The sequence below is a fragment of the Paragemmobacter kunshanensis genome, assembly GCF_011059185.1.
Taxonomy (GTDB): domain Bacteria; phylum Pseudomonadota; class Alphaproteobacteria; order Rhodobacterales; family Rhodobacteraceae; genus Paragemmobacter; species Paragemmobacter kunshanensis.
In genome coordinates this window covers 56,810-243,198 of sequence record NZ_JAALFE010000005.1, presented here as the reverse complement: position 1 = coordinate 243,198, position 186,389 = coordinate 56,810, and the positions used below count along the sequence as shown (strand labels likewise).

The 186,389-nt window shown below is 66.5% G+C and carries 204 protein-coding genes, 1 tRNA gene and 1 pseudogene (1 of these 206 cut by a window edge); 111 read left to right on the top strand and 95 right to left on the bottom strand.

All coding sequences use genetic code 11. The annotated features are described in order from the left end of the window. Positions 1 to 61: 61 nt before the first annotated feature. Positions 62 to 1,495, bottom strand: coding sequence for a calcium-binding protein (locus G5V65_RS07760; protein ID WP_165048612.1), 1,434 nt, complete (start codon positions 1,493 to 1,495; stop codon positions 62 to 64). A gap of 204 nt (positions 1,496 to 1,699) precedes the next feature. Here G5V65_RS07760 and rpmC point away from each other — a divergent pair, with 204 nt between their 5' ends. The 29 genes from rpmC (at position 1,700) to G5V65_RS07615 (ending at position 23,092) form a co-directional block, all read left to right on the top strand. Beyond that, positions 1,700 to 1,900 (top strand): 50S ribosomal protein L29, encoded by a 201-nt coding sequence (gene rpmC, locus G5V65_RS07755; protein WP_165048611.1) that lies wholly within the window; start codon positions 1,700 to 1,702, stop codon positions 1,898 to 1,900. 12 nt (positions 1,901 to 1,912) lie between these two features. Further along, a complete protein-coding gene (rpsQ, locus tag G5V65_RS07750) occupies positions 1,913 to 2,146 on the top strand; it encodes a 30S ribosomal protein S17 (RefSeq protein ID WP_165048609.1) in 234 nt (77 codons plus the stop codon). 80 nt (positions 2,147 to 2,226) lie between these two features. Continuing rightward, positions 2,227 to 2,595 carry a 50S ribosomal protein L14 gene (gene rplN, locus G5V65_RS07745; protein ID WP_023666245.1) on the top strand — a complete coding sequence of 123 codons (369 nt, stop codon included), beginning with the start codon at positions 2,227 to 2,229 and terminating at the stop codon, positions 2,593 to 2,595. Further along, complete coding sequence (rplX, locus tag G5V65_RS07740; RefSeq protein WP_165048608.1) at positions 2,595 to 2,900, top strand: 50S ribosomal protein L24; 306 nt, start codon at positions 2,595 to 2,597, stop codon at positions 2,898 to 2,900. The genes rplN and rplX overlap by 1 nt, the downstream gene beginning before the upstream one ends. Continuing rightward, on the top strand, positions 2,900 to 3,460 hold the full coding sequence (gene rplE, locus G5V65_RS07735; RefSeq protein ID WP_165048607.1) for a 50S ribosomal protein L5: 561 nt from the start codon (positions 2,900 to 2,902) through the stop codon (positions 3,458 to 3,460). The genes rplX and rplE overlap by 1 nt, the downstream gene beginning before the upstream one ends. A gap of 18 nt (positions 3,461 to 3,478) precedes the next feature. Further along, positions 3,479 to 3,784: a 30S ribosomal protein S14 gene (gene rpsN / locus G5V65_RS07730; protein ID WP_165048606.1), complete on the top strand. Its 306-nt coding sequence runs from the start codon at positions 3,479 to 3,481 to the stop codon at positions 3,782 to 3,784. 13 nt (positions 3,785 to 3,797) lie between these two features. Beyond that, on the top strand, positions 3,798 to 4,196 hold the full coding sequence (rpsH, locus tag G5V65_RS07725) for a 30S ribosomal protein S8 (protein WP_206526704.1): 399 nt from the start codon (positions 3,798 to 3,800) through the stop codon (positions 4,194 to 4,196). Between the two features lie 10 nt (positions 4,197 to 4,206). Then, entirely contained in the window at positions 4,207 to 4,740 is a 534-nt protein-coding gene (gene rplF / locus G5V65_RS07720) for a 50S ribosomal protein L6 (protein ID WP_165048604.1), read from the top strand. Positions 4,741 to 4,751: 11 nt separating this feature from the next. Beyond that, complete coding sequence (gene rplR, locus G5V65_RS07715) at positions 4,752 to 5,111, top strand: 50S ribosomal protein L18 (protein WP_165048603.1); 360 nt, start codon at positions 4,752 to 4,754, stop codon at positions 5,109 to 5,111. Between the two features lie 108 nt (positions 5,112 to 5,219). Next, complete coding sequence (rpsE, locus tag G5V65_RS07710; RefSeq protein WP_165048602.1) at positions 5,220 to 5,792, top strand: 30S ribosomal protein S5; 573 nt, start codon at positions 5,220 to 5,222, stop codon at positions 5,790 to 5,792. A 3-nt stretch (positions 5,793 to 5,795) separates the two neighbouring features. Then, positions 5,796 to 5,990, top strand: a complete 195-nt coding sequence (gene rpmD, locus G5V65_RS07705; RefSeq protein ID WP_165048601.1) for a 50S ribosomal protein L30 — start codon at positions 5,796 to 5,798, stop codon at positions 5,988 to 5,990. Between the two features lie 168 nt (positions 5,991 to 6,158). Beyond that, the gene (gene rplO / locus G5V65_RS07700) at positions 6,159 to 6,638 is read left to right on the top strand and encodes a 50S ribosomal protein L15 (RefSeq protein ID WP_165048600.1); all 480 of its coding nucleotides are present in this window, start codon (positions 6,159 to 6,161) and stop codon (positions 6,636 to 6,638) included. A gap of 100 nt (positions 6,639 to 6,738) precedes the next feature. Next, on the top strand, positions 6,739 to 8,097 hold the full coding sequence (gene secY, locus G5V65_RS07695) for a preprotein translocase subunit SecY (protein WP_165048599.1): 1,359 nt from the start codon (positions 6,739 to 6,741) through the stop codon (positions 8,095 to 8,097). Positions 8,098 to 8,105: 8 nt separating this feature from the next. Continuing rightward, on the top strand, positions 8,106 to 8,756 hold the full coding sequence (locus G5V65_RS07690) for an adenylate kinase (protein WP_165048597.1): 651 nt from the start codon (positions 8,106 to 8,108) through the stop codon (positions 8,754 to 8,756). Positions 8,757 to 8,944: 188 nt separating this feature from the next. After that, positions 8,945 to 9,313 carry a 30S ribosomal protein S13 gene (rpsM, locus tag G5V65_RS07685; RefSeq protein ID WP_023664558.1) on the top strand — a complete coding sequence of 123 codons (369 nt, stop codon included), beginning with the start codon at positions 8,945 to 8,947 and terminating at the stop codon, positions 9,311 to 9,313. Positions 9,314 to 9,328: 15 nt separating this feature from the next. Beyond that, the gene (rpsK, locus tag G5V65_RS07680) at positions 9,329 to 9,727 is read left to right on the top strand and encodes a 30S ribosomal protein S11 (RefSeq protein WP_023664559.1); all 399 of its coding nucleotides are present in this window, start codon (positions 9,329 to 9,331) and stop codon (positions 9,725 to 9,727) included. A 116-nt stretch (positions 9,728 to 9,843) separates the two neighbouring features. Then, complete coding sequence (locus G5V65_RS07675) at positions 9,844 to 10,860, top strand: DNA-directed RNA polymerase subunit alpha (protein WP_165048595.1); 1,017 nt, start codon at positions 9,844 to 9,846, stop codon at positions 10,858 to 10,860. Positions 10,861 to 10,989: 129 nt separating this feature from the next. After that, positions 10,990 to 11,409, top strand: coding sequence for a 50S ribosomal protein L17 (gene rplQ / locus G5V65_RS07670; RefSeq protein ID WP_165048593.1), 420 nt, complete (start codon positions 10,990 to 10,992; stop codon positions 11,407 to 11,409). A gap of 166 nt (positions 11,410 to 11,575) precedes the next feature. Then, the gene (locus G5V65_RS07665; protein WP_165048591.1) at positions 11,576 to 12,187 is read left to right on the top strand and encodes an autoinducer binding domain-containing protein; all 612 of its coding nucleotides are present in this window, start codon (positions 11,576 to 11,578) and stop codon (positions 12,185 to 12,187) included. A 51-nt stretch (positions 12,188 to 12,238) separates the two neighbouring features. Further along, positions 12,239 to 12,826 carry an acyl-homoserine-lactone synthase gene (locus tag G5V65_RS07660; RefSeq protein WP_165048589.1) on the top strand — a complete coding sequence of 196 codons (588 nt, stop codon included), beginning with the start codon at positions 12,239 to 12,241 and terminating at the stop codon, positions 12,824 to 12,826. A 63-nt stretch (positions 12,827 to 12,889) separates the two neighbouring features. Then, complete coding sequence (locus tag G5V65_RS07655; protein WP_165048587.1) at positions 12,890 to 14,269, top strand: Do family serine endopeptidase; 1,380 nt, start codon at positions 12,890 to 12,892, stop codon at positions 14,267 to 14,269. A 38-nt stretch (positions 14,270 to 14,307) separates the two neighbouring features. Next, the gene (locus G5V65_RS07650; RefSeq protein WP_165048585.1) at positions 14,308 to 15,621 is read left to right on the top strand and encodes a replication-associated recombination protein A; all 1,314 of its coding nucleotides are present in this window, start codon (positions 14,308 to 14,310) and stop codon (positions 15,619 to 15,621) included. A gap of 445 nt (positions 15,622 to 16,066) precedes the next feature. Then, positions 16,067 to 16,441, top strand: coding sequence for a fluoride efflux transporter CrcB (crcB, locus tag G5V65_RS07645; protein ID WP_165048583.1), 375 nt, complete (start codon positions 16,067 to 16,069; stop codon positions 16,439 to 16,441). Then, positions 16,438 to 17,484 carry an RluA family pseudouridine synthase gene (locus G5V65_RS07640; RefSeq protein WP_165048581.1) on the top strand — a complete coding sequence of 349 codons (1,047 nt, stop codon included), beginning with the start codon at positions 16,438 to 16,440 and terminating at the stop codon, positions 17,482 to 17,484. The genes crcB and G5V65_RS07640 overlap by 4 nt, the downstream gene beginning before the upstream one ends. Beyond that, positions 17,481 to 18,188, top strand: coding sequence for an ATP12 family chaperone protein (locus G5V65_RS07635; protein WP_165048579.1), 708 nt, complete (start codon positions 17,481 to 17,483; stop codon positions 18,186 to 18,188). The genes G5V65_RS07640 and G5V65_RS07635 overlap by 4 nt, the downstream gene beginning before the upstream one ends. Before the next feature lie 246 nt (positions 18,189 to 18,434). Continuing rightward, on the top strand, positions 18,435 to 19,454 hold the full coding sequence (locus G5V65_RS07630; RefSeq protein ID WP_165048577.1) for an amino acid ABC transporter substrate-binding protein: 1,020 nt from the start codon (positions 18,435 to 18,437) through the stop codon (positions 19,452 to 19,454). A gap of 126 nt (positions 19,455 to 19,580) precedes the next feature. Next, entirely contained in the window at positions 19,581 to 20,858 is a 1,278-nt protein-coding gene (locus G5V65_RS07625) for an amino acid ABC transporter permease (RefSeq protein ID WP_165048574.1), read from the top strand. Positions 20,859 to 20,860: 2 nt separating this feature from the next. Beyond that, positions 20,861 to 22,303 carry an amino acid ABC transporter permease gene (locus G5V65_RS07620; protein WP_165048572.1) on the top strand — a complete coding sequence of 481 codons (1,443 nt, stop codon included), beginning with the start codon at positions 20,861 to 20,863 and terminating at the stop codon, positions 22,301 to 22,303. Between the two features lie 9 nt (positions 22,304 to 22,312). Continuing rightward, positions 22,313 to 23,092, top strand: a complete 780-nt coding sequence (locus G5V65_RS07615; RefSeq protein ID WP_165048569.1) for an amino acid ABC transporter ATP-binding protein — start codon at positions 22,313 to 22,315, stop codon at positions 23,090 to 23,092. Between the two features lie 125 nt (positions 23,093 to 23,217). On the opposite strand, the gene G5V65_RS07610 is transcribed toward G5V65_RS07615, so the two are convergent. From G5V65_RS07610 to argB, 3 genes are read right to left on the bottom strand one after another with little or no spacing between them, the layout of a single operon-like run. Beyond that, the gene (locus tag G5V65_RS07610; protein WP_165048567.1) at positions 23,218 to 23,721 is read right to left on the bottom strand and encodes a SixA phosphatase family protein; all 504 of its coding nucleotides are present in this window, start codon (positions 23,719 to 23,721) and stop codon (positions 23,218 to 23,220) included. Positions 23,722 to 23,745: 24 nt separating this feature from the next. Further along, entirely contained in the window at positions 23,746 to 24,399 is a 654-nt protein-coding gene (locus G5V65_RS07605) for a ferredoxin (protein ID WP_165048565.1), read from the bottom strand. Then, entirely contained in the window at positions 24,396 to 25,274 is an 879-nt protein-coding gene (gene argB, locus G5V65_RS07600) for an acetylglutamate kinase (protein WP_165048645.1), read from the bottom strand. Before argB ends, G5V65_RS07605 begins: the two co-directional genes overlap by 4 nt. A 137-nt stretch (positions 25,275 to 25,411) precedes the next feature. Here argB and G5V65_RS07595 point away from each other — a divergent pair, with 137 nt between their 5' ends. Continuing rightward, positions 25,412 to 26,143, top strand: a complete 732-nt coding sequence (locus G5V65_RS07595; RefSeq protein WP_165048562.1) for an SDR family oxidoreductase — start codon at positions 25,412 to 25,414, stop codon at positions 26,141 to 26,143. A gap of 271 nt (positions 26,144 to 26,414) precedes the next feature. On the opposite strand, the gene yihA is transcribed toward G5V65_RS07595, so the two are convergent. The 4 genes from yihA to ttcA form a co-directional block, all read right to left on the bottom strand. Continuing rightward, entirely contained in the window at positions 26,415 to 27,068 is a 654-nt protein-coding gene (gene yihA / locus G5V65_RS07590) for a ribosome biogenesis GTP-binding protein YihA/YsxC (protein ID WP_165048560.1), read from the bottom strand. Then, positions 27,065 to 27,814, bottom strand: coding sequence for an MOSC domain-containing protein (locus G5V65_RS07585; protein ID WP_165048558.1), 750 nt, complete (start codon positions 27,812 to 27,814; stop codon positions 27,065 to 27,067). The genes yihA and G5V65_RS07585 overlap by 4 nt, the downstream gene beginning before the upstream one ends. Beyond that, on the bottom strand, positions 27,811 to 29,634 hold the full coding sequence (gene yidC, locus G5V65_RS07580) for a membrane protein insertase YidC (protein ID WP_165048556.1): 1,824 nt from the start codon (positions 29,632 to 29,634) through the stop codon (positions 27,811 to 27,813). The genes G5V65_RS07585 and yidC overlap by 4 nt, the downstream gene beginning before the upstream one ends. Positions 29,635 to 29,744: 110 nt before the next feature. Further along, positions 29,745 to 30,614, bottom strand: coding sequence for a tRNA 2-thiocytidine(32) synthetase TtcA (ttcA, locus tag G5V65_RS07575; RefSeq protein ID WP_165048553.1), 870 nt, complete (start codon positions 30,612 to 30,614; stop codon positions 29,745 to 29,747). A gap of 120 nt (positions 30,615 to 30,734) precedes the next feature. On the opposite strand from ttcA, the gene G5V65_RS07570 reads away from it, so the two are divergent. Together G5V65_RS07570 and G5V65_RS07565 are read left to right on the top strand one after the other, a co-directional pair. After that, positions 30,735 to 31,283: a DUF3833 domain-containing protein gene (locus tag G5V65_RS07570; RefSeq protein WP_165048551.1), complete on the top strand. Its 549-nt coding sequence runs from the start codon at positions 30,735 to 30,737 to the stop codon at positions 31,281 to 31,283. 47 nt (positions 31,284 to 31,330) lie between these two features. Further along, a complete protein-coding gene (locus tag G5V65_RS07565; protein WP_165048549.1) occupies positions 31,331 to 31,561 on the top strand; it encodes a hypothetical protein in 231 nt (76 codons plus the stop codon). A 13-nt stretch (positions 31,562 to 31,574) separates the two neighbouring features. Here G5V65_RS07565 and yidD read toward each other — a convergent pair whose 3' ends face one another. The 3 genes from yidD to rpmH are packed head-to-tail and all read right to left on the bottom strand — an operon-like array spanning position 31,575 to position 32,411. Then, positions 31,575 to 31,820, bottom strand: coding sequence for a membrane protein insertion efficiency factor YidD (yidD, locus tag G5V65_RS07560; protein WP_165048546.1), 246 nt, complete (start codon positions 31,818 to 31,820; stop codon positions 31,575 to 31,577). Continuing rightward, positions 31,817 to 32,236 (bottom strand): ribonuclease P protein component, encoded by a 420-nt coding sequence (rnpA, locus tag G5V65_RS07555; RefSeq protein WP_165048544.1) that lies wholly within the window; start codon positions 32,234 to 32,236, stop codon positions 31,817 to 31,819. The genes yidD and rnpA overlap by 4 nt, the downstream gene beginning before the upstream one ends. A 40-nt stretch (positions 32,237 to 32,276) precedes the next feature. Then, positions 32,277 to 32,411 carry a 50S ribosomal protein L34 gene (rpmH, locus tag G5V65_RS07550; protein WP_023666388.1) on the bottom strand — a complete coding sequence of 45 codons (135 nt, stop codon included), beginning with the start codon at positions 32,409 to 32,411 and terminating at the stop codon, positions 32,277 to 32,279. A gap of 227 nt (positions 32,412 to 32,638) precedes the next feature. Here rpmH and G5V65_RS07545 point away from each other — a divergent pair, with 227 nt between their 5' ends. The 4 genes from G5V65_RS07545 (at position 32,639) to G5V65_RS07530 (ending at position 36,413) form a co-directional block, all read left to right on the top strand. Further along, the gene (locus G5V65_RS07545) at positions 32,639 to 33,382 is read left to right on the top strand and encodes a TVP38/TMEM64 family protein (protein WP_165048643.1); all 744 of its coding nucleotides are present in this window, start codon (positions 32,639 to 32,641) and stop codon (positions 33,380 to 33,382) included. Positions 33,383 to 33,385: 3 nt separating this feature from the next. Next, positions 33,386 to 34,807, top strand: coding sequence for a dihydrolipoyl dehydrogenase family protein (locus G5V65_RS07540; RefSeq protein ID WP_165048542.1), 1,422 nt, complete (start codon positions 33,386 to 33,388; stop codon positions 34,805 to 34,807). 122 nt (positions 34,808 to 34,929) lie between these two features. Next, positions 34,930 to 36,279, top strand: coding sequence for a sensor histidine kinase (locus G5V65_RS07535; RefSeq protein WP_165048642.1), 1,350 nt, complete (start codon positions 34,930 to 34,932; stop codon positions 36,277 to 36,279). A 57-nt stretch (positions 36,280 to 36,336) separates the two neighbouring features. Continuing rightward, positions 36,337 to 36,413 (top strand) — tRNA-Arg (locus G5V65_RS07530). A gap of 81 nt (positions 36,414 to 36,494) precedes the next feature. Here the strand turns inward: G5V65_RS07530 and G5V65_RS07525 are convergent. Then, the gene (locus G5V65_RS07525) at positions 36,495 to 37,571 is read right to left on the bottom strand and encodes an acyltransferase family protein (protein WP_165048540.1); all 1,077 of its coding nucleotides are present in this window, start codon (positions 37,569 to 37,571) and stop codon (positions 36,495 to 36,497) included. A 277-nt stretch (positions 37,572 to 37,848) separates the two neighbouring features. Here G5V65_RS07525 and G5V65_RS07520 point away from each other — a divergent pair, with 277 nt between their 5' ends. Next, complete coding sequence (locus G5V65_RS07520; RefSeq protein ID WP_165048538.1) at positions 37,849 to 38,547, top strand: SDR family oxidoreductase; 699 nt, start codon at positions 37,849 to 37,851, stop codon at positions 38,545 to 38,547. Between the two features lie 67 nt (positions 38,548 to 38,614). Here the strand turns inward: G5V65_RS07520 and G5V65_RS07515 are convergent, their stop codons facing one another. After that, positions 38,615 to 38,908, bottom strand: a complete 294-nt coding sequence (locus tag G5V65_RS07515; protein ID WP_165048535.1) for a hypothetical protein — start codon at positions 38,906 to 38,908, stop codon at positions 38,615 to 38,617. Between the two features lie 373 nt (positions 38,909 to 39,281). On the opposite strand from G5V65_RS07515, the gene smc reads away from it, so the two are divergent. Both smc and G5V65_RS07505 read left to right on the top strand, forming a co-directional pair. Then, positions 39,282 to 42,737: a chromosome segregation protein SMC gene (smc, locus tag G5V65_RS07510; RefSeq protein ID WP_165048533.1), complete on the top strand. Its 3,456-nt coding sequence runs from the start codon at positions 39,282 to 39,284 to the stop codon at positions 42,735 to 42,737. After that, a complete protein-coding gene (locus tag G5V65_RS07505) occupies positions 42,734 to 43,081 on the top strand; it encodes a hypothetical protein (protein WP_165048531.1) in 348 nt (115 codons plus the stop codon). Before smc ends, G5V65_RS07505 begins: the two co-directional genes overlap by 4 nt. 20 nt (positions 43,082 to 43,101) lie before the next feature. Here the strand turns inward: G5V65_RS07505 and G5V65_RS22640 are convergent, their stop codons facing one another. After that, positions 43,102 to 46,137 carry a Hint domain-containing protein gene (locus G5V65_RS22640; RefSeq protein ID WP_165048529.1) on the bottom strand — a complete coding sequence of 1,012 codons (3,036 nt, stop codon included), beginning with the start codon at positions 46,135 to 46,137 and terminating at the stop codon, positions 43,102 to 43,104. Between the two features lie 360 nt (positions 46,138 to 46,497). Between G5V65_RS22640 and G5V65_RS07495 the strand changes: the two genes are divergently transcribed. Further along, the gene (locus tag G5V65_RS07495) at positions 46,498 to 47,115 is read left to right on the top strand and encodes a dimethylsulfonioproprionate lyase family protein (RefSeq protein ID WP_206526703.1); all 618 of its coding nucleotides are present in this window, start codon (positions 46,498 to 46,500) and stop codon (positions 47,113 to 47,115) included. Here the strand turns inward: G5V65_RS07495 and G5V65_RS07490 are convergent. The 3 genes from G5V65_RS07490 to G5V65_RS07480 all read right to left on the bottom strand — a co-directional run bounded on the left by G5V65_RS07490 (position 47,110) and on the right by G5V65_RS07480 (position 50,194). Beyond that, positions 47,110 to 48,273 carry a lytic murein transglycosylase gene (locus tag G5V65_RS07490; protein WP_165048527.1) on the bottom strand — a complete coding sequence of 388 codons (1,164 nt, stop codon included), beginning with the start codon at positions 48,271 to 48,273 and terminating at the stop codon, positions 47,110 to 47,112. The two genes, G5V65_RS07495 and G5V65_RS07490, sit on opposite strands and share 6 nt — an antisense overlap. Before the next feature lie 65 nt (positions 48,274 to 48,338). After that, the gene (gene cbiB, locus G5V65_RS07485) at positions 48,339 to 49,247 is read right to left on the bottom strand and encodes an adenosylcobinamide-phosphate synthase CbiB (RefSeq protein ID WP_165048525.1); all 909 of its coding nucleotides are present in this window, start codon (positions 49,245 to 49,247) and stop codon (positions 48,339 to 48,341) included. Next, positions 49,244 to 50,194, bottom strand: a complete 951-nt coding sequence (locus tag G5V65_RS07480) for a threonine-phosphate decarboxylase (protein WP_165048523.1) — start codon at positions 50,192 to 50,194, stop codon at positions 49,244 to 49,246. The genes cbiB and G5V65_RS07480 overlap by 4 nt, the downstream gene beginning before the upstream one ends. 169 nt (positions 50,195 to 50,363) lie before the next feature. Here G5V65_RS07480 and G5V65_RS07475 point away from each other — a divergent pair, with 169 nt between their 5' ends. Then, positions 50,364 to 50,714 carry a hypothetical protein gene (locus G5V65_RS07475; protein ID WP_165048522.1) on the top strand — a complete coding sequence of 117 codons (351 nt, stop codon included), beginning with the start codon at positions 50,364 to 50,366 and terminating at the stop codon, positions 50,712 to 50,714. Here G5V65_RS07475 and G5V65_RS07470 read toward each other — a convergent pair. Next, positions 50,711 to 51,757 carry an NAD(P)/FAD-dependent oxidoreductase gene (locus G5V65_RS07470; RefSeq protein ID WP_165048520.1) on the bottom strand — a complete coding sequence of 349 codons (1,047 nt, stop codon included), beginning with the start codon at positions 51,755 to 51,757 and terminating at the stop codon, positions 50,711 to 50,713. The two genes, G5V65_RS07475 and G5V65_RS07470, sit on opposite strands and share 4 nt — an antisense overlap. Before the next feature lie 49 nt (positions 51,758 to 51,806). Between G5V65_RS07470 and mnmD the strand changes: the two genes are divergently transcribed. Together mnmD and G5V65_RS07460 are read left to right on the top strand one after the other, a co-directional pair. Continuing rightward, a complete protein-coding gene (gene mnmD, locus G5V65_RS07465; protein ID WP_165048518.1) occupies positions 51,807 to 52,487 on the top strand; it encodes a tRNA (5-methylaminomethyl-2-thiouridine)(34)-methyltransferase MnmD in 681 nt (226 codons plus the stop codon). Continuing rightward, positions 52,484 to 53,407, top strand: coding sequence for a DMT family transporter (locus G5V65_RS07460; protein WP_165048516.1), 924 nt, complete (start codon positions 52,484 to 52,486; stop codon positions 53,405 to 53,407). The genes mnmD and G5V65_RS07460 overlap by 4 nt, the downstream gene beginning before the upstream one ends. Here the strand turns inward: G5V65_RS07460 and recO are convergent. From recO to era, 3 genes are all read right to left on the bottom strand, one after another. Beyond that, positions 53,404 to 54,132: a DNA repair protein RecO gene (gene recO / locus G5V65_RS07455; RefSeq protein ID WP_165048514.1), complete on the bottom strand. Its 729-nt coding sequence runs from the start codon at positions 54,130 to 54,132 to the stop codon at positions 53,404 to 53,406. The genes G5V65_RS07460 and recO overlap by 4 nt on opposite strands. A gap of 37 nt (positions 54,133 to 54,169) precedes the next feature. Further along, positions 54,170 to 54,499 carry a DUF1491 family protein gene (locus G5V65_RS07450; protein ID WP_165048512.1) on the bottom strand — a complete coding sequence of 110 codons (330 nt, stop codon included), beginning with the start codon at positions 54,497 to 54,499 and terminating at the stop codon, positions 54,170 to 54,172. Positions 54,500 to 54,575: 76 nt separating this feature from the next. Next, positions 54,576 to 55,490, bottom strand: a complete 915-nt coding sequence (era, locus tag G5V65_RS07445) for a GTPase Era (protein WP_165048510.1) — start codon at positions 55,488 to 55,490, stop codon at positions 54,576 to 54,578. Between the two features lie 145 nt (positions 55,491 to 55,635). Here era and G5V65_RS07440 point away from each other — a divergent pair, with 145 nt between their 5' ends. Beyond that, the gene (locus G5V65_RS07440; protein WP_165048507.1) at positions 55,636 to 56,187 is read left to right on the top strand and encodes a thermonuclease family protein; all 552 of its coding nucleotides are present in this window, start codon (positions 55,636 to 55,638) and stop codon (positions 56,185 to 56,187) included. On the opposite strand, the gene rnc is transcribed toward G5V65_RS07440, so the two are convergent. The 8 genes from rnc to folK form a co-directional block, all read right to left on the bottom strand. After that, positions 56,178 to 56,888 (bottom strand): ribonuclease III, encoded by a 711-nt coding sequence (gene rnc, locus G5V65_RS07435; RefSeq protein WP_165048505.1) that lies wholly within the window; start codon positions 56,886 to 56,888, stop codon positions 56,178 to 56,180. The two genes, G5V65_RS07440 and rnc, sit on opposite strands and share 10 nt — an antisense overlap. A 16-nt stretch (positions 56,889 to 56,904) precedes the next feature. Further along, positions 56,905 to 57,696 (bottom strand): signal peptidase I, encoded by a 792-nt coding sequence (lepB, locus tag G5V65_RS07430; protein ID WP_165048503.1) that lies wholly within the window; start codon positions 57,694 to 57,696, stop codon positions 56,905 to 56,907. A 67-nt stretch (positions 57,697 to 57,763) separates the two neighbouring features. Then, positions 57,764 to 58,219 carry a holo-ACP synthase gene (gene acpS, locus G5V65_RS07425; RefSeq protein WP_165048501.1) on the bottom strand — a complete coding sequence of 152 codons (456 nt, stop codon included), beginning with the start codon at positions 58,217 to 58,219 and terminating at the stop codon, positions 57,764 to 57,766. Between the two features lie 121 nt (positions 58,220 to 58,340). Next, on the bottom strand, positions 58,341 to 59,099 hold the full coding sequence (locus tag G5V65_RS07420; RefSeq protein WP_165048499.1) for a pyridoxine 5'-phosphate synthase: 759 nt from the start codon (positions 59,097 to 59,099) through the stop codon (positions 58,341 to 58,343). Between the two features lie 47 nt (positions 59,100 to 59,146). Next, on the bottom strand, positions 59,147 to 59,803 hold the full coding sequence (locus tag G5V65_RS07415; RefSeq protein ID WP_241250482.1) for a DUF2062 domain-containing protein: 657 nt from the start codon (positions 59,801 to 59,803) through the stop codon (positions 59,147 to 59,149). Positions 59,804 to 59,876: 73 nt separating this feature from the next. Continuing rightward, on the bottom strand, positions 59,877 to 61,994 hold the full coding sequence (locus G5V65_RS07410) for a RelA/SpoT family protein (protein ID WP_165048495.1): 2,118 nt from the start codon (positions 61,992 to 61,994) through the stop codon (positions 59,877 to 59,879). A gap of 31 nt (positions 61,995 to 62,025) precedes the next feature. Then, positions 62,026 to 62,379 (bottom strand): DNA-directed RNA polymerase subunit omega, encoded by a 354-nt coding sequence (gene rpoZ / locus G5V65_RS07405; protein ID WP_165048493.1) that lies wholly within the window; start codon positions 62,377 to 62,379, stop codon positions 62,026 to 62,028. 56 nt (positions 62,380 to 62,435) lie between these two features. Then, the gene (folK, locus tag G5V65_RS07400; protein ID WP_165048492.1) at positions 62,436 to 63,035 is read right to left on the bottom strand and encodes a 2-amino-4-hydroxy-6-hydroxymethyldihydropteridine diphosphokinase; all 600 of its coding nucleotides are present in this window, start codon (positions 63,033 to 63,035) and stop codon (positions 62,436 to 62,438) included. A 140-nt stretch (positions 63,036 to 63,175) separates the two neighbouring features. Here folK and G5V65_RS07395 point away from each other — a divergent pair, with 140 nt between their 5' ends. The 9 genes from G5V65_RS07395 to G5V65_RS07355 all read left to right on the top strand — a co-directional run bounded on the left by G5V65_RS07395 (position 63,176) and on the right by G5V65_RS07355 (position 68,494). Continuing rightward, on the top strand, positions 63,176 to 63,751 hold the full coding sequence (locus G5V65_RS07395) for a LabA-like NYN domain-containing protein (protein WP_165048490.1): 576 nt from the start codon (positions 63,176 to 63,178) through the stop codon (positions 63,749 to 63,751). Beyond that, positions 63,748 to 64,302 carry a hypothetical protein gene (locus G5V65_RS07390; RefSeq protein WP_165048488.1) on the top strand — a complete coding sequence of 185 codons (555 nt, stop codon included), beginning with the start codon at positions 63,748 to 63,750 and terminating at the stop codon, positions 64,300 to 64,302. Before G5V65_RS07395 ends, G5V65_RS07390 begins: the two co-directional genes overlap by 4 nt. Positions 64,303 to 64,341: 39 nt before the next feature. Further along, positions 64,342 to 64,779 carry a YqaA family protein gene (locus G5V65_RS07385; RefSeq protein WP_165048486.1) on the top strand — a complete coding sequence of 146 codons (438 nt, stop codon included), beginning with the start codon at positions 64,342 to 64,344 and terminating at the stop codon, positions 64,777 to 64,779. Positions 64,780 to 64,846: 67 nt separating this feature from the next. Beyond that, complete coding sequence (gene ispH, locus G5V65_RS07380) at positions 64,847 to 65,797, top strand: 4-hydroxy-3-methylbut-2-enyl diphosphate reductase (protein ID WP_165048484.1); 951 nt, start codon at positions 64,847 to 64,849, stop codon at positions 65,795 to 65,797. Beyond that, positions 65,794 to 66,243 carry a YdeI/OmpD-associated family protein gene (locus G5V65_RS22780; RefSeq protein WP_165048482.1) on the top strand — a complete coding sequence of 150 codons (450 nt, stop codon included), beginning with the start codon at positions 65,794 to 65,796 and terminating at the stop codon, positions 66,241 to 66,243. Before ispH ends, G5V65_RS22780 begins: the two co-directional genes overlap by 4 nt. Continuing rightward, positions 66,240 to 66,695 carry a DUF3429 domain-containing protein gene (locus G5V65_RS07370; RefSeq protein ID WP_165048479.1) on the top strand — a complete coding sequence of 152 codons (456 nt, stop codon included), beginning with the start codon at positions 66,240 to 66,242 and terminating at the stop codon, positions 66,693 to 66,695. Before G5V65_RS22780 ends, G5V65_RS07370 begins: the two co-directional genes overlap by 4 nt. A gap of 141 nt (positions 66,696 to 66,836) precedes the next feature. After that, a complete protein-coding gene (gene rnhA, locus G5V65_RS07365; protein ID WP_165048477.1) occupies positions 66,837 to 67,298 on the top strand; it encodes a ribonuclease HI in 462 nt (153 codons plus the stop codon). Beyond that, a complete protein-coding gene (locus tag G5V65_RS07360) occupies positions 67,295 to 67,960 on the top strand; it encodes a trimeric intracellular cation channel family protein (protein ID WP_241250481.1) in 666 nt (221 codons plus the stop codon). Before rnhA ends, G5V65_RS07360 begins: the two co-directional genes overlap by 4 nt. Before the next feature lie 45 nt (positions 67,961 to 68,005). Then, positions 68,006 to 68,494 carry a transcriptional regulator gene (locus G5V65_RS07355; protein WP_165048475.1) on the top strand — a complete coding sequence of 163 codons (489 nt, stop codon included), beginning with the start codon at positions 68,006 to 68,008 and terminating at the stop codon, positions 68,492 to 68,494. Between the two features lie 7 nt (positions 68,495 to 68,501). Here the strand turns inward: G5V65_RS07355 and G5V65_RS07350 are convergent, their stop codons facing one another. Genes G5V65_RS07350 through def (G5V65_RS07330) form a run of 5 tightly spaced genes read right to left on the bottom strand, consistent with a single transcriptional unit; the run spans position 68,502 to position 71,200 of the window. Next, entirely contained in the window at positions 68,502 to 68,738 is a 237-nt protein-coding gene (locus G5V65_RS07350; RefSeq protein WP_165048473.1) for a GlsB/YeaQ/YmgE family stress response membrane protein, read from the bottom strand. A 44-nt stretch (positions 68,739 to 68,782) separates the two neighbouring features. After that, positions 68,783 to 69,679: a methionyl-tRNA formyltransferase gene (gene fmt / locus G5V65_RS07345; protein WP_165048471.1), complete on the bottom strand. Its 897-nt coding sequence runs from the start codon at positions 69,677 to 69,679 to the stop codon at positions 68,783 to 68,785. Continuing rightward, on the bottom strand, positions 69,676 to 70,179 hold the full coding sequence (def, locus tag G5V65_RS07340) for a peptide deformylase (protein WP_165048468.1): 504 nt from the start codon (positions 70,177 to 70,179) through the stop codon (positions 69,676 to 69,678). The genes fmt and def (G5V65_RS07340) overlap by 4 nt, the downstream gene beginning before the upstream one ends. Continuing rightward, the gene (def, locus tag G5V65_RS07335; RefSeq protein WP_165048467.1) at positions 70,176 to 70,679 is read right to left on the bottom strand and encodes a peptide deformylase; all 504 of its coding nucleotides are present in this window, start codon (positions 70,677 to 70,679) and stop codon (positions 70,176 to 70,178) included. Before def (G5V65_RS07335) ends, def (G5V65_RS07340) begins: the two co-directional genes overlap by 4 nt. After that, on the bottom strand, positions 70,679 to 71,200 hold the full coding sequence (def, locus tag G5V65_RS07330; RefSeq protein WP_165048466.1) for a peptide deformylase: 522 nt from the start codon (positions 71,198 to 71,200) through the stop codon (positions 70,679 to 70,681). The genes def (G5V65_RS07335) and def (G5V65_RS07330) overlap by 1 nt, the downstream gene beginning before the upstream one ends. 218 nt (positions 71,201 to 71,418) lie before the next feature. On the opposite strand from def (G5V65_RS07330), the gene G5V65_RS07325 reads away from it, so the two are divergent. Continuing rightward, complete coding sequence (locus G5V65_RS07325) at positions 71,419 to 72,591, top strand: MalY/PatB family protein (RefSeq protein WP_165048464.1); 1,173 nt, start codon at positions 71,419 to 71,421, stop codon at positions 72,589 to 72,591. 146 nt (positions 72,592 to 72,737) lie between these two features. On the opposite strand, the gene bhcR is transcribed toward G5V65_RS07325, so the two are convergent. Beyond that, on the bottom strand, positions 72,738 to 73,553 hold the full coding sequence (gene bhcR, locus G5V65_RS07320; RefSeq protein ID WP_165048462.1) for an HTH-type transcriptional regulator BhcR: 816 nt from the start codon (positions 73,551 to 73,553) through the stop codon (positions 72,738 to 72,740). A gap of 152 nt (positions 73,554 to 73,705) precedes the next feature. Here bhcR and bhcA point away from each other — a divergent pair, with 152 nt between their 5' ends. The 5 genes from bhcA to G5V65_RS07295 all read left to right on the top strand — a co-directional run bounded on the left by bhcA (position 73,706) and on the right by G5V65_RS07295 (position 79,259). Continuing rightward, positions 73,706 to 74,896: an L-aspartate--glyoxylate aminotransferase BhcA gene (gene bhcA / locus G5V65_RS07315; RefSeq protein WP_165048459.1), complete on the top strand. Its 1,191-nt coding sequence runs from the start codon at positions 73,706 to 73,708 to the stop codon at positions 74,894 to 74,896. A 10-nt stretch (positions 74,897 to 74,906) separates the two neighbouring features. Further along, entirely contained in the window at positions 74,907 to 75,878 is a 972-nt protein-coding gene (gene bhcB / locus G5V65_RS07310) for a beta-hydroxyaspartate dehydratase BhcB (protein WP_165048457.1), read from the top strand. Between the two features lie 5 nt (positions 75,879 to 75,883). Then, positions 75,884 to 77,047 (top strand): 3-hydroxy-D-aspartate aldolase BhcC, encoded by a 1,164-nt coding sequence (gene bhcC / locus G5V65_RS07305; protein ID WP_165048637.1) that lies wholly within the window; start codon positions 75,884 to 75,886, stop codon positions 77,045 to 77,047. 75 nt (positions 77,048 to 77,122) lie between these two features. Further along, positions 77,123 to 78,082, top strand: a complete 960-nt coding sequence (gene bhcD, locus G5V65_RS07300; protein ID WP_165048455.1) for an iminosuccinate reductase BhcD — start codon at positions 77,123 to 77,125, stop codon at positions 78,080 to 78,082. A 202-nt stretch (positions 78,083 to 78,284) separates the two neighbouring features. Next, the gene (locus tag G5V65_RS07295) at positions 78,285 to 79,259 is read left to right on the top strand and encodes a type I glyceraldehyde-3-phosphate dehydrogenase (protein ID WP_165048453.1); all 975 of its coding nucleotides are present in this window, start codon (positions 78,285 to 78,287) and stop codon (positions 79,257 to 79,259) included. Positions 79,260 to 79,264: 5 nt separating this feature from the next. Here the strand turns inward: G5V65_RS07295 and G5V65_RS07290 are convergent, their stop codons facing one another. From G5V65_RS07290 to puuE, 3 genes are all read right to left on the bottom strand, one after another. Beyond that, entirely contained in the window at positions 79,265 to 79,738 is a 474-nt protein-coding gene (locus G5V65_RS07290) for an ureidoglycolate lyase (protein ID WP_165048451.1), read from the bottom strand. A gap of 84 nt (positions 79,739 to 79,822) precedes the next feature. After that, positions 79,823 to 80,665: a bifunctional allantoicase/(S)-ureidoglycine aminohydrolase gene (locus tag G5V65_RS07285; RefSeq protein ID WP_165048449.1), complete on the bottom strand. Its 843-nt coding sequence runs from the start codon at positions 80,663 to 80,665 to the stop codon at positions 79,823 to 79,825. Then, positions 80,662 to 82,077 carry an allantoinase PuuE gene (puuE, locus tag G5V65_RS07280; RefSeq protein ID WP_165048447.1) on the bottom strand — a complete coding sequence of 472 codons (1,416 nt, stop codon included), beginning with the start codon at positions 82,075 to 82,077 and terminating at the stop codon, positions 80,662 to 80,664. Before puuE ends, G5V65_RS07285 begins: the two co-directional genes overlap by 4 nt. Before the next feature lie 155 nt (positions 82,078 to 82,232). On the opposite strand from puuE, the gene uraH reads away from it, so the two are divergent. Continuing rightward, positions 82,233 to 82,592, top strand: coding sequence for a hydroxyisourate hydrolase (gene uraH, locus G5V65_RS07275; RefSeq protein ID WP_165048445.1), 360 nt, complete (start codon positions 82,233 to 82,235; stop codon positions 82,590 to 82,592). Here the strand turns inward: uraH and G5V65_RS07270 are convergent. The 4 genes from G5V65_RS07270 to G5V65_RS07255 all read right to left on the bottom strand — a co-directional run bounded on the left by G5V65_RS07270 (position 82,568) and on the right by G5V65_RS07255 (position 84,904). Beyond that, positions 82,568 to 83,002, bottom strand: a complete 435-nt coding sequence (locus G5V65_RS07270) for a PIN domain-containing protein (protein ID WP_165048443.1) — start codon at positions 83,000 to 83,002, stop codon at positions 82,568 to 82,570. The genes uraH and G5V65_RS07270 overlap by 25 nt on opposite strands. Then, positions 82,999 to 83,214, bottom strand: coding sequence for a FitA-like ribbon-helix-helix domain-containing protein (locus G5V65_RS07265; protein WP_165048441.1), 216 nt, complete (start codon positions 83,212 to 83,214; stop codon positions 82,999 to 83,001). Before G5V65_RS07265 ends, G5V65_RS07270 begins: the two co-directional genes overlap by 4 nt. A gap of 65 nt (positions 83,215 to 83,279) precedes the next feature. Further along, the gene (locus tag G5V65_RS07260) at positions 83,280 to 83,969 is read right to left on the bottom strand and encodes a hypothetical protein (RefSeq protein WP_165048439.1); all 690 of its coding nucleotides are present in this window, start codon (positions 83,967 to 83,969) and stop codon (positions 83,280 to 83,282) included. Continuing rightward, positions 83,966 to 84,904 (bottom strand): LysR family transcriptional regulator, encoded by a 939-nt coding sequence (locus G5V65_RS07255; RefSeq protein WP_165048437.1) that lies wholly within the window; start codon positions 84,902 to 84,904, stop codon positions 83,966 to 83,968. The genes G5V65_RS07260 and G5V65_RS07255 overlap by 4 nt, the downstream gene beginning before the upstream one ends. A 123-nt stretch (positions 84,905 to 85,027) precedes the next feature. Here G5V65_RS07255 and G5V65_RS07250 point away from each other — a divergent pair, with 123 nt between their 5' ends. Further along, positions 85,028 to 86,281, top strand: a complete 1,254-nt coding sequence (locus tag G5V65_RS07250; RefSeq protein ID WP_165048634.1) for a urate hydroxylase PuuD — start codon at positions 85,028 to 85,030, stop codon at positions 86,279 to 86,281. Here the strand turns inward: G5V65_RS07250 and G5V65_RS07245 are convergent. Further along, the gene (locus G5V65_RS07245) at positions 86,278 to 87,264 is read right to left on the bottom strand and encodes an aldose epimerase family protein (protein ID WP_165048435.1); all 987 of its coding nucleotides are present in this window, start codon (positions 87,262 to 87,264) and stop codon (positions 86,278 to 86,280) included. The two genes, G5V65_RS07250 and G5V65_RS07245, sit on opposite strands and share 4 nt — an antisense overlap. Before the next feature lie 82 nt (positions 87,265 to 87,346). Then, the gene (locus G5V65_RS07240) at positions 87,347 to 88,345 is read right to left on the bottom strand and encodes a zinc ABC transporter substrate-binding protein (protein WP_165048433.1); all 999 of its coding nucleotides are present in this window, start codon (positions 88,343 to 88,345) and stop codon (positions 87,347 to 87,349) included. A 69-nt stretch (positions 88,346 to 88,414) separates the two neighbouring features. On the opposite strand from G5V65_RS07240, the gene G5V65_RS07235 reads away from it, so the two are divergent. The 5 genes from G5V65_RS07235 to G5V65_RS07215 all read left to right on the top strand — a co-directional run bounded on the left by G5V65_RS07235 (position 88,415) and on the right by G5V65_RS07215 (position 95,093). Next, positions 88,415 to 88,948: a Fur family transcriptional regulator gene (locus tag G5V65_RS07235; protein WP_165048430.1), complete on the top strand. Its 534-nt coding sequence runs from the start codon at positions 88,415 to 88,417 to the stop codon at positions 88,946 to 88,948. After that, positions 88,945 to 89,724, top strand: a complete 780-nt coding sequence (locus tag G5V65_RS07230; RefSeq protein ID WP_165048428.1) for an ATP-binding cassette domain-containing protein — start codon at positions 88,945 to 88,947, stop codon at positions 89,722 to 89,724. The genes G5V65_RS07235 and G5V65_RS07230 overlap by 4 nt, the downstream gene beginning before the upstream one ends. Further along, positions 89,717 to 90,508: an iron chelate uptake ABC transporter family permease subunit gene (locus G5V65_RS07225; RefSeq protein WP_165048632.1), complete on the top strand. Its 792-nt coding sequence runs from the start codon at positions 89,717 to 89,719 to the stop codon at positions 90,506 to 90,508. Before G5V65_RS07230 ends, G5V65_RS07225 begins: the two co-directional genes overlap by 8 nt. 139 nt (positions 90,509 to 90,647) lie before the next feature. Next, positions 90,648 to 93,146, top strand: a complete 2,499-nt coding sequence (locus G5V65_RS07220) for a GcvT family protein (RefSeq protein WP_165048426.1) — start codon at positions 90,648 to 90,650, stop codon at positions 93,144 to 93,146. 204 nt (positions 93,147 to 93,350) lie between these two features. Further along, positions 93,351 to 95,093, top strand: a complete 1,743-nt coding sequence (locus tag G5V65_RS07215) for a methyl-accepting chemotaxis protein (protein WP_165048424.1) — start codon at positions 93,351 to 93,353, stop codon at positions 95,091 to 95,093. Between the two features lie 22 nt (positions 95,094 to 95,115). Here G5V65_RS07215 and G5V65_RS07210 read toward each other — a convergent pair whose 3' ends face one another. The 12 genes from G5V65_RS07210 to xdhA form a co-directional block, all read right to left on the bottom strand. Then, entirely contained in the window at positions 95,116 to 95,940 is an 825-nt protein-coding gene (locus G5V65_RS07210; protein ID WP_241250480.1) for a glycoside hydrolase family 25 protein, read from the bottom strand. 56 nt (positions 95,941 to 95,996) lie between these two features. Then, positions 95,997 to 96,350, bottom strand: coding sequence for a carboxymuconolactone decarboxylase family protein (locus G5V65_RS07205; protein WP_165048422.1), 354 nt, complete (start codon positions 96,348 to 96,350; stop codon positions 95,997 to 95,999). A gap of 90 nt (positions 96,351 to 96,440) precedes the next feature. Then, entirely contained in the window at positions 96,441 to 97,514 is a 1,074-nt protein-coding gene (locus G5V65_RS07200; RefSeq protein ID WP_165048419.1) for an NAD(P)/FAD-dependent oxidoreductase, read from the bottom strand. Continuing rightward, positions 97,511 to 98,416 (bottom strand): aldo/keto reductase, encoded by a 906-nt coding sequence (locus G5V65_RS07195; protein WP_165048417.1) that lies wholly within the window; start codon positions 98,414 to 98,416, stop codon positions 97,511 to 97,513. The genes G5V65_RS07200 and G5V65_RS07195 overlap by 4 nt, the downstream gene beginning before the upstream one ends. An 85-nt stretch (positions 98,417 to 98,501) precedes the next feature. After that, positions 98,502 to 99,788: an NAD(P)/FAD-dependent oxidoreductase gene (locus tag G5V65_RS07190; RefSeq protein WP_165048415.1), complete on the bottom strand. Its 1,287-nt coding sequence runs from the start codon at positions 99,786 to 99,788 to the stop codon at positions 98,502 to 98,504. Between the two features lie 149 nt (positions 99,789 to 99,937). Beyond that, positions 99,938 to 101,035, bottom strand: a complete 1,098-nt coding sequence (locus tag G5V65_RS07185; RefSeq protein WP_165048413.1) for a BMP family ABC transporter substrate-binding protein — start codon at positions 101,033 to 101,035, stop codon at positions 99,938 to 99,940. Positions 101,036 to 101,087: 52 nt separating this feature from the next. Further along, on the bottom strand, positions 101,088 to 102,020 hold the full coding sequence (locus tag G5V65_RS07180; protein ID WP_165048411.1) for an ABC transporter permease: 933 nt from the start codon (positions 102,018 to 102,020) through the stop codon (positions 101,088 to 101,090). Next, positions 102,020 to 103,108, bottom strand: coding sequence for an ABC transporter permease (locus tag G5V65_RS07175; protein WP_165048409.1), 1,089 nt, complete (start codon positions 103,106 to 103,108; stop codon positions 102,020 to 102,022). Before G5V65_RS07175 ends, G5V65_RS07180 begins: the two co-directional genes overlap by 1 nt. 93 nt (positions 103,109 to 103,201) lie before the next feature. Then, on the bottom strand, positions 103,202 to 104,734 hold the full coding sequence (locus G5V65_RS07170; protein ID WP_165048406.1) for an ABC transporter ATP-binding protein: 1,533 nt from the start codon (positions 104,732 to 104,734) through the stop codon (positions 103,202 to 103,204). Continuing rightward, on the bottom strand, positions 104,731 to 105,684 hold the full coding sequence (xdhC, locus tag G5V65_RS07165; RefSeq protein ID WP_165048404.1) for a xanthine dehydrogenase accessory protein XdhC: 954 nt from the start codon (positions 105,682 to 105,684) through the stop codon (positions 104,731 to 104,733). Before xdhC ends, G5V65_RS07170 begins: the two co-directional genes overlap by 4 nt. Positions 105,685 to 105,794: 110 nt before the next feature. Beyond that, complete coding sequence (gene xdhB, locus G5V65_RS07160; RefSeq protein WP_165048402.1) at positions 105,795 to 108,095, bottom strand: xanthine dehydrogenase molybdopterin binding subunit; 2,301 nt, start codon at positions 108,093 to 108,095, stop codon at positions 105,795 to 105,797. Continuing rightward, positions 108,092 to 109,534: a xanthine dehydrogenase small subunit gene (gene xdhA / locus G5V65_RS07155; RefSeq protein WP_165048400.1), complete on the bottom strand. Its 1,443-nt coding sequence runs from the start codon at positions 109,532 to 109,534 to the stop codon at positions 108,092 to 108,094. Before xdhA ends, xdhB begins: the two co-directional genes overlap by 4 nt. A gap of 245 nt (positions 109,535 to 109,779) precedes the next feature. Between xdhA and dnaE the strand changes: the two genes are divergently transcribed. Next, a complete protein-coding gene (dnaE, locus tag G5V65_RS07150) occupies positions 109,780 to 113,211 on the top strand; it encodes a DNA polymerase III subunit alpha (RefSeq protein WP_165048398.1) in 3,432 nt (1,143 codons plus the stop codon). Positions 113,212 to 113,227: 16 nt separating this feature from the next. On the opposite strand, the gene G5V65_RS07145 is transcribed toward dnaE, so the two are convergent. After that, positions 113,228 to 115,513: an adenosylcobalamin-dependent ribonucleoside-diphosphate reductase gene (locus G5V65_RS07145; RefSeq protein WP_165048396.1), complete on the bottom strand. Its 2,286-nt coding sequence runs from the start codon at positions 115,511 to 115,513 to the stop codon at positions 113,228 to 113,230. A 125-nt stretch (positions 115,514 to 115,638) separates the two neighbouring features. Here G5V65_RS07145 and G5V65_RS07140 point away from each other — a divergent pair, with 125 nt between their 5' ends. Continuing rightward, positions 115,639 to 116,070 (top strand): DUF1489 family protein, encoded by a 432-nt coding sequence (locus tag G5V65_RS07140; RefSeq protein ID WP_165048628.1) that lies wholly within the window; start codon positions 115,639 to 115,641, stop codon positions 116,068 to 116,070. A 203-nt stretch (positions 116,071 to 116,273) separates the two neighbouring features. Here the strand turns inward: G5V65_RS07140 and G5V65_RS07135 are convergent, their stop codons facing one another. From G5V65_RS07135 to hisS, 4 genes are all read right to left on the bottom strand, one after another. Then, the gene (locus tag G5V65_RS07135) at positions 116,274 to 116,618 is read right to left on the bottom strand and encodes a hypothetical protein (protein ID WP_165048394.1); all 345 of its coding nucleotides are present in this window, start codon (positions 116,616 to 116,618) and stop codon (positions 116,274 to 116,276) included. Positions 116,619 to 116,682: 64 nt separating this feature from the next. Then, complete coding sequence (gene hisG / locus G5V65_RS07130) at positions 116,683 to 117,393, bottom strand: ATP phosphoribosyltransferase (RefSeq protein ID WP_165048626.1); 711 nt, start codon at positions 117,391 to 117,393, stop codon at positions 116,683 to 116,685. After that, positions 117,390 to 118,490: an ATP phosphoribosyltransferase regulatory subunit gene (locus tag G5V65_RS07125; protein ID WP_165048393.1), complete on the bottom strand. Its 1,101-nt coding sequence runs from the start codon at positions 118,488 to 118,490 to the stop codon at positions 117,390 to 117,392. Before G5V65_RS07125 ends, hisG begins: the two co-directional genes overlap by 4 nt. Continuing rightward, complete coding sequence (hisS, locus tag G5V65_RS07120) at positions 118,487 to 119,986, bottom strand: histidine--tRNA ligase (protein ID WP_165048391.1); 1,500 nt, start codon at positions 119,984 to 119,986, stop codon at positions 118,487 to 118,489. The genes G5V65_RS07125 and hisS overlap by 4 nt, the downstream gene beginning before the upstream one ends. Before the next feature lie 85 nt (positions 119,987 to 120,071). Here hisS and G5V65_RS07115 point away from each other — a divergent pair, with 85 nt between their 5' ends. The 11 genes from G5V65_RS07115 (at position 120,072) to G5V65_RS07065 (ending at position 128,992) form a co-directional block, all read left to right on the top strand. Further along, positions 120,072 to 120,269: a SlyX family protein gene (locus G5V65_RS07115; protein WP_165048389.1), complete on the top strand. Its 198-nt coding sequence runs from the start codon at positions 120,072 to 120,074 to the stop codon at positions 120,267 to 120,269. Between the two features lie 39 nt (positions 120,270 to 120,308). Further along, complete coding sequence (locus tag G5V65_RS07110; protein WP_165048387.1) at positions 120,309 to 121,379, top strand: AbrB family transcriptional regulator; 1,071 nt, start codon at positions 120,309 to 120,311, stop codon at positions 121,377 to 121,379. Next, the gene (locus G5V65_RS07105; protein ID WP_165048384.1) at positions 121,367 to 122,044 is read left to right on the top strand and encodes a hypothetical protein; all 678 of its coding nucleotides are present in this window, start codon (positions 121,367 to 121,369) and stop codon (positions 122,042 to 122,044) included. The genes G5V65_RS07110 and G5V65_RS07105 overlap by 13 nt, the downstream gene beginning before the upstream one ends. Beyond that, positions 122,041 to 122,235: a hypothetical protein gene (locus G5V65_RS07100; RefSeq protein ID WP_165048382.1), complete on the top strand. Its 195-nt coding sequence runs from the start codon at positions 122,041 to 122,043 to the stop codon at positions 122,233 to 122,235. Before G5V65_RS07105 ends, G5V65_RS07100 begins: the two co-directional genes overlap by 4 nt. A 202-nt stretch (positions 122,236 to 122,437) precedes the next feature. Beyond that, positions 122,438 to 123,382 (top strand): lipid A-modifier LpxR family protein, encoded by a 945-nt coding sequence (locus tag G5V65_RS07095; RefSeq protein ID WP_165048380.1) that lies wholly within the window; start codon positions 122,438 to 122,440, stop codon positions 123,380 to 123,382. 162 nt (positions 123,383 to 123,544) lie between these two features. Beyond that, positions 123,545 to 124,561 (top strand): Hint domain-containing protein, encoded by a 1,017-nt coding sequence (locus G5V65_RS07090; protein ID WP_343162828.1) that lies wholly within the window; start codon positions 123,545 to 123,547, stop codon positions 124,559 to 124,561. 162 nt (positions 124,562 to 124,723) lie between these two features. Next, on the top strand, positions 124,724 to 125,344 hold the full coding sequence (gene rpsD / locus G5V65_RS07085; protein WP_165048376.1) for a 30S ribosomal protein S4: 621 nt from the start codon (positions 124,724 to 124,726) through the stop codon (positions 125,342 to 125,344). Positions 125,345 to 125,410: 66 nt separating this feature from the next. After that, positions 125,411 to 125,971, top strand: coding sequence for a TIGR00645 family protein (locus G5V65_RS07080; RefSeq protein WP_241250479.1), 561 nt, complete (start codon positions 125,411 to 125,413; stop codon positions 125,969 to 125,971). A 76-nt stretch (positions 125,972 to 126,047) separates the two neighbouring features. Then, positions 126,048 to 127,133 carry a histidinol-phosphate transaminase gene (gene hisC / locus G5V65_RS07075; protein WP_165048373.1) on the top strand — a complete coding sequence of 362 codons (1,086 nt, stop codon included), beginning with the start codon at positions 126,048 to 126,050 and terminating at the stop codon, positions 127,131 to 127,133. Further along, positions 127,133 to 128,062: a prephenate/arogenate dehydrogenase family protein gene (locus G5V65_RS07070; protein ID WP_165048371.1), complete on the top strand. Its 930-nt coding sequence runs from the start codon at positions 127,133 to 127,135 to the stop codon at positions 128,060 to 128,062. The genes hisC and G5V65_RS07070 overlap by 1 nt, the downstream gene beginning before the upstream one ends. Then, entirely contained in the window at positions 128,063 to 128,992 is a 930-nt protein-coding gene (locus tag G5V65_RS07065) for an extensin-like domain-containing protein (RefSeq protein WP_165048369.1), read from the top strand. On the opposite strand, the gene G5V65_RS07060 is transcribed toward G5V65_RS07065, so the two are convergent. Further along, positions 128,989 to 129,981: a DUF2125 domain-containing protein gene (locus G5V65_RS07060; protein ID WP_165048367.1), complete on the bottom strand. Its 993-nt coding sequence runs from the start codon at positions 129,979 to 129,981 to the stop codon at positions 128,989 to 128,991. The genes G5V65_RS07065 and G5V65_RS07060 overlap by 4 nt on opposite strands. 63 nt (positions 129,982 to 130,044) lie before the next feature. Between G5V65_RS07060 and G5V65_RS07055 the strand changes: the two genes are divergently transcribed. From G5V65_RS07055 to G5V65_RS07045, 3 genes are all read left to right on the top strand, one after another. Continuing rightward, the gene (locus tag G5V65_RS07055) at positions 130,045 to 130,593 is read left to right on the top strand and encodes a gamma-glutamylcyclotransferase (protein WP_165048365.1); all 549 of its coding nucleotides are present in this window, start codon (positions 130,045 to 130,047) and stop codon (positions 130,591 to 130,593) included. A 67-nt stretch (positions 130,594 to 130,660) separates the two neighbouring features. Next, complete coding sequence (locus tag G5V65_RS07050) at positions 130,661 to 131,839, top strand: biopolymer transporter ExbB (RefSeq protein ID WP_165048363.1); 1,179 nt, start codon at positions 130,661 to 130,663, stop codon at positions 131,837 to 131,839. 3 nt (positions 131,840 to 131,842) lie between these two features. Further along, positions 131,843 to 133,435 (top strand): peptidoglycan -binding protein, encoded by a 1,593-nt coding sequence (locus G5V65_RS07045; protein ID WP_165048361.1) that lies wholly within the window; start codon positions 131,843 to 131,845, stop codon positions 133,433 to 133,435. A gap of 225 nt (positions 133,436 to 133,660) precedes the next feature. On the opposite strand, the gene G5V65_RS07040 is transcribed toward G5V65_RS07045, so the two are convergent. The 3 genes from G5V65_RS07040 to gloB all read right to left on the bottom strand — a co-directional run bounded on the left by G5V65_RS07040 (position 133,661) and on the right by gloB (position 137,875). After that, positions 133,661 to 134,620: a M23 family metallopeptidase gene (locus tag G5V65_RS07040; RefSeq protein WP_206526702.1), complete on the bottom strand. Its 960-nt coding sequence runs from the start codon at positions 134,618 to 134,620 to the stop codon at positions 133,661 to 133,663. Beyond that, positions 134,617 to 136,938: an ATP-dependent Clp protease ATP-binding subunit ClpA gene (gene clpA / locus G5V65_RS07035; protein ID WP_165048359.1), complete on the bottom strand. Its 2,322-nt coding sequence runs from the start codon at positions 136,936 to 136,938 to the stop codon at positions 134,617 to 134,619. The genes G5V65_RS07040 and clpA overlap by 4 nt, the downstream gene beginning before the upstream one ends. A gap of 169 nt (positions 136,939 to 137,107) precedes the next feature. Continuing rightward, the gene (gene gloB, locus G5V65_RS07030) at positions 137,108 to 137,875 is read right to left on the bottom strand and encodes a hydroxyacylglutathione hydrolase (RefSeq protein WP_165048357.1); all 768 of its coding nucleotides are present in this window, start codon (positions 137,873 to 137,875) and stop codon (positions 137,108 to 137,110) included. 62 nt (positions 137,876 to 137,937) lie between these two features. Here gloB and G5V65_RS07025 point away from each other — a divergent pair, with 62 nt between their 5' ends. The 7 genes from G5V65_RS07025 to G5V65_RS06995 all read left to right on the top strand — a co-directional run bounded on the left by G5V65_RS07025 (position 137,938) and on the right by G5V65_RS06995 (position 144,326). Further along, positions 137,938 to 138,711 carry a class I SAM-dependent methyltransferase gene (locus G5V65_RS07025; protein ID WP_165048355.1) on the top strand — a complete coding sequence of 258 codons (774 nt, stop codon included), beginning with the start codon at positions 137,938 to 137,940 and terminating at the stop codon, positions 138,709 to 138,711. A 319-nt stretch (positions 138,712 to 139,030) separates the two neighbouring features. After that, a complete protein-coding gene (locus G5V65_RS07020; protein WP_165048353.1) occupies positions 139,031 to 139,591 on the top strand; it encodes a F0F1 ATP synthase subunit delta in 561 nt (186 codons plus the stop codon). Continuing rightward, positions 139,591 to 141,129: a F0F1 ATP synthase subunit alpha gene (gene atpA / locus G5V65_RS07015; protein ID WP_165048351.1), complete on the top strand. Its 1,539-nt coding sequence runs from the start codon at positions 139,591 to 139,593 to the stop codon at positions 141,127 to 141,129. The genes G5V65_RS07020 and atpA overlap by 1 nt, the downstream gene beginning before the upstream one ends. 22 nt (positions 141,130 to 141,151) lie before the next feature. Further along, complete coding sequence (locus G5V65_RS07010) at positions 141,152 to 142,018, top strand: F0F1 ATP synthase subunit gamma (protein ID WP_165048349.1); 867 nt, start codon at positions 141,152 to 141,154, stop codon at positions 142,016 to 142,018. 17 nt (positions 142,019 to 142,035) lie between these two features. Then, positions 142,036 to 143,454 carry a F0F1 ATP synthase subunit beta gene (gene atpD / locus G5V65_RS07005; protein ID WP_165048347.1) on the top strand — a complete coding sequence of 473 codons (1,419 nt, stop codon included), beginning with the start codon at positions 142,036 to 142,038 and terminating at the stop codon, positions 143,452 to 143,454. A 14-nt stretch (positions 143,455 to 143,468) separates the two neighbouring features. Then, positions 143,469 to 143,861 carry a F0F1 ATP synthase subunit epsilon gene (locus G5V65_RS07000; protein ID WP_165048344.1) on the top strand — a complete coding sequence of 131 codons (393 nt, stop codon included), beginning with the start codon at positions 143,469 to 143,471 and terminating at the stop codon, positions 143,859 to 143,861. Between the two features lie 99 nt (positions 143,862 to 143,960). Beyond that, positions 143,961 to 144,326 (top strand): H-type lectin domain-containing protein, encoded by a 366-nt coding sequence (locus tag G5V65_RS06995; RefSeq protein WP_241250478.1) that lies wholly within the window; start codon positions 143,961 to 143,963, stop codon positions 144,324 to 144,326. Between the two features lie 12 nt (positions 144,327 to 144,338). Here the strand turns inward: G5V65_RS06995 and G5V65_RS22920 are convergent. Together G5V65_RS22920 and G5V65_RS06985 are read right to left on the bottom strand one after the other, a co-directional pair. Next, positions 144,339 to 144,823, bottom strand: a pseudogene (locus G5V65_RS22920) (DUF6653 family protein). A gap of 57 nt (positions 144,824 to 144,880) precedes the next feature. After that, positions 144,881 to 145,900, bottom strand: coding sequence for a ribose-phosphate pyrophosphokinase (locus G5V65_RS06985; RefSeq protein ID WP_165048342.1), 1,020 nt, complete (start codon positions 145,898 to 145,900; stop codon positions 144,881 to 144,883). A gap of 92 nt (positions 145,901 to 145,992) precedes the next feature. Between G5V65_RS06985 and G5V65_RS06980 the strand changes: the two genes are divergently transcribed. Beyond that, positions 145,993 to 146,586, top strand: a complete 594-nt coding sequence (locus G5V65_RS06980; protein ID WP_165048340.1) for a 2-hydroxychromene-2-carboxylate isomerase — start codon at positions 145,993 to 145,995, stop codon at positions 146,584 to 146,586. Positions 146,587 to 146,725: 139 nt separating this feature from the next. On the opposite strand, the gene G5V65_RS06975 is transcribed toward G5V65_RS06980, so the two are convergent. From G5V65_RS06975 to G5V65_RS06945, 7 genes are all read right to left on the bottom strand, one after another. Continuing rightward, entirely contained in the window at positions 146,726 to 147,760 is a 1,035-nt protein-coding gene (locus G5V65_RS06975; RefSeq protein ID WP_165048338.1) for a threonine aldolase family protein, read from the bottom strand. Further along, entirely contained in the window at positions 147,760 to 148,215 is a 456-nt protein-coding gene (locus G5V65_RS06970; protein WP_165048336.1) for a YcgN family cysteine cluster protein, read from the bottom strand. Before G5V65_RS06970 ends, G5V65_RS06975 begins: the two co-directional genes overlap by 1 nt. Positions 148,216 to 148,368: 153 nt before the next feature. After that, a complete protein-coding gene (locus G5V65_RS06965; RefSeq protein ID WP_165048333.1) occupies positions 148,369 to 149,307 on the bottom strand; it encodes a bifunctional riboflavin kinase/FAD synthetase in 939 nt (312 codons plus the stop codon). Positions 149,308 to 149,339: 32 nt separating this feature from the next. After that, positions 149,340 to 149,795, bottom strand: coding sequence for a MaoC family dehydratase (locus G5V65_RS06960; RefSeq protein WP_165048331.1), 456 nt, complete (start codon positions 149,793 to 149,795; stop codon positions 149,340 to 149,342). Between the two features lie 241 nt (positions 149,796 to 150,036). Next, positions 150,037 to 150,912 (bottom strand): TIGR01459 family HAD-type hydrolase, encoded by an 876-nt coding sequence (locus tag G5V65_RS06955; protein ID WP_165048329.1) that lies wholly within the window; start codon positions 150,910 to 150,912, stop codon positions 150,037 to 150,039. A 103-nt stretch (positions 150,913 to 151,015) separates the two neighbouring features. Further along, a complete protein-coding gene (locus tag G5V65_RS06950) occupies positions 151,016 to 151,936 on the bottom strand; it encodes a manganese-dependent inorganic pyrophosphatase (protein WP_165048327.1) in 921 nt (306 codons plus the stop codon). A gap of 643 nt (positions 151,937 to 152,579) precedes the next feature. After that, on the bottom strand, positions 152,580 to 153,587 hold the full coding sequence (locus tag G5V65_RS06945; protein WP_165048325.1) for a TraB/GumN family protein: 1,008 nt from the start codon (positions 153,585 to 153,587) through the stop codon (positions 152,580 to 152,582). Between the two features lie 211 nt (positions 153,588 to 153,798). On the opposite strand from G5V65_RS06945, the gene G5V65_RS06940 reads away from it, so the two are divergent. The 6 genes from G5V65_RS06940 (at position 153,799) to G5V65_RS06915 (ending at position 158,642) form a co-directional block, all read left to right on the top strand. Next, entirely contained in the window at positions 153,799 to 154,086 is a 288-nt protein-coding gene (locus tag G5V65_RS06940; RefSeq protein WP_165048322.1) for a co-chaperone GroES, read from the top strand. An 83-nt stretch (positions 154,087 to 154,169) separates the two neighbouring features. Continuing rightward, the gene (gene groL / locus G5V65_RS06935) at positions 154,170 to 155,810 is read left to right on the top strand and encodes a chaperonin GroEL (RefSeq protein WP_165048320.1); all 1,641 of its coding nucleotides are present in this window, start codon (positions 154,170 to 154,172) and stop codon (positions 155,808 to 155,810) included. 249 nt (positions 155,811 to 156,059) lie between these two features. After that, positions 156,060 to 156,335, top strand: a complete 276-nt coding sequence (locus tag G5V65_RS06930) for a YjhX family toxin (RefSeq protein WP_165048318.1) — start codon at positions 156,060 to 156,062, stop codon at positions 156,333 to 156,335. Continuing rightward, positions 156,328 to 156,777 carry a GNAT family N-acetyltransferase gene (locus tag G5V65_RS06925; protein ID WP_165048316.1) on the top strand — a complete coding sequence of 150 codons (450 nt, stop codon included), beginning with the start codon at positions 156,328 to 156,330 and terminating at the stop codon, positions 156,775 to 156,777. Before G5V65_RS06930 ends, G5V65_RS06925 begins: the two co-directional genes overlap by 8 nt. 111 nt (positions 156,778 to 156,888) lie before the next feature. Further along, positions 156,889 to 157,794 (top strand): DMT family transporter, encoded by a 906-nt coding sequence (locus G5V65_RS06920; RefSeq protein WP_165048314.1) that lies wholly within the window; start codon positions 156,889 to 156,891, stop codon positions 157,792 to 157,794. Continuing rightward, positions 157,791 to 158,642, top strand: coding sequence for an EamA family transporter (locus G5V65_RS06915; protein ID WP_165048311.1), 852 nt, complete (start codon positions 157,791 to 157,793; stop codon positions 158,640 to 158,642). The genes G5V65_RS06920 and G5V65_RS06915 overlap by 4 nt, the downstream gene beginning before the upstream one ends. Here the strand turns inward: G5V65_RS06915 and G5V65_RS06910 are convergent. From G5V65_RS06910 to G5V65_RS06900, 3 genes are read right to left on the bottom strand one after another with little or no spacing between them, the layout of a single operon-like run. Further along, positions 158,614 to 159,090: a GNAT family N-acetyltransferase gene (locus G5V65_RS06910; RefSeq protein WP_165048309.1), complete on the bottom strand. Its 477-nt coding sequence runs from the start codon at positions 159,088 to 159,090 to the stop codon at positions 158,614 to 158,616. The two genes, G5V65_RS06915 and G5V65_RS06910, sit on opposite strands and share 29 nt — an antisense overlap. Beyond that, positions 159,087 to 159,578 carry a GreA/GreB family elongation factor gene (locus tag G5V65_RS06905; RefSeq protein ID WP_165048307.1) on the bottom strand — a complete coding sequence of 164 codons (492 nt, stop codon included), beginning with the start codon at positions 159,576 to 159,578 and terminating at the stop codon, positions 159,087 to 159,089. The genes G5V65_RS06910 and G5V65_RS06905 overlap by 4 nt, the downstream gene beginning before the upstream one ends. Next, entirely contained in the window at positions 159,575 to 160,027 is a 453-nt protein-coding gene (locus tag G5V65_RS06900) for an NUDIX domain-containing protein (RefSeq protein WP_165048305.1), read from the bottom strand. Before G5V65_RS06900 ends, G5V65_RS06905 begins: the two co-directional genes overlap by 4 nt. A gap of 104 nt (positions 160,028 to 160,131) precedes the next feature. Between G5V65_RS06900 and G5V65_RS06895 the strand changes: the two genes are divergently transcribed. The 5 genes from G5V65_RS06895 (at position 160,132) to G5V65_RS06875 (ending at position 163,046) form a co-directional block, all read left to right on the top strand. Next, positions 160,132 to 160,854, top strand: a complete 723-nt coding sequence (locus tag G5V65_RS06895) for an alpha/beta fold hydrolase (protein WP_165048303.1) — start codon at positions 160,132 to 160,134, stop codon at positions 160,852 to 160,854. Between the two features lies 1 nt (position 160,855). Then, positions 160,856 to 161,260, top strand: a complete 405-nt coding sequence (locus tag G5V65_RS06890) for a low affinity iron permease family protein (protein ID WP_165048300.1) — start codon at positions 160,856 to 160,858, stop codon at positions 161,258 to 161,260. A 102-nt stretch (positions 161,261 to 161,362) separates the two neighbouring features. Next, complete coding sequence (locus tag G5V65_RS06885; RefSeq protein ID WP_165048298.1) at positions 161,363 to 161,722, top strand: CidA/LrgA family protein; 360 nt, start codon at positions 161,363 to 161,365, stop codon at positions 161,720 to 161,722. Next, positions 161,722 to 162,438, top strand: a complete 717-nt coding sequence (locus tag G5V65_RS06880) for an LrgB family protein (protein ID WP_165048296.1) — start codon at positions 161,722 to 161,724, stop codon at positions 162,436 to 162,438. Before G5V65_RS06885 ends, G5V65_RS06880 begins: the two co-directional genes overlap by 1 nt. Positions 162,439 to 162,485: 47 nt before the next feature. Next, the gene (locus G5V65_RS06875; protein ID WP_165048294.1) at positions 162,486 to 163,046 is read left to right on the top strand and encodes a transglycosylase domain-containing protein; all 561 of its coding nucleotides are present in this window, start codon (positions 162,486 to 162,488) and stop codon (positions 163,044 to 163,046) included. Positions 163,047 to 163,125: 79 nt separating this feature from the next. Here G5V65_RS06875 and G5V65_RS06870 read toward each other — a convergent pair whose 3' ends face one another. The 3 genes from G5V65_RS06870 to G5V65_RS06860 form a co-directional block, all read right to left on the bottom strand. After that, positions 163,126 to 164,193, bottom strand: a complete 1,068-nt coding sequence (locus G5V65_RS06870) for a 5-(carboxyamino)imidazole ribonucleotide synthase (protein WP_165048292.1) — start codon at positions 164,191 to 164,193, stop codon at positions 163,126 to 163,128. Then, on the bottom strand, positions 164,186 to 164,671 hold the full coding sequence (purE, locus tag G5V65_RS06865; RefSeq protein WP_165048289.1) for a 5-(carboxyamino)imidazole ribonucleotide mutase: 486 nt from the start codon (positions 164,669 to 164,671) through the stop codon (positions 164,186 to 164,188). Before purE ends, G5V65_RS06870 begins: the two co-directional genes overlap by 8 nt. Before the next feature lie 94 nt (positions 164,672 to 164,765). After that, a complete protein-coding gene (locus tag G5V65_RS06860) occupies positions 164,766 to 164,984 on the bottom strand; it encodes a YdcH family protein (protein ID WP_023666726.1) in 219 nt (72 codons plus the stop codon). A 206-nt stretch (positions 164,985 to 165,190) separates the two neighbouring features. Here G5V65_RS06860 and G5V65_RS06855 point away from each other — a divergent pair, with 206 nt between their 5' ends. Genes G5V65_RS06855 through G5V65_RS06845 form a run of 3 tightly spaced genes read left to right on the top strand, consistent with a single transcriptional unit; the run spans position 165,191 to position 166,509 of the window. Continuing rightward, a complete protein-coding gene (locus G5V65_RS06855) occupies positions 165,191 to 165,613 on the top strand; it encodes an Hsp20 family protein (protein ID WP_165048287.1) in 423 nt (140 codons plus the stop codon). A 9-nt stretch (positions 165,614 to 165,622) separates the two neighbouring features. After that, positions 165,623 to 165,850, top strand: a complete 228-nt coding sequence (locus tag G5V65_RS06850; protein ID WP_165048284.1) for a DUF1150 family protein — start codon at positions 165,623 to 165,625, stop codon at positions 165,848 to 165,850. Between the two features lie 38 nt (positions 165,851 to 165,888). Beyond that, positions 165,889 to 166,509, top strand: a complete 621-nt coding sequence (locus G5V65_RS06845; protein ID WP_165048282.1) for a YdeI/OmpD-associated family protein — start codon at positions 165,889 to 165,891, stop codon at positions 166,507 to 166,509. Positions 166,510 to 166,520: 11 nt separating this feature from the next. Here the strand turns inward: G5V65_RS06845 and G5V65_RS06840 are convergent, their stop codons facing one another. From G5V65_RS06840 to trxB, 3 genes are all read right to left on the bottom strand, one after another. Next, complete coding sequence (locus tag G5V65_RS06840; RefSeq protein ID WP_165048279.1) at positions 166,521 to 166,892, bottom strand: VOC family protein; 372 nt, start codon at positions 166,890 to 166,892, stop codon at positions 166,521 to 166,523. 243 nt (positions 166,893 to 167,135) lie between these two features. Further along, on the bottom strand, positions 167,136 to 168,842 hold the full coding sequence (locus G5V65_RS06835) for a bifunctional sulfate adenylyltransferase/adenylylsulfate kinase (protein ID WP_165048277.1): 1,707 nt from the start codon (positions 168,840 to 168,842) through the stop codon (positions 167,136 to 167,138). A gap of 287 nt (positions 168,843 to 169,129) precedes the next feature. Further along, on the bottom strand, positions 169,130 to 170,068 hold the full coding sequence (gene trxB, locus G5V65_RS06830) for a thioredoxin-disulfide reductase (protein WP_165048275.1): 939 nt from the start codon (positions 170,066 to 170,068) through the stop codon (positions 169,130 to 169,132). A 225-nt stretch (positions 170,069 to 170,293) separates the two neighbouring features. Here trxB and G5V65_RS06825 point away from each other — a divergent pair, with 225 nt between their 5' ends. Next, positions 170,294 to 170,794, top strand: coding sequence for an Lrp/AsnC family transcriptional regulator (locus G5V65_RS06825; RefSeq protein WP_165048272.1), 501 nt, complete (start codon positions 170,294 to 170,296; stop codon positions 170,792 to 170,794). A gap of 66 nt (positions 170,795 to 170,860) precedes the next feature. On the opposite strand, the gene G5V65_RS06820 is transcribed toward G5V65_RS06825, so the two are convergent. The 4 genes from G5V65_RS06820 to lgt all read right to left on the bottom strand — a co-directional run bounded on the left by G5V65_RS06820 (position 170,861) and on the right by lgt (position 173,979). Next, positions 170,861 to 171,016: a hypothetical protein gene (locus G5V65_RS06820; RefSeq protein WP_165048270.1), complete on the bottom strand. Its 156-nt coding sequence runs from the start codon at positions 171,014 to 171,016 to the stop codon at positions 170,861 to 170,863. Positions 171,017 to 171,285: 269 nt separating this feature from the next. Further along, positions 171,286 to 172,038: a peptidoglycan editing factor PgeF gene (gene pgeF / locus G5V65_RS06815; protein WP_165048268.1), complete on the bottom strand. Its 753-nt coding sequence runs from the start codon at positions 172,036 to 172,038 to the stop codon at positions 171,286 to 171,288. Then, the gene (locus tag G5V65_RS06810) at positions 172,031 to 173,104 is read right to left on the bottom strand and encodes a class I SAM-dependent methyltransferase (RefSeq protein WP_165048266.1); all 1,074 of its coding nucleotides are present in this window, start codon (positions 173,102 to 173,104) and stop codon (positions 172,031 to 172,033) included. Before G5V65_RS06810 ends, pgeF begins: the two co-directional genes overlap by 8 nt. Continuing rightward, complete coding sequence (gene lgt, locus G5V65_RS06805) at positions 173,101 to 173,979, bottom strand: prolipoprotein diacylglyceryl transferase (RefSeq protein WP_165048263.1); 879 nt, start codon at positions 173,977 to 173,979, stop codon at positions 173,101 to 173,103. Before lgt ends, G5V65_RS06810 begins: the two co-directional genes overlap by 4 nt. Before the next feature lie 423 nt (positions 173,980 to 174,402). Between lgt and G5V65_RS06800 the strand changes: the two genes are divergently transcribed. Next, the gene (locus tag G5V65_RS06800) at positions 174,403 to 174,684 is read left to right on the top strand and encodes an accessory factor UbiK family protein (protein ID WP_165048261.1); all 282 of its coding nucleotides are present in this window, start codon (positions 174,403 to 174,405) and stop codon (positions 174,682 to 174,684) included. A gap of 81 nt (positions 174,685 to 174,765) precedes the next feature. On the opposite strand, the gene G5V65_RS06795 is transcribed toward G5V65_RS06800, so the two are convergent. Further along, positions 174,766 to 175,458, bottom strand: a complete 693-nt coding sequence (locus G5V65_RS06795) for a L,D-transpeptidase (protein WP_165048259.1) — start codon at positions 175,456 to 175,458, stop codon at positions 174,766 to 174,768. A 65-nt stretch (positions 175,459 to 175,523) separates the two neighbouring features. Then, positions 175,524 to 175,859: a hypothetical protein gene (locus tag G5V65_RS06790; RefSeq protein ID WP_165048257.1), complete on the bottom strand. Its 336-nt coding sequence runs from the start codon at positions 175,857 to 175,859 to the stop codon at positions 175,524 to 175,526. A 289-nt stretch (positions 175,860 to 176,148) separates the two neighbouring features. On the opposite strand from G5V65_RS06790, the gene G5V65_RS06785 reads away from it, so the two are divergent. Beyond that, positions 176,149 to 178,551 carry an AMP-binding protein gene (locus G5V65_RS06785; RefSeq protein ID WP_165048255.1) on the top strand — a complete coding sequence of 801 codons (2,403 nt, stop codon included), beginning with the start codon at positions 176,149 to 176,151 and terminating at the stop codon, positions 178,549 to 178,551. Between the two features lie 27 nt (positions 178,552 to 178,578). Here the strand turns inward: G5V65_RS06785 and G5V65_RS06780 are convergent, their stop codons facing one another. The 4 genes from G5V65_RS06780 to fabB all read right to left on the bottom strand — a co-directional run bounded on the left by G5V65_RS06780 (position 178,579) and on the right by fabB (position 182,222). Next, the gene (locus tag G5V65_RS06780; RefSeq protein ID WP_165048253.1) at positions 178,579 to 179,646 is read right to left on the bottom strand and encodes a DmpA family aminopeptidase; all 1,068 of its coding nucleotides are present in this window, start codon (positions 179,644 to 179,646) and stop codon (positions 178,579 to 178,581) included. Next, positions 179,643 to 180,041: a winged helix-turn-helix domain-containing protein gene (locus tag G5V65_RS06775; protein WP_165048250.1), complete on the bottom strand. Its 399-nt coding sequence runs from the start codon at positions 180,039 to 180,041 to the stop codon at positions 179,643 to 179,645. Before G5V65_RS06775 ends, G5V65_RS06780 begins: the two co-directional genes overlap by 4 nt. Before the next feature lie 111 nt (positions 180,042 to 180,152). Beyond that, positions 180,153 to 180,962 (bottom strand): enoyl-ACP reductase FabI, encoded by an 810-nt coding sequence (locus G5V65_RS06770; protein WP_165048248.1) that lies wholly within the window; start codon positions 180,960 to 180,962, stop codon positions 180,153 to 180,155. Positions 180,963 to 180,992: 30 nt separating this feature from the next. Further along, positions 180,993 to 182,222, bottom strand: coding sequence for a beta-ketoacyl-ACP synthase I (gene fabB / locus G5V65_RS06765; RefSeq protein ID WP_165048246.1), 1,230 nt, complete (start codon positions 182,220 to 182,222; stop codon positions 180,993 to 180,995). Positions 182,223 to 182,348: 126 nt separating this feature from the next. On the opposite strand from fabB, the gene G5V65_RS06760 reads away from it, so the two are divergent. After that, positions 182,349 to 182,720: a GFA family protein gene (locus G5V65_RS06760; protein WP_165048244.1), complete on the top strand. Its 372-nt coding sequence runs from the start codon at positions 182,349 to 182,351 to the stop codon at positions 182,718 to 182,720. A 76-nt stretch (positions 182,721 to 182,796) separates the two neighbouring features. Here G5V65_RS06760 and fabA read toward each other — a convergent pair whose 3' ends face one another. Next, the gene (fabA, locus tag G5V65_RS06755) at positions 182,797 to 183,306 is read right to left on the bottom strand and encodes a bifunctional 3-hydroxydecanoyl-ACP dehydratase/trans-2-decenoyl-ACP isomerase (protein ID WP_165048242.1); all 510 of its coding nucleotides are present in this window, start codon (positions 183,304 to 183,306) and stop codon (positions 182,797 to 182,799) included. Between the two features lie 222 nt (positions 183,307 to 183,528). Here fabA and irrA point away from each other — a divergent pair, with 222 nt between their 5' ends. Then, positions 183,529 to 183,951: an iron response transcriptional regulator IrrA gene (gene irrA, locus G5V65_RS06750; protein ID WP_165048240.1), complete on the top strand. Its 423-nt coding sequence runs from the start codon at positions 183,529 to 183,531 to the stop codon at positions 183,949 to 183,951. 127 nt (positions 183,952 to 184,078) lie between these two features. Here the strand turns inward: irrA and G5V65_RS06745 are convergent, their stop codons facing one another. Continuing rightward, a complete protein-coding gene (locus G5V65_RS06745; protein ID WP_165048238.1) occupies positions 184,079 to 184,630 on the bottom strand; it encodes a fasciclin domain-containing protein in 552 nt (183 codons plus the stop codon). 193 nt (positions 184,631 to 184,823) lie between these two features. On the opposite strand from G5V65_RS06745, the gene G5V65_RS06740 reads away from it, so the two are divergent. Both G5V65_RS06740 and G5V65_RS06735 read left to right on the top strand, forming a co-directional pair. Continuing rightward, a complete protein-coding gene (locus G5V65_RS06740) occupies positions 184,824 to 185,654 on the top strand; it encodes a class I fructose-bisphosphate aldolase (RefSeq protein ID WP_165048236.1) in 831 nt (276 codons plus the stop codon). After that, positions 185,651 to 186,389, top strand: the 5' portion of a protein-coding gene (locus G5V65_RS06735) for a Gfo/Idh/MocA family protein (protein ID WP_165048234.1). Its footprint extends 401 nt past the window's final position; 739 of the gene's 1,140 nt are visible here — the first part of the coding sequence; it begins with the start codon at positions 185,651 to 185,653; the stop codon falls past the right edge of the window. Before G5V65_RS06740 ends, G5V65_RS06735 begins: the two co-directional genes overlap by 4 nt.

Sequence of the window (186,389 nt, the reverse complement as noted above, 5' to 3'; positions counted from 1 at the left end):
TCGGGGAAGGGTCACATGGGTCAAATCTCAATGGAAATCTTCAGCCCAACCGGGTCAGCTCTCAGCGCAAATCAACATTCTCGAAGGTGAGAACGAGGTTGGTGGACCCACCCTGCGCGTTCGGCACAAGCGTTGCGCCCTTGTAGAAGGGCGCATCCTGGGCGGGGATGTTGATGACGAGGTCGTCTTCCGAACTGGTCAGATCCTTGATGGCGAGCATCTGGTCCGACGCATAATCGCGGCCATAGGTGACGCCCGTCAGGTTGAGGGTGAAGGTATCGAACCCAGCGCCGCCCGACACTGTGTCGATGCGTTGGCCGGAGGGATCGGTCAGGGTGATGTCGACGTTGATCCGGTCATCACCGTCGCCTCCATCAATGATCGAAGCTTCCTGTGTGTTGCGCGTGGCGTCGATGTAGAGCGCGTCATCGCCAGCACCGCCCCTGATGGTGAAGTTCACGCCTTCGCCGATGGTCATCACGTCATCGCCGCTGCCACCGTCGAGCGTGGAGTCGGCGCCCGTTTCGATTTCGAAGGCATCATTGCCGCTGCCGCCAAAGAAGCTGCCATCGGCGATGCCTCTGATCGTGTCATCCCCGGTGCCGCCGTCCACACGGCTGAGGCCGCCGGACGCTATTTCATAGAGTCGCCCCGTATTCCCATCGGTGTCGGGGAGGGCTATGCCAAGGTCTTCCAGCGTCGAGCCCGTGACCCCTTGCAGGCGGATGCGCATGTAGCGATCCACTGCTGCGCCCGTGTCGTCGGTGGCGGTGTAATGCAGGTTCAGGTCGGAATAGTTGCCCTCCCGGTTCTCTACCAACTCTGCGCGGTCGAGTTGGTTGAAGTCGATGTCCAGTCCGTCTTCGGCTGGATCGAAATCGGTGATGGTCACCAGTTTGCCGGGCCCGGCCTTGGCCGCCATTCCCGGAGCGACTGTCAGGTCGTATGTGTCCGCGCCATCGCCCCCGGAAAGGATCGCGCCGCGCTGGTTGTCACTGTCGTCGAAATGGAGGTCAAAGCGGTCGTCGCCAGTCCCGCCATAGGCGGCGGCCCCGTCGAATACATCGGTATCGAAGCTGAAGCTGTCGTTGCCCGCGTCGCCGTGAAGGGCGAAGCTGTCACCCATGCCTCCGACGAAGCTGTCTTCGCCCGCACCGCCGTAGATCTTGGCGGCATACCCATCTTCGAAACTGAACGTGTCATTCCCGGCCGCGCCCCGGACTGTTCCTTCGACGATTCCGGTGAATTTGTCATTCCCGGCCCCGCCCGATGGGTTTTGCACCCCGGACGCCAGATTGATGTTGCGATCCTCGGGTTCATCGGACGGTGAATTGTCTTCCGCAGTGGCGCCATCATCGTCTTCGGAAGACATCAGGAGATTTGCTGCAACACCGACACCAAGCATCATCAACAGAAGGAAACCCATGGTGGCACCAACGAAAAACAACCTTTCCGTGCATCCTATGCGTCGGAACCTGTGAGTCAATGAAGACATGCCAGAATGCGGCCTAGGCCGGCTTTCCTGGGTTGGTGGCCAAGGAAACTAGGGCTTGCCCTCATGCGCGCCCTTCTGTAATGGGACGCATCCACGGTTCCGGGGCGACTCGGAATCGTTGGTTCATCATTGATCCACCAGGTTCAAGGTAACCCTGAGCAGACCGCAGGGGCCCTCTGGTGATTGAGAAAAGGAAGACGGCGCATGACCGCCAGCGAATTCAAGACGAAGACGCCCGACCAGCTGCGTGATCAGCTTGTCGCGCTGAAGAAGGAAGCGTTCAACCTGCGCTTCCAGCAGGCCACCGGCCAGCTTGAGAACACCGCCCGCTTCAACGCCATCCGCAAGGATGTGGCGCGGATCAAGACGGTGCTGACCCAAAAAGCCGCCGAAGCTGCGAAGTAAGAGGATCACGAAATGCCCAAACGCATCCTGCAAGGTGTTGTGACCTCGGACAAGAACGAGCAGACGATCACCGTCCTCGTCGAGCGCCGCTTCAAGCACCCGCTGCTGCAGAAGACCGTCCGCAAGTCCAAGAAGTACCGGGCCCACGACGAGCATAACAAGTTCAAGGTCGGCGACTCTGTTCGTATCGAAGAGTGCGCGCCGATTTCGAAGACGAAACGCTGGACGGTGGTCGTCGAGGCGTAAGCCACGACTTCCGTTCAGTCCGAACGAAACCCTGGGACGGTTGCAGATCATGACCGTTCCCAAAGGTCGGGAGTAAACCAATGATCCAGATGCAGACCAATCTGGATGTTGCTGACAACTCCGGCGCGCGCCGGGTTCAGTGCATCAAGGTTCTGGGCGGTTCGCACCGCCGCTATGCGTCCGTCGGCGACATCATCGTGGTGTCGGTGAAGGAAGCGATTCCGAAGGGCCGCGTGAAGAAGGGGGATGTCCGCAAGGCCGTCGTCGTTCGCACCGCCAAGGAAGTCCGCCGTGAAGACGGCACGTCCATCCGTTTCGACCGCAACGCCGCCGTCATCCTGAACAACCAGGGCGAACCGGTCGGCACCCGTATCTTCGGGCCGGTCGTGCGCGAGCTGCGTGCGAAGAACTTCATGAAGATCATCTCGCTGGCGCCGGAGGTGCTCTGATGGCTGCGAAGCTTAAGAAGGGCGATACCGTCATCGTTCTGACCGGTAAGGACAAGGGCAAGAAGGGCGAGATTTCCGCCGTCATGCCCAAGGACAACAAGGCCGTGGTCGATGGCGTGAATGTCGCGATCCGCCACACCAAGCAATCGGCAGCGTCGCAGGGTGGCCGTCTGGCCAAGGCCCTGCCGATCGACCTGTCGAACCTTGCCATCGTCGACAAGAACGGCAAGCCCACCCGCGTCGGCTTCCGCATGGAAGGTGACAAGAAGGTGCGTTACGCCAAGTCCACCGGGGAGGCGATCTGATGCTTGACCAAGCCACCTATACCCCGCGGGCCAAGGCTGACTATGTCGCGCGCATCCGTGCCGCGATGAAGGAAGAGTTCGGCTACAAGAACGACATGCAGATCCCCCGGCTCGACAAGATCGTGCTGAACATGGGCGTCGGCGAAGCGGTCAAGGACACCAAGAAGGTGAAGCAGGCCGCCGAGGAACTGTCGCTGATCGCCGGCCAGAAGGCCGTGATCACCCATGCGAAGAAGTCGATCGCCGGCTTCCGCGTTCGGGAAGAGATGCCGCTGGGCTGCAAGGTCACGCTGCGCGGCGACCGGATGTACGAATTCCTCGATCGTCTGATCACGGTGGCCCTGCCGCGCGTCCGCGACTTCCGCGGCGTGAAGGGCACGTCCTTTGACGGCCGTGGCAACTATGCCATGGGCCTGAAGGAACACATCGTGTTCCCCGAGATCAACTTCGACAAGGTCGACGAAGTTCTGGGGATGGACATCATCATCTGCACGAACGCCAAGACCGACGCAGAAGCCAAGGCGCTGTTGAAGCATTTCAACATGCCCTTCACGTCGTAAGCGCGAGGAACCTGAGATATGGCAAAGAAATCCATGGTGAACCGCGAAGTGAAGCGGCAGAAGCTTGTGAAGCAGCATGCTTCCAAGCGCGCTGCGCTGAAAGCGGTGATCAACGACCAGTCCAAGCCGATGGAAGAGCGCTTCAAGGCGACTCTGAAACTGGCCGAACTGCCCCGCAACTCGTCCGCCACCCGCCTGCACAACCGCTGCGAGCTGACGGGCCGTCCCCATGCCTACTACCGCAAGCTCAAACTCTCGCGGATCATGCTGCGCGAACTGGCCTCCTTCGGCCAGATCCCCGGCATGGTGAAGTCGAGCTGGTAAGGGAGGAAGACAGATGTCGATGAACGATCCTCTCGGCGATATGCTGACCCGCATCCGCAACGCGCAGATGCGCGGCAAATCCACCGTCTCGACGCCGGCCTCGAAGCTGCGCGCCTGGGTGCTGGATGTGCTGGCGGCGGAAGGCTATATCCGTGGCTATGAGAAGAACACGACCGAGAATGGCCAGGGCGAACTGGTGATCTCGCTGAAGTACTTCGAAGGCACCCCGGTGATCCGCGAACTCAAGCGCGTGTCCAAGCCGGGCCGTCGCGTCTACATGGGTGTCAAGGACATCCCGTCGGTGCGCAACGGTCTGGGTGTTTCCATCGTCTCCACGCCCAAGGGCGTGATGTCGGACGCAGCGGCCCGCTCTGCCAATGTTGGCGGCGAAGTCCTCTGCACCGTGTTCTGAGGAGAATGGGATGTCTCGTATTGGCAAAAAACCGGTCGAACTGCCCAAGGGCGTGTCGGCCTCGATCAGCGGCCAGACCATCGAAGTGAAAGGGCCGAAAGGCACCCGCAGCTTCACCGCTGGCGACGACGTGACGATCACCCTCGAGGGAACCACCGTCAAGGTGACCCCGCGTGGCCTGTCGAAGCGCGCGCGCCAGCAGTGGGGGATGACCCGCTCCATGGTGTCGAACCTTGTGGTCGGCGTGACCGAAGGCTTCAAGAAGGACCTGGAAATCCAGGGCGTGGGTTACCGCGCCGCGATGGCCGGGAATGTGCTGAAGCTGTCGCTCGGCTATTCGCATGAGGTGAACTTCGAAGTGCCGAAGGGGGTGACCGTGTCCTCTCCGAAGCAGACCGAAATCGTTGTGGAAGGTATCGACCAGCAGCTTGTCGGACAGGTTGCGGCGAACATCCGTGAGTGGAAGCGCCCCGAGCCCTACAAGGGCAAGGGCATCCGCTACAAGGATGAGTACATCTTCCGCAAGGAAGGCAAGAAGAAGTAAGGGGCGCAACCATGGCGAACACAAAGAGAGAGCTGTTCCTCAAGCGCCGCCTGCGCGTTCGGAACAAGATCAAGTCGATGGCCAACGGGCGCCTGCGCCTGTCTGTCCACCGCTCGTCCAAGAACATCAGCGTCCAGCTGATCGACGACGCGAAAGGGGTCACCGTGGCCTCTGCCTCGTCGCTCGAGAAGGATCTGGGCGTCGTTGGCAAGAACAACGTCGAGGCTGCGGCCAAGATCGGCGCTGCGATTGCCGAGCGGGCCAAGAAGGCCGGCGTGGAAGAATGCTATTTCGACCGCGGCGGTTTCATTTTCCACGGGAAGATCAAGGCGCTTGCCGATGCCGCCCGTGAAGGTGGCCTGAAGTTCTGATGCATGCGGGCGGCGTTCGCGCCGCCCCGATGATCCCGGCCCCGCATGGCGGCGCACGAGGATTGGCCCATAACGGCGCTTTGCCGCGCCAACATGAAGGAATGCCATATGGCAGAACGTGAGAACCGCCGGGAGCGCCGCGACGACCGTCGTGACAACCGCCCGGAAGAAACCCCGGAATTCGCCGACCGTCTGGTCGCGATCAACCGCGTCTCGAAAACCGTGAAGGGCGGCAAGCGCTTTGGCTTTGCGGCACTCGTCGTGGTCGGCGACCAGCGCGGTCGTGTCGGCTTTGGCAAGGGCAAGGCCAAGGAAGTGCCGGAAGCGATCCGCAAGGCGACCGAACAGGCGAAGCGTTCGCTGATCCGGGTGCCGCTGAAGGATGCGCGCACGCTGCATCACGACATGGAAGGCCGGCATGGCGCGGGCAAGGTGGTGATGCGGACGGCCGTTGCCGGTACCGGGATCATCGCCGGTGGTCCGATGCGCGCCGTGTTCGAGATGCTGGGGATCCAGGACGTGGTGGCGAAGTCCATCGGGTCGCAGAACCCCTACAACATGATCCGCGCAACCATCGACGGGTTGAAGCAGGAAACCTCGCCCCGGCAGGTCGCGAATCGTCGCGGCAAGAAGGTGGCGGAGATCCTGAAGAAGCCTGACGCCGAAGTCGTGGAGGGCTGATAGATGACCGCGAAGAAAACCATCGTCGTGAAGCAGGTGGCATCCGCCGCCCGCCGCCCCGCGATTCAGACCGCGACCCTGAAGGGCCTTGGCCTGAACAAGATGCACCGCACGCGCGAGCTGGAAGATACCCCGGCCGTGCGCGGCATGGTCCGCAAGATCTCGCACCTCGTGCAGATCATCGAAGAGCGTGGCTGATCGCGTGGCGGGGTGAACCCCGCCCTACGGAACCGGGGCGCGTGGGGAAACCCGCGCGCCCTTGCCATTTAATAGGGGGGCAGCGATGCCTGACCCGCAACAAGCAAGAAATGCCGCGTTGCCCTTCATCCGTCGCAGGATGGGCATTCCGGCCAAGGAGTATGCGACATGAAACTGAATGAACTGCGTGACAATGACGGCGCGGCCCGCAAGCAGAAGCGTGTGGCGCGCGGCCCGGGTTCGGGCAAGGGCAAGACCGCCGGTCGCGGGATCAAGGGTCAGAAGTCCCGTTCGGGCGTGGCCATCGGTGGCTATGAAGGCGGCCAGATGCCGCTGTATCGCCGCCTGCCCAAGCGCGGCTTCAACAAGCCGAACCGTCTGGAATTCGCGGTGGTGAACCTGGGCCTGATCGAGAAGTTCATCGGTCTGGGCAAGCTGGATGCCAAGTCGGAAATCACCGAGGATGCGCTGGTTGCGGCCGGTGTCACCTCGAACAAGCGGGACGGCATCCGCGTTCTGGCCAAGGGCGAGATCAAGTCGAAGGTCAAGCTGGTGGTGACCGGCGCCTCGGCTTCGGCCATTGAAGCGGTCGAAAAGGCCGGCGGGTCGATCACCGTCAAGGCATCTGCGGCAGCGGCTGCCGAATAACGGTTGTGAGCGGTCGCAGGACCGCTTACATCAGGGCAAGTTTTCCCGCGCCGCCGACCGGAAAACGGTTCGGCGGCGCCTCCATGAAAAGAGTCTGGGCATGGCATCTGCTGCGGAGCAAATGGCGGCGAACCTGAGTTGGTCCGCCCTTGGCAAGGCGACCGACCTTCGCCAACGCATCTTCTTCACCCTCGGCTTGCTGATGGTCTACCGGCTGGGAACCTATATTCCTGTTCCGGGGATCGACGGCACCGCGCTGCGCGAATTCATGTCGCAGGCGAGCCAGGGGATCGGCGGGATGCTGAACCTGTTCACGGGCGGCGCGATCAGCCGGATGGGCATCTTTGCCCTGGGGATCATGCCCTATATCAGCGCCTCGATCATCGTGCAGCTTCTGGCGGCCATGGTGCCGCAGCTGGAGCAGCTGAAGAAGGAAGGCGAGCAGGGGCGCAAGAAGCTGAACCAGTATACCCGTTACGGCACGGTGGCGCTGGCGATCTTTCAGGCCTGGGGTATCGCGGTTTCCATCGAGGCCGGTGGCCTGGCCCATGATCCGGGGCTGTTCTTCAAGCTGGCCTGCGTGATCACGCTGGTGGGCGGCACCATGTTCCTGATGTGGCTGGGTGAGCAGATCACCGCACGCGGCATCGGCAACGGCATTTCGCTGATCATCTTCGTGGGGATCGTGGCGGAAATTCCGGCCGCATTGGTGCAGTTCTTCGAACAGGGCCGTTCGGGCGCGCTGTCGACGCCGCTGATCCTTGGGATCATCGTGATGGTGGTGGCGGTCATCGCCTTCGTGGTGTTCATGGAACGCGCGCTGCGCAAGATCCACATCCAGTATCCGCGCCGTCAGGTGGGGATGAAGATCTATGACGGCGGGTCGTCGCATCTGCCGGTGAAGGTGAACCCCGCGGGCGTCATCCCGGCGATCTTTGCCTCGTCCCTGCTGCTGCTGCCGACGACCATCGGCACCTTCTCGGGGCAGGATACCAATCCGGTCCTGTCCACGATCATGGCCTATATGGGCTATGGCCAGCCGCTGCACCTGCTGGCGATGGCGGCGATGATCGTGTTCTTTGCCTATTTCTACACGGCCAACGTGTCCTTCAAGGTGGAGGATGTGGCCGAGAACCTGAAGAACCAGAACGGATTCATTCCCGGCATCCGCCCCGGCAAGAAGACCGAGGAATATCTGGAATATGTCGTCAACCGCGTGCTGGTTCTTGGGTCTGCCTATCTGGCGGCGGTCTGTCTGCTGCCCGAGATCCTGATCGCGGAGGTGGGCATTCCGTTCTATTTCGGCGGGACATCGGTTCTGATCGTGGTGTCGGTGACGATGGATACGATCAACCAGGTCCAGTCGCATCTTCTGGCGCATCAGTATGAAGGTCTGATCGAGAAGTCCAACCTGCGCGGCAAGAAGCGGACGGGCTCCAAGGCCCCGGCGCGGCGCTGAGGGCGGATATGGCCAACATCATCCTTCTGGGCCCGCCCGGCGCGGGAAAGGGAACGCAGGCCAAGCGTCTGGTCGAGGAGCGCGGCATGGTCCAGCTTTCGACCGGCGACATGCTGCGCGAGGCGAAGACCAGCGGCACGGAGATGGGCCGCAAGGTGGCCGATGTGATGGCGCGGGGGGAACTGGTCACGGATGAGATCGTGATCGGCCTGATCGAGGAGAAGATCACCGGGCAGGCCGGTGGCGGCTTCATCTTTGACGGCTTTCCCCGGACGCTGAAGCAGGCGGATGCGCTGGGGGATCTGCTGGCGCGGACGGGGCAGACGCTGGACGCGGTGATCGAGATGCAGGTCGACGACGCGGCGCTGGTGGCACGGATCACCGGGCGGTTCACCTGCGGCCAATGCGGCGAGGTCTATCACGACCAGACCCGCCCGACGAAGGTGGCGGGTGTCTGCGATGCCTGCGGATCGACGCAGATGGTGCGCCGCGCCGATGACAACGAGGATGCGCTGCGGCAGCGTCTGATGGAATACTACAAGAAGACCTCGCCACTGATCGGCTATTACTATGCCAGGCATCAGCTTTCTTCGGTGGACGGGTTGGCGGAAATGGACGCGGTTTCCGGGGCGATTGCCGCGGTGCTTGACAAAGCCTGAAAATGCCGTTCCCCGGCCTTGACGGGCGGGGGAAAAGCCCATAAAGCACGGCGTCCCGCAAGGGAATCGTCCGGCCATTATTGATGCTTGGCTGGTCTGACTGAATCGGTGGCGCGACGCTGTCGCATCGCCGGAGTTGTGAAAAAAGGTTCTGGCATCACGGAACCGCAACGAAAAGGAACATACGCGTGGCACGTATTGCTGGCGTCAACATCCCCACCCAGAAGCGGGTGCCGATCGCCCTGACCTACATCACCGGCATCGGTCCGCATAATGCGGAAATCATCTGCAATTCGCTGAACATCGACCGCGCCCGTCGCGTGAACCAGCTGTCGGATGCCGAAGTGCTGGCGATCCGCGAATTCATCGACGCCAACTTCACCGTCGAGGGCGACCTGCGCCGTGAAGTGTCGATGAACATCAAGCGTCTGATGGACCTCGGCTGCTATCGCGGCCTGCGTCACCGCAAGAACCTGCCGGTTCGCGGCCAGCGCACCCACACCAACGCCCGCACCCGCAAGGGCCCGGCGAAGCCGATCGCCGGCAAGAAGAAGTAAGGGGAGCGTTCAGATATGGCACGTGATACCAAAGCCGCCGCGCGCACCAAGCGCAAGGAACGCAAGAACATCGCCGCTGGCGTGGCGCATGTGAATTCTTCGTTCAACAACACCAAGATCCTTATTTCCGACGTGCAGGGCAACGCGATCTCGTGGTCGTCGGCTGGCACGATGGGCTTCAAGGGGTCGCGGAAATCCACGCCCTATGCCGCGCAGATGGCCGCCGAAGATGCGGGCCGCAAGGCGCAGGAACATGGCGTGAAGACGCTGGAAGTCGAAGTGCAGGGCCCGGGTTCGGGCCGCGAGTCGGCGCTGCGCGCGCTGGCCGCCGTGGGTTTCAACATCACCTCGATCCGTGATGTCACCCCGCTGGCGCATAACGGCTGCCGTCCGCCGAAGCGCCGCCGCGTCTAAGCGATTTCGATATGGGCGGGCCGTGCCGGATGGTGCGGCCCGCTTCAGCTATTTCTGATCCTCGGGCGTCCGCTGCTATCTGGACATGGGCAGCGGGCAAGAATGGAGGCGAAAGCATGATCCACAAGAACTGGCAGGAACTCATCAAGCCGACGCAGCTGGTCGTGCGTCCCGGTGCCGATCCGTCGCGCGTGGCCACGGTGATCGCCGAGCCGCTGGAGCGGGGCTTTGGCCTGACGCTGGGCAATGCGCTGCGCCGGGTGCTGATGTCGTCGCTGCAGGGCGCTGCCATCACCTCTGTGCAGATCGACAACGTGCTGCACGAGTTTTCCAGCGTGGCGGGCGTGCGTGAAGACGTCACCGACATCGTGCTGAACCTGAAGGGCGTCAGCCTGAAGATGGAAGTCGAGGGGCCGAAGCGGCTGTCGATCTCGGCCAAGGGGCCGGGCGTGGTGACGGCGGGCGACATTTCCGAGAGCAACGGGATCGAGGTTCTGAACAAGGACCACGTGATCTGCCATCTGGATGACGGCGCGGATGTGTTCATGGAACTGACCGTGAATACCGGCAAGGGCTATGTCTCGGCCGACAAGAACCGTCCCGAGGATGCGCCCATCGGCCTGATCCCGATCGACGCGATCTATTCGCCGGTGAAGAAAGTCAGCTACGAAGTGCAGCCCACCCGCGAGGGCCAGGTGCTGGATTATGACAAGCTGACGATGAAGGTGGAAACCGACGGCAGCCTGAGCCCGGATGACGCGGTGGCCTATGCCGCGCGCATCCTGCAGGACCAGCTTTCGATCTTCGTCAACTTCGACGAGCCGGAATCGGCCAAGCTGGGCGAAGTGGATGCGGGGCTGGAGTTCAACCCGCTGCTTCTGAAGAAGGTGGACGAGCTGGAGCTTTCGGTGCGTTCGGCCAACTGCCTGAAGAACGACAACATCGTCTATATCGGCGACCTGATCCAGAAGACCGAAGCCGAGATGCTGCGCACCCCGAACTTTGGCCGCAAGTCGCTGAACGAGATCAAGGAAGTGCTTTCGGGCATGGGCCTGCATCTTGGGATGGAAGTCGAGGACTGGCCGCCGGAGAACATCGAGGATCTGGCCAAGCGGTTCGAAGACCAGTTTTGATGTAGGGCGGGGTTAACCCCGCCCTACCAAATGCCCGGACTTCCGGGGAAATCTTGGGCAATTCCGCCCCAACGACGCGGTTCGCACGCACGGGCCGCAACACAAAGCAAAACGCGATAGGAGATACCCATGCGTCACGCCCGCGGATACCGCCGCCTGAACCGGACCCACGAACATCGCAAGGCGCTGTTCGCCAACATGGCCGGTTCGCTGATCGAACATGAACAGATCAAGACGACCCTGCCCAAGGCCAAGGAACTGCGCCCGATCATCGAGAAGCTGATCACGCTGGCCAAGCGCGGCGACCTGCATGCCCGCCGCCAGGCCCATGCACAGCTGAAGCAGGACATCCATACCGAGCGGCTGTTCGCCGTTCTGGGCCCGCGCTACCAGTCGCGCCAGGGTGGCTATGTGCGCATCCTGAAGGCCGGCTTCCGCTATGGCGACATGGCCCCGATGGCGATCATCGAATTCGTGGATCGCGACACCAGCGCCAAGGGCGCCGCTGACCGCGCCCGCGTCGAGGCCGAGGAAGCCGCCGAGGATTGAGTTCGGCCGCAACAGGCCCGGAGACCGGAAGGCCCGCCGCATGGCGGGCCTTTTGCTTTCTGCCGGTCCGATCATGAAGGCCGGGGTGGGGTGTCCCGACAAGAGTCTTCTTTCAACGCAGGAAGGTGGGGGCTAAAGTCGGCAGGAATCACCAGTACAAAACGACATGTCTGTAAAGATTGGCCTTGATCTCGAGTTGCACCGTTTGTCGCTTTTGGCGCCTGCAGGATATTTCGTTGGCCTGCATATCCGGTTCACCGCACCCCTCTTTACCTTCCAGACATATGACCAGACCTGGTTGAACCACTACACCGAGAAGGGCTATGTCCTGCGGGATCCGATGGTGGCCTGGGGTTTTTCCCGGAACGGCACGATCCGCTGGAGCGATCCGGACCTTCCCGATCCTTTCGGCCTTTTCACGGAAGCGGCCTCTTTCGGCCTGAAACATGGCTGCACCGTATCGCACGGGCCGATCCATTCGCGCACAATCGCCTCATTCGCACGTCCGGACCGCGAGTTCCTGGATGGCGAGATTGCATCCCTGCAGGAAATCGTGCTGAGGATGCACGACATGACCGAACCGCCCGAGGAATTGACCAAGGCGCAGGTTGAGGCACTCAGGTGCATTGCGGGGGGTGACCGTCACGCCGCCGCGGCCGAAAAGCTCGGTATTTCCGAAAGCGCGCTGAAGGCGAGGATCACCTCGGCGCGCATCAGGTTGATGGCGAGAACGACGGCCGAAGCCATACAACGGGCGAAAGACTACCGCCTGATCTGATCCTGTCTCCTGCAAGGCACAGCCGACCATTCATCCATAACGGAGGCTGCCATGCAGACCACGACGCTTTCTTTTGCCAACCTGCACAACCATGGCGAGTTGTTCGCCAACATGCTTCGCGCCCGGCGAGAGCTTTTCATCGTTCACAACAAATGGAACCTGCCCGAGGCGCTGGGTATGGAATACGATCAGTATGACACGCCCGCCAGCAGATGGGTTGTGGTGCATGACGAATTCGGGCGCGTCCTGGCCGGGAACCGGCTGACGCCCACGACCACGCGCTGCGGGATCTACAGCTACATGATCCGCGATGCGCAGCGCGGCTTGCTGGATACGATCCCTTCGGATCTTCTGTTCGACGAGGCCCCGGTGTCCGAGACCGTCTGGGAAAGTTCGCGGCTGTTCGTATCGCATGACGTGCCCGCCGCGCAGCGCCGGGCGGTGCATGCGCGGCTGATCCTGGAACTGGGGGCGGCCGCCCGGAACCTTGGCGCGGCCTATTGCCTGACGCTGCTGGCCGCGACATGGCCGCGCTGGAGCGATCGTGTCGGGGTAAAGATGAAGGCCATGGGCCCCGTGATCGAGACCGAGGGGCGGCATCAGGTTGTTGCGATGGACTTCGCCACATCGCTGCATTGACGCCCGGCTTGCAGTTGCGCCCCCGATCCCCGATATCGGGGGCGCAATCTGCAGGGGGGCCGCATGAAACGAACTGCCATCCTTTTCCTTGCCTTGTTTGCGGCGATGCCGCTTTCGGCGCAGACCGTGCCGGCCTCGTCGGCCGATATCAGCCTTTCCTTCGCGCCGGTGGTGAAGGCGGCCGCGCCTGCGGTGGTGAACATCTATGCCACCCGGATCGTGCGGGAGCGGCGGTCTCCCTTTGCCGATGATCCCTTCTTCAACCAGTTCTTCGAGGCGCTGGGTCCGGCCCAGCCGCGGTTGCAGAATTCGCTTGGGTCGGGGGTGATCGTCGGGGCGGCGGGGATCGTGGTGTCGAACTATCACGTGGTCGGGCAGGCCAGCGAGATCCGCGTCGTGCTGAACGATCGTCGCGAATATGCGGCGGATGTGATCCTGGCGGATCAGGAAAGCGATCTGGCCGTGTTGCGGCTGCGGGATGCAGAGGCGTTGCCTTTCCTGACGCTGCGAAACTCGGACGAGCTGGAGGTGGGCGATCTGGTGCTGGCCATCGGCAACCCCTTTGGCGTGGGGCAGACGGTTTCTTCCGGCATCGTGTCGGGCTTGGCGCGGTCGGCTTTGCAGGTGGGAGACGGGCGGGGCTATTTCATCCAGACGGATGCGGCGATCAATCCGGGCAATTCGGGCGGGGCGCTGGTCGATGTGCAGGGGCGGCTGGTGGGGATCAATACGGCGATCCTGACGCGGGGCGGGGGATCGAACGGGATCGGCTTTGCGATTCCCGCGAACCTGGTGCGCAGCATCGTGGCCCAGGCCGAGGCCGGGGCCAGCCGCTTTGCCCGGCCCTGGGCGGGGGTGACGGGGCAGGCCATGGATGCGGGGCTGGCCGAGGGGCTGGGTCTGGCCCGGCCGGATGGGGTGCTGGTGTCGGACCTGCATCCCCAAAGCCCCTTTGCCGCGGCGGGATTGCGGGCCGGGGATGTGATCCTGTCGCTGGGCGGGGCGCCGACGAACACGCCGCAGGAGGTGATGTTCCGGCTTTCGGCGCTGGGCGTGGGGGCCGAGGCGGAGCTTGTCTGGCTGAGGGACGGGCAGGAGCAGCGGGCGCGGATGGTGCTGGCCCCGGCGCCGGATGAACCGCCGCGGGACCAGAGGGTGGTGGTGGCGGATGTGGCGCTGCGGGGATTGACGGTGGTGCGCATCAATCCCGCTGTGATGGAAGAGTTGAACCTGCCGATGCAGGCCGAGGGCGTGGCCGTGCTGCAGGCCGAGGATCTGGCGGCGCGGGCGGGGTTCCGGCCGGGAGATGTGATCCTGGCGATCAATGGCGCGGCGGTGGCCAGCCCGGCGGATGTGGAGGCGCTGGCCGGGATGGCGGCGCGGGTCTGGGAGATCGATCTGATCCGCGGCGGGCAGGCGATGCGCCTGCGCTTCCGCTTCTGATCTTTCGCGGGGCGGCGCGCGGGGATAGGCTCTGATCCATGGCTGATCTGTTCGACTCTGCCCCCCGCCCTGCCGCCGATGGCCCGCGCCCATTGGCCGACCGGCTGCGCCCCAAGCGGCTGTCGGAGGTGATCGGGCAGGGGCATGTGCTGTCGCCCGAGGGGCCCTTGGGCGCGATGCTGGCGGCGAAGTCCTTGAGTTCGTTGATCCTTTGGGGGCCGCCGGGTGTGGGAAAGACCACCATTGCGCGGCTTCTGGCGGATGAGACGGATCTGGCCTTCGTGCAGATTTCGGCGATCTTCACCGGGGTGCCGGACCTGAAGAAAGTCTTCGAGCAGGCGAAGATAAGGCGGCAGAACGGGCAGGGGACGCTGCTTTTCGTCGATGAGATCCACCGGTTCAACAAGGCGCAGCAGGATGGATTTCTGCCCCATATGGAGGATGGAACGATCCTTCTGGTGGGTGCCACGACCGAGAATCCCAGTTTCGAGTTGAATGCGGCGCTGCTGTCGCGCGCGCAAGTCATTGTTTTGGAAAGACTTTCCTTGACGGATCTGGAGCATCTGGCGCAGCGGGCGGAAAAGGAACTGGGGCGTGGGCTGCCGCTGACCGGCGAGGCGCGGGAGGCCATGCTGGAGATGGCGGATGGGGATGGGCGGGCTTTGCTCAACCTGATCGAGCAGGCGGCGGCCTGGAAGGTGGAGCGGCCATTGGACCGCGCGCAGCTTTCGCAACGGTTGATGCGGCGGGCGGCGAAATACGACAAGTCGGGGGAGGAGCATTACAACCTGATCTCGGCCCTGCACAAATCCATCCGGGGGTCGGATCCGGACGGGGCGCTGTACTGGTTTGCGCGGATGCTGGAAGGGGGAGAGGATCCCCGGTTCCTGGCGCGGCGGCTGGTCAGGATGGCGGTGGAGGATATCGGCCTGGCCGATCCGCAGGCGCAGGGGATCTGCATCGACAGCTGGCAGACCTATGAGCGGCTGGGGTCGCCCGAGGGCGAGCTTGCCCTGGCAAATGCCGTGGTTTATCTGGCACTTGCGCCGAAATCGAACGGGGTCTACGTGGCCTACAAGGCGGCGCGGGCTGCGGCGCGGGAGACCGGCAGCCTGATGCCGCCACGGCATATCCTGAACGCGCCGACGAAGATGATGAAGGAGATCGGCTATGGGGCGGGCTATGCCTATGACCATGAGGCCGAGGACGGGTTTTCGGGGCAGGACTATTTCCCGGAAGGGATGAAGCGCCCGGTCTTCTATGCGCCGCCCGAGCGGGGTTTCGAGCGCGAGTTGAAGAAGCGGGTGGAGTATTTCGCGAAGCTGCGGGCGAAACGGCAGGGCGAGCGGTAACTTCTGCTTTCCGGGCAAGGGTTTGGGCGGAAAGGGCCGTGCAACAGCCGGTGCAGACGGTTGGTGCAGACGGGCGTGCATACAAATTCCGAGAGATAGGGGCGCGCGATCAGGGTTAATGGTGCGCTGGTGGTGAGGCGTCCCCCCTCTCCCTGACCCTCTCCCCCCCCCGGGGGGGAGAGGGAATGGTGCGGTGTGGGAGGCGGGATCGCGGGGGGCAGCGGCGGAATTGGGTATTTGGGCCAAGGTGAAGGAGGGGGCGTGGGGTTCGGGCAGAGTGGGGTGGCGAGGAAGAAGGGGGTATCTGGGCCTAGGTGAAGGAGGGCGCGGGGTTTTGGGAGGAGGGGCGGGTTCGGGTGAGGGCGGTCTGGCGGGGGCGGTCGAGAGGAAGGGGGGCAGGGCGGTCGTGGTTGACATTCCGGCCCCTTGGGGCAATGCAGACCGGATGATCACGACCCTTCTTCATGTGGCCGCAGGCGGGGCCATCGGCGCGGCGCTGCGCTATCTGGTGAATGTCGGCGCGGGCCGGATGGTCGGCCCGGGCTTTCCCGTGGGCACGGTCATCGTGAATGTCCTGGGCAGTTTCGCCATGGGCGTGCTGGTCACCGTTCTGGCGCGGAAGGGGGGGAACCATCTGGCGCCCTTCCTGATGACCGGGGTGCTGGGCGGGTTCACCACCTTTTCGGCCTTTTCGCTGGATGCGCTGACCCTGTGGGAGCGGGGGCAGGGCGGGGCGGCGGCGATCTATGTGCTTGGCTCGGTCCTGCTGTCGCTGGCGGGGATCGGGGCGGGCCTTTTCCTGGCACGGAGCCTGACATGAGCGGCGTGAAGACCCTGACGGTTTCGGAAGACGAGGGGGAGCAGCGGCTGGACCGCTGGTTCAAGCGGCGCTTTCCGCATGTGACGCAAGGCGCGGTGGAGAAGATGTGCCGCACGGGGCAGGTGCGGGTGGATGGGGCGCGGGCGAAGGCATCCGACCGGGTGGTGCCGGGCCAGACGATCCGGGTGCCGCCCCTGCCCGATGCCGATGCGCCGTCGCGGCCGCGCCCGGACGGGGTGAGCGCGGCGGATGCGAAGATGATCCAGGACTGCGTGCTGTGGATGGACGAGCATATGATCGTTCTGAACAAGCCTGCGGGGCTGCCCAGCCAGGGGGGCAGCGGGCAGGGCGACCGGCATGTGGATGGTTTGGCGGAGGCATTGAAGTTCGGCTATAAGGAGCGGCCCAAGCTGGTGCATCGGCTGGACAAGGACACAAGCGGCCTTCTGATGCTGGCGCGGACGGACCGGGTGGCGCGCGGGCTTTCGGAGGCGCTGCGGCATCGGAACACGCGCAAGATCTATTGGGCGGTGGTGGCGGGCGTGCCGAACCCGAAGAAGGGATCCATCAAATACGGGCTGATGAAGGCCCCCGGCCATGGCAAGCGTGGCGAGGGGGAGAAGATGCTGTGCGTCCATCCCGCGAAGATGGCCGAGTTCCCGGATGCCAAGCGGGCGCATACGGATTACTTCGTGCTGTGGTTCCTGGGAACGCGGTTGAGCTGGATGGCGCTGGAGCCGGTGACGGGGCGGACGCATCAGTTGCGCGCGCATATGGCGGAGCTGGGCCATCCGATCATCGGGGACGGGAAATATGGCGGCAGCGATGCCGACAACCAGGGCGATGGCTGGGGCGCGGCGGTGGGCGGGGATATTTCCCGCAAGCTGCACCTGCATGCCAGGATGCTGGAGGTGGAGCATCCGGTGACGAAGAAGATGATGACCTTCACCGCGCCTTTGCCCGAGCATATGGCGCGGACCTGGAAGGCGCTGGACTGGAAAGAGGATGACGTGCCGGCCGATCCCTTTACGGTGTTCAAATGAGCGGATGGAAGGCGAAGCGCTTCTGGAAGGAAGCGCGGGCGGAGGATTGCGAAGGCGGGTTCACCGTGCGGCTGGACGGGCGGGCGGTGAAGACCCCGGCCAAGGTGGCGCTGGTGGTGCCGACGCGGGCGATGGCGCAGGCGATTGCCGCGGAATGGGACGCGCAGGTGGGCGAGGTGCGGCCCGAGACGATGCCGGTGACGCGGGCGGCGAATTCGGCCATCGACAAGATCGTGCCGCAGCGCGCCGAGGTGGTGGAGATCGTGGCGGCCTATGGGGCGTCGGATCTTTTGTGCTATCGCGCCTTGGGGCCGGAGGCGCTGATCGCGCGGCAGGCGGCGGGATGGGATCCGGTGCTGGACTGGGCGGCGGAGGCGCTGGGCGCGCGGCTGGTGGTGACGCAGGGGGTGATCCCGGTGGCGCAGCCCGCTGAGGCGGTGGCGGCGCTGACGGCGCGGGTGGCGGGGCTTTCGCCCTTTCAACTGGCGGCGTTTCACGACCTTGTGGCGATTTCGGGATCGCTGCTGCTGGCCTTGGCGGTGATCGAGGGGCATCTGACGGCGGAGGAGGCCTGGCTTCTGTCGCGGATCGACGAAAGCTGGCAGGTGGAGCAATGGGGCGAGGACGAGGAGGCGGCGGCGACAGAGGCGGGGCGGCGAGTCGCATTTGATCAGGCGAGTCGATTCTTTTCCTTGTGTGGGTGACAATCCTGCCTGAAAAACGGGCATTGGCCGCGGGGGCTGTGGTCAAACGGATGCAACGCATTGATCGGCAAGCGCTTTTCAATATTCCTGCGGTAGTGCTTGACCTTTCAAACCGCTTCGGAAGAAACTGCGTCTACTGGGAGAGGCTCACCTTCCCAAGGTCGGCCTGATGGCCGCGAGGGTGGGTCATCGGGGACCAAATAACCGCCGCCCGCGAAAGGGCGGCATACTCAGGAAGAGGTAAGAATGAAAAAATCCGTATTCCTCGGCGTTGTCGCGGCCACCACGATGGTAGCCGGGGCGGCTGCGGCGCAGGCGACGCTGGAAGCTGTCAAGGCGCGCGGCGAGCTGATCTGCGGGTCGAACACCGGCCTGACGGGCTTTGGTGCGCCGGATGCAAGCGGCAACTGGACGGGCTTTGACGTGGACCTGTGCCGCGCCGTCGCTGCGGCGGTGCTGGGCGATGCCACCAAGGTGAAGTTCGTGCCGACCACCGGCGAGACCCGTTTCACCGCGCTGCAATCGGGCGAAGTGGACCTCCTGGTCCGCAACTCCACCTGGACGCTGTCGCGCGACACGGAACTGGCGCTCGATTTCGTGGCGGTGAACTATTATGACGGCCAGGGCTTCATGGTGAAGAAGGATCTGGGCGTTTCCTCGGCCAAGGAACTGGACGGGGCGACGGTCTGCATCCAGACCGGGACCACGACGGAACTGAACCTGGCCGACTTCTTCAAGCAGAACAACATCAGCTATCAGCCGGTCACCGTGGCCGACGATTCGGAAGCGCAGCGCCAGTATCTGGCCGGCGCCTGCGACGCCTATACCACGGATGCCTCGGGTCTGGCTGCGTCGCGTGCGACGATGCCGGATGCCGAGAACCACGTGATCCTTCCCGAGATCATCTCGAAGGAGCCGCTGGGCCCGGTCGTGCGTCATGGCGACAGCAACTGGGGCGATATCGTCCGCTGGACCTATTTCGCGCTGCTGATCGCCGAAGAGAAGGGCGTGACCAAGGCCAATGTGAACGAGGTTGCGGCTTCGACCACGGATGAGGAAGTGAAGCGTCTGCTGGGCCTGTCGGGCGACATGGGCGCCAAGATCGGACTGCCGAACGAGGCGTTCAAGAACGCGATCGCGGCTGTCGGCAACTATGGCGAGATCTTTGCCGCCAATATCGGCGAAGGCACCACGATCAACCTGGCGCGCGGGCTGAACGCGCTGTGGACGCAGGGCGGCCTGCAATACGCACCGCCCTTCCGTTGATCTGAACCGGCACGGGGGCATCCGCATCGGGTGCCCCCGTCCCTTTTCGGCGCCCGGGGTGGCGGCCGAAGGAACACCCGGAATACCGGGGTTCGCGTCAACAAGCGCAAACACAGGGGAAATGACATGGCCTTGGCCAGCGACGTGCCGAAAGAGTCCTTTCGGCTCTCTATGCTCATCTACGATACGCGATACCGTTCGATCACCATCCAGATCTTCGTGCTGGTGCTGTTCGGGCTGTTTCTGGCCTGGCTTCTGAACAATACGGCGCAGAACCTGGCGACGCGGGGCAAGGAGTTCAACTTCGGCTTCCTGTGGCAGCGGGCGGGCTATGACATCGGGCAGCAACTGATCCCCTATACCAATGACAGCAACCATTTCCGGGCGCTGCTGGTGGGGTTGATCAATACGCTGGTGGTGGCGATCATCGGCTGTGTTCTGGCGACGGTGATCGGCGTCTTCGTGGGCGTGATGCGGCTGTCGAAGAACTGGCTCGTGGGTCGGTTGATGACGGTCTATGTGGAGATGTTCCGCAATGTGCCGCTTCTGCTGTGGATCCTGCTTTCCTATGTGATCCTGTCGGAGACGACGCCGCAGCCGCGCGATTTCCGGCTGACGGACGAGATGGCGGCGGCGGGCGAGGCGCCGGCGGCGTCGATGATCCTGTTCGATACGGTGGCGGTGACGAACCGGGGGACGAATGTGCCCTCGCCGCTGTTCGACCGGTCTCTGGGGACGCTGGACCTGGGGGGCATGTCGATCAGCCTGACGCTGCTGGCCTATATCGCGGTGATCGCGGGATCCGTCTGGGTGAACCGGCGCATCCTGGCCGCGGCGCGGGCGCAGCAGGAGGCGACGGGCGACAGGCCGGTGACCTGGTGGAAATCGCTGGCGGTGCTGTTCGTGCCGGTGATCGCGCTGAGCGCGGCGCTGGGCCTGCATCTGGAGATCCCGGAACTGCGCGGCTTCAACTTTCAGGGCGGCATCCTGGTGGCGCATTCCTTTACCGCGCTGGTGATCGCGCTGGCGCTGTATACGGCGGCCTTCATCGCGGAAATCGTGCGGGCGGGCATCCTTGCCATCTCGCGCGGGCAGTCGGAGGCGGCCTTCGCGCTGGGCCTGCGGCCGGGGCGGACGATGAACCTGATCATCCTGCCGCAGGCGCTGCGGGTGATCATCCCGCCGCTGATCAGCCAGTATCTGAACCTGACGAAGAATACCTCGCTGGGGATTGCCGTGTCCTATCTGGACCTGCGCGGCACGCTGGGGGGGATCACGCTGAACCAGACCGGGCGGGAGCTTGAGTGCATGCTGCTGATGATGCTGATCTATCTGACGATCAGCCTGATCATTTCGGCGGTGATGAACCTGTATAACAAATCCGTCCAGATCAAGGCGCGCTGACCATGACAAAAGCAAGCTATGTGCGCGATCAGATGCTGCCCCCGCAGGCCCCGCCGGTGAGCGAGGCGGGCGTGGTGAAGTGGCTGCGCGAGAACCTGTTTTCGGGTTGGTTCAACACGATCCTTACCCTTGTGGGGGTGGTGGTCATCTATTGGCTGGTGGCGTCGGCGCTGCCCTGGTGGCTGAATTCCGTCTGGAATGCCGAAAGCCTGGGCCAGTGCCGCGAGATCGTCGCCGCCACGGCGGGGGAAGGGGCAACCGGGGCCTGCTGGGCCATGATCCGCGAGCGGTGGCATCAGTTCATCTTCGGCTTCTATCCGCCGGATCTGTGGTGGCGGCCGATCATGGCCTTTGGCCTGTTGTTCGTGGCGCTGGCGCCGGTGCTGTTTTCGGGCCAGAGGCGCAACCTGACGGCCATCCTGGGGGCAGCCTTCGCCTTTCTTCTGGTGACGCTGTATCTGGCGGGTGCGCCGATGGCGGCCTGGGTTCTGGTTCTGGCGCTGATCCTGGGGCTGGCGGGGCTGGCGCAGGCGATGCCGGGGAAATTGCTGTGGTTCACGGCGATCTATCCGGCGCTGTGCTTCTGGCTGCTTTGGGGCGGGTCGATCTGGTCGCCGGTGGCGGCGATGCTGGGCTTTGTCGTGATGGGCGTGGCCTATGTCGCGCTGGTGGGGCGGATGGGGCCGACGGCATCGGCCATCGCGGGCGTGGTGCTGGCCGCGCTGTGGTGGCTGATCCTGGATGTGCCGGTGGCGAATGCGATCCAGTCGGCGATCCCCTTCGGATTGCAGCCGGTGGCATCGGACCAGTTCGGCGGGTTCCTTCTGGCGATCACCATCGGGGTGACGGCGATCACCTTCTCGCTTCCCATCGGGATCCTGCTGGCGCTGGGGCGACAGTCGGACATGCTGATCGTGAAGACGCTGTGCGTGGGGTTCATCGAGTTCATCCGGGGGGTGCCGCTGATCACGCTGCTGTTCACGGCATCGCTTCTGCTGCAGTATTTCCTGCCGCCGGGGACGAATTTCGACATCATCCTGCGGGTGATCATCCTGGTGACGCTGTTCGCCGCGGCCTATCTGGCCGAGGTGATCCGCGGGGGTCTGGCGGCGCTGCCGCGCGGGCAGTATGAGGCGGCGGATGCGCTGGGGCTGGATTACTGGCGGGCGCAGCGGTTGATCATCCTGCCGCAGGCCTTGAAGATCTCCATCCCGGCCATCGTGTCCACCTTCATCGGCCTGTTCAAGGATACCACGCTGGTGGCCTTTGTCGGCCTGATGGACCCGCTGAAGGGCGTCACGCAGATCGTTCGCGCGGATATCGACTGGAAGGGCATCTACTGGGAGCCCTACATCTTTGTCGGCGTCATCTTCTTTGTCATCTGCTTCGGCATGTCGCGCTATTCCATGTATCTGGAGCGCAAGCTGAAGACCGATCATCGGTAAGGATCAATCATGTCTGAACAAGCCATCGACCGTTCGAAGATGCAGATCTCGGATGAGGTTGCCATCCAGATCACGGGAATGAACAAGTGGTACGGCACGTTTCACGTGCTGCGCGACATCAACATGACGGTGCAGCGGGGGGAGCGGATCGTGATCTGCGGGCCGTCGGGGAGCGGGAAATCGACGCTGATCCGCTGCATCAACCGGCTGGAGGAACACCAGCAGGGCCAGATCGTGGTGGACGGGACGGAGTTGACGAACGACCTGAAGAACATCGACAAGGTGCGGTCGGAGGTGGGGATGGTGTTCCAGCACTTCAACCTGTTCCCGCATCTGACGATCCTGGAGAACTGCACGCTGGCGCCGATCTGGGTGCGGAAGGTGCCGAAGAAGGAAGCCGAAGAGACGGCGATGCATTTCCTGCGCAAGGTGAAGATCCCCGAGCAGGCGAACAAATATCCCGGCCAGTTGTCGGGCGGACAGCAGCAGCGGGTGGCGATTGCGCGGTCGCTGTGCATGAAGCCGCGGATCATGCTGTTTGATGAACCGACGAGCGCCTTGGACCCGGAGATGATCAAGGAAGTGCTGGATACCATGATCGAGCTGGCCGAGGAGGGGATGACGATGCTCTGCGTGACCCATGAGATGGGCTTCGCGCAGGCGGTGGCGAACCGGGTGATCTTCATGGATCAGGGCCAGATCGTGGAGCAGAACGAGCCGAAGGAGTTCTTCAACAACCCCAAGAGCGACCGGACCAAGCTGTTCCTGAGCCAGATCCTGGGGCATTGAGCGGGCGCAGGCGGGGGGGCATGCGCCCCCCCGCACCCCCCCGCGCGGAGAACGATGTCGTGAAGGACGACAAGGGAGAGGGGCGCCTGCGGGGCGCCCTTTTCGCATGGGTCAGGCGCGGGTGGTCAGGCGACGATTTCGCGGGGGACGATGAAATCGTCCACCACGCCCATGCCGAAGCCCAGCTCTTCCCAGCTGGCGATGTTGAAATCGGCCACCAGCGTGGCCCCGGTGGGGTAGCGGGCGAATTCGGCGTTGCGGGGCGGCTGGGCCACGAGTCGGGTGGCGAATTCGGCGATGCCGGGGTTGTGGCCGATCATCATCACGACATCGCCCTTGGCGTGGCGCAGCACGGCGAGCATGACATCGGGGCCTGCATGATAGAGCGCGGGTTTCAGTTCCAGCGTCGGCGTGCCGGGCAGGGCGGGGGCGATCCCGCTCCATGTCTTTCTGGTGCGAAGGGCGTCGGAGCAGAGCACCTCATCGGGGACATAGCCGCGCGAGGCGAGCCATTGGCCCAGATCGGCGGCGGCGGCCTTGCCGCGTTCGTTCAGCGGGCGGTCATGATCGGGGGTGAGGGGATCGTCCCAGCTGGATTTCGCGTGACGGGTCAGGATCAGCCGCTTCATTCATTCCCCCCTTGGCGGGGAGGGTCAGGCCGCCCCGTCCGGTTTATGGAATCGGCCCATGTGCCAGGCCGACTGTTCGGGAAGTCTTGCATAGGCCTGTGACACCGGGCAAGCGCGGCGCGTCTCGCAGCCCGTGGTCAGGCAGGGCTGGCCGGCGGGGGTGTCGAGGAAGCCGTGGCAGGCGGGCACGTCATAGCCATCGGCGGTGAGGGCGGCGGCGGGGCAGGCGGCCAGGCAGGGCCGGGCGCAGCCATCGCAGGGGCGCGGCGCGGGGGCGGGAAGGGGGACGCGCTCCCTGAGCGCGAGCGCGCCGCGGAAGCTGACCATCAGGCCCTGATCGGCGCTGACCAGAAGGCGGACGGGGCTTTCCCAGATACGGCCTGTCCGCAGCGCCCAGCGATAGAAGGGGTGGTAGGGCGGCCCGCCGAAGGGGAAGAGCGCCTTGGCGCCGAGGTCGCAGGCGATGGTGCCGATCACGCGGCGGGACCAGCGATCCATCGGATCGGGCTGGCCGTCCTGCCATTCGGGGCTGGCGGTGAAATGCGCCCAGAAACCCGGTTCGGCGGGGCCGAGGAGAAGCAGCGTCTGCGTGCCGGGGGGGAGGATGTCTTCGGGCGTGGGGTGGAAGCCGCCCAGCACGGTGAGGTGATGGGCGGCGAGCAGCGCCGCGAGGGTCACCGCTTCACGCGCGGCTTGACGCGGGGTTCGGTGGAGCGGATCTGGCTGCCTGCGCCGTGATCGGTGAAGAGTTCCATCAGGCAGGCATTCGGCACGCGGCCATCGAGGATGGTTACGGCGCGGACGCCTTCGGCCAGCGCGGCCAGCGCGGTTTCCGTCTTGGGGATCATGCCGCCCGCGATCACGCCATCGGCCGTCATCTGGCGGACCTCTTCGGGGGTGATCTGGGTCATCACCTCGCCCGCTGCATTCTTGACGCCCGCGACATCGGTGAGCAGGAGCAGGCGGTCGGCCTTGAGCGCGCCGGCGATGGCGCCCGCCGCCGTGTCGCCGTTGACGTTGAAGGTTTCGTTATCGGCCATGCCGGTGGCGACGGGGGCGACGACAGGGATGATGCCTGCGTTGTAGAGATCGCGCAGGACCTGCACGTTCATCTCGACGGGCCGCCCGACGAAGCCCAGGTCGGGATCGTCGGCTTCGCAGACCATCAGATCGTCATCCTTGCCGGAGATGCCCACGGCGCGGCCGCCCGCATCCATGATCGCCTGCACGATGCGCTTGTTCACGAGGCCCGAGAGGATCATTTCCACCACCTGCACGGTGGCCTTGTCGGTGACGCGCTTGCCGCGCACGAATTCGGACTTGATGCCCAGCTTTTCCAGCATTTCGTTGATCATCGGGCCGCCGCCATGGACGACCACGGGGTTCACGCCGACCTGGCGCATCAGAACGATGTCGCGGGCGAATTCGGCCATGGCGGCATCGTCGCCCATGGCGTTGCCGCCGAATTTCACCACCACCACGGCATCGGCATAGCGTTGCAGGTAGGGCAGGGCTTCGGACAGCATCTTGGCGGTATTGGCGGCGTCGGACATGGTGCTCGTCTGCAGTTTCATGGGGCCCCCCGGACAGGTTGCGCCTTGGTAATGCCTGCGGCCGCGCCTGCCAAGCGGCAATGGCCTTTCACCGCCAAAGCGGCGAAGATGGGCGGAAAGAACAGGTGGTGAATCGGATGACAGAGCAGAAGACCCTTGTCCTGACCGGGGCGTCGCGCGGGATCGGCCATGCGACGGTGAAGCGTTTTTCGGCCGAGGGGTGGCGGGTGCTGACCTGTTCGCGCCAGCCCTTCGATCCGCGCTGCCCCTGGCCGGGGGGGGAGGAGAACCATATCCAGATCGACCTGGCGAGCCCCGACAAGACGATTGCGGCGATCGAGGTGATCAAGGGCAAGATCGACGGGCGGCTGCATGCGCTGGTGAACAATGCGGGGATCAGCCCGAAGGGACCGGGCGGCGCGCGGCTGAACACTTTGGAGACGGATTTGCGGACATGGGGGCAGGTGTTCCATGTGAACTTCTTCGCCTCGATCGTGCTGGCGCGGGGGTTGAAGGGTGAGTTGTCGGCGGCGGGCGGGTCGGTTGTGAATGTCACCTCGATTGCCGGGGGGCGGGTGCATCCTTTTGCGGGGGCGGCCTATGCCACGTCGAAGGCGGCGCTGGCGGCGCTGACGCGGGAAATGGCGCATGATTTCGGGCCTTTGGGCGTGCGGGTGAATGCGATTGCGCCGGGGGAGATCGAGACGGCGATTCTAAGCCCCGGGACGGAGAAGATCGTGGAGGGGCTGCCGATGCGGCGGCTGGGGCAGCCGCGTGAGGTGGCGGATGCGATCTGGTTCCTGTGTTCGGATCAGTCGAGCTATATCAGCGGCGCGGAGATCGAGGTGAACGGCGCGCAGCATGTGTGAGGCTGTGCAGAGGGCCAGTGCAGAGCGTGGTGCAGACGGCTGTGCATACAAATTCGGGCAGAGTCGGCGGGGTTTTCGTGATTGACGGTGCGCTGGTGGGGGGGTGACCCCCTCTAGGTTGGGAAGTGACCCCCTCCCCAACCCTCCCCCTTGCAGGGGGAGGGAGAGGCGCGGTGCGCGGCGGTTTGGATCGGCGATACCCCGCCCCGGACTTGATCCGGGGCCTTTCGGCGGGGGGTGGTCCCGGGTCAGGCCCGCGACGGGGCTGGCGTCATTCCAGCGTGGCGATGATGGCGCGGAGGGTTTCGATGCCTTCGCCCTTTTCGGAGGAGGTGACGACCAGTTCCGGGTAGGCGGCCGGGTGTTTGGCCAGCGCGCCCTTGACCTGTTCGATCACCGCCATCCGTTCGGCGCGGTTGATCTTGTCGATCTTGGTCAGCACGCATTGGAAGGTGACGGCGGAGCGGTCGAGGAGTTTCAGGATCTCTTCATCCACGGCCTTGACCCCGTGGCGCGCGTCGATCAGCACGAAGGCGCGGCGCAGGGTCTGGCGGCCCGAGAGATAGGCCTTGAGCAGTTCCTGCCATTTGCGGACGACGGCGACCGGGGCCTCGGCATAGCCATAACCGGGAAGGTCAGTCATGTAGCGGGTTTCGCCAAGGGCGAAGTAGTTGATTTCCTGCGTTCTTCCGGGCGTGTTGGAGGCGCGGGCCAGCGATTTTCGCCCGGTGAGGGCGTTGATCAGGCTGGATTTGCCCACGTTGGAGCGGCCCGCGAAGCAGACTTCGAGCCGGTCTGCCGGGGGCAGGCCCGACATGGCGACCACGCCTTTGACGAAGGTGACGGGGCCTGCGAACATCAGGCGGCCCTTTTCGCGCGCCTCGTCTTCGGGATCGGGGGCGAGGGTGAATTGAAGCTGGGTCATTCAAGGCTCCATGCATCGCCGGTGGCGATGGTGCCGGGGGTGACGACCACGGCGTAGAGGCCGAAATCCTGATGGCCGAAATGCGATTCCAGCGCGCGGAGCGTGTCGGCATCGCTGATGCCGGTCGCGGGTTCGACGGTGGTCGCAGAGCAGCGCGTGATGCGTTCGCGGATTTCAAGGACGGCATCGCCGATGGTCAGGCGTTTGCCGATCCAGTTCCATTCGTCCCAAGCGGGGGCGCCGGAGAGCCAGAGGTTGCCGCGCCAGCGGTGGATCGACAGGTCATGCCCCATGCGGGCGGAGAGGTCGGCGAGCGAGGCCATGTTCAGGATGGCGACGGAGGGGAAGTCGCTGTCGGTCATGCCGCGGCCTGCGGTGACGATGCGGGCGGGTTGCGCGCGGTTGGCGGGGTTCAGCGGGCGGACCCAGTCGATGAAGCGGGGGGTGTCGGCCGCGTCGTCGGGGCGGAAGGTGATCTCGCCCCGGTCGGGGTGGCGGAGGGTGACGGTGCCCGTGTCTTCGTCCAGCGTGCTTTCGATGGCCATGAGTGCGGGGGCCTTGGCCGCGCGGGCGAAGTTGACGCAAGGGTTCCAGCCATCGGTCAGTTTCGCGGCGTCGTGGGCGACGGCCCAGTGCCGATCCCACGGCAGGCATTCGCCCGTAGAAAGACGAACGGACGCGAGGGTTTCGCGTCCGTGTCCCTTGATCGGGTGGCGGCAGATATGTTCCAGCCGCCCGCCCGTCATTTCCTGGCCTTCTTCGACTTGTCGGCCACCGGGGCGGGTTCCTTTTTCTTGAAGCCCGACTTGATGTTGCCGAAGACGTCGGGCTTGTGCCCGTGGCTGCGCATGATGAGGTATTGCTGGGTGAAGGTGATGATGTTGTTCGTGATCCAGTAGACCACGAGGCCCGAGGCGAAGCCGCCCAGCATGAACATGAAGATCCAAGGCATCCAGGCGAAGACCTGCTGCTGCACCGGATCGGTGGGCTGCGGGTTCAGCTTCTGCTGCAGCCACATGGTGATGCCCAGAAGGATGGGCAGGATGCCGATGAAGATCAGCGCCAGGAAGCTGCCATGTGCCGGTGCAGCCCAGGGCAGGAGGCCGAAGAGGTTGTAGATCGAGGACGGGTCGGGGGCCGACAGGTCCTTGAGCCAGCCGAAGAAGGGGGCGTGGCGCAGTTCGATGGTGACGAAGATCACCTTGTAGAGCGCGAAGAAGATCGGGATCTGGATCAGGATCGGCAGACAGCCCGCCGCCGGGTTGACCTTCTTGTCTTTGTAGAGCTGCATCATTTCCTTTTGCAGCTTCTGCTTGTCTTCGCCCGCGCGTTCCTTCAGCGCCTCAAGCTCGGGCTGCAGTTCCTTCATCTTGGCCATGCTGACATAGGATTTGTAGGCCAGCGGCAGGACGAGGAATTTGAGGAAGAAGGTCAGCGCGATGATCGCAAGGCCCATATTGCCGATAACGGCGTTCAGCCAGTGCAGGACGGCGAAGATGGGCTTCGTCAGGAAGAAGAACCAGCCCCAGTCGATGGAATCGATGAAGCCGGGGATCGAAAGGTCGCGTTCATAGGCGCGGATCGTGGCCCATTCCTTGGCGCCCGCGAAGAGGCGGGTGGTCGCGGTGACGGTCGCGCCTGCGGCCAGTTCCTGAACCGGCTTGCGGGTTTCGGTCTGGTAGATGTCGGCGCCGGGGACGTACTTCGTCACCGCCGTGAAGGGCACGCCCTGTTCGGGGATCAGCGTCGTCATCCAGTATTTGTCGGTGAAGCCGATCCAGCCATCGGCGCCTGCATCCACCACCTCGGCCTGCGCGCCTTCGCGTTCGATGACGGGGAGTTCCATCAGGTCATCGTATTTCTGTTCGGTGAGCGTGCCATCGGTGCGGCTGACCATGCCTTCGTGCAGGACGAAGAAGTTCTGGAGGCCCGCAGGCTGGCCGTGGCGGGCCACGATGCCATAGGGGAAGAGCGAGACGGCGGCGCTGCCGGTGTTCTGGACGCTGTCCTTGACGGTGAACATGAACTTGTCGTCCACGCTGATTTCGCGCGTGAAGGTCAGGCCCTTGGTGTTCTGCCATTGCAGGGTGACGGGGGCGTCGGGGGCAAGGGTGCCGCCGCCCGCCACGCGCCATTCGGTGCGGGCGCCGGGGACATCATCGGCGGTCAGCCCCGTGCCGGGACCCCAGCCGAAGACGGCGTAATAGGGGTGTTCCTCGCCCACCGGGGACAGGAGGCGCACGATGGGGGAATTCGCGTCGAGCGTTTCCTTGTAGCCCTTGAGCGAGAGGTCGTCGATGCGGCCGCCGAGAAGCGAGATGGAGCCGGTGAGCGCGGGCGTGTCCACGGTCAGGCGGGGGGCTTCGGGCAGGGGTTCGGCTTCGGTGGTTGCCGGGGCCGCCGTTGTGGCCGCGGGTGCGGCGGGGGCGGTTTCCGTCTGCGCCACGGCGGCGGGGGCGTTGGGATCGACCACCGCTTCTTCCGGGGGGAAGACCGCGAACCATACGAGGATCACGAGGAAGCTCAGCACGGTTGCGAGCAGGAGGTTCTTGTTCTGATCGTCCATTGGGGAAGACTGCCGCCGTTGGGAAAAAGGGTCAGCGCTGCTTCAACAGAAGGGGGGGCGAAAGGTCAAGGCCTTTCGCCTGCGCGGCGGGGGCGCAGGGGGGAAAGTGATCAGCGCAGGGCGGGGGGGAGGCCGTCTTCCGTGCCGGGCTGCGCCGCGCCGGGGGCGAGGTTGAGGAAGTCGAAGATCGCCGGATCGGCGAGGTGGGAGGGGCGCACGTTCTGCAGCGCGCGGAACATGACGTTGCGGCGGCCGGGGGTGCGGGATTCCCAGTCATCGAGCAGTTTCTTGACCTGCATGCGTTGCAGGCCCTCCTGCGACCCGCAGAGATCGCAGGGGATGATGGGGTAGTTCATGGCGCGGGCGAATTTCTCGCAATCCTGTTCGGCGACGAAGGCGAGGGGGCGCAGGACCATCAGGTCGCCGTCTTCGTTCACCAGTTTCGGCGGCATGGTGGCAAGGCGGCCGCCGTGGAAGAGGTTCATGAAGAAGGTTTCGAGGATGTCGTCGCGGTGGTGGCCGAGGACGACCGCCGTGCAGCCCTCTTCCCGCGCGATGCGGTAGAGGTTGCCGCGGCGCAGGCGCGAGCAGAGCGCGCAGTAGGTGCGGCCTTGGGGGACCTTGTCCACGACGATGGAATAGGTGTCCTGATATTCGATGCGGTGGGGGACGCCCATCTTGGTGAGGAATTCGGGAAGGACCGTGGCGGGGAAACCGGGTTGCCCTTGGTCAAGGTTGCAGGCGAGCAGGTCTACGGGCAAAAGGCCGCGCCATTTGAGTTCGTGCAACACGGCGAGCAGGGTGTAGCTGTCCTTGCCGCCGGACAGGCAGACCAGCCAGCGGTCGCCGCGATTGACCATGCCATAGGTTTCGATCGCCTCGCGCGTTTCGCGGACGATGCGCTTGCGCAGCTTCTTGAACTCGGTCGAGGTGGGGGCGCCGTGGAAGAGCGGGTGGATGTCGTCGAGATCGTCCAGCATCGGGCTGCCCTTTGGCGCGGGTGTCGGGGAAGTGAGGCATGGATATGCCAGAAGGGCGGGGATTGGGCAATCCGGGCGGGGATGCGCTGCGTATGAAGGGAAATGCCCGGAGGATTGCCCATGCGCCCGTTGAAGATCGTTGCTGCCCTTGCCCTGATCCCGTTCCTTGCCGCCTGCGCGGGCAAGCCGTCGCTGGAGGATGCATCGCTTTCGACGCGGGAGCTGGAGCTGGAGGAGTTCTTTGACGGCCGGCTGGTGGCGCATGGGCAGTTCCAGGACATCTTCGGCACGGTGCGGCGGCAGTTCGTGGCGGATATCCGGGGGGATTGGGACGGGCAGAGGCTGCGGCTGGTGGAGGATTTCACCTATGAGGACGGGTCGACCGAGCAGCGGGTCTGGACCCTGAAGAAGACCGGCGAGGAGACCTGGGAGGGGACTGCGCCGGGGGTGATCGGGGTCGCCACGGGGGTGGAGAAGGGGGATCGGTTCAACTGGCGCTATACGATCGACCTGCCGGTGCCGGCGGCGGATGGGAGTGTGGAGACCGTGCGGGTGACGTTTGACGACTGGATGTGGCTGTTGAGCGAGGATCGGCTGTTCAACCGGGCCTATATGAAGCGCTATGGTGTGGATGTGGGGGATGTGTCGATCTTCTTTGAAAAGAAGTGACGCCCAGTTCCCCCCGTGTCGGTGTGCAGTGAGTCAGGGGTGTCGGGGTGGAAGGTCTTGTTCTTTCTTTGATTGGCGTGATCGTCTTGTTGAGCGCGCATAAATACATCGGCAAGTTTGCCTTCGTCCTGTATTTTTCGGTCTTTGCCATTCTGGTCATCAAGGTGGCGCAGTGGCTGGAGATGGATCCGAAGGTCCTGCTTGTGTCCGTTCTTGGCACGGCTTTGGCGGGGTTCCTTGCGCTGGCGCTGTGGGGTTATCTGAACCAGCGCAAGTGATGGCGGGCCGGGGTCAGGGCCTGTCATGCTCCGGATCGCTGCCCGGCACGGGGTCATAGCCGTGGCCGCCCCAGGGGTGGCAGCGGCAGATGCGGTGGACCGTGAGATAGCCGCCCTTGAGGCCGCCGTGGCGTTCCAGCGCCTCGAGCGCGTAGGCCGAACAGGTGGGCTGGAAGCGGCAGCCGTGGCCGACCCAGGGCGACAGGATCAGGCGATAGGCGCGCACCGGAAGGGCGAGGAGGCGCGCGAGGGGGGTCATTTCGCGCGGGCCTGATGGACGGAGGCGAGGGCGGCGCGCAGGTCTTCGCGCAGGGTGGCGAAGTCGCGGGTCACCGTCGCCTCGGGCCGGGCGACGAGGACATAGTCCCAACCGGGTTGGGCGAGCGGGGGGAGGATGTCGCGCGCCAGCGCGCGCAGGCGGCGCTTGGCGCGGTTGCGCATCACGGCATTGCCGATCTTCTTCGAGGCGGTGAAGCCGATGCGGACGATGGCCTGACCATCGCCGCGATTGCGGGCCTGCAGGAGGAAACCCCCGGTTCCCTGTCTGCGGGCAGAGGCGGCGCGCAGGAAATCGGCGCGTTTCTGCAAGGTGAGCAGCGGGCAAAGCGAAACCGCCGACGGAGCGGCGGGCGCTTCGGCGGGGTCGCCTTTGCCCGTGTCCATCGGCGGTGTCATCGCGTTACCCATGTCCGGCCCCGGAGGACCGTGGAAGGGATCAGGCGGACAGGCGCTTGCGGCCCTTGGCGCGGCGCGCGGCCAGGACGAGGCGGCCGCCCTTGGTGGCCATGCGGGCGCGGAACCCGTGGCGGCGCTTGCGGACCAGGTTCGACGGTTGGTAAGTGCGCTTCATCGCGGCTCTCCGTATCACTCAGGCAGCGCAAACCCGACGGATTCGAGCGCCCCTTCTATTCGAAGCCCGTCCTTTACGGGGGGTTCGGTGGCAAGTCAACGCGGGGCGAGGCGATTTTCTGCAACATTTCGCGTCGGATCGGGCGGGAATGTTGCAAAGCGGGGGGCTTGCATCAAGGCGGCGTGAGGCGGGTGGCGGGATGGGCGGGTTTTGGCCATCTTGGCGGGATGGAAAACCCTGATCCGCCCCGCCCCGCGCCCGAAGCCGACCGATCCCTGCGCCGGATGATTCCCGTGCTGGTGCTGCTGCTGGCGGCGGGGCTGGGGGCGGTGTTCCTGCGCGACAGCCTGTCCTTCGAGGCGCTGGCGCTGCATCGCGAGACGCTCTTGGCCTATCGCGATGCCCATTACGGGCTGGCGGTGGGGGCATTCCTGCTGGCCTATGTGGCGATCGTGGCCTTTTCGCTGCCGGGCGCGACGGTGGCCACGCTGACGGGCGGTTTCCTGTTCGGACTGTTTCCCGGCGTGCTGTTCAATCTGGCGGGGGCCACGCTGGGGGCGGTGCTGCTGTTCCTGGCGGCGCGGGCGGGCTTTGGCGCAAGGCTGGCGGCGAAGATCGAGATGCAGGGCGGCAAGGTGGCGCGGCTGCGGGCGGCGCTGGCGCGCAACGAATGGGAGGTGCTGTTCCTGATGCGCGTGACGCCCATCGTGCCCTTCTTCATGGCGAACCTGATTCCCGCGCTGCTGAACGTGTCGCTGTTCCGCTTTGCGGTGACGACGGCGCTGGGGATCGTGCCGGGGGCGCTTGTGCTGACATCGGTCGGGTCGGGGCTGGGGGATGTGTTTGCGACCGGGGGGCAGCCCGATTTCGGGCTGTTCCTGGAGCCCTATGTGCTGTGGCCCATCCTGGGGCTGGTGGCGCTGGGGGTCATGCCCATGGTGGTGCGCGCCCTGCGGCGCCGGGAGTTGTGAGCGATGCAGGAGATCAGGACGGATATCTGCGTGATCGGGGCCGGGTCGGGCGGTCTGTCGGTGGCGGCGGGCGCGGTGCAGATGGGCGCGCGGGTCGTGCTGATCGAAGGGGCCGAGATGGGCGGGGATTGCCTGAATGCGGGCTGTGTTCCGTCGAAGGCGCTGATCGCGGCGGCCGAGGCGGCAGAGGTGCAGCGCGCATCGGTGCGGTTCGGCGTGGCGGCGGTGGAACCGGTGGTGGATTTCGGCGCGGTGAAGGATCATGTGGCGGGGGTGATCGCCGGGATCGCGCCGGTGGACAGCCAGGAGCGGTTCGAGGGCCTGGGCTGCGAGGTGATCCGCGATTGGGCGCGGTTCGTGTCGCCGAAAGCCGTGGAGGCGGGGGGGCGGCGCATTCTGGCGCGGCGATTCGTGATTGCCACGGGATCGCGGGCGGTGGTGCCGCCGGTGCCGGGGATCGAGTCGGTGCCTTACCTGACCAATGAGACTGTGTTCGGGTTGCGCGAGCGGCCGGGGCATCTGCTGATCCTGGGGGGCGGACCGATTGGCATGGAGATGGCGCAGGCGCATCGGCGGCTGGGCTGCGCGGTGACGGTGATCGAGGCGGGGCGCGCGCTGGGCCGGGAAGACCCGGAGGCGGCGGCGGTGGTGCTGGAGGCGCTGCGCGCCGAGGGGGTGCGGATCGTCGAGGGGAAGGGCGTGGTGCGGTTGCGGGCGCTGGAGCCGGGGGTGGAGGCCGTGCTGGCCGATGGCACGGTGATCGCGGGGACGCATCTTCTGGTGGCGGCGGGGCGCCGGGTGGCGCTGGAGGGGCTGGGGCTGGAGGCCGCGGGCGTGGCGCATGACGCGCGGGGCGTGACGGTGGGGGCCAATCTGCGATCGACCAGCAACCGGCGGGTCTTTGCCGTGGGCGATGCGGCGGGGGGCATGCAGTTCACGCATCTGGCGGGCTATCATGCGGGGATCGTGATCCGGCAGGCGGTGCTGGGCCTGCCCGCCAAGGCGCGGACGGACCATATCCCGCGCGTGACCTTTACCGATCCGGAACTGGCGCAGGTGGGGCCGGACGAGGCGGCGGCGCGGGCGATCTGGGGCGAGAGGCTGACCGTCAGCCGGTCGGAGTTCCATCACAATGACCGGGCGCAGGCGATGCGGGCGGGCGGGGGCTTTGCCAAGGTGATGATCGCGAAGGGGCGGGTCGTCGGGGCGACGGTGGTTGGCCCCCATGCGGGCGAGGTTCTGGCGCCGCTGGCGCTGGCGGTATCGGCGCGGATGAAGGTTTCGGCGCTGGCGGGGGTGGTTCTGCCCTATCCGACCTTGGCGGAGATCGGCAAACGCGCGGCAGGAGCCTATTTTTCGCCGAAGCTCTTTGATAACCCTGCGTTGAAGCGGTTCGTGGGGCTGGTGCAGCGCATCCTGCCCTGACGGGGCCATGGTGTGGGTGCGTCGGCATCCTGTGGCGGAGGACGGGTGCAGTGCGCATTGGTCGGGGCAGGTTCCTGAACACGCTGTCGGGGCGGTTCCTGCTGTTGACGGTGGCCTTTGTCATGCTGGCCGAAGTGCTGATCTTCGTGCCGTCCATCGCGCGGTTCCGGGCGGATTACCTGCTGCTGAGGCTGGAGAAGGCGCAGATCGCCTCGCTTGCGCTGCTGGCGGCCGAGGATGCCACGGTGGGCGAGGATCTGGAGGCGGAGCTTCTGAAGAATGCCGAGGTCTTCAACGTGGTGCTGCGGCGCGACGAAGTGCGGCAACTGGTGCTGTCATCGCCGATTCCGGCGCCGATCCATGACACTTTCGATCTGCGCATGGCGGGGCCGTGGGAATTGATCCGCGATGCGGGGGGTGTGCTGCTGGATCCGGAGAACCGGGTGATTCGGGTGATCGGCAATCCGGTGCAGGATGCGGGGCTGCTGATCGAGATCACGATGCAGACCGGCCCGCTGCGCGTGGCGATGGTGGAATACGGGCTGCGCATCCTGTTCCTTTCGGCGCTGATTTCGGTGGTGACGGCGCTGTTGCTGTTCCTGGCGGTGCAGCGGCTGCTGGTCGTGCCGATCCGGCGCGTGGTGCGGCACATGACGGCCTATGCCGAGGCGCCCGAGGATGCGCGGCGGGTGATCGCACCTTCGGCCGAGGTGGAGGAATTGCGCGTGGCAGAGGAGGCGCTGGCCTCGATGCAGACGCAGCTGACGGGGGCGTTGCGGCAGAAGGAGCGGCTGGCGCAACTGGGCGGCGCGGTGGCCAAGATCAGCCATGACCTGCGCAACATCCTGACCACGGCGCAGTTGTTCGCCGACCGGCTGGAGGCGAGCGCCGATCCGGCGGTGGCGCGGGCGGCGCCGAAGCTGGTGGGGTCGATCTCGCGCGCGGTGTCGCTGTGCGAATCCACGCTGGCCTTCGGCAAGGCCGAGGAGGCGCCGCCGCAGTTGAAGCGCTTTGCGCTGCGGGTGCTGGCCGAAGATGTGATCGAGGGCGAGGGGCTGATGGCCGAGGCGGGGCCGGTGGCCTGTCTGATCGACATTCCGGCGGGGCTGATGATCCGGGCCGACAGCGAGCAACTGTATCGGGTGCTGTCCAATCTGGTGCGCAATGCGCGGCAGGCGATCGAGGCGACGGGGCAGGGCGGCACGATCGAACTGTCGGGCGGCGAGGACGAGCAGGACTGGTGGATCCGGGTGGGCGATACCGGGCCGGGCCTGCCGCCGCGCGCCAAGGAGCATCTGTTCGAGGCCTTTCAGGGCGGCGCGCGCAAGGGGGGCACGGGGCTTGGCCTTGCCATCGCGGCGGAACTGGTGCGCGGGCATGGCGGGCGGCTGGATCTGGCGCGCAGCGATGCCGAGGGGACGGAATTCCTGATCCGGCTGCCGAAGCGGCTGGCGGGGGAAGAGGTGGCGTGACGCTTCGTTTTTCCCCTTGCGCCCCCGGGCGACCGGGGCTAAACGCAGCGCCAAGACGGACCCGTAGCTCAGCTGGATAGAGCATCAGACTACGAATCTGAGGGTCGGGCGTTCGAATCGCTCCGGGTCCGCCATTTCCTTCACAGACATCGTCAGAGCGGCGCATCCCTGCGGGGTGCGGGGTCGGTCCTTGTGCCGTGCAGGTCAGCGCGGGATCAGGATTGCGGGCGGGGGCTGTCCGGGCTGGTGCCGGGTGCGGCGGTGGCGGAAGCGTCGGCCGCGGCGGCGCGGGGCTGGGGGGTCATGTGTCGCCAGCCCAGGATGTTGCGGTCGCCCAGGCCCGGAAGGCGGGCCTGCAGGGCGCGCAGGGCCTGCAGGAAGAGAAGGCCGAAGAGGCCGGGCAGGGCCGCGCTGACGAAGAAGAGCGCCGAGGGGTCATGCAGCCCGAAATGCAGGCAGGCGAAGATCACCGCCATGTGCAGGAAATAGATCATCATCGACAGGAAGCCGAGATTGACCGGCGCGGGCGGCAAGTCGAGGCGCAGCGTGGCCAGAAGCGTGGTTGCGGCGAAGGCCAGGGCGAGGGGCGGAAAATCGGGAACGACGGTCATGCCGAAGCCTTGCAGGGCGAGCCAGGCTTCTGCCATGCGGAGCAGGGCGAGAAGCAGGAACAGCGCCGCGAGCGCGCCCAGCCCGGGCAGGCGGGCCATGCCGTGCCGATGGATATGCCTGGCGATGAGAAAGCCGAAGGCGGCATAGGGAAAGCCCAGGAACAGCCCGTTGCGATAGGCGTTGAGCGGGATGCTGAGCGGCGTGAAGAAATCCGCGACCTGCAGCGCCGATCCGACCGCAAGCCCGGCGATTGCCAGCCAGAGCAGGCGCCGGTTGGCCTGGGCGTCATCATGGCTGAGCTTGATCACCACGGTGAGCAGGGTCAGCGCGATGCCGAGGGCGGCCATGTACCACAGGTGGAGCGGGCCGAAGACCAGGTGTTCGAGGATGGCGGTCGGGCTGGTGGCATCGGCCTTCCAGAAGGGGAAGTAGAAGAGGCACCAGAAGAGATAGACGGCCAGAAGGCGCAGGAGCCAGCCCTTGATCCGGGCATTCCGGAAGGTGGAGTGGAACAGGAAGCCCGAGACCAGCGCGAAGATCGGCACGGTCATCCGCACGAGGCCCTGCCCGAAGACGTAGATCGCCGGTGAGAAGTTGCCGATGGTCAGCGTGGCATGGGCCCAGACGACCCCGATGGCGACGATCAGCTTGAGCAGGTCTATGGAGTGGATGCGTGTCATGCGGTCGGGATGGGCACCTTGGAGGCTGGCCGGGGGTGGGGTCTGCCTGAGGAACGGAGGCGCAGGAGCGCAACCGAGAGGGGCATTAACCTGCCTTAGCGTCCCGGGGGCGGCGAGATCAACCTGTCATTTGGAAACGACCCGTTCCCGGCCGGACCGGATCGGCGGAATCCGGCGCGGGGTGTGGGGGCTGGCCCCGGCGGGCGGTTGCGGGCATGGTGGCGGCGGTTTCGGGGCCGAAGGGCGCCACGGGACGGCAGGGTTCAGGGAGGACGGGATGACGGGGAAAGTGGCGCTGATCACCGGCGCGGGGCGCGGCATCGGGGCGGCGGTGGCGCGGGAGATGGCATCGCGGGGCCATGCGGTGGTGCTGATGTCTCCGTCCGAGAATTGCGAGCGGCTGGCCGCCGAACTGGGCGGGGTGGCGCATCGTGGCGTGGCGCAGGAGCCGGCGGATCTGAAGGCGGTGGTGGATCTGGCGATGGCGACCCATGGCCGGATCGACGCGGTGCTGAACCATACCGGCCATCCGCCGAAGGGCGACCTGCTGGAGATCAGCGACGAGAACTGGGATCTGGCCAACGACATGATCGTGAAATCGGTGATCCGCATGGCCCGGCTTGTGACCCCGGTGATGGAGGCGCAGGGCGGCGGGTCCATCGTGAATGTCACGACCTATGCCGCTTTCGAGCCGTCGCCGTGGTTTCCGGCCTCATGCGTGTATCGGGCCGGGGTTTCGACCTTTACCAAGCTTTATGCAGATCGCTATGGCCCGAAGAACATCCGGATGAACTGCCTGATGCCGGGCTTTACCGACAGCCTGGACGTGGGCAAGTTCGCGGAACTGACCGCGCTGAAGCGGATCGCGCGGGTGGAAGAGCAGGCGAAGGCCGCGGCTTTTCTGCTGACCGATGAGTCGAGCTATGTCACCGGCCAGAGCCTGCGGGTGGATGGCGGGATCACGCGGCATGTCTGACCGGGCCTGATCGCGCGCGCCCTGCGCCGCGCGCGGCCCTTTGGGCCCTGCGCGGCGCAGGGCGTGATCAGGCGCGGCTGTCGGTGAAGGGCAGGATCGCGGCGGGCTTGCCGCTGCCTTCGCCGATCTGGCCGAAGCGGATGCCGACGAGAACCGCGTTGGGGCCCAGGCGGGACAGCACCTCGGACAGGCGGGGGATGCGGGGGAAGTGGTGTTCCTCGACCCTGGTGCCATCGGAGGATGTCTGGATGATGCAGGGCAGGCGCGAGGCCACGGCGGCACGCCGCTGGCGGCGGGCGCGGTCGGCCATGGTTTCGCCCAGGGGGCCGCTGGCGGGGGTGAAATTGCGCAGGATCGTCATGCCTGCCCCCCGTTTGCGAGGGTGGCGGGCGCTGTGGTTTGGCCCGGCAGGGCGGGCAGATGGATCTGGTTAACCGGCATACTCTTCTTCTCCCAACGACCCCGGGGGGGCGTCTGTTCGCCCCTGATTTGTGGCAGAAATCGGGCAGGAATGTGACAGGACTAGGTCTGATGACGGATTGGACTGAGGTCTGTCCGGGATCGTTGAAAGGGCTGATCGGCGCGGCGGCGGGGAAGGCCGGGCGCGGGCGGGATGCGCAATATCTTGGGGATAAGGCGGCGGGATTGCCAATATGCGGGGTTCGGGCGGTTGACGGGCGCGGGGATCGTGGGGACCATGCGGGTTTGACGGAATCAACCGGGGATTACCGCCCGTGCGCTTTACCAGGCTGCGGCTGAACGGATTCAAAAGCTTTGTCGACCCCACGGATCTGGTGATCCATGAGGGGCTGACGGGCGTTGTCGGACCGAACGGATGCGGCAAGTCGAACCTGCTGGAGGCGTTGCGCTGGGTGATGGGCGAGAACCGCCCCACGGCGATGCGCGGCGGCGGGATGGAGGATGTGATCTTCGCCGGGGCCGCCACGCGGCCCGCCCGCCATTTCGCGGAAGTGGCACTGGTGATCGACAATCAGGACCGGCTGGCGCCTTCGGGGTTCAACGAGACGGACCAGATCGAGATCGTGCGGCGGATCACGCGGGATGCGGGGTCGGCCTACAAGGCCAATGCCAAGGATGTGCGGGCGCGGGATGTGCAGATGCTGTTCGCCGATGCCTCGACCGGGTCGCATAGCCCGGCGCTGGTGCGGCAGGGGCAGATTTCGGAACTGATCAACGCAAAGCCGAAAGCGCGCAGGCGTGTGCTGGAAGAGGCGGCGGGGATTTCGGGCCTTTATGCGCGGCGGCATGAGGCGGAGTTGAAGCTGCAGGGGGCAGAGCAGAACCTGACCCGCGTGGATGACGTGCTGGAGCAGTTGGCGCAGCAGTTGTCGACCCTGACCCGGCAGGCCAAGCAGGCGGCGCGCTATCGCGAGATCGGCGAGGAGTTGCGGCGGGCGGAGGGGATGCTGCTCTATCGCCGCTGGCGCGAGGCCGAAATGGGGCGGCTGGAGGCCGAGGGCGTGTTGCGCGAGCGGCTGGTGGCGGCCAGCCAGGCGGAGGCTGCGGCGCGGGCGGCGGGCAAGGCGCGCGAGGGGCGCGAGGATGTGCTGCCCGGTCGGCGTGAGGAGGAGGCGATTGCCTCGGCCATCCTGCAGCGCTTGGTGGTGCAGCGCGACGGGCTGGCCGAGCAGGAGGCGCGGGCGCGGGCGATGATCGAGACGCTGCGCGGGCGGATCGAGCAGCTTGTGCGCGACATGGAGCGCGAGGCGGGGCTGAACCGGGATGCCGGGGAGACGATCTCGCGCCTTGACTGGGAGATCGAGCAGCTGGCGCGCGCCCATGAGGGGCATGAGGAGCGGCTGGCCGAGGCGGCGGATGTGGCGCGCGAGGCCGGGGCCGTGCTGGGCGAGCGCGAGGGGATGCTGGCGCAGGCGACGGAGGACAGCGCGCGGCTGGCGGCGCGGCACCAGTCGGCGCAGCGGATGCTGGCGGATACGCGGGGCACGCTGGAAAAGGCCGAGGGCGCGGCGGCATCGGCGCGCGATGCGGTGGAGGGGGCGACGGAGGCGCTGGCGCTGGCATCAGAGGCGTTCGAGGCGGCGGAAGAGGCGCAGGAACTGGCCGTGGCGCAGGCCGAGGAATCCGAGGCGCTGCTGGAGAAGGCCGAGGTGGCCCGGGCCGAGACGCAGGCGCGCGAGGCCGAGGCGCGGGCGGCGCGGTCTGCCGCCGAGGGCGAGGCCAATGCGTTGCGCGCGGAAGTGGCGGCGCTGGCGCGGCTGGTGGAGCGGGAGGCGAGTGCGGGGACGCAGCTTCTGGATCGGCTGGAGGTGGAGCCGGGGTTCGAGAAGGCGCTGGGTGCGGCCCTGGCCGATGACCTGCGCGCGCCGGAGGTGGGCAGCGACGGGCGGTCGGGCTGGGCGAAGCTTGCGGATTATGACGCGCCGCAGGGGTTGCCTGCGGGCGTGGCGCGGCTGTCGGCGCATGTGAAGGCGCCGGGGGTTCTGGCGCGGCGGCTGGGGCAGATCGGGCTGGTGGACCGGGCGCAGGGGGCGGCGTTGCAGGCCGAGCTGTTGCCGGGGCAGCGGCTGGTTTCGAAGGAAGGCGATCTGTGGCGCTGGGACGGGTTCCGGGCGGGGGCCGAGGATGCCCCCAGCGCCGCCGCGCTGCGCCTGCAGCAGTTGAACCGGCTCGTGCAGTTGAAGCGCGATCTGGAAGAGGTGGCCGCGAAGGCCGAAGGCGCGCGGCAGGCGCATGAGGCCTTGCAGGGGCGGCTCATGGATCTGTCGCGCGCCGATCAGATGGCGCGCGAGGCGCGGCGCGCGGCGGATGGGCGGGTGACCGAGGCGAACCGCGCGGCGGCGCGGGCGGAGGCGGACAAGTCCATTGCCGGGGGCAAGCTGGAGGCGGCGCGGCTGGCGGTGTCGCGCTTTGAGGATGAGGCGATGGCCGCGCGGGCGCGGCTGCGCGAGGCCGAGGCCGCGATGGGCGATCTGGGCGATCTGGAGGGCGCGCGCAGCGCGGTGGAGGCGGCCAAGGTGGCCGTCGAGGCGGCGCGGCTGGCCATGCTGACGCGGCGGTCCGGCCTTGACGAGTTGCGCCGCGAGGGCGAGGCGCGGGTGAAGCGGCGGCAGGAGGCGGTGAAGGAGCTTTCGGGCTGGAAGCACCGGCTGGAGACGGCGGAGCGGCGCATCGCGGAACTGGCCGAGCGCAAGGCCGAGACGGAAGAGGAACTGGCCGAGGCCAGCGCCGCGCCGGAAGAGATTGCCATCAAGCGCGAGGAGCTGGCCGAGGCGATTGCGGCGGCCGAGGCGCGGCGGCAGGTGGCCGCCGATGCGCTGGCCGAGGCGGAGGGCGCGCTGCGCGAGGCGCAACTGGCCGAGCGGGAGGCGGAACGCGCGGCGGGCGAGGCGCGCGAGGCGCGGGCGCGGGCCGAGGCGCGGATGGATGCGGCGCGCGAGACGGTGGCCTATGCCGCCGAGCGGATTTTCGAGGAGACGGAAAGCACGCCGGAGCAGTTGCTGGCCACGCTGAAGGCGGACCCGGAGAAGATGCCGGATGCCGAGGCGCTGGATGCCGATGTGAACCGGCTGAAGCGGCAGCGCGAGGCCCTGGGGGCGGTGAACCTGCGGGCCGAGGAGGATGCCAAGGCGGTGGCCGGGGAGCATGACACGCTGGCCAAGGAAAAGGTCGATCTGGAAGAGGCGATCAAGAAGCTGCGGTCGGGTATCGCGGGGCTGAACAAGGAAGGGCGGGAGCGGCTGCTGACGGCCTTCGAGCAGGTGAATGCCAATTTCTCCACCCTCTTCACCCATCTTTTCGGCGGGGGCGAGGCGCGGCTGGTGCTGGTGGAATCGGATGATCCGCTGGAGGCCGGGCTGGAGATCATGTGCCAGCCGCCCGGCAAGAAGCTGGCGACGCTGTCGCTTCTGTCCGGGGGGGAGCAGACGTTGACGGCGCTGGCGTTGATCTTTGGCGTGTTCCTGGCGAACCCCGCGCCGATCTGCGTGCTGGACGAGGTGGATGCGCCGCTGGACGATGCCAACGTGACGCGGTTCTGCGACCTTTTGGACGAGATGGCGCGGCGGACGGAGACGCGGTTCCTGATCATCACGCACCATGCGGTGACGATGGCGCGGATGGACCGGCTGTTCGGGGTGACGATGCAGGAACAGGGCGTGAGCCAGTTGGTGAGCGTGGACCTGAAGAAGGCCGAGGCCTTGGTCGCGTGACCTTGGAGGAGGCCCTGGTCGCCGCGGGCTTCGTGGGCGTGGAGCGGGAGGGGGCGGTGGTCTTTGCCCGCGACGGGGCGGAGGCACCGGAATTCACCGTGGAAGGCGGGCGGTTCGCCCTTCGCTTTGCCGTTCGGGCGACCGAGGCGGAGCGGGAGGCGTGGATGCGTGCGCATCCTGCGGGGCGGCTGGACATTGCCGAGGGGGAGACGCGGCTGGTGATGGTGCTGCCCGAGGGGGTGGATCTGGAGGCGGGTCTGGCGGTCTGGCGCGATCTGACGCGGGCTTGCGCGAGGGCCGCCGTGAGTTGGCGGCGGCGGCAGAGGCCGGTTCACGGCATGTAGGGGCCGAGGGGCCCGCGCGATCAGACGGCGTGTTGGAGGGAAGCCTCTGGCAGCGCGGTTTCGACCAGCGCGCGGCGGTTGGCCGCGCAGCGTTGCACCATCCGTTGCACCCTTGCGCCCCGGAGCAGCGGGTAGGCGGGCGGGAAGCAGAGCCGGGCCGGGCGCATGGCGAGTTGCGGGAAGAGGGTGAGGATTTCGGCGCGCGCCGCGCAGGAGAGGCCTTTCATGGCCTCTTCCCCCGGGAAAAGGGTTTCGGCCCATGCGCCTTCGGCCTGCACGACATGGTGACCGTCCAGCAGGAGGTGCCAGTATTCGGCAGGTTCGGTGGGGGGAAGCTGGGTGATGCCGAAGCTGCCCACCAGATCCTTGGCCGGGACGAGGATTGCGGGGCTGTCGAACATGCGTTCGGCCACGCGGTTGGCGATGAGGATGCGGTGCTGGGGCGAGACGGTGAGGCTGCGCCCGGGCAGGCCGGGGCCGAGAGCGCCTGCCGGAATGCGCACCGGGGCGAGTTTGGGGTTCGCGGCCAGATCGGCGGTGTCGAGGTGGCGGTGGCCGATCCAGCGGATGGGGCGAAGGCCGGAGGGCGTGAGGACGAGATCGCCTTTGGCCAGCGCCTCTATCGGGCGCGGGCCCAAAGGCGTGGCGATGGCGGTGCCTCGGGTGAAGCAGACGATGCTTTCGATCCCGCTGAAGGTGATGACGCTGCCGTCGAGCATGGTCATCGTGCCGCTATAGCCGGTGGTGCCATTGCCGCTGCGGACGGTGGAGCCGCGCACGGTCAGCTGGGCGAGATCGAGCGTGTCGAAGCCGTCGCCGCCTGTGATGGTGAGCCCGGCGGTGCCCGCCTCGGCCAGATCGGCAAGGGTGATGCGGTCATCCCCCGCGCCGCCCGATACGGTATCGCCCTGCGCTGCGGTGAGGCTGTCGGTGCCGTCGCCGCCATCGAGGAGGTCGGCCCCGGTTCCCCCGGCGAGGGAGTCGTTGCCCGCCCCGCCATAGAGCGAGTCGTTGCCCGACCCGCCTGCGATGGTGTCGTTGCCGCCCGCGCCGGTGATCGTGTCATTGCCCGCGCCGCCGTCGAGGGAATCGCCGCTGCCGGCGAGGGGGTCGATGGTGGGGCTGGTCAGGCCGCCGGGCGCGGCGATGGGGCCGCTGCTATAGGCGCCGGTTCCCGCGCCGTCGCTGCTGCCCGCCCATGAGATGACGAAGCTGTTGTTGGAGGCGTTGTAGATGACCTGGACGTTGTCCCAGTCGAAGCCATCGCTGTTGTCCAGCGCGGCATTGCCGGAGGTGCCGGTGACGGCAATCTGGCCGGTCAGCGCGTTGCCGCTGGCGTCGAAGATGCGGTAGTTGATGCCGGCGGCGATGGCCGAGAACTGGTTGCCTTCGGCATAGACGGCGACGAAGGCCCCGGTATCGCCCAGGGCCACGATCTTGGGCGGGCCAGGCCAGATGTTCGAGGGGGATATGGCGATCTGCTGGGGCGTGACGACGACGGACCCGGTTGCCGGGTCGATGATCACGAATTCGGGGTAGGTCGTTGTGCCGGTGGCATAGGTTTCGACATAGCCGACAACGACGCGGCCGCCGGAAAGCTGGGCGATGCTGATATGTTCGAGGTCGAAGGCATCGGAGCCGTCGACGGCCGCGCCAAGGGAGATGTCGCCTGTGGCGGGGGTGCCGTCGGCGTTGAAGATCCGCGCCTCGAGCGTCATCGAGGTGATGTCGTCGGAATAGCCGTTGTTGGCCCAGACCGCGATCCAGCGCCCATCGGCGAGGGATGTCATCACCGGGGGGCTTTCCCAGACGGTGCTGTCGGTCTGCTGCATCTCGGCATTGGCGAGGACGGTGTTCCCGTTCTGATCGAGGACCGTGTAGACCGGCTCGATGCCGCCGGATTCAGAGTTGGAGCGGACGAAGCCCACGACGATGTTGCCGCCCGTCAGTTGCAGGACGGAGAGGTTGTTGACATCGGCCGTATCGAGGCCGTCGATCGCCACGGTGCCGATCCGGAAATCGCTGGTGACCCAGTTCCCGGTGGATGGATCGTAGATGCGCCCTTCGAGGATGGTGGCTGTCGTGTTGGTCAGCGCGTTGTTGGACCAGACGAAGAGGACGTTGCCGTTGGAAAGGACGGTGGTGACGGGGGGCGATTCGGTGGTGGTGGTGTCGCTGCCCTGGACTTCGACGTTGGAGACGGCGACGAAGCCGGGTGAGCCGGGTTCGATGGCGGGGTCGAGGATGGAGAAGACCGGCTCCTCGCCGCCCGAGGTGCTGACGCGCACATAGCTGAGCATGACGCGGCCATCGGCGAGGCGGTCGAGATCGAGGCTGTCCCAGTCGAAGCTATCGCCCGCACTGATGCCCCATTGGGAAGAGAGGGCGAACTGATCGGTGGAGGGGCTGCCATCGGCGGCGAAGATGCGGACGTTCAGGGTGCCGGTTGCATCGGACCAGGCATAGAGGACGCGGCCATCCTGAAGCGTGACCATCTTGGGCGGGGATTGGTCGCCGGTGGTTGTCTGGTTGATGGCGAAGGCGCTGCCGGATTGGCCGAAGCCCGCGCCGAAGGGGGTATAGGCGGCATCGTCGCCGGAGATCAGGTCATTGTCGTCGCCGCCGAAGATCGTGTCCGCTCCGGTGCCGCCGATCAGGGTGTCGGCCCCGGCGCCGCCATCGAGGATATCATTCTCCGACCCGCCGAGGAGGAGGTCGCTGCCGCCGCCGCCGAAGATCGTGTCGGCACCCGCGCCGCCATCGAGCATGTCGGCGGCACTGTCTTCCAGAGAGACGGCAGGGGAAAGGTTGCCTGCGGCGGCGGCGGCGGCCGGATCGGTGAGGTCGTTGCCGGCGAGGTAGTCGTTGCCTGTGCCGCCATAGATGCGGTCGGTGCCGTTGCCGCCTTCGACGACATCATTGCCCGCGCTGCCCGAGATGACATCGTTTCCCGCCGCACCCGAGAGGGTATCATTGCCGGCAAGGCCGCTGATCTCATCCATGGCGGCGGAGCCGATGAGAGAGTCGTTGCCTGAGGTTCCGGTGGTGGTGGCCATTGGAAACAGTCCTACTCGTTACAACACAACGGACCGGCTGGGGGGGTATGCGCCACCCGATCGCGTGCAGGATTCATGGTGAATGGGGCGTAAATGGGGAAGATTCGGGGGCTGGCCGTGGATTGATCAGCTTTTTCGCGAACTGTGTGCTGCGCGGGGGCCAATTCGCGACGGGCGCGGGAATTCTGGCGTGAACGGTTCATTCCGGCGGCTGGCGGGCGGCATCTGCATCTGGTGTCGGGCGGCCCTGGGTCAGGGCGGCCGTGAATGATGGCAGGACTGCGGCGATGGGGCCTGTCTTGGGAAAGGTGGTTGCGGGGGCATGCCCCGCAGGGCAGGGTGGGGCCGTGGGAGAATGGGGTGGCAAGCGTGGTGGGCGTGATGCGCGATCCGGCGATCCGGCGGTTTCTTGAAGCGGCAGAGGCGGCGCTGGGGGCATCCTCGGGGCCGGAGGCGGCGGCTGCGGCGGGCGCGCGGGTGTTCGGGCGCTGTCGCGACAGGGTGGGTGCGGCAGGCGGCGCGGAGCCTGCGATGCTGCCGGTCTGCGGCTGGATCGAGGCGGCGCTGGAACAGGCGGAGGGCGGGCCGCGCGCGGCGCTGGCCGATGCGCTGGGCGAGATCGTGGACCGGTTGGAATGGAAGCGGCGGCTGTCGGCCGATCCGGCGGACCGGGCTTTCTGGGATGGGCATGCCAATGCCCTGATCCTTGGCCCCGGGGGGATCGAGGATCGGTCGGATGTCTGGATCGGGGCCACGGTGATGGCCCCGGGGGTGACCTATGTCGATCACGACCATCCGCCGGAAGAGGTGTATCTGTCGCTGGCCCCCGGCGAATGGTGGAATGCCGGGATGGACTGGACCGATCCGGGGATGACGGGGCTGATCTACAACCCGCCGGGCATCCGGCATGCGATGCGGTCTGGCAAGGCGCCGTTCCTGGCCTTGTGGTTCCTGCCTGTGGAGGCGGCGGCGCTATAGGCGATCCAGCAGTTCGGGCGTGGGCCAGGCATCGGCGGGAAGGCCGAGGCGGGCCTGTTCCTTTTGCACGGCGATCCGGGTCGCCGCGCCAAGGATGCCGTCCACCGCGCCCACGTCATGGCCGAGCGCGGCGAGTTTCGTCTGCAGGGCCTTCATCTGTTCAAGGCTGAGGGCGGGATCGGGATTGCCGGCGAGATAGGGTTCCGCCCCTGTCAGGCGGGTGGCGAAATAGGCGGCGGTGGTGACGTAGACGAAGCTTTTGTTCCAGTCGAAAAGCACGCGGAAGTTGGGATAGACAAGGAAGGCCGGCCCCTTGCGCCCCTGCGGCAGCAGGATCGAGGCGGGCAGGCCATTGGTCAGCACGCCGCCGCGGATCTGCACGCCCATGGCGGCCCATTGTTCGGCGGGAAGTTCGGTGTCGAGACCGGTCAGATCCCAATCGAAGGTATCGGGAAGGATCACCTCCTGCATCCAGGGCTCTCCCGCGCGCCAGCCGTGGTGCTGCAGCATCCTCGCGCCGGAGAGGAGTGCATCGGGGACCGAGGTCTTGAGCGTGACGAGGCCGTCGCCATCGCCATCCACACCGCGTTCGAGGATATCGCCGGGGAGCATCTGGACCATGCCGATCTCGCCCGCCCAGGCGCCGGTGGTGTTCAGGTCAAACTCGCCGAGGCGGTGCATTTCCAGCGCGGCAAGGACCTGCGGGCGGAAGAGGTCGGGGCGGCGGCAGTCATGGGCGAGGGTGGCCAGCGCGCGGCGGGTTTCGAAATCGCCCTGCACCGCGCCGTAATCCGTCTCGAAGGCCCAGAAGGCAAGGAGGATGCCGCGCGAGACGCCGTATTCGGCTTCGGCGCGGTCGAAGATCGCATCCCATTGATCGGCAAGGGCGCGGCCACGGGTGAGCCGGTCGCGGGAGATGAGGCTTTTGGAGAATTCGAGAAAGCTTTTGCGGAAGACGCCTTGGGAACGGTCGGCCTTCAGCACGCGGGGATCGGGGGAGAGGCCCGAGAAGAAGGCGTCGGCGGTTTCGGCGGGGATGCCTTTTGCCGTGGCCTCGGCCTTGACGCCCTTCACCCATGCGGGGAAGTCGCCGCCGCAGGGGGTTTGTGCGAGGGCGGGGGTGGCGGCGGTGAGGGCGGCGAGGAGGGTCAGGCGCATCGGGCACTCCGGTAATGAGCGGCGGAGGGTAGGGGCTGGGCGGCGGGGGTGCAACCGTCCGGCGATCAGATGATCGCGATGAGGGCGGTAAGGGCGAACATGGCGGCCCATGCGCGCCAGAGCGCGGCGCAGGCGGCGTCGATCTCGGCGGGGCCGGGGTTGCGGCGGCCTTCGGGGTGGACCCAGGGGTAATCGCGCATCTCGCCGTGATAGGCGCGCGGGCCGGAGAGGGCGGTGTTCAGGATCACGGCCATCGCTGCCTCGGGCCAGCCTGCATTGGGCGAGCGGTGCAGGGGGGCATCGCGCAGGATGGGGCGGGGGTCGGCCCAGCCGTGGGATAGGGCGAGGAGGAGGGCGGTGAGGCGGGCGGGGATGAGGTTCAAAAGGTCGTCGAAGCGGGCGGCGGCCCAGCCGAATTCCTGATGCCGGGGGGTGCGGTGGCCGATCATGCTGTCGGCGGTGTTGGTGATCTTGTAGAGCATGAGGCCGGGCAGGCCCGCGATGAGGAACCAGAAGGCCGGGGCGATGACGCCGTCCGACAGGTTTTCGGCGGCGCTTTCGATGGCGGCGCGGGAGACGGCGGGTTCGTCCAGCGTGGCGGTGTCGCGGCCCACGATCATCGACACGGCGCGGCGGCCGGAGGGGAGCGAGAGGCGGAGTTCATCGGCCACGGCGCGGACGTGATCGACGAGGGATTTCTGCGCCAGCAGGATGGCGGCGGTGATGATTTCCAGCAGGCCGTAATCGGGGATGAGGTGGATGAGCCAGCCGAGGGTTGCGGCGGCAAGCCCAAGCGCGGCCATGGTGGCGCTGCCTTTCAGGCGTTTGTGCGCGCCCTGGTTGAAGCGCCTGTCGGCCCAGCCGATGGCGCGGCCCATCAGGACGGCGGGGTGCGGATAGCGGTTCCAGAGCCATTTCGGCTCGCCCAAGGCCGCGTCGAGGAGGAGGGCGGGGAGGAGGAGGGTCGCGCTCATGTTAGGGCGTGTTCCAGTCGGTGCCAGCCTGCGCCATCGGGCAAGCCGAGGCGGAGCCAGCGGGTGGAATAGGGGAAGATGCGGGTGAGGATGCGGTGGCGGGCGAGGCGGTCCTGCCATGCGCCTGCGTCGGGCGTGTCGTAGAGGCGGAAAAGGGTGGTGCCGCCGAGGGGGGTGGCGCCGGACCGTGACATGAGCGTGTCGAGGCGCTGGGCGTCGGTGGCGAGGCGGGCGCGGGTGGTTTGTGCCCAGACGTCGTCGGAAAGGGCGGCGGTGGCGATGGCGAGGGTGGGGCCGGGGACGGCCCAGGGGCCGATCATGGGTTTGAGGCGGGCGATGAGCTGCGGGTCGCCGATGGCGAAGCCGAGGCGGGCACCGGCGAGGCCCCAGAATTTGCCGAAGCTTTTGAGGATCAGGGTGCCGGGGCGGGTGGATTGGCCGATATGGGTGGCGCCGGGGGTGGTGTCGCAGAAGCTTTCGTCGATGACGGCGAAGGGGGTGGAGGGGGGGGGGTGGAGGCGGCCGTCGGGGTTGTTGGGGTGGACGATGACGGTGGCCTCTGTCGCGTTATCGGTGACGGTCCAGCCTGCGGCGCGGAAGGCGCGGGCGTGTTCGTTGTAGGTGGGGGCGGGGATGGCGATGCGTCCGGGAGGCAGCAGCGCGGGGATGCGGGCGATGAGGGCGGAGGCACCGGGGGCGGCGATGATGTCGGCGGCATGGGGGACGGCCCAGAAGCGGCGGGCGGCGGTTTCCAGCGCGGCGAAGGCGGCCCGGTCAGGCAGTGCGGTCCAGGCATCGGCGGGCAGGGGCGGCAGCGGGTAGGGGCGCGGGTTGATGCCGGTGGAGAGATCCAGCCAATCGGCGCGGGTGCCGCCCCAACGGGCGGCTGCGGCGTCTATGCCGCCGCCGTGGTCGGGTTCTGCGATTCGGGTGTGATCGGGCGTCATGGGCGCGACAGACCCGATTGTGGCGGCGCTGTCCATCACCCGAAGGGCTTTGGCAGGGCGGGGGCTGCTGCAAAACTGTCACGGTTGGTTAACATCAAAGTTACGCCTTGCCGTTTCCTTGATTTGGCCCGTCTGCGCCGCAGACTTTGCCCATGGAAGGGAGAGCGGAATGCTGGAGTTCCTGTCGAAAGAGATCCGCGAGGGGCTGGAGATGGCCCGCAAGCGCGACCTGAAGCGCAAGTCGCGCCTGCGGGTGCAGGTGGGGCATGCGGTCTTTCCCATTCTGCGGTTCTGGGACGAGGGCTTTGCGCTGGATGCCGCGCTGACGCCAAGCCTGCGGGGGCTGGTCGATGTCTATGACGGGGCGAACCATATCTTTCAGTGCCTGATCGTCGCCTCTGTCGCCGAGAATGGCGAATTGATCTGCGAGTTCAAGCGGTCGACGGCGGTGCTGGACCGCCCGGCGCTGGATTACTGGCGCGACGAGAATGCGCCGGTGGGCTATCTGCCGCGCGGCTAAAGGCGGAGGTTGTCTTCCACGCGGAAGCCTTTGGGGATGGTGTCCTGACCGTTCAGGATGAGGTCGGCCATGGTGGTGGCGACCTTGGGGGCCATGCCGAAGCCGATCTTGAATCCTCCGTTCGCGATGAAGTGACCGGGGCGGCCCGGCCAAGCGCCGAGCATGGGCGCGCGTGACCGGGCGCGGGGGCGGATGCCGGCCCAGCGGTCAATCAACTTTGCCGCGCCAAGGACGGGCAGGGCGGCGCGGGCGCGGGTGAGGATGTCGTCGAGTTGCGCGTCGGTGGCGGTGGGGTCTGACCAGTCGTTTTCCGAGGTGGAGCCGATGGCGGTGGTGCCATCGGCATGGGGCACGATGTGGAGGGCGTCGGCGAAAAGCTGTGGCAGGTCGCGGGCATCGTGTTGCAGGAGGAGGGCCTGACCCTTGACGCCCGCGCCGACGGGGTGATCGAGCGCGGTGTTGAGGTCGAGGAGGCCCGTATAGCCCGTGGCCCAGAGCGTGGGGCCTTGGGGGCTGTGATCGCCGATGTCGATCCGGACCCCTTTGGCGTTGAGCGCGGCGGTGAGGGCGGCGGCGGCTTGGCGTGGGTGCAGGCGGGCGGTGAGCGTGTCATGGATGAGCCAGCCCGTCGGGCTGTGGGGTTCCCATGCCCCGCCGGTTGCCGGGATGACGCGCCAGTCGGCGCGGCCCTGCCAGAGGGTGCGGGCCTCAATGATGCGGGCGCGGGCATTCTGGAGCGCGCGGTCATCGGGGATGGGTTGCAGCCGACCGGAGCGGAGATAGCCGGGATCGGTGCCGCCGGTGGCGGCGATTTCGGCCCACCAATCTGGGGCCATGAGAAGGCTTTCAAGCTGGAACTGTTTCTTGGGGTTCCAGTTTTCCGGCACATGGGGGGCCAGCGCCCCGACCAGCCCGCCGGAGGACCCCGCGCCGATGGCGTGGCGTTCGATCAGGCGGACGCGGGCGCCGCGCCGCGCGGCCTCCCACGCGCAGGAGAGGCCGAAGATGCCCCCGCCCATCACCGTGAGATCGTGACTTGCCATTCCCCGCGCCCTTGCCCATGGTCCGCCGCGATTTCGGGGTTTAGGGCAAATGGCGGGCGGCGAACAGGGTGAGGGCGGTCTGGATTGGCGCGACGGGATCGTGCCGGTGTCGCGGCGGTTCGATGACCCCTATTTTTCGTTGGCGGATGGTCTGGCCGAGACGCGGCATGTGTTTCTGGATGGCAACGGGCTGCCGGGGCGGCTGCGCGACGGGTTCCGGGTGGCTGAGCTGGGTTTCGGGACGGGGCTGAACCTTCTGGCGCTGTGGCTGTGCTGGCAATCGGTCGGCGCGCCGGGGGTGGTGCGGTTCACGTCCTTTGAAGCCTATCCCCTGACGGCGGAAGAGATGGCGCGGGCCTTGGCGGCCTTTCCCGAGGCCGCCGCAGTGGCGGGGCCGATGCTGGCGCAATGGGCGGCAGGGGCGCGGGAGATCGCGTTGCCGGGTTTGCAGGCAGAGGTGATCCTGGGCGATGCGCGCGCGCGGCTGCCCGAATGGGCGGGCGTCGCGGATGCGTGGTTTCTGGACGGGTTTTCGCCTGCGAAGAACCCGGAACTGTGGTCGGACGATCTGATGCGGGCGGTGGCGGCGCATACCGCGCCGGGCGGGACATTCGCCACCTATACGGCGGCGGGCCATGTGCGGCGCGCGCTGGCCGGGGCGGGCTTTGCCGTGGAGCGGCGGGCGGGACATGGAAGGAAGCGGCACATGACGGCGGGGATTCTGGCATGAGCGGGTTGCCGAAGCTGGACCGCAACAGCAATGCGACGGTGCAGAACACCACGCTGGGCATCTGGCTGATGGTGGCGACGACGGTGGTCTTTGCGGTGCAGGACGGCATCTCGCGCCATCTGGCGAGCGAGTACAACGTCTTCATGGTGGTGATGATCCGTTTCTGGTTCTTTGCAGCCTTCGTCATGGCGCTGGCGGCGCGGGATGCGGCGCGGCAGGGGGAGGGGCTGCGGGCGGCGGTGCGGTCGCGCTTTCCGTGGTTGCAGGTGGTGCGGGGGTTGCTTCTGGTGACGGAGGTCTGCGTGATGGTGCTGGCCTTCGTGAAGCTGGGGCTGGTGGAGAGCCATGCGGTGTTCACCTGCTATCCGCTGCTGATTGCCGCGCTTTCGGGGCCGATCCTTGGGGAAAAGGTCGGCTGGCGGCGCTGGGCGGCGATCATGATCGGGTTCGTGGGCGTGCTGATCATCCTGCAGCCGGGCTATGCGGTATTTTCGCCCTGGGCGCTGGTGCCACTGCTGTCGGCGCTGCTTTTCGCGGTTTACGGGCTGCTGACGCGCTATGTGGCGCGGGGGGACAGTGCCGGGGTGTCGTTCTTCTGGACGGGCATGGTGGGGGCGGCGGCGATGACGCTGGTGGGCCTGTGGTATTGGGAGCCGATGTCGGGCGCGGATTGGGGCTGGATGGGGGCGCTGTGCTGCACGGCGATCCTTGGGCATTGGTTGCTGATCAAGGCCTTTGCGGTGGCGGAGGCGTCGGCCATCCAGCCCTTTGCCTATCTGCAGCTTGTCTGGGCATCCGGCCTTGGGCTGTTCCTGTTCGGCGAGGAATTGCGGACGAATGTGGCCATCGGCGCGGGGCTGGTGGTGGCGGCGGGGCTGTTCACGCTGTGGCGGCAGCGGGTGAAGGAGCGGCAGGCCTAGCCCTGTGCGCGGCGGGCAAGGCGGTCGATCAGGCGGGTGCGGGCCTCTGGCAGGGGGCGACCGTTCAGCAAGGGCCCGAGTTCGCGGTTGAGGAAATGACCCGTCAGGGCGAGGGCCTGTGCGATGTCGCCCGCGCTGGCGGGGCCTTGGCCCAGAAGGACGGGGGGCAGCGGCAGAAGGCGGCTGGCCCAGTCGCCCGCGCCCTGGCGGCTGACGGCGCGGCCGGATTTGGGCGAGACGTAGATCAGGTCGTCGCGTGATCCGGTAACGGCACAGGTGGCGAGGTCGAGGCCGAAGCCGATTTCTTCGAGCAGGAGGAGTTCCCAGCGCAGATAGGCGGGGGGCCAGTCGGTGCCTGCCTCCAGCGCGTCAAGGAGCGGGATGGTTGCGGCGTGCAGCATCGGGTGGGGTTCGCGTTCGGGCAGAGCCATGCGCAGCATGGCGCAGATGGCGTTGAGGCCCGCCAGCGCCAGCGGATCGGAAAGGAGTGCGGCGCGGGCGTGGAGGGGTTCGACGGTGAAGATGCCCAGATGATCATCCAGCCGGGCACGCCATGTGACCTGCACCTGCGCGCCGGGTTGCAGGAGGGGGGCGATGCGGCGGGATGCGCCGCCGCGCACGACCCCGGCATGGCGGCCATGTTCGCCCGTGAAGACCTCGATGATCGCCGCGCTTTCGCCGTGGGGTCTGACCGACAGGAGCGCGCCTTCGTCCCGCCATTCCATGCGGGCGACTATCGGCGGGGTTCAGGGGAAGGGCAAGTCAGTCTGCAAGACCCGGCTGATCCAGCAGGGTGCGGCCCTGCCTGTCTTCCACCTCGATCACCCAGAGATCGGGGTCGCGGTCGCGCTGGCGGCGGAGGGTGGCGTCGACCTCGGTCTCGGGGCCTTGGGCGAGGGTGACCCAGACGCGGGCGCCGGTCAGCAGGTCATAGCTGCGCTGCACGGCATGGGCCTGACCGTCCAGCGTGGCGCATTTCACGATCACCGCGCCTGCCGTGGCATCGCCCCTCGCGGTGACATAGACGGGAATGTCGGCCAGCCGGAGGCGGGTGAGGTAGGCAGACACCCAGAGGTCGGTCGTCAGGCGCATGGGAACCTTGTGCCAGGTTTCGATCAGGGCGGTGGGAGGGGTCCGGGGAGGGCGGTTGCCCTCTCCGGGGGTGGGATCAGTCGCCGTCCTTGAAATCCAGCCCCATTTCGGAATAGCGCTCGGCCTCTTCCAGCCAGTTGGGGCGGACCTTCACGGTCAGGAACAGATGCACGGGACGGTCGAGGAAGGTGGCGATCTCGGCCCGTGCCTGCTGGCCGATGGCCTTGATCGTTTCGCCCTTGGCGCCCAGCACGATGCCCTTGTGGCCGTCGCGGGCGACATAGACCACCTGATCGATGCGGGTGGAGCCGTCGGGGCGGTCCTCCCATTTCTCGGTTTCCACCGTCAGCTGGTAGGGCAGTTCCTCATGCAGGCGCAGGGTGAGTTTCTCGCGCGTCATCTCGGCCGCGATCATGCGCATGGGCAGGTCGGCGATCTGGTCTTCGGGATAGAACCACGGGCCTGCGGGGATTTCGGCGGCCAGCCATTCGCGCAGGTCATCCACGCCATAGCCGCGTTCGGCGCTGATGAGGAAGGTCTTTGAAAAGGCGAAGGCCTCGTTGAGTTTCGCGGTCAGGGCGAGGAGGGTTTCGGCCTTGACCTTGTCGATCTTGTTCACGGCCAGAGCGACGGTGGCGGCGGACGGGATCTTGTCCTTGAGGTTGTCGATGATGGCCTGCACGCCTTCGGTCAGGCCGCGATGCGCCTCGACCAGAAGGACGATGATATCGGCATCCGCCGCCCCGCCCCATGCGGCGGCGACCATGGCGCGGTCAAGGCGGCGGCGGGGGCGGAAGAGACCGGGCGTGTCGACGAAGACGATCTGGGACTGGCCTTCCATGCAGACGCCCCGGATGCGGGCGCGGGTCGTCTGCACCTTGTGGGTGACGATGGAGACCTTGGCCCCGACCATCCGGTTCAGCAGGGTGGATTTCCCGGCATTGGGTTCGCCGATCAGGGCGACGAAGCCGGCGCGGGTTTCGGACGTCATAAGTTTTCCTCGCTTCACTCTGTATTTCGATTACTTCAAAGTCAGGCTAGGTGCCAGTTATAAGCGGTCACGACCGAATGTGCCTTCGTCTCGCCCGAATGGGATGGCAGTCACGAGTGAAACCATAGGGTGAAGAGTTTCAAGCATGGGCCTATTGAGAGTATTGCTGAAGGCTTTCTTCGGACCGAAGCGCAGACCAGATCGCGCGCGCCAACCTTGGGATGAGCGATCACGTTTCAATTTGCCCGAACGGCAACGCGAAACCACTAGCCAGCTTCAGCCACGCTCCTTTCAGGAGCATACCATCCTGCGCGGGCGTTGCTGGGTGATCGATGGTGATACGATTGTGATCGACAAGGTTCATATTCGTCTATCGGGTATTGACGCACCCGAACTCGATCATCCTCTGGGTCAAAAGGCAAAGTGGGCGCTCCATGCGCTTTGCAAAGGTCAGGTTGTGACTGCGACGACTGACGGGTCGGTTTCCCATGACCGAGCGGTGGCGGTCTGTCACTTGCAGGACGGACGTGATCTGGCGGCGGAGATGGTCAAATCTGGCCTCGCGCTTGACTGGCCCAAGTACTCCGGTGGGCGCTACGCTCATCTCGAGCCGCCCGATGTTCGGAAGAAGCTTTGGCGAGCCAACGCTCGGCAGCACGGAAAGATGGTGATCCGGGAGAAGGGCGTTCAGTCCTGAACGTCCTGTTCCATGCGATCCAGCAGGGCGCGGGCGGCGGCCTGTTCTGCGGCGCGTTTTCCCTTGGCCCGTCCGGTGGCGGACTGGCCGTTCTCCAGCCGCGCCTCGACCGTGAAGACGGGTTGATGATCGGGGCCTTCGCGCCCGGTTTCGATATAGCTGGGCGGCGGCAGGCCGCGGGCCTGGGCCCATTCCTGAAGGCTGGACTTGGCATCGCGGGTTTCGATCACCGCCGAGGCGGCGATCCGCGGGCCCCAGAGCCGCAGGATCACGTCGCGGGCGGCGTCGAAGCCCGCATCGAGATAGACCGCCGCGATCACCGCTTCCATGGCATCGCCAAGCAGCGCCTCTTTCCGGCGCCCGCCCGAAAGCATTTCGGAACGGCCGAGCTTCAGCACCTCGCCCAGGCCGATCTCGCGCGCCACATCGGCGCAGGTTTCCTGCCGGACAAGCGCGTTGAAGCGCGGGGCAAGCTGGCCTTCGGGGGCGGTGCCATCGGCCTTGAAGAGCGCGGTGGCCACGGTCAGGCCCAGCACGCGGTCGCCAAGGAATTCCAGCCGCTCGTTCGAGGGGCGGGTGGCGGAGGAGATGGAGGAATGCGTGACCGCCCGCACGAGCAGTTCGGGGCGCTGGAATTCATGCCCGATGCGGGACGCGAAGGCCGCGAGATCCGCGGCCAGCCTGACCTTCTGCCCCGTCACCGCGCCGCCCCGATCATCACTCGACCGCCTTGAAGAAGCGGTCTGCGCGCCATGTCCAGAAGAAGAGCATGGAGCGGCCGGCAGAAGAGAAGATGATCCGGTCGGCGCGGCCGATCAGGTTTTCGGCGGGCACGAAGCCCACGCCCCCGACGGCCTGGCCAAAGCGGCTGTCCTGCGAATTGTCGCGGTTGTCGCCCATGAAGAAGTAATGGCCGGCAGGCACGGTGAAGACATCGGTGTTGTCGGCAAAGCCGTTGTCGTCGATGTTGAGCACATCATGGCTGCGCCCGCCGGGCAGGGTTTCGCGGCTGCGGGATTTCTGGCAGATGCCGCCTTCGCCGACGGGGCCATTCTCGCAGCGCGGCAGGTTGCCCATTGGGCCCTGCTTTTCGTAGATCTCTTCAAAGACACCCGCCGGTTCGACGGGGACAGCCTCGCCGTTGAGGTAGAGCCGACCTTCGCGCATCTGCACGGTATCGCCCGGCAGGCCGATCAGGCGCTTGATGAAATCGGTGCCGTTGACCGGGTGGCGGAACACCACCACATCGCCGCGTTCGGGTTCGGAGGCGAGGATCCGCCCCGGAAAGGGGCAGGCCGAGAAGGGGCAGGAATAGCGCGAATAGCCATAGGCCATCTTGTTGACGAAAAGGAAGTCGCCGATCAGCAGCGTGTCCTTCATGGAGCCGGAGGGGATCCAGAAGGGCTGAAAGAAGAGGGTGCGGAAGACGCCCGCGATCACCAGCGCCCAGAGGACGGTCTTGATCGTTTCGACGATGCCGTTTTCGGATTTGGCCTTGCTGCCTGCCATGGGGTCCACTCTGCTTCTTTTCCGGTCCGTGCGGATCGGGGTTCATTGCGCGCAGTGCGCGGGGGAGTCAAGTTCCGGGGGAGGCCGGGGCCTCTGCTTCGGCGGGCCGTTCGGCAGTCGGGCCGAGGGGGCGGGCCTCGATCACCACGAAGGCCTGCGCCCAGGGGTGATCGTCGGTGAGGGTGACATGGATCACCGCCTCGTGCCCGGCGGGCGTCATGTCGCGCAGGCGTTCGGCCGCCCAGCCGGTGACATGCATCACGGGCTGGCCGGAGCGGAGGTTGGTCACCGCCATGTCCTTCCAGGAGATGCCCATGCGCAGGCCGGTTCCCAGCGCCTTGGAACAGGCCTCCTTCGCGGCCCAGCGTTTGGCATAGGTGGCGGCGATGGCGCGGGGGCGGCCTTCGGCCTTGCGCTGTTCGCGTTCGGTGAAGACGCGGTCCTTGAAGCGGGTGCCGAAACGGGCAAGCGTCGCCTCGATCCGGTCGATATTGGCGAGGTCGGTGCCGATGCCGAGGATCATGGGATGCAATCCACGGGTTTTCCGGCCCAACGAATTTTCTGCGAAAATTCAGGGCCGGGGCTGGGTTCGGGGGCGTGATTTTTCGCAGGAAAATCGTGCGCCCCCGGCTGCGGCGGGTATGTCATGGCTGGACCGCGCGCGCGTCATTCATGCGGCGGCGCATCTCCTCGATCGCGGGGCCGAGGCCCCGGAAGACGGCTTCGCCGATCAGGAAATGGCCGATATTGAGTTCCATCACCTCGGGCATGCCGGCGATGGGGGCGACATTGTCATAGGTCAGGCCGTGGCCGGCATGCACCTCGAGGCCAAGGGCATGGGCCAGTTTCGCCCCACGGCGCAGCCCTTCGAGTTCTTCGGTGGCTTCGGCCTCGCGGCCTTCGGCGAGGAGTTCGGAATAGTGCCCGGTATGGAGTTCGACCACAGCCGCACCGATGGCGGCGGAGGCTTCGATCTGGCGCGGGTCATGGCCGATGAACATGGAAACGCGGGCGCCCGCCTCGCGCAGGGGGGCGATGTAATCGGCCAGGCGGTCGGCATCGCCCGCGACATCGAGCCCGCCTTCGGTAGTGCGTTCCTCGCGCTTTTCCGGCACGAGGCAGACGGCATGGGGCCGGTGTCGCAGCGCGATGGCCTGCATTTCCGCGGTCGCGGCGCATTCGAAGTTGAGCGGGATGGAGATGCCCGCGACCAGCGCCTCGATATCGGCGTCGCGGATGTGGCGGCGGTCTTCGCGCAGATGGGCGGTGATGCCGTCGGCGCCCGCTGCCTCGGCCAGCAATGCGGCGCGGAGGGGTTCGGGCCAGGCGGAGCCGCGGGCGTTGCGGATGGTGGCGACGTGGTCGATGTTCACGCCGAGGCGGAGCAGCCCTTGGGGTTTCATGGCCTTGGTCTTTCCTTGTTCGCGCAGGGTCCGAGTCGCGGGGGAGATTAGGACGGACCGGGGGCGTCGTCATCCCCTGCGCCATGGGATGCGTCGCTGCGATGGGTAAGCTTGGCGGCGGCGGCGGCCAGCGCCTCGCGCAGTTTGTGGCGGCGTTCGCTGCGTTCGCGGGACTTGGCGGCGCGGGCCTTCTGGTAGGCGGTCACCAGCGGGATGGTGAGATAGTAGAACAGCGCCGAGAAGAGCAGCCCGGGGCCGAGCGCGCCAAGGAAATAGGGCAGGTAGATTTCGTGCCAGAACTGGGCGAGGCCGTCCCATTGGGTGTGTTCCGGGCCGAAGAGCGCCTTGATGTTGAACCACAGATCCGTGCCCGCATTGGCGAAGGCCCCGCCGATATATTCGGGCGAGAGGGGTTTCTGGATGCCAAGGATCCAGTGACCCAGCGTCATGGAGAGGACGGCGAAGAAGGGCGTGGTGATCGGGTTGGTGTTGAAGGTGGCGAGAAGGGCCGCCAGCAGGTTGCCCTTGACCGCGCGCGAGGCGAGCCAGGCGGCGATGAACTGCATCCCGGGCAGGGGCAGGAAGCCCACCATGGAGCCCGCAAAGACGCCGCGCGCGATGCGGTGGGGGCTGTCGGGCAGGCGGCGCATGCGATGGAGGACATACTGGGTGGCGCGGCGGAACCCGCCCTGGGGGTAGACCATTTCGCGGGTCCAGCCCCAGAGGGTTCGCGGATTGCGCCGTTTGAACACCAAGTCCTTGTCCCCCGTGGCCCTGTCAGGGCTTGCGTGTCAGGTCGCGGTGACGGGAAATCTGGGCGACATCGGTCTCGGCCTCGAGTGCGGTCATGACCATGTGCAGATGTTCGACATCGCGAAGGTCCACATCGACGATCAGCCTGTAGTAATCGGGTTTCCGATCGGTGAACCTGAGGTCGGAGATATTGGCCTTCTGTTCGCCGATCAAGGTGCATATCCGACCAAGCACGCCTGCATCATTCGAGATCGTGATCTCGAGGCTGACGGTGTGGACGGCGGCGTGGCGGCCGGAATGCCAGTGCAGATCGACCCAGCGGCCGGGCTGTTCCTCGAATTCTTCCAGTGCGGGGCAGTCGATGGCGTGGACCACCACGCCCTGCCCGCGATAGGTGATGCCGACGATGCGTTCGCCGGGCACGGGCTGGCAGCAGGAGGCGCGGCGGAAGGATTGGTCATCGGACAGGCCCACGACGGGGCGGGAGGCATCCACCTCATCGTCCTGGGCGCGGGCGAGTTCGGGGTATAGCGTTTCCACCACGCGGCGGGCTGTGATCTCGGCGCTGCCGAGGCGGGCGAGAAGATCCTGCTCGTCCGACAGGCCCAGCATCTTGGCCGCCGTGCGGAGCGCCTTGTCGGTGGCCTTCTTGCCGACATGATCGAAGGCGGCGCGGGCGAGTTCCTGGCCAAGCTTGACGAAGCGGCCCTTGTCCTCTTCCCGCAGGGATTTGCGGATCGCGGCCTTGGCGCGGCCTGTCGTGACGATGTCGATCCAGCTTGCCTGCGGGCGCTGGCCTTCGGCGGTGATGATATCGACGCTTTGCCCGTTCTTGAGGCGGGTCCAGAGGGGGACGCGGATGCCGTCCACCTTGGCCGAGACGCAGGAATTGCCGATGCGGGTGTGGATGGCATAGGCATAGTCGAGCGGTGTGGCCCCGCGCGGCAGTTGCACCACATCGCCCTTGGGGGTGAAGCAGAAGACCTGATCGGAATACATCTCGAGCTTGACGTGTTCGAGGAATTCGTCGTGATCGCCTTCGTCGAAGCGTTCGGTCAGGGTGGCCACCCATTTGGCGGGATCGACGGCGAAGGGGTTCTGGGCGCGCACGCCTTCGCGATAGGACCAGTGGGCGGCGACGCCTGCCTCGGCCACTTCGTGCATCTCGCGGGTGCGGATCTGCACCTCGACCCGTTTGCCGTCGCGGCCCGAGACGGTGGTGTGGATGGAGCGGTAGCCGTTCGATTTGGGCTGGCTGATGTAATCCTTGAAGCGGCCCGGCACGGCGCGCCAGCGTTGGTGGATCACGCCGAGGATGCGGTAGCAATCGGCGACCGAGCCGCAGATGACGCGGAAGCCGTAGATATCGGAGAGGCGGGAGAAGGCGAGATCCTTCTCCTGCATCTTGCGCCAGATGGAATAGGGTTTCTTGGCGCGGCCGTAGACATCGGCCTCGATCTGGACCTTTTCGAGTTCGTTGCGGATGTCGGCGGTGATCTTGTGGACCACGTCGCCGGTTTCGCGCTGCAGGGTGATGAAGCGGCGGATGATGGAATTGCGCGCCTCGGGGTTGAGGACGCGGAAGGCGAGGTCTTCGAGTTCCTCGCGCATCCATTGCATGCCCATCCGGCCTGCAAGGGGGGCGAAGATCTCCATCGTCTCGCGCGCCTTCTGGGCCTGCTTTTCCGGCTTCATCGACTTGATCGTCCGCATGTTGTGCAGGCGGTCGGCCAGTTTGACGAGGATGACGCGCAGGTCTTTCGACATGGCCATGAAGAGCTTGCGGAAGTTTTCCGCCTGCTGGCTGTGTGTCGAGGAAAGCTGCAGGTTGGTGAGTTTCGTCACGCCATTGACGAGTTCGGCCACCTCTTCCCCGAACATCTGGGTGATGTCGGTATAGGTGGAGCGGGTATCCTCGATCGTGTCGTGAAGGAGCGCGGTGATGATGGTCGCATCATCGAGGCGCTGTTCCGTCAGGATGGCGGCGACGGCGACGGGGTGGGTGAAATAGGGTTCGCCCGACTTGCGCAGCTGGCCGTCATGCATCTGGAACCCGTAGGCATAGGCCTTGCGGATCAGGTCGGCATTGGTGCGCGGGTTGTAGTTCCGGACAAGGGCGATGAGGTCTTCGACGTCGATCATCACCGCCCCGCTGGACGGGCCTGAGCCCGGATCAGTTGTCGCCCTGCGCTTCCATCAGGGCGCGGAGCAGTTTCTCTTCCGACATGTCGTCCTGCATGGGACGGTCGATCTCGCCCGACATGAGAAGCGCCATCTGGTCTTCTTCGGGTTCGTCCACCTCGATCTGGGTCTGGTGGGATTCGATCATGCGTTCGCGCAGAACCTCGGCCGACTGGGTTTCCTCGGCGATTTCGCGCAGGGCGACGACGGGGTTCTTGTCGTTGTCGCGGTCGATGCTGATCGGCGAACCGGCGGCGATTTCCCGCGCGCGATGGGCGGCGAGCATCACCAGTTCGAAACGGTTCGGCACCTTGTCAACGCAATCTTCGACCGTCACGCGGGCCATGAGCGACTCCAGTTCGGATGGGGGGCATGGAAGCGCCTATCTAGTCGCATCGTCCGCTATTGACAAGCGCTGAATCCGTCGGGCAGCGGGCGCAGTTCGGCGCGGGCCTCGGGCGGGAGGGCGGCGGTCATCGCGGCGATGGTCTGGCCGGTGAGCGGATGGCGCCAGTCGGGGGCGATGTCGCAGAGCGGGACCAGGACGAAGGCACGGTCCTGCAGGCGGGGATGGGGCAGGATCAGGCGATCGGGGGCAAGGCGGCGCTGGTCTTCGGGCGGCAGGTCGCGCCAATGGGCCTGGGTGGCGGCATCGGGCAGGATGGCATCGCCGCAGGCGACCAGATCGAGATCGAGGCTGCGCATGCCCCAGCGCGTTTCGCGGGTGCGGCCGTGATCGGCCTCGATCCGGTGCAGAAGCGCGAGGATGTCAGCGGGCGACAGGCCCGGGGGCATGGGGGCCGCGACGGCGGCGTTCACGTAATCGGGGCCGGCCCCCGCCGGAAAGCAGGGCGTTGCATAGAAGCGGCTGGGGACGAGGGGGCCGATGCCCGCGGCGGCAAGATCGCGCAGGGCGAGGGCGAGGGTCTGCTCCGGGGGGGTGGTGCCGTTCGGCAGGTTCGCGCCGAGAGCGATGAGCAAAGGATAGCTGCTTTCGGACATGGGCCTTACCCTTTCGTATAGCCGAACTTGCATGATTTCTTCGCAGGTCGATAGTTTCTTGGGGTTCACCGGCTTTTTTCGATGCGATGGCGATTGCCGCCTGCGGGATCATTCGGGGAATGCATTGAGGGGAAAGCATAATGTTTTACAAGGACGAACGGCTTGCGCTGTTCATAGACGGGTCGAATCTCTATGCCGCGGCCAAGGCCCTGGGATTCGACATCGACTACAAGCTGCTGCGGCAGGAATTCATGCGGCGGGGGAAGCTGCTGAGGGCCTTCTACTATACGGCGCTGCTGGAGAATGACGACTATTCGCCCATCCGCCCGCTGGTGGACTGGCTGCACTACAACGGCTTTACCATGGTGACAAAGCCCGCGAAGGAATACACCGACAGCCAGGGGCGGCGGAAGGTGAAGGGGAACATGGATATCGAATTGACCGTCGATGCCATGGAGCTTGCACCGCGGGTGGATCATATCGTGCTGTTCTCGGGCGACGGGGATTTCCGCCCGCTGGTGGAAAGCCTGCAGCGGCAGGGGGTGCGGGTGTCGGTCGTGTCCACGATCCGCAGCCAGCCGCCGATGATCGCCGATGAATTGCGCCGTCAGGCGGACAATTTCATCGAACTGGACGAATTGCGCGACGTGATCGGAAGGCCGCCGCGCGAGCCGCGCATGGCGGACCGGGACGAGGCTTCGTTCGAAGCGAAGTGAGCGGCGTGACGGGTGGGCAGGCGGGGGCGCAGACGGGGCCGGAAGCCCCGCTTCGGGTGATGCTCTACCGGCTGGAGCCGGGGGATGCGCTGGCCTGGGAGGGGATTTCCCCGGGCCACGGGCGGCGGGACAGGATCGGCATCGCGGCGGCATGTCTGGCGGGGTTGGGCCTGTTGCAGGGGCTTGCCGGAACGCTGCGGGATGCCGCATGGCTGCACAGCCTGCCCGCCGCGCTGATCCTGATGCTGGCCCCGGCGGTTGGCGTGTGGCTGATGGCGCGGCGCGACCGGCGGCGTCGGGCAGCGGCGCGGATCGCCGAGCCGGTGGAGACGCGGCTGGAGATCTGGCCCAGCCGTCTGGTGGAAAGCCGCGCCGACAGGGCGCAGGCCGTGGTGCGCGGCCTGCGGTCGCTGCGGGCGGTGCGGTCGGCGGCGGGGCGGGTGTTTCTGGGCTTTGGCGGGGATGAGGTGATCATCCTGCCGCGCGCGGCCTTTGCGACGGAAAAGGCGCGGGCGGAATTCGTGGCGGAGTGGCGCGAAAGGATCGGTTGATCCCTTGTCCTTTGCGCGGGGTCCCGCCATCTGGGGCGCATGATCCTTGGTTCCGCCCTGTTTGGCCTGTTCCTTGCCGCCTTCGTGGCGGCGACGCTGGTTCCGTTCCAGTCCGAGATCCTGTTTGCCGGGATGCTGGTGGCCGAGCCGGAGCGGTTCGGGGTGATCCTGCTGGTGGCCTCGGTCGGGAATGTGCTGGGATCCTGCTTGAACTATGCGCTGGGGCGGGGGCTGATGCGGATGCCCCTGCCCGAGCGGCTGCGCGTGCCCGAAGACACGCTGGCGCGCGTCGAGGCGTGGTTCCGGCGCTGGGGCGTGTGGTCGCTGCTGCTGTCCTGGCTGCCGCTGGGGGATGTGCTGACGCTGGTGGCCGGGACGCTGCGCACGCCGCTCTGGCTGTTCGTGCTGCTGGTGACGGTGGCCAAGACCGGGCGCTATCTGGTGCTGGGGTTGATCGTGCTGGGTGTGTTCGGCTGATGGTTGGCGGTTTACCGGGCGGGGGTTTCGGCCTATCTCTCGGGCTGACGGCCCGAAAGGATGTGCGATGAGCCTGCCCCCCCTGACCCTTTACCTTGCTGCGCCGCGCGGGTTCTGCGCCGGTGTGGACCGGGCGATCAAGATCGTCGAGATGGCCTTGGAGAAATGGGGCGCGCCGGTCTATGTGCGCCACGAGATCGTGCATAACAGGTTTGTCGTGGACGGGCTGCGGGCGAAGGGGGCGGTCTTCGTCGAGGAGCTGGATGACTGCCCGCTGGACCGGCCGGTGGTGTTTTCGGCCCATGGCGTGCCCAAGGCGGTGCCGGCCGAGGCGGCGCGGCGCGAGATGATCGCGGTGGATGCGACCTGCCCGCTGGTGACCAAGGTGCATAACGAGGCGGCCCGGCATAGCGAGAACGGGCTGCAGATGATCATGATCGGTCATGCGGGGCATCCGGAGACCGTGGGCACCATGGGGCAGTTGCCGGAAGGCGAGGTGCTGCTGGTGGAGACGGTGGAGGATGTGGGCCGACTGGTGGTGCGCGATCCCGGCAAGCTGGCCTTCATCACGCAGACGACGCTTTCGGTGGATGATACCGCCGATATCGCGGCGGCGCTGAAGGCGCGGTTTCCGGCGATCGTGGCGCCCGCGCATGACGATATCTGCTATGCCACCACCAACCGCCAGATGGCGGTCAAGGCGATGGCGGGGAAGATCGACGCGCTCTTGGTGATCGGGGCGCCGAATTCTTCGAATTCCAAGCGGTTGGTGGAGGTGGGGGCCAATGCGGGCTGTGCCTATGCGCAACTGATCCAGCGGGCCACGGATATCGACTGGCGGGCGCTGGAGGGCATCCGGTCCGTGGGGATCACGGCGGGGGCGAGTGCGCCGGAGGTTCTGGTGAATGAGGTGATCGACGCCTTCCGCGCGCGCTTCGCGACCACGGTGGAGATGGTCGAGACGGCGGTGGAGAATGTGGAGTTCAAGGTGCCGCGCATCCTGCGGGAGCCTGCGTGAGCGACTGGGTCGCGTTCGAGGCCGTGGTGGAGCCGGTCGTCTGGGGCAAGGCGACCTATACGCTGTTGCGGCTGCCGGATCGGGCGGTCGAAGCGCTGGGTGCGGCGAAGCGGGTCGAGGGTGAGATCAACGCGCATTGGGTGAACCTTGCCCTGTCGCGCGCGCCGGTGGTGGAGGGGGTGTTCCTCTGGGCCGGGCAGTCGCTGCTGGATCGGCTGGGGATCGTGCCGGGGGAGGTGCTTGAGGTGCGGCTCAGGCCCGCGCCGGATGATCAGGTGGATACGCCCGAGGATGTGGCGGCGGCGCTGCGCGCGGGGGGCATGATGGCGGAGTGGGAGGCGCTGACGGCTGGAAAGCGGCGCGGGATGCTGTATCAGATCGGCACCGCGAAGACCGCGCCGACGCGGGCGAAGCGGATTGATGCGATGATCCAGGGTCTTAGATGAGACAGATACCCCTTGCCGCCCTTGTCCTTGGCCTTGCCGGGCTGATCCCGTTCCTGTGGGGGGCCACGAATGTGGCCTATCCGCCGAGCTTGGGCTGGGTCGGCGGGTGGCTGCAGCCGATGTATCGCGGAACTTATGTCAGCCTGACCTACGGGATGGTGATCCTGTCCTTCATGTCGGGGGTGCTGTGGGGCTTTGCGGCGAAGGCGCGGGGGGCGAAGGCGGCCTTGGGCTATGCGCTTTCGGTGGTGCCGGCGCTGTGGGGGTTCTTCATGGTGAATGGCGATCCGGGCAATGCGGCGGTGAACCTTTTTGCAGGGTTCGCGGGGCTGTTGATGCTGGATTGGTTCTTTGTGCAGCAGGGGCTTGCGCCAAGCTGGTGGATGCGGTTGCGGGTGCTGCTGACGGCGGTGGTGCTGGCCTGTCTTGCGGTGCCCATTCTGGTGGAGTGACGATTTTTCTTGCGAAAAATCAGGGGGCGTTCCGCCCCCTCGTCGCTGACGCGCCTCACTCCCTGAGGGTATTTGGGCCGAGACGAAGGGGCTTGTTGAAGGCCGGTCTTGTTCCTAAACCGGGGGAAAAGGAGCCACCCTATGCCAGAGCTTTTCGCCTATACCGATGGGGCCTGTTCGGGCAATCCGGGGCCCGGGGGGTGGGGTGTGCTGCTGATCGCGCGCGAGGGCGGCGCGGTGGTGAAGGAGCGCGCGCTTTCGGGCGGCGAGGGGTTGACCACCAACAACCGGATGGAGCTGCTGGCGGCAATTTCGGCGCTGGAGGCGCTGGCGAAGGCATCCGAGATTACGGTGGTGACGGACAGCGCCTATGTGAAGAATGGCGTGACGGAATGGATCCATGGCTGGAAGCGCAATGGCTGGCGCACGGCGGGGAAGGACCCGGTGAAGAATGCCGATCTGTGGCAGCGGCTGGATCAGGCGCAGGCGCGGCATCGGGTGCAGTGGCGCTGGATCAAGGGCCATGCGGGGCATGAGGAGAACGAGCGGGCCGATGCCCTGGCGCGGGCCGGGATGGCGCCGTTCAAGGTGAAGAGCGCATGATGGCACCGGGTCTTGCGCTGCCGGCGGAGGCGCTGCTGTCGGTGCTGGACTATGCCTCGGTCGCGATCTTTGCGCTGACGGGGGCGCTGGTGGCGAGCCGGGCGCAGCTGGACATCGTGGGGTTCATCTTCATCGCCTGCCTGACGGCGGTGGGCGGCGGGACATTGCGCGACGTGATCCTGGATCGGCCGCCCCTGTGGATTTCGGACCCGGTGCTGTTGCTGCTGGCCACGCTGGCGGCGGTGGTGGTGTTCTTCGGGGCGCATCGGCTTGAGAGCCGGTATCGCGCGCTGGAATGGCTGGATGCCTGTGCGCTGGCGGTGGCGGTGCCTGCGGGCGTGGGGGTGGCGCTGGCCGAAGGGCTGGGCTGGCCGGTGGTTCTGGTGATGGGGATGGTGACGGGCTGCATGGGCGGGCTGATGCGGGATGTCGTCTGCAACGAGGTGCCGCTGGTCCTGAAGCAGGGGGAGCTTTATGTCACCTGTGCCTTTTGCGGGGCGGGGGCGGCGGTACTTCTGGGCCTTGTCGGGGCCGAGGGGTGGCAGGCATTGCTGGCCTGCGCCCTGGTGACGCTGGTGCTGCGGGCGGGGAGCCTTGGCTTTGGCTGGCGGTTGCCCGTCTACAAGGCGCGGCCGCCGCGCCCGGGATCGCCCCGCCGATAGGGTGGCAGGATTGCCAGGCAGATAACGAACGGCTATTCGTATTGCATGGCCAGACCGCGCAGCATTCCGGATGCAGAGATTTTTGACGCCATCCTTGGGCTTATGGCCGAGGTCGGCGCGGCGGGTGTTTCCTTTGGGGCTGTGTCGAAGCTGTGCGGATTGGCACCGGCTTCGTTGGTGCAGCGATATGGCGACCGGGCCGGGATGGTGCGGGCGGCGATGGCCCATGGCTGGGCGGGCCTGGCGGTGGCGAGCGACGCGCTGGCCGCGCGCGAGGAGACGGCGCAGGGTTTTCTGAAGGCGCTGGGGGCGGTGCTGCTGCCTGCCTTGCTGCGGGAAAGCCTTGCCGACCCGGCGATGGCAGAGCAGGCGGCGGCCTGGCGGGCCGGGGTGGAGCGGGTGCTGGCGGCCAAGATGGGGTGCCGGGCCGAGGCGGCGGCGATGCTGTTTGCCGCCTGGCAAGGGCGCATGGCCTGGTCCGTTGCGGGCGGGGCCGGGTTCAGGCTGAAGGATGCCGCGCGGCGGCTGGGTTAGGCCGGGCCTATTTGCTTATGTATTTCTGCCAGAGCCAGATGAGGGCCATGGCCCCGATCACCGCGCCGACGAAGGCTGCGACCCAGCCTGTGATCGAGACGAGGAAGCGCAGGATCAGCCAGCCGAGCAGCGCCCCGCCCACGCCGATGGCGATGGTGGTGGGAACATCCGTCTGCACGCGCATGAAGCGGGTGGCGAGAAAACCCGCAGCGGCCCCGATGACGATGAGGATGAGGATGGGCATGGGCGCCTCCGTTGCATGGGGCGAGTGTGGCGCAGGATGCGGTGTCAGTCCAGCCGCGCGGGCAGGCTGTAGCCGTTGAGGAGATCCTGCGGGGATTGCGCCTTTTTCCCTTCGCGTTGGGCGAGGGTGATGTCGATGGCGCCTGTGCCGCAGGCGATGGTGAGGCCGTTGAGGACTGTGCCGGGGGGGCCTTCGCCCGTGCCGAGGCGGGAGCGGAGGAGTTTGAGGCGTTCGCCGCCCGCCATGCACCATGCGCCGGGGAAGGGAGAGAGCGCGCGGATCTGGCGGTCGATTTCGGTGGCGGGGCGGGACCAGTCGATGCGGGCCTCAAGCTTGTCGATCTTGGCGGCGTAGGTGATGCCTTCGGCGGGTTGGGGTTCGGGGGTGAGGGTCGGCAGGCGGTCGAGCGCGGTGAGGATGAGATGCGCGCCCATTTGCGACAGGCGGTCGTGCAGATCCTGGGTGGTTTCTTCCGCGCCGATGGGCGTTGCCTCGCGCAAAAGGACGGGGCCCGTGTCGAGGCCCGCTTCCATCTGCATGATGCAGATGCCGGTTTCCGCATCGCCCGCCATGATGGCGCGGTGGATGGGGGCCGCGCCGCGCCAGCGGGGCAGGAGCGAGGCGTGGATGTTCAGGCAACCGTGGCGGGGGGCGTCGAGGATCGCTTGGGGCAGGAGGAGGCCGTAGGCGACGACCACGGCGGCATCGGCATCGAGGGCGGCGAAGGCGGCGTGGTCTTCGGGGGATTTCAGGCTGATGGGGTGGCGGACGGGCAGGCCGAGTGCGGTGGCGGCGGCATGGACGGGTGTGGGGCGGAGGTCCTTGCCGCGGCCCGCGGGGCGCGGGGGTTGGGTGTAGACGGCGACGATGTCATGCCGCGCGGCGAGGGCCTGCAGCACGGGGACGGAGAAATCGGGCGTGCCCATGAAGACGAGTTTCATCCACGCCTCCGCAGTTTTTCGGCCTTGGCGAGCAGCATCTTGCGTTTCAGGGGGGAGAGGTGGTCGAAGAACATCTTGCCTGCCAGATGGTCGATCTGGTGCTGGACGGAGGTGGCCCAGAGGTGGACGAAGTCGCGGTCTTCCATCTCGCCCCGGTCGTTCATGAAGCGGACGGTGACGGCGCGGGGGCGTTCGATCGTGGCGGAGACGCCGGGGAGGTTGGGGGAGGCTTCCTCATGCGTGCGGTTCTGCACCGAGGCGTGGAGGATTTCGGGATTGGCCATGCGGATGGCCTGCCCGCGTTCGGTGGAGCAATCGACGACGGCGAGGCGGAGGGGGATGCCGATCTGCACGGCGGCGAGGCCATAGCCGGGCATGGCCTCCATCGTGTCGATCATGTCGGCCCAGATGGCGCGGATGTCGTCGGTGATCGCCTCGACCGTGGCGGCTGGGGCTTTCAGGACGGGGTGGGGCCATGGCAGGCAGGGGCGGATGGTCATGCGGGACGTCCTGCGAGATAGGCGGCCTCTAGCGCCGCGCGGCGGTCGGGGGGGAGGCGGTCGAAGGTGACGCGGCCATCGAGATGGTCGATTTCGTGCTGGGCGCAGATGGCGGCGAAGCCGGTGAGGGTTTCTTCGCGGCGGTCGCCGTGGGGATCGGTCCAGCGGAGGTGGATTCCGGTGGGGCGGGTGATGTCGGTCGTGAGGCCGGGGATGGAGAGGCAGCCTTCGGGGCCGGTGGCGGTGGTGGCCGAGGCGGAAAGGATTTCGGGGTTGAGGAGGATGCGCGGGGCGTGGGTGCCCTCTTTCCAGGTGACATCCATGACGAAGAGCCGGATCAGCGCGCCCACCTGCGGGGCGGCGAGGCCGCGACCGGGGGCGGCATACATGGTTTCCAGCATGTCCTGCGCGAGGGCGCGGGTGGCGGCGTCCGGCGTGGCGGGTGCGCAAGGGGTGGCGAGGCGCGGGTCGGGCCAGCGCAGGATGGGCAGGACCGCCATCAGCCCTGCCGCGCACGTTCGCGTTTCAGCTTTTCCATCTTGCGGGTGATCATCTGGCGTTTCAGCGGACCCAGATAGTCGATGAAGAGTTTGCCGTTGAGATGGTCGATCTCGTGCTGGACGCAGGTCGCCCAGAGGCCGGAGAACTGTTCTTCCTGCTCCGTGCCATCAAGGCCCAGCCAGCGGACGCGCACCTCGGCCGGGCGCTGGACTTCGGCATATTGGTCGGGGATGGAGAGGCAGCCTTCCTCGTAGGTGGAAAGCTCTTCCGAGGACCATGTGATTTCCGGGTTGAAAAGGGCCATGGGGCGCGGGGTTTCGTTTTCGCCCTTGACGCAATCCATCACGATGAGGCGGCGGGTAATGCCCACCTGCGGGGCTGCGAGGCCGATGCCGGGGGCATCATACATGGTCTGCAGCATGTCTTCGGCCAGTTTGCCCAGTTCCCGGGTGATCCCGGCGACAGGTTCGCAGAGCTTCTTGAGGCGCGGGTCGGGATGGATCAGGATTGGACGGATCATGTGGCATGATTTACGGAAAACCGCCCGATGGCGCAATGCCGGGCCAGAACGGGGGAGGGGTGGAATGACGCGGGAATACCGTTCTGATCTATGACGGTATTTTGGAACTATGTTCCGCTATAGATTGTTGAAATGGTAAATGGTTCCGACTAATCAATAATCAGTGGAACAATGGGTCCGTACAACGCGCGGGGCCATGGCAGAGGCAGAGGGCCGAGATGAGCTTTGATACCCCGATCGACCGTCGTGGCACGCATTGCGTGAAATGGGACATGATGGAGAAACTCTATGGTGTTCCGGCCGAGGGCGGGTTGGCCATGTGGGTGGCGGATATGGAGTTCCGGCCCCCGGCCTGCGTGCAGGCGGCGGTGGAGCGGATGGCCGCGCATGGCGTCTATGGCTATTTCGGGGATGACCGCGCCTATCTGGAGGCGATCCGGTGGTGGATGAAGACGCGCCATGGCTGGGACGTGGCGGCGGGGGATATCTTTACCACGCATGGGTTGGTGAACGGGACGGGGCTGTGCCTTGAGGCCTTTACCACGCCGGGGGACGGGGTGGTTCTGACGGTGCCGGTCTATCATGCCTTTGCCCGGACGATCAAAGCGGCGGGGCGCGAGGTGCGGGAATGTCCGCTCGCCTTGGCGGATGGGCGATACGAGATGGATTTCGACGCCTGGGACGGGTTGATGACGGGGAAGGAGCGGATGTTCATCCTGTGTTCGCCGCACAACCCGGGCGGGCGGGTCTGGACGGCAGAGGAACTGCGCGGGGTGGCGGCGTTCTGCAAGCGGCATGACCTGATCCTGGTATCGGACGAGATTCACCATGATCTGGTCTTTCCGGGGGCGCGGCATGTGCCCATGCCGCTGGCCGCGCCGGAGATCGCCGACCGGTTGGTGATGATGACGGCGACGACCAAGACCTTCAACATCGCGGGCAGCCATACGGGCAATGTGATCATCGCGGACCCGGTGCTGCGCGCGAAGTTTGCGGCGAAGATCATGGCCCTGGGCATTTCCGGGAACAGTTTCGGGATGCATATGGCGACGGCGGCCTATTCGCCCGAGGGGGCGGACTGGGTGGATGGGCTGATGGCCTATCTGGACGGGAACCGCCGGGTCTTCGACGAGGGGATGGCCGCGATCCCGGGGCTGCGGTCGATGCCGCTGGAGGCGACCTATCTGGCCTGGCTGGATTTTTCCGGCACCGGGATGACGCCTGCGGAATTCATCGGGCGGGTGGAGAAGGAGGCGCGGATCGCCACCAATCATGGCGATGCCTTCGGAAGCGGCGGGGAGAATTTCCTGCGCTTCAACATCGCCGCGCCGCGCGCGATGGTGGTGGAGGCGGTGGAGCGCATGCAGGCGGCGTTCCGCGATCTGCAATAGGGGTTATTGAGCGGAGCCGCGTTCGCGGCATTCCCTTGCCCTTCCGCCGGGGACTTCGCCCCGTCGGAAGGGGTGGGGGGCTGCCGCCCCCGCGGCCGCTGCGCGACCGCTCCCCCGCGGGTGTTTTTGCCAAGATGAAGTTGGATTCAGGGGAAGGGTTGCTGGCCGCCTGTCGCCTCTGTCACCTTGTCGGCTGCCGCGCGGACGAGGGTGCCGAGGCGGGTGGCATCGGAGAGGCCCATGCGGAAGGCGGGGCCGCTGACCGAGAGACCCGCGACGGGTTCGCCATGGGCGTTGAAGATGGGGGCGGCGACGCAGCGCATGCCTTCGGCGCGTTCCTGATCGTCGATGGCGAAGCCGCGGTCGCGGGTGCGGGCGAGATCGCGCAATAGGGCGGTTTCGGAGGTGTGGGTGAGGGTGGTGAAGCGTTCGAGGCCCTTGCGGGCGAGGATGCCTTGCACCTTTCCCTCGGGATACCATGCCAGCAGGGCCTTGCCGATGCCGGAGACATGCATGGGCGCGATGGTGCCGGGGGGGAAGAAGGCGCGGATCGCCTGATGGGTTTCGACCTGGGAGAGGAAGAGGACCTCGTCACCCACTTCGACGCCGAGATTGGCGGTTTCGCCCGTGTCGCGCATGAGCCCGTCCATCGCGGCGCGGGCGCGTTCCACGACCTTTGTGCGGCGCAGGAAGGCGGAGCCGATGCGGAAGGCGCCGGGGCCGATATGCCAGGTCTGGGCGGGGTCTTCGGATTCGACCATTCCGTGCGATTGCAGGGTGACGAGGGCGCGATAGACCGTGGCGACGGCCTGACCGGAGGTTTCGGCGAGTTCGGACAGCGTGAGGCCCGGATGGGCGGCGAGGGTGGAGAGGAGGCCCAGCGCGCGGTCGAGCGCCTGCACGGTGTTCTGGTCGGTCTTGTCGTTGAAAGCCTTGGGGCGGCCGCGGGGTCTTGTGGGCATCTGGGGGCGTCCGGTTTGGATGAAAAAGCGCAAGCGGTTGATTTTCCGGAAGGATAGTAGGTTTTTCAGTGAATGAAAAATCTTTTCGAAAAAATTGCGTCGTTGATGGGCCGAGGGGTAGGGTGAAGACATGAACCAGAGAGGTGGCTGTCATGTCCTTTCAGAATCCTGTCTTCATTCCCGGCCCGACCAACATTCCCGAGGCGATCCGCAAGGCCTGTGACATGCCGACGCTGGATCACCGGTCGGCGGCCTTTGGCAAGCTGTTCCGGCCTGCGGTGGCGGGGGTGCGGCGGGTGCTGGGGATGGAAGGCGGCGAGGTGATCATCCTGCCGTCCACCGGGACGGGGGGATGGGAGGCTGCGATCACCAACACGCTGTCGCCGGGGGACCGGGTTCTTGCGGCGCGGTTCGGGATGTTCAGCCATCGCTGGATCGACCTGTGCCAGCGGCATGGGCTGGAGGTGGAGATCATCGAGACGCCCTGGGGGCAGGGTGCGCCCGTGGCAGCCATCGAGGCTGCGTTGAAGGCCGACACGGCGGGCCGGATCAAGGCGGTGCTGGCCACGCATAACGAAACGGCGACGGGGGTGCGGTCGGATATCGCGGGCATTCGGCGCGCGATGGATGCGGCGGGGCATGGGGCGATGCTGTTCGTGGATGGGGTTTCCTCCATCGGGTCGATGCCGTTCGACATGGCCGGCTGGGGCGTGGATATCGCGGTGGCGGGCAGCCAGAAGGGGTTCATGCTGCCTGCGGGCCTGGCGATCCTTGGCGTGTCGGACAAGGCGCTGGCGGCGATGGAGGGGGCGCGGCTGCCGCGGACCTTCTTCGATTTCCGCGACATGCTGCGCAGCTATGCCGGGGGCGGGTATCCCTATACGCCCGCGGTGGGGTTGATCGCGGGGCTCGCGAAATCCATCGAGATGCTGGAGGAGGAGGGGCTGGAGGCCGTCTATGCCCGCCATGCGCGTCTGGCCGAAGGGGTGCGGCGGGCGGTGGCGGCCTGGGGCATGCGGCCCTGTGCGGCCTCGGCTGATCTGTATTCCGAGACGGTGACGGCGGTGGTGGTTCCGCCTGGATGCAATGGCACGGACCTCGTGAAGCTGGCGGCGGAGAAATATGGCGTGGCCTTTGGCGTGGGTCTGGGCGAGGTGGCGGGCAAGGTGTTCCGTATCGGGCATCTGGGGATGCTGACGGATGTGATGGTTCTGGGGGGCCTTGCCACGGCGGAGATGTGCATGGCCGATCTGGGCTGGGGCGTGCGGCTGGGGTCAGGCGTGGCGGCGGCGGCGGAGTTTTATCGCGGGTCGGCGGTGCCGATGGCGATGGCGGCAGAGTGAGGGGGCGGCGATGAAGGATTTTCAAGGATTGATGGTGCCGACCTATGAGGATGTGGTCGCGGCCCATGCGCGGATCGCGCCGCATATCCACCGGACGCCGGTTCTGACGTCTTCGTTCCTGAACGAGCTGACGGGGGCGGAGCTTTTCTTCAAATGCGAGAACTTCCAGAAGGCCGGGGCGTTCAAGGTGCGGGGGGCGAGCAATGCCGTCTTCGGCCTGCGCGATGATCAGTTGGAGCGCGGGGTGGCTACGCATTCGAGCGGGAACCATGCCTTGAGCCTGTCCTATGCGGCGGGGCGGCGGGGCATTCCCTGCACCGTGGTGATGCCGCGCACGGCACCGCAGGCCAAGAAGGATGCGGTGCGGGGCTATGGCGGGGTGATCGTGGAATGCGAGCCTTCGACATCCAGCCGCGAGGCGGTGTTCGCCGAGGTGCAGGCGCGGACCGGGGCGGATTTCGTGCATCCCTACAATGACCCGCGCGTGATTGCCGGCCAGGGGACCTGTTCGCGCGAGTTGATGGAGCAGGTGGAGGGGCTGGATGCGGTGGTGGCCCCCATCGGTGGGGGCGGGATGATTTCGGGGACCTGCCTGACGCTGTCCTCCATCGCGCCGGGGGTGGAGATTTATGCCGCCGAGCCGGTGAATGCCGATGACGCGGCGCGCAGCTTCCGGGCGGGGCACATCATCGCCGATGATGCGCCCGATACGGTGGCCGACGGGTTGAAGGTGCCGCTGAAGGAACTGACCTGGCATTTCCTGCGGACCTACGCGACCGATGTGCTGACCGCGACGGAGGAGGAGATCGTCGAGGCGATGAAGCTGCACTGGAAGCGGATGAAGATCGTGATCGAGGCCAGCTGTTCGGTGCCGCTGGCGGTGATCCTGAAGAACCCGGAACGGTTCCGGGGCAAGCGGGTCGGGGTGATCCTGACCGGCGGGAATGTGGATCTGGACAAGCTGCCTTGGATGAAGGGGTAACGATGATGGACGGACGCGGAGATTTCGACGGGCTGGAAGTGGGCTATGACATCCCCGCCCTGCCGGGGATGGATGAGGCGGATATCCAGACGCCCTGCCTTGTGCTGGATCTGGATGCGCTGGAGCGCAACATCGTGAAGATGGGGCGGTTCGCGCAAGAGATGGGTGTGCGGCATCGGGTGCATGGGAAGATGCACAAATCGGTGGATGTGGCGCTGTTGCAGGAAAGGCTGGGCGGATCGGTCGGGGTGTGCTGCCAGAAGGTGAGCGAGGCGGAGGTGTTTGCGCGGGGCGGCATCAAGGATGTGCTGGTGAGCAATCAGGTGCGCGACCCGGCGAAGATCGACCGTCTGGCGCGCATCCCCAAGCTGGGCGCGCGGGCGATCTGCTGCGTGGATGATCTGGCCAATGTTGCCGATCTGTCGGCGGCGGCGGTGAAGCATGGGACCACGGTGGAATGCCTGGTGGAGATCGACTGTGGCGCGGGGCGCTGCGGGGTGACGACGACGCCTGCGGTGGTGGCTTTGGCCAAGGCCATCGACGCGGCGCCGGGGCTGCGCTTCGCGGGCATCCAGGCCTATCAGGGCGCGATGCAGCACATGGACCGCTATGAGGACCGCAAGGCAAAGATCGACATCGCGGTGGCCATGGTGCGGGATGCTGTGGAGGCGTTGAAGGCCGAGGGGCTGGACTGCGACATCGTCGGTGGCGGCGGCACGGGTTCCTATTATTTCGAAGGCAATTCGGGGGTCTATAACGAGCTTCAGTGCGGGTCTTACGCCTTCATGGATGCCGATTACGGGCGCATCCTCGACAAGGACGGCAAGCGGATCGATCAGGGGGAATGGGAGAATGCGCTGTTCATCCTGACCTCGGTCATGTCGCACGCCAAGGCGGATCGGGCGATCTGCGACGCGGGGCTGAAGGCGCAGTCGGTGGATAGCGGGCTGCCGGTGATCTTTGGCCGGACGGATGTGAAATACATCAAGTGCAGCGACGAGCATGGGGTTATCGAGGACCCGGCCGGCGTACTGAAGGTCAATGACAAGCTGCGGCTTGTGCCGGGGCATTGCGACCCGACCTGCAATGTCCATGACTGGTATGTGGGCGTGCGGAACGGGAAGGTCGAGGTTGTCTGGCCCGTCTCGGCGCGCGGCAAGGCCTATTGAGAAAAAGGGGGGGGCGGGGGGAGCGGGGCTCCCCCCGCGCGGCCCGAGAGACCAGAACTCCGGCAAGGATATGCTATGCTGATCGTTCCCGAGGCGCTGATCGCCGACCTCGTCTCGCCCGAGGATGCCTTTGCGGCGGTGGCGGCGACCTTTGCCGCCATGGCGCGGGGTGAGGCCTATAATTTTCCCGTGGTGCGTGAGGCGCTGGGCGAGGGGCGGCAATACGGGTTCAAGTCAGGGCTGGACCGGGCGGGCGGGATGCTGGGCGTCAAGGCCGGGGGGTATTTCCCCGGCAACATGGCGCGCGGGATCACCAATCACCAGTCGACGGTCTACCTGTTCGATCCGGAATCCGGGCGCCCCACGGCAATGGTGGGGGGAAACCTTCTGACCGCGCTGCGCACGGCGGCGGCTTCGGCCCTGTCCATCGACCGGCTGGCGCGGCGGGAGGCGCGGGTGCTGGGCGTCGTGGGGGCGGGGCATCAGGCGGGCTTCCAGTTGCGCGCGGCGGCGCGGGTACGGGACTGGGATCGGGTGATCGCGTGGAACCTGCATCCCGAGATGCTTCCGAAGCTGGGCGCGGTGGCAGAGGAACTGGGCCTGCCTTTCGAGGCGGTGGGGCTGGAGCGGATGGTGGAGGCGGATGCGATCATCACCATCACCTCGTCGCCTGCGGCGTCGCTGATGGCGGCCCATGTCGCGCCGGGTGCGCATCTGGCCTGCATGGGGACCGACACCAAGGGCAAACAGGAGGTGCAGGTGGCGCTGGTCGCCAAGGCGCGGCTGTTCACGGATGAGGTGGCGCAGTCGGTATCCATCGGCGAGGCGCAGCACGCGGTGGCGGCGGGTCTGGTGGCGGGTGCGGACATCGTGCCTCTGGGCGCGGTGCTGGCCGGGGCGGATGCGGGGCGGCGGTCGGATGAGGAGATCACGCTCTTCGACGGGACGGGCGTGGGGTTGCAGGATCTGGCGGTGGCGGCGGTGGCCGTGACGCGCGCGCGGGAGCGCGGGCTGGGGGTGGAGGTGTCGGTCTAGCGAAATCTGGCGCAGATTTCGCGACGATTTCTGCACGCAGAAATCGGTTGGGCAGGTAAGCGCAATATCTGGTGGCGGTTCCTGTGTCAGGAACCGGTCCGGAGTTTGCGTCAAACTCCGCTTTTGATCATATTTCATTACAGGCATTGAACCCCCCGCGGGGGCATGGTCTGACTGGCGCATCGGGCGGGGGGCTGATCACATGCGCGTCTTCATCAACGGGTTCGGTCGGATCGGGCGGTCTGTACTGCGGGCGGCGCTGCAATCCCCGGCGAAATGGCCGGGGCTGGAGATCGTCGGGATCAACGACATCGCGGCGGCCGAGATGTGCGCCTATCTCTTTGAATATGACAGCGTCTTCGGGCCCTGGCGCGGGACAGTCGCGCTGGAGGGCGGGGCGCTGGTGGTGGATGGGCGGGCGATCCCGCTGCACCGGACGGCGGATATCTCATCCCTTTCACTGGCGGGGGTGGATGTGGTGATGGAATGTACGGGCCGTGCCGATGCGCGGGACGTGGCGGAGCGGGGCCTGCGCGCGGGGGCGCGGCGGGTGCTGGTTTCGGGGCCGTCGAAGGCGGCGGATGTGACGGTGGTTCTGGGGGCGAATGTGGGGGCGCTGGCGCGGCAGGCGATCGTGTCGAACGCATCCTGCACGACCAATGCGCTGGCGCCGCTGGCGCGGTTGATCGACGATCATTGGGGCGTGGTGACGGGGTCGATGACGACGATCCATTGCTATACCGGCAGCCAGCCCACGGTGGATGCGCCTGCGGCGGATTACCCGCGGTCGCGGGCGGCGGCGCTGTCGATGGTGCCGACGACGACTTCGGCCAGCCGCTTGCTGGATGTGGTGTTGCCGCAGATCGCGGGGCGGATCGAGGGATCGGCGGTGCGGGTGCCGACGGCATCCGTGTCTTGCGTCGATCTGGCGGTGATGACGGCGCAGGCCGTGAGCGCGGAAGAGGTCAATGCGGCGCTGCGGGCGGCGGGGGGGGTGATCGGCGCGACGGATCGGCCGCTGGTATCGACGGACCTGCGCGCGCGGCCCGAAAGCATCGTGATGGCCTGCCCCGAGACGCGGGTGACGGGCGGTGGGATGCTGCGCGTCTTTGGCTGGTATGACAATGAATGGGGCTTTTCCAACCGGATGCTGGATGTGGCGCGGTTGATGGGGTGATCGCCTCAGGCGATCACGGTCCAGGGGCTGGGATAGCGGTATTCCTCAAGGTTCGGGCTGGGGCCGATCCTGTCCACCACGGCGAAGAGGCCGGGCGGGTGGAGGGGGGTGAGGACGCCATGCCAGGTGCCGCGATGCAGGTTGATGCCTTGCGTGCCGTCGGTGAGGAAGGCGCGGGGGCTGTGGGCCGGGCTTTCGGCCACGATGACGAGGAAGGGGTCGGCGGTCATGGGCAGGAAGGCCTGTGATCCGTCAGGGTGACGTTCGATCAGGTCGAATTCATAGGGCAGCGCGCGGGCTTCGGCCTTGAAGATGGAAAGGCCGGCGCGGCCTTCGGGGCCGAAGTCCATCAGGGCGCGGTCATGGTGGCGGCGGCAGAGGCCTGCATTGATGAGGCGGAAGTCGCCCGATGCCTCCAGCACGTCGCCGAAAGGGGCGAAGGCGGCGGCGGCAAGGGGTTCGGTTCTGATCTGTCGCATGGGTGATGCCTGTCGGAGCGGGGGGCCTGCCCCCCGCACCCCCCGGGGTATTTGGGCCAAGATGAAGCGGGGGGCGAAAGGGGTTCAGCGCGGCGGGCCGAAGGCGCCCGGGCCGCGCAGTTTGGCGTGGCGGTTGACATCCTTGTAAAGGAGATAGCGGAAGGGACCGGGGCCAGCGGCATAGCAGGCCTGTGGGCAATAGGCGCGGAGCCACATGAAATCGCCGGCCTCGACCTCGACCCAGTCCTGGTTCAATTTGTAGACGGCCTTGCCTTCAAGGACGAAGAGGCCGTGTTCCATCACATGCGTCTCTTCGAAGGGGATCACGCCGCCCGGCTGGAAGGTCACGATGTTCACATGGGCATCGTGGCGAAGGTCGGCGGGATCGGCGAAACGGGTGGTGGCCCAGCGTCCTTCGGTATCGGGCATGGCGATGGGGGCGAGATCGCGTTCGTTGATCAGGATCGGGTCGGGCGTGGCGATGCCGGGGGCGGGTTCGTAGAGTTTGCGCAGCCAGTGGAAGCGCGTGGGTTCCGCGCCTTCGGCGAGCAGTTTCCAGGGCGTGCCGGGAGGGATGTAGGCGTAGGAGCCCGACTCCACCTCTTGCGCCTGGTCGCCGATGGTGAGGGTGGCGAGGCCATGGGTGAAGAAGAGCCAATGTTCTGCGCCCGTTTCGGCATCGGGCGCGTCGGAGCCGCCGCCGGGGGCGACCTCCATCACATATTGGCTGAAGGTTTCGGAAAAGCCGGTCATGGGGCGCGCGATCAGCCAGAGGCGAGTTTTCGTCCAGCCCGGCAGGTAGCTGGTGACGATGTCGGAAAAGACGCCTTTGGGGATGAAGGCATAGGCCGTGGTGAAGATGGCGCGGCCTGTCATCAGGCTGGTCTGTGGGGGAAGGCCCCCGGTCGGGGCGTAATAGCCGGTCATGGCAGGATATCCTTGAGGCGAAGTTCGGCGATGCGTTCGACCTGCGCGCAGGCGGTGGCGAATTCGGTCGCCGTGTCGTTGCCGATGCGGGTGGCGAAGGCGTTCAGGATCGTGGCCTTGGTGTTGTCGCGCACGGCGATGATGAAGGGGAAGCCGTGCTTGGCGACATAGTCCGAGTTCAGGCGCTGGAAGGTGGCGCGTTCTTCATCGGTGAGCGCGTCGAGCGCGGCGCTGGCCTGTTCCGACGTGGATTCGGGTGTCAGGCGTTTCGCGGCGGCGAGTTTGCCCGCCAGATCGGGATGCGCGCGCAGGACGGCGAGGCGTTGGTCGGGCGAGGCGCTGCGGAAGATGCGCGCAAGCGCGTTGTGCAGGCCCGTGGCGCAATCATGCGCGGGGCCGAGTTCCAGCGCCCATGCGCCTTCGGCGATCCAGGGGGAATGTTCGAAGATGCCGCCGAAGCGTTCGACGAAGCGTTCCCGGCTCATCTGCGAGGGGCGTTCGATGCGCTGGTGCGGGTGGGTGGCGGCCCAGTGGCGCGCGATGTCGATGCGGCGGGCGAACCAGACGCCTTCATGGCCTTGTGCATAGTCGAGGAAGCGCTTCAGCCCCGCGATCTTGCCGGGGCGTCCGATCAGGCGGCAGTGGAGGCCGATGGAGAACATCCTGGCGCGGCCCTCTTGCCCTTCGGCATAGAGCGTGTCGAACGTGTCGCGGAGATAGGTGAAGAACTGCTCGCCCTCGATATATCCCGGCGCAGTGGCGAAGCGCATGTCGTTCGCCTCGAGCGTGTAGGGGATCACGAGCTGGTCGCGGTCGCCTGCTTCCAGCCAGTAGGGCAGGTCGTCGTCATAGGTGTCGGAGATCCAGTCGAGGCGGGCAGTTTCGGCCGTCAGGCGGACGGTGTTCATGGAGCAGCGGCCCGTATACCAGCCGCGCGGGGGTTCGCCGACCACCTCTTCGTGCAGGCGGAAGGAGTCCGCGATCTGGGCGCGTTCGACCTCTTCGGGCATGTCGCGGTGATCGACCCATTTCAGACCGTGGGAGGCGATTTCCCAGCCTGCCGCCTTCATCGCCGCCACCTGTTCGGGGTTGCGGGCGAGGGCGGAGGTGACGCCGTAGATGGTGACGGGAAGGGCGCGTTCGGTGAACAGGCGGTGCAGACGCCAGAAGCCAGCGCGTGCGCCGTAGTCGTAGATCGATTCCATGTTCCAGTGGCGCTGGCCAGGCCAGGGGGCGGCGCCAGCGATGTCGGACAGGAACGCCTCGGACTGGGCGTCGCCGTGGAGGAGGTTGTTTTCGCCGCCCTCTTCGTAGTTGAGGACGAGGGAGATCGCGATCCTTGCGCCCCCGGGCCATTGTGCATCGGGCGGGTTGGGGCCATGGCCCCGGAAATCGCGCGGGTAGCGGTTCACGTCGGTGATCCCCGTTTGTGCTGTGTTGATCGAAGCTTAGGCGGGAAAGCGGGCGGGGTTTATCAAAAAATGCCTGAAAGACCTATCCGGGGGGGATCCGGTCGCCTGAACGCTGGGAATGCGGTTAGGATGCAAGGGCAAGGCAGGAGGATGGCATGAGCGGCGGACGGTTGACGACCCATGTTCTGGACACGGCGCGCGGGAAACCCGCCGCGGGGGTGAGGATCGCGCTTTACCGGGTAAGCGGCAATTCCCACAGCAAGATCGCCGAGACGGTGACGAATGCCGATGGGCGGACCGATGCGCCGATGCTGACGGGGGCGGCGCTGAAGGAAGGCAGTTACGAACTGGTCTTCTTTGCTGGCGATTATCTGCGGGCCTCGGGGCAGGCGGGGGAGGGCGTGCTCTTCCTTGATCAGATCCCCATCCGCTTTGGCGTGCCGGATGCGGGGCAGCATTATCATGTGCCCCTGCTGATATCGCCCTTTGCCTATTCCACGTATCGCGGTTCCTGATCCAGCGGATTGATCAGGTCGACGCCGGTGCCCGCGAAGGCATTCGGGTTCAGGGTGGCAAGCCTTGCGCCATTGGCGCGGGCGATGGCCGCGTTCTGGGCGGCGACCATGGGGATGGATTGCCCGGTGCGCGCCGCGCGGGCCAGGATCGCGGCAAGGTCACGGGCGGCGGCGCTGTCGAGCGGCAGGACGCGGCCAGCGAAATCCTCGGCCACCATGGCGTCGATCTGGGCGATGGTGCGCTGGCGCAGGCCATCGGGCAGGCGGGCGGCGGCGGCGAGGAGTTCGGCCTCGGTCACGGTGGAGATGTGCAGACGGGCGGCGGGGTTGCCTGCGAACCAGGACAGGATCCGGGCATCGGGGGCCGGGTCCATCAGGGCCGATATCACCGGCGTATCGAGAAGGATCATGCGCGTCGGTCCATCAGCGGCAGGCTGACATTCAGCGCGGCGAAGCGGGCGGCGATGGCCGTGCCCAGATCGCTGCGGGGATGGATGGAGCCGACGGATTGGCGCAGGGCGTCGCGGGCCTCTTCCTCCATCGAGCGGCCCTTCCGGGCGGCGCGCAGCTTCAGGCGGGCTTTGACGTCGTCTTCGAGGTTGCGGATGATGATGCTGGCCATGGTGATGTCCCTTTCCGTCTTCTGGAAAGGGCAACGACTGACATCATTGATATCTTAAGGCGTTCTCAGAGACCCATACCTTTGCCGCGGCGAACCCCACCTGCGGATGTGGCGATGCGCAGGAGGCGGCGGCGGTCGCCCGCGCAGGCGGCGTCGATCAGGCCCTGCAGGACGCCCGCGGCGCGCAGGTGGCGGGCAAGGTTGGAATGGGGGATGCCGGGGAAAAGCAGGTGATCCATGCCCGGCGCGGCGGGAAAGCCTGCCGCCTGCGCGCGATCATCGGCGAGACCGTGAAAGAGGATGGTCCAGACACCGGGAACGGGCATGGGCGGGCCGGGATCGGGAAGCCCCGCGGTCAGGTGCCTCCAGCGCGGATCGGCGAGATCGGATTGCGGGCCGATGGCCAGAACGGCGGAGAGGGGGGCAAGATGCGCCGCCCGCAATGCGCAGACCGCCCCCATGGAGGAGCCGATGGCGATGCGGTTCCGGGCCGGGCGTGCCGCGGCAAGGGCGGTGCGGAGCATTGGCGCGAAATCGGGGTGCAGGCCCCAGCTTCGGCTTTCATCCATGATGAAGAGGGCGCGCCGATTGCCGGCCCGGGCGGCGGACTGGAATTCCGGCGCGGGCATGCGGGCGGGATCATGGCCGATGCTGGAAAAGGCGATCACCAGATCCTCGCCCCCGCTTTCGGCGAATTCGACGCGGAAAGGGGGCGCGTCACGCAGGCAGGCCAGCGTCACGGCGCCCAGTGTCAACGGGCAATGAGGGGGGCGATCCCCTCCATCCTTTCGGCCATGTCGGCCTTGATGCGGGCGATGATGTAATCGGTGAAGAGGCGGACCTTGGGATCCTTGAGGCGGCGATGCTGGGACAGGACGGAAAGCTGCGTGGGCAGGGGCGGCGTGGCCTGGGCCACGGGAACAAGGCGACCCTGCTTGAGGTGTTCGGCCACTTCGAAGATCGGCTTCATCACGATGCCCCAGCCATCAAGCGCCCATCCCGTCAGCACATCGCCATCATCCGATTCGAAGGGACCGGCGATTTCAAACCGGCGGGGGCCTTCGGGGGTGAGGAGGTTCCACTGGAATTCCTTGGCACCCGGAAAGCGCAGGTTCAGGCAATCGTGCCGGTCGCTGACCAGCGCCGCGCCATCGGCGGGCATGCCGCGGCGGGCGATGTAGGAGGGGGCAGCGCAGAGGATGCGCGGGCAATCGGCGATGAGGCGGACCTTGAGGGTGGAATCCTCAAGCAGGCCAAGGTGGAAGGCGATGTCGAGCCCTTCGGCGGTGACGTCGATCACCCGGTCCGACAGGCGCAGGCGCAGGTCGATCTGGGGATAGAGATCCTTGAAGGTGGGGACATGGGGCGCGATGAAGCGCCGCCCGATGCCCAGGGGTGCGGCGATGAAGATGGTGCCGCGCGGGTTCTGGGTCACGTCCATGACGGCGGCCTCGGCCTCGTCTATCGATTCCAGCACCTTTCGCGCGCCGTCATAGAAGATGCGGCCATTCTCGGTGGGTTGCAGGCTGCGCGTCGTGCGGTTGAAGAGGCGGACGCCCAGATGCTTTTCCAGCTCCGAGATACGGGCCGAGGCGACAGCGGGCGAGCAGCGCTGATCGCGTGCTGCCGCACTCATGCTGCCCAATTCATAGACACGCACGAACATTCGGATGTTGTTCACATAGGACATGGCGGCCCGTCCCCATTCTTTGCCCCAGTTTGAAAGTGCTTGGGCATTTGAAGGATTAACAGGCGAATGGGCATCGGTATAGCCTTTCGCGACAATGACAAGGGAGCCGCGCCGATGGAAGGCATCTATGATTGGGCCGTGCTGTGGGAGTGGGTGGAGATCGCGGCGCGCTGGACGCATGTGATCACGGCCATCGCCTGGATCGGATCGTCCTTCTATTTCATTGCGCTGGACCTTGGGCTGCGCAAGGCGCCGGGGATGCCGGACCTGGCGCATGGCGAGGAATGGCAGGTGCATGGCGGCGGGTTCTATCACATCCAGAAATATCTGGTGGCCCCCGAACGCCTGCCCGAACATCTGACCTGGTTCAAATGGGAAAGCTATGCGACCTGGCTTTCGGGTTTCGCCATGCTGGTGCTGGTCTATTACCTTGGCGCCGACATGTATCTGATCGACGCCAATGTGATGGAACTGGCGACATGGCAGGCGGTGGCGATTTCGGTGGGGTCGCTGGCGCTGGGCTGGGGGATCTACACGACATTGTGCCGGGTCTTCGTGAATGCGAACCAGACGCTGCTGATGGTGGCGCTGTTTGCCGTGCTGGTGGCGATGGCCTGGGGCTATACGCAGGTGTTCACGGGGCGCGCGGCGCTGCTGCATCTGGGGGCCTTCACGGCGACGATCATGTCGGCCAACGTGTTCATGGTGATCATTCCGAACCAGAAGATCGTGGTGGCCGATCTGAAGGCGGGCCGCACGCCCGACCCGAAATACGGCAAGATCGCCAAGCAGCGCAGCACGCATAACAATTACCTGACGCTGCCCGTGCTGTTCCTGATGCTGTCGAACCATTATCCGCTGGTCTTTGCGACGGAGTGGAACTGGCTGATCGCAAGCCTTGTCTTCCTGATGGGGGTGACGATCCGGCACTGGTTCAACACCCAGCATGCGCGCAAGGGCAGCCCACATTGGACATGGGCCGCGACGGCGGTGCTATTCCTGATCATCGCCTGGCTGTCGACGGCGCCCATGGCACTGCGCCCGGGCGGCGAGGAGGAGGGCGCGGGGGCGGCCCTGTCGGGGGCGGCGCTGACCTATGCCTCGGCCGGCGGGTTCGAGGATGTGGTCAGCATCGTGCAGGGGCGCTGTTCGATGTGCCACGCGGCGGAACCCGCCTGGGAGGGGATGCACTGGGCGCCCAAGGGTGTGGTGCTGGAAACGCCCGCCCAGATCGCCGCCGAGGCGCGGCGGATCTATCTGCAGGCGGGGCTGTCGCATGCGATGCCCCCCGCCAACCTGACCTATATGGAACCCGAGGAACGCGCGGCGATCATCGACTGGTTCCGCAGCGCGGGGCAGGGCGGGGTGGACGGCTAGCCGCGCCCGAAGCGCCAGACCGTGTGCTGCATGTAGGTCTCGCCCGTTTCCAGCAGGATCGAGGGAAAGCCCGGCTGATTGGGTGCATCCGGCCAGGCCTGCGCCTCGATCGCGAGGCCCTCATGCGGGGATCTGCCGGGGCGGATGGCATTGCGCCCGTCATAGACCTGAATGCCGGGTTCGGTGGTGGAAACCGTCATGCCGATGCCCGACTGGCCGTTCAGGCGCAGCACCTCGCGCAGGGGGGCGCGGTGGTCTGACAGGCAGAAGTTGTTGTCGAAATGGTTCACGCCCGGCTCGATCCGGCGGGGTTTGCGGAAATCCATGTCATCCTGCGTGACAGGGCGGATTTCGCCGGTCGGGGTGAAATCGGGGGTGGTGGGAAGGTAGCGGTCCGCGTCGATCCAGAGGCGGTGGCCTGCCCAGCTTTCGCTGCCGTCGAGGTTCCAGTAGCTGTGATTGGCGAAGTTGACCGGGGTGGCCCGGTCGGTGGTGACATGAACATGAAGGTGCAGGCTGGCCCCTTCGACGCGGTAGGTGGCCGCGACGCGGCGATTGCCGGGGAAGCCGCCTTCGCCATCGGGAAGGTCGAGTTCCAGGCGCAGCGACTCTTCCGTCACCTCGGCCAGGTGCCAGACCTTGCGATATGTGCCGGCGGAGCCCGAATGCAGGCAGTGGCGGCCATCCTGATTGGCCTCAAGGCGCAGATCCTGCCCGGCGATGCGGGTGCGGGCATGGCTGATGCGGTTGACCACCGGGCCAACGAGCGCGCCGTGATAGCACATCGCGCCTTCGTAATCGGACAGCCGGTCGGAGCCGAGTGTCAGGTTGCGCGCGGTTCCCTCCAGCCAGACCCCATGCAGCACGGCCCCGAAGGTGAGCAGCGAGACGCAAAGCCCGTCACGCCCGATCGTGACCTGCTGCACGGGTTCGCCCGCGCTCGTGCGCCCGAAAGGTGCGATCCCCAATTGCCGCTCTGTCATCCGTTCCCCCCAGCCTTTGGCCGGGTTCAGTGGTGGCCCCTGTGTTGGGTCAGGTCAAGCGCCAAGGCCCGACCTCGCGCAATCAGCCGCCGCTGGCGCAATCGGCGATGGTGGTGGCAAGGCTGCGCATCATGCCGTCGAAGGCATCGGGACCGGGATCCTGCAACGAACCGTTGGGATCGAGTGCGCCGCCCACCGTGGCATCTGTGCCTTCGGCAAGTTGCAGGACAAGCGCGGGATCGTGCTGCGCCTCGGGGAAAAGGCAGAGACGTGTCTGACCTTCGACACCGGCGCGCAGGTCTGCAAGGCGGGCGGCGCCGGGCGAGGTGGCATCGCCCAGGGCGACAGAGCCGAAGACGGAAAGCCCGTAATGGGCGGCGAAATAGCCATAGGCATCGTGATAGACGACCAGCGGCTTGCCCTGTGCCGGGGCCAGGATCGCGGCGATGTCCTTGTCGAGTTGGGCGATACGCGCGATGGCGGCATCGGCATTGGCCGCATAGGTTGCGGCATTTTCGGCATCGAGGCGCGAGAGTTCGGCGGCGATTGCGGAAAGCCAGACCTGCGCATTTGCCGGATCGAGCCAGGCATGGGGATCGGTGCCGTCGTGGCTGTGGCCGTGATCATGTCCGGCCTCTTCGGCGTCGTGGTCGTGCCCTGCGTGATCGTGATCGTGATCTGCTTCGGCTTCATGCGCGGCGTGATCATGGGTGCCTTCCGCGCCATGTGCGCCATCTTCCGAATAGCTGCGCGTCAGGGTTCCGGGCGCATCAAGTAGTTCGAGGCGCGCGCTGCCTTCGCCAAGGCCATCCAGCGCGCGATCCAGCCATGGTGTCAGTTCCGGGCCGATCCAGACCACCAGATCGGCATCCGCGAGGTTTGCCGCCTGCGAGGGGCGAAGCTGGAAGTCATGCGCGCTTGCGCCACGGTCGAGCAGCAGGTCCGGGCTGCCGAGATCGCCCATCACCTGCGCGACCAGCGCGTGGACAGGGTGGATATCGGTGATGACGCGGGGCACTTCGGCCAGGGCGGGAAGGCCGATGGCGAGGCTGGCAACTGCGGGAGATATGATATAACGCATCGGCAGGGCCCTTCCTGTAGCTGATGCAGGGCCTATCTATGTTATAAGATAACATGTCAAGAGGCCCGCATGGCGCAGTCGAGACCGCATGTTCATTCCGATGATTGCCCGGGCTGCCATGCGGCGCCGGAAGTGGCCTTCGCGCGCCACGATCACAGCCATTGTTCGGGTGACGTGCTGGCCCGGGCCGAGGCGCTGGCCAATGCGCAGGGGGCGCGGCTGACGCCGGTGCGGCGGCGGGTGCTGGAGATTCTGCTGGAAGAGCATCGCGCGCTGGGGGCCTATGACGTGTTGCAGCGCCTGGCGGCGGAAGGGTTCGGGAATCAGCCGCCGGTGGCCTATCGCGCGCTGGATTTTCTGGTGGAGAATGGGCTGGCCCATCGGATCCGGCGGCTGAATGCCTTTGCCGCCTGCATGCATCCGGGCGAGGCCCATGCCCCGGCCTTTCTGATCTGCCGGCACTGCAACCATGTGGCCGAGGCCCCCGCCGCAGCCGTGCGTGCGGCGCTGGATGGGGCGGCGGCGGAAATGGGCTTCCTGATCGAGCGGTCCAATATCGAGGCGCTGGGGCTGTGTCCGGCCTGCCGGGGGGCAGGGGAATGAGCGGCCTGATCACGGCAGAACATCTGTCGGTGCGGCTGGAAGGGCAGGCGATCCTGACGGATGTCAGCCTGTCGGTGCAACCGGGCGAGATTGTCACCATCCTGGGGCCGAACGGATCGGGCAAGTCCACCCTGCTGCGGTCGCTGTTGGGGATAGTTCCCGCGGCTTCGGGCCGGGTGACGCGGCGGGCGGGGCTGGTGATCGGCTATGTGCCGCAGCGGTTGGCGATCGACCGGACGCTGCCGATGACGGTGCGGCGGTTCCTGTCGCTGCCGCGGCGGGTGGCGGATCGGGATGCGGCGGCGGCGCTGGCGCGGGTGGGCGTGCCCGAGGTGGCGGGGCGGCAGATGGCGGATCTGTCGGGCGGGCAGTTCCAACGCGTGCTGCTGGCGCGGGCACTGCTGGCGCGGCCGCAGTTGCTGATCCTGGACGAGCCGACGCAGGGGCTGGATCAGCCGGGCGAGGCGGCGTTCTATCGGCTGATCGAGGATGTCCGCCGCGAGACGGGGGTGGCGGTGCTGATGGTGAGCCATGATCTGCATGTGGTCATGGCGGCATCCGACAGGGTGATCTGCCTGAACGGGCATATCTGCTGCGAGGGAACGCCGCGCGTGGTGTCTTCGGCGCCGGAATACCGGGCGCTGTTCGGGCTTGGGACGCAGGGCGCGCTGGCGCTGTATCAGCATGTGCATGACCACAGCCATGACGCGGGCGAGGGACATGCGCATCACCACCATCACGACCACGGGCATGACCATGATCACCACCCTGCTTGACGATTTCCTGATCCGGGCGGCACTGGCCGGGGTGGGGCTGTCGCTGGCGACCGGGCCGCTTGGATCCTTTGTCGTGTGGCGGCGGATGGCCTATTTCGGCGATGCCACGGCCCATGCGGCCATTCTGGGGGTGGCGCTGGCCCTGGCGTTTGACCTGCCGGTGACCTTTGGCACGCTGGTGGTGGCACTCGCGATGGCGGTGACGGTGGCGACGCTGGCGGCGCGGGGCTGGGCGATGGATACGACGCTGGGGGTGCTGGCGCATTCGGCGCTGGCCTTCGGGCTGGTGGCGGTGAGTTTCGTTCCGGGCGCGCGCACCGACCTGTCGGCCTGGCTTTTCGGCGATATCCTGGCGGTATCGCGGGCCGATCTGGCCTATGTCTGGGGCGGGGCGGCGGTTGTGCTGGCGCTGCTGGCCTGGCGCTGGCAGGCGCTGCTGACGACGACGCTGAACGAGGATCTGGCCCATGCCTCGGGTCTTGATCCGGCGCGGGAGCGGTTGATCCTGACGGTCGCGCTGGCGGTGGTGGTGGCGGTGGCGATCAAGGTGGTGGGGGCGCTGCTGATCGCGGCGCTCTTGATCATTCCCGCGGCCGCCGCGCGCGGCCTGTCGCGCACGCCGGAACGGATGGCGGTTCTGGCCACGCTGCTGGGCGCGGGGGCCGCGCTTGCGGGGCTGCAGCTTTCGCTGTGGCAGGACACGCCGGCGGGGCCGTCGATCATCGCGGCGGCGGCGATCCTCTTTGCGCTGTCGGCGATGTTCGGGCGGGTGCGGCGGGGCTGATCCCCGCCTTTGCCGGTTGCGGCGAAGTCGCCCATTTTACACTCATGTCGCTTTTGTCTGCCAAGGGTCGGGTTGTCTTGCCCGTTCCCCGCGCGTTCGGGCAGATAGGGGGCAAAACACCCATCCGCGGAGTCGCCCCATGAAGACCCATGTCAAAGCCCTTGTCGTCGGCGGCGGTGCCGTCGGGAACGGCATCGCCTATCACCTTGCCAAGGCTGGCTGGGACACGATGCTGGTGGAGCGGGACGAGTTGACCGCAGGGTCCACCTGGCATGCGGCGGGGCTGCTGCCCCTGTTCAACATGTCTTACGCAACGACGCATATCCACAAATACAGCGTCGATTTCTACAAGGGGCTGGAGGCCGAGACGGGGCTGAACCCGGGTTTCTATGTCGTGGGCAACCTGCGGATGGCCCAGCGGCAGGAGCGGATGGATGAATACATGCTGTATTCGTCGGTTGCGGAAACCGCCGGCGTCTATCACGAATTCCTGTCGCCGAAGGAGATCAAGGATCGCTGGCCGCTGGTGCGGACGGAAGATCTGGTGGGTGCGCTCTATCACCCGCAGGACGGCTATATCAATCCGGCCGATGTGACGCAGGCCATGGCCAAGGGCGCGCGGCAACTGGGCGCCACGATCGAGCGGAAGATCCAGGTCAACAGCTATCGCTGGACCGGGTCGGAATGGATCGTTTCGGTCACGCGGATGGAAGACAAGGGCGGCAACCTGCTGCCCACGGAAGAGACCTATGAAATCCATGCCGAGCATGTGGTGACGGCGACCGGCAACCATGCCCAGCGCACCGCGCGGCTTCTGGGTATCAAGATCCCGGCCATTCCGGTGGAACACCAGTATATCGTGACCGAGCCGGACCCGGCGCTGGTGGAATGGCGCAAGACCAACCCGCAGCACCCCGTCCTGCGCGATGCCGATGCCAAATGGTATGTGCGCGAAGAGCGTGGCGGCTGGATCCTTGGCCCTTACGAACGCAACGCCCCGGCCCGCTTCCTCTATGACGTGCCGGAGAGCTTCCGCGCCGACCTCTTCCCGCTTGATCTCGAACGGATCGAGGCGGAATACATGTCGATGATCCATCGCATCCCGTCTTCGGAAACCGTGGGCCTGAAGGACGATTACAACGGCCCGATCTGCTATACCCCCGACGGCAACCCGCTGGTCGGCCCGGTGCCGGGCCTGCGCAACATGTGGATTGCGGAAGGGTTCTCTTTCGGGATCACGGCGGCGGGTGGCACGGGCTACTACCTTGCGCAGATGATGACGCAAGGCGAAGCCGAAATCGACATGGCCTCGCTGGACCCCAAGCGTTACGGCAACTGGATGACGACCGAATATGCCGCCCGCAAGAACGAGGAATGCTATGAACACGTCTTCATCCTGCACCACCCGGACGAAGAACGCGAAGCCTGCCGCCCCCTGCGCACCGCCCCCGCCTATGACCGGCAAAAGGAGATGGGCGCGCAATTCGGCCAGGTGAACGGCTGGGAACGGCCGAACTATTATGGCCCCAAGGATGCGCCCGCTTCGTTTGACCACGACTCGCGCTCTTTCCGCCGCGGCGCCTGGTGGCAATATGCCGAGGCCGAGGCGCAGGCGGTGCGCAACACGGTGGGGATCATCGACGCATCGGCCTTTACCAAGCATCTGGTGCGCGGGCCGGGGGCAACGGCCTTCCTCGACCACTTCACCTGCAACAAGCTGCCGAATGTGGGCCGGATCAACCTGACCTACGCCCTGACCGACCACGGCACGACCCGCACCGAATACACCATCGTCCGCCTGAAAGAGAACGAGTACTACCTCATCTCCGCCGGCGCATGGACGGCCTATGATGCCGACTTCCTGATCAAGTCTGCCGAAGACTGGATGGCGAACGGGGGCGGCTACATCGACATCCACGACATCACCACGCAATGGGGCGTCTTCGCCCTTGCCGGCCCCAACGCCCGCGCGCTGCTGAAGGATATCGTCAAGGACGCGAACCCCGACACCGTTCTGGGCAACAAGCGCTTCCCGTGGCTGTCCTACCGCGACATCGAACTGGGCATGGCCCCCGTCCGCGCCGTCCGCGTGGCCTATACGGGTGAACTTGGCTGGGAACTCCACTATCCCATCGAATTCGGCCGCTACCTCTGGGACCTGATCTGGTCCGTGGGCGAAAAGCACGGGCTCAAGGGCGTCGGCGCCCGCGCGCAGAACTGGCTGCGGCAGGAAAAATCCTACCGCGCCTTCGGCAACGAGCTGGGCCGCGACGCGACCCCGCTTGAGGCCGCGCTGGACCGGTTCGTCGATCTGGGCAAGGAGTTCCGGGGCAAGGCGAAGATGCTGGAGACCGGCATCCGCAGCAAATGCGTGACGCTGCTGATCGACGGCCCTGCCGATGCCGATCCCTGGGGCAAGGAGGCGCTGCTGCTGAACGGCGAGAAGGTGGGCCGTCTGACTTCGGGCGGTTGGTCCGTGGCCTTTGGCAAGCAGATCGGCATGGGCTATGTGCGCCCGGATCTGGCCGAGGTGGGCACGAAGCTGAAGGTCAAGATGCTGCGCCAGGAATGGGATGCGGTGGTGACCGAGGACAGCCCCTTCGACCCGTCCAACGCGCGGATCCGCATCGACGGCTGACGCACCGCCCAAGCGGAATTGCGGGGCATCGGACAGGCGTCCGGTGCCCCGTTTCCGTTTGAAGGCAAGGGGGGCCATCCCTCTGATACCACCCTGCCATCCTTTCGCAGAGCGAGGTCGCCTAACCTATCCCTGCAGGATGCCGTTCTGGTTCGCGATGGGCAGGTCATTCTGCCGACTGCGTGTATCGAAAAGGACGGTTCTATGGCTGAGACGGTTGCAAGGGGCGCAGGCAAGGGCCTGGCGGACGGGAATCTGGAGGCACTCGCCGGGCAGATCGGGGTGCTGCACACCCTTGATCACCTGACCAACCCCGTGATGCTGGCTGATCCCGACATGATCGTGCGCTTCGTGAACGAAGCGGGCTATCGGATGTTCGAAGCGATCGAAGAGGACATCCGCCGCGACCTGCCGCATTTCACCGCGCGCGACGTGGTGGGCAAATCCATCGACTTCTTCCACAAGAACCCGTCCTACCAGCGCCGGATCATGACGGACATCGCCGATCCGCATGACGGCAAGTTCACCATCGGCGGGCGGCGGCTGGCGTTTCGGGTGATCCCGCACCGCAACGCGGCGGGCAAGCTTGTGGGCATGCTGGTGGAATGGCAGGACAGGACGGAATTCGCCGAGAACGAGGCGCAGATCGTGATGCTGGTCCACGAGTTGAAGGAAATGTCGGTTGCCCATCAGGCCGGTCGGATCCATGAGTACATTGATCCGGCCAAGTTCAACGCCGTCTTCGCCGATGTGGTGGAGCGGGTGAACCACATGGTGAAGGATCACATCGCCACCAAGCGCAAGATCATCACCTGTGTCGAGGCCTATGCAGAAGGCCGGTTCGATTATGAACTGGAACGCTTCAGCGGGGATCGGGCCTTCATCAACGAGGCCATGGACGGTATCGCCACCAGCTTCCGCCGGACCATCCGCGAGATCCAGTCCATGTCGGTGGACATCGTCGAGGGGCGGCTGGACCGCGACATCCGGCCCGAGGATTTCCCGGGCGAATTCCGGCTGATCGTGGAAGCCTTCGAGCGCGCCTATGCCGGGCTGAACGAGACCTTCCACCAGATTTCCGATCAGGTGCAGCAGGTGACGGCGACGGTGGATCAGATCGCCTCCAGCGCGCATTCGCTGGCCGACAATGCGCAGGTGCAAAGCACCTCGGTCGACGAGATTTCCGCCTCGGCCGAAGAGACGGATACGCAGGTTCGCGCCAATGCAAGCTCGGCCAATATGGCAAGCCATCGGGCAAGCTCTGCCTCGACCGCCACGAAAGAGGGGCAGGACAAGGTGATCGGGATGGTGCAGGCGATGGAGGCGATCCGGTCGTCTTCGGACGATATCGCCAAGATCATCAAGGTGATCGACGAGATCGCCTTCCAGACGAATCTTCTGGCCCTGAATGCGGCGGTCGAGGCGGCGCGGGCCGGGCAATACGGGCGCGGCTTTGCGGTGGTGGCGCAGGAAGTGCGCAATCTGGCGGGCCGGTCGGCCCGGGCGGCGCGGGAAAGCAGCGACCTGATCGAGGATGCATCGCAGCGCGTGGCTTCGGGCGTGTCGATCGCGGATGAGACGCGGCGCGCCTTCGACCGGATTTCGCATGACATCGCCGAGGTGGAAACGCTGGTGGGCAGCATCGCGAGTTCGGGGGACGAACAGTCGCGGGCCGTGGCGCAGATCACCACGGCCATCGGCGAAGTGGCCAATGCGGCGACAGCGACAAGCAGCCAGGCCGAACAGTTGGCCGCAGGGGCGGCCGAGCTGCAGACCTCGTCCGAGGCGATGCGCGCGGCGATCAACCATTTCCGGCTGCGCCGCCCGGCCAAGCCGAACGGGCCGCTGAACCTTGAGGGCCTTCCGACCGATCTGATGGACAAGATCAGCACGATGCTGGCCGGGCGCGGGATTGCCCTGCCCGAAGCCGAGAAGCGCCGCGCCTGAGGCACGGCAGACGGGGCGGCGATCAGGGCTGGCGGTTCGCCGCCAGCCAGGCCGCCCAATCGGCGGCAGAGCCGTCGAAGACGTTGATATCCACCTCGCCGGCGATGCCGGGGATCAGCCCGGTGGAGGTGTATTGCCAGAACGTCCAGTGCCGCCCGCCGTAGATGTCATCGGGATGGGCGGCGACGGAGCGCAGCCAGAACGGATAGGGGCCGACGCGCCACATCTCGTTCTCGCGGTAGAAATCCACGGTGGAATAGATGATCGGGCGCTGGCCGTAATGCGCCTCGACGATGTCGAGGAAGATGCGCGCCTCGGAGCGGATCACCTCGGGCGCGCGGCGGATGGTGCAGGTGGGCGAGAAGGGTGTCCATTCCATATCCAGAACGGGCTGAAGCGCGCCCGGGGCGCGCGGCACGTTGCGGATGAAGAAGGCGGCCTGTTCGGCGGCCGGGCGGCAATGGTAGAAGAAATGATAGGCCCCGCGCGCCACGCCGGCGCGGGCCGCGCCGCGCCAGTTGTCGCGGAAGGCGGGATCGACCAGGTCGCCGCCCTCGGTGGCCTTGATGAAGGCGAAGTTGACCCCGTTCGCGCGGGCCTCGCGCCAGTCGATCGACGTCTGGAAGCGGGCCACGTCGATGCCATGCACCGCGTAATCCTGCGGGCCGCCGCGCCCGAAGCTGACGGGTTTCGCATCGGCAAAGTTGCGGCGGGTGATGGCCGGTTCCAGTGGCGTGGTGAGCGCCCCGGTCGACAGGGTCGGCGCTGGCCCGGGCCCCATGCAGGCGGCCAGAAACAGCGTCATCAGGGCGGGGGCCAGACTGCGGATGGCAAGGCGATGGGTCATGGGCGGATGCTGACCGATCCGCCCTTTCCTGTCACCTCCCTTTGCGCGGGGCGGTGCTATTCCGCCGCCACGGCGGGCGCGGCCAGTTCATCCCAGCAGGCCAGCGCATGGGCGGCATACATGAGCGCCGGTCCACCGCCCATCTGGATGGACATGGCCAGCACATCGCCCAGTTCCTCACGCGTGGCGCCGGATTTCATCAGGGCTTCGACATGGAAGTTGATGCAGGGCTCGCAGCGCTGGCTGATGGCGATGGCGAGGGCGATGTATTCCTTTTCCTTGAAGGACAGCGGCCCGCTCTCCTTCACCGCCTTGGACAGCGTGCCGAAACCTGCGGCGGCATCGGGGATCAGCTTGTTCATCACGCGGATTTCGCCGCGCATCTCGGAAATCTTTGCCTTGTAGCTCATCTGTCGGTCCTTTCCCTTTGGGTGACCGATAGGATGGCGGGGCCTTGCCTGCCTTGATGTGTGTCAAATTACATTCAACAAGTTGAATGTTTATCCGAACCGCGCCGGATCCAGGGCGGAAAGCAGGCCATCCGACAGCCCGGTCGGGCGGCCCCCGACAAGATCGGCGGCAAGGCGGCTGGCTGCGGGGCAGGTCTGGAAACCATAGCCGCCCTGGCCCGCAAGCCAGAAGAAAGAGGGGTCGCGCGCATCCGGCCCGATCACCAGCACCCGGTCGGGGGCGAAGGTGCGCAGCCCGGCCCAGTTGGAGATCAGCCTTGTGACAGGTTCGGTGACCATCTCTTCATAGCGGGCAAGCCCTTCGGCGAGGACCATGTCATCGGCCCAGGCATCATGCGGGGATTGCGGATCTTCTTCGGCGGGCGAGACGATCAGCGCGCCGGCATCGGGCTTGGCATACCATGCCTCGCCCGCGCCGAAGATCATCGGCCAGCCCGAGATATCGAGGCCGCCCGGGGCGGGGATGCGGGCCATGGAGCGGCGGTTGGGGGTGAAACCCAGCGGGCGGATCGCGGCCATGGCGGCCACCTCGTCCACCCAGGCACCAGCGGCATTGATCAGCAGGCGGCCGGTGAATTCGCCTGCCGCCGAGGTGACGATCCAGCCCTCGCCCCCCTTGGCGATGGCGGTGACGCGGGCATTCGTGACGATCTGCGCGCCACGCGCCTTCGCCTCGCGCGCGAAGCCCTGCAGCAGAAGATCGGTGTCGATGTCCCAGGCATGATCGGCAATGGCGGCGAAGGCCACCACATCGGGGTTCAGCACGGGGACGATGGCGCGGGCCTCGTCCACGGAAACGATGTCGAGTTGGAAATCCCGGACCTCGGCATCGAATTCGGCACGCTGGTCGGCCCTGGCGACGCTCATCAGGCCGCGGGGGGAGAGGATGTTCTCGGTCGCGCGGAAATGGTCTTCGGAGGCGAGCGAGAGTTCCACCACGGCAGGCGCGCCATAGCGCGGTTCGTACAAGGCCGCCGACCTGCCGGAGGCATGATGCGCGAGGGCGGATTCCGCCTCGAGCACGATAACAGAGCCAAGTTCGGACAGGCGGGCGGCAGCCGAGATGCCGGCGATGCCGCCGCCGATGATGAGGAAATCGGTCATGCTTCTTCCAGTCGATCGGTGGCCGGGGGCGGGGCGGGGTAGAGCGCCGAGATGCGTGCGCGCAGATCGGCAGGCAGCGGAAAGCCCGCCGCGGCGAGGGAGGGGGCCAGTTGGCCCGCATCGCGGGCGGAGACCAGCGGGATCACGGGCGTGATCGGGCAGGACATGACCCAGGCCACGGCCAGCGTCGCGGGATGGGTGCCGGTTTCGGCGGCGATGTCGGCAAGGCCCTGCGCGGCGCGGTGCATCGCGTCCGGGGCGTAGCGGGCGGCATAGCGGCTGTCCTCGGCCAGGCGGCCTGCGCCGCCGCTTGCGTATTTCCCGGTCAGCAGGCCGCCCCCCAGCGGGGAATAGGCATGAACGGCGATCTGCTGGTCGGCGCACATGGGCAGGAGTTCCACTTCAGCCTGGCGTTTCACAAGGTTGAACATGGGCTGGATCACGTCGATCCGGCTGCCGAAGCGGGCGGCGGTGGCCTGCGCCTTCATCACCTGCCAGGCCGCGAAGTTCGACAGCCCGATCCGGGCGATGCGGCCCGCCTGCTGCCATTCGACAAGCAGCGAAAGGGTTTCTTCCAGGGACGTATCGGGGTCATGGCGGTGGATGTAGAGAAGATCGACCGAGTCGGCGCCCAGACGGCCGAGGCTTTCCTCGAACTGCCGGATCAGATTGGCGCGCCCTGCGCCGCCTTCGTAACCGATCTTTGTCGCGATGGAGATGTCGTCGCCGCGGGCGAACTGGCCGAGCAGGCGTTCGGATTGGCCGTCGGTATAGACATGGGCGGTGTCGAAATGCCGGATCCCCGCGGCCCGGCAGGCATCATACATGGCGCGGGATGCGGCGGCATCGGCGCGACCGCCGAATTGCATGCAGCCGAAGGCAAGGGGAAAGGGCGTCGTCATGGGCCGGAACCTGCCATGCCGCGCGGCGGAAGAAAAGCAGAAGGCCGCCGCTTTCGCGGCGGCCTTCGCCATATCCGTGGCAGGCTCAGCCCTGCTGGGTTTCCTTCAGCTTGTCGATGCCCAGCGTCTTGAGCGCGAGGGTTTCGTAGAAGGGTTCGGACACGCCCTTCCGGAGCTTGCGGATGAAGTATTTCTCGAACCCGATCTTGGCCATGTGAACCCATTTGCCGGACGAGGACCAGTTCACGTTGCGCGGCGGGATCTGGGGCTGTGCCACGAAGGCAATGCCCCCGTCGCCGAAATCGGCCAGGCAGACGGCGTTCCAGGTGCCGATCTGATCGGGTTCCTTGCCGCGAACGAGGTTTCCGATGTTGTGGGCGGTGGCGGTGACCATGGATTCGATCATGAAGCCGGTCTTGGGCACGCCAACCGGCACCGGCGTCGGCCCCATCGGGGGGATCGCCACACAGACGCCCACGGCGAAGATTTCCGGGTATTTCGGGTTCTGCTGGTGCTTGTCGACGATGGTGAAGCCGCGCGGGTTCGACAGGCCCTCGATCCCCGAGACCGGCTTGATCCCCCGGAAGGCGGGCAGCATCATCGAGAAGGCGAAGGGCAGTTCCTTTTCGCCCTTCGACGTGCCGTCATCGGCGATCTCTTCCACCGTCATCTTGCCCTGTTCGACCTTCTTCACCTTGGCCGAGGTGATCCACTTGATGTGCTTGGCGCGCATCTCGGATTCCAAGAGGCCCTTGGTATCGCCCACCCCGTCAAGGCCCAGATGGCCGACATAGGGTTCGGAGGTGACGAAGGTCATCGGCACGCGGTCGCGCACCTTGGCCCGGCGCAGGGCGGTTTCCAGGATGAAGAGGAATTCATAGGCCGGACCGAAGCAGGAGGCCCCCTGTGCCGCGCCGATGATGACGGGGCCGGGGTTCTTGACCAGTTCCTCGAACACCTTGCGCGCCTCTTCGGCGTGGTCGATGTGGCAGACGGATTGGGTAAAGCCGCCATGCGGGCCGAAGCCTTCGATTTCATCGAAGGCGAGTTCGGGGCCGGTGGCGATGACGAGGTAGTCGTAAGATACCGACTGGCCGTTCACCAGCGCGATGCGCTTTTCTTCGGGATGCAGCTTTTCCGCGGCGACAGGGATGAAGTCGATGCCCTTCTTCGCCATGGTGGGGGCGAGGTCGACGGTGATCTCTTCCCGGTCGCGCCAGCCGACGGCGATCCAGGGATTGGACGGCACGAAGTGATAGGTCGGATCCTTGGTCACGACGGTGACCTTGTCTTCCTTGCGAAGCTGTTCCTTCAGTTCATAGGCCATGATGGCCCCGCCCAGGCCAGCGCCCAGAACTACGACATGTGCCATGAGATCCCCTCCCTCGGTGACTCGCATGCCGCAGTATACATTCAAAAATGGGAATATTAACGCCCGTTTTCACCCTGCGACGATTCGCACCGGCAGAATGGAAAAAGGCCCGCGATTGCGGGCCTTTGACCTGTCTTCAGAGGCAGGGATCAGGACGGGATTTCGCCCGTGATGCCTTCGACATAGAACATCATCCCCAACAGATCGCCATCCGGCGCGGTTGCGCCTTCGGCCAGCCAGGCGCTGCCGTCCTGCTTGTTGATCGGGCCGGTGAAGGGGTGGTAGGTGCCCGCTGCGATGGAATCGCGCAGGGCCTCGGCCTCGGCCTTCACATCGGCGGGGACGGCATCGGTGATCTCGCCGATTTCCACTTCGCCGCCGGCGATGCCTTCCCAGGCGTCGGCCTGGGCATAGCTGCCGTCAAGCAGGGCGCCGACGCGCTTCACGTAATAGGGCGCCCAGTTGTCGATGATGGACGAAACGCGGGGGCTGGGCTTGTAATCGGCCATGTCCGACGCCTGGCCAAAGCCGATGACAGCGCCATTGGTCTTGGCCGCCTCGGCCAGGGGCGCGGTGGAGTCGGTGTGGCTGGCGATCACGTCCACGCCCTGGTCGATCAGCGCCTTGGCGGCATCGGCCTCTTTCGCCGGGTCGAACCAGGTGAAGGCCCAGACGATGGACAGTTCGACGTTCGGGTTCACCTTCTTGGCGTGCAGGTAATAGCTGTTGATGCCCATGATCACTTCGGGGATCGGGAAGGAGCCGATATAGCCGATCTTGTTCGTCTTGGTCATCTTGCCCGCGATATGCCCCTGCACGGCGCGGCCTTCATAGAAGCGCGCGTTATAGGTGGAGACATTGGGATGTTCGCGCTTGAAGCCGGTGGCGTGTTCGAACTTCACATCCGGGAACTTGGCCGCGACGGCATTGGTCGGGTCCATGTAGCCGAAGGACGTGGTGAAGATGATGTTGCAGCCCGACAGCGCCATCTGCGTCAGAACGCGTTCGGCATCAGCGCCTTCGGGCACGTTTTCCTGCCAGACGATCTCGACCTTGTCTCCATAGGCCTCTTGCACGGCCAGCGCGCCCTGATGGTGCTGGTAGGTCCAGCCGCCATCGCCGATGGGGCCGACATAGACGAAACCTGCCTTGACCTTCTCCAGCCCTTGCGCAAGGGACATCTTCCCCCCCAGCATCGAGGCAAAGCCAAGCGCGGCGCCGCCCTTCAGGATCGTTCTTCTCTTCATTTCTTACTCCCGGTTGGGGGTCGGCAGCCGACCCCGGTTTGTGTGTTTTGCCTCAGCGCGAGGCGTGGAAGTTCTGGCCCAGCGCGGCAGGCGCGTTCAGCGCCGCCTTGCCCTTGCCAGAAGACATGATGACCAGCACGAGGATGGTTATCAGATACGGACTCATCGACAAGTATTCCACCGGGATTCGCGCCCCGGCTGCCTGCAGGTTAAGCTGCAACACGGTGATTCCGCCAAAAAGATAGGCACCAAGCAGGACTCGCCATGGTTTCCAGCTTGCGAAGACGACGATGGCAAGGGCGATCCAGCCTGCGCCTGCGGTGATGCCGTCGGTCCATTGCGGCACGCGGATCAGGCTGATGTAGGCGCCGCCCAGGCCCGCCATCGCGCCACCGAAGAGGATCGCCAGCATGCGGATCCGTACCACCTTGTAGCCCAGCGCATGGGCGGCATCGTGGCTTTCGCCGACGGCGCGCAGGATCAGGCCGAGGCGGGTGTATTTCAGCACGGCCCAGACGGCGGCGCAGACCCCGATGGAGACATAGACCATCCAGTCATGGTCAAAGATCACGGTGCCGAGGAAGGGGATATCGGCCAGCGGGCCGAAGGGGACATTCTCCGTCAGTGGCGGCTTGATGCCGACATAGCCCTGTCCGATCAGGCTGGACAGGCCCAGCCCGAACAGCGTGAGGGCAAGCCCCGTCGCCACCTGGTTGGCCAGCAGGAACTGGGTCAGGACGCCGAAGACAAGGCTGAGGCCGGCCCCGCCGATGGCCCCGCCAAGAAAGCCCAGATAGGGATTGCCCGTGGCCACGGCGGTGGCAAAGCCGGTGATCGCCCCCATGATCATCATCCCCTCGACCCCGAGGTTCAGGACCCCCGCCTTCTCGACGACGAGTTCGCCGATGGCCGCAAGAATGATCGGGACCGAGGCCACCATGAGCGAGGCGATCAGGACGGCCGGGTTGATTCCACCAATATCCATCAGAGGGCCTCTTTCCTGGTGCCAAAGCGGATGCGGAAGTTCGTCAGTAGATCCACCGCCAGCAGGAAGAACAGCAGCATTCCCTGAAAGGCCTGGATCGCGGCGGCGGGCAGGCCCAGCATGAAGCTGGCCAGTTCGCCGCCGATATAGGTGAGCGCCATCAGAAGCCCCGCCAGCAGGATGCCGATGGGATTGAGCCGCCCGAGGAAGGCCACGATGATGGCGGTGAAGCCGTAGCCCACGTTGAAGTCGATACTGATCTGGCCGGAAGGTCCGGTCACCTCGAACAGGCCCGCGGCCCCGGCCAGCGCGCCCGAGATCCCCATGCAGAGCAGCACAAGGCGCTGCGGATTGACCCCGGCAAAGCGGGCCGCCCTTGGAGCCTGACCCGCCAGCTTGATCTGAAAGCCAAGGATGTGGCGCTGCAGCAGGATATAGGCCGCGATCACCACCATGAAGGCCGCGATCACCCCCCAATGCATGCCCGTGCCGGGGATCAGTTCCGGATTGGCCATGGCGGGGATCTGCCCGAGGTTCCGGCTGCCCGGAAAGCCGCCACCTTCGGGATTGCGCAAGAGGCCAAGCGACATGGAAGCAAGGACATTCTGCGCGACATAGACCAGCAGCAGCGAGACGAGGATTTCATTGGTGTTGAAGCGCGTCTTCAGGATGGCCGGGATCATCGCCCAGAGCCAGCCGCCAAAGATGCCAGCCACCACCATCAGCGGAAAGACCCAGCGCGTTTCCACCGGATAAAGCGCAAGACCCACCCCCGCGCCAAACAGCGCGCCCATGATGTACTGCCCTTCCGCACCGATGTTCCAGATGCCCGCCCGAAAGCCCAGCGACAGGCCCACGGCAATCAGGATCAGCGGCCCGGCCTTGACCAGAAGCTGGGGCCGGGAATAGGCGGCGAACTGTTCGTTGAACAGCGGATCCCAGAAGATCGTCCGGATCGCCTCGACCGGGTTCTTGCCCAGAAGCGCGAACATGATGCCGCCTGCGATCATCGTCAGCACGACAGCCAGCACCGGCGTTGCCCATTGCCAGAAGGCGCTGGGCGAGGGGCGTTTCTCAAGCCTCAGCATGCCGACCTCCTGATTTCATCTGTTCCCAAATATCCTCGGGGGGCCCGGGGGGCAGACGGCCCCCCGGGGCATCCGCCCCGCGCGACGAAGCGTTCAATGCCCATGATGTGCGACCTCCATCCCGTGTGCGCCGCCCATCATCAGCCCGATCTCGTCGATCGTCAGGCCCTCGACCGGGCGGGGACGCGTCAGCCGGCCTTCGTTCAGGGCGGCGAAGTTGTCCGCGATTTCCAGCAGTTCATCGAGATCCTGGCTGATGACGACGACAGCCGCGCCAAGGGCCGCACGGTCGAGGATGGCCTGCCGGATGGCGGCGGCCGCGGCGGCATCGACCCCCCAGGTGGGCTGGTTGATCACGATGACCGCCGGGCTTTGCAGTAGTTCCCGACCGACGACGAATTTCTGAAGATTGCCCCCCGAAAGCGCCCGCGCCGCGACATGGGTGCCCGGGGTGCGGACATCGAAATCCGCGACGATATCGGCGGCAAAGCTGCGGGTGGCGTCCCAGTCGATGAAGCCGCCGCGGACAAGCTTGCGCCGGATCGCAGCCGAAAGCAGGGCATTTTCCACAAGGCTCATGTCCGGGGCGGCGGCGTGGCCCAGCCGTTCTTCCGGCGCCGCGACAAGGCCCGCAGCGCGACGCTGGTTCGGACCGGCCGCGCCAAGGGGCTGGCCGTCGATCTGGATGGTCGAGGCCGCGGTCCGAAGCTCGCCCGACAGTGCAAGAAGCAGTTCATCCTGCCCGTTGCCCGCCACGCCCGCGATTCCCAGAACCTCGCCCCGGGCGACCGAGAAGTTGATGTCCTTCAGGCTGGTGCCGAAGGGGATGGGAGAGGCCACGGAAAGCCCCGTCACCTGCAGCGCGATGTCGCCCTTGGGCAAGGCGGCCCGCGCGGGCGGGGTCAGCGTCGCGCCGACCATGAGTTCGGCCATCTCGCGGGCCGAGCGGTCGCGGGGCGTGCAGGTGGCCACCACCTTGCCGCGGCGAAGGATCGTCGCCTCGTCGCAGAGGGTGCGGATCTCTTCCAGCTTGTGGCTGATATAGAGGATCGCCGTGCCTTCGGCGGAAAGTTGGCGCAGGGTCTTGAACAGGATGTCCACTTCCTGCGGCGTCAGCACGCTGGTCGGTTCATCCATGATCAGGAGCTTCGGGTTCTGAAGGAGGCAGCGGATGATCTCCACCCGCTGACGTTCGCCTGCCGACAGATCGCCGACCATCCGGTCGGGATCCAGTGGCAGGCCGTATTCTTCGCTGACAGAGCGGATCCTGCCGGACAATTCGCGCATCGGCGGGGGCGATTCCATGCCGAGGGCCACGTTTTCGGCGACGTTCAGCGCCTCGAACAGGCTGAAATGCTGAAACACCATGGCGACGCCCGTCGCGCGGGCGGCCTTGGGTTCGGCGGGCTGGTAGGCCTGGCCGCGAAAGCGCATCGTGCCGCTGTCGGGTTTGACAAGGCCGTAGATCATCTTGACCAGCGTCGACTTGCCTGCGCCGTTCTCGCCCAGAAGGGCATGGATTTCCCCTTCGGAAATGCTGAAGGACACGTCGCTGTTTGCCACCACGCCCGGATAGGCCTTGGTCACATTGTCGACGGCCAGCAGTTCCCTTGCTGTCCCTGTCATCCCGCGTTCTCCTGTCGTGACGCGTTGCCTTTTCCGTCTAGCAGCATGGCGGCCCCCACGCCGATGGCGATGGCCTGCGGGTGTTTTCCCAGGGCCGGATCGCCGATGGGGCAATCGATGCGGGCGATGCGGGCGGGGGCATGGCCCAGCGCGGCAAGGCGCGACCGGAAGCGCGCCCATTTGGTGGCCGAACCGATCAGCCCGCAGCGGGCGAAGCCATGGGTCAGCAGCCGGTGGCAAAGCTCGAGGTCAAGCGCATGCGAGAAGGTGACGATCAGATGTTCCGCTTCTCTCGGCGCCTTGGCCACTTCCTGTGCCGGATCGGCCGCAATCCGCAGGGTGACATTGTCGGGGACCGTTTCGGGGAAGCGGTCGGCGGCGATGTCGATCCAGGTGATCGCCACGCCCGGAAGGGGGGCGAGAACGGCCACCAGCGCGCGGCCCACATGGCCCGCGCCCCAGATCCACAGATGCCGTTCGGGCCGGGCAAGGGGTTCGACCATCCAGCCCTGCAGAAGAACGGGGCGGGGAGCCACGCCCTCCCCCCGTGCGCGGGAGATCAGGCGCCTGACGGAAAGGGGCATGCTGTGTTCATCGCCGGGGCGTCCATCGACGGGGCGGGCGAAGACCCCGGTCTCAGCCGCGGGCAGGGTGGTTTGGGTGAAGACCTCGGTCAGCAGGGTGACCGCCCCGCCGCAGCATTGGCCGAGCTTGGGGCCAAGGGCTTCGCGGCTGAGGAGCGGGCGGGTTTCGGCGAGATGGGCGCGGGCGCGGGTGGTGGCCTCATGCTCCAATGCGCCGCCGCCGATGGTGCCGGATTGGCCGGTGGCCCAGACCAGCATGGAGGCCCCCACCTCGCGCGGGCTGGAGCCGTCATGTGCGGCGATCACAACGCGGGCGGTGGGGCCGTGGGCGGCGATGGTGGTGCGGAGGGTGGCCAGGTCAAACATCCTGCGCCCCCGATGGAAGGCGATTTCTGCACACAGAAATCGCGGCGAAATCTGCGTGCAGATTTCGGGGCGGAATCTGTGTCAGATTCCGCTGTGCGAAGGGGCACCGCTCAACCATGCGCGCGCATCCTCTTTATGGCGGCAAGCACGCGTTCCGCTGTCGCAGGGGCGTCCAGTGCGGGGTAGGTGGACCCGTCGCCACAGGCGGCAACGGCATCGGACAGGGCCATCAGGGCAGAGATGCCCAGCATGAAGGGTGGTTCGCCCACGGCCTTGGACTTGCCCACCGTATCCTCGCGATTGGGTTTCCCCCAGAGCGCCACGTTGAAGATGCGGGGGCGATCCGAACAGGCGGGGATCTTGTAGGTGCTGGGCGCGTGGGTGGTGAGTTTGCCCTTCGCGTCCCAGACCAGTTCCTCGGTCGTGAGCCAGCCCGCCCCCTGCACATAGGCGCCTTCCACCTGCCCGATATCCAGCGCGGGGTTCAGGCTGGTGCCGGTGTCATGCAGGAGGTCTGCCCGCAGGATGCGGTTCTCGCCCGTCAGGGTGTCGATGACGACTTCTGTCACCGCCGCGCCATAGGCGAAGTAGAGGAAGGGGCGGCCCGTGCCGCGCATCCTGTCCCAGACGATCTTGGGCGTGGCATAGAAGCCGGTGGAGGAGAGCGAGACGCGGGCCTGATAGGCCCAGTTCGCGACGCGGGCAAAGTCGTAGGTCTCGCCCGCCACAGTAACGAGGCCATCCGCGAAGCGCACCTTGGCGGGCGTCGTCTGGTGCTTCTCTGCAAGGAAGGCGGCAAGGCGGGCGCGGATCGTCTCTGCCGCCGCCCTGGCAGCCATGCCGTTCAGGTCCGACCCGGAAGAGGCGGCGGTGGCCGAGGTATTGGGCACCTTGCCCGTATCGGTGGCGGTGATCTTCACCGCCCCCGCATCGACGCCGAAGACGCCCGCCACGACCTGCGCGACCTTCTGGAACAGGCCCTGGCCCATTTCCGTTCCGCCATGGTTCAGCTGGATGGAGCCATCCTGATAGACATGGACAAGGGCGCCTGCCTGATTGAGGTGCGTCAGCGTGAAGGAGATGCCGAATTTCACCGGCGTCAGGGCGATGCCCCGCTTCAGGATGGGCGAGGTGGCGTTCCATGCCGCGATTTCGGCCCGACGCTTGGTATAGTCGCTGGTCCGTTCCAGTTCGGCGACAAGTTCGTGGCCGATGAAATCCTCGACGGCCATGTGATAGGGCGTGGTCTGCACCGGGCCTGCCACCTCTGCCGCGCGGTAGAAATTGGCGCGGCGCACCTGAAGCGGGTCGCGGCCCAGCATCTGGGCGATATGGTCCATCACCCGTTCCACGCCCACCATCCCCTGCGGGCCGCCAAAGCCGCGGAAGGCCGTGGCGCTTTGCGTATGGGTCTTCAGGCGATGGCTTTCGATGCGGATGTCGGGCAGGTGATAGCAGTTGTCGGCATGCAGCATCGCGCGGTCGGCGACGGGCAGCGACAGATCCTGCGCCCAGCCGCAGCGGAAGAGATGGGTGAATTCCAGCCCCGTCACGCGGCCCGCGTCATCAAAGCCCGCGCGGTAGAGGATGCGCAGATCGTGCCGCTTGCCCGTGATCATCATGTCGTCGTCGCGGTCATAGCGCATCTTGCAGGGCCGCCCGGTGCGGGTGGCCACCACGGCGCAGGCGATGGCCAGCGCGTTGCCCTGGCTTTCCTTGCCGCCGAAGCCGCCGCCCATGCGGCGCACCTCGACCCGCACGCTGCTCATGGGCAGGTGAAGGGCATGGGCGACCTTGTGCTGGATTTCGGTCGGGTGCTGGGTGGAGGAGAGGATGGTGACATCCCCGCCTTCCTGCGGCAGGCAGGCGGCGACCTGCCCTTCAAGGTAGAAATGTTCCTGACCGCCCACCTCGAAGCTGCCTTCGACGGTGTGGGGGGCCTTTGCGATGGCGGCGGCGGGGTCGCCCTTCGTCCAGATCACCGGGCCCTGTTCAAAGCGGCTGTTGGCGGCCAGCGCGTCATCCACTGTAAGGAGCGCGGGCAATTCGCGATATGTCATCTTGGCCAGACGCGCGGCGCGGCGGGCGGCGAGGTGGCTGTCGGCCGCGACGAGGAAGAGCGGTTGGCCGAGGTAGTGGACCATGCCGGTGGCGAGGAGCGGCTCGTCATGGACCGACGGGCTGCAATCGGGCATTTCGGCGAAGTCTTCGGGCGAGAGGACGGCGACCACGCCGGGGGCGGCGCGGACGGCGGTCAGGTCCATCGCCGTCACCTCGCCATGGGCGATGGTGGAGAGGCCGAAGGCCAGATGCAGGGCATCGGCGGGCAGCGGGATATCGTCGATATAGCGCGCCTGTCCGGTGACATGGAGCGGGGCGGCATCATGGGGAAGGGGTTTGCCCATGGTCATGGCGCGACCTCCAGCACCGAGACGGGGGTTCCGTTCAGGTCGTGGAAGTAGCGGCGCAGGAGGTTCGCGGCGGCTTCAAGGCGGTAGGCGGCGCTGGCGCGCATGTCGGAGAGCGGTGTGAAATCCTGCGCGAAGGCGGGGAGGGCCTTGGCGATGGTCGCCTCGGTCCATGGCTGGCCGGTCAGGGCCTGTTCGACATGGGTCGCGCGTTTCGGGATGCCTGCCATGCCGCCAAAGGCGATGCGGGCTGCGGTGATGCGGTCTTGGTCGACGGTCAGGTTGAAGCAGCCGCAGAGGGCGGAGATGTCCTGATCGAAGCGCTTGGACAGCTTGTAGCAGCGCAGGGCAGGGGCCTTTTCAGGGAAGCTGATCCCGGCCACGAATTCACCGGGGCGACGGTCCTGCTTGCGGTAGTCGAGGAAGAAGGATTCGAGCGGGAGGGAGCGCATCTCGTCGCCCCGCCGCAGGTGCAGCGTGGCGCCGAGCGCGATGAGCGCGGGCGGGCCGTCGCCGATGGGGGAGCCGTTGGCGATGTTGCCGCCGATGGTGGCGGCGTTGCGGACCTGTTCGCTGGCATAGCGGCGGAGGAGTTCGGCGAAGGAGGGAAGGCCGTCGCGGACGGCCTCGCGCAGGGTGGCGATGGTGACGCCCGCCCCGACATGGAGAAGGCCGCCCTGCCGTTCGATCTGCTGCAGATCGGTGACACCGTTCAGGAAGGCGATCGGAGCGAGATCGCGGAGTTGCTTCGTCACCCAGAGGCCGACATCGGTGGCCCCGGCGATGAGGGTGGCGTCAGGATGGGCGAGATACCAGTCGGCGAGATCATCCGAATTCGTCGGGCGGAAGGCCGGGGGGACGTGCGTCCCCCCGGACCCCCCTGGCGCGTCAAGGGAAACGGGTGGGGGTGTGGTGGCGTCGGATTTGGGTATTTGGGCCAAGATGAAGCTGCGGTCGTTCTGCATCCAGTCCGGGACGGGCGCAGAGGCGGCGGCCTCGGCGGCGCGGATGATGGGGGCGTAGCCGGTGCAGCGGCAGAGATTGCCTGCCAGCACGTCGTCATGGTCCTGCCTTCCGTTCATCTGGGCCACGGCCATCGAGACGACGAAGCCGGGGGTGCAGAAGCCGCATTGCGACCCGTGATGGGTGATCATCGCCTCTTGCACGGGGTGCATCTCGCCCCCGGGGCCGGAGAGACCTTCGACCGTGCGGACGGCCTTGCCGTGGAGTTGCGGCAGGAAGAGGATGCAGGCATTGAGCGCGCGGCTGCCGGTGGCATCGGTCACCATGACCGTGCAGGCGCCGCAGTCGCCTTCGTTGCAGCCTTCCTTTGTGCCGGAGAGGCCGCGCACCTCGCGCAGCCAATCGAGAAGCGTGCGCGTCGGGGTGTCACCCTCGACGCGGACAGGCGTTCCGTTCAGGAGAAACGCGATCCCTGTCATTGTCTAACCCGCCGCCTTCTCCCCGTTCGAGGCGTCTTGCGTGGCCGCCCGATGCGGCGTAAAGCGGGCCACGCGCCCCATGCCCCCCGTTTGCCGGTTCGGGCCTTTGTCCTTTCTAGCAATGAAGCCCGCCCGGCCGCCACATGGCAAGCGGAACCTTTTCGAAAAGCGGGGAAGCAGTTTCATCTTTTGCCGAAAGAAGGGGCGGCCTTTCCCCGGCGCTGGCGCTTCGCTAGGCTGCCGTCATGTCGAACCTTCCCCGATTCATCCATCTGCGTGTCCATACCGAACATTCGCTGCTGGAAGGCGCGATTCCGGTCAAGAAACTGGTCAAGCTCTGTGCCGCGGCAGAGATGCCCGCCGTGGCGGTGACAGATACCAACAACATGTTCTGCGCGCTGGAATTTTCCGTTCTGGCAAAGGATGCCGGGCTGCAGCCGATCGTGGGGTGCCAGGTCGCGGTTGCGCATGATCCGGCCCAGCCGGGGGAGAAGCTGCGGATGCCCGCGCCGGTGGTGCTGCTGGCGCAGTCCGAGGCGGGCTACATGAACCTGATGAAGCTGAATTCCTGTCTGTATCTGGACAAGGCGGGGCAGCTTAATCAGGTGACGCTGGAGGAGCTGGAGCGCCATTCGGCCGGGCTGATCTGTCTGACGGGCGGGGCGGAGGGGCCGGTGGGGCGGTTCCTGCAGCAGGGGCAGGCGCCGAAGGCGCGGGCGCTGATGGAGCGGCTGGCGGCAGCCTTTGGTGACAGGCTGTATGTGGAATTGCAACGCCATCCGGGGGAAGGCGGGCGGCTGACCGAGACCGAGGCCGCGACGGAGCGCGGACTTGTGGAGATGGCCTATGAGATGGGCCTGCCGCTGGTGGCGACGAATGACGTCTATTTCCCGAAATCCGAGATGTACGAGGCGCATGATGCGCTGATCTGCATCGCGGAAGGGGCCTATGTCGATCAGAGCCAGCCGCGCCGCCGCCTGACGCCGCAGCATTATCTGAAGTCCGAGGCGGAGATGTGCGCGCTGTTCGCCGATCTGCCCGAAGCCTTGGAGAATACGGTGGAGATCGCGCGGCGCTGTGCCTTCATGGCGGCCAAGCGCAAGCCGATCCTGCCGAAATTCGCCGATGACGAGGTGCAGGAACTGCGCCGTCAGGCGAATGAAGGGTTGCAGAACCGGCTGGCCGTCATCCCCCATGCGGCGAGCGTGGAGGAATATCAGGCGCGGCTGGATTTCGAACTGGGCATCATCGAGAAGATGGGCTTTCCCGGTTACTTCCTGATCGTGTCGGACTTCATCAAATGGGCCAAGGATCATGGCATTCCGGTGGGGCCGGGGCGGGGGTCGGGGGCGGGCAGCCTTGTGGCCTATGCGCTGACGATCACCGATCTTGATCCCCTGCGCTATGCGCTGCTGTTCGAACGCTTCCTGAACCCGGAACGGGTGTCGATGCCGGACTTCGACATCGACTTCTGCATGGATCGCCGGGAAGAGGTGATCCGCTATGTGCAGGAACATTACGGGCGCGAGAAGGTGGGGCAGATCATCACCTTCGGTGCGCTGCTGTCCAAGGCCGCCGTGCGCGATGTGGGGCGGGTGCTGCAACTGCCCTATGGGCAGGTGGACCGGCTGTCGAAGATGATCCCGCTGGAGGGGGTGAAGCCGGTTTCCATCACCAAGGCGCTGGCCGATGAGCCGCGCCTGCGCGAGGCGGCGAAGGAAGAGGTGGTGGGGCGGTTGCTGGGTTATGCCGAGCAGATCGAGGGGCTTTATCGCAACGCCTCGACCCATGCCGCCGGTGTGGTGATCGGGGACCGGCCGCTGGATGAACTGGTGCCGCTGTATCAGGACCCGCGGTCGGATATGCCCGCCACGCAGTTCAACATGAAATGGGTGGAAGCCGCCGGTCTGGTGAAGTTCGACTTCCTTGGTCTGAAGACCCTGACGGTGATCCAGAACGCGCTGGATCTGCTGAAGCTGCGGGGGGTCACGCTGGATATCAGCCTGATCCCGCTGGACGACAAGCCGACCTATGAGCTTTACGCCGCGGCCAAGACGGTGGCGGTGTTCCAGGTGGAAAGCTCGGGCATGATGGATGCGCTGCGGCGGATGAAGCCCACCTGCATCGAGGATATCGTGGCGCTGGTGGCGCTGTATCGACCGGGGCCGATGGAGAACATCCCGGTCTATTGCGAGGTGAAGAACGGGCTGCGGGACCTGGAGTCGATCCACCCCACCATCGACCATATTCTGGCCGAAACGCAGGGCATCATCGTCTATCAGGAACAGGTGATGCAGATTGCGCAGGTCATGGCCGGATATTCCCTTGGCGGGGCTGACCTGCTGCGCCGCGCGATGGGCAAGAAGATCGCCGAAGAGATGGCGAAGGAGCGGCCCAAGTTCATCGAAGGTGCCAAGGCCACGCACAACATCGACGCCAAGAAGGCGGGTGAGGTCTTTGATCTGCTGGAGAAATTCGCCAATTACGGCTTCAACAAATCGCACGCGGCGGCCTATGCGGTGGTCAGCTATCAGACGGCTTACCTCAAGGCCAATTACCCGGTGGAATTCATGGCCGCGGTGATGAACTGCGATATCCACCTGACGGACAAGCTGGCCGTCTACAAGCGCGAGGTGGACAAGCTGGGGATCACGACCGTGCCGCCTTGCGTGAACCGGTCGCTGGCAACATTCACGGTGGTGGATGGGCAGATCGTCTATGCCCTTGGCGCGTTGAAGAATGTGGGCGTGGATGCGATGCGCCTGATCGTGGAGGCGCGGGGGGACAGGCCCTTTGCCACGCTGTTCGATGTCGCGCGGCGGGTGGATCTGAAACGCGTGGGCAAGCGGCCGTTGGAGATGCTGGCGCGGGCCGGGGCCTTTGACGTGCTGGACCCCAACCGCGCGCGTGTCTTCGAGGCGCTGGATGGGCTGGTGGCCTATTCGGCGGCGATCCATGAGGCGAAGGCGTCGTCGCAGGTGTCGCTGTTCGGCGAGGCGGGGGCGGATATTCCGGAACCCCGCATTGCGCGGCGCGATGACTGGCTGCCGGTGGAGCGGCTGGCGCAGGAACATCAGGCGATCGGCTTCTACCTTTCGGGGCATCCGCTGGACGATTACATGGGTGCGCTGAAACGGCGGGATGTGAAGACCCTGGCCGAAGTGACGCGGCAGGCCGAGCGGGGCACCTGCGTGGTGAAGATGGCGGGATCCGTTTCCGCCCGGCAGGAGCGGAAGTCGGCCAAGGGGAACCGATTTGCCTTTGTGTCGCTGTCCGATCCGACGGGGCTGTATGAGGTGACGGTGTTTTCCGACGTGCTGGAGGCATCGCGCGATCATCTGGAGCCGGGCCGGAACGTGGTGCTGACGGTGCGCGCCGATCCGGATGGCGATTCGGTCAAACTGCTGGCGAATTCGGTGCAACCCATTGATTCCGTTGCCGCCGAGGCGGGGGCTTCGGACCTGCGGATCCATCTGAACCGGGCTGAGGCGGCGGGGTCGGTGGCCGCGCTGCTGGCGCAGGTCGAGGGGCGGACGAAGGCGCAGATCACCATCTGCGTGCCCGACGAGACCGGCTGCGAGATCGACGTGCTGCTGCCGCAGCCCTATCCGGTGACGCCCCAGATCAAGGGGGCGATCAAGGCCATGCAGGGCGTGGTCATGGTCGAGGAGATCTGATCCCCCCGGCGCGGGATCAGCCGCATTTCGAATAGCCGCAGGAGGCGCAGGTCATGCAGCCTTCGACCATGCGCATGTCATAGCTGCCGCAGGACGAGCAGGACTTGCCGCGCGGGGTGCCCAGGGCCACCACTTCGGCCTTGGGATCGGATTTCAGGCCCAGCCCCTCGCCCGCGATGAAGCCGATCTCGATCAGGTGGCGTTCGATCACGCCGCCGATGGCGGCCAGGATCGAGGGGATATAGCGCCCTTCCAGCCAGGCCCCGCCACGCGGATCGAAGACGGCCTTAAGCTCTTCCACCACAAAGGAAATATCGCCGCCGCGACGGAAGACGGCGCTGATCATGCGGGTCAGCGCGACCGTCCAGGCGAAATGTTCCATGTTCTTGGAGTTGATGAACACCTCGAACGGGCGGCGGTGGCCGGCGATGACGATGTCGTTGATGGTGATGTAAAGCGCGTGTTCGCTGCCCGGCCATTTCAGCTTGTAGGTCTGGCCTTCCAGGGCTGCGGGGCGGTCGAGCGGTTCGGAAAGATAGACAACCTCGGCCCCGTCCGCCGTCTGGTGCATGGCGGCGGGTGCCTCGGCCGGGGTCTTTTCCGAGGTTTCGGCGACGGTCAGGACCGAGCCTGTCACATCGTTCGGGCGATAGGTGGTGCAGCCCTTGCAGCCCTGATCCCAGGCGGCCATGTAGACCCCTTTGAAATCGTCGAAGCTGATGTCTTCGGGGCAGTTGATCGTCTTGGAGATGGACGAGTCCACCCATTTCTGCGCGGCGGCCTGCATGCGGACATGGTCCAGCGGCGGCAGGGTCTGGGCGTTGACGAAGTAATCCGGCAGGGGGGCGTCGCCCATCTTTTCGCGCCAGAGGCGGACGGCGTAATCGACGACCTCTTCTTCCGTGCGCGAGCCGTCCTTTTGCAGGACTTTCCGCGTATAGGCATAGGCGAAAACGGGTTCGATGCCGGAAGAAACATTGCCGGCATAAAGGCTTATGGTGCCGGTGGGGGCGATGGAGGTGAGAAGGGCATTGCGGATGCCCTTGGCCCGGATCGCCGATTTCACGTCATCGGGCATATGGGCAAGCGCGCCGGAGGCGAGGAATTTCTCGGCATCGAACAGGGGAAATGCGCCCTTTTCGGCGGCGAGGTCGGCCGAGGCGAGATAGGCCGCGCGGGCGATGGCCTGCATCCAGCGATCGGTGATTTCCGCCGCCTTTTCAGATCCATAGCGCAAGCCGACCATCAGCAGCGCATCGGCAAGACCCGTGACGCCAAGGCCGATGCGGCGTTTCGCCTGTGCTTCCTGTGCCTGTTGCGGCAGGGGAAAGCGGCTGGCATCGACCACGTTGTCCATCATCCGGACGGCAGTTCTGACAAGGGAATCAAGCGCTTGCAGGTCAAGCGCGGCGTCCTTGGTAAACGCGCCGTTAACCAGTTTCGCGAGGTTGATGGAGCCCAGGAGACAGGCCCCGTAGGGGGGCAGGGGTTGTTCGCCGCAGGGGTTGGTGGCGGCGATGGTTTCGCAATAGGCGAGGTTGTTCATCGCATTGATGCGGTCGATGAAGATGACGCCGGGTTCGGCGAAATCGAAGGTGTTCCGCATGATGCGGTTCCACAGATCGCGCGCCTGCACCGTCTTGTAGACCTTGCCGTCGAAGACCAGTTCCCACGGACCATCCGCCTTGACCGCCGCCATGAAGGGATCAGTCACTAGCACGGAGAGGTTGAACATCCGTAAACGGGCGGGATCCTTTTTCGCCTCGATGAAGCTTTCGATATCGGGGTGGTCGCAGCGCATGGTGGCCATCATGGCCCCCCGGCGGCTGCCTGCCGACATGATGGTGCGGCACATCGCATCCCAGACATCCATGAAGGAGAGGGGGCCGGAGGCATCGGCGGCGACGCCCTTCACCTCGGCCCCTCTTGGGCGGATCGTGCTGAAATCATAGCCGATTCCGCCGCCCTGCTGCATGGTGAGGGCGGCCTCTTTCAGCGCGTCGAAGATGCCGCCCATATTGTCGGGGATGGTTCCCATGACGAAGCAGTTGAAGAGCGTGACCGAACGCCCGGTGCCCGCGCCCGCCGTGATGCGGCCTGCGGGGAGGAATTTGAAATCCTCCAATGCGGCGTAGAATTCGCCTTCCCAATGGGCGGGATCGGCCTCGACTTCGGCCAGAGCGCGGGCGATGCGGCGCCAAGAATCCTCGACCGTGCCGTCGATCGGGGTGCCGTCCGCCTCTTTAAGGCGATACTTCATGTCCCAGATCTGCTCGGCGATGGGGGCGGCGAATCGGGACATGCGATTTTCCCTTGGTTTTGCGTTTGTTTGGCTGAGCCATACAAGATAGGCCCATCCTGTGACCGGGTCAAACGGTTGCAGCGGCGTCAAACTGCCCTAATCTTTCCTTCCGGTGGTTCGGGGGAATCGTGTCTTACATCAATATCCTTAAGCTCTGTGTCGGCGCGGACAGCGTCGAGGATCTGACCGACTGGCAGGAGAGCCAGCGGCATCGCTGGCCCAAGGGCCGGGCAGTGCATGTGACGCGGATGTGGCCCAAGCGCGAGGCCGAGGTGCTGGCGGGAGGGTCGCTCTATTGGGTGATCAAGGGGGTGATCCTTGCGCGCCAACGCATTGTGGGGCTTGAGAAAGTGGAAGGCGCGGACGGCATCCTGCGCTGCGCGCTGGTGCTGGATGCCGAGGTGATCCGCACCGAGGCGGCGGCGCGGCGGCCGTTTCAGGGCTGGCGCTATCTGGACCCGGGAGAGAGCCCGCGCGACCTGCCCAAGGGGCGCGCGCGGGAGGAGGCGCTGCCGCCGGAACTGGCGCAGGCGCTGGCCGAGATCGGGCTGCGTTAAGGTTAACGCTGCGGCGTCAACCCTGCCGGATTCCGCCGTTAACCATGGGTTTTTTCATGGCCGCTGCCGGTGCAGCAGGCCAGTGCAGCAGGCGGTATGCACGCAGCGAACGGCGGTTCTCGGGCCTGTTAACCATCCGCTGCGCGCGTTAACCACGAATTTTCCGATGCGACCGATCAGAAAATCCGGGCCTTGATCGGGGGTCAGTAGTTGTTGACGTTGCCGGGGATCAGGGTGCCGGTGCCATCATCCTTGCCATCCTTCACCCAGGTGACGGTGTCGCCCTCCAGCCGGACGGACCAGCAGTTTGCGCCTTCGCCGTAGTCGAAGCACATCTGATCGCCCTCTACCGCCCAGGTGCCGGTATAGCCGTCACCCTTGATGGTGCCGTCGGCGGCGTAGAATTCGGTATAGGCGCCGGATTCGATCATGGAGCCCTGGACCGTCTTGTCGGCGATGGCGGCCTTTAACGTGTCGCCGGTGGCGAGATCCTGCGCGAAGGCGGGCAGGGCGAGGAAGAGGGCGGCGGCGGCAAGGCGAAGATGCATCTGGGATGTCCCTTTTGTTGAACCAAAGGGGAGGTAGCACCAGATGGAAGCCGTCAAGGCGGGGCTAGAGATCGCCGGGCAGCGGGATGGCCAGCCGTGCCGCAAGGGCGGCGAGCGTGGCGCGGCTGGCCTGCGGCCAATCGGCGTTGCGCGACAGGAACAGCACCGCCTGCGACTGGTGGATCAGCCCGTCGGACAGCACCTTGAGGTGGTTGGCGCGCAGGGTTTCGCCGGTGGAGGTGATGTCGGCGATGGCCTCAGCCGTCAGGTTGCGGATGGTGCCTTCGGTGGCGCCCTGGCTATCGACCAGCTGGTAATCGGCGACGCCGTTCGCGGTGAGGAAATCGCGGACGAGGCGGTGGTATTTCGTGGCGATGCGCAGGCGGTGGCCATGCGCGGCGCGGAAGGCGGCGGCGGCGGCGTCGAGATCATCCAGCGTGTCGACGTCGATCCAGGCGGCGGGGACGGCGATGATGAGGTCGGCATGGCCGAAGCCCAGGGGGGCGAGTTCGGCCACCTGGGCGGGCCAGTCGGCCAGCTTGTCGCGGACGAGGTCCGATCCGGTGACGCCAAGGTGGATGCGGCCTGCGGAAAGCTCGCGCGGGATTTCTCCGGCGGAGAGGAGGACGAGTTCCACCCCCCCGATCCCTTCGACCGCGCCGGAATATTCGCGGTCATTGCCGGTCTGGCGCATGGTGATGCCGCGCTGGCCGAACCAGTCGAAGGTCTTCTCCATCAGCCGGCCTTTGGAGGGGACGCCGATCTTCAGCATCAGACGGACCCTTTCAGGCGGGCGACGAGGCCGGGGCGGATGACGCCCCCCACGGCGGGGATGGAGCGGCCCTGGCCCAAGACGGCGGTCAGCGCGTCGTAGCGGCCACCGGAGGCGACGGGGGGAAGGGCGGGGTCGGCGGCGTGGAAGGAGAAGACGAAGCCGTCGTAATATTCGAGAGAAGTGCGGCCGTGGCTGGCCTCGAAGGGCAGGGTTTCGGTGTCGATGCCGAGGGTGGCCAGCGCGTCGAGGCGGGTGGCGAAGCGGTCTACGGCGGGGGCGATGGCGGGGAGCATCGGGGTGATGCCGCGCAGGTGGTTCAGGGCGGCGCGGGCGGGGGCCTGCAGCGAGAGGAGGTCGTAGAGGAGCGCGGCCTCGGTCGCGGCGATGGGTTGGGTGGCGGCGTCTTCGATCAGGGCGCGGGCGCGGGCGGCGATGTCTTCGGCAGAGCGGAGGCCGACGAGGGTGCCTGCGGCGCGGGTGAGGGCTTCGGGCGTGTCCTTTTGCAGCCGGTCCAGCAGGGCGGCGCGGGCGGCGGGCATGGGGGCGCGGCCCGAGAAGCGGTCGAGCAGGGCGCGGAAGCGGTTGGGGCGCCAGATGTGGCGCAGGAGCGCGGATTTGCGGCGCTCAGAGGTGGAGAGGCCACGGACGGCGGCCATGAGGATGCCGATATCGCCTGTGGCGGCGCGAAGGTTCAGCGGCGCGAGCAGGCGGGCGAAGAGGGCGAAGACCTGTGCGTCGGCCTGTTCCGGCGCGCTGCGGTCGAAGAGTTCGAAGCCCACTTGCAGGTATTCGTTCGCGCGGGGGCCTGCGACATCCTGCTTCCGGAACACCTCGCCCATGTAGCAATAGCGGGCGGGTTCCGCGCCGTGGGCCATATGGGCCTGCACCACGGGAACGGTGAAATCGGGGCGCAGCATCATTTCGCCGCGCAGGGGATCGGCGGTGACATAGGCGCGGGCGCGGATGTCTTCGCCGTAAAGGTCGAGCAGGGTTTCGGCGGGTTGGAGGATGTCAGCCTCGACCGGCACCGCCCCCTCGGTGCGGAAGGCGGCGAAGAGGGTTTCGGCCTCGGCCCGGATGGCGGCCTTGGATGTCATTTCGCCAGCATCTTGCGGACGGCGGCGACGAGGTCGGCGCGGGGGACTTCGACCTGTGCGGGGCGGTCCTTCCATTCCTCGAGCGTGGCGTTCTGGGCGATCTGCGCGCCGAGGATGAGGTCCTTGAGGATGACCACGCCCTTTTCGGCCTCGTTCCCCCCTTGGATCACGGCGACGGGGGATTGGCGCTTGTCGGCGTATTTGAGCTGGTTGCCGAAGTTCTTGGGGTTGCCCAAGTAGACTTCGGCGCGGAGGCCCGCGTTGCGCAGGTCGGCGACCATGCCCATGTAATCGGCCATGCGGTCGCGGTCCATCACGGTCACGACGACGGGGCCTGCCGTGTCTGTCCCGATGCGGCCCTTGGCGCGCAGGGCCGCGAGAAGGCGGTCGACGCCGATGGAGACGCCGGTGGCGGGGACGGATTGACCGGTGAAGCGCTTGACGAGGTCGTCATAGCGGCCCCCGCCGGAGACGGAGCCGAATTGGCGCTTGCGGCCCTTTTCGTCGAGGATTTCGAAGGTCAGTTCGGCCTCGTAGACGGGGCCGGTGTAGTAGCCCAAGCCACGGACGACGCCGGGGTCGATCAGGATGCGGTCGGAGCCGTAGCCTTGGCGGTCGAGCAGTTCGGCGATGGTTTCGAGTTCGGCCACGCCTTCGCCGCCAGTGACGGAGGTGCCGACGAGTTCACGGAGGCGGGCGACGGTGGCGGCACCGCTGTCGCGGCGGGCGGCCATGAAGGCCATGACGACCTCGGCCTGTTCGGCGGCAAGCCCCGCGCCCTTTGTGAAATCGCCGGACTCGTCCTTGCGGCCTTCGCCCAGCAGGGCGCGGACGCCGGTTTCGCCAAGGCGGTCGATCTTGTCGATGGCGCGCAGGACGATGCCGCGTTCGGTGGCGAAGCGGTTGGGGTTGGCGGGGTCAAGGACACCTGCAACCTCCATCACCCCGTTCAGGACTTTGCGGTTGTTGACGCGCACGATGTAATCGCCGCGCGGGATGCCTACGGTTTCGAGGGCGTCCGACAGCATGGCGCAGATTTCGGCATCCGCGGCGACCGAGGGCGCGCCGACGGTGTCGGCGTCGCATTGGTAGAACTGGCGGAAGCGGCCGGGGCCGGGCTTTTCGTTGCGCCAGACGGGGCCCATCGCATAGCGGCGATAGGGGGAGGGCAGGTCGTTCCGGAACTGCGCCGCCACGCGGGCGAGGGGGGCGGTCAGGTCGTAGCGGAGGGCGAGCCAGTCGGCATCCTCATCCTGCCAGGCGAAGACGCCTTCGTTGGGGCGGTCCACGTCGGGGAGGAATTTTCCCAGCGCCTCGACCGTTTCCACGGCGCTGGTTTCCAGCGGATCAAAGCCGTAGCGGTGATAGACCTCGGCCACCTTGTCGAGCATCGCCTTCCGCTCGGTGACTTCGGCACCGAAATAGTCGCGGAACCCCTTGGGGGTTTCGGCGCGGGGGCGGCGGGTCTTTGCCTCGGGGGATTTGTCCTGTGCCATGGTCGGACCTTCGCTTTTTGTCGGGGTCCGTGTATCGGAAGGGGGCAGGCCCGGCAAGAAGGGGCGGCACAAGGCGGAGGTCGGCATGGCGGAACAGGCGCTGGAGGAGAAGGTGGCGCATCTGATGCGCGCGGTGGATGATCTTTCCGATGTGGTGGCCGGGCAGGCCAAGGAGATCGAGCGGCTGTCCCGGCTGGTGCAATTGCTGGTCGAGCGCGAGGCCGAGCGCGAGGCGATGGCCATGGACGGGCCTGCCGCCAATGTGCGGCCGCCGCATTGGTGACGGCTTGCATCCCGCGGTTGCGCACGGCAGGACGGGCGCATGGGATTTCCTGATGGATTGAGGCGGCTGGACTGGGCCGCGCTGGGGATGACGCTGGCCCTTGGCGGGCTTGGCGGGGGCGTGGCGCTGCTGTTGCATCTGCCGCTGGCGCTGCTGCTGGGATCGCTGGTGGTGACGGGGGTGATCGCGGCGGCGGGATGGCGGCCCTTCGGGCGGGCGGTGCTGTTGCCGATGAAGCTGCGGTCGGCCTTTGTGCCGGTGATCGGGGTGGCGATCGGGGGGGCCTTCAGCCCTGAGGTTCTGGGGCAGGCGGGGGCCTGGGGACCGTCGCTGCTGGCGCTGCTGGTCTTCCTGCCTGTCCTGCATGGTGTGGGCTATGTGATCTATACGCGGGGCGGGTTGCCGAAGCTGGAGAGCTTTTTCGGGGCGGTGCCGGGCGGGCTGATTGAATCGGTGCAGATGGGGGAAGAGGCGGGCGGCGATGTGCGCCTGATGACGGTGCTGCAATTCCTGCGGCTGATCCTGACCATCGTTTCGGTTCCGCTGATCTTCATGGTGCTGACGGGGGGCGCGGTGGGATCGGCCAGCGGGGCGGCGCTGCCTGCGGCGGCGGTGCCGCTGACGGTGCAGGAGGTGGCGGTGCTGCTGGCGGCGGGCGCGCTGGGCGTGGCGGTCGGGCGGGCCTTGCGCTTTCCGGCGGCGATCATGACGGGGCCGGTGCTGTTTTCCGCCGTGGCCCATGCGGCGGGGCTGGTGCATGGGGTGCCGCCCGCCTGGCTGGTGGGGGTGACGCAGGTGGTGGTGGGCTGCGGGCTGGGCGTGCGCTTTGCCGGGGCGGAGCGGGCGATGCTGTGGCGGGCGGGGCGGCTGGCGGTGGTGAATGCGGTGGTGGCGCTGGCGCTGGCCTATGGCTTTGCGGTGATGCTGGCGCCATGGGTCGGGGAGCCGCCGGCGGCGGTATTCCTGGCCTTTGCGCCGGGAGGGCTGGCGGAGATGAGCCTGATCGCGCTGAGCCTGCAGATGTCGGTTGTCTATGTGACGGTGCATCATGTGGCGCGCATCGTGCTGAGCGTGCTGATCGCGAAAGGGGCGCGGCGTTGGACAGGCTGAAGCGCATGCGGCAGGCGGATTGGGCGCGGCTGTTCGGGATCGGCTGCGTGGTGGTGGGGTTGGCCCTGTCATGGCGCGGCTATGCGGGGGCGGATTGGGATGCGCTGATCCTGCTCATGGGGGCGCTGATCCTGCTGCGGGGGGCCGTCGAGGGGCCATCGCCAAGCCGCGTGGCGGGGGTGATGCGGGCGGGGCGGATCATCCTGTTCATGTTCGCCTTCGGGGCGGTGAACCGCGCGCAGGGCGGGGCAGAGGGGGCGGTTGCCGGGGCGCTGGGGAACTGGCTGCTTTGGGCGGTGGCGGCGTTGCTGCTGGCGCTGCCGCTGCTGCGGCGGGGGGGGGCGCGGGGCAGGCTGTCCGACGCGCTGCGCGAGGGGGGGATGATTATCGGAGCGGGAGTCCTGCTTTGGGGGATCCATGTCTGGTTGCAGCCGGAGGAGGCGGGGCTGAGGGTGCTGGTTTCCCTGGCGGTGCTGGCGAATGCCGTGCCGATCCTGCGTGCAGGGCGGCCGATCGAGGCCGGGCTGGCGCTGATGGTGGCGGTGATCTGTCTGGTTGTGCAGCCGGGAGGGGCGGTCTGGCCGGTCGCGCTGCTGGCGCTGCCCCTGGGGCTGCTGGCCGCGGTGCTGGCGGGCCGGATAGCCGCGAAGCTGCAGGGAAGATGATCGCCGCCGGCGCACTGTGGACGCAACGTATCACAGGATCCGTTTCGCCCGAACCAAGTCACCAACTACAAGTGCCGGCGACGATCACGGTTACCAATATTGCGACAGTTGGCGGTTGGAAGATTGGAGATGACGAATTCAAATCCCGCGTGACGAAGATGACGAATTCGTCATTTCGGGCATGGCCGTGAAGGTAACGATGCGCGCTTTTCAAACACTTAGCGGAATGCGGTTGCCGTCTTGAAGGGCGGCAGCCCTGTCGGCACTTTCCGTTCGCGACAAGTGGATTTGTCGGGAACTGCATGACGATGTGTTGCCCGATGGCACTAGAAACGGACGGATGCGCGGGCTATGGTATGGGCAGCCTGGGGGGGCTGATGATTGGAAGCGCATATGACCAGACCCTCCTTGGCACGTCTTGCCATTGATCATTTCCTTGCTGCGGCGGCCCTTGTGGTGGCCGTTGCCCTTGCCATGCCCGCCGTGGCGCAGGAGCGCGTGACGCTGGGCTGGGGGCGCTTGCTGACGAATGACGCGATTGGCGACGGAAAGGACCGTTGGCGCACGGGTTCCTATGTCCTGAACCGGGTGCGCGGGCCGTCGTGGAGTGGCGAATTGCCGACGCGTCCGGGCGAGATCCTGGAATTCAGGCTGCGCGTCGAAACGCTGGCCCCGGCCGATCTGGTGACACCCGGCCCGCTGGACCGGCGGTATGTCGGCGCTCTCACCTTGGGAATGCACACGCATTTCCAGATGGCGGGAATCGAATCGAGCGTCGGTCTGGATGCGGTGATCGTGGGCCCGCAGACCGGCATCAGCCGGTTGCATGGCGATCTGCATGATGCGCTGGGCCTGCCTGCGCCGACGGTCTTTGGCGGGCAGATCGCGGATGACATCTTTCCGACGCTGACGGCGGAATTCGGGCGGACGCTGGATTTCGGGTCGAGCGTGAGCTTCCGACCCTTTGTCGAGGCGCAGGCCGGGGCGGAAACCCTGCTGCGCGTGGGCGGCGATTTCACCTTCGGCCATGTGGCGACGGAGGCGCTGATGCTGCGCGACAATTCGACCGGGCAGCGCTATCGCGCGGTGGCAGGCGACCGGGTGCAGGGGATCAGCGTCCTGCTGGGCGGCGATATCGCCGAGGTCTATGACAGCGAGTATTTCCTGGCGACGGATGCGATCACCCCCAGCGACACGCGCAAGCGGCTGCGCGCCGGGATGCACTGGCAGGGCGCGCAGAGCGAGGTGTTCTATGGCGTGACCTGGCTGGGCAAGGAATTCGACGAACAGCCGGATGATCAGCTGCTTGGGTCGATCAACCTGCGATTGCAGTTCTGACCCATGCGATTTTGCAGGTGTTGCTTTCCGGACATAGTCAAAAGTCTGTATGGCTGATACGTTAACCCTATAAAAAGAATACAAGAGCAGGCAGACAGGCAAATGATAACGGGCTCTCGTGGCACGTTCGTCATCTCTTGGACGCAAACGGAAGTGGATGGAGTGAAGGGGGCGTCGCTTGACCTCCTCTCGGTTGGTGCCACCTGGCGCTGGACCGGCGAGGTGGTGCGGGTGGATGGTTCCGCAGACCTGCTGCTTCTGGAAGGCGCCGAGGGCAAGGCGGAGATGCGGAAACGCGCGGCGCGCATGGTGCGCCGCCTGATCGGAACGGCGATCGGCAGGGCCGAGTTCCCCGCGGAGGAGGCAGCCGAGGAGGGCGGGGATGACCTGCCCGACCAGGGGTTCATCGTGACGGACGGGGTGCAGAGCTTTGCGTTGACCCTGATCCCGGTGCCCGACAGCGGCGCGCGGCTGGTGATGATGCTGGGCGATGTGCCGCCGGTGAACCGCGATCTGTGGGTGGTGCGCACCTCGATCGACCGGGCGCGCGTGGCGGCAGGCGGGCGCGAGGGGGGCGGCGTGATCTGCTTCACGCCCGGCACGCGGATTGCCACGCCCGAAGGGCCGAAGCTGATCCAGACGCTGCGGCCGGGCGACCGGATCCTGACCAAGGATGACGGCCCGCAAGAGGTGCTGTGGACGGGCAACCGCCGGATGTCGGGCGCGCGGCTTTACGCGATGCCGCATCTGCGGCCGATCCGGTTCCGGGCGGGCGCATTTGGCAATGACAGGCCGGAGCCCGACCTGCTGGTATCGCCCGCGCATCGGATGCTGGTGAAGGGCGCGGCGGCGCAGGCCCTGTTCGGGACGAGCGAGGTGCTGGTCCGGGCCGAGGATCTGCTGAATGACGGTTCCATCATGGTCGATCACGCGATGCGCGAGGTGACCTATGTGCATATCCTGCTGGAGCGGCACAATATCGTCTTCGCCAACGGGGTAGAGACGGAAAGCTTTCACCCGTCGAACACGGCGCTGGAGATGATCGACCCGGCGCAGCGCGATGTGCTGATGGCGGTGATGCCTGAAGTGGCGGTGAATCCCGAGAGCTATGGCGATTATGCGCGGCGCAATCTTTCCGCCAGCGAGGCGGCGCTGCTGCGCCATGATGCGGCGGCGTGAGAGGCGGTTGACTCTGCCCTGACCGGCTGTATAAGCCCGCCCAGTCCCGGCGTCCTGCGCCGGGGCTTTTCATTGGTGTTGGTGGACCCCGCAAGGGGATGCCTGTCGCCGGGGAGACCCGGAAAGGACAACGCACTTCAGGACACACGAAGGAGATCAGCGGTGACCAAACGCACCTCTGCCAAGTACAAGATCGACCGCCGCATGGGCGAAAACATCTGGGGCCGTCCGAAATCCCCGGTGAACAAGCGGGAATACGGCCCCGGCCAGCACGGCCAGCGCCGCAAGAACAAGCTTTCCGACTTCGGCACGCAGCTGCGCGCCAAGCAGAAGCTGAAGGGCTATTACGGCGACCTGACCGAAAAGCAGTTCCGCAAGATCTATGGTGAAGCCGAGCGCGTGAAGGGCGATACCGGCGAGATGCTGATCGGCCTGCTGGAGCGCCGCCTGGATGCGGTGGTCTACCGCGCCAAGTTCGTTCCCACGATCTTCGCCGCGCGCCAGTTCGTGAACCACGGCCATGTGACCGTGAATGGCCAGCGTGTGAACATCGCGTCCTACCGCGTGAAGGAAGGCGACGTGATCGAGGTGCGCCAGAAGTCCAAGCAGATGGCACTGGTGCTGGAAGCCGTCGCGCTGACCGAGCGGGACGTTCCGGATTACCTGGAGGTCGACCATTCCAAGATGACCGCGAAATTCGTCCGCACGCCGGGCCTGGGCGATGTGCCCTATCCGGTGCAGATGGAACCGAACCTCGTCGTCGAATACTACGCGAAGAACTGATTTCCGCGCGACCGCGTGGAGGGAGGCCCGCCCGTTGTGGCGGGCCTCTTGCTTTTCGGGGCGGGCATGACAGTTTCGCTGCAGATGGAGGCGGTGATGGGTGAACGGCGGACGGCGGAATCGGTGCTGGAGCGGGGGCTGTTCGCCAGCCGCTGGCTGATGGCGCCGATGTATCTGGGGCTGGTGGTGGCGCTGCTGATGCTGCTGGTGATCTTCTTTCGCGAGCTGGCCTATTATGTGCCGCAGATGCTGACGCTCAGCCCGGAGAAGACGATCCTTGTGGTGCTGACGCTGATCGACCTGACGCTGGCGGCGAATTTGCTGCTGATCGTGATGTTCTCGGGCTATGAGAGTTTCGTGTCGAAATTCGATTTCGATCCGGGCACGGATCGGCCCGGCTGGATGGGGAAGGTGGATTTCGGCGGGCTGAAGATGAAGCTGATCGCCTCGATCGTGGCGATATCGGCGATCCATCTTCTGAAGCGGTTCATGGAGATCGGCGATCCGGATCTGCCCGCGCCCAGCGAGGGGCATCTGTTCTGGCTGACGGTGATCCACATGACCTTTGTGCTGTCGGGCGTGCTGATGGCGCTGATGGACTGGCTGCAGGCGCGGTCTGCGAAGTGAAGCGTGGCGATAAACCGTCTGGCCTTGCCGCCCGCCCGAAGCTAGAACCCCGCAGGAACGGGGGAATCTTGCCGACATGACCGACGCCATCCGACCGCAGCCCGGGATCCTGGACATCGCGCTTTATGAAGGCGGGAAGGCGCATGTCGCGGGCATGACCAATGTGGTCAAGCTTTCGTCGAACGAGAACCCCTTCGGCCCTTCGGACCGCGCGAAAGAGGCGTTCCAGCGCAGCGTTCACAGCCTGCATCGCTATCCTTCCACCGATCATGCCAGCCTGCGCGAGGCGATTGCCGAGGTGCATGGCCTTGATGCGGGGCGGGTGATCTGTGGCGTGGGATCGGACGAGATCATCACCTTCCTCTGCCAGGCCTATGCCGGGCCGAAGGATGAGGTGGTGTTCACCGAACATGGCTTTCTGATGTACCGGATTTCGGCGCTGGCCGTGGGCGCGACCCCGGTGGAAGTGCCCGAGCGGGAACGCACCACGGATGTCGATGCCATTCTGGCGGCCTGCAACCGGCGCACGAAGCTTGTCTTCATCGCCAATCCGAACAACCCCACCGGCACGATGATTTCGCTGGCCGATATCGAGAGGCTGGCCGACGGGTTGCCGCGACAGGCCATTCTGGTGCTGGACGGGGCCTATGCGGAATATGTCGAAGGCTATGATGGCGGGCTGGCGATCCTTGAGGCGCGCACGAATGTCGTGATGACGCGGACCTTTTCCAAGATCTATGGTCTGGGCGGGTTGCGGATCGGCTGGGGCTATGGCCCCAGGGCGATCATTGATGTGCTGAACCGGATCCGGGGGCCTTTCAACCTGTCTTCCACCCAGCTGGAGGCGGCGGAGGCGGCGGTCAGGGATCAGGATTTCGTCAACCGCTGCCGGGCCGAGAATGCGCGGATGCGGCATTGGCTGTCCGAGGCGCTGGCGGAACTGGGTGTGCCTTCGGATACGTCGATGGCGAATTTCGTGCTGGCGCGGTTTTCCAGCGAGGACGAGGCCGTGGCCTGCGATGCCTTCCTGCAGCAGCAGGGGCTGATCGTGCGGCGGGTGGCGGGCTACAAGCTGCCGCATTGCCTTCGGATCACCGTGGGGGATGAGGCGTCGTGCCGCCGCGTCGCCCATGCCGTGGCGCAGTTCAAGGGCGTGAAGTGATGGCCGTGATCTATGAGAGGGTGGCGCTGATCGGGCTGGGCCTGATCGCATCGTCCATGGCGCATGCGATGAAGGCCAAGGGTCTGGCGGGCGAGGTGGTGGGATACGCCAAATCGGCCGAAAGCCGGGCGGTGGCGCTGGAGATCGGGTTCTGCGACCGGGTGGAGGAGACGGCGGCCAAGGCGGTTGTCGGGGCGGATCTGGTGGTGCTGGCCGTGCCGGTGGGCGCGATGGGGGCGATCGCCGAAGAGATCGGCCCGCATCTGGCGCCGGGGGCGACGGTCACGGATGTGGGATCGGTGAAGCAGGCGGTGATCGCCGCCGTGGCACCGCATATCCCCGAGGGCGTGCATTTCATCGCGGGCCATCCGATTGCGGGGACAGAGCATTCCGGGCCGCGTTCGGGCTTTGCCACGCTGTTTCAGAATCGCTGGTGGCTGCTGACGCCGCAGGGCGCGGATGCGGCGGCGGTGGCGCGCCTGCGCGCGCTGTGCGAGGGGATGGGGGCAAAGGTCGATGAGATGGATGCCGCCCATCACGACCTTGTGCTGGCGGTGACCTCTCACACCCCGCATCTGATTGCCTATACGATGGTGGGCGTGGCCGATGACTTGCGCCGGGTCACGGATAGCGAAGTGATCAACTATTCCGCCGCCGGGTTTCGGGATTTCACCCGGATCGCGGCATCGGACCCGACGATGTGGCGCGACGTGTTCCTGACGAACAAGGAGGCGACGCTGGATATCCTTGGCCGGTTCACCGAAGAGCTTTTCGCGCTGCAGCGGGCGATCCGGCTGGGCGACGGGGATCACCTGCATGCCTATTTCACCCGGACGCGCGCCATTCGGCGCGGGATCATCGAGGCGGGGCAGGATACGGCGGCCCCCGATTTCGGGCGTGCCGCGCAGGTTGCGCCAAAGGGTGGCTGAATGCGGTTCGGTGTGGTCGGTGCCTTGTGTCTGTGGTCTTTCCTGTTGGCAGGGGGGGCAGTGGCGCAAGACATCGCGACCTCGCCCCGCCCGCTGCCGCGCCCTGTCCTGACGGTTCAGCCTGTAGCACCCGCGCCTGCGACTGCGCCCGGCCTGCGCCCGCAGGCCCGGCCCGAAGCGGCCCCCGCCCCCGCCCCCGCCCCTGCCATGACCGAGGCGTTGCCCCCTTCCCCGGGGATGCTGGCCGCCGCCGTGCCCCTGCTGCGCCCGATGCCCCGGCCCGAGGGGCTGATGCGGGGGGTGCAGGGCGGGGCCGACATGGCCTCGGCCTTCCCGCCCCCCGCGGCGGAGCGCGAGCGGCGCGGCGGGTTGTTCGGGGGGCTGTTCGGGGGCGGGCGCAAGCGCGAGGAGCGCGCGGCCCCGGCGGATGGATTTGTCTGCGGGGATCGCGCCATCCGGGGCGAGGAACTGGCGCGGATCGCGGGCAAGGTGAAGGGCTGCGGGATCGAGGCGCCGGTGCGGGTGACGCAGGTGGATGGCATCCGCCTGACCACGCCCGCGACGATCGACTGCCCCACGGCCATCGCGCTGAAGGACTGGATCAATGCGGGCGTGCGCCCGGCCTTTGGCCGGAACGAGGTGGTGGAACTGCGGATTGCCGCCAGCTATATCTGCCGCACGCGCAACAACCGGCCCGGCGCGAAGATCAGCGAACATGGGCGCGGCAAGGCGGTGGATGTGTCAGGCTTCATCCTGGCGGATGGGCGCGAGCTTTCGGTGGCGCGGGACTATAACCGCCAGATGCGCCGGGCGCATCGCGCGGCCTGCGGCATCTTCGGCACGACGCTGGGGCCGGGATCGGACGGCTATCACGAGGATCACCTGCATTTCGACACGGCCAGCCACGGCAACGGGCCCTATTGCCGCTAGAACAGGCGCGGCGCCGGGCCGAGCGGCAGGGGGCCAAGGCTCATCCGGCCCTGCTGAAAGGCAAGCGGCAGGGTCAGCACATCGGGATCATCCCCCTGCGCGGCATAGAGTTCCAGCGCGCGGGTGACGGTCTGCGAGCTTTCGGGCGTGACCAGCCCGGCGGCGATCAGGACGGGGATCAGCTTGCGCCAGTTTTCGACCCGGATCTCGATCCGGCCTTCGGGCGTGCCATCGGCGGCGGGGGCCAGATCGCCCGAGGCCGACAGGACCAGATCGCCCCAGCGCAGCAGCCCTTCGCGCAGGGTGATGTCGGTCAGGCGGGGGTGGGTGGCGGCGGCATGGCGATCGAGCGGGGCCGATAGGCCGAGGACGGCATCAAGGCGGATCAGGTCGATCTGTTCGGGCAGGGCAGAGCCCTGGGCCAGCGCCATGCGGAAGCCGGCATCGGGCGTGAGGTTCGACAGTTCGACACCCAGGTCCTGCGCCAGCGCCCGGTCGGCCGCGCGGCGCGTGCCGATGCGGGCGGAGCTGAGCGACAGCTCCCATCCGGCGGAAGAGCGCAGGGCAAGGCCATCGCCCGCGATGGCGCTGCGATCCAGCGCCAGATCCGGGCCGGGCGTCACGACAAGGCTGCCCTGGACAAGGGTGGAGGTCAGGTCAAGCACCTGATCGGGCAGGGTGATCTGCTGGCTCTGCGGCAGGGTGGCGATGAGGTGCCAGGGTTTCCATGTCATGGTGAAGATCTGGGCGAAGGGGGCGGACCATGCGATGCCGCTGCGGCTATCCGTCAGGCGGGGTTCGGTGATCGTCAGGTCAAAGCGGTTGGGGAAACCCGCAACCGCGATGCCGCGCTGTTCGGCCAGAAGGGGGCGGCCCTGCTGGGCCGCGAACCAGCCCGCAGCACCCTGTTCCAGCGCCCGCGATCCGACGAACCAGTATCCGCCCCAAAGCCCGGCGAGAACCAGGACGACAACCAGAACTGCACGCATCTTCAACCCTTTCCTTCGGCCGGTGCCTGCTGTTTACAGGTGGGGCGAAAGGAGGGCCAGCGGATGACGGCTGTGCTTTGGGTCTTCGGCTATGGGTCGCTGATCTGGCATCCCGGGTTTCCGGTTGCCGAGCAGGCGGTTGCGCGGCTGGAGGGGTGGCACCGGTCGTTCTGCATGCGGTCGATCCATCATCGCGGCACGGTCGAGGCGCCGGGGCTGGTGCTGGCGCTGGACCGGGCCGAGGGCGCGCATTGCGACGGGGTGGCCTTTCGGGTGGAGCCGGGGGCCGAGGCGGAAACCATCGCCGCCCTGCGCGAGCGGGAGTTGGTGTCATCGGCCTATCTTGAGGTGACCTTGCCCCTGCGTCTGGCCGACGGGCGGGGGGTAGAGGCGCTGGCCTATGTGATCGACCCCGATCATGGGCAGTATTGCGGCGGGCTGGCGCTGGAGGAACAGGCGCGGATCATCGCGCAGGCGGCGGGCGGGCGGGGGCCGAACCGGGATTACCTGTGGTCCACCGCCGCGCATCTGGCGGAACTGGGGATCGCGGATGCCGATCTGGACTGGCTGGCCGCGCGGGTGCGCGCGATGGCGGGGATGACGGAAGGCTGATCCGCGCCGTCTTGGCAGGGGCGTCTGGCCTGTTATGGTGGCATCGGGCAAGAGACGGGCAGGACGGATGGACAAGCTACGCGGCGAAGCGTCACCCACCTTCAGCCAGCCGATCCGGCAGATCGTGATGATGCTGCTGGTCACCGTGATGGTGGGCAGCGGGGCATGGCTGATCCATAACGAGGTGGCGGGCATCTTTCGCGCCAACCCGCTGCTGAACGGGTTCATCGCGGCGGTCTTCCTGTTCGGGGTGCTGACCTGTTTCTGGCAGGTGCTGATCCTGGCGCAATCGGTGAGCTGGATCGAGGATTTCGTCCGCCACGTGCCGGGCCATGACATGACCAAGCCGCCGCGCCTTCTGGCGCCGCTGGCCTCGCTTCTGCGGTCGCGCGGGGCGAAGATGCAGATCTCTGCCTCGTCTTCCCGGTCGATCCTGGAATCGGTGGCGACGCGGATCGACGAGGCGCGGGATATCACGCGCTATCTGGCCAACCTTTTGGTTTTCCTTGGGCTTCTGGGCACGTTCTATGGCCTAGCGACCACGGTTCCGGCGGTGGTGGAGACCATCCGCTCGCTTGCGCCGCAAGAGGGCGAGACGGGGCTGGAGGTGTTCGAGAAGCTGATGTCGGGGCTGGAAAGCCAGCTGGGCGGGATGGGGACGGCGTTCTCATCCTCGCTTCTGGGGTTGGCGGGATCGCTGGTGGTGGGGTTGCTGGAACTGTTCGCGGGGCATGGGCAGAACCGCTTCTATCGCGAGCTGGAGGAATGGCTGTCGTCGATCACGCGGGTCAGCCTTTCGGCGGGCGATGGCGAGGGCGGCGATACAGCGGCGATGTCGGCGGTGCTGGATCAGGTGCAGGCGCAGATGGACGCGCTGCAATCGCTTTATACCCAGTCCGATATCACGCGGGTGATGGTGGAGGACAAGATCGACGATCTGGCCCGCGCCATTTCCCGGCTGGCCGAGCGGCGCGAGGGGGGCGGAGAGGTTGCGGCGGCGCTGTCGCGGATCGCCGAAGGGCAGGAGCGGCTGATCGCGGCGGTGACGGGCGGCGGCGGCGAGGGCGCAATGGGGGCGGATGCGGAAAGCCGGATGCGCCTGCGGTCGATCGACGTGCAACTGTTGAAGATCCTTGAGGAAATGTCGGCCGGGCGGCAGGAATCGCTGGCCGATCTGCGGGGCGATATCGCCTCGCTTGCGGCGGCGATCCGGCAATTGTCGCGCGGCACGGCGGGGCGGGGCTAGGGCATGGCGCTGCGGTCCCGTCGCGATTCCTCGATCATCTGGCCGGGTTTCGTGGATGCGGTGACCACGCTTCTGATGGTGATGATGTTCGTGCTGACCATCTTCACCGTGATGCAGGTGGTGCTGCGCGAGACGATCACCACGCAGTCGAACGAGTTGGACAGCCTGACCGACCAGATCGCGCAACTGGCCGATGCGCTGGGCCTTGAACGGCAGCGGGCCGAGGGGTTGCAGGCAGAGGTGGGGGTGCTGACGGCATCCCTGACGGCGGCGCAGGCCGAGGGGGAGCGGCAGGCGGCGCTGATCACCACGCTGACCGGGCAGTTGGCGACAGCCGAAGGCGCGCTGGCGGCGGCGCAGGGGCGGATCGCGAGTTTCGAAGAGCAGGTGGCGTCATTGCTGGCCGAGCGTGACGCGGCGCGGGGGCAGGTGACGGAATTGACGGCATCTGTGCAAGCGCTTGAGGATGCTCAGGAAAAACTTCTGACCGAGCAGGAGGCGCTGCAACTGGCGCTGGCGCGGGCGCGCGAGGAGGTTGACGCCAATGCCGAAGCCGCCCGCCTGTTGGCGGCGCGGCGGGCGGCGGTGGAGGCGCTGATTGCCAGCCTGCAAAGCCGGGCCGAAGGGGCCGAGGCGCGGCTGTCCGAGGAAGAGGCGGCGCGTCTGGTGGATGCGGCGGCACTGGAGGAATTGCGCGACCGGCTGAAGGGGGCGGATGACGAATTGGCGGCGATGACGCTGGCGCTGGAGGAACAGCGGCGGCGGGCGGAAGAGACGCTGACCCTGCTGGCGGCGGCCCAGACCGAGGCGGCGAAGGCGGTTGAGGGGCAGGATTCCCGCGATGCGGCGCTGGTGGCGGCGGAGCGGGCGCTGAGCGCGGAACAGGCCAAGTCCTTGGAAGCAGAGCGGAAAGTGGCGCTGCTGAACGAACAGATCGGGGCGCTGCGGTCGCAACTGGCGCAGTTGCAGGCGGTGCTGGATGAAAGCGCGGCGCGGGATGAGGCGGCGCAGGTGCAGATGGAGGCGCTGGGCAGCCAGTTGAACGCGGCGCTGGCGCAGGTGGCGGCGGAACAGCGGCGGCGGGCGGAACTGGAGGCGGCAGAGGCGGCGCGACTGGCCGCCGAGAATGCCGATCTGGCGCGGTATCGGTCTGAATTCTTTGGGAAACTGTCGGAACTGCTGGAGGGCCGCGAAGGCGTGCGGGTGGTGGGGGACCGGTTCCTGTTTTCCTCCGAGGTGCTGTTCCAGCCGGGGGCGGCGGAACTGGCGCCCGAGGGGCAGGCGCAGATTGCCGGGGTGGTGGAAATCCTGAATGAAATCAGGGGGGATATCCCTGACGGGATCGACTGGATCATCCGGGTGGACGGCCATACGGATGATGTGCCGCTGTCGGGGCTGGGGGCATTCCGCGACAATTGGGAATTGTCGCAGGCGCGCGCGCTGTCGGTGGTGCGCTACATGCAGGAAAGCCTGGGCTTTCCGCCCGACCGGCTGGCCGCAACGGGGTTTGGCGAATACCGGCCCGTCGCGCCGGGGCAGGACGAGGCGAGCCGGGCGCAGAACCGGCGGATCGAACTGAAGCTGACCGAGCGTTAATTCTGATTGTTTTACAGGGATTTGCGGCGTGCCGGCTGTGCAGACAGCCAGTGCAGACGCGCAGTGCAGACGGCTGTGCATACAAATTTGGGCAGGGCGGGCGGGGCGTTCGTGGTTAATCGTGCGCTGATGCAAAAGGAAACCCGCCCCGGACGTGATCCGGGGCCTCGGGTCAGGCGGGGTGGTGGATGTCTGGGGAGGTCCCGGGTCAGGCCCGGGACGGGGTCAGGGGATGGTGAGGGTGAGCGCTTCGCGCCCGAGTTCCGCCCCGCCGCGATGCATCACCACCTCGCCCTTGTAATCCCCGGCGGGCCAGCCGCCGGGGGGCAGGCGCTTGCCGATGGCGCGGAAGGCCTGGGCCTGTGTGCGGTCGATCGTGATGGTCTGGCGGATCACCTCGCCCTGCGGGCCGGTGATGGCGAGGGTGAGCGCGTCGCCCTGACGCGGGCCGAAATAGGCGGCCCAGATCACCAGCGCGGGGGCGTCGGCGGGCAGGGTGGCGGGGCTGGGGAGCCCGGCCTTGATGGCATCCCATTCCGGCACGGCGGTGAAGAAACCCGCGCCGGTGAAGCCGAAGGGATCATGGGCCAGCGGCGCGGACCAGAGCGTTGCGGGGGGTGTGGTGCCGCAGGCGGTGCTGGCTTCGGGGGCGAAGGGGTCGAGTTCGGTGCCGTCCTTGCGGATGGCAAGATGCAGGTGGGGGAATTCCGTGTTGCCCGACAGGCCGACGAGGCCCAGCCTTTGCCCGGTTTCCACCCGGTCGCCGGGTTGCACGGCGATGCTGCCCTGTTTCAGGTGGCAATACTGGGTTTCCCAGCCATCGCCATGGTCGATGGCGACGCCGTTGCCGCAATCGCGCCCCTGCAGCGGTGGGGCGGCGGGGTCGGAGATGGAGATGTCGGGCATGCCGTCGCGGATGCCGCGCACCGTGCCGGGGGCGGCGGCGAGGACATCGACGCCCCGTTCCATCGCGGCGAGGGAGGGCAGGGCGAAATCGGTGCCGTCATGGCCATCATAGGTGAGGTGGCCGCAGCCGATATCGGCGGTGCCGGGGCCGGGGTCGCGGTCGAAGTAGTTCTGGATATGGCAATCGGTGCCGAGCGTGCAGGCGATGGGTTGCGCCAGTTCAAAGGCCCCCGCCGGGAAGGCGAGGGCCAATGTCAGAATGGCAGCGTGACGGATCATTCCGCCGTGAGAAGCGGCGGTTTCTGGCCCGTCAGGCGGGGTTTCTGCGGCTCCTGCACCTGCAGGTCGATCGCATCGTCCTTGATTGCCACGCGGACCACGCCGCCCTTGGTGAGCTTGCCGAAGAGCAGTTCCTCGGCCAGCGGCTTCTTGATGTGTTCCTGGATCACGCGGCCAAGGGGGCGCGCACCCATCTTGTCATCATAGCCCTTGTCGCCCAGCCATTGCGCGGCTTCGGGGGTGAGTTCGATATGAACGCCACGATCCAGAAGCTGTGCTTCGAGTTGGAGAACGAATTTCTCGACCACCTGGAGGATGGTTTCCTTGGCCAGCGGCGCGAAGGAGATCACCGCATCCAGACGGTTGCGGAATTCGGGGGTGAAGATGCGTTCGATGGCGGCGGTGTCTTCGCCGGTGCGGCGTTCGCGGCCAAAGCCGATGGCGGCCTTGGCCATGTCCGACGCGCCCGCGTTCGACGTCATGATGAGGATCACGTTGCGGAAATCGACCGTGCGACCGTTGTGGTCGGTCAGTTTGCCGTGGTCCATCACCTGCAACAGGATGTTGTAGACATCCGGGTGGGCCTTTTCCATTTCATCGAGCAGCAGCACGCAATGCGGGTGCTGGTCGACGCCATCCGTCAGCATGCCGCCCTGATCGAAGCCGACATAGCCCGGAGGCGCGCCGATCAGGCGGGAGACGGCGTGTTTCTCCATATATTCCGACATGTCGAAACGCAGGAGTTCCACGCCAAGGGAGGAGGCGAGTTGCTTTGCCACCTCGGTCTTGCCCACACCCGTGGGGCCTGCGAACAGGTAGTTGCCGATGGGCTTTTCCGGCTCGCGCAGGCCCGCGCGGGCGAGCTTGATGGAGGAGCAGAGCGCCTCGACCGCCTTGTCCTGGCCGAAGACGACGCGTTTGAGGGTCTTTTCCAGATCGCGCAGCACCTCGGCATCGTCTTTGGAGACGTTTTTCGGGGGGATGCGGGCGATCTTGGCGACCACGGCCTCGATCTCTTTTGTCCCCAGCGTCTTGCGGCGCTTGCTTTCCGGCAGCAGGTGCTGGGCGGCGCCTGCCTCGTCGATCACGTCGATGGCAGAGTCGGGGAGTTTGCGGTCATTGATGTAGCGCGCGGCGAGTTCGACCGCCGATTTGATGGCGTCGGCGGTGTAGCGCAGGTCGTGATGTTCCTCGAAATGGGGTTTCAGGCCCATGAGGATCTTGATCGCATCCGGGACGGAGGGTTCGTTCACGTCGATCTTCTGGAAGCGCCGCGACAGGGCGCGGTCCTTCTCGAAGTGCTGGCGGAATTCCTTGTAGGTGGTCGATCCCATGGTGCGCAGCTTGCCGCCCTGAAGCGCGGGCTTCAGGAGGTTGGAGGCATCCATCGCGCCGCCCGAGGTGGCGCCTGCGCCGATGACGGTGTGAATCTCGTCGATGAAGAGGATGCCGTCGGGGTGATCCTCCATCTCTTTCACCACGGCCTTGAGGCGTTCCTCGAAATCGCCGCGATAGCGGGTGCCTGCCAGCAGCGCGCCCATGTCGAGCGAGTAGATGGTGGCGCCGGAGAGAACCTCAGGCACTTCCTTCTTGACGATCTTCCAGGCGAGGCCTTCGGCGATGGCCGTCTTGCCGACGCCCGGATCGCCCACGAGAAGGGGGTTGTTCTTGCGGCGGCGGCAGAGGACCTGAATCGCGCGTTCAACCTCGGCCTCGCGGCCGATGAGGGGGTCGACATCGCCCTTCATCGCCTTGACGTTGAGATCGACGCAGTATTTCGACAGGGCGCTTTCCTTCGCCTCCCCGGCTTCGGCCTTGGGGGTTTCGTGGCGTTCCTCATCCGCGCCCGAGACGGGGCGGGATTCGCCATAGGAGGGGTCTTTCGCCACGCCATGGGCGATGAAGTTGACGGCGTCATAGCGCGTCATGTCCTGTTCCTGCAGGAAATAGGCGGCGTTGGATTCGCGTTCGGCGAAGATCGCCACGAGGACGTTGGCGCCGGTCACTTCGGTGCGGCCCGACGACTGCACATGGATCGCCGCGCGCTGGATGACGCGCTGGAAGGCGGCGGTGGGCACGGCCTCGGACCCTTCGACATCGGTGACGAGGGTGGAGAGGTCGTCGTCGATGAAATCGACGAGCGTCTTGCGGAGTTCGTCGAGGTTGACCGAACAGGCCTTCATCACGCGGGCTGCATCGGGTTCGTCGATCAGGGCCAGCAGGAGATGTTCCAGCGTGGCGAGTTCATGGCGGCGCGCATTGGCGAGGGCCAGGGCGCCGTGGATGGCCTGTTCGAGAGTCGTGGAAAACGATGGCACGTTCGGGTGCTCCTGTTCATCAGGGTTGGCGGGGGAGGAGCCCCGCCGAACCGTGGCCTCATGGCATTAGACTTCGGCTTATTTCGCCCCACTTCAAGGTTTATTTGGGGGCAGTTGCGGTTTGATGCAGCCAAGCCGCAAAAAGTGATCGGCGGGATGCGTGTTATGGTCAGAACCTGTCCTTGCGGGCGCGGATTTCGGCGAAGGCTGCGGCATCCTGTGCAAGAGGCATGCCGATGGCGGCCTTCATTCCGGGCAGATGCGCGCGCAGGAAGGGGTTGGTTGCCAGTTCTTCGGACAAGGGGACGGGGACGGTGGGACGGCCTTCTCCGCGCGCCAGCGACACCCGCTCTGAACGGGAGATAAGTGCGGCATTCGCCGGTTCAAGGGTCAGGGCGAAGCGGATGTTTGAGGCGGTGTATTCATGGCCCGAGCAGATGAGCGTTTCGGGCGGCAGGGCGGCCAGGCGCGAGAGGGAGGCCCACATCTGCGCGGGGCTGCCTTCGAAGAGGCGGCCGCAGCCCGCGGCCATCAGGCTGTCGCCGGTGAAGGCGAGGCGGGCTTCGGGCAGGTGAAAGGCGATATGGCCGATGGTATGGCCGGGGACGGGGAAAGCCTCGACCGGGTGGCCCGCGAAAAGGAAGGTCGCCTCGTCCGGCAGGGCGGTATCGAGCGGGGGCAGGCGGTGGGCGTCGGCGGCGGCGCCGGTGACGCGGGCGCCGGTGGCGGCGCATAGGGCGGCCACGCCCTGGATGTGATCGGCATGGTGATGGGTGAGCCAGATATCCGACAGCTGCCAGCCGCGTTCGGCCAGCGCGGAAAGGATCGGCGCGGCCTCGGGGACATCGACCACGGCGGTGGCCCCCGTTGCGGCATCGTGGATCAGATAGGCGTAATTGTCCGACAGGCAGGGCAGGGTGACAAGTTCGAGCGGCATGGTATTGGATCCGTCTTTCGCTATGCTTGGCGCAGGTTGGACTGGCGGGGAAGCCGAAGGCAATGCACCTTGATGTGCTGGATCTGCGCAATTTCTATTATCGCACGCAGCTTGGCCGCGTGGCGCAGCGGGCGATCCGCGATCAGGTGGTGCGGTTGTGGCCGGTGCAGGCCGGGCAGACGGTGGCGGGCTTCGGCTTTGCCGTGCCGCTGCTGCGCCCCTATCTGGCCGAGAGCCGCCGCGTGATCGGGCTGATGCCGGGGCCGCAGGGCGTGATGCCCTGGCCCGCGGGGATGGAGAATGTGAGCGTCCTGTGTGAAGAGACGCATTGGCCGCTGTCCACGGGCATGGTGGACCGGCTGGTGATGATGCATGGGCTGGAGACATCGGAGCAGCCGAGCGCGATTCTGGAAGAGGCGCATCGCGTGCTGGGGCCGGGGGGCAAGGCGCTGATCGTGGTGCCGAACCGTTCGGGCCTGTGGTCGCGGCGGGACATCACGCCTTTCGGTTTTGGCCGGCCCTTTTCGCTGTCGCAGCTTGAGACGCAGTTGAAACGCCATGGCTTCACGCCCGAGCGCAGTTGCGCGGCGCTGTTCGTGCCGCCGTCGCAAAGCCGGTTCTGGCTGCGGACGGCGGATTTCTGGGAGCAGATGGGGCGGCGTGTCGGCCCCTGGCTGGCCGGGGGGGTGCTGATGGTGGAGGCATCGAAGCAGGTCTATGCCCCCACGCGGGGAGGGCTTGGCGCAGTAGTGCGGCGGCCGCTGAAGGTGCTGGAAGGCGTGGGCAAGGGCGCGCCGGAACCGGCGATGAACCGGGGGCAGGGCGGGGCTGCCTGATCGGGCGGGCTGCGCCGGGTCGGGGGAGGCCCCGGGTCTGGCCCGGGACGGGTATTCAGGGGCCATGATTCTGCGCCTGGCCCCGCCGGCACGCCCCCTGAGCGGCGCGCAAAAAGTCGCAGTTCGGGGCGTTGGCGCTAACCCTTCGGAAATCCTTACCGTCACAGTCACGTTCCGTTGACCTAAGCGGTTGCGGGCTAAACCCTGCTCTGCTAATGACGCCGCGAATTCACGACGCGGGCCATCGGTTCGCGCCCAAGAATCCCCTTGGCCTGTGCGATCCGCGCGGGTGCAAGGCCAAGACAGCGGAAGGGTTGACGTGTCCGAACCAGCTTCGATCTCCTCCGGCATCGCCGCACGCTACGCCACTGCTCTGTTCGAGCTGGCGAAGGAAGACAAGGCGCTGAAGGCGCTTGAGGCGGATGCCGATGCACTGACCGCCGCACTTGCGGCAAGCCCGGATCTGACTGCCATGATCGCATCGCCGGTGATCAGCCGCGACGATCAGGCCGCCGCCATCGCGGCGATTGCCAAGAAGATGAAACTGTCGGCGCTGACCGCCAATACGCTGGCGCTGATGGCGGCCAAGCGGCGGCTGTTCGTGCTGCCGCAGATGGTGGCCGATGTGCTGGCGCGGATCGCCGCGGAGAAGGGCGAAGTGACGGCCGAAGTCACCAGCGCCGCCGCCCTGTCCGCCGATCAGGCCAAGAAACTCGCCGCGACGCTGAAGGCGCGTGTCGGCAAGGACGTGAAACTGAAAACCGCCGTCGATGAAAGCCTCATCGGTGGTCTTGTCGTCAAGCTGGGCTCGACCATGATCGACACTTCGGTGCGGTCGAAGCTCGCGGCTCTCCAGAATGCAATGAAAGAGGTTGGGTGATGGGAATTCAGGCTGCTGAGATCTCTGCGATCCTGAAAGAGCAGATCAAGAATTTCGGCAAGGATGCCGAAGTTGCCGAAGTTGGTCGCGTGCTGTCGGTCGGTGACGGGATTGCCCGTGTGCATGGCCTGGACAATGTGCAGGCCGGCGAGATGGTGGAATTCCCCGGCGGCATCCGCGGGATGGCGCTGAACCTGGAAGTCGACAATGTCGGCGTCGTGATCTTCGGGTCGGACCAGGACATCAAGGAAGGCGATACCGTCAAGCGCACCAAGTCCATCGTGGACGTGCCGGCGGGTGACGCGCTGCTGGGCCGCGTGGTTGACGGTCTGGGCAACCCGATTGATGGCAAGGGCCCGATCAAGGCCGCCGAGCGCCGCGTGGCGGACGTGAAGGCGCCGGGGATCATCCCGCGGAAGTCGGTGCATGAGCCGATGGCGACCGGCCTGAAGGCCGTGGACGCGATGATCCCCGTTGGCCGTGGCCAGCGCGAACTGATCATCGGTGACCGCCAGACCGGCAAGACGGCCGTCGCGCTGGACACCATCCTGAACCAGAAGGTCTATAACGAGGCCGCCGGTTCGGATGAATCGAAGAAACTCTACTGCATCTATGTGGCCATCGGGCAGAAGCGTTCGACCGTGGCGCAGCTGGTGAAGAAGCTGGAAGAGACGGGCGCGATCGACTACACGATCGTCGTGGCCGCGACCGCCTCGGACCCGGCGCCGATGCAGTTCCTGGCGCCCTATTCGGCGACGGCGATGGCGGAATATTTCCGCGACAACGGCCGCCATGCGCTGATCATCTATGATGACCTGTCCAAGCAGGCCGTGGCTTACCGCCAGATGTCGCTGCTGCTGCGCCGTCCGCCGGGGCGTGAGGCCTATCCGGGCGACGTGTTCTATCTGCACTCGCGCCTGCTGGAGCGGTCGGCCAAGCTGAACGAGGATTTCGGGGCTGGTTCGCTGACGGCGCTGCCGATCATCGAAACGCAGGGCGGCGACGTGTCGGCCTTCATTCCGACGAACGTGATCTCGATCACCGACGGGCAGATCTTCCTTGAGACGGAACTGTTCTATCAGGGCATCCGTCCGGCCGTGAACACCGGTCTGTCGGTGTCGCGGGTGGGGTCTTCGGCGCAGACCTCGGCCATGAAGTCGGTGGCGGGCAAGGTGAAGCTGGAACTGGCGCAGTACCGCGAAATGGCGGCCTTCGCGCAGTTCGGGTCGGACCTGGATGCCGCGACCCAGCAGCTTCTGAACCGTGGCGCGCGCCTGACCGAGCTGATGAAGCAGCCGCAATATTCGCCGCTGACCAATGCCGAGATCGTCTGCGTGATCTTCGCGGGCACCAACGGCTATCTGGACAAGGTCGCGGTCAAGGATGTGGGCCGGTTCGAGGCGGGCCTTCTGAAGCACCTGCGCACCAAGGGCGCGGCGCTGCTGGAAGACATCACCAAGAACGACCGCAAGGTTGCGGGCGATCTGGAAAAGGCGATCCGCGCGGAGCTTGATGCATTCGCCAAAGACTTCGCCTGATTGGCCTTGAGGGAGTAGGCAGATGCCCAGCCTGAAGGACCTGAAGAACCGGATCGGAAGCGTGAAGAACACGCGGAAGATCACGAAGGCGATGCAGATGGTCGCGGCGGCGAAGCTTCGCCGCGCCCAGGAAGCTGCGGAAGCCGCGCGCCCCTATGCCGAGCGGATGAATGCCGTGATGGCGGGGCTGGCGGCGTCGGTCGGATCGTCGGCAAGCGCGCCGCGCCTGCTGGCAGGCACGGGGTCGGACAAGGTGCATCTGCTGGTCGTGATGACCGCAGAGCGGGGCCTGTGCGGCGGCTTCAACTCGTCCATCGCGCGTCTGGCGCGGGCCCATGCCAACGAATTGCTGGCAGCGGGCAAGACGGTGAAGATCCTGACCGTCGGCAAGAAGGGCCGCGAGCAGCTGAAGCGTGATCTGGCGAACCATTTCGTGGGCCACGTGGATCTGAGCGAAGTGAAGCGCGTGGGCTATGCCAATGCGCAGACCATCGCGCGCGATCTGCTGGGCCGTTTCGAGGCGGGCGAGTTCGACGTGGCGACGATCTTCTACAACCGCTTCCAGTCGGTGATCAGCCAGATCCCGACCGCGCAGCAGGTGATCCCGGCGAAGTTCGAAGGCGGCGGGGCCTCGGCCCTGTATGACTACGAACCGAGCGAGGAGGCGATCCTTGCGGATCTGCTTCCGCGGGGTGTGGCGACGCAGGTCTTCGCTGCGCTGCTGGAGAACGGGGCGTCCGAGCAGGGCGCGCGGATGTCGGCCATGGACAACGCCACGCGCAACGCGGGCGACATGATCAACAAGCTGACGATCCAGTACAACCGTTCGCGTCAGGCGGCGATCACCAAAGAGCTTATCGAAATCATTTCGGGCGCTGAGGCGCTCTGAGGAACCGGAGAAACAACATGGCACAAGGCAAAGTCACGCAGGTGATCGGCGCCGTCGTCGACGTGCAGTTCGATGGGGCGCTTCCGGCGATCCTGAACGCTCTCGAGACGGACAACAACGGCAAGAAGCTGGTTCTGGAGGTTGCGCAGCACCTCGGCGAGAACACGGTGCGCACCATCGCCATGGACGCGACCGAAGGTCTGGTCCGTGGCGCGGTGGTCAAGGATCTGGGCGCGCCGATTTCGGTTCCGGTGGGCGACGCCACGCTGGGCCGCATCCTGAACGTCATCGGCGAGCCGGTGGACGAGAAGGGCCCGGTTTCGGCGGCGCAGACCCGCGCGATCCACCAGCCCGCCCCGCAGTTCAGCGAGCAGGCGACTGAATCGCAGGTGCTGGTTACCGGCATCAAGGTGATCGACCTTCTGGCGCCTTACGCCAAGGGCGGGAAGATCGGTCTGTTCGGTGGTGCGGGCGTCGGCAAGACCGTTCTGATCATGGAACTGATCAACAACATCGCGAAGGTGCACTCGGGCTATTCCGTGTTCGCCGGTGTGGGCGAACGGACCCGTGAAGGGAACGACCTCTATCACGAGATGATCGAATCCGGGGTTATCAAGATCGACAACCTGACGGAATCGAAAGTGGCCCTTGTCTATGGCCAGATGAACGAACCCCCGGGGGCGCGTGCCCGCGTGGCGCTGACCGGCCTGACGCTGGCCGAGCAGTTCCGCGACCAGTCGGGGACGGACGTGCTGTTCTTCGTGGACAACATCTTCCGCTTCACGCAGGCCGGTTCGGAAGTGTCCGCGCTGCTGGGCCGTATCCCCAGCGCCGTGGGTTACCAGCCGACGCTGGCCACCGACATGGGCGCGCTGCAGGAGCGCATCACCTCGACCAAGGCAGGCTCCATCACCTCGGTGCAGGCGATCTACGTTCCGGCCGACGACCTTACCGACCCGGCGCCTGCGACTTCGTTCGCGCACCTTGACGCGACGACCGTGCTTTCGCGTGCCATCTCGGAGCTGGGCATCTATCCGGCGGTGGACCCGCTCGATTCTACCTCGCGTCTGCTGGACCCCGCCGTCATCGGCGAGGAACACTACAACGTGGCCCGCGCGGTGCAGGGGATCCTTCAGCGCTACAAGTCGCTGCAGGACATCATCGCCATCCTTGGCATGGACGAACTGAGCGAAGAGGACAAGCTGACCGTGGCCCGCGCCCGGAAGATCCAGCGTTTCCTGTCGCAGCCCTTCGACGTGGCGAAGGTCTTCACCGGTTCGGACGGCGTGCAGGTTCCGCTGGAAAAGACCATCGCCTCGTTCAAGGCGGTTGTCGAAGGCCAGTATGACCACCTGCCGGAAGCCGCCTTCTACATGGTCGGTGACATCGACGAGGTGATCGCCAAGGCGCAGCGTCTCGCCGCGCAAGCCGCGTAAGAGGGGGCAGGCCGATGGCAGGCTCCGTTCAATTCGATCTCGTCTCGCCGGAGCGGAGGCTTGCCTCCGTTGCCGCGAGCGAGGTGCAGATCCCGGGGGCCGATGGCGACCTGACGGCGATGGAGGGGCATGCCCCCACCATCACCACGCTGCGCCCCGGCATCCTGAAGGCGGTTTCGTCCGAAGGGACGAAGTCCTATGTGGTGACCGGCGGTTTCGCCGAGATCAGCGCGGGCGGCGTTTCGGTTCTGGCCGAGCGTGCGGTTCCGGTGGAAGAGGCGAATGCCGCGCTGTTCGATGCGCTGCTGTCCGAGGCCCGGGAAGCCGCCGCGGTGACCGAGGACAAGGACGCGGCGGAAAAGCTGATCGCGGACATGATGGCGCTGCGGGCGGCTGTCGGGCAATAAGCCGACAGCGGGATAATTTTTGCGAAGGCCCCGTCGGAAAGACGGGGCCTTCTGCTATGGTGGCATCGTATTTGCCGTGTAGGAGGTGATCGGGTTCGCATGAGACAACCGAAGATGAAGCGCATGACGGCCAGCAGCATTGGTATCCTTCAGGGAACGCGTGTCCTTTTTTCGGATTTTGCGACCGATGGCGTGATGTGGACGGGCAGCGGCGACCGCGAGAGCCGGTTCCATGTGATCTTTTCCGAAGCCTTCCGGCGGCCGCCCGCCGTGATGGTGGGCATTTCGCTGTGGGACATGGACCACAAGACAAACATGCGGGCCGATATCTCGGCCGAGAATGTGACCGAGAAGGGGTTTCAACTGGTCTTCCGGACCTGGGGCGACACCCGCATCGCCCGCGTCCGCGCGGATTGGACGGCGATCGGCCCGGTGCGGGACGATGATGACTGGGATGTGGCGTGATGGGGCGGGGTGCTAGCGGGGGGGCGGACCGTTCAGCACATCCGATGGCTGGCCGCCGGCGCGCAGGTGATCATCCCAGATCCAGACCATCCGGTCCACGAACCATGTCTTGGCCCCGCTGATCAGGATTGCGCCAGCAACGGCCCAGCCAAGATCAAGCTGCCAGAGGCCCCAGACCAGCGGCAGGATGCCAAGCGCGCTGATCGCGGTCAGAAGACGGGCGGCCCGCAGGTGATGGGCGGGCAGGCCTGCCCTGTGGCGCAGGAACAGGCGTTCGCCCAGAACCCACGGGCGGACCAGCTTTCGAAGGTGGCCGGTGGGCGGAACAGACGCGGATTGATCCAGATCCAGAGCGCGACCGCCGCAACCGCCAGCCAGGCGCCATGCCCGATCCAGACACGCGACCAGACGGCCAGGATCAGCAGGGGCAGGGGCGTCAGGATGCGGGTCCAGACGGAGAGCGGGTTGGCATGGCTGAGCCAGCTTTGATCGTCCATGCCCATCAATCCTTCGGCGAGCCGGTAGAGATCTGGCATGGTCATGCGCCTTTGTGATCAGCCCCGTTGATACATGCCTTCATAGATCGGCACGAGCGTATCGGTTTCAAAGAGCGACGAGACGGAGGTGCCGTTCCAGATGTTCAGGATGGCCTGGGCGAAGATCGGGGCGGTGGGGACGATGCGGATGTTGCTGGCCGCCTTGACCCGTTCGGTGGGTTCGATGCTGTCGGTGATCACCAGCGATTTCATCACCGAATTCTGCACCCGTTCCACCGCCGGGCCGGACAGGACGCCATGGGTGATGTAGGAATGCACCTCGGTCGCGCCGTTCTCCAACAGCACCTCGGCCGCCTTGCAGAGCGTGCCGGCGGTATCGCAAATGTCATCCACGATGATGCATTTGCGTCCGCGCACATCGCCGATCACCGTCATGCCTGCCACCTCGCCCGCCTTTTCGCGGCGCTTGTCCACGATGGCGAGGGGGGCGTTGATGCGCTTGGCCAGTTCCCGCGCGCGGGCCACGCCGCCGACATCGGGGGAGACGATCATCAGATCCTCCATCGACCCCTTGAAATGGTGTTCGATATCGAGCGCGAAGACCGGGCTGGCATAGAGGTTGTCGACGGGGATGTCGAAGAAGCCCTGGATCTGGGCGGCGTGCAGGTCGAGCGTCAGGACGCGGTCGACGCCCGAGGTTTCGATCAGGTTGGACACCAGTTTCGCGCTGATGGGCGTGCGCGCCTTGGCGCGGCGGTCCTGGCGGGCATAGCCGAAATAGGGGATGACGGCGGTGATGCGCGCGGCGGAGGAGCGGCGCAGGGCATCGACCATGATGAGCAGTTCCATCAGGTTGTCATTGGCCGGGTTCGAGGTGGGCTGGATGACATACATGTCTTCGCCGCGGACGTTCTCGAAGACTTCGACGAAGATCTCCTGATCGTTGAAGCGTTCGACCCGGGCGTCGACCAGGTTCACCGACATGCCGCGATGCATGGACATGCGGCGGGCAATGGATTTCGCGAGCGAGAGATTCGCATTGCCGGAGATCAGTTTCGGCTCGGTGATGGCGGGCATGGGGCACTCCGGTGGGCAGCGGATTCGGTGTTGGACACGCCTTATCACCGCGCTACGGTCTTGAAAACCGACGCTGGCAAGGGGGCGCGCAAATGGCGCAGATCGACTACTTTTTCACCCCGGTTTCCCCGTTCGTCTATCTGGCCGGAGACCGGCTGGAACGCCTTGCGGAACGGCAGGGGGCACGCATCCGCTATATCCCCCTGGATGCGACCGCGCTTTTCCCCCGCACTGGCGGGCAGGTGCTGGCCGAGCGGCATGAAAGCCGGAAGGCCTATCGCTTGCAGGAACTGGCGCGGTGGTCGAAGCGGCTGGGGATGAAGCTGGACCTGCAGCCGATGTTCTTTCCGGTGAACCCGGCGCCGGCCTCTTACGCCATCATCGCCGCCGAGGCGGCGGGGGGCGGCGATCTCGGGGGGCTGGTGCGGGCCTTTCCGCGTGCGGTCTGGGCCGAGGGGCGCAACATTGCCGAGGATGAGGTGGTGAAGGCGATCCTCGCGGAAAACGGGTTCGATCCGGCGGTGGCGGATCGCGGGATGTTCATGGCAGCGGATGTCTATATGCGCAACCTGGACGAGGCGGTGGCGCGCGGCGTGTTCGGCCTGCCCTTCTACATCGTGGGGGAAGAGCGGTTCTGGGGCCAGGATCGGCTGGACCTTCTGGAGGAGCATCTGGCAGGGCGGTGACGCCTGGCGGGGCAACCCCCTCCCCCGGCCCCTCCCCCGTGAAGAACGGGGGAGGGGAGGGCGCCTTCAGGCGGCCGGGGTGGGGGTGGCGCGGTTGCAGGTGGGTATTTGGGCCAAGATGAAGGGGCTGGCCCTGCCCTCAGGTGGCAAGGGCGGCGAGGAAGCGGTCGACGTGATCCTCGGTCGTGTTCCAGGAGGCGACCATGCGGGCGGTCTCGCGGCCCTCTTTCGTGGGGCGGAGATCGTAGTAGATCGCACCTGCGGCCTGAAGGCGGGCATGCCCGCCCTCTTCCCAATTGGCGAAGACCATGTTGGCCTCGCCCGGATGGGTGAGGGCCGCGCCGTTGAGGTTTGCGATGCCTTGCGAGAGGCGCTGGCCCATGGCGTTGGCCCGGGCGGCGAGGCGAAGCCAGAGGTCGTCTTGCAGATAGGCCTCCATCTGCGCAGAGAGGAAGCGGTGTTTGGAGAAGAGGTGGCCGCCCCTTTTGCGGCGCAGTTCCAGTTCCCAGGATTTCGCGGGGTCGAAGAGGATGACGGCTTCGACGCCGAGAAGGCCGTTCTTGGTGCCGCCGAAGGAAAGGGCGTCGATGCCGGCCTTCCAGGTCATCTCTGCGGGCGTCGCGCCGGTGGCGACAAGGGCATTGGCGAAGCGCGCGCCGTCGAGGTGGCAGGGGAGGTTGTGCTGTTTCGCGATGGCGGTGAGGGTGGCGATTTCGGCGGGGGTGTAGATGGTGCCTGCCTCGGTCACGTTCGTGAGCGAGAGTGCGCCGCGCTGCACGCCATGGACGCCGGAAGCGCCGGTGGTGGCGAGCGCCTCGGTCAGGGCGGCAGGCGTGATCTTGCCATGGGGGCCGTCGATCAGGGCGAGTTTCGCGCCATGCGTGAAGAATTCGGGGGCGCCGCATTCATCTTCGGCGATATGGGCGTGGCGGTGGCAGAAGATCGCGCCCCAGGGGGGGGTGAGGGTGGCAAGGGCCAGGGCATTGGCGGCGGTGCCGGTGGCTGTGAGGTGGATCGCGGCCTCGGGCGCCTCGAAGATGGCGCGGATCCGGGCGGTGACGCGAGCCATGATGTCATCCGTGCCGTAGCTGCGGGCATAGCCTTCATTTGCGCGGCTGAGGGCGGCCATGATCTCGACGGGGACGCCGGAGCTGTTGTCGGAGGCGAAGAACATCAGGGTTTCTCGTCGATGATGTAGTCGTCCCAGTCGTCTTCGGGGACCTCGAATTCAGGGATGGTGAGGCCCCGGACGGAGTTGCCGGACTTGTGCGTGCTGTCGGGATCGCCGGTGTTCAGCGGGTGCCAGTCGGGGATGGGCCTGCCTTCGTGGAGCAGGCGATAGGCGCAGGTGCGGGGCATCCAGTAGGCGATCTTCGGCAGGGTTGCGGGTGTGAGGCGGACGCAGTCGGGCACGAACTGGTGGCGGATCTCGTACTGGCTGCAGCGACAGGTTTCTCCGTCAAGCAGGCGGCAGGCAATGCGGGTGTAGTCGACCTCGCCCGTATCCTCATATTCGATCTTGTTCAGGCAGCATTTGCCGCAGCCGTCGCAGAGCGCCTCCCATTCGGAGGCGGTCAGTTTGGCGAGCGGTACGGTTTCCCAGAAGCGGGGGCGGAGATTTGTGGTCATGGCCGCGAAACTGCGCCTTTGGCTGCGGAAAGGGAAGCGGGGGAGAGCCAAAATTTTGCCTGCAAAATTTTGGCACGGCTGACCCGAAATCTTTCTGGAAAGATTTCGGGCAAGGGGCTGGCGAAACTTTTCGGGAAAAGTTTCGCTGCGCGGCTACAGCTGGGACAGGATCATGCGGGCGCGGGCGCAATCGGCGTCCATCTGTGTGATCAGCGCCTCGAGCCCGTCGAATTTCATCTCGGGGCGGAGATAGTCGACGAAGGCGACTGACAGGTGCTGGCCGTAGAGATCGCCCTTGAAATCGAAGAGGAAGGTTTCGAGGTTCGGGCGGTTCACCCCGAACATCGGCCGCACGCCAAGGCTGGCGGCGCCTATATGGGGGCCCGCCTGCGGGCCGGTGAGGATATCCACCTTGACCGCATAGACGCCCAGGCGGGGCAGGTGGAGGCCATCGACCGACATGTTGGCCGTCGGATAGCCCAGGTCCCGGCCGCGTTTTTCGCCGTGGATCACCTCGCCCTCGATGCGGTGCCAGTGGCCCAGCATGGCGGCGGCGTCCCGGGGGCGTCCCTCGGTCAGGGCCTGGCGGATGGCGGTGGAGGAGACCTCGGTCCCGGCGACGGAGAGGAGGGGGGCGATCGTGACATCGAAGCCGTGGGCCTGGCCGAGCGCCTGCAGATCGGCCGCGCGGCCCGCGCGGCCCTTGCCGAAGCAGAAATCGCTGCCCACGACGACATGCCGGATGCCGAGCCCGGCTGCCAGAACGTCGCGCGCGAAGGATTCGGGCGAAAGGGAGGCCAGCGCGCGGTCGAAGGGCAGTTCGTAGAGATGTTGCACGCCCAGTTTGGCCAGGCGGTTGGCGCGCGCCTCGGGGTTCATCAGGCGGAAGGGCGGGGCGTCGGGCGCGAAGACCTGGCGGGGATGGGGTTCGAAGGTGACGATGCCGAGGGGGGCGCCCGAGTCGGCGCCCGGGCGGCGGGCCAGGTCGATCACCGATTGATGGCCGAGATGCACACCGTCGAAATTGCCCATGGCGACGGAGGCGCCGCGGGCCTCGTTGGCCAGTCCCTGCCAGTGGTGGTGGATGCGCATCTTTCCCCGTGGCAGGGCGCGCGCCCCGCGTGTCAGTCGAACTTGCGCGAGGGTGCCAGAACCAGCGCCTCGCCCTTCAGGACGACGGTATTACCCACGGCGCAGTGGGTTTCAAGGGTGACGCGGCGCTTTGCATGGTCGATCGCGGTCACCTTCACCTCGGCCCGGACGGTATCGCCGGGGCGGACGGGGGCCATGAACTTCAGGCTTTGGCCGAGATAGACGGTGCCATGGCCGGGAAGCTGTTCGCCGATGACGGCAGAGATCAGGCCCGCGGTCAGCATGCCATGGGCAATGCGGCCCTGAAAGATGGTGTCCTGGGCATAGCCGTCGTCCAGATGGACGGGATTGCGGTCGGTCGACACCTCGGCGAACATTTCGATGTCGCGGTCGGTGACGGTTTTCAGCAGGTAGCGCGTCATCCCGATCTCGAGATCCTCGATGCAGATCGTGCCGCGGGGCTGATTGTCGATGGCGCGTGCGAACATGGCCGAATCCTTGACTGTGCTGCAGGGACAGTAGCCGATGCCGCGCTGCGGCGCAATTCCGTTGGGTAACTTTTTGTCATGGGTGCGACCTTTGGCGCAAGAATGTTGCGAGGTGAGGCGAAATCTGACTCAGATTTCGCGGCGGTTTCTGACGCAGAAACCGCTGGGCCAGCGTCGCGCCATGCGGACGGGCCCGGAATGTGCGTCACATTCCGGCGCGATTTCTGCGTCAGAAATCGCCTCAGGCGAGGAAGGGGATGGCGTAGGTCGGCGACATGTGCCGGGCATCGAGCCAGGCGCGGAGCAGGGCCGGATCGGGGCGGGCCGGATCCGGGCCGAATTCGGCGGCGGCAAGGCCTGCGGTGACGAAGAGCGTGTCGATGCCTTCGGCGATGCCGCCCTGGATATCGGTGTGCAGCCCGTCGCCGATGGCGAGAATCTCGGCCCCGTCGCGGCCGCAGAGGGCGGCGAGGCGGCGGCGGGCCAGATCGTAGATCGGGGGGTGGGGCTTGCCGTAATAGAGCACGGTTCCGCCCATCTCTTCATAGGCCTGGGCGAGGGCGCCGGCGCAGTAGAGGCGCCGTTCGCCGAGATCGACGACGAGGTCGGGATTGGCGCAGAGCATGGTGAGGCCCATCGTCTTCATGCCCAGAAGGCTGGCGCGGTAATCCTCGGGCGTTTCGGTCAGGTCGTCGCGCAGGCCGGTGCAGACGACGCCTTCGGCCTCGGCCAGGGGGACGCGGGTGATCGGCAGGGCGGGGGCATCGGCGGGAAGATCGGTGAAGAAGCTTTCATCCTTGGTCGCGCCGATATGGTGGATGCGCGTGCCGATGATGCCGGAGAGGAGGCCGTATTGCGTGGCATCGCCGGAGGAGACGATGTCATCCCAGGCATCCTCGGGCACGCCGATGCGGGCGAGTTGTTGGCGGACGCTGGACTTCGGACGGGGGGAATTGGTGAGCAGGAGGACCGTCTTGCCGGAGGCGCGGAAGGCGCGGAGGGCGGCGACGGCGGCGGGAAAGGCGGTCTGGCCGTTGTGCAGGCAACCCCAGAGATCGCAGAAGACCGCATCATAGCGGTCGGCGATGGAGGCGAGGCTGGGGATCAGGTCGGTCATCTGCGGGCCTTTCCTTGGGGTGGCGCCCCCCCCCTCCCCGACCCTCCCCCCGTGCCGGGGGGAGGGAGAGGGGGCCCGCCCCGGCGGGGCGGGTGCGGAGGGGTCAGAGTTTCAGCGCGGGGATGATCTGCTTCTTGCGCGACATGATGCCGGGCAGCACGACCGTATCCCCGGTGACCTTGCAGCCGAAGGAGGCTTCGGCCAGCTGTTTCACAAGGTCGTTGGGGACGAGCAGCGTCGCCTCTTCCTTGATGATGTCCACGACGAAGAGCAGCACCTGATCGGCCCCGTCTTCCCTGGCCACGCCGACCATGGATTGCATCAGGCTGTCCTTGCGATCCAGCACGACCTTGGGTGCGGTGGTTTCCAGCACCGAGACGCGGAGTTCCTTGCCCGCGACGGTGTATTCCTTGCTGTCCATGCGCAGGAGTTCGGCATCGGAGAAGGCGGAGACGTCGGATTTCGCCTCGAACATCGCGGTGGCGAGGTCGGTGATGTTCACGCCCAGATCGGCGGCGAGTTTCTCGGCCACGGCGCGGTCATGCGGCGTGGTGGTGGGCGAGCGGAATTCCAGCGTGTCGGAGAGGATGCAGGAGAGCATCGCGCCCTTGATGGCCTTCGGCGCCTTGGCGACCGCGTCGCCCATCAGATCGTGCATGATGGTGGCGGTGCAGGCCAGCGGGCGGATGGTGATGTCGATGGGGTTCTTCGTCTTGATGCCGCCGACCAGGAGGTGGTGGTCGATGATCGCGGTGATCTTCGCGTCATTGATCGAGGGGGGCAGTTCGGCGGGGTTGTTGGTATCGACGATCACCACGGCGTCATCGGCCGTCACGTCGGCGATGATGGCGGGTTTGTCGAGGCCCCAGTGGCGCAGCACGAAGGCCGCTTCGGTATTGGGTTCGCCCAGCAGGACGGGCTTGGCGGGGGTTCCCTGCACCTCGGACAGATACCAGGCCCAGATGATGGGCGAGCCGGTGGAATCGGTGTCGGGGGATTTGTGGCCGAAGACGAGCGTGGTCATGGAATGCACCTTGATCGGTGGGGGGATGAGTTCGGCGCGCTTATAGGCAAGCGGCGCAGGCTTGTCACGCCTTTGGGTGCGGCTGATGCTGCGCTGCGGCAAGATGGACGGGGCGGGGTGGACGCGGCGGGGGCCGCCGCGTCCGGCTTTGGGGCGGCTAGCGGCCGCGCGCCTTTTGCGCATGGATCAGCCGGTTGGCGGATTTGCCCCGGGATCCGGCATCGCCCTTGCCGGGCGGGGCCTGGCGCGGGGCCTTGGCAAGGCCCGGATTGAAGGATCGGGGCGCTGTGTGCCGGACCTGCGCAGCAGTGGGAGGCGCGGATGCGGGCAGGAGGCCCGCAGGCGCGGGGGGAAGGGATTTCTTCGGCATGCTGTCTGCCTTTCGCTGAGGAAGGGTCCGCCGCGCCACGGGGGGCGCGTGCGGGGGGATGCGCGCCCGGATCGCGGGCGCGCGCGGTCAGCCGTGCAGGATCATTGGCGGGGCACTCCTCTGTAACGCGTGTCTGCCGGGCCAGCGCAGCCTTCGGGCGGGCGGGCGGGGACGGGCCGGGATCGGCTTCAGGCGTTCAGGATCATGTGCAGGGCACTCCTCATCAGAGAAATGCAGCATGACATGATCCGGGCCGCGCGTAAAGGCCGCGCCCTAGAGCGGCAGGCGTTCGAGGGTGAAGCCCGCCTCTTCCAGCAGCCGCAGGACGCCGGTTTCGCCGGGCAGGTGCAGCGCGCCGAAGGCCGCGACGACGGGGCCGCGGCTGGCCGCCGCTTCGATCACCGGGATCCAGGCGCGGTTGCGATCCGTCATCAGGGCCTGTTCCATGCGGGCGAAATCGGCCTCGACCCGGGCGGGATCCTGGCCGGGCATCTGCAGCGTCATCTGGCGGGTGAGTTCCCAGATCAGGCGGGATTCGCCATCGAAATAGGCATCGGCCAGCGTCACCGCGTAATCGGCGGCATGGGGTTCGAGGGCGAGGGCAGAGCGGATCATGCCAAGCTGATCCTCCATCGTCATGGCGTCGAAGAGGCGGAAGACGGTTTCGTGGGATTCGAGCGCCTCGAGCGGGATGGCATGGGTTTCGGCATAGTCGATCACCATGGCGTCAAGCCCGCCCTTGCCCTGGGCCAGCCCCTCCATCCCGCAGGCGGGGAGCGAGAGCAGCATGGAGACATACCAGGGCCGGAACTTCGACACCATGAAGGGCGGCAGGCCCCTTTCGCGCATGGCCTGGGCCAGCAGATCCCATTCCGGATCGGAAAGCGATTCGCGCAAGGTGGGGCCATCGGTGATGACCATGAGCGAAGGGTCGCGGCGCAGGGCCTGCATCATGGCGGCCTCTTCGAGGGGGCCTGCCTCGACCAGGATCGTCTGCGCTTCGGCCAGGAGGGGGGTGACGCGGGCGAGCGTGTCCTGGTGGCGGGGATCGTCGAGATGGTAGGTGCCGAGGAGGTGGACCACGGCATCGCCGCGCGTGGCCCGCCAGAGCAGGCCGCGCGGATAGGGCACGGCATCGGTGGCGGTGATCAGGGCGCGGCGGGCATCGGCTTCCATCCCGTCAAGGATGTTGCGGCCGCTGCATTCCGCCTGCGCCAGCGGCGCGGCAAGGCAGAGGGCCAGCAGGGCCAGGGCAAGACGGGAGAGGAGGGTGCGGGGCATGCGGGAACCTGCGGACTGGACGGTGGTGCAAAGGTGGCACCCGGGGGCGGCGCTGCCAAGATGGGGCGGGGCCTGTCACCGAATTTTCATGGCGCGGCGGCGGTGCGGGTGTTGACAGGGCGCGCGGCTTTGCCTACCTCATGCGCCGTTAGCACTCGTCCCCGATGAGTGCTAATCGAACTTCAACCTGGAACCTAGGGAGTGTTCTCAGATGGCTTTCAAACCGCTGCATGACCGTGTGCTGGTCCGCCGCGTCCAGAGCGACGAAAAGACCAAGGGCGGTCTGATCATCCCCGACACCGCGAAGGAAAAACCCGCCGAGGGCGAGATCGTCGCCGTGGGCGAGGGCGCGCGCAAGGATTCGGGCGAGCTGATCGCGCCGGCCGTGAAATCGGGTGACCGCGTGCTGTTCGGCAAATGGTCGGGCACCGAAGTGACCGTGAATGGCGAAGAACTGCTGATCATGAAGGAAAGCGACATCCTCGGGATCATCTCGTGATGCGCATGGCGGGGTGAACCCCGCCCTACGGGCCGAAGGGCCCGGCATGATCAAGGCAACAAGAATTCAGAGGAGTCTGCACCATGGGTGCCAAGGACGTACGTTTTGATACCGATGCCCGCGACCGGATGCTGCGCGGGGTGAACATCCTGGCCGATGCCGTGAAGGTGACGCTGGGCCCGAAAGGCCGCAACGTGGTGATCGAGAAGAGCTTTGGCTCGCCCCGCATCACCAAGGACGGTGTCTCGGTCGCCAAGGAAATCGAACTGGCCGACAAGTTCGAGAACATGGGCGCGCAGATGGTGAAGGAAGTCGCTTCCCGCACCAATGACGAAGCGGGCGACGGCACCACCACCGCCACCGTTCTGGCGCAGGCCATCGTCAAGGAAGGCATGAAGGCGGTCGCCGCCGGCATGAACCCGATGGACCTGAAGCGCGGGATCGACATGGCGACCTCGAAGGTCGTCGAGGCCATCAAGGCTGCATCGCGCCCCGTCAAGGACTCGGACGAAGTGGCCCAGGTCGGCACCATCTCGGCCAATGGCGAAGCGCAGATCGGCCGTTTCATCGCGGATGCGATGCAGAAGGTCGGCAATGAGGGTGTGATCACCGTCGAAGAGAACAAGGGGATGGAGACGGAAGTCGAAGTCGTCGAAGGGATGCAGTTCGACCGTGGCTACCTGTCGCCCTATTTCGTGACCAATGCCGACAAGATGATCGCGGAACTGGAAGACGCCTTCATCCTGCTGCACGAGAAGAAGCTTTCGTCGCTGCAGCCGATGGTTCCGCTGCTGGAGGCTGTGATCCAGTCGCAGCGCCCGCTGCTGATCATCGCGGAAGACGTGGAAGGCGAAGCGCTGGCGACCCTCGTGGTCAACAAGCTGCGCGGTGGGCTGAAGATCGCCGCCGTGAAGGCGCCGGGCTTCGGTGACCGTCGCAAGGCCATGCTGCAGGACATCGCGATCCTGACCGGCGGTCAGGTCATCTCGGACGATCTCGGCATGAAGCTGGAATCGGTGACGATCGACATGCTGGGCCGCGCCAAGAAGATCTCGATCAACAAGGACAACACCACGATCGTCGATGGTGCTGGCGACAAGAAAGAGATCGAAGCCCGCGTCGGCCAGATCCGCAACCAGATCGAGGAAACCTCGTCGGACTATGACCGTGAAAAGCTGCAGGAACGTGTGGCGAAGCTGGCGGGCGGCGTGGCCGTCATCCGCGTGGGCGGCATGACCGAGGTTGAAGTGAAAGAGCGCAAGGACCGTGTGGACGATGCGCTGAACGCGACCCGCGCGGCCGTGCAGGAAGGCGTGATCGTCGGCGGCGGCGTGGCGCTGGTGCAGGCGGGCAAGGTGCTGGCGGGGCTGAAGGGCGCCAACAGCGACCAGGAAGCCGGCATCGCCATCGTGCGCCGCGCGCTTGAGGCGCCGCTGCGCCAGATCGCGGAGAACGCGGGCGTGGACGGGGCGGTTGTCGCGGGCAAGATCCGCGAATCGAACGACGTGACCTTCGGCTTCAACGCGCAGACCGAGGAATATGGCGACATGTTCAAGTTCGGCGTGATCGACCCGGCCAAGGTGACGCGCACGGCGCTGGAAGATGCGGCCTCGGTCGCGTCGCTGCTGATCACCACGGAAGCGATGATCGCCGACAAGCCCGCCGACAAGGCCCCGGCTGCCGGCGGCATGGGCGGCATGGGCGGCATGGACGGGATGATGTGATCATCCCTGCCATCCGTGGCAGAAAGACAGGGGGGGGGCGCAGCGCAGGCTGCGCCCCCTTTGCCTTTGCTTGCCCGGGCGCGGAAGCGGGGCTATGACAGGGGCAAGGGCGCAGGCTGCGCCCGATGATGGAGTGTTCATGTCCGAGACTGCGGGTCACTGACCCAGGCTGCTGGGTCGCCGATGGCAACGGATCGTCCGCGCGTGAGGCCGGGCGATTTGTCGATGTGACCAATACGGACATGAGCGATGAATATCTCGAAACTCGAACAGCGCGTGCTGCACGTGCTGGCGCAGGGCGGGGCGATCCGTTTCGACCGCGCCCCCAATGGCAAGGTAGTGGAGATCACCTGTTTCACCCGCGACGGGCTGGTGCTGGCCGATTGCAGCCTTGAGGTCTTTGAGCGGCTGCGCAAGCGGCGGTTCATACGATCGGTGGGCGGCGCGGCCTATCGCGTGACGCGCGAGGGCGTGGTGGCGGTGCGGGCGCAGCCCGACAATCGGACAGGGGGGGGCCATGCGTGACAGGGTGATCCGCCCGATGGAGCGGGGCGATCTGGCCGCGCTGGGCGTGGTGCTGGAGGAGACGGGGCTGTTTCCGCCGGAGATGCTGCCGGGGATGGCAGGGCCGTGGTTTTCGGACCCGTCGGCGGCGCTGTGGCTGGTGGCGGAGGGTGGCTTTGTCCATGCCGTGCCGGAGGCGCTGACCGAGGGGACGTGGAACCTGCTGGCGCTGGCGGTGCGGCCCGCCGCGCAGGGGCGCGGGCTGGGTGCTGCGCTGGTGGAGGCCACGCTGGGGGCGCTGCGGGCGCGGGGGGCGCGGCTTGTCATCGTCGATACGGCGGGGACGGAGGACTATGCGGCGGCGCGGCGGCTTTATGCGCGGCTGGGCCTTGCCGAGGTGGCGCGCATCCCGGATTTCTGGGCCGAGGGGGTGGACAAGGTGACCTATGCGCTGCGTCTGTGAGTGGGGCGGGCGGCGCGGCAGGCCGCGCCGCCCGCCCCCCGGCCCTCGATGGGCATTCGGGCCGGGATGAAGGGGCTTTCGGAGGCGGTGCAGGGCGGCTAGGTTGCCCGCATGAGCCGGAATTTCCTGATAGCGGCGGCGCTGGCCGCCTTGGCCTCGCTCTGTTGGGCGGGGAACTGGGTGCTGGGGCGGGCGATCCGGGCGGATGTGCCGCCCTTTGGCCTGACCTTCTGGCGCTGGGCGCTGGCGGCGGTGATCCTTTTGCCCTTCGTCTGGCCGCGCCTGCGGGCGGATTGGGCGGTGGTGCGGGGCAACCTGGCCCTGGTGGCGGCGATGGCGCTTTTGTCGGCGGCGATGTTCCAGTCGATGACCTATATCGGGCTGCATTCGACCGAGGCGATCAATGCGCTGCTGGTCAGCGCGACCATGCCCGTCTTCATCGTGATCATCGCCTGGGTCGTGCTGCGCGAGCGGTTGACGGCGCGGCAGGCGGCGGGGATCGGGGTGAGTTTCTGCGGCGTGGCCTATGTCATCGCAAGGGGCGAGCCTGCGCGGCTGCTGTCGCTGCATTTCAACGTGGGGGATGCCTGGATCCTGGCGGCGCTGGTGGTCTGGGGGCTGTATTCGGTGCTGCTGAAGTTCAAGCCTGCGGGGCTGTCGGCGGTGGGGCTGACCTTCTTCATCTCGGTCCTGGGGGCGGGGTTCATCCTGCCCCTGCATCTGTGGGAAGCGGGGCAGGGGATGACCGTGCCGCTGACGGCGGCGGGGATCGGGTCGGTGCTCTATACGGGGGTCTTTGCCTCGGTCGTGGCGCTGCTTTCCTATAATGCCGCCGTGGCGCGGATCGGGCCGTCGCGGGCGGTGTTCTTCCTGCATCTGATGCCGGTCTTCGGCGCGGGGCTGGCGGTGGTCTTTCTGGGCGAGCGGCTGGAGGCGTTTCACCTGATCGGCTTTCCCATCGCGCTGGGGGGGGTTCTGTTCGCCACCTCATCGCCGCCCGCGAAGGCCGGGGCGTGAGGCTGTTTTTGCTGACGGCGGTGGTGATGGCGGCCTTTGCCGCCAATTCGGTGCTGAACCGGATGGCGGTGGGGGCGGGCGAGATCGGGGCGGTGGAGTTTGCGGTGGTCCGGCTTGTGGCGGGAGCGGGGGTGCTGCTGGCGCTGGTCGGCGGACGCGGGCGGGGCTGGCGGGGGGCCTCGGTCGGGGGTGTGGCGGGGCTGGTGGTCTATCTTTTCGGATTTTCGCTGGCCTATGGGCATCTGGATGCCGGGACCGGGGCGCTGGTGCTGTTCGGGGTGGTGCAGGTGACGATGTTCGCGGGTGCCCTGCTGGCGGGGGAGGCCGTGCCCGCGCGGCGCTGGGCGGGGGCGGGGCTGGCGCTGGCGGGGCTGGCGGTGCTGGTGCTGCCTGCGGGTGGCGGTGGCGGCGGCTGGGGCGGGTTCCTGGCGATGGCGGCGGCGGGGCTGGGCTGGGGGATCTATTCGCTGGCCGGGCGCGGGGCGCGGGATGCGCTGGCGGCGACGGCGGGGAATTTCGCGCTGGCGCTGATCCCGGCGGCGGGGGTGGCGCTGGTCGTGGGTGTGGACATGGCCGCGGCGACGGGGCGCGGGCTGGCGCTGGCGGTGGTGTCGGGGGCGGTGACCTCGGGCCTTGGCTATGCGCTGTGGTATGCGGTGCTGCCCGCGCTGGGCGCGGGGCGGGCGGCGGTGGCGCAACTGACGGTGCCGCTGATCGCGGCGGCGGCGGGGGCGGGCCTGCTGGACGAGGCGGTGGGGCCGCGCTTTGCGCTGGCGGCGGCGCTGGTTCTGGGCGGGGTGGCCTGGGCGAGCCTGCCGTTCAGAGCGGCTTTGCGAGGCGATGGGTGATGTTGCGGTCGTCCTGCCGGGTGATGCCGGTGGGGCGGAAGCCCTGACGTTCCCAGAAGGCGCGGCCGCGGGGGTTCGCCTCGATCACGCCGAGATAGAGGACGGGGGCATGCGCCTCGCGGGCGAGGCGTTCGACATGGGCAAGCAGGCGCGCGCCATGGCCGAGGCCCCGGATGCGGGGGGCAAGGATCATCAGGCCGAGATAGGCATCGGCGGGTTCGGGAAAGCCGAAGGAGAGTTCGGCCAGCCCCGAAAGGCGGCCATCGCGGAAGATGCCCAGCCGGTGCGAGGCGGCGGGATCGCAGCCGGGCGGGCAATCGGTGAAGAAGTCATCCGCCGCCTGCGGGCCGGGCGGCGCGCCATCGGCGAGAAGCCAGTAATCGGCGGCCTCGTCCAGGAAGGCGGCGACGGCGGGGCGGTCTGCCGGGTGGAAGAGGGGGCGGATCATGGATGTGCTATCCCCAGGACTTCCAGGCTGGTCACGCCTGCGGGTTTCTTCCAGGTGACGATGTCGCCGATGCGGGCGCCAAGGAGCGCGCGGGCAAGGGGCGATTGCGGGGTGATGCGGCCCGTGGCGGCATCGGATTCATCCTCGCCCGTGATCTGGAAGCGGTGTTCGGTGCCGTCTTCATCGGCGACGGTGACGATCAGGCCGAAGGCGACCTCGGTCGCGGGGAAGGCGGCGGGGTCGATCAGGATGGCCGAGCGGAGGCGGGCCTCGAGATAGCGGATGTCGCGTTCGGCGGCGGCCTCGGGCAGTTTGTCGAGCCGGTCGGGGCGGGCCTTGAGCGCGGCCAGGCGCGATTGCGTGTCGCGCAGGCGCTGTTGCAGCGCGGCGAGGCCCGCGGGGGTGACATGGTTCGGATGGGGCGAGACGGGCAGATCGGGGAGCGGGTCGAGCGCGCCGTCGCCCTCTTTCACGAAGGCGCGGCTCATCGGACGATCCTTTCCAGCGGGTCGTAGAGGGGCGTCTTGTCCCAGGCGGCGGCGGGCAGGCTGTCGGGCTTGAAGCGGATGCGGCCCGAGGCGAGATCGTCGCGGGCGAAGAAGTGGCGATCGGTGACGATGCCTTCGGGATCCTTCCAGCGCGGATCGAGGGCGCCGCCGGTGATGCGGGCATGGAAGAAGAGGTCGATCTGGTGAAAGCCGGTGGCGGGATCGTGGAATTCGTTCACCATGGCGGGGGCGAGGACGGCGATGGAAAGGCCCGTCTCCTCCATCACCTCGCGCGCGAGGTTGTCGGGGATCGACTGGCCGGGATTGAGCCCGCCGCCGGGGGCGCACCACAGATCGGACTTGCCGGCGGGATAGGCGTTGACCAGCAGGAGGCGGTCCTCGTGCAGGATCAGGGCGCGGGCAGCGATGCGGTGGCGGCGATAGCTCATGTCGTGCAGCGTGGCGCGGCGGCGGGGGATTGTAAATCGGCGGCATGACGCAGGCGGGGCAAGTTTGCCCATGCGGGGGGCGGAGAATCGGATAGAGAGGGGGCATGAGGTGGCTTTTCCCCTTTCTTCTGATGGCCGCGCCCGCCAGTGCGGATTGCGTGGTGCTGCTGCACGGGCTGGCCCGCAGCGAGACGTCGCTGGTGCCGATGGCGGCGGCGCTGGAGGCGCGGGGATACCGCGTGGTGAATGACGGCTATCCTTCCACCGAGTTTCCCATCGGGGACCTGGTGCCGCGCGTCGGCGCCGCGGTGGCGCAATGCGGGGCGGAGGAGCCGGTGCATTTCGTGACCCATTCCATGGGCGGGATCCTGGCGCGGGCCTGGCTGGCCGCGAACCGGCCCGGGCAGATGGGGCGGGTGGTGATGCTGGCGCCGCCGAACCGGGGATCGGAGTTGGTGGATGCCTTCGGGGATGTCGGGGCCTTTGAATGGGTGAACGGGCCGGCGGGGCTGGAACTGGGGACGGGGGCGGGATCGGTGCCGCTGGCGCTGCCGCTGCCGGATTACGAACTGGGCGTGATCGCGGGGGACAGGTCGCTGAACCCGGTCTATTCCAGCGTCATTCCGGGGCCGGATGACGGCAAGGTCTCGGTGGCGCGGACGCGGGTGGCGGGGATGACGGATCATATCGTCTTGCCGGTGACCCATACCTTCATGATGATGAGCCCCGTGGTGATCGCCGAGGTGCTGGCCTTTCTGGAAACCGGGCGGTTCGAGCCGGACCTGGGCTATGGCGCGGCGGTCGAAGAGGTTCTGGGCGGAGAATGAGATGGCCAGTCTTTATGCCGGGGTCGCAAAGCAGGTGTCGCGCTGGTGCGGGCGGCCGTCGACCTTTGCGCTGGCGGTGGGGGTGATCCTGGTCTGGATCGTGACCGGGCCGATCTTTGCCTTTTCCGATACCTGGCAGCTGGTGATCAATACCGGCACGACGATCGTGACCTTCCTGATGGTCTTCCTGATCCAGAACACGCAGAACCGCGACACGGCGGCGATCCAGCTGAAGCTGGACGAGCTGATCCGGGCGACGCAGGGCGCGCATAATGCGCTGATGGATCTGGAGGAACTGGAAGAGCGGCAGATCGAGGCGTTCCGCGCGCGCTATGAGCGGCTGGCCGGTGTGGCGCGGGACAGGCTGAAGCGGGGCGAGCCGGATACGGATACGCCCGAGGCCTAGCGCGGGGTGGACCATGTCGGAGCGGGGGGGGGTCACCCCCCCCCGCACCCCCCCGTGGGATATCTTGCAACGGGGACTCTGGGGGGAAGCAGGAGGGGGGAGATGATCGGCAGTCTTGCGGTGATCCTTGGATGTCAGTTGCTGGGGGAGGTGGTGGCGCGGGGGCTTGGCTTGCCGGTGCCGGGGCCGGTGCTGGGCATGGCTGCGATGGTTGGCGTGCTGTGGCTGCGCGACAGGTTCGCCCCGCCGCTTCTGGCGGGGGTGGAGCCTGCGGGGCGGTTCCTGCTGGCGCATCTGTCGCTCTTGTTCGTGCCGGCGGGGGTTGGCGTGGTGGGCAATCTGGAGGTGCTGGCGGCGGAATGGCTGGCGCTGGCGGTGGCGCTGGGGGTTTCGACGGTGCTGACGCTTGTCGTCTCGGTCGTGACGTTCCGGGCGGTGGCGCGGCGGATGGGGCAGGCGTGATGCGGCAGGATTTCGCGCTGTGGGTCTATCTGACGCAGGGGCCGCTTCTGTGGCTGACGGTGACGCTGGCGGCCTATGCGGTGGCGGATTGGCTGTCGCAGCGGGCGGGGCGGCATCCGGTGGCCAATCCGGTGCTGATCTCGGTCCTGCTGGTGGGGGGGCTGCTGGTCGCTTCGGGGACGGAGTATGCGACCTATTTCGACGGGGCGCAGTTCATCCATTTCCTGCTGGGGCCGGCGACGGTGGCGCTGGCCTTGCCGCTGTGGGAGCATCGGGCGCTGGTGATGCGGTCGGCCGTGCCGATGCTGGCGGCGCTGGTGGCGGGCAGCGTGGTGGCGGCGGCAAGCGCGGTGGCCGTGGTCTGGGCCTTTGGCGCGCCGGAAGGGGTGCTGGTGGCGATTGCGCCCAAATCGGTGACGGCGGGGGTGGCGATGTCGATCACCGAAGCGCAGGGGGGCGATCCGGCGCTGACGGCGGTGCTGGTGATCCTGACGGGGATGATCGGGGCGCTGGTGGTGACGCCGTTGATGAACGGGCTGGGGATACGGGATTACCGGGCGCGGGGGTTTGCGGTGGGGTTGGCCTCGCACGGGATCGGGACGGCGCGGGCCTTTCAGGTGGACCCGGTGGCGGGAACCTTTGCGGGCATTGCCATCGGGTTGAATGCGGTGATGACGGCGCTGATCGTGCCGGTTCTGTTGGGGGTGTTGCGGTGAGGGGTTGGGGTGTTGCTGTCGGGTTGCTGCTGTGCGGGAAGGTGGCCGTGGCAGAGGAGTTCGCCTTCCTGACGCCGGAGGCGGTGCGGGCGGCCTATGAGGCGGATCGGGCCGGGTGGGAGGCGGCGCCGCCCCTGGTGGTGCAGGCCTTCGTTCTGGCGGAGGACAAGGGGTTCTGGGAAGGCCCGTATCCCCGTTCAACCGTGACGCGCACCATCACCGCCTGGTATCCGGAGCCAGGGATGGGGCCATCCTTGCCGGTGGAACTGGCCATTGGGCAGGCCCTGACGCGGGAAGAGATCGCGGATTGGTTCGTGAATCGCGTCTATCTGGGGCAGCGCTGCTTTGGCGTGGCAGGGGCGGCGGAGGCCTATTTCGGCAAGGAGGTCAGGGCGCTGGCGGTGGAGGAGGTGGCCTATCTGGCGATCCTGCCCAAGGGGCCGGCGGTGTTTCATCCCGAACGGGCAGGGATAAGGGCCCTGGAGCGGCGGAACTGGCTGCTGGGCGAGATGGCCGAAGCGGGATTGATCGCGCCCAGGGAGGCCATGGCCGCGACCGCGCTGCCGTTGGGTGTGCGGGACCCATTGGGAACATGCGGATTGGAGTGACCCTGACCCTGACCCGGGCCTGAGCCCATGACCTTGTGGGTGGGCGGAGGCCCCGGATCAGGTCCGGGGCGGGGTTCGCCTAACCGACGATCCGGTTCACATGGCCCATCTTGCGGCCCGGACGCGCCTCGGCCTTGCCGTAGAGGTGGAGGGCGGCGTTTTTCTCGCGTGCGATCTGGGGGACGCGGAGGATGTCGTCGCCGATCAGGTTTTCCATCACCACATCGGAATGGCGCGCGCCGTCGCCCAGGGGCCAGCCTGCCACGGCGCGGATGTGCTGTTCGAACTGGTCTACCGCGCAGCCATTCTGCGTCCAGTGGCCGGAATTGTGGACGCGGGGGGCGATCTCGTTGACGATCAGGCCCGCGCGGGTGACGAAAAGCTCTACCCCCATGACGCCCACGTAATCCAGCGCGTTCAGGATGCGGGCGGCCAGCAGGATGGCGTCGGTGCGCTGCGAGGGGGACAGTCGGGCGGGGATGGTGGTGGTGGACAGGATGCCGTCCTTGTGGACGTTTTCGCCGGGATCATAGCAGGCGACGGAGCCGTCGGTGCCACGGGCGGCGATGACGGAAACCTCGTGGCTGAAGTCGATGAAGCCTTCGAGGACGGCGGGGGCGCCGTTCATCTGGGCGAGGGCCGCTTCGGCGTCGGCGGGGGATTTGAGGCGGGCCTGACCCTTGCCGTCATAGCCGAGGCGGGTGGTCTTCAGGATGGCGGGGGTGCCGATCTTGGTGATGGCGTGGTGGAGGTCGTCGAGCGTGGTGACGCCTGCATAGGGCGCGGTGGTGAGGCCGAGGGAGGTGAGGAAATCCTTCTCGGCGATGCGGTCCTGCGACACGGCCAGCGCGCGGCGGTTGGGGCGGATGGGGTGCGTTTTCTCCAGCACGTCCAGCGCGGCGGTGGGGATGTTCTCGAATTCATAGGTGACGACGTCGACCGAGGCCGCGAAGGCGGCCAGCGCGGCGAGGTCGTCATAGGGCGCGGTTGTGACGCGGTCGGCCACATGGGCGGCGGGCGGGTTGGCCGAGGGTTCGAAGATATGCGTGCGGAAGCCGAGGCGAGAGGCCGCGACCGAGAGCATGCGGCCAAGCTGGCCGCCGCCGAGGATGCCGATGGTGGACCCGGTGGGAAGGGCGTCAGTCATCCGAGGGCTCCTCGGGGATGGAGGCCGAGAGCGCGTCGCGCCATGCGTCGAGGCGGGCGGCGAGGGCGGCGTCGGTAATGGCGAGGATGCCTGCGGCCATGAGGCCCGCATTGGCCGCGCCCGCCGCGCCGATGGCCATGGTGGCGACGGGGAAGCCCTTGGGCATCTGGACGATGGAGTAGAGCGAGTCGACACCCGACAGCGCCCTGGTCTGGACCGGGACGCCGATGACGGGGATGCGGGTCTTGGAGGCCATCATGCCGGGCAGATGCGCCGCGCCGCCCGCGCCTGCGATGATGACTTTCAGGCCGCGTTCGGCGGCGGTCTTGCCATAGGTCCAGAGACGGTCAGGCGTGCGGTGGGCGGAGACGATCTTCGTCTCGTAGCGGATGCCGAGGTCGTCGAGGATGGTCGCGGCCTCTTTCATCGTGGCCCAGTCGGACTGGGACCCCATGATGATTCCAACGTCGATGGCCATGCGCGCCCCCCGTGAAATGCGGTTGCGGCGGGTATAGTGGATTGCGGCGTGGGGGCAAGCGGGGGATGCGGGCGGGATAGGCCCCGCCCGATGCTCAGGCGATGATGTCGGGGATGAGCTGGTCTTCCAGCTTTACGATCTGGTCTTTCAGCGCGAGCTTCTGCTTCTTCAGGCGGCGCAGGGTCAGCTGATCGGGGCGACCGGCGGTTTCCAGCGCGTGAATGGCTTCGTCCAGATCGCGATGTTCGCGACGCAGCACTTCCAGCCGGACGCGGAGCATGTCTTCGAAGTTCATTTCGCTGGGCGCGTTCATGGCCTTGCCTTGGGCGTGAGTGGCTTCTTGTTCAAGACCGACAATATAGTGATTCGCGCCCGCTGCGGGAAGGAATCTGTTGGAAAGGCGCGGAAATCCGTATGGGTGCGGGCCTTGCGATCCGCCGGGGCGCGCCCCATATTTCGGGGGTGGGGCTGCCGGAACGGGGCCCTTCAGCTATGTCGCTTTGATGAAGGGCATGACCGATGACGAAACTGACCTTTGGCACGCATCCCTTTCTGCTGGGATTCGAACAGCTGGAACGGCTGGTGGAGCGGACCGCGAAATCCGCAGATGGCTACCCCCCCTTCAATATCGAGGCGACCTCGGAAAACGCCTATCGCATCAGCCTGGCCGTGGCCGGCTTCCGCGAGGAGGATCTGGCGATCACGGTCGAGGATCGGCAGTTGGTGATCCGGGGCCGTCAGGGCGAAGAGCCGGTGGACCGCGTCTTTCTGCACCGGGGCATCGCAAGCCGCGCCTTCCAGCGCAGTTTCGTGCTGGCCGATGGGGTAGAGGTTGCGGGGGCCAGCATGGAGCATGGGCTTTTGCATATCGACCTGAAGCGCGCGGTGCCCGAGACGGTGGTGCAGACGATCGCGATCACGTCGCGCAATGGCCGGAAGTGAGGTGATGTCATGGATGTGAAATTCGACGGGATTCCCGAAGGGGCGACGCGGATCGTCTATGTGCGGCCCGTGAAGGTGGAAGACCTGCCCGCCGAGGTGCAGGCCCATGCCGGCGGCTTGACGACGATCTATGCGCTGCATGACGCGGATGGCGACCGGCTGGCGCTGGTGCGCGACCGGGCCTTGGCCTTTGCGCTGGCGCGGCAGAACGACATGGCGCCGGTGAACGTGCATTGACGGCGGCGGCGGGGAGACCCCCGCCCTACGGGTGGCCCATGATCACCGAGATCGAGGATTTCTTCACCAAGGGCTGCGGGCGCTGCGCGCGGTTCGACACGGCCGACTGTTCGGCGCGGGTCTGGGGCGATGGTCTTCTGGCCCTGCGGGCGCTGTGCCGTGAGGCGGGGCTGGTCGAGACGGTGAAATGGGGGCATCCCTGTTACATGCATGCCGGGCGCAATGTCGCGCTGATCGGGGCCTTGCGGGGGGATTTCCGGCTGAACTTCTTCGACGCCGCCCTGATGGCCGATCCGGACGGGGTGATGGAGCGGCAGGGGGCGAACACGCAGCATCCCGACACGATCCGCTTTACCGATGCCGCGCGGGTGGCGGCGCTGGCCCCCGTCATCCGGGCCTATCTGGCCGAGGCGAAGGGCCATGCCGAGGCGGGGCGGCGCGCGCCGAAGGCGGCGGCGGAGGTGGTGCTGCCGGAGGAACTGGTGGCGGCGCTGGATGCGGATCCGGGCCTGGCCGAGGCATTCCATGCCCTGACGCCGGGGCGGCAGAAAAGCTATGTCATCAACCTGAACGGGGCGAAGGGGGCCGAGACGCGGCGGCGGCGGATCGCGGGGTTCCGGGAGAAGATCCTGGCGGGCAAGGGCGCGACCGAACGCTAGTGCGCGCCGGATCAGCGGTGCTGGTCGATCAGGATCGCATTGCCATCGGGATCGCGCAGCAGGAGGTTGGCCGGACCCGTGCTGTCGGGGGGCACCTCTGCCTCCATCTGCAGGCCCTGCGCCCGGAGCGCGGCCTGAAGATCGCGGATGTCGGTGAAGGGATCGGTTTCGCGGCTTTCCTGATCCCAGCCCGGGTTGAAGGTAAGGATGTTGCCTTCGAACATGCCCTGAAACAGGCCGATGACATGCTGGCCATTGCGCAGGATGAGCCAGTTTTCGGCGTCTGCCCCCGCGACGGGATGAAAGCCGAGCGCGGCATAGAAAGCGCGCGATGCGGCAAGGTCGCGGACGGCAAGACTGATGGAAAAGGCGCCGAGGTTCATTCCGCTCTCCCCGCTTGGCCGGGCCTGCCCCGCGCGGGAAGGATAGGGCCGGAACGGCGAGCGGCCAAATGATTCTGCGATCCCTGAGGGGCGTTGTCGGGCGGGGTGAACCCCTACAAGGCGGGGTGAACCCCTACAAGGCGGGGTGAACCCCGCCCTACGGAAAAGGCCCCGGCTTGCGCGGGGCCTTTGTGGGGGGGTGCGGCTGTGCAGGGCGGGGTTGACCGCGCCTTGCGCCCGATCTTACGCCTTGATCAGGCCCATGCTTTCCAGCTTCAGGATCACTTGCTGGGCGCAGTAATCGACATCCGTGCCTTCGGTCGCGACCACCAGTTCGGCATTGGTCGGCGCCTCGTAGGGGTCGGAGATCCCGGTGAATTCCTTGATCTTGCCTTCGCGGGCCAGCTTGTAGAGCCCCTTGCGATCCCGCTTTTCGCATTCCTCGATGCTGGTCGCGACATGGACCTCGATGAAGGCGCCGAAGGCTTCGATCATCTCGCGCACCGCCCGCCGCGTGGCGGTATAGGGCGCTATCGGGGCGCAGATGGCGATGCCGCCGTTCTTGGTGATCTCGGACGCCACATAGCCGATGCGGCGGATGTTGATGTCGCGGTGTTCCTTGGAGAAGCCGAGTTCCGAGGACAGGTGCTTGCGCACCACGTCGCCGTCCAGCAGCGTGACGGGGCGGCCGCCCATTTCCATCAGTTTCACCATAAGCGCATTGGCGATGGTGGATTTGCCCGAACCGGAGAGGCCGGTGAAGAAGACGGTAAAGCCCTGCTGCGCGCGCGGGGGCGAGGTGCGGCGCAGTTCCTGCACCACCTGCGGGAAGGAGAACCAGTCGGGGATCTCCAGCCCTTCGCGCAGGCGGCGGCGCAGTTCGGTGCCCGAGATGTCAAGGACGGTGGACCCTTCCGGCACTTCGTCCACGGGGAAATACTGGGCCTTTTCCTGCACATAGACCATCTGTTTGAAATCGACCATCTCGATGCCGATTTCGGCCTGATGCTTGGCCACGAGTTCCTGCGCGGCATAGGGATCATAGAAATCCTTGCCCTGGCTGTTCTTGCCCGGACCGGCATGATCGCGGCCCACGATGAAATGGGTCAGGCCGTGGTTCTTGCGGATGATGGCATGCCACAGCGCCTCGCGCGGGCCGCCCATGCGCATGGCAAGGTTCAGAAGCGAGAGGTGGGTGGTGGAGGCGGGGTATTGGTCCAGCACCGCCTCGTAGCAGCGGACGCGGGTGAAATGGTCCACGTCGCCCGGTTTCGTCATGCCGACGACGGGGTGGATCAGAAGGTTCGCTTCGGCCTCTTTCGCGGCGCGGAAGGTCAGTTCCTGATGCGCGCGGTGGAGGGGATTGCGGGTCTGGAAGGCCACGATGCGGCGCCAGCCCATCTTGCGGAAGAAGGCGCGGAGTTCGTTGGGCGTGTCGCGGCGGGCGCGGAAATCGTAATGCACGGGCTGCTGGATGCCGGTGATCGGGCCGCCAAGGTAGACGGGGCCCGCGACATTGTGCAGGTAGTTCACGGCAGGGTGGGCAAGGTCATCGGCGCCGAAGACCTTTTCCGCCTCGTTCGCCTTGTTGGGCGTCCATTTGTCGGTGATCGACAGGATGGCGAGGATGACGCCCTCCTGATCACGCAGCGCGATGTCCTGACCGGGTTCGATCTTGTCGGCGAAGGCCTGGCTCACGTCCAGCGTCACCGGGATCGGCCAGAGCGTGCCGTCGGCGGTGCGCATGTTTTCCACGGTGCCGTTGTAGTCGGCCTCGGACTGGAAGCCCTTGAGAGGGTGGAATCCGCCATTCATCAAGAGTTCCAGATCGCAGACCTGACGCGGGGTCAGATCCCAGGAGGGCAGGTTGCCCGCCTCATGTTTCAGCTTCTGGGCGGATTCGGGGGAAACGTAGAGTTCGGGGATCGGGGCGGTATTGGACAGCGTCATCTGAAACGGGCCTCTGGTGGGTGTTCTTGGGCGAAAGCCAGGAAGGCCCGCCTGTCGCGGCGCGATTTACGCCCTTGGCGAAGGAATTTCCAGCAAACAAGGGTTAACGGCACCGAATAGGGCAGAAATGCCGCGGTTTCGGGCCGGGAAGGAACACTGTTCCCCAGAGCGGCCTTTGCCGTGAAGCCGGGTCCGGTTCCGGGGCAGTTCCCCGAACGGCATCGCCGTTCGGGCAAAAGTTTTCGAAAACTTTTGCAAACTTCTTCGAAGAAATTTGTGGCTGGCGGTCAGTGACCGGCCAGCCAGCGTTCCGCGTCCAGCGCGGCCATGCAGCCCATGCCGGCAGAGGTGACGGCCTGACGATAGACATGGTCGGTCAGGTCGCCCGCGGCAAAGACACCGGGGATCGAGGTGCGGGTGGTGCCGGGTTCGACCTTCACATAGCCGCCATTGTGCAATTCAAGCTGATCCTTGACCAGTTCGGAGGCGGGCGCATGGCCGATGGCCACGAAGAAGCCCGCGCAGGGGATATCCTTCGTCTCGCCGGTCTGGACGTTCTTCGCGCGCACGGCGGTGACGCCAAGGGGGGTGTCATCGCCCAGCACTTCCTCGACCGTGTGGTTCCACAGAACCTCGACCTTGGGGTTCTTGAAGAGGCGGTCCTGCATGATCCTTTCGGCGCGGAAACTGTCGCGGCGGTGGATGACCGTGACCTTGGTGGCGAAATTCGTCAGGAACAGCGCCTCTTCCACGGCCGTATTGCCGCCGCCGATCACGACAACCTCTTTCCCGCGATAGAAGAAGCCGTCGCAGGTGGCGCAGGCGGAAACGCCAAAGCCCTTGAAACGTTCCTCGGAGGGCAGGCCCAGCCATTTTGCCTGCGCGCCCGTCGCAAGGATCACGGCATCGGCGGTATAGGTGGTGCCGCTGTCGCCTTTCGCGGTGAAGGGGCGGGAGTGCAGGTCGAGGCTGGTGATGTAATCGCCGATGATCTCGGCCCCCATGGCGGCGGCGTGGTCCTGCATGCGGACCATCAGATCGGGGCCCTGGACATGGCTGTCGCCGGGCCAGTTTTCCACCTCGGTCGTGATCGTAAGCTGGCCGCCGGGTTGCAGGCCCTGCACGAGGATCGGTTCCAGCATCGCGCGCGAGGCATAGACGGCGGCCGTATAGCCCGCCGGGCCGGAGCCGATGATCAGAACCCTGGTATGCCGTGTCTCGCCCATGCTTGCCCCCGTTCGCGTCTGGCCCCGAGATATAGGCAAAGCGCGCGGCGGGGGGAAGGGCGCGGGATGCAGGGCGGGATTGCGCGTGTCTTGACCATCTGATCGAAACGGAGGCGGTTTTTTCTTGCGCAATGTTGAAACAATATTGCGCGCAGGGCGGGTGCGGCCTATCTACACCGTCAATCCGGTATGCTGTGATAGACCGGAACAGGGGAAACAGGGCGCATGGCCGGATCCAAGCTAGACCCGATCGACCGACATATCCTTGCCGAATTGCAGGCAGACGGGCGCATGACGAATGTGGAACTGGCCAAGCGGGTGGGCATTTCCGCCCCGCCCTGCCTGCGCCGGGTGCGGACGTTGGAAGAGGCGGGCTATATCAAGGGCTATCACGCCGATATCGACGCGCGCGAATTGGGATTCGAGGTGCAGGTCTTTGCCATGGTGCGCCTGCAGAGCCAGGCCGAGGCGGATCTGGCCGCCTTCGAGGACCGTTGCCGCGCCTGGCCGCTTGTGCGCGAATGCCACATGCTGAACGGCGAGATCGACTTCATCCTGAAATGCGTGGCCCCCGATCTTTCGACCTTCCAGAGCTTTCTGACCGGCGAATTGCTGAAGACGGAGAATGTGGCGACGGTGAAGACCAGCCTTGTGATCCGCTGCGCCAAGGATCAGCCGGGCGTGCCCTTTGACGTGCTGGAGGCGCGGCTGGCGCGCAGCGCCTGAGGGGCGCGGGAATGGCAAAGGCCGGGCGCTGGGCGCCCGGCCTTTTGCATTGCGGCGGCCGCCGGATCAGCGGGCGGCGATGGCGCGGGGTTTCAGCGGGGCGGTGGCGGCGGGTTTCACGCCGGCCGGGCGGCGACGGTTGCCGCGCTGCCAGGGCAGGGCGGGCTGGGCCTCGAGGCTGGCGGCGAGAACCGATTTCAACCAGCGGCGTTCCTTTTTCATCATCCGTCTCCGTGTTCCGATCCTGGCGGGCTGTTGCCCTATTGAAGACAAATCTGACGGCGATTTGCGGCAGGGTTTTGGCCGTGAAAGGGGAAAATCGCCGTCTGGCGCGGGCGGATGGGGGCGGATTGTGGCGAGAGCTGCAAAGATGAGGGTGGCTGTAAGCGGTTGATTTTACATCAATCTGGAAACAGTTCGCGACATTGGCGCCGATTGTTTCCGAAATTGAGACAATACCGTGGCCGGCAGGTGCCGGATTGTTGCCGCAATCAGAGCCGGATGGTGGAGATGAGCCGGCCGTAATCGGCCTCGCCGGCATGGGTGGTGCGGCGGTAGGAGAAGAATCGCTCCGAATCGCGATAGGTGCAGTGGCGCGTCCATTCGGCATGGCCGACGCCTGCGGCGCGCAGGCGCGACAGGCCGAAGGCGGGCAGATCGAAGAGATAGCGGTCGCCCGTCCCCGCGATGAAGAAGCGCGAGGCATCGCGATCGTCATCGGTGAAGGTTTCGAAGAATTCGGGGCCGACCTCATAGGCGGATTGGCTGATGCAGGGGCCGATCACGGCGGAAATATCGGCGCGCCGCGCGCCGAGGCCCTCCATCGCTGCGACCGTGGCTTCAAGCACGCCGTCATGGGTGCCGCGCCAGCCCGCATGGGCGGCGCCGATGACGCGGGCAATTGGATCGCAGAACAGCACCGGCTGGCAATCGGCGGTCAGCACGGCAAGGGCAAGGCCGGGGCTGGCCGTCACCATCGCATCGGCGCGCGGGGCCGGGGCGGGCAGGGGGGCGGTGACGGGAACCACATCGGCGGAATGGACCTGATGGACGGTGATGAGGTGATCAGGCGCGACGCCCATCGCCTCGGCCACGCGGGCGCGGTTGATCGCCACCACCTCGGCCAGATCCGAAGAGCCGGGGCCGCAGTTCAGCCCGGCGAAGATGCCCGAAGAGGCCCCGCCCTTGCGGGTGAAGAAGCCGTGCGGAACGGGCAGGGCATCGGAGATGATCTTTTCAAGCATCTTGGGCGTCGAATCCGGGCGGGGGCGGAAGGGTGGGGGGATGGATGGCCAGCGCCTTGAACAGCGAACCCATTTCCCGGGCATCGGTCAAGCGGTGATGCGCGGCGAGATGGGATTGCAGCGCGGGGCCGGAGAGGGATTGCGCCAGCCGTGCGGCGCGGGCGGCGATGCCGAGGCGGTTCAGGAGCAGGCCCTGTTCCAGCATGCGGCTGGCGCGGGCGGGGGCGGCGGCCTGGGCCAGGGCCTCGAAATCGACATGGGCGGTCAGGTCGGCGCGGCCGGGTTCGGCCAGCGGATCGGCGAAGCGGTGGTTCCTCAGGGCCTGGAAGGTGTCGCCGCGCGCGCGCCAGTCGCCATAGTCGACGATCAGGCCTGCGCCGCCATGGCGGGCGATCAGGCCGCCGATGCGGGCCATGATGGGGGGGGCGGCGGGGCAGATCTCGACGATGCCGCCCTCGGGCGTGTCGGCCAGGCGGTGCTGCAGCGCGGCAAGGGGGGCGGGGGCGGTGCGGCCAAGGGCGAGGCGGCCCTCGGCCAGGCCCACCACGGTTTCGGCCCAGCCCGCGCCCTGGCGGGTGAACTGGCGGATGGGCAGGGCATCGAAGAATTCGTTGGCGATGAGGAAGAGGGGCGCCTCGGGCAGGTCTTCGGTGCGGTCTGCCCAATGGGCGGGGTGATCGCCCAGCGTTTGGCGCTGGATCCCGCGCAGGGTGACCGATGCCTCGACCAGGGTCACGCGGGCGGCGGCGTGAAAGCCGGGGACGGCGCGGGTGGCGCGCAGGATATCGGCCATCAGCGTGCCGCGCCCGGGGCCAAGCTCGGCCAGGGTGAAGGGGGCGGGGCGGCCCTGATCCAGCCAGGCTTGCGCAAGGCAGAGGCCCAAGACTTCGCCGAACATCTGGCTGATTTCCGGCGCGGTGGTGAAATCGCCCGCCGCGCCGAAGGGATCGCGCGTGGCGTAATAGCCGTGATCGGGATGCAGCAGGCAATCGGCCATGTAATCGGCCAGGCTCATCGGCCCCGTGGCGGTGATGCGCGCCTTGATCAGGGCGGCAAGTGCCGTCATGCGCTGCGCCGTGCGCGGGCGATGAACCAGAGCCCCGCCGCGATCATCGGCAGCGACAGGATCTGCCCCATGGTCAGCCCGTAGCCGCCCAGATGCAGCGCAAGCCCGAGGGGGTTGCCCTCCGTCACGAATTGCGCGTCGGGCTGGCGGACGAATTCGACAAGGAAGCGCCCGGCGCCATAGCCGGCGAAGAACAGGCCCGCGATCCGGCCCGGTGTTGCGAGCCAGCCCTTGCGCCAGGTGACGTAGAGGAGGGCTGCGAACAGGATCAGCCCTTCGAGCAGCGCCTCGTAGAGTTGCGAGGGGTGGCGGGCGCAGATGCCCGTGATGCCTTCGCAGGTCTGGGCGGCGGTGCCGGGAAAGGCCACGCCCCAGGGCAGGCTGGTGGGGCGGCCCCAAAGCTCGGCATTGATGAAATTGGCGATGCGGCCGAGGAAGATGCCGATGGGGGCGACGATGGCCATCAGATCGGCCAGCGACAGCATGGGGATGGCTTCGCGCCGGGCGAAGATCACGCCCGCGACGACCACGCCGAGAAAGCCGCCATGGAAGGACATGCCGCCTTCCCAGACGCGCAGGATATGGCCGGGATTCTGCAGGTAGTAGCCGGGCTGGTAGAACAGCACGAAGCCCAGCCGCCCGCCGAGGACCACGCCCAGGATGACCCAGGTCAGCAGGCTTTCGACCTGGGCGGGGGTCATGGGCGGCTTGCCGGGCCAGAGCCGGGGGGTGCTGACCATGCGGGCGATCAGTTTCCAGCCCGCGATCAGCCCCACGATATAGGCCAGCGCATACCAGCGCAGGGCAAAGGAGATGCCGCCGAGGTCGATGCGGAAGATCTCGGGCGAGATGTCGGGGAAGGGGATGGGGGACATGATGCCTCTTGCTCGCGGACGGGGTGGTTTTCCGGGCTGGGGCGCGGGAAGTCAACCATCGCGCCGGGATGACGGTCCTGGACCCCCCTCCCCGGCCCTCCCCCCGGGCGGGGGAGGGAGAGGGGTCATGGCCCGGCCTGGTGCGGGGTGGCAGGTGGGGGGAGGGGGGTATCTGGGCCGGGATGAAGCCAGCGGGGGGACGGGTTGGGGTGCGGGACGTCGAGCCTTGCGCCGGGATGACGGTCGTGGCCCCCCTCCCCGGCCCTCCCCCCGGGCGGGGGGAGGGAGAGGGGCCATGGCCCGGCCTGGTGCGGGGTGGCGGGCGGGGGGAGGGGGTATTTGGGCCAAGATGAAGCAGGGGGGATGGGTTGTGTCGGGGGGGATCGGGGCCATATAGAGGGGAAAGGCAAAAGGAGTGCGGCCATGCAGACGCGCAGCAAGTTCTTTGACGACATGTCGCAACTGATGACCAATGCCATGGGCGTGGCACAGGGCGCGAAGACCGAGGCGGAGACCGCGATGAAGGGCCTGGTGGACCGCTGGATGGCGGACCGGGATTTCGTCACGCGCGAGGAATTCGATGCCGCCCGCGCCATGGCCGTGAAGGCGCGCGAGGAGAATGCCGCGCTGGAGGCGCGCATCGCGGCGCTGGAGGCGCGGCTGGCCGACGCGCCCGCGAAGGCCGCGCGCAAGACCAGGGAATGATCCGTCGCCGTGGCCCCCGGCTGCGGCTTTGTCAGGAATGGGAGGGGCGGCCCGGGGGCCGCCCTTTCGCATGAAGGCCCGTCAGTAGAGCGCGGCCAGCCCCTTGGGCAGAAGCGAGGGCAGCACGCGCACGGTGGCCCCGTGGGGCGCGCGGCGGTGCAGGTCGATCGCGTCCTGATCGAGCAGGCGGATGCAGCCCGAGGAGACGGCCTTGCCGAGATATTCGGGCTCGCAGGCGCCATGGATGCGGTAGAGCGTGTCCTCGCCATTCTGGAAGAGATAGAGCGCGCGCGCGCCGAGCGGGTTGCCCGGCCCCGGATCCATGCCGCCATTGGCCACCGAATAGGGGGCGAGTTCGGGGCGGCGGGCGATCATTTCATCCGGCACTTTCCAGCGCGGCCAGGCGCGGGCGAATTGCAGCCGCGCCGTGCCCGACCAGGCGAAGGCGGCCGCGCCGGTGCCTGCGCCATAGCGCATGGCGCTGTCGCGCGAGGTGACGAGGTGCAGGAAGCCCGCATCGGGATCGACGATGATCGTGCCGGGGCGTTCGTCGGGAAAGGGATTGGCGACGCCTTGCCGCCAGAGTTCGGGCGCCACCACGCCGGGCGGCACGGCGGGAATGGGGAAGGGCTCGTCCGTCACCGCGCCGTAGAAAGCGGGCAGGGGGGGCGGTGGCGGGGGCGGGGCGGCCGCTTCGGGCGGTTCGGGGGGTTGCAGGCAGGCGGACAGGGTCGAGGCGACCCCGGTCGCCAGAAAGGCGCGTCGGGTGAACATGGCTTGATCCTCGGGTCTGACGGAAGGGGCGCGCGGCAGGTGCTGCGGCGCGCGCGGCGATCGTGTCAGGACAGCCGGGGCGGGGGCAGGCCGGGGCGGGGCGTGAGGCCCTTGGGCAGGGCGCGGGCAGCGGCAAGGGGGCGATGGTCGCCCCGGGAAGCGGCGGGCGGTGCCGGGCTTTGGCCCGCCAGGGCCTTTTCGGCGGTGCAGGACGATCCGGCCAGGCCCTTGCGGCATTTCAGGGCCAGGTCGCCCGGTTGGTGGGGGGAGGCGGTCTCGGCCGTCGCGACAGCCGTGGCCTGCAGCGCGGGTGCCGGGCGCAGATGCGCGCCCCAGGGCAGCAGGGCGATCAGCAGGAGCGTCATGGCAAGGGCGCGCAGCAGGGACATGGGGCGGGACATGGGGCGGGTGATGCCATGGCCGGGGCAGGGCGTCCAGTCACGCCGCCCGCGCAAGGAGACAAGAGCGCGTGATCGGGCCTGCCGGGCCGGATACCGAGGGCTGCAGGCGCAGAACCGGGGCGGGGTGGCATGAAATCGCGGACAATCCGGCCATCGGCGAACATATGTCCATGAAACGCAACCATTTGGTCATATGCCCGCCACGATCTGGGCCTTGTAGATTGCCATTAACCAAGGTTGATACTTCCTCTTGGGGCAATCGTCAGGAATGCGGGTCTCGGATACGGACATGGACAGGATTGCAGTCAGGGCTACGGGGGTTGTTCGCAGGAACTCTCTCGATTTCGTCGAGGCGGTCTTCGCGCTCTATGCCGAGGGGCAGCCGCTTGTGCTGCTGGCCGATGCGGCGCAGGCCGGGCGGCTTGCGGGGGTGGCCATCGACCGGGTGGTCGAGCCGGGCGACAGGACCGGCTGGTTCACGACCCGCCATCCCATCCGCGACGGCGGGGGGATCGCGCAGATCAGCTATACGTCGGGGACGGAGGGGCAGCCCAAGGGGATCGTGCTGACGCATGACAACCTGGCCGATGCCACGCGGCGGATCATCGACGAAATGCGGATGACCGACGAGATCCGCGAATATGTGGGGGTGCCTGCGACCTACAGCTTTGGTCTGGCCCGCTACCGGGCGATCAGCGCGCTGGGCGGGCAGGCCTATATGCCGCCGCGCGGCTTTGATCCGGCGGAACTGGGCAAGATGCTGGCGGCGGGGCAGGTGAACGCGCTGTCGGCGGTGCCCACGCTGCTGCGCGTGCTGCTGGCCGCGCCCGAGGTGATCGGGGCGGCGGGTGCGGCCCTGCGCTGGATGGAGATCGGATCGCAGCACATGACGCTGGCCGAGAAGGAGGCGATCCAGGCGCTGTTTCCCAATGCGCGGATCGTGCAGCATTACGGGCTGACCGAAGCCTCGCGCAGCACTTTCCTGACCTTTTCCGAGGCAGAGGGCGGGCGGCTTTCCTCGGTCGGGCATGCGGTGGGGCAGACCGAGGTGGCCATCGGGCCGGACGGGCGCATCCGCATCCGTGGCCCGCATGTCGCGCGCCAGCGTGTCGATGCCGAGGGCCTGCATGACCTGCTGGATGCCGAGGGCTGGCTGCAGACCAATGACCTTGGCCATATGGAAGACGGCTATCTGCATTTCGATGGCCGTGCCGATGACCTGATCAATTGCGGCGGCGTGAAGATCGTTCCCGATCAGCTTGAATCCGTGCTGCGCAGCCGCCTGTCGCCGGATGCGCGGATCTGCGTGGCAAGGGTGCCGGATGCCGAACGGGGCGATGGCGTGCTGGTCGCGGTGGAGCGGGGCACGGCCGAGATCGGGCTGGTGAAGGGGCTGGCCGATGCCGCGCTGCGCGACATGGGGGTGGCGGCGGGAAGCGCGCTGCGCCTGATGGCGGTGGACAGCATCCCGCGCACCGAAACCGGCAAGGCGCAGCGCCGCCAGCTGGCCGAACGCTTTGCGGCCGAGGTGCCGGCCTTGGCGCCGGGCACGAAGGCCGGGGCGATCACGGATGTGATGTCGCTGTTCCACCATGAATTCCCGGGCCAGCAGATCGGGCCGGAAGACACTTTCGAATCGCTGGGCGGGGATTCGCTGCATTACATCAAGTTCCAGCTGGCCTTTGAAAAACGCTTCGGCGCCCTGCCCGAGGCATGGGAGGCGCTGACCGCCGCCGAATTGCAGGCGCATGTGTCGAGGGCGGGGAAATCGGGCTGGCTGCCGCTGGAATCGGTGACGCTGACGCGGTCCTTCTTCATCATTTGCATCGTGGCGCTGCATGCCAATGCCTTTGTCTACAGTTCGAACTGGGGCGCGGCCTATTTCCTGATCATGCTGGCGGGTTATTCCGTCGTGCGTTTCCAGTTGCCCGAGATCATCCGCACGGGCAGCGTGCGCACCCTGATGGGAACCATCCGCTCGATGGCCATTCCCACGGTGCTGCTGATCGCGCTGCTGGAGATTGCGACGCAGGATTTCGAGATCACGCAGCTTTTGCTGGTTTCGAACTTTCTCGATCCGCAGAACCTGCATGGCTTCCTGTTCTACTTTGCCGAATTCTACATCCAGCTTCTGGTGATGATGGCGCTTCTGTTCTCGTTCCCGCGGGTGCGGGCGTCGTTCCGGGACAGGCCCATGGTCAGCGCGCTGGTGCTGCTGGTATCGGTCGTCGCGCTGGACCGGACGATCGAGCATTTCTGGAACACCGATTACAACTTTCACCGCACGCCATGGCACTATGCCTGGGCCTTCGTGATCGGGATGGTCATGGCCTCGGCCCATGATCTGCCCAGCCGGTTGCTGGCGCTGACGGTGGCGCTGATCGCGGTGGTGATCGAATGGAACCTGACCTCGGCCGCCTATTACGTGGGCGCGGGCTGTGTGCTGGTGCTGTTCGTGCGGTCTGTCCGGGTGCCGGCCTGGGCGAAGTTCCTGATCGCCAATGTCGCGGGGGCGTCGATGTTCATCTATCTGGGCCATGAGGTGATCATCGAGATGATCGCCAAGCTGACCGGAGAGAACCGCCCCTGGCTGGCGCTGGCGCTGTCGATCCTGGGCGGGGTGGCGGGGATGCAGATCTATTCCTGGCTGGAGCGGCGTTTCTTCCAGGCCAAGACCGCCTTCTTCGGCTGATTGCCGCCGGGCTTGGGGCGGGCGGCGTCAGGTGGCGAAGATCGCGCGCAGGCGTTCGGTATCCAGCCCGGGCACGATCCGGCCCGGCGGTTTGACCGTGGGGGTATCCTCGCCCGCCACAAGGGCGTTGATCACCGCCTCTTCCACCGCTTCCACCGCCGCCAGATAAAGCGGGTCGAGATATTCGCCATTCAGGAATTCCCGCGTCACAAGGGGCGGGGACTGCTGCGGCATCGGCCCCGGATCGGCGACCGAGAAGGCAAGGAAGATGTCGCCCGAACTGTTGCCCCCCGGCGTGCCGTGGCGGCCGATGCCGATGGCCGCCCGCTTGGCGATCTGGCGCAGGGACAGGCCGGAAAGCGGGGCATCGGTGGCCAGGATCACGATGATCGAGCCGGTTTCGCGATCCATCAGGCGGCCTTCGGGCATCAGCCTGCCCACCGGGCGGCCAAGGATCGTCAACCAGGGCCGCAGGCCGTGATTGGCCTGCACCAGCGCGCCCATCACATAGTCCTGCCCGGCAAGCGCCACCCGGCGCGAGGCGGTGCCGGTGCCGCCCTTGAACTCATAGCAGATCATGCCGTTGCCGCCGCCGGTCGCGCCTTCGGCGACGGGGCCCGTGCGGGCATCGCGCAGCGCGGCGATGGCATGGTCGGGGGTGACATGCAGGGCGTTGATGTCGTTCAGGATGCCGTCATAGGTTTCGGCCACCACGGGCATGGCCCAGGCATGGCCCTTCTGGAAATGGTCGCGATAGCTGTCGATCATCCAGCGGGTCGCGCCGTGATGCACGGCGCCCACGCCATGGGTATTGGTGATGCAGACCGGCCCGGTGAAATAGCCCGCATCGTCGATCCAGTGCGTTCCCGTCATCTCGCCATTGCCGTTCAGGGCGTAATGGCCCGCCCAGACCGGGGCGGGGGCGCCTTCGTCCGGGCGGGGCAGGATGGCGGTGACCCCGGTGCGCATGTTGCGGGCGGGGTCCGTCAGGGTGCAGAAGCCGACACGCAGGCCGGGCACATCGGTGATCGCATTCCAGCGGCCGGGCGTGCCGGGCAGCGGCAGGCCGAGATCGCGGGCGCGGGGGCGGGTCATGCGGGGCCTTCCGCAGCGGTGGATCCGGGTTCGGGCGGCGCGTCGGCGAGACGCGCGCAGAGGGCATCCAGTTGCCGCGCCCCGGCCTGGGCGGCCTCGGCCTCGAAGGCGCGGTAAAGGCGCAGCACGTCATGCCCCGTCTCCGTCAGCACCGCGCCGCCCCCTTTCGGGCCGCCGCGCGTGCTGGTCACCACGGGCAGGCGGAACATGGCGTTCAGCGTGCCGATCAGTTCCCAGGCGCGCTTGTAGCTCATGCCCATTTCGCGCCCGGCGGCGGCGATGGAGCCGGTCCTTTCGATCCGCTCCAGCAATTCGGCCTTGCCCGGCCCCATCATCTCGGCCTCGCCAAAGACGATGCGGATGCGCAGGCGGGGATGTCTGATATGCGGGTCCATGGCGCGAGGATTTCCCAAAGCCGGGCCAAGGGCAAGGGTTGCCTGCATGGCCGTGGTCATCGGCCGCAAGGCGGCGCGGGGGTAGGGCGGGGTTCACCCCGCCATCCGCCCTTACCCCTTGTCGGCCCCGCCGCCGAGATTGTCCTGCTGGGGCATGCCCAGGACGTGATAGCCGCCATCGACATGGACCACCTCGCCCGTCGTGAAGGCGCCGTATTCGGAGGCCAGCCAGACGGCGGTGCCGCCCACCGCCTCTAGCGTCGCGTTGGACCGCAGGGGGGCGTTCGCCTCGGTATGCCGATAGGTCGCCCGCGCGCCGCCGATGGCCGCGCCGGCCAGCGTCTTCATCGGACCCGGCGAGACCGCGTTGACGCGGATCTTCTGCGGCCCGAGGTCATTGGCGAGATAGCGGACAGAGCTTTCGAGCGCGGCCTTGGCGACGCCCATCACGTTGTAATTGGGCGTGACGCGGTTCGATCCGCCATAGGTCAGCGTGATCAGCGTGCCGCCCTCGGGCATCAACTCTGCCGCGCGGCGCGAGACGTCGATGAAGGAGAAGCAGGAGATCGCGAGCGAATTGGTGAAGTTGCCGCGGGTCGTGTTGATGAAGCGGCCCGTGAGTTCGTTCTTGTCGGAATAGGCGATGGCGTGGACGAGGAAGTCGATCGTCCCCCAGCGGTCCTTGAGCGCGGTGAAGCAGGCATCCAGCGAGGCGTCATCGGTGACGTCCACATCCACCATGAAATCCGACCCGACCGAGGCCGCGAGGGGGGCAAGGCGTTTGCCGAAGGCCTCCCCTTGATAGGAGAAGGCAAGCTCTGCGCCCTCGGCCGCCATCGCGCGGGCGATGCCCCAGGCGATGGAGCGTTCATTCGCCACGCCCATGATCAGGCCGCGCTTGCCCTTCATCAGGTCTGCCATGTCCCTGTCCCCTTTTGCGGTGGCTTTGTCTCAGCCGAGGTATTTGCTCATCACCAAGGTGGCGTTGGTGCCGCCGAAGCCGAAGCTGTTGGACAGGACCGAGTCGATGGTCACGCCATCGCGCATCGTCGTCACGATTTCGGACGGGTCGAGTGCGGGGTCGAGGGTGGTCACATTGGCCGAGGCCGCGATGAAGTTGCCGTTCATCATGAGGAGGGAATAGATCGCCTCATGCACGCCGGTCGCGCCGAGGGAGTGGCCGGTGAGCGACTTGGTCGAAGCAACGGGGGGCGTCTGGCCCCGCCCGAAGACGCGGCGGATCGCCTCCATCTCGGTCACGTCGCCGACGGGGGTGCTGGTCCCGTGGGAGTTGATGTAGTCGATGCGGCGGCCCTGCGGCAGGGTGGAGAGGGCGAGGCGCATGGAGCGTTCGCCGCCTTCGCCCGAGGGGGCGACCATGTCATGGCCATCCGAAGTGGCGCCGTAGCCGGTGACTTCGGCATAGATCCTGGCGCCGCGGGCGAGGGCGTGGTTGAGTTCCTCAAGCACCACGACACCGCCGCCGCCTGCGATGACAAAGCCGTCGCGGGTGGCGTCATAGGTGCGCGAGGCGGTGGCGGGGGCGTCGTTGTATTTCGACGACATGGCCCCCATCGCGTCGAAGAGGCAGGAGAGCGTCCAGTCCAGTTCCTCGCCGCCGCCGGCGAAGACGATGTCCTGCTTGCCGAACTGGATGAGTTCCGCGCCGTTGCCGATGCAATGCGCGCTGGTGGAGCAGGCGGAGGTGATGGAGTAGTTCACGCCCTTGATCTTGAAAGGGGTGGCAAGGCAGGCAGAGGTGGTCGAGGACATGCCCTTGGTCACGCCGAAGGGGCCGATCCGTTTGGGGCTGCCCGTTTCGCGGACGATGTTGTGGGCCTTGAAGAAGGATTTGGTCGAAGGCCCGCCCGAGCCCACGATGATGCCCGTGCGTTCGTTCGAGATGTCGGCGGGTTCGAGGCCGGAATCCTTGATCGCCTGATCCATGGCGATGAAGTTGTAGGCCGCACCGTCGCCCATGAAGCGCAGGTCGCGCTTGTCGATATGGTCTTCCAGCACGATGTTGGGCTGGCCATGGACCTGGGAGCGGAAGCCGCGTTCGGCATATTCGGGGGCGAAGACGATGCCCGACTTGCCCGCGCGAAGGCTGGCTTCCACCTCGGCCGCGGTATTGCCGATGGGAGAGACGATCCCGATCCCGGTGATGACGACGCGACGCATGCGGCCTCCGATCCTGTATCCTTGGGTTGTCTCTAAGGGAGAGGGGGGGAAGGGGCAAGGGGATTGGGGATTGAGCGGGGCGCGGGATGGGGGGAAGATGCCCCCAAGGCGGGCCGGGAGGACGGGATGGAACGGGTGACGGGGGGCTGTTCCTGCGGGGCAGTACGGGTGGTGGCCAGAGGTGCGCCACTGCGGGTGGGCCTGTGCCATTGCCTCGATTGCCGCAAGCATCATGGGGCGGTCTTCCATGCCAGCGCGATCTATCCGGCGGCGGCGGTCACGGTGACGGGCGATCCGCGCGACTGGAAGGGGCGGTTCTTCTGCCCGACCTGCGGATCCCCGGTCTTCGGCCGCAGCGTGGAAGAGGTGGAGGTCAATCTGGGCGCGCTGGACGAGGTGGGGGTGTTTGTCCCGACCTATGAGTTGTGGACCGTGCGGCGAGAGGGGTGGTTGCCGGAGTTTCCGGGGATGGAGGGGTTTGCGGGGGATCGGGGGTAAGGGGGGGTGCGCGCAAAGCGCACACCCTACAGGCGGGCGTAGGGTGTGCGCTTTGCGCGCACCGTCCGCCCGGGTGTCAGGCCTCGCTCAGCGCGACCTTCATGTCCTTGACGATGTAGATCACCTCGCCATCGGCCTCGACAATCCCATCCGCGACGCCCATGGTCAGGCGGCGGGTTTGCAGGGCCTTGGTGAAATCGACCTTGTAGGTCAGCATCTTGCGGTCGGGGCGGACCATGCCGGTGAGTTTGACCTCTCCCACCCCCAGCGCGTAGCCGCGCCCCAGCCAGCCGCGCCAGCCGAGGTTGAAGCCGGTGAGTTGCCAGAGGCCATCGAGGCCCAGGCAGCCGGGCATGATCGGGTTGCCGGGGAAGTGGCAGTCGAAGAACCACAGGTCGGGGGTGATGTCGAATTCGGCCACGACATGGCCCTTGCCATGCAGGCCGCCATCTTCCGAAATCTCGGTGATGCGGTCCATCATCAGCATGGGGGGCGCGGGCAGTTGCGCGTTGCCGGGGCCGAAGAGTTCGCCCGCCGCGCATTTCAGAAGGGCGTCGCGGTCAAAGCTGTTCGGATAGGCGGCCATGCGCTGGTATTCCCCGTGTTCCGGTCCTCTGTCGCGGCCCGGTTTAGCATCGCGACGGAAGATGTGGCAAGGTCGGCCGAAGGGGCATATGGCGGGCAGATGTCGCGGCGGGGCCGCCCGGATGGGGGCGGCGGGCCGGTTGCGACCGATTTTCATTTGTATTCATTGGCTGCGATGCCATATAGAGGGCAGTGATCCACCTATTCAGGCAGGGATGGCACGATGGTGCTTGCGGCACAGGAACGGGGAACGGAATGGCTGGCGCGGGGCGGTCTGCGCCCGACGCGGCAGCGTCTGGCCCTTGCCGCGCTGCTGGTGGGGGATGGCGAGGATCGCCATGTCACCGCCGAAAGCCTTTATGCGCTGGCCGGGCAGGCGGGCGAGAAGGTGTCGCTGGCCACCGTCTACAACACGCTGCGCGCCTTCTGCGAAGCGGGCCTGATGAACGAGGTCGTGGTCGACGGATCGAAAAGCTATTTCGACACGCGCATGGATGATCATCCGCATTTCTACTGGGAAGACAGCGCCACGCTGAGCGATGCGCCCGCCGACAGGCTGCGGATCGAGGGGCTGCCCGATGCGCCCGATGGGATGCAGGTGTCGCGCGTGGATGTGGTGATCCGCCTGAAACGCGCGGCGGGGTAAACCCCGCCCTACGGTGCGGCGCGGCGGCGCTGTGGCGGGGTGAACCCCGCCCTACGGTTGGCGCGGCGGGGTGAACCCCGCCCTACGGCAAACGGCCCGCCTCTGGCGGGCCGTTGCGGTTTCGGGGTCACTTCGGCACGAGGACCGCATTCACGACATGGATCACGCCGTTCGACTGGTTCACATCGGCGATGGTGACCTTGGACGCATTGCCGCTTTCGTCGATCAGATAGAGGTTGCGGCCCTTCACCTGCGCGGAAAGCGCGTCGCCCGACACCGTCTGCATATGGAAGAACCCATCCGGCGCGGCCTTGGCGCGGGCCATGATATCGGCCCCCGACAGCTTGCCCGCCACGACATGCGCGGTCAGCACCTTGGTCAGCATGCCCTTGTTTTCCGGCATGAGAAGCGTGTCCACGGTGCCTGCGGGCAGGGCGGCGAAGGCATCGTTCACCGGGGCGAAGACGGTGAAGGGGCCGGGGGATTGCAGGGTTTCCACCAGACCGGCGGCCTGCACGGCGGCCACGAGGGTGGTGTGATCCTTCGAATTCACCGCATTCTCGACAATGTTCTTGTCGGCAAACATCGGCGCGCCGCCGACCATCGGGTTGTCTTGCGCCAGCGCCGGGAGGGCAAGCAGGGTGGAAAGCGCAAGGCCGCGCAGGGTGATCGTGATCATGGTATCCTCCGGGTTGGGGCGGACCTGTTCCGCCTGTGATCCGATCTACGCGGGCCTTGGCGGGAAGTTTCACGCCCGGCCCGTTTCCTGCGCCAAGGGAAGGGGCGCGGCCTTGCCGGGCTTGATCGGGGGGCGGGGGTCGGCTAGGCTTGTGGAAACGTTTTCAGGTATTGGCAGCAAGGATGGATCGCCCATGAAAACCGCCCGGATGAACCGGCTTTTCGCGCCCTCGGGGAAGTGCTTCGATGTGGCCATCGACCATGGCATGTTCAACGAGATCAGCTTTCTTGGCGGGATCGAGGATATGGGGCGGGCGATCCGTACGGTTGCGGCGGCGCGGCCCGATGCGATCCAGCTGCCGCCGGGGACGGCGCGGCTGTTGCAGGCGATCCCCGGCAAGGACAAGCCCGCGCTGGTGCTGCGGACGGATATCGCCAATGTCTATGGCACGCCCTTGCCGCGCGCCCTGTTTTCCGAGGTGATCGACCGCCCGGTGGAGCAGGCCTTGATGCTGGATGCGGCCTGCGTGGTGGTGAACCTGCTGATGCTGCCCGACCAGCCCGAGGTCTATCGCGCCTGCGTGCGGAACGTGAATTCCCTGAAGCGGGAATGCGAGGTCATGGGGATGCCGCTGATGGTGGAACCGCTGGTCATGCAGGACAATGCCAAAGGCGGCTATATGGTGGACGGGGATATCGACAAGATCCTGCCGCTGGTCCGGCAGGCGGCGGAACTGGGGGCGGATGTGATCAAGGCCGATCCCTGCACCGAGGTGCAGGAGTATCATCGGGTGATCGAGATCGCGCAGGGCCTGCCCGTGCTGGTGCGGGGCGGCGGGCGCGTGTCGGATGCCGAGATCCTGTCGCGCACGGCAGAGTTGATGCGGCAGGGCGCGAAGGGCATCGTCTATGGGCGCAACGTGATCCAGCATCCCGATCCGGGCGGCATGACGCGGGCGCTGATGGCGGTGGTGCATGAGGGCGCCGCGCCCGAGGCGGCCTTGGCGATGATCGGGGGGGCATGATGCGCGAGATCCGCTTCGGCATCATCGGCTGCGGGCTGATGGGGCGGGAATTCGCCTCGGCCGCCGCGCGCTGGCTGCATCTGACGGGGATGCGGGCGCGCCCTCGCATCGTGGCGGTCTGCGACACCAATCCCGCGCTGATGGGCTGGTATACCGATGCGCTGGGGCCGATGCAGGTGACGACGGATTACCGGGATCTGCTGGCGAACGCGGAGGTGGAGGCGGTCTATTGCGCCGTCCCGCACGTGCTGCATGCGGAGATATATCCGGCGATCCTTGCGGCGGGGAAGCATCTGCTGGGGGAAAAGCCCTTCGGGATGGATCTGGCGCAGAACCGCGCGATTTCGGCGGCGATCGCGGCGCGGCCTGACCTGCTGGTGCGCTGTTCGTCCGAGATGCCCTTCTATCCCGGCGCGCAGAAGGTGGTGGAGTTTGTCCGCTCTGGCGCCGTGGGGCCGGTGCTGGAGGTGGAGGCGTGTTTCCTGCATTCCTCCGACATCAACCCCGAAAAGCCGATCAACTGGAAGCGGATGGCGGGGGTGAATGGTGACTATGGCTGCATGGGCGATCTGGGGATGCATGTGCTGCATGTGCCCCTGCGCCTTGGCTGGCGGCCCGCGCGGGTGACGGCGAGCCTTGTGAAACGGGTGGAGACGCGGCCCGATGGCAAGGGCGGGCGGGTGGCTTGCGATACCTGGGACAATGCGACGATCACCTGCACGGTTCCCGATGCAG

What these genes read in the sequence shown, in the direction of transcription:
- G5V65_RS07760 (WP_165048612.1), bottom strand. Translation starts at nt 1,495, where the DNA reads ATGTCTTCATTGACTCACAGGTTCCGACGCATAGGATGCACGGAAAGG.
- rpmC (WP_165048611.1), top strand. Translation starts at nt 1,700, where the DNA reads ATGACCGCCAGCGAATTCAAGACGAAGACGCCCGACCAGCTGCGTGAT.
- rpsQ (WP_165048609.1), top strand. Translation starts at nt 1,913, where the DNA reads ATGCCCAAACGCATCCTGCAAGGTGTTGTGACCTCGGACAAGAACGAG.
- rplN (WP_023666245.1), top strand. Translation starts at nt 2,227, where the DNA reads ATGATCCAGATGCAGACCAATCTGGATGTTGCTGACAACTCCGGCGCG.
- rplX (WP_165048608.1), top strand. Translation starts at nt 2,595, where the DNA reads ATGGCTGCGAAGCTTAAGAAGGGCGATACCGTCATCGTTCTGACCGGT.
- rplE (WP_165048607.1), top strand. Translation starts at nt 2,900, where the DNA reads ATGCTTGACCAAGCCACCTATACCCCGCGGGCCAAGGCTGACTATGTC.
- rpsN (WP_165048606.1), top strand. Translation starts at nt 3,479, where the DNA reads ATGGCAAAGAAATCCATGGTGAACCGCGAAGTGAAGCGGCAGAAGCTT.
- rpsH (WP_206526704.1), top strand. Translation starts at nt 3,798, where the DNA reads ATGTCGATGAACGATCCTCTCGGCGATATGCTGACCCGCATCCGCAAC.
- rplF (WP_165048604.1), top strand. Translation starts at nt 4,207, where the DNA reads ATGTCTCGTATTGGCAAAAAACCGGTCGAACTGCCCAAGGGCGTGTCG.
- rplR (WP_165048603.1), top strand. Translation starts at nt 4,752, where the DNA reads ATGGCGAACACAAAGAGAGAGCTGTTCCTCAAGCGCCGCCTGCGCGTT.
- rpsE (WP_165048602.1), top strand. Translation starts at nt 5,220, where the DNA reads ATGGCAGAACGTGAGAACCGCCGGGAGCGCCGCGACGACCGTCGTGAC.
- rpmD (WP_165048601.1), top strand. Translation starts at nt 5,796, where the DNA reads ATGACCGCGAAGAAAACCATCGTCGTGAAGCAGGTGGCATCCGCCGCC.
- rplO (WP_165048600.1), top strand. Translation starts at nt 6,159, where the DNA reads ATGAAACTGAATGAACTGCGTGACAATGACGGCGCGGCCCGCAAGCAG.
- secY (WP_165048599.1), top strand. Translation starts at nt 6,739, where the DNA reads ATGGCATCTGCTGCGGAGCAAATGGCGGCGAACCTGAGTTGGTCCGCC.
- G5V65_RS07690 (WP_165048597.1), top strand. Translation starts at nt 8,106, where the DNA reads ATGGCCAACATCATCCTTCTGGGCCCGCCCGGCGCGGGAAAGGGAACG.
- rpsK (WP_023664559.1), top strand. Translation starts at nt 9,329, where the DNA reads ATGGCACGTGATACCAAAGCCGCCGCGCGCACCAAGCGCAAGGAACGC.
- G5V65_RS07675 (WP_165048595.1), top strand. Translation starts at nt 9,844, where the DNA reads ATGATCCACAAGAACTGGCAGGAACTCATCAAGCCGACGCAGCTGGTC.
- rplQ (WP_165048593.1), top strand. Translation starts at nt 10,990, where the DNA reads ATGCGTCACGCCCGCGGATACCGCCGCCTGAACCGGACCCACGAACAT.
- G5V65_RS07665 (WP_165048591.1), top strand. Translation starts at nt 11,576, where the DNA reads ATGTCTGTAAAGATTGGCCTTGATCTCGAGTTGCACCGTTTGTCGCTT.
- G5V65_RS07660 (WP_165048589.1), top strand. Translation starts at nt 12,239, where the DNA reads ATGCAGACCACGACGCTTTCTTTTGCCAACCTGCACAACCATGGCGAG.
- G5V65_RS07655 (WP_165048587.1), top strand. Translation starts at nt 12,890, where the DNA reads ATGAAACGAACTGCCATCCTTTTCCTTGCCTTGTTTGCGGCGATGCCG.
- G5V65_RS07650 (WP_165048585.1), top strand. Translation starts at nt 14,308, where the DNA reads ATGGCTGATCTGTTCGACTCTGCCCCCCGCCCTGCCGCCGATGGCCCG.
- crcB (WP_165048583.1), top strand. Translation starts at nt 16,067, where the DNA reads ATGATCACGACCCTTCTTCATGTGGCCGCAGGCGGGGCCATCGGCGCG.
- G5V65_RS07640 (WP_165048581.1), top strand. Translation starts at nt 16,438, where the DNA reads ATGAGCGGCGTGAAGACCCTGACGGTTTCGGAAGACGAGGGGGAGCAG.
- G5V65_RS07635 (WP_165048579.1), top strand. Translation starts at nt 17,481, where the DNA reads ATGAGCGGATGGAAGGCGAAGCGCTTCTGGAAGGAAGCGCGGGCGGAG.
- G5V65_RS07630 (WP_165048577.1), top strand. Translation starts at nt 18,435, where the DNA reads ATGAAAAAATCCGTATTCCTCGGCGTTGTCGCGGCCACCACGATGGTA.
- G5V65_RS07625 (WP_165048574.1), top strand. Translation starts at nt 19,581, where the DNA reads ATGGCCTTGGCCAGCGACGTGCCGAAAGAGTCCTTTCGGCTCTCTATG.
- G5V65_RS07620 (WP_165048572.1), top strand. Translation starts at nt 20,861, where the DNA reads ATGACAAAAGCAAGCTATGTGCGCGATCAGATGCTGCCCCCGCAGGCC.
- G5V65_RS07615 (WP_165048569.1), top strand. Translation starts at nt 22,313, where the DNA reads ATGTCTGAACAAGCCATCGACCGTTCGAAGATGCAGATCTCGGATGAG.
- G5V65_RS07610 (WP_165048567.1), bottom strand. Translation starts at nt 23,721, where the DNA reads ATGAAGCGGCTGATCCTGACCCGTCACGCGAAATCCAGCTGGGACGAT.
- argB (WP_165048645.1), bottom strand. Translation starts at nt 25,274, where the DNA reads ATGTCCGACGCCGCCAATACCGCCAAGATGCTGTCCGAAGCCCTGCCC.
- G5V65_RS07595 (WP_165048562.1), top strand. Translation starts at nt 25,412, where the DNA reads ATGACAGAGCAGAAGACCCTTGTCCTGACCGGGGCGTCGCGCGGGATC.
- yihA (WP_165048560.1), bottom strand. Translation starts at nt 27,068, where the DNA reads ATGACCCAGCTTCAATTCACCCTCGCCCCCGATCCCGAAGACGAGGCG.
- G5V65_RS07585 (WP_165048558.1), bottom strand. Translation starts at nt 27,814, where the DNA reads ATGACGGGCGGGCGGCTGGAACATATCTGCCGCCACCCGATCAAGGGA.
- yidC (WP_165048556.1), bottom strand. Translation starts at nt 29,634, where the DNA reads ATGGACGATCAGAACAAGAACCTCCTGCTCGCAACCGTGCTGAGCTTC.
- ttcA (WP_165048553.1), bottom strand. Translation starts at nt 30,614, where the DNA reads ATGCTGGACGATCTCGACGACATCCACCCGCTCTTCCACGGCGCCCCC.
- G5V65_RS07570 (WP_165048551.1), top strand. Translation starts at nt 30,735, where the DNA reads ATGCGCCCGTTGAAGATCGTTGCTGCCCTTGCCCTGATCCCGTTCCTT.
- yidD (WP_165048546.1), bottom strand. Translation starts at nt 31,820, where the DNA reads ATGACCCCCCTCGCGCGCCTCCTCGCCCTTCCGGTGCGCGCCTATCGC.
- rnpA (WP_165048544.1), bottom strand. Translation starts at nt 32,236, where the DNA reads ATGACACCGCCGATGGACACGGGCAAAGGCGACCCCGCCGAAGCGCCC.
- rpmH (WP_023666388.1), bottom strand. Translation starts at nt 32,411, where the DNA reads ATGAAGCGCACTTACCAACCGTCGAACCTGGTCCGCAAGCGCCGCCAC.
- G5V65_RS07545 (WP_165048643.1), top strand. Translation starts at nt 32,639, where the DNA reads ATGGAAAACCCTGATCCGCCCCGCCCCGCGCCCGAAGCCGACCGATCC.
- G5V65_RS07540 (WP_165048542.1), top strand. Translation starts at nt 33,386, where the DNA reads ATGCAGGAGATCAGGACGGATATCTGCGTGATCGGGGCCGGGTCGGGC.
- G5V65_RS07535 (WP_165048642.1), top strand. Translation starts at nt 34,930, where the DNA reads ATGCTGGCCGAAGTGCTGATCTTCGTGCCGTCCATCGCGCGGTTCCGG.
- G5V65_RS07525 (WP_165048540.1), bottom strand. Translation starts at nt 37,571, where the DNA reads ATGACACGCATCCACTCCATAGACCTGCTCAAGCTGATCGTCGCCATC.
- G5V65_RS07520 (WP_165048538.1), top strand. Translation starts at nt 37,849, where the DNA reads ATGACGGGGAAAGTGGCGCTGATCACCGGCGCGGGGCGCGGCATCGGG.
- G5V65_RS07515 (WP_165048535.1), bottom strand. Translation starts at nt 38,908, where the DNA reads ATGACGATCCTGCGCAATTTCACCCCCGCCAGCGGCCCCCTGGGCGAA.
- G5V65_RS22640 (WP_165048529.1), bottom strand. Translation starts at nt 46,137, where the DNA reads ATGGCCACCACCACCGGAACCTCAGGCAACGACTCTCTCATCGGCTCC.
- G5V65_RS07490 (WP_165048527.1), bottom strand. Translation starts at nt 48,273, where the DNA reads ATGCGCCTGACCCTCCTCGCCGCCCTCACCGCCGCCACCCCCGCCCTC.
- cbiB (WP_165048525.1), bottom strand. Translation starts at nt 49,247, where the DNA reads ATGAGCGCGACCCTCCTCCTCCCCGCCCTCCTCCTCGACGCGGCCTTG.
- G5V65_RS07480 (WP_165048523.1), bottom strand. Translation starts at nt 50,194, where the DNA reads ATGACGCCCGATCACACCCGAATCGCAGAACCCGACCACGGCGGCGGC.
- G5V65_RS07475 (WP_165048522.1), top strand. Translation starts at nt 50,364, where the DNA reads ATGCTGGAGTTCCTGTCGAAAGAGATCCGCGAGGGGCTGGAGATGGCC.
- G5V65_RS07470 (WP_165048520.1), bottom strand. Translation starts at nt 51,757, where the DNA reads ATGGCAAGTCACGATCTCACGGTGATGGGCGGGGGCATCTTCGGCCTC.
- mnmD (WP_165048518.1), top strand. Translation starts at nt 51,807, where the DNA reads ATGGCGGGCGGCGAACAGGGTGAGGGCGGTCTGGATTGGCGCGACGGG.
- G5V65_RS07460 (WP_165048516.1), top strand. Translation starts at nt 52,484, where the DNA reads ATGAGCGGGTTGCCGAAGCTGGACCGCAACAGCAATGCGACGGTGCAG.
- recO (WP_165048514.1), bottom strand. Translation starts at nt 54,132, where the DNA reads ATGGAATGGCGGGACGAAGGCGCGCTCCTGTCGGTCAGACCCCACGGC.
- G5V65_RS07450 (WP_165048512.1), bottom strand. Translation starts at nt 54,499, where the DNA reads ATGCGCCTGACGACCGACCTCTGGGTGTCTGCCTACCTCACCCGCCTC.
- era (WP_165048510.1), bottom strand. Translation starts at nt 55,490, where the DNA reads ATGACGTCCGAAACCCGCGCCGGCTTCGTCGCCCTGATCGGCGAACCC.
- G5V65_RS07440 (WP_165048507.1), top strand. Translation starts at nt 55,636, where the DNA reads ATGGGCCTATTGAGAGTATTGCTGAAGGCTTTCTTCGGACCGAAGCGC.
- lepB (WP_165048503.1), bottom strand. Translation starts at nt 57,696, where the DNA reads ATGGCAGGCAGCAAGGCCAAATCCGAAAACGGCATCGTCGAAACGATC.
- acpS (WP_165048501.1), bottom strand. Translation starts at nt 58,219, where the DNA reads ATGATCCTCGGCATCGGCACCGACCTCGCCAATATCGACCGGATCGAG.
- G5V65_RS07420 (WP_165048499.1), bottom strand. Translation starts at nt 59,099, where the DNA reads ATGAAACCCCAAGGGCTGCTCCGCCTCGGCGTGAACATCGACCACGTC.
- G5V65_RS07415 (WP_241250482.1), bottom strand. Translation starts at nt 59,803, where the DNA reads ATGGTCTACCCCCAGGGCGGGTTCCGCCGCGCCACCCAGTATGTCCTC.
- G5V65_RS07410 (WP_165048495.1), bottom strand. Translation starts at nt 61,994, where the DNA reads ATGATCGACGTCGAAGACCTCATCGCCCTTGTCCGGAACTACAACCCG.
- rpoZ (WP_165048493.1), bottom strand. Translation starts at nt 62,379, where the DNA reads ATGGCCCGCGTGACGGTCGAAGATTGCGTTGACAAGGTGCCGAACCGT.
- folK (WP_165048492.1), bottom strand. Translation starts at nt 63,035, where the DNA reads ATGTCCGAAAGCAGCTATCCTTTGCTCATCGCTCTCGGCGCGAACCTG.
- G5V65_RS07395 (WP_165048490.1), top strand. Translation starts at nt 63,176, where the DNA reads ATGTTTTACAAGGACGAACGGCTTGCGCTGTTCATAGACGGGTCGAAT.
- G5V65_RS07385 (WP_165048486.1), top strand. Translation starts at nt 64,342, where the DNA reads ATGATCCTTGGTTCCGCCCTGTTTGGCCTGTTCCTTGCCGCCTTCGTG.
- ispH (WP_165048484.1), top strand. Translation starts at nt 64,847, where the DNA reads ATGAGCCTGCCCCCCCTGACCCTTTACCTTGCTGCGCCGCGCGGGTTC.
- G5V65_RS07370 (WP_165048479.1), top strand. Translation starts at nt 66,240, where the DNA reads ATGAGACAGATACCCCTTGCCGCCCTTGTCCTTGGCCTTGCCGGGCTG.
- rnhA (WP_165048477.1), top strand. Translation starts at nt 66,837, where the DNA reads ATGCCAGAGCTTTTCGCCTATACCGATGGGGCCTGTTCGGGCAATCCG.
- G5V65_RS07360 (WP_241250481.1), top strand. Translation starts at nt 67,295, where the DNA reads ATGATGGCACCGGGTCTTGCGCTGCCGGCGGAGGCGCTGCTGTCGGTG.
- G5V65_RS07355 (WP_165048475.1), top strand. Translation starts at nt 68,006, where the DNA reads ATGGCCAGACCGCGCAGCATTCCGGATGCAGAGATTTTTGACGCCATC.
- G5V65_RS07350 (WP_165048473.1), bottom strand. Translation starts at nt 68,738, where the DNA reads ATGCCCATCCTCATCCTCATCGTCATCGGGGCCGCTGCGGGTTTTCTC.
- fmt (WP_165048471.1), bottom strand. Translation starts at nt 69,679, where the DNA reads ATGAAACTCGTCTTCATGGGCACGCCCGATTTCTCCGTCCCCGTGCTG.
- def (WP_165048468.1), bottom strand. Translation starts at nt 70,179, where the DNA reads ATGACCATCCGCCCCTGCCTGCCATGGCCCCACCCCGTCCTGAAAGCC.
- def (WP_165048467.1), bottom strand. Translation starts at nt 70,679, where the DNA reads ATGGCGGTCCTGCCCATCCTGCGCTGGCCCGACCCGCGCCTCGCCACC.
- def (WP_165048466.1), bottom strand. Translation starts at nt 71,200, where the DNA reads ATGATCCGTCCAATCCTGATCCATCCCGACCCGCGCCTCAAGAAGCTC.
- G5V65_RS07325 (WP_165048464.1), top strand. Translation starts at nt 71,419, where the DNA reads ATGAGCTTTGATACCCCGATCGACCGTCGTGGCACGCATTGCGTGAAA.
- bhcR (WP_165048462.1), bottom strand. Translation starts at nt 73,553, where the DNA reads ATGCCCACAAGACCCCGCGGCCGCCCCAAGGCTTTCAACGACAAGACC.
- bhcA (WP_165048459.1), top strand. Translation starts at nt 73,706, where the DNA reads ATGTCCTTTCAGAATCCTGTCTTCATTCCCGGCCCGACCAACATTCCC.
- bhcB (WP_165048457.1), top strand. Translation starts at nt 74,907, where the DNA reads ATGAAGGATTTTCAAGGATTGATGGTGCCGACCTATGAGGATGTGGTC.
- bhcC (WP_165048637.1), top strand. Translation starts at nt 75,884, where the DNA reads ATGGACGGACGCGGAGATTTCGACGGGCTGGAAGTGGGCTATGACATC.
- bhcD (WP_165048455.1), top strand. Translation starts at nt 77,123, where the DNA reads ATGCTGATCGTTCCCGAGGCGCTGATCGCCGACCTCGTCTCGCCCGAG.
- G5V65_RS07295 (WP_165048453.1), top strand. Translation starts at nt 78,285, where the DNA reads ATGCGCGTCTTCATCAACGGGTTCGGTCGGATCGGGCGGTCTGTACTG.
- G5V65_RS07290 (WP_165048451.1), bottom strand. Translation starts at nt 79,738, where the DNA reads ATGCGACAGATCAGAACCGAACCCCTTGCCGCCGCCGCCTTCGCCCCT.
- G5V65_RS07285 (WP_165048449.1), bottom strand. Translation starts at nt 80,665, where the DNA reads ATGACCGGCTATTACGCCCCGACCGGGGGCCTTCCCCCACAGACCAGC.
- uraH (WP_165048445.1), top strand. Translation starts at nt 82,233, where the DNA reads ATGAGCGGCGGACGGTTGACGACCCATGTTCTGGACACGGCGCGCGGG.
- G5V65_RS07270 (WP_165048443.1), bottom strand. Translation starts at nt 83,002, where the DNA reads ATGATCCTTCTCGATACGCCGGTGATATCGGCCCTGATGGACCCGGCC.
- G5V65_RS07265 (WP_165048441.1), bottom strand. Translation starts at nt 83,214, where the DNA reads ATGGCCAGCATCATCATCCGCAACCTCGAAGACGACGTCAAAGCCCGC.
- G5V65_RS07255 (WP_165048437.1), bottom strand. Translation starts at nt 84,904, where the DNA reads ATGTCCTATGTGAACAACATCCGAATGTTCGTGCGTGTCTATGAATTG.
- G5V65_RS07245 (WP_165048435.1), bottom strand. Translation starts at nt 87,264, where the DNA reads ATGACAGAGCGGCAATTGGGGATCGCACCTTTCGGGCGCACGAGCGCG.
- G5V65_RS07240 (WP_165048433.1), bottom strand. Translation starts at nt 88,345, where the DNA reads ATGCGTTATATCATATCTCCCGCAGTTGCCAGCCTCGCCATCGGCCTT.
- G5V65_RS07235 (WP_165048430.1), top strand. Translation starts at nt 88,415, where the DNA reads ATGGCGCAGTCGAGACCGCATGTTCATTCCGATGATTGCCCGGGCTGC.
- G5V65_RS07230 (WP_165048428.1), top strand. Translation starts at nt 88,945, where the DNA reads ATGAGCGGCCTGATCACGGCAGAACATCTGTCGGTGCGGCTGGAAGGG.
- G5V65_RS07220 (WP_165048426.1), top strand. Translation starts at nt 90,648, where the DNA reads ATGAAGACCCATGTCAAAGCCCTTGTCGTCGGCGGCGGTGCCGTCGGG.
- G5V65_RS07215 (WP_165048424.1), top strand. Translation starts at nt 93,351, where the DNA reads ATGGCTGAGACGGTTGCAAGGGGCGCAGGCAAGGGCCTGGCGGACGGG.
- G5V65_RS07210 (WP_241250480.1), bottom strand. Translation starts at nt 95,940, where the DNA reads ATGACCCATCGCCTTGCCATCCGCAGTCTGGCCCCCGCCCTGATGACG.
- G5V65_RS07205 (WP_165048422.1), bottom strand. Translation starts at nt 96,350, where the DNA reads ATGAGCTACAAGGCAAAGATTTCCGAGATGCGCGGCGAAATCCGCGTG.
- G5V65_RS07200 (WP_165048419.1), bottom strand. Translation starts at nt 97,514, where the DNA reads ATGACCGATTTCCTCATCATCGGCGGCGGCATCGCCGGCATCTCGGCT.
- G5V65_RS07195 (WP_165048417.1), bottom strand. Translation starts at nt 98,416, where the DNA reads ATGACGACGCCCTTTCCCCTTGCCTTCGGCTGCATGCAATTCGGCGGT.
- G5V65_RS07190 (WP_165048415.1), bottom strand. Translation starts at nt 99,788, where the DNA reads ATGGCACATGTCGTAGTTCTGGGCGCTGGCCTGGGCGGGGCCATCATG.
- G5V65_RS07185 (WP_165048413.1), bottom strand. Translation starts at nt 101,035, where the DNA reads ATGAAGAGAAGAACGATCCTGAAGGGCGGCGCCGCGCTTGGCTTTGCC.
- G5V65_RS07180 (WP_165048411.1), bottom strand. Translation starts at nt 102,020, where the DNA reads ATGGATATTGGTGGAATCAACCCGGCCGTCCTGATCGCCTCGCTCATG.
- G5V65_RS07175 (WP_165048409.1), bottom strand. Translation starts at nt 103,108, where the DNA reads ATGCTGAGGCTTGAGAAACGCCCCTCGCCCAGCGCCTTCTGGCAATGG.
- G5V65_RS07170 (WP_165048406.1), bottom strand. Translation starts at nt 104,734, where the DNA reads ATGACAGGGACAGCAAGGGAACTGCTGGCCGTCGACAATGTGACCAAG.
- xdhC (WP_165048404.1), bottom strand. Translation starts at nt 105,684, where the DNA reads ATGTTTGACCTGGCCACCCTCCGCACCACCATCGCCGCCCACGGCCCC.
- xdhB (WP_165048402.1), bottom strand. Translation starts at nt 108,095, where the DNA reads ATGACCATGGGCAAACCCCTTCCCCATGATGCCGCCCCGCTCCATGTC.
- xdhA (WP_165048400.1), bottom strand. Translation starts at nt 109,534, where the DNA reads ATGACAGGGATCGCGTTTCTCCTGAACGGAACGCCTGTCCGCGTCGAG.
- dnaE (WP_165048398.1), top strand. Translation starts at nt 109,780, where the DNA reads ATGTCGAACCTTCCCCGATTCATCCATCTGCGTGTCCATACCGAACAT.
- G5V65_RS07145 (WP_165048396.1), bottom strand. Translation starts at nt 115,513, where the DNA reads ATGTCCCGATTCGCCGCCCCCATCGCCGAGCAGATCTGGGACATGAAG.
- G5V65_RS07135 (WP_165048394.1), bottom strand. Translation starts at nt 116,618, where the DNA reads ATGCATCTTCGCCTTGCCGCCGCCGCCCTCTTCCTCGCCCTGCCCGCC.
- G5V65_RS07125 (WP_165048393.1), bottom strand. Translation starts at nt 118,490, where the DNA reads ATGACATCCAAGGCCGCCATCCGGGCCGAGGCCGAAACCCTCTTCGCC.
- hisS (WP_165048391.1), bottom strand. Translation starts at nt 119,986, where the DNA reads ATGGCACAGGACAAATCCCCCGAGGCAAAGACCCGCCGCCCCCGCGCC.
- G5V65_RS07115 (WP_165048389.1), top strand. Translation starts at nt 120,072, where the DNA reads ATGGCGGAACAGGCGCTGGAGGAGAAGGTGGCGCATCTGATGCGCGCG.
- G5V65_RS07110 (WP_165048387.1), top strand. Translation starts at nt 120,309, where the DNA reads ATGGGATTTCCTGATGGATTGAGGCGGCTGGACTGGGCCGCGCTGGGG.
- G5V65_RS07100 (WP_165048382.1), top strand. Translation starts at nt 122,041, where the DNA reads ATGATCGCCGCCGGCGCACTGTGGACGCAACGTATCACAGGATCCGTT.
- G5V65_RS07095 (WP_165048380.1), top strand. Translation starts at nt 122,438, where the DNA reads ATGACCAGACCCTCCTTGGCACGTCTTGCCATTGATCATTTCCTTGCT.
- G5V65_RS07080 (WP_241250479.1), top strand. Translation starts at nt 125,411, where the DNA reads ATGACAGTTTCGCTGCAGATGGAGGCGGTGATGGGTGAACGGCGGACG.
- hisC (WP_165048373.1), top strand. Translation starts at nt 126,048, where the DNA reads ATGACCGACGCCATCCGACCGCAGCCCGGGATCCTGGACATCGCGCTT.
- G5V65_RS07070 (WP_165048371.1), top strand. Translation starts at nt 127,133, where the DNA reads ATGGCCGTGATCTATGAGAGGGTGGCGCTGATCGGGCTGGGCCTGATC.
- G5V65_RS07065 (WP_165048369.1), top strand. Translation starts at nt 128,063, where the DNA reads ATGCGGTTCGGTGTGGTCGGTGCCTTGTGTCTGTGGTCTTTCCTGTTG.
- G5V65_RS07060 (WP_165048367.1), bottom strand. Translation starts at nt 129,981, where the DNA reads ATGCGTGCAGTTCTGGTTGTCGTCCTGGTTCTCGCCGGGCTTTGGGGC.
- G5V65_RS07055 (WP_165048365.1), top strand. Translation starts at nt 130,045, where the DNA reads ATGACGGCTGTGCTTTGGGTCTTCGGCTATGGGTCGCTGATCTGGCAT.
- G5V65_RS07050 (WP_165048363.1), top strand. Translation starts at nt 130,661, where the DNA reads ATGGACAAGCTACGCGGCGAAGCGTCACCCACCTTCAGCCAGCCGATC.
- G5V65_RS07045 (WP_165048361.1), top strand. Translation starts at nt 131,843, where the DNA reads ATGGCGCTGCGGTCCCGTCGCGATTCCTCGATCATCTGGCCGGGTTTC.
- G5V65_RS07040 (WP_206526702.1), bottom strand. Translation starts at nt 134,620, where the DNA reads ATGATCCGTCACGCTGCCATTCTGACATTGGCCCTCGCCTTCCCGGCG.
- gloB (WP_165048357.1), bottom strand. Translation starts at nt 137,875, where the DNA reads ATGCCGCTCGAACTTGTCACCCTGCCCTGCCTGTCGGACAATTACGCC.
- G5V65_RS07025 (WP_165048355.1), top strand. Translation starts at nt 137,938, where the DNA reads ATGCACCTTGATGTGCTGGATCTGCGCAATTTCTATTATCGCACGCAG.
- atpA (WP_165048351.1), top strand. Translation starts at nt 139,591, where the DNA reads ATGGGAATTCAGGCTGCTGAGATCTCTGCGATCCTGAAAGAGCAGATC.
- G5V65_RS07010 (WP_165048349.1), top strand. Translation starts at nt 141,152, where the DNA reads ATGCCCAGCCTGAAGGACCTGAAGAACCGGATCGGAAGCGTGAAGAAC.
- atpD (WP_165048347.1), top strand. Translation starts at nt 142,036, where the DNA reads ATGGCACAAGGCAAAGTCACGCAGGTGATCGGCGCCGTCGTCGACGTG.
- G5V65_RS07000 (WP_165048344.1), top strand. Translation starts at nt 143,469, where the DNA reads ATGGCAGGCTCCGTTCAATTCGATCTCGTCTCGCCGGAGCGGAGGCTT.
- G5V65_RS06995 (WP_241250478.1), top strand. Translation starts at nt 143,961, where the DNA reads ATGAGACAACCGAAGATGAAGCGCATGACGGCCAGCAGCATTGGTATC.
- G5V65_RS06985 (WP_165048342.1), bottom strand. Translation starts at nt 145,900, where the DNA reads ATGCCCGCCATCACCGAGCCGAAACTGATCTCCGGCAATGCGAATCTC.
- G5V65_RS06980 (WP_165048340.1), top strand. Translation starts at nt 145,993, where the DNA reads ATGGCGCAGATCGACTACTTTTTCACCCCGGTTTCCCCGTTCGTCTAT.
- G5V65_RS06975 (WP_165048338.1), bottom strand. Translation starts at nt 147,760, where the DNA reads ATGTTCTTCGCCTCCGACAACAGCTCCGGCGTCCCCGTCGAGATCATG.
- G5V65_RS06970 (WP_165048336.1), bottom strand. Translation starts at nt 148,215, where the DNA reads ATGACCACAAATCTCCGCCCCCGCTTCTGGGAAACCGTACCGCTCGCC.
- G5V65_RS06965 (WP_165048333.1), bottom strand. Translation starts at nt 149,307, where the DNA reads ATGCGCATCCACCACCACTGGCAGGGACTGGCCAACGAGGCCCGCGGC.
- G5V65_RS06960 (WP_165048331.1), bottom strand. Translation starts at nt 149,795, where the DNA reads ATGTTCGCACGCGCCATCGACAATCAGCCCCGCGGCACGATCTGCATC.
- G5V65_RS06955 (WP_165048329.1), bottom strand. Translation starts at nt 150,912, where the DNA reads ATGACCGACCTGATCCCCAGCCTCGCCTCCATCGCCGACCGCTATGAT.
- G5V65_RS06950 (WP_165048327.1), bottom strand. Translation starts at nt 151,936, where the DNA reads ATGACCACGCTCGTCTTCGGCCACAAATCCCCCGACACCGATTCCACC.
- G5V65_RS06945 (WP_165048325.1), bottom strand. Translation starts at nt 153,587, where the DNA reads ATGCCCCGCACCCTCCTCTCCCGTCTTGCCCTGGCCCTGCTGGCCCTC.
- G5V65_RS06940 (WP_165048322.1), top strand. Translation starts at nt 153,799, where the DNA reads ATGGCTTTCAAACCGCTGCATGACCGTGTGCTGGTCCGCCGCGTCCAG.
- groL (WP_165048320.1), top strand. Translation starts at nt 154,170, where the DNA reads ATGGGTGCCAAGGACGTACGTTTTGATACCGATGCCCGCGACCGGATG.
- G5V65_RS06930 (WP_165048318.1), top strand. Translation starts at nt 156,060, where the DNA reads ATGAATATCTCGAAACTCGAACAGCGCGTGCTGCACGTGCTGGCGCAG.
- G5V65_RS06925 (WP_165048316.1), top strand. Translation starts at nt 156,328, where the DNA reads ATGCGTGACAGGGTGATCCGCCCGATGGAGCGGGGCGATCTGGCCGCG.
- G5V65_RS06920 (WP_165048314.1), top strand. Translation starts at nt 156,889, where the DNA reads ATGAGCCGGAATTTCCTGATAGCGGCGGCGCTGGCCGCCTTGGCCTCG.
- G5V65_RS06910 (WP_165048309.1), bottom strand. Translation starts at nt 159,090, where the DNA reads ATGATCCGCCCCCTCTTCCACCCGGCAGACCGCCCCGCCGTCGCCGCC.
- G5V65_RS06905 (WP_165048307.1), bottom strand. Translation starts at nt 159,578, where the DNA reads ATGAGCCGCGCCTTCGTGAAAGAGGGCGACGGCGCGCTCGACCCGCTC.
- G5V65_RS06900 (WP_165048305.1), bottom strand. Translation starts at nt 160,027, where the DNA reads ATGAGCTATCGCCGCCACCGCATCGCTGCCCGCGCCCTGATCCTGCAC.
- G5V65_RS06895 (WP_165048303.1), top strand. Translation starts at nt 160,132, where the DNA reads ATGAGGTGGCTTTTCCCCTTTCTTCTGATGGCCGCGCCCGCCAGTGCG.
- G5V65_RS06890 (WP_165048300.1), top strand. Translation starts at nt 160,856, where the DNA reads ATGGCCAGTCTTTATGCCGGGGTCGCAAAGCAGGTGTCGCGCTGGTGC.
- G5V65_RS06885 (WP_165048298.1), top strand. Translation starts at nt 161,363, where the DNA reads ATGATCGGCAGTCTTGCGGTGATCCTTGGATGTCAGTTGCTGGGGGAG.
- G5V65_RS06880 (WP_165048296.1), top strand. Translation starts at nt 161,722, where the DNA reads ATGCGGCAGGATTTCGCGCTGTGGGTCTATCTGACGCAGGGGCCGCTT.
- G5V65_RS06870 (WP_165048292.1), bottom strand. Translation starts at nt 164,193, where the DNA reads ATGACTGACGCCCTTCCCACCGGGTCCACCATCGGCATCCTCGGCGGC.
- purE (WP_165048289.1), bottom strand. Translation starts at nt 164,671, where the DNA reads ATGGCCATCGACGTTGGAATCATCATGGGGTCCCAGTCCGACTGGGCC.
- G5V65_RS06860 (WP_023666726.1), bottom strand. Translation starts at nt 164,984, where the DNA reads ATGAACGCGCCCAGCGAAATGAACTTCGAAGACATGCTCCGCGTCCGG.
- G5V65_RS06855 (WP_165048287.1), top strand. Translation starts at nt 165,191, where the DNA reads ATGACGAAACTGACCTTTGGCACGCATCCCTTTCTGCTGGGATTCGAA.
- G5V65_RS06850 (WP_165048284.1), top strand. Translation starts at nt 165,623, where the DNA reads ATGGATGTGAAATTCGACGGGATTCCCGAAGGGGCGACGCGGATCGTC.
- G5V65_RS06845 (WP_165048282.1), top strand. Translation starts at nt 165,889, where the DNA reads ATGATCACCGAGATCGAGGATTTCTTCACCAAGGGCTGCGGGCGCTGC.
- G5V65_RS06840 (WP_165048279.1), bottom strand. Translation starts at nt 166,892, where the DNA reads ATGAACCTCGGCGCCTTTTCCATCAGTCTTGCCGTCCGCGACCTTGCC.
- G5V65_RS06835 (WP_165048277.1), bottom strand. Translation starts at nt 168,842, where the DNA reads ATGACGCTGTCCAATACCGCCCCGATCCCCGAACTCTACGTTTCCCCC.
- trxB (WP_165048275.1), bottom strand. Translation starts at nt 170,068, where the DNA reads ATGGGCGAGACACGGCATACCAGGGTTCTGATCATCGGCTCCGGCCCG.
- G5V65_RS06825 (WP_165048272.1), top strand. Translation starts at nt 170,294, where the DNA reads ATGGCCGGATCCAAGCTAGACCCGATCGACCGACATATCCTTGCCGAA.
- G5V65_RS06820 (WP_165048270.1), bottom strand. Translation starts at nt 171,016, where the DNA reads ATGAAAAAGGAACGCCGCTGGTTGAAATCGGTTCTCGCCGCCAGCCTC.
- pgeF (WP_165048268.1), bottom strand. Translation starts at nt 172,038, where the DNA reads ATGCTTGAAAAGATCATCTCCGATGCCCTGCCCGTTCCGCACGGCTTC.
- G5V65_RS06810 (WP_165048266.1), bottom strand. Translation starts at nt 173,104, where the DNA reads ATGACGGCACTTGCCGCCCTGATCAAGGCGCGCATCACCGCCACGGGG.
- lgt (WP_165048263.1), bottom strand. Translation starts at nt 173,979, where the DNA reads ATGTCCCCCATCCCCTTCCCCGACATCTCGCCCGAGATCTTCCGCATC.
- G5V65_RS06800 (WP_165048261.1), top strand. Translation starts at nt 174,403, where the DNA reads ATGCAGACGCGCAGCAAGTTCTTTGACGACATGTCGCAACTGATGACC.
- G5V65_RS06795 (WP_165048259.1), bottom strand. Translation starts at nt 175,458, where the DNA reads ATGTTCACCCGACGCGCCTTTCTGGCGACCGGGGTCGCCTCGACCCTG.
- G5V65_RS06790 (WP_165048257.1), bottom strand. Translation starts at nt 175,859, where the DNA reads ATGTCCCGCCCCATGTCCCTGCTGCGCGCCCTTGCCATGACGCTCCTG.
- G5V65_RS06785 (WP_165048255.1), top strand. Translation starts at nt 176,149, where the DNA reads ATGGACAGGATTGCAGTCAGGGCTACGGGGGTTGTTCGCAGGAACTCT.
- G5V65_RS06780 (WP_165048253.1), bottom strand. Translation starts at nt 179,646, where the DNA reads ATGACCCGCCCCCGCGCCCGCGATCTCGGCCTGCCGCTGCCCGGCACG.
- G5V65_RS06775 (WP_165048250.1), bottom strand. Translation starts at nt 180,041, where the DNA reads ATGGACCCGCATATCAGACATCCCCGCCTGCGCATCCGCATCGTCTTT.
- G5V65_RS06770 (WP_165048248.1), bottom strand. Translation starts at nt 180,962, where the DNA reads ATGGCAGACCTGATGAAGGGCAAGCGCGGCCTGATCATGGGCGTGGCG.
- fabB (WP_165048246.1), bottom strand. Translation starts at nt 182,222, where the DNA reads ATGCGTCGCGTCGTCATCACCGGGATCGGGATCGTCTCTCCCATCGGC.
- G5V65_RS06760 (WP_165048244.1), top strand. Translation starts at nt 182,349, where the DNA reads ATGGAACGGGTGACGGGGGGCTGTTCCTGCGGGGCAGTACGGGTGGTG.
- fabA (WP_165048242.1), bottom strand. Translation starts at nt 183,306, where the DNA reads ATGGCCGCCTATCCGAACAGCTTTGACCGCGACGCCCTTCTGAAATGC.
- irrA (WP_165048240.1), top strand. Translation starts at nt 183,529, where the DNA reads ATGGTGCTTGCGGCACAGGAACGGGGAACGGAATGGCTGGCGCGGGGC.
- G5V65_RS06745 (WP_165048238.1), bottom strand. Translation starts at nt 184,630, where the DNA reads ATGATCACGATCACCCTGCGCGGCCTTGCGCTTTCCACCCTGCTTGCC.
- G5V65_RS06740 (WP_165048236.1), top strand. Translation starts at nt 184,824, where the DNA reads ATGAAAACCGCCCGGATGAACCGGCTTTTCGCGCCCTCGGGGAAGTGC.